Genomic DNA, 230,686 nt, shown 5'->3' on the forward strand with positions numbered 1-230,686 from the left:
TGACGCTCGATCTGAGTTCGGTATCACCTGCACTAGCGGGTCCCAAACGCCCTCAGGATCGCATTGAACTGACGGCCATAAAATCCCGTTTCACCGAGCTCTTTAACAAACCCATCAGAGAAAGCGGTTACGGCAAACAAAACGACAATATCAATCAGCGTTACTCAGTGCGCAATGCTCATAGCCAGGATCTCGAAGTTTGCACACATATCGACTCCGGCAATGTCGATGAAAACAGATTGTCGGCACCCAGTGCCGGCAACACACCGGCGCCGCAAAGCGCTGCATCCACCGAGCGGCGGATGGTTTCCCGCAATATCACCGAAATGACCAGTAACCGCCCCGCGCCCAATGCAGCCGACTTATGTCAGGTCGAATTGAATGGCTCAAGCGTTGATCTGGGTCACGGCGATGTATTGATTGCCGCCATCACATCCTGTACCAACACATCCAACCCGAGCGTGCTGCTGGCTGCGGGTTTACTGGCCAAAAAGGCGGTCGAGAAAGGATTGTCGGTCAAGCATCACATCAAAACATCGCTGGCGCCCGGCTCGCGCGTAGTCACCGATTATTTAAACATCACCGGACTGTCGCCTTATCTCGAACAGTTGGGCTTCAATCTGGTCGGTTACGGCTGCACCACGTGCATCGGCAACGCGGGACCATTGGCCGAACCGATAGAAGAAGCCATCGTCAAGAATGATCTGGTCTGCGCTGCGGTATTATCCGGTAACCGCAATTTTGAAGCGCGCATTCATCCAAACATTCGCGCTAACTTTCTGGCGTCACCACCATTGGTCGTGGCCTACGCAATCGCCGGTACTATACTGAAAGACCTCACGGCTGAACCATTGGGCATCGGCAAAAACAATCAACCAGTCTGGCTAAAGGATATCTGGCCTAGCAGCGCGGAAATTCATGCATTATTGAAATATGCCGCCAACGCGGATACTTTCCGGAAACTCTATGGCAATCTCACCAAAGATCACACGTTGTGGAATAGCGTCACTTCCGTTACCGGACAAACCTACAATTGGCCGGAGTCGACTTATATCGCCGAACCGCCCTTTTTCCAGAATTTCTCGCTGCAGCCTGCAACATCCAGCGGCGCGGGTAACATTAAAAATGCCTACGCGCTGGGGATATTTGGCGATTCCGTGACAACGGATCACATCAGTCCGGCGGGATCGATCAAGGACACTTCACCCGCAGGACGTTATCTGCTCGATCATCATGTCGGCAAAGCCGATTTTAATAGCTATGGCGCCCGGCGCGGCCACCATGAAGTGATGATGCGCGGTACCTTTGCCAATGTGCGCATCAAAAATCTGATGATTCCCGGCAGCGAAGGCGGCATTACCCTTTATCAGGGCGCCGCAGGCGCTGCGCCGGAGCAAATGAGCATTTACGATGCTGCGATGAAGTATCAGGCACAGGGTATTCCGACCGTTGTTTTCGGTGGTAAGGAATACGGTACTGGCTCAAGCCGCGACTGGGCCGCTAAGGGCACGCAGCTGTTGGGTGTTAAAGCGGTGATCGCCAGCAGCTTTGAACGCATCCACCGCAGCAATCTGATTGGTATGGGCGTTCTGCCATTGCAATTCAAAAACAATGACAATGCCGATACGTTGGGCATCAAAGGCGACGAGCAATTCGATATCTTGGGACTGGATAATATCCAGCCGCAACAGGATGTCACGCTGAGTATCCGGCGAAGAGACGGCAGCAACCAGACCGTGCAACTGTTATGCCGTATTGATACCACCATCGAGGTGGATTACTTCAAACACGGCGGAATCTTGCCTTATGTTCTGCGGGAATTGATGGCATAGGCAATTATTTATTGCACTGGAGCAAATAATAATATTTTCAGATTGTTATAACTATACAACTATCTCTGTTTATATAACGCTGGATGTCATATAGTACGTCTACGATAAAAAAAGCGGAGGCAGTCCGATGATGTACGATCTGGTTGATAAAGTTTTTAAAGCGCTTTTGTCTTTAAATGAGGAAGATGAAAGAAAGTTTGCCGATGTGAGAAAAGACATCAATCACATCAATCATATCCTGCACGATATGGTTATTATCGATACCAAAAGCTCTGCACTGCTAACGCACGTTTCCGTCATGCTAGCGGTTGTCATCGGTATGCTGTTCACGTTGATCGGCCCCAAGGAAAGCGGCAGTATTTTGGCTTATATGCTGAAAATTGAAATGGTGTCTTACGCCATCGTTGCCATGGTGCTGCTTCGATGCCTCGATATCATGGGGCCGCCATTCCGGAAACTCAGAAACGAAATGCACGAAATCGATGCTCAATACCATCAAGAAATAGTCACCAGAAGAGCAATCTATCAGTTGATGTCTCGAGTCGTTTTCATTTTGACGGTGGTACTGATCTTAATTACATTCTTAAAGATTTTTGGCTTTCAATGAAGCATAAAGCCAAATGGCACCACCGCTCTCAGCACATTCTTACTACGACGGGTGGAATAACACATTCCCGTCTGATCAAAGATAATGCGAATTTACTCGTTCTTTGCCTGTAGCGTAAATACATCCACCAAACGGAATTTAGGCGCTTGTGTCTTGAGATCAGTCACAGGGGTATCAATACCGATGACATAACCGGTCAATGTATTTTCGGTCAACTTAAAGCGAATAATGTGGCGATAGCGTTCAGACCTCGCCCCTCCCCCAGCCTCGCCGTTATGGCAATTGAACGCCAGCGATACCGCGAAATACCAGCCTAGCCAAATACAGCTAAAAATCCCGCCCGAAAACAAAGCCATCAGCAAGCGCCAACCATCAACAGGAACAGGCTCGCCCCGCGTCGCTGCAAAAAATACGGCCATTCCGATGATAATCCATGCCATCAACATACCGTTACCGATTTTTTTCTGAATTTCCGGTGAAAAATTTTTGGTTAAATGCTCACTAGAAAACAAGAAACCGGCAGCCACAGTAATCGCGATTGTCACTGTGCAAATTACTAACCACTCAGTCAAACTGGCATACAGCGCCAAACAAACCGGTATTGAAATTTGCAATAGCGCATGCCAGAAACCTATCGCCAGGAACTTACCCCAATTGGCTCTGGCTATACCGAGCTTGTCGGTATCAAAAAACGGGAATGCGGTAAAACCGGCTATGACTAAGGACCAAAGAATGATCGCCAGCAAATCAAAACTCATCACGGATGCCTTGTAAACACCGTAATGCAAAAAAACAAATGCGATACAAACAATCCCCATCACATTCAATACCCATAAAGGAAAAGAATCCCACCCAGTTTGATGCCGGATTTTAGACCGGTCCGATAAAACATCGCTGTAGCTCCGGTTCAAATCAAATAGCAGCAGCGCTGCAAATACAAACAAACCGATCAACCATGAAGCTTGGAAAGAAGCGGGAGATGATTCTCTTGGCCAAAGCACCAGAAATAGTAACGGAATTATCCATAAAGAAACGGGTATGAGGAATGCCGTACGGAACCGTTCCCATTCATCCTGCAAGTCACTGTATTTGACTTTTGATAACTCCGGTATGCTCATCCTCTTCCATGCAAGCAAGAACACGATGAATAGAAAGATATAAACCAAATCGAACCCATACGATAATTCGAAATAGTGATGTGTATCAGCAATAAGAAGCCCTTGCTGGATACGTTCCAGGAAATACTGATCTGCATCGAGTGCAGGTAAATTATCCAAGAAATACCTGAATAAGGACGAAGTGCTTTGCGGAATAGTCACTGCAAAATAAGTCACCAAAGCCACGATGGCGCCGATTAACCCAACACTACCACGCCAAAGAATGTTCCATGGATTCAGAATTCTCCGCGTGATTTCGCAATGGGAATCGGATTCTTCCGGATAAACCCGCTGTTTTTTTATTTCTCCGGCATCGGTATGGCTCGGGTGCAAAAAAGCGCCACCGCCGCCAGCGACCACGGAAGCGTAATTACCAGGTTCGCCATTTTCATTTTTGTCACCCCAGTAACGCGCGTAATGATGCGTATCACCCGAAATATCCAAGCGGCATTTGTCGCTGCTCAGTTTGCCGTCATGCAGAAAACCGGGCTCCAGCCCCAAATGCTCAAACGACTTCGTCATCGGCGCATCTTCAGCGGCACGCTTTCCAAAGGCGGTACTGGGTTCAGGTGTGGCAACAATTAATTTACCCGGTATTGCAGCTTGCAAAGCTTCTTGTACTTCTGCTTTTTTGTCTGTATCAAATAATGCACCACTGGCTACCAGATCTTTGCAAAAGGTCGATACAAAAAAAGCTTGCTGCCGCTTATCCATTTTGCCTTTTTGTGCATCGAATCCCCATAATTTCCAGTCAAAAGGCAATTCCAGCGCGACATAACTGCTTTTTTGCATTCGCGTGAATCCGTACAGACCCAGCTGAGGATCTTGCAGATCTTCTTGCTCGTGCACATGCGCCTGAAGACTTTTGCTGATCGGTTCACAGAATTGCCGGTTAAAACCATCCAATGCATCGTAATAATCATGATTGGCCGGTATACCAAAAATCGGACGTTGCTCGACCTTTTTCCCTGTAGCGGCACAGATGTCCACATAGGCCCAATTAAAAGGCGTCTGGAACCGCTCTTTGAGCGAAGCGACATCTGCTACGTGGTAAGCCGTATCGCCGCCGACAAATAAAAACTCGCCGCGCGGTAATTGAAGATCATAGCCTTCGGTTGGAGATAACGAAATCTGCTCCTGACCCGGCACTTCACTTTTAAGCCAGAGATCGCTCATGCACAAATACGCGACGTTATAGACCGCGCTCATACCGTCGCCGGTATCCGCAATGTAATCAAACCAGTAGGGTTCTTGCTTATTGCCAGTGCAGCGCTTCATTGAAATGGTTTCAGCAAACATCCAATCCCTGGGATCTTGCTTCTCACCATTCACTGTAGAGGAAATAATGCTTTTGAGACTGGTCAGAAGATCCCTGCCCCCGAGCCAGCTAACCGGCTTCTTGAATTCCCGTTTCATTCCCATCCTATTGTCAGTTGAGCATTAAATACTATGAGTGCTGGTCATCATAGCGCACGACATCGCATTAAGAGAAATTTAACTTTATTTAACTGACCGGAAATTCGGAACTGTTTGCAGCCTCCTCGTTTTTTCGACCCCATCAAATAGAAGTTGCGGGTATTTGGCCATGGTGAACTGTACTGGTGCAACGCGACCGGGCAACTCATGGAAGCCATAAACGGCACATCACGCAGTTCGTGGATAACCCTCCAGCAGTCGCTTTTGCCCCATGCTGCTGCATGGGTACAAAGCTGGAATAAACAAGCCAAAGTCATGACAAGGATTCTTCGTTATGTAATCCATAGAGTTAAGCATTTGTTTGTTTACTTAATACTAAACATAATAATAAAATTAATATTGTTAGCATTAAATGAAATAAGTTACGACTCTTGTTTTCGGATAAGTCTATTCCGGAATTAGAAAAAACCCCGCAAGCAATTGGAAAATAATGACAAAATTCCAGAAAAATATTTGAATAACAATGCAGAACAACCAATGATAGATTTATCCAACAACAGCCTGGAGAAGATGGAATTCATGAAAGAAATCGCCAGCGATGGATGAAGAAGAGTTTCACGCAAAGATTGGTGTATTTAAGGCAGTGGCGGCAGTCCAAACAAACAAAGAATCAAACCACGATGACTAAAATTTCAATGCTCTCAGACTAAGGCCTGTTAACACAATCTGATTGCTTCGACGATGAGAGCGAAGTGGATAAAGGAGATGAAGACGACATCGAGCTTATCGAACCTGGAGAAGATGCGGCGAAATCCCTTGAGCCTTCTGAACAATCGTTCGATCTCGTTGCGTTTTTTGTACATGGCACGGTTGTATTCCCAGGGTGACAAGCGATTTGCTTTGGGCGGAACAACCGGGATGTAACCCAAATCTAGTGCCAGTTGCCGGGTTTGGTCGCCCTCATAAGCACGATCCATCAGCAGGTAGGTGGGCGTATTGACGGGACCGAGGGAAAGCAAAAGCTGCCTGCCCTCTGGCGCATCGTGGGCGTGACCGGGCGAGAGGGCAAAGCTTATGGTTGTTCTGGAATCTGCGGCAACCAGATGAATTTTGGTGGTCCATCCACCTCGAGATTTTCCGATGGATTGGGGGCCGTTTTTTTTAACGCACCCGTACCGTCGGGATGGACTTTGATGCTGGTGCTGTCCAGCGAAACAGTTTCAATACGGATACGGATGATTTGCTGATGCTGAAGTTGCCCAAATACATGGCTCAGTACACCACTCTTTGCCCAGCGATTCATGCGGGTATAGATGGTATGCCAGTTGCCGAATCGCTTGGGCAGTCCTCGCCACTTGCAGCTATGCTCGGCAACGTAAAGAATGGCATTGAGAACTTGCAGATTGGAATGGCTGACGTTGCCACGCTGACGCGGCAGGCAGTGCTCGATCTGTTGATATTGAGTTTCGGTGATTTCCATCACCAAATTATATCAAATAGCGTTAACAGGCCCTAATAAAAATAGCAGCAGCATCCCTACTCATTGCATCGACATCAGCCAATGCCGAATGGTCAATTACCAGTCTGGGTACATTAGGTGCACCATCAAGCGTTGCCAAAGACATCAACAATTTAGGACAGGTGGTGGGATATCTTAATGAAGGCGCAAAGGCCTTCGTTACAGAAGCAAACGGTGCGAATATGATTGAGCTTCTTGGCGGCCCACACACAGCCTTTGGTATCAACGATTCTGGACAAGTAACGGGACATAACAGATCTGACCATGCTTTTATCACGGACACCAATGGCACAGGCATTACAGACCTAGGTACTTTGGGTGGCACAAGCTCGAGTTACTCCACAGGATATAGCGTAGGATCGGCCATCAATAATTCTGGACAAGTAGCGGGATATTCTTATGTTGATTCCAACTATTCAACTCACGCATTCATTACGGGTTCTAACGGAGTAGGGATGACTGACTTAGGTACGTTGGGAGGAAGAGAAAGTTACGCCACAGACATTAACGATTCCGGACAGGTAGTTGGATATTCAAACCCTCTCCGTAGCGGTATTCTCCATGCATTCATCACGGGGCCGAACGGTATAGGCATGACTGATTTGGGTACTTTGGGCGGATATTACAGCTATGCAACTGGAATTAACAACTCTGGGCAAGTGACGGGATTCTCGGAAGATACCAGTAATAATTATATCGCCTTCATTACTGATACAAATGGTACAAACATGACTAGCATTGGAACTTTAGGCGGAGCAAGAAGTTGGGCCAATGATATTAATGATTCCGGACAGATAGTTGGCTGGTCTGACACTGCTACTGAACGTGCCCATCCTTTTTTATATAGCGATGGTGTAATGATCAACCTTATGCAACTTGCTCCAGTAATCGAAGCCGGATGGGATTGGATTCAGCCCGAAGCCATCAACAACCTTGGACAAATTGTTGGGCATGGATCACTGAACGGCAGTGATCGGCAGGCATTTTTGCTTTCACCTTTTGATATTCCTGAGTTTCCTATAATCGGGCCTCCCCCTCTTCTCCCTATTCCATCTGTGCCTGAACCGTCAACTTATACGCTGCTGCTGGCGGGGCTGGGATTGCTATTTTTCAGAACCAAAACAGAGTTGAACACATAAAAGGAATACTGAATGCTGACAACTACACTAATGTGTTTCGTTATTTCCGTCACCAATGGGGATACATTGGTTGCAAGTTGCGATCATCATCAAATAGTTGTTCGACTGGCTGAAATTGATGCACCCGAAAAACGCCAAAGATTCAGTCTTGATTCAAAGTTATCTTTATCGGAAATTTGTTTGAATAAAAATGCTGAAGTAGCGCCCAAAAGCAAAGATAGTCATGGCCGCACTGTTGCCTATGTTACATGTGAAGGAATAGATGCCAACACCGAGCAAATCAAACGCGGCATGGCTTGGGTTTTTGATAAATATGTAACTAATAAGGGATTGTATGACATACAAAATAAAGCAAAGTCATCACAATCCGGATTATGGAAATTAGATTCCCCTACCCCGCCTTGGCAGTGGAGAAAAAACACGCCAGCACCCAAACTATGAGGTGAAATATGAAAGACAAGGAGCAGTCAATGCCATTTTCACCCGTAAGCTGCTAAAAACTTTCGCTTGAAGCATCGCTCGATAACCACTCACCCACCAGATACTAGCGGTGTTGGTCGATTAGTGAGTGCTCCGACAGACGCAAGAAATCTGACTGAAAGTAATGGAAAAAGACCCAATAGAGCGCATCCTCATCTTCGCCAAAACTAACATGATCAAGTAAAACCGGACAACCCAGTTAAGCAACTTTCTTTACATTTTCAATTTCTACCTCATATTGATTAGGGCTTTTGTATCCCAAATATGAGTGCAGTCGATGATTGTTATAGAACATGGAAATATAGTGCAGCACATCTTGCTGAGCTGAGAAACGGGTTTGATAATGGCGCCAGATTTCCTGACGATCCAATAATGTTAAGCGAGTGCGTTTGTGTATATTCATCGACAGTATTCTCCTAAATACTGTAAACAGCGCTAGGAATTCTTACAGATAAGGAGATATGCTGCAAAGGCGCTCAACCAGTATAACTTAGCAAAAATTATTACCCATCATGCCTATTCACGCAGAGTGTAATTCACGTGGTTTATCAATATTTCCCACTCATCTGGATAAAAGCAGCGAAACCCATCTCAATCCATTGGGACCGAAAGAAAATCTATCCGCCTATTTTTACATCTTTTATTCTGATCGCTTCCAAGGCATCAAACTTTTTTGGATCCATCATTTCTTCCAGTAATTTCTTAATATCTGCAATACTGGTTTTATGCAGACTTATCTCAAGCTCAACCGTCACTTCGACTTTCATAAATCACCCCCATTTATTTGCATTTGATCAATAGATTACGAGTGACTATTGCGCCGGAAGTTGTCGAATATCCAACCGATGACGATTGTGTATTTGCGCCCAGTTCTCGGATTGCCTGAGAGAAAGGAACCGCTTCGCCTTGCTGATTCAACAAGTGATACCCGCGCGTGCCACAGACCTCGCCCGCTTTCTCAAGGCAGTTGCTATAGTTCATTCCGGAGCCACCACAGTTGATGTTATGCCCTTTGGTACCATCGGCCAGAAACACCTCTTTGGAGGTAACACAACCTTGCAGCAGTGCAACAACGACAATAAGCATAGAAAGTGTTTGAAACATGTTGATTCCTTCTCATCATTAGATCACAAAGCCACTGCATGAAAACAAGCAGCTTCCCGGTTTGATTTTATACCACATCGCAAGGCGCTGTTAGGTTTGAATGCAATGCAGAATCGGACGGCCTCTCTGCTCTGTCTTGGCGTTGCTTTTTATTGCGCGGTATCGCCACAGACAGAAATAACAAAAAACCCGCGTTTAAGCGGGTTTCGTGGATGTTTTTACAAATCATTGCCGGGCAATGCAAAACATAAAATCATTCCCACTCAATGGTAGCCGGTGGTTTGCCGGAAATGTCGTAGACGACACGGTTGATGCCGCGGATTTCGTTAATAATCCGGTTGGAAACCTTGCTGAGTAAGGAATACGGTAGTTCCGCCCAGTTGGCGGTCATAAAATCCTGGGTTTGCACGGCTCTGAGCGCAATGACGTATTCGTAGGTGCGTCCGTCCCCCATCACGCCGACGGATTTGACCGGCAGAAACACCGCGAACGCTTGCGAGGTTTTTTCGTACCAACCGGAATGCTGCAATTCTTCGATAAAAATGTGATCGGCCTGTCGTAATAATTCGGCGTATTCGTATTTCACTTCGCCCAGAATGCGCACGCCCAAGCCGGGACCGGGAAACGGGTGGCGGAAAACCATATCGCGCGGCAAACCGAGCACTAAACCCAATTCGCGCACTTCGTCTTTAAACAGTTCACGCAACGGTTCGAGCAATTTCAGGTGCATCGTCTCCGGCAACCCGCCGACGTTATGATGCGACTTGATGGTATGCGCTTTTTTGGTTTTCCCGCCTGCGGATTCGATCACATCGGGATAAATCGTGCCTTGCGCCAGCCATTTGGCATCGGTGATTTTGACCGATTCGCGCTGAAATACCTCGACAAATTCCCGGCCGATAATTTTGCGCTTGGCTTCCGGATCGGTAATGCCGGTCAGGTTGCGATAGAAATCACGGCTGGCATCGACATGAATCACTTTAACCGCCAAATTCTTAGCGAACGTTTCCATGACTTGCCTGGCTTCATTGGCGCGCAGCAGGCCATTATCAACGAAAACACAGGTCAACTGATCGCCGATGGCGCGATGGATCAATGCCGCCGCCACTGAGGAATCCACACCGCCGGATAAACCCAGAATAACCTGATCGTTACCCACCGTTGCGCGAATTTTACCGATCGCTTCCTCGACATAATCCGGCATATTCCAATCGCGCCCGATGCCACAAATATCGTGCACAAACCGCTCGATGATCGCTTTGCCTTGCAGCGTATGCGTCACTTCGGGATGGAACTGGATGCCGTAAAAGCGCCGCCGGTCATCCGCCATCGCCGCAATCGGTGTGGCTGCGTTACACGCCATCACCTCAAATCCGGCCGGTAATGCGATCACCGCGTCGCCATGACTCATCCAGACATCCAGCACGTTGCTTCCGTCCGCGCTGGTGCGATCTCGTATGTCCTGAAACAGCGCACCCTGTTGCGCCGTCTGTATCTCGGCATAACCAAACTCGCGCACGGCAGCATTTTCTACCGCACCACCCAATTGCGCCGCCATCGTTTGCATGCCATAGCAAATACCCAACACCGGCACGCCCAGCTCAAAGACAATGTGCGGCGCGCGCGGTGTTTCGTCTTCAGTGACTGAAGCGGGACCGCCGGAAAGGATAATTCCGCTGGGTGCAAAGGCTTTGATAAATTCGGGGCTGGCATCGTACGGATGCAATTCGCAATAGACGTTCGTTTCACGCACACGCCGCGCAATCAGTTGCGTGTACTGCGAACCAAAGTCCAGGATGAGGATTTTCTGATGCATTGAAGAGAATTCTTATTTGACGTGGTAGTTAGGCGCTTCTTTGGTGATCTGCACATCGTGCACATGCGATTCACGGATACCGGCTGAGGTGATTTCGACAAACTCGGCTTTTTCGTGCATCGCGGCGATGGTTTCACAACCCAGATAGCCCATGCTCGAACGCACGCCCCCCATCAACTGATGGATTACGGCAGAAATGCTGCCCTTGAATGGCACCCGGCCTTCCACACCTTCGGGAACCAGTTTGTCGTTGTTTTTCTGTTCTTTATCCTGGAAATAGCGATCGCTTGATCCCTGCTGCATGGCGGAAAGCGAGCCCATGCCGCGGTAGCTTTTGTACGAACGCCCTTGAAACAACTCAATCTCACCCGGCGCTTCGGTCGTGCCAGCGAACAATCCGCCGAGCATCACGGTATTCGCTCCCGCCGCCAGTGCTTTGGCGATATCGCCGGAATAGCGGATACCGCCATCGGCAATCATCGGCACACCGCTCCCTTTTAACGCTTCGGAAACGTTATGAATCGCGGTGACCTGCGGAATCCCGACACCTGCGACGATACGCGTGGTGCAAATGGAACCGGGGCCGATACCCACTTTCACCGCATCCGCGCCATGATCGACCAGCGCTCTCGCGGCAGCTGCCGTGGCCACGTTTCCGCCAATGACTTGCACCGACGGCAAATTCTTTTTGACCCACGCGATACGGTCCAGCACGCTTTGCGAGTGACCATGCGCCGTGTCAACGACAATCACATCGGCACCGGCTTCCGCCAATGCAACGGCACGTTCTTCGCTGCCCTCCCCGACGCCGATCGCCGCCCCGACCCGCAACCTCTCCTGTTCATCCTTGCACGCCAGCGGATATTCCGACGTTTTAATGATGTCCTTCACGGTAATCAATCCGCACAGCTCGAACTGATCGTTGACCACCAGCACGCGTTCCAGCCGGTGTTTGTGCAGCAGCGCCAGCACCGCCTCACGCGACGTATCTTCCTTGACTGTCACTAACCGGCTTTTCGGCGTCATGATATGTTTGATCGTCTGATCGAGATTGGTCTCAAAACGCAAATCCCGGTTGGTGACGATACCGACGACTTTTTTACCGTTCACAACCGGCAAACTGGAGATTTTGTGCTGGCGTATCAGTTCCAGTACTTCCCGCACGGTCATATTTTGATGGATGGTCACCGGATCCTTAACCACACCGCTCTCGAAACGTTTGACTTGCGCGACATGCGCGGCTTGCGCTTCGATCGTCATATTTTTATGGATGATACCGATGCCGCCTTCCTGCGCCAAGGCAATCGCCAGCGGCGCTTCGGTCACCGTATCCATGGCCGCCGACAGCACCGGGAGATTGAGTGTGATGGTACGCGTCAATTGCGTTGCCAGGCTGACATCACGCGGCAAAACCGTCGAGTGGGCTGGGATTAACAGAACATCATCAAAGGTCAGTGCTTTTTGAATCAATTGCATGATAACAATCCTTGGCAAAGCGACATTATAGCCAAATTCAGCTATGAATTTCGCGCCAAATCAACTAAGAACACAACATATTTGCAGTAGATATGATTTAATGCGAAAAATCTTTAAGTTGCATAAATACGAAACCGATGTATTTCAGATTATTCATGTTCTGGAGCACGCTATGAGAATTTTTGTATTTACAGTGATCATTCTGTTAATGAGCATCAACGCCAATGCGCAGATTTATAAATGGGTCGATAAAAACGGCAAAACACAATACACCGATCAACCACCTCCGCCGGATGCTGCTCAGAACGAGCAACGATTAAATATCAAATCCGCGCCGGTCGCAGGAAATCAAAACAGCCCCAGGAATTTATCCGAAGACAGAGAAGAATTTGACAAACGGCGGCAACTCAGAAGAGAAGAAGAAACCAAACAGCAAGCCAAATCCGAAGAAAGCAAAAAAAAATGTATAGACGCCCAAACTCAGCTTAAAATGTACACCGATTCGCCGCGCCTCACCGTTCCCGATGGCGCCGGTGGTATGGTTTATGTGGATGATGATTTGCGGCAAAGAAAAATTGCCGATGCCAACAAGACGATTGCAACTTACTGTAAATAGAAAACCTTCTTGAACTAGATGATTGTATCCCGCGGCAAACTATTCATTGTCATTCTTCTCTTTTTGACAGGTACTTCGATTTCGGCTGAAGTACCTGTTTCACATTCAGAACGCGATCACACTGCTCAGCAGAAAACCGGAAATCCTTCCGATAACGCAGTCAGACCGGGAATGCAGTGGCAAATCCTGCCAGGGGAAGATATTCCTCAGATCGGTCATTTAATGTTTCCACACGATGCGGTTGCACGCGACGCATTTGTTCGTGCGGTTATCCGCACAAATCCCGAGCACTTTCCCGATGGGACCTATCGCCTCATACCGGCTGGAACCGTGATTCACATCCCGGATTTAAGAACCATCGGCAAGTATGCAAAACCGGCAACTAAAACGCATCCATCCAACGCAAGCCACAACGCGAATAAGCGTCAACCGCAAGCATCAGCTCCAGACAACGCAACATCGGGCTTGAACGAAGCATTGCAACTGATCGCGCAATTGGAACAAATTGCTGAAAATGAAACCAACGAACTCAATATTCTGTTAAAGCGCATCGAGTCCATTGAAAAGCAGATCACTGCGATGCAAGCCATACTCATGGCCCATGTTCCAGCAAGCAGCAACGAGCGCCGCAGCGAGAGTGCAGCGCCTATCCCTCCGGAAGAAATGACGCACCCTTCCCAGGAAGCAGTTGCGGCACCGCCTGCTGATAGCAGTGTGCAATCCGCGGAGAATATCGTCACAGCGCCGCAATCACCCGCCAACACGCCACAACCTGCCAATCCAATTGTGCCGGTTGAAACCAATCCAGCTGCGCCGGAATCCGCCCTGCTATTGGATAATGCATTTCTTCTCGGAATTCTGCTGACACTGCTGATTATTTTCCTGATCGTACGCAACTATCAAAGAATCAAGGAAAGACTTGCAAAATCCCGCGACGCAGCGCTACCGTTCGATCCATCCGAGCGGCATCAATACGAAGCACTGCTGCTGCGCCGCAGTGACGATAAAAAAACCGGATCACCGCAGAATCCGCCCGAACCACCAGGACAATTGGTATCCGAGGCACGCACGCTGATCGAGCAGGAAAACCCGGAAGGCGCCATTCAATTGCTGCAAAAACAGCTCGCTAAAAACAAACAGGACATTCCGGGATGGTTGCTGCTATTCGAATTGTTGTACAAGGCCAACAACAAAAGAGATTTCAAGAAAAATGCCCGCCGCTTCAAGCGGCTGGGCGAATTTCCCGACATCTGGCAGCAAATCCAGAAACTGGGCAATCAACTCGAACCCAATGAACCGCTGTATTTTGACGAGCAAAAGCGCAAGGAAAAGTTTTTTTCCGATCCCGCAAATCCGGATAAATAAAAAGCGCTGGCTTTTCTATCATTCACCAGCGCTTCTCTTTCCTGCAAAAAATTGACTTACTTCAGCTACTTCAGCGATAAACTTTCCAGCGCTTTTTGATGATCCCACTTGCCATGGAATAACAATCCCTTCTTACCCGGTGTCCGGTCGCTGGTCCAGGTGATGTAATTACCATCCGGCGTAAATACCGGTAAACCGTCAAAACCTTCCTTATCGGTCACGCGCACTGGCGCTTTCTGACCATCGGTGTCGACGATGTACAGCTCAAAATTGCGGTGGCCGTGCAAATTGGTCGCGAAAATGACGTATTTTCCGGAAGGATGGTAAAAAGGCGCCCACGACATCGCATTCAGGCGCGTGATTTGTTTTTGATCGGTACCGTCGATATTCATCGTGAAGATTTCCGCTTCCCGGCCATTATCCGAAAAACGCCGCCACACGATGCGTTTGCCATCCGGGCTGAAAAACGGCCCGCCGTCGTAGCTTTTTGTCTGTGTCAGCCTTTTCACATTGGAACCGTCCGCATCCATGATGTAGATATCGATCATCGACGCCGGATTGGCTTTGAACAAAGCGGCTTCCTCTTCGGTTAACTCACCGCTGTAGGCGCGGCGGTTGGAAGCAAACGCGATCAGCTTACCGTCCGGCGACCACGATGCTTCTGCATCGTAACCCAGGGTGTTGGTTAGATTCCGTATGTTTTTGCCATCGAAACCGGTTTCGTAAATATCGTAGAACTCGTCGTAATCCCAAGCGTACGACTTCTGTTCGCCCGCATTACGGCGCTCGATCTCGGCCGCCATTTTGGCTTTGGCTTCCTTGTCATCATGCGTTGACGAAAACAATACTTTTTCCTGCGCTGGATGCACCCACGCGCACGTGGTTTTGCCGGTACCCGGCGACACCTGCGTTACTGCACCGGATTCGATATTCTTCAAGAAAATTTGGTAAAACGGATTATCATCAGCGACTTCCGCCTGATAAATCATCCATTTGGAATCCGCCCGGTAATACGCTTCACCGGCGCGTTTTTCCTTGACGGAAAGTTGCTGTTCGCCGGTGATGAAATCGGTGGCATTAGCATTCAACGCTGCCAAGAAAAATAATACCGGGGAAAACTTGATCGCGGATTGTAAATAATCCGGTTTGTCAGCACACATTTTCATTTAATATCAAAACCCTTAAAAATAATTTAAATATCTTGTGTTTCACAAGATTTGGTCTCAATTGTACAAGTATTCGATGATGCTTGTTAAGCCGATACCACCACCGGGCAGTAACAACGCAAGTAATGCGGGCCGCTGCACGATTGGTAAAAAAGTGCTTTGCTTGGCATTGCGAATCTCGGTCAGTAAGTTATCTGCTTTGCTTAATTTACTGGATGACATTGCTACCAAGCGCATCCGGTAGTCTTCATAGTATTGCACTACCATTCCACACTGCTTCTCAGCGCTTTTTCTCAGTAAATACAAAATAGTAATTAGATATACGGATGCCAGGAGATACACAACGATTAAAGCCGGTGAGAAACCCAGATTGTCAAAGAGATTACTGCGGCCAATCGCTATGATCAGCATTAAAATAAATGGCAGATAAATCAGATTATTGATACTTTTTACCAGCTTGGTAATCAGTACAAAGTGTAAATAGGGATTTAGCTTGTCTATTGGAAGCCCCGTCATTACTGATTGTTGTTTGCGCACTTCCGGTGACCATACTGTTTTATTTGAATTAGTTTGGTCCAATTCGATGCCTTCAATAAGCTGCTTGCAAGCAATTGCTTCGTATGCAACCCAAAAAATCAAGCCCCACAACAAGAAAAACTGAAGCGTTACAAGAAAATAGTGCCCATATAATGTAATAACTCCGCGCGCAGGAAAGTTTAAGTAACCCAACTCCCAAAAAGCATATAAGGTCAATGCCAGAGAAATTAAACTAGTCAGAAAAACCCAAAGATATCCTCTTGATTCCTTAAATTGCATTACTTTTTTGTATTCGGACCATAAATAAGTAATACGAGTGCTTTTTCCCTCAGTAAGATTTAGAAATGGGCCTTTCCAAACAGCTTCCTGCCAGCTACGTGAGCAAGTTGTTTTACATAGCTCATATTTTTTCTCGATGGCCTCGATCTCTCCTTCCCTATCAGGACGAAAATGACATATAAAGAGAAGAATCATCATCATAATTCCCGCGAATCTGATAACCAGATTGGGCCAGACACTGACTCCTTCAAACAACAAAAATGGTTCCCCGTAGGTATGAGTTGGATAATTATCTTCATAGATTAGGAAAAGCAGAAGAAACAATAAGGTAGAAACAAGAAGCAATATATAGACAATATGAACTGGCTTGGTATCTTTCCGGTCGACTGACTGCACGAGCGAATCACCTCGTTGTGCGGCACTCGCACCATCATCTACCATGTCAAAATTTAAAGGTTGTTGCGTTCCGTGCGCCTCGTTCTTCATCCCATTCGTTGAATTAATCAGTGTTTCTTTAAAGAACCTCCAAGAAATATGAGCAACAAAAAGAAGCAATATTAAAGTAACGCAGATAACTTCCCGGTCAATCCGCTTAGTGCGATCCGGTTCAATTGTTTTACATTCTTCGAATTTATTGGCTGAACAATTGCTGTGATTCAGTTCATTAGACTCAGTAAATTTTGGAGAAGGGTTCTTTATCCACTTATCGAGAAATTCATTAGTAGGTGATGCCAAATGAATAGCTCGTGTTCTTCCAATCTCAAATATTTGAGGAGCTAATAATGCATTTAATTTATAATCTAAAAACATGCTGTTATAGCGAATCCTCCAAGGATCCACCCAATTATCCACTTTATTAATCACCCCCGGATCTAGAGCTACTAATGTCGCAAGATATGTCGAAGTCTGATAACTATCTCTAAAAGGCATTACCGTATCTTGCAATTCTGGATGCAGCGAAAAATCAAAATTGCTAGCGATTACTAAATTTCTTGCCCATGCAGATTGATCCTTATGCAGAAAACGTGCATCCAGATCCGTCGTGAAGAAAATTTTATGCTTAAAACTATCTTTTAATGCATGCAGAATCAGAAGCTTGTCGTAAACATCGGTCCCGATGATTCCGATTGCCTTGATCTGGCCTCTATCCCCATTGGCGGAATCCAATAGCTCGATTTTGTCGACCAATCTCCTTAAATAATCGAATTGATTGCGGCCTTCGGCATGCTCGGGCGAAGCATCATCCAGTTGCATCAAAATATTTTTTTGTTCTTTGGTATTTTTTTCACTTTGCGATTTTTTATTCGATTCATCGAATTCAGGCAGCTTTCCGTCCAAGCCGCGCAAATAAGTAAAATTGTTGATCAGTTTTTTTCCTCCTTCACATCGTTTTCCTAAAATGGAAGAAAAATGATCGACAAGACTTCTAGCATACAGCGAGTCTTGCTCGCTAATGAGTACCAGTTGATCCTTACAGTCTTCTTTAATTATAGGAATCTTACGATTAACATCCCGTTGTTCCAATTCCCAAAGAAGCGCTTTTGCTAGATTTTCGTCTTGTCCAATCGTACGCACAATCGTGCGATTATCCAGCATGCATTGAATTTTTTTATTCTTTGACTCTTTACAATCTTCGTCAAAGTCATCTTTAATTTTTTTCAACAAGTCATCGTCTGAGATCGTTGCGCCTGGTGAAAAAATTCTGAACGATTGTGCATTTTTCTCGATCGGTTTGCTATTCATCAACTCCACCAATAAAGACGTATTGGTTGGTCCAATTAACGAGAAACTGGATTCTTTAGCTCCTAGTTTGTTTTTCTCCAATGCTTGATATAGCAAATCAATAAAATTCCGATATTTCCCCGCCGGAATCCTGTCTTCGTTCAACCATATAACCAGTACTTTTTCTTTTTCTTTTTCTTTTTCTTTTTCTTTTTTTAATTGGGAGTTCGGCTCGTACCATTCATAAGGTAAAGTAATCCTTATATTACCCTCTTTATCTTTGTCATTGAAATTTAGATCAAAATGTTCAATATGCTCATTATCTTGAGGTGCATATCCACTTGAGCCAAGCGCAGACACCACCGCATAGCGATAGCGAAGCCGATACTCAACTCGCTCGGAATAAGAACTGCCAAACACGCTTACCGCAATTACTTTTAGATTAGTTTTGTCATCAACTTCCCGTTTAATACGATCAGTAAACTCTTCAATCGGACAATAATTACCATTGTCATTTTGCTTTGCTTCTTTATTGTTATTAAGAAATTGCTCGGTTACTGCGATCGGGTCTTGCCAGAGCCGAGCATCAATCTTCCGTTCATCCATTAATGACAATTTTTTATTGAGCGGGTCAAATGGCCGTGAGCTGGTTAAAGGATCAATCAGCGTACCGGTCGCGAGCATGATGAATAGCAGTATCGTAATCAGGCCATTCTTGGAATCTTGATTATTGTCGTTTCCCATCATTCTTCGCTCGCTATCGATTATTTAGCTAAATGTCATACCCCTGGCATTATGCCCATGGCATGTGAGTTGTCTCAACATACCTATGATGTTTGATATGATGCTAAACATGCAGTGAGCAAAATCACACTGCGCTGCAAATAGCGTGGAATGCCCAATAATCATCAGAATCCGTTCAATCTCCTTACAAAATGCAAAAATCATTAAACCTTAGCGTAGCCTTTTTTGTACTTGTCTTCTTCCTCTGTTTCAGCCCGGTTGCCACGGCAAATAACGAAACCTTCCATCATCATATGGAAATTCAACTATCGCCAAACACTTCCGGAATCCGCGTCAAAGACCGGATTCAAATCCCGGAGCACATGCGCAATACCAAAGAACCCGTACAACTCGAATTCTTTTTGCATGCTGGTTTATCGATCACGGATGTTCAAGGGGCTGCAATTCAGGCGGAAGAAAATGAAGTTGCGTTAAAATCCCGGCCGATTTCGATCCGGCATTACACGGTGACCGTACCGCCCGGGCAGGATGCCTTCACGCTGCAATATGGCGGCCAGATCCATCATGCGGTGCAAGGGCCGGGGCAGGAATATTCGCGTAGCTTCGGTTCGACGCCGGGAGTGATTTCGCCGGAAGGTGTGTTTCTGGCCAGCGCCAGCGCGTGGTATCCGCAGTTTGGCGATGCGCTGGTGTCATTTCAGCTGGACATTCAAACGCCCCTCGATTGGGATGTGGTCAGTCAAGGGACTTTGCTGCGCGAGAACAAAACCAGCGCGGCACAAAACGTGGTTTGGGAGGAAAAACAACCGCAGGACGATATTTATCTGATCGCCGCGAAATTCCAGCGCTACACGCAATCCGCCGGTGCGGTCAACGCGATAGTGTATCTGCGCAGCGCCGATCAACCGCTGGCGCAAAAATACCTCGACGCCACGGCGCAATACATCGCCATGTACAACAAGCTGATCGGCCCCTACCCTTACAGCAAATTCGCGCTGGTCGAGAATTTCTGGGAGAGCGGTTACGGCATGCCGTCGTTCACGCTGCTCGGCTCCAAGGTGATCCGCCTGCCGTTCATTTTGCACTCGTCTTACCCGCATGAAATTCTGCATAACTACTGGGGCAACGGCGTGTTCGTCGATTACGCCAAAGGCAACTGGGCGGAAGGCTTGACCGCCTACCTCGCGGATCATCTGGTGAACGAGCAACGCGGCAAAGGTGAGGAATACCGCCGCGATGTACTGCAAAAATACGCGGATTTCGTCGGCAAGGAGAAGGATTTTCCGATTATCCGTTTCGTGTCGCGCCACAGCGCCAGCTCGGAAGCCGTCGGTTATGGCAAAACCATGATGTTCTTCCACATGTTGCGGCAGGAACTCGGTGACGATGCGTTCACCAAAGCGCTGCGGCGCTTTTATCAGCAACTCAAATTCCAGCAAGCGACATTTTCCGACTTGCTCGCCACGTTTAACGCTAGCACCGGCAAGGATCTGGCGCAACGCTTCGAGCAATGGGTGCAGCGCACCGGCGCACCGGATCTAGTGCTGCGCAGCGCGGAAACCGAACGCACCGCGGATGGATTCAAACTCACGTTGACAGTCGAACAAACCCAGCCGGGTGAACCTTATCACTTAAAGGTGCCGGTTTCCGTCACACTGGAAGGCGAGGACATGGCGGTGGAATCGCATATCGTCGTCGAGCAAGCCAAGCAAACGGTCGAGATGACGTTCGCCAACCGCCCGGTGCGTATCGACCTCGATCCCCATTTCGACGTGTTCCGCCGTTTGGATAGCCGTGAGATTCCATCGGCCTTGTCGCAGGGTTTCGGCGCGGAAAAACCGTTGCTGGTTCTGCCTGCGCGTGCGGATAAATCCGTTTTGGAAGCGTATCGCGCGTTGGCGGCGAATTGGCAGAAAACCCAATCGAGCCCGCTGGAAGTCCTCACCGACGATCAATTGAAAACGCTACCCGAGGATCGCACTGTCTGGATTATGGGGTGGCAGAACAGATTTGCCGATGCGGCTTTAAAAGCCTTGGCGGATCGCGGTGTCTCGTATCAATCCAAACAACTGAAATTGGATCATAAAACGTATCCGCAAGATGGCCATGCGGTGGTGTTGACCGCCCGGCAGCCATCCAATCCCGACAAAACGCTGTTATGGGTCGCCGCCGATCATCCGAAAGCGATTGCCGAACTCGCCAACAAATTGCCGCACTACCGCAAATACAGCTATCTGGTGTTCAAAGGCAACGACTTGACCAATATCGGCAAGGGGCAATGGCCAATCACGCAATCGCCGCTCACGCAGTGGGTCAAGCAGAAAGACGGCCATGTTATCCGCACGGCGCATACCGGTATCACCAAACCGCGCCGCGCGCTGGCGGAACTGCCACCGGTTTTTTCCGAGAGCCGCATGATGGATGACATCACGCATCTGTCGCACGAATCTTATAAGGGACGCGAGCTCGGCACGCCGGAGCTGGACGATGCGGCCACGTATATCGCCAAGCAGTTTCAACAAATCGGCCTGCTGCCCGGCGGTGACGACAATAGTTTTTTCCAAACCTGGCAACAGGATGTCGGCCTGCCGAAAGGCAATATCACGTTACGTAACGTCGTCGGCATTCTGCCGGGCACCAACCCGCAACTCGCCGGGCAAAGTCTGGTGATCGGCGCGCATTACGACCACCTCGGCACCGGCTGGCCGGACGTGCGTGCCGCACATCAGGGCAAAATCCATCACGGCGCGGACGACAATGCCAGCGGCATTGCCGTGATGCTGGAACTCGCCCGCCAGATTGTGCCGAAATGGCAACCGGAACGCACCGTCATTTTCGTCGCATTCACCGGCGAAGAAGCCAATTTGCTCGGCTCCAGGCATTACACCCGCGCTGACAAGCATTACCCCACTGAAAAGATCATCGCGATGTTGAATCTGGACACCGTCGGGCGGCTGGAAAACAATCCGATCACGGTATTTGGCACCGGCAGCGCGCGCGAATTGGTGCATATTTTCCGTGGCGCAAGCTTCGTCACCGGCATTCCGGTCAACGCCGTGCAAGACGACTTCGGCTCCAGCGATCAGGCCACTTTCATCCAGGCCGGTATCCCGGCGGTGCAATTCTTCGCCAGCGCGCACGAGGACTACCACGCCCCCGGCGACACCGTCGATAAAATCGACTCCGCCGGACTGGTCAAAGTCGCCGCGATCCTGAAAGAAGCCACCGAATACCTCGCCAACCGCATCGAACCGCTGACGGTCACGCTATCGTCAGCCCCCTCGCCCGTCGAACCCCCTGAACGCAAAGAAAAACGCACCGCCAGCCTCGGTACTGTTCCGGATTTCTCCTACCAAGGCGAAGGCGTGCGCATCGACAACACCCTCCCCGGTTCTCCGGCACAACAAGCCGGACTGCAACAAGGCGACATTCTGATTCAACTGGCCGGACAACCGGTCAGCGACTTGGCATCGTATGCAGCGATATTGCGTACATTGAAAGCGGGGGAGAAAGTGGAATTGCGGTATCGAAGGGATGATGCGGTGATGGTGGCTGAAGTGGTGTTGGTGGAGCGGTAGCAACCTAATTGCTGACTCTGGATCGCTTCGATTGTCGAAGCAGCAATCGAGCCGCCGGATGAAGTTCGGCAGCAAAAATAATAGAGTGTTACCTTATAGAAAGATTAGTCTTTTCATGTTTAAACAAACGTGCTTGCAATTTTTTAGCCGATCGCATTGAACCATGTTTTCTGATATCAGCTGCTTTAGTAAATTTATTAATTCACTCAAAATACATGCTGATAAATGATTTTCTCCGTGTTTATACGACATTATCGACAAGATCATTGGACAGAGTGTTTTATATATTACGTTAGGCGAAGCAAATACCAAGCTCGAGGGAGACGCAGTCCATGATTGAATCCATCACCATTTCCAGTGTTGCAACCTATGCCAAAACGCCCGAGCAGCTCAACGGGCTTTCTAAATTCAATTTCTTTTTCGGCTCAAATGGCACAGGGAAAACAACAATCAGCCGAGTGATTGCGGATGAAATGAAGTTCCCAACCTGCAACGTCACATGGAAAGCGGGGACGAAACTCCAGCCGCTGGTTTACAACCATGATTTCGTCGAGGCGAATTTCAACCAATCGGTAGAGTTAAAAGGAGTGTTCACCTTGGATGAAAAGCAATTCGATACGCTCGCAAAAATTTCAGTAGCAAAAGGCGAACTCGACGCGCTGGCAACTAAAATTGAAAATTTAACTCAGGGATTGCAGGGCGCAGATGGAAATGGTGGAAAGAAAGGAGAATTAGCGACGCTAGAGGCGGGTTTTAAGGATAAGTGTTGGGCGCAGAAACAGAAGCATGACGCGAGACTGCAAGGCGGATTCAAGGGATATCGCAGCAGCTTGGAAAAATTCAAAAGCAAAGTGCTTCAGGAGTACGCGTCCAATACCTCGATCCTCCTCACCTTGGCAGAGTTGGAGAAGAAAGCGGAAAGTGTTTTCGGGGCAATACCCACGACAGAGGCATCAATTCCCGTTATTGATATCACCAAACTTCTTGCACATGAATCAGACCCAATTCTGAAGAAGCGGGTTATTGGCAAGGAAGACGTCGATATCGCTGCAATGATTAAGAGGCTCGGGAACAGCGACTGGGTTCGAGAAGGCCGGGGATTCTACGATGTAAATGATGGCGCGTGTCCGTTCTGTCAACAAGAGACGACTGATGCTTTTGCGCAAAGCTTGAGCGAGTATTTTGACGAGACTTTTGTGAAGGATAGCAAGGCGATTGATGACCTAACAACGAACTACGTCACTGAAGCGGTCCGGATTCAGCAACAACTTGCCGGAATCATTGCATTACCTTCTAAGTTCCTTGATGTCGAGAAACTGAAAGCAGAGAAGGAATTACTTGACGCAAAAATCACACTGAACAATCAGCGCCTTGCCGGAAAGAAGAAGGAAGCAAGTCAGGTGATTGAGTTAGAGTCACTGAGCGGCATCTGCACGACAATTGAGGGGCTGATTGACGCGGCCAACACTCAAATTGCTGCACACAACATAATGATCTCGAACCTTGAGACCGAGCAAACAACGCTGACTGCACAGATATGGAAATTCGTTCTTGAGGAACTAAAAACCGATCTCGCTGCGTTCAAGAAGGCGAAAGATGGCTTGGAAAAAGCCATCACGGCAATGACGACAGAGATTACAACGGCAACAACGGATAAGGAGAAAAAGGCATCTGAGATTCGTGAGCTGGAAAAACAAACCACAAGTGTCCAGCCGACGATTGATGGTATAAACATTCTGCTATCGTCGTTTGGCTTCCAAGGCTTCAAACTCGCAAAAGCGACAGGTGGAACATCTTACAAGTTGGTACGCTCAGATGGTTCAGATGCCAAGGCGACTTTGAGTGAGGGTGAGAAGACCTTTGTCACCTTCCTGTACTTTTACCACCGGCTCAAGGGTAGCGAGTCAGAGGTCGGGATGTCCACGGACCGAATCGTAGTCTTCGACGACCCCGTTTCGAGCCTCGACAGTGACATCCTCTTTATCGTCAGCAGTCTCATAAAAGGACTATTCGATGAGGTGCGGGCTGGAACCGGACACATCAAACAGATCTTCGTGCTCACGCATAACGTCTACTTCCACAAGGAAGTGACTTACTCCCCAAAGCAAAAGGGCGTATCACCAAAAGAAAGGACGTATTGGATCGTGCGAAAGCCCGGACTGGTGTCGAAGCTCGACAAGCACCCGACCAATCCAATCAAAACATCTTACGAGTTGCTGTGGGCCGAGGTTCGTAAACCTGAACGTTCCAATCTTGCCATTCAAAACACGCTGCGACGCATTTTGGAAAACTACTTCAAAATTCTAGGTGGCATTGAATTCGACCAGCTCTGTGCGATGTTTGAAGGTAAAGAGAGGATCATTTGCAAATCGCTCTGCTCATGGGTGCACGACGGATCGCATTACGCACACGACGATTTGTATGTCTCAATTGATAACACAATGGTGGAATCCTATCTGAAGGTCTTCAGAGCGATTTTCGACAAATCAGGACATAGTGCGCATTACAAAATGATGATGAGCGATGCCTTTGTGGAGGATGCATCTATAGCTGCGACGGCATGAGACAAACTATTAATCATCGCTTAACAACCGGAAGCAGCGAAAAGCCCGTCGCTGAATCGGGATGCTAACCTCATGCGATTCCTTCACTTTTTTCTCTTGATTCTTCTAATCCAGCCAATGCCTGCCCTCCCGGCATCAAACACATGCCCAGAAGTTTCAGATTATGAATGCCTGGTAAAAAATTCGCAGCAGGTGTATCAAGAAGATTCTGAGCAATGGTGGAAAATTTACCATCACACCGCAGCCAAGGCCAAGAAGTGCGAAAATTTCAACGACGTCACGCTTTTCTTGCGCCTGTGGTCCGGCAGCACCGACGGAGAAATGGCCGAGGGTCTTGTCTCCGATACCGATGAAATTCTGGCCAAGAGCAGTCCGTGTTTTTTTGAAGGGGTGCTTGGGTTGTCAAAACAAGAAATGGTTGTGCTCATTACGCACTATTGTCCGCTGACAGAACCGGAACCCATTGTCAAAGCGCTCAAGCAAGCCATGGAAAATGCACGTTACGGGCACATAGCAGCACAATTGCTACAGCAAGTTGAGAGGGAAGGCTGTCAATCACATCGCTAAGCTTAACGACTAACCCAGGCGCATCCATTTGCAATAAACACCCCCGTGGCAAGACCGCGGGGTATCAGAAAATCAAGTCGGCACAGCGCTTCTTTCGGTTTGCCTTAGCTCTTTACATACCTTTTGATCAATCAAGTAACCGTCCAAGTAGCGCAACCGTGAGAAGCAACCGGCACCCATGCACTCATCAGATCGGCATTACTTCACTGATAAAAGCAAACGCTGATTAAAGCAACAGAAATAGCGAGTAAGGGCAATCTACCGATCTTCCCTGAGTTTCAATTTAAACTTAGGCGCCCGTTTTTTTTCCAAAGACGACGACCGGTTGAGTCCCAGTACGGTGATGCGGTGTGCGCTGTTGAAGCTGGGGGCGCCGTCCTGGTCGCGCAGGATGGAGGATACTTTGTATTCCAGATAGCTTGCTCGCGGATCGAAGCGGATGTCGTGAATCCAGATGCCTGCCCGTTGTACCCGTTGATGTTCGCATTCGTTGACAAGCTCCCAGCCGGTCAACATCGGGATCGCATAGTCGTAAGGCAGCTCATTGATACGAACCGTCTGGGTGCGCACCACACCGTCGACGCTTTTGCGGCAGGTGCCCGCTTTTCCGCTACGGGGATTCAGCGCCAGGAAATCTCCGTGCAGTTTGACGCTGCGGCCGCGGATCTGGGCGGCACGGGTTTTGATGCGGTGCGTGTGCGTGTTGTTATCCTTGAAAATGGTCTGCGTCACCCATTGCGGGGTACCGCCGAGACTGGGTGCCGCACTAGCTTGCGATAAATTGTAAGCCACTTGTAACAGGCGATAGTCCACGCGATCCGACCATTGGCACGGCCACAGCCGCCATTCGCATTCAAAGGTATCGGTATATTGGAAATCAAATCCGCGCGGGATGATGGCAACCGCATCGTATTTTCTTAACATGCCTTTGTGCCCGGTATTTTCCAACGTGGCCACCGCACCTTGATTTGCAGGCTGCACGACCGAAGATTCGACACCGTTGTGATCTTCTTCTATCGTGGCATCAATTGCCGTGGAATGGTAACCAAATGCGGTATAAAACACGCAAAATTCAAAAGCGTCTTTGCGACTCTGATCTTCCAGTGTGCCTTTTGCCTCGAATACCAGAACCGTGGAACCGGTGTTTTTAACCAGTTTGCTGTGCGTAATATCGGCCCGCATTGAGTTGACTTCGCGATCCTGGTTCAGATAGCGCAAATCCCAGCCATTTAATACGACCGTGCCGCTATCGACGTAATCCGGCATTTCAATCCATTGCAGCAGGGTGACCGGTTCCACCCCGTTATCACGCTGCATGCATTTTTTTCCTTCCAACAGAATGAATTTGCCCTGATCTTCAAATACCGTTTTTGCGTCGGACTTGAGCGACAGTTGCTCAAAGGGTGTAAGGATTTTTGTGCGGTCTTCCGCATCAGGCGTTTTCTTTTCCGGTTTTTTGGTCGCGCAAGCGGAAAGGGAAAGCAGCAGGCACGTTGCAAGCAGTATCAATACAGCGCGGATCATTTTTACTCCCTTGAAATTGAGCTAGGGAAAGTCAGCGGTTATTTTTCTTGGCGCGTAATCTTCTCGCTTCTTTCGGATCGATGATCAAAGGCCGGTAAATTTCAATTCTGTCATGCAGCTCCAGCATGGCTTGCAATTGGGTTAATTTACCGAAAATACCCAATTTGCTTTTTGCCAGATCGATTTCCGGAAATTGATCCAAAATGCCGGAACACCGTATCGCTTGCTCAACCGTACAATCCACCGGCACATCGAGTTTCTTCAGCACTTGAACATGCGGGAGTGCGTAGACGACTTCAATCTGCATCGGCGGCGTCACCGCTTGCCGTAAATCACTTCCGCCCGCTCGATGAAATGTTCCACAAAACTGTTGGCAATCATATGAAATACCGGTCCGACCAGTTTCTCAAGAATCCTGTGCGAGAAGGTGTAATGCAAGCGGAATTTGATTTTGCACGCGCTATCCGACAGCGGGATAAATTGCCAGTAGCCGTCCAAGTGTTCAAACGGTCCATCGAGCAAACTCATTTCGATCAAATCCGGCGGAAAGCGTTTGTTCTTGGTGGTAAAACTGTGCTGAATATGGTGATAGTCGATCTTGACGGTGGCATGCGTCGTTACTTCGTCTTGCGGATCGACGGAGGTACCGCCGCACCACGGGAGAAATTCAGGATATTTCGCCACATCATCGACCAATGCGAACATTTGACTTGCCGAGTATTCAACCAAAACTGATTTTTCTATTTCTGCCATAAAAGTAAATCACCCCGCATCATGAGGTAATACTGAAAAACTGATAAAATACACGAAATCTAGTGATTTCCACCCATTTCATACCTGCATGAGTATAGTACAAAATAAAAAAGCCTTTCACGATTATTTTATCGAAGAAAAGTACGAAACGGGCATGGTGCTGGAGGGGTGGGAAGTCAAGGCCATTCGCGATGGCCGGGTTCAGTTGAAAGAAGCTTATGTTATTATCAGCAACGGCGCACTGTACTTAATTGGCAGTCATATCAGTCCGCTCAAGACAGCTTCAACGCATATCAATCCCGATCCGGTCAGAACCCGCAAGTTGTTATTGCACGCGGAAGAAATCAAACGGCTCATCGGCAAAGTCGAGCGCGCCGGATACACGCTGGTTCCCCTCGATATGCACTATAAAGCGGGCAGGATCAAACTGGAAATCGGCTTGGCCAAAGGCAAGAAACAACACGACAAGCGCGAATCCGAGAAACAGAAGGAATGGGAGCGCGACAAGCAACGCTTGATGCGCGCCAAATAAAGCAAGCAATACCGAGTATCCATTCAATTTCAAAAATAATTTAAATTTTTACGATTATGCAGAAACCTATTGCAATCTGGTTATTCATTTGTTGTGCCCTGGTATTCGCCATGATAGTGGTCGGCGGTGTTACGCGCTTGACCGATTCCGGGCTTTCCATTGTCGAATGGCAGCCGATCGTCGGCACCATGCCACCCATCACGCAACAGGATTGGGATGTGTTGCTGGAAAAATACCGCGCCACACCGCAGTATCAGCAAGTCAACAAAGGCATGAGCGTCGATGAATTCAAAAGTATTTTCTGGTGGGAATACTTCCACCGCGTACTCGGCCGGTTGATCGGCCTGGTATTTTTTGTACCGTTTGTTTACTTTCTGCTGAAAAAGCAAATCGACCGGCCGCTGGGCATCAAACTCGCGGGGATATTCGTATTGGGTGGTCTGCAAGGATTCATGGGTTGGTATATGGTCATGAGCGGTTTGGTCAACGATCCGCATGTCAGCCAGTACCGCCTGACCGCGCATTTAGGACTGGCTTTTGTCATTTTTGCCGCGATGTTCTGGGTCGCTTTGGGATTGCTGTCGCCGCACCGCGAATATTCCCCAGCCAATTACAAATTGCAGGGTCTGCGGCGATTTTCCTTCAGTCTCTCTTCATTGATTTTTATCATGGTGCTGTCCGGCGGTTTCGTGGCCGGCATTCGCGCAGGCTTGGCCTACAACACCTTCCCGCTGATGAACGGACATGTGATTCCACCCGACCTTTTTATCCTTGAACCGTGGTACCGCAATTTTTTCGATAACATCACCACGGTGCAATTCGATCATCGCTTGATCGCCTGGATACTGGCCTTCTCAGTGCCGATTTTCTGGCTCAAATCACGCACCGTGGAACTGCAAGGAACCACACGCCTGGCATGCAACCTTTTCCTGCTGATGCTGGCGATACAAATCAGCTTAGGCATCGCGACGCTGCTCCATGCGGTGCCGATTCCATTAGGTGCATCGCATCAAGGCGGAGCGGTGCTGCTGTTTGCCGCATCCCTATGGGTGAGCCACCGGTTACGGTAGTCATTCGCGCAAGCTGCATCGTCCCGCTCCCGCAACGGGGCGATGCCAGCAGTAGCCCAATTCATCTCAGCCATTGCCTCTATGCGGTGCATTTCATTCAGCTCCCATTTCAATGGATAAAACAACCCGCGCCAGCAACCCCAGACCCGCTAACGTAAAACCCAGACCAAAGCGCAGACGCACCACAGCTGCGCGCAATAGCAATGACCCTGGCAAACCGCCCAGAAAGCGCCCCCAAAGAAACCAGCCGGGTAAATTCCAGCAGACATTACTACTGACCGGTATCGAAATCCTCGGTTTAAGCAGTGCTGCAGTGTGCGCCATCATCCTACTGCTCGGTTACTCCGCGGGCCAGTTCTCGGGCACCAGTTTTTTCGGTCATTTGCTGCCGTTCACCGCTGGTGTGCTGGTGTTGATATTGGCCGCCAGTGTTTTTCTGCTCGGCTGGTGGAAGCTGCGGCAATGGCTGCGGCGCTATTCGGAATTTTTCATGCCGGTATTGTCCTTGTCGCTCGCCCTGCTGACCGGTTGGCTCGTTACGCACGACCAGTTTTCGCTGGCTTACGGTAATTTCCGCACCTTGGTTGGCGGCAAGGAAGAAGCGGGACGAGTGACGATTTCGCATCAGGTTTACGCGGCTTACCGCCGCCACGACTCAGCGCAATTGCAAAAAATGGTTAACCGCGCGCAAGAATACCGGCAAGCCATCGAAGACGCAGCCCGGTCTTTCGATATCGACGCGCATCTGCTGCACGGCATCGCCGCAACCGAATCATCTTTTATTCCGCGCGACAGCCACGACGGCGGACGCGGATTGTTTCAGATCACCCGCGTTCCAGAAGTCGTCATCGCGCAAGCACGCAAGCGGCTCAATGTGGAAAAAATTGTGCTGGACAATCCCCGCCACAACGCTTTTGTCGCCGCCGCCACGTTTAAACACTACCTAGCGGAAATGAAAGACGATCTTTTTCTCGGATTGCTGGCCTACAACATCGGCCCCGCAAACGGCGGCTTGCGCTTTATCATGCAACAATACGGCGCGACCGATTTCACCACGATCCAACCGTATCTGCAAACGCTGCCGCGCGACTACCCGATCCGGGTGCTCGCCTACTCGCTGGCGTTCCGCCTGTGGCAGCAGGAAGGCCGCTTGCTCGCGTATGAAGAAGGCAACAACGCCATCCGCATCCAGCGCATCGGCATCCCGGGCTTGCATGCCGGTTTGTAATCTTCTTGGTACTGCCTCGCTATTTCTCAATAGCGCTCCAGAAAATTTCCACCGAAATAAAGAATAAAAACAAGGTTGCCGCTAAATAGACTTAACTTCGCCACGGCTTCTCATCGCAATTCTTACCAGGTGACCATGTTGAAAACAAACTATATTTTGATCGACTACGAAAACGTTCAAGCAAAATCTCTCGCTTTGTTAAAAAGCGATCAGTTTCAAGTACGAATATTCCTCGGCCCGAACAACACAAAGCTCCCGGTTGAACTTGTTCTGGCAATGCATAAACTTGGAGAGCGTGCAGATTACATCATTCTTGAAACACCTGGAGTCAATGCGCTTGATTTCCACATTGCTTATTACTTGGGCCTTCTAGCCGCAAATGATCCCACTGGTTTTTTTCACATTGTTTCCAAGGATACTGGTTTCGATCCATTGATCAGGCATATGAAGATGAATAAGATTCTCGCTGCACGGTCACCATCCATCGAGCAATTACCTTGTTTTGCTCCAGCAACAATGAATGGTCATAACATCAATAACAATACACCCGCAATCGATCAAAAAATATCCTCTAACAGGTCATCCGTTACAGAATTAATTAACATGACAGTGGAAGATCTGATCAAGCGCAAGGCATCAAAACCGCGCACACCAAAAACTTTGATGAGCACGATTCATGCAAAATGCGGCAAAGACACCTTAGCTGCTGATATTGAAGCGGTATATCAAGGCTTAATGTCTCGTGGTTATGTCAAAGTCAATGGAGCCAAATTATCCTATGATTTGCCCGCTGTGTGAGTTCTAAAGAACCCTACCCAATCCGAGTTTTCCTTGGCGCTATTTAATCCACACCGTTTTGATATTCACAAATTCCCGGATGCCGTGGTATGACAGTTCCCGGCCGTAACCGGATTCTTTCACGCCGCCAAACGGCAGGCGTGGGTCGCTTTTGACGATGCCGTTGACGAAGGTGCAACCGGCATGAATCTGCCGGGCCAGCGCTTCTCCGCGCACCGTATCGCGCGTCCATACGCTGCCGCCCAGGCCGAAATGCGTGCGGTTGGCCAATTGAACCGCTTCTTCGGCATTTTTCACCCGCACGATCGCCGCCACCGGACCGAATAATTCTTCGTCAAACGCCGCCATGCCCGGCTGCACATGATCCAGAATCGTCGGCGCGTAGTACGCGCCTTGTGTACCGATAAAAGTGCCGCCGGTCACCCGCTGCGCCCCTGCTGCCAGACTCCGCTCGACCTGCGCATGCAGCTCGGCGCGCAAATCTTCGCGCGCCATCGGCGCAATGCCGGTGGCATCATCCTTCGGATCACCGCTTTGCAATTGATTCATCAGCCCTTTCAATTGCGCGACAAAGGCATCGGCAATGGTATCGGCGAGAATAAAGCGCTTTGCGGCAATGCAGCTTTGTCCCATGTTCTGTAACCGCGCCGCCAGCGCTTGTTTTGCTGTCGCTTCGATGTCGGCATCGTCGAGCACGATGAATGGATCCGACCCGCCCAGTTCGAGCACGCATTTTTTCAGATGCTGCCCGGCAATCGCAGCGACTTTTCGTCCCGCCGCGCTGCTGCCCGTCAGCGTTACGGCAGCGATACGCGGATCGGCGATCACCGTCTCCGCCTGCGCGGCACTGATCATCAACGTGCGAAAGGTATGCCCGGGAAATCCGGCCTGCCGGAACGCCTCTTCCAGCGCCAGCGCGCAACGCGGCACATTCGACGCATGCTTCAGCACCACCGTATTGCCCGCCATCATCGCCGGTGCCGCCGCGCGGATCAATTGCCAGAATGGAAAATTCCACGGCATGATGCACAACACCGTACCCAAAGGCTGATAAACCACCAGGCTGCGGCTCGCATCGGAAGCGATCACTTCGTCGCTCAAATACGCTTGCGCGTGGTCTGCATAGTAGTCGCAACCGGTCGCGCACTTCTCCACTTCCGACCTGGCTTCTTTGAGCAGTTTTCCCATTTCTTCGGTGATCAGATGGGCGTACTCCTCGCTACGCTGGCGGAAAATTTGCGCGAGATTACGCATAAACCCGGCGCGCTGTTCAAAACCGAGCGCCGCCCATCCGGCTTGCGCGGATTCCACTTGGCTCAGCGCCGTATCGATTTCGCTGGCTTGCCAAATTGGAAAAGATTGCAGGGTTTGGCCTGTGGCCGGGTTGATCGATAGCATCGGCATAGCGGTCATTCTCCTGTTAGTCATTTACTGCCAGCGCATTTGCGCCATTCACTTCGTCACGCAAATCAGCTCGTTCCAGTTCGTTGTGTATCTGGGACTGCGGTTTCCTTGTTTCATTTTCCACGGCTGCCGGAAACCTTCGGACGCGAGCTTCAACGTGCTGCTACCCATTTTGGCATTGATTTGATCCATAACCGCCATTAATTTGCCGGATTTATTTTCTGCCGCCGCCAAACCAAACAGATCGGATTGCCGGTTACCGGCGGAAACCAATCCGGATAGCATCACCCGCGCTTTCTGATAGCGATACCCGCCACGATAAATTTTACGCACCCCCCATAACGCGGCTTTGGTCAACCGCACGGTATCATCGGTTGGCACGGGAAGCGGAATAGCCAGGCCGTTGGCATAATAGCGTTCTTCTTCGTTGAACGGGCTGGTACGGATCGCAACGTAAATCGCCCCGGCACACAATTGCTGGCGGCGCAATTTTTCCGTTGCGCGGCGAACATACAACGAAACCGCTTCTTCCAGACTGGCCAGATCCGCAACAGCAACACCAAACGAACGCGAGCTGACAATTTGCTTTCTCGGCGGCGCGATTTCTTCCAGCTCGATACAAGCCACACCATTGAGTTCGCGGATAACTTTCTCTATCACGACGGAAAAACGCGAACGCATCCCGGCCGGGGAAGCCCGCTTCAGATCGAGCACGGTTCTGATGCCGCTATCATACAGCTTGGGAACAAGCCGCCGGCCGATGCCCCAAACTTCACCCGCGGCAATCCGGTTGAACCAATCATTTTGCTGATCGGACGGCATGCTGTTCAGGTCGCATACACCGTCTAATTCCGGGTATTTCTTGGCGATGTGGTTGGCCAATTTGGCCAGCGTCTTGGTCGATCCGATACCAACACAAACCGGCAGACCGGTCCACTGTCTCACGCAACAGCGGATACGCTGACCGTAGGATGTCAGATTTGGTGTTCCAAATCCGGACAAATCGAGAAAGCACTCATCAATCGAATAAATTTCCTGCTGCGGGCTGAACATGGCCAGAATGCTCATCACGCGGTTGCTCATATCGGCGTACAACGCATAATTGGAAGATTGCGCGATGATTCCGTACTTTCTCGCCAAATCCTTGAACTCAAACCACGGCTGCCCCATCTTCACACCCAGCGCTTTCACCTCGTTGCTTCTCGCCACCGCGCAGCCATCGTTGTTGGATAGCACCACAACCGGCTTGCCTTCCAGGCGCGGATTGAACACCCGCTCGCAACTCACATAGAAGTTGTTGCAATCGATCAAAGCGATCGCGCGCGTCATTTGCGTTCACGCATAGAGCCGGTCACCACGCTCCATGCTTCGAATGATTGTTTGAAGATTGTGGCGTTGAATTCCCCTGCCTGCATTTTTCATCGTGATGTGTTGTGCCTTTATGATATCGGAACGATATTCAAACATGCATGAAAAAGCATGTCAAATGGCCATTCCTAACCCCGGACAGCACTTATATCCGTAGAATCTTCAGCTGGAATCCGAATGCCTCGAATCCATTTCCCGTTCAAATGAAAAAATCTTGAATAAAATATGATGACTCAACGATATTTCCCGTACGATACGCCGATGAAAAATTATTTCTCTCCGTTGCATCTGCTGCTTTTCATTTTCCTGCTTGGCGTCATGATGGTGCTGTTTCAGGTGGAATTGCTGTCATTTGCTTTTGTAAAGCTGGGGCTACCGCCGGAATCGGGTCTGATGGTGCTATTGCTTTCGTTGCTCGGCAGCGTTGTCAATTTGCCGGTGGCGCGGATCAAAAGCGATGTGCCGGTACAGGAATTCACTCCACCTGCCTACTGGGGATTACTCAGGATACCGCTGCAACCCTTTCATAATGAAACACAAATTTTGATCAATCTTGGCGGCTGCCTAATACCGGCAACGCTGTCGCTGTATTTGTTTTCCCACAGCACACTCAGCCTATCTTCCACACTGCTGGGAATCGCGATTATCAGTGCGATCAGTTACTACTTCAGCCGCCCGATTCAGGGACTCGGCATCGGCATGCCAATATTGGTAGCGCCCATCAGCGCCGCGTTGACCGGTTTGATCATCAGCCCGGAACAAAGCGCCGCGCTCGCATACATCAGTGGCACACTGGGCGTATTGATCGGCGCCGATCTGCTACACATGAAAGACATCTCACGGCTCGGCACGCCGTATGCGTCTATTGGAGGTGCGGGGACGTTTGACGGGATTTTTATCACCGGTATTGTGGCCGCGCTGCTGGCTTAAAAGATTAAACGCTCACAAAAAACCCCGCCGAAGCGGGGTCAGTTGCGGTCTTACTTAGAATTCAGCTGCTGATTACTGTTTTCTGCGGCGTGCGGCAAATCCTATTAAACCCAGACCGGCCAGCAACATCGCGTAGGTTTCGGGTTCCGGAATGGCCGCAATGGCATCGATTTCGCCTTCACCGGGAGAAAATGGGCCGCCTACCAAACGATCGCCCGATACGACTGCAAAGTAATTATAAGAACCGGTGAAAGACCATTGTGACGTCCAGTCATCGGCGTTTTTCAATGTGCTGCTGTCATCCACGCCTCTTGCCCATACGCTGGTGATATGCCCTTCTTCAAGCAGTGCGCCAGAAGAGTCGGAACCGTAAATACGGAATTCAAAAGGCTCCCAAAATTCACCGGTGTTGTCAGCATTCCAGCCATGATCGATGGCCGGAATAGCGAGCACGGAACTCAATGCGGCAGGACTATACACCAGAATGGCCGGATCATACTGCAACCAATGGTGATCGGCCGAACTCACGCAGCAGCAGCCGTGAAGCCATCGCTACCGTAAGTCGATCCATCCGCCCAGCCGGTTGCACCATTACCACCGCTGACATAGCTCAGGTAACTGGTTGGTGTTACCGTGCCGCTGTTCACCGTCGCGGTATCGGTCAGCGTTGCACCGCCGATAGTGGTTGTAGCAAATGCCGTGGAAATGGATACCGACAGCACTGCCGCAGTCAAAAGAATCTGTTTAAACATAAAAAACTCCTATTTATAAATTAAGCCCACCTCGTTCTCACGCCAACCAACCTTAAAGTTGCATGTGTCAGCGCTTCTCACTTATTTTTATCATTAATAACCTTTTCCTGTTAAGAAAAAGGTTATTAATTGTAATACGAATTTAGTTTCGTTTTTTATAAAAATGAGCAATATTTCATAGAACTAGCCCTAACCATTTCTGCATTTCGATCTTAACCCCGGTATACTTTTGCCCATGGATATTTCACGCCCGCACAACTCCGCTGCACCGCACCCGCATATCCTGCATCGGCTGCATGCGGTACAACAGCAATCCCGGCATATTTCACCGCACGCCATGCAACAAGCTGCCGCCGAGTTCAATATGCCGCTCAGTCAGGTGGCTGCGGTAGTCGCATTCTATTCGTTTTTCTCCACGCAACTGCGCGGCCGTTTCGATATTTTATTCAGTAATTGCACCAGTTGCGGCTATCTGTCCGGAGAACAAGACCTGATGCGGATGCTGTGCCAGTTGCTACAAGTCACCCCGGGCAAAACGCGCGCGGATGGATTAATCAGTATCAACGAAACCTCGTGCATCGGCATGTGCGATCAGGGTGCGTCGCTGCTGGTCAATGGGCTGCCGGTCACCGCTTTGAATGCGGAAAAACTGGCACAGATCGCGCAGCGGATCACAACGGAATCACCGCTCGCCGATTGGCCAACGGAGTGGTTTGCCGTGCACGACAGGATATATCGTCGCGATCTGCTGCTAATGGAACCACACGCTCCCGGCAGCGCGCTGCAAACCGCACTGGCACAAGGCGCTGATCGAACGCTGGCAGTCATCCAACAATCCGGCTTACGCGGCCGCGGCGGCGCCGGGTTCGATACCGGCAAAAAATGGCAATTGTGCCGCGCAGCACCCGGCGATGCGCATTATGTCGTTTGCAACGCCGATGAAGGCGAGCCCGGCACATTCAAAGACCGGCTGCTGTTACGCGATCATGCCGATGCGATGATTGAAGGCATGACACTGTGCGCGTCAGTCATTGGCGCAAAACAAGGATTTATCTATTTACGCGGCGAATACCGCTATTTATTACCGCATCTGCACGCCGTGCTCGATCAGCGCCGCAGCCAAGGATTATTGGGCCAACATATCCTCGGGTATGAAAATTTTCAATTTGACATCGACATCGTCGTGGGCGCCGGTGCGTATATTTGCGGCGAGGAATCGGCGTTGATCGAATCGCTCGAAGGCAAACCCGGCATTCCGCGCATCCGTCCGCCGTTTCCCGTCACGCATGGCTACCTGGGGCAGCCCACCAGCGTCAATAATGTCGAGACTTTCATCGCGGCAGCGCATATCGCCGCACACGGCAGCGCTTGGTTTAATTCCATCGGCACGGAGCAATCGCGCGGCACCAAAATCCTCAGCATCAGCGGCGATTGCGAGAAACCCGGCATTTACGAATATCCGTTTGGCGTGCGCATTCAACAGATTCTCGACGATTGCGGGGCACGGGACGTGCAAGCGGTGCAAATCGGCGGTCCTGCCGGAAAATTGCTCGGCATGGCGGAATTTAACCGCACCATCAGTTTTGAGGATGTTTCCACCGGCGGATCGTTCCTGGTATTCGGCCAGCAGCGCGATTTACTCGCGATCCACCGCAATTTCGCACATTTCTTCGCGCACGAAAGCTGCGGTTTTTGCGCACCCTGCCGCGTCGGCACGCAGTTATTGAAAAACAATCTGGATAAAATCGCCGGAGGTCGGGGCACAATGCACGATATCGAAGAACTCAAACAACTCAGCCATCTGATTCAGCACCAATCGCATTGCGGCTTGGGTCATACCGCCGCCCATCATGTGCTGGACGGTTTGCAGCATTTCCCGCACACTTTTTCCGCCTCGCTACAACCCCATTTCACCGCGCAGTTCGACCTCGATCAGGCACTGGAAAGCGCCCGGCAGGCAACACATCGTGACGATGCGGCAGCGCATCTGGATAACGGATAATGTCAGACAATCCCAGCACAATCCGCATCGACGGCCAGGAAGTCCCATTTACAGCAGGACAGACCATCATGGATGCCGCGCTCGCGGTAGGAATCTACATTCCGCACCTGTGCCACTACCCCGGCCTGCCGCCGAGCGGCAATTGCCGCCTGTGCGTAGTGGAAACCGGTAACCGCAGTGCCGCCGCGTGTATCACACCGGCCGTAGCGGGGCAGGAAATCCGCAATAACACGCCGGAATTGAACGAAGCGCGTAAAGCCATTACGCAAATGCTGTTTGTTGAAGGCAATCACATTTGCCCGTCGTGCGAGAAAACCGGCAACTGCAAATTGCAAGCGATGGCTTATCATCTGGGCATGCTGGACGATCACTTCCCGCAGTTTTACCAGCACCGCGAACTTGACGCCTCGCACCCCGATATCCTGCTCGATCGCAGCCGCTGCATCCTGTGCGATCTATGCGTGCGCGCCAGCCGCGATGTGGACAAGAAAAATGTATTCGCCATCGCCGGGCGTGGCACGGATGCGCATCTAATCGTCAATTCATCAAGCGGGAAGCTGGCGGATAGCCCGATGGCAGTTACCGATCTGGCGGCCAATATCTGTCCGGTGGGCGCAATTTTGATCAAGGAAAAAGGCTACGAAGTGCCGATCGGGCAGCGTATTTACGACCGGCAAACGATCCGCGAAACCGGTTTGCAGGAACATATCGAACGGAAAAATGACGATTGAGTATGCAATTCAACCATTGATAGCGGCTCCTTGGTAAACACGCTAGCATAATCTCGCAAACCTATTAAACTTCAATAATTCTTGAGCTCTCCTAAGAGGATAAATGAATGAAAGACGAAACGATCGCTATCCACGCCGGTTATCAAACCGACCCCACCACCAAGTCGGTGGCGGTTCCTATTTATCAGACCGTCGCCTACGAATTCGACAACGCGCAGCATGGCGCGGATTTGTTCAATCTCGCCGTGCCGGGCAATATTTATACGCGCATCATGAATCCGACCAACGATGTGCTGGAACAACGGGTTGCCGCATTGGAAGGCGGCGTAGCAGCTCTGGCGCTCAGCTCAGGTCAGGCCGCCATCCATTATGCGGTGATTAATATCGCCGAGATGGGCAATAACATCGTCAGCGTGCCGTTGCTGTACGGCGGAACTTATACGCTGTTCGCGCACATGCTGCCGAAATTGGGAATCGAAGTGCGCTTCGCCAAAGACGATAATCCTGCAAACCTCGAACCGCTGATCGACAAAAAAACTGCGGCGGTATTCTGCGAGTCGCTGGGTAATCCGGCGGGAAATATTCCGGACATGGAAGCCATTTGCGCGATGGCGCATCGGCACGGTGTTCCGGTTATCGTCGATAACACCGTGCCCACGCCGGTCCTGATGAAACCTTTCCAGTTCGGCGCGGATATCGTGGTGCATTCGCTGACCAAATATATGGGTGGACATGGCACATCCGTCGGCGGCATTATCGTCGACTCCGGCCAGTTTCCCTGGCCGGATCATGCGGAGCGGTTTCCGATGCTCAACAACCCCGAACCGGCCTATCATGGCGTCGTCTATACGCAGGAATTCGGCCCCGCCGCCTATGTCGGGCGCGTACGCACGGTGGCGTTGCGCAATACCGGTTCGGCCATGTCGCCGATGAATGCTTTCTTCTTTCTACAGGGTATCGAAACCTTGTCGCTACGCATGGAGCGGCATACTGAAAATGCGCTCAAAGTCGCGCAACACCTTGAGCAACATCCCGCCGTGGCGTGGGTGAAATATGCGGGGCTGCCATCATCGGAATACTATCAATTGGCGCAAAAATACATGCAAGGCCGCCCATCGGCCTTGATGACATTCGGCATCAAAGGCGGATTCGAGGCCGGTGTGAAATTTTACGATGCGCTCAAACTGTTCAAGCGGCTGGTGAATATCGGCGATGCCAAATCCTTGGCCGCGCACCCGGCATCCACAACCCATCGGCAATTGACCGGCCCCGAACTCGCCGCTGCGGGCGTCACGCAGGACATGATCCGTTTGTGCATCGGCATTGAAAATATCGATGATATTCTGGCGGATTTGGAACAAGCGCTCGCCGCTAGCCGGACTTAAGCAATCGTGACAAACAAAGTTACCGGATACCCATCAGGTCAGAAAGCATAATGAGTTTCTCCATCGATATCAGTGAAGAAGCCGGGGTGCGCACTTTGCATTTCGGCTCCGACTGGATACAGGGCGCGATGCGCATCGCGCGCCCTTGGCGCTTGGAACTCGACTACACTCGGGAAATGATGGCGAGCTTGTTGCTGAGAGACGATGCGCGTTTTCCGCGCAAAGTGCTGCTGATCGGCCTGGGTGCGGCATCGCTGACCAAATTTCTTTATCGCTACTACCCGCTGGCGAAACTGACTGCGGTTGAGATCGAACCGCGCGTGGTAGCAGCCGCAAGGCAATTCTTCAAACTGCCGGAAGACCCGCTACGCCTCAATATCGTGATCGCGGACGGCGCACAGTATATCGCCGGGAACGGCAAGACTTACGACCTGATTCTGGTGGATGGCTACGACGCCGATGCGCACCCCGGTGAGCTCGACATGCTGCCGTTCTATCAAATGTGCCGGGCGCGCTTGAACCATAATGGCGTTCTCACGGTGAATCTGCTAGGCCGCAGCCGTGGCCACCAAGCCAGCCTGGAACGCATCAAAACAGCATTCGACGGACGCGCACTGGCTCTCCCTCCCTGCGACAGCGGCAACGTCATCGCAATGGCCGCGACCGGAGATAGGATCGAGATTTCCATCAGTGAGCTCACAGAACAAGCGCTCGAATTGAAGCAAAAAACCGGTCTCAACCTGCTGCCGACGCTGACGCGATTGGAGCAGGCAAAATTCTGTTCAGGTGGGATTCTTGCGATTTAACAAAAGCCAGATGCTAGGCTTTACACACTAATGTGCTAATTTTTCAGAAAGATCATAAATCTTATCTTTAACCGTTTTCCACATCTCCGCTGGCGGCGGAACTTGAGTTTGTGTTTTGATTTGATTAATTTTATTCATAGCATCCGTATACGTATCTACCAGTTGATCTTCCAGATCATCCCCCATTTGAGCTGCTTGTTCTTTAGCATCCCCATATTTTTGATTTATCAGATCCTTGGCATTCATATGCGATAATTCTATTTGGACTTTGGCATTATCATATGCTTCTTGCCAATTTTCCTTTACATCAGCCAGAACCTGCTCTTTTGTAGGCACTTTCATGCCACATATCTGATCCTGATCTTCAAGCGCATGCCCAAACGCACTATTTAGTTGGTTAATGTCCTTCATGTTCTGACAGAGATCATGAATATCCCACACAGCTACTCCAACTATTATTGATGCACCCGATATTGGAATTGCTCGGCCTGGGAGGGATACAATATTACGTGTTGCACTCGCAACCGATCGGGTGGCTATACGCTTTGATACTTTCTGAACAGTTTTTATCTTTTTATCAGATTCCATTTTAAGTTTGGCATGCTTCTCCTCCAATTCCGAGTTATTTCTGGTCAATCGCGTATTTTTATCAACCAGTTCTTTGGTTTTAACAGCCACATCATCATTTCTTTTTACCGTTGGGCTCTGGCCAAGAACTCTCGTTAATGCCGTGTCGGTCAATGCATATCCTAAGAAAGATTTCAATGTATTAAAGGCGGCGGTATGCAAACTATCGCTGACGAGCGTCGCAATGTTGGCTGATATAAGCCCCAAAAACGACGATAGTAAGAGCACATTTTTTATTCTTTTCCACAACGATGCGCTTTTTAATTTAGGTTTCTGTTCTTGTTCTCGTATTTGTTCAACAGACGCATCCACGGTACATTTCCTTTTTTTCATTGTTATCGGTATACATGCTACCGCATGTCCATCGATCTATTCAAAGGGGGCTTGATTCTCATTTGATGCTGGACTTTCTTTGGCGGCCCAACTCACCATCTGTGTTTGCAAAAAAAATAGCATAATCAGTGAATTAGTTAATCAAGCACACCAACATCACCCCCAGAATTTGTACAAAAATACTAAAAAAACAGTATGGATTTTCCATTACAACCGTCTATGCTTCAGTATATATTTTTGTAATACACTAATATTGAAATAAAAATCTAGTTTGTGATGTGCTATTGAAACATATGATCTTAGTAGTCAGATTTTGATTGAAGGAACATTCTTTTATTACATACAAGGAAAAATAATAATGAATCTTAGAAAAATGAAAAATTCCTCGCCATTAAAATTGTTTTCATCGATCAGTGTTTTTATTCGCCGCAGCGTCATTGGTACTGCCGCGATGCTGACTGTTGGCAGCGCTCAGGCATTGGATTTCCAGCTTGTTTCGCATATTGGCGACAACTACAGCTATACGCTAACCTATGGACCAAATGACAATATGTGGTACGTTGAAAATGGCAACGTGCACGCAACGATCCAGCTATCGCGCTTGTTTGGGGTCACCAGTGTTTTCGGGCCGCTCGATAACGACTTTCCGTCCGGTTCTCTTCACGATGGACAGTTAAAATGGACAGGTAGTGTATTGTCTGGCGGCTCGGTCGTGCGCTTTACAATGCTCGAAGAAGGCGTTGGTACTGGTAACTTCCCGTCAGATAAGCATGTCATCGGCTTCACACTCGTTGCGCCCCATACATCCGAAATCGATAAGATCGTTCTGGATACCAACGGTTTCTATAGTGGTCACACGTTGGCTGATCGGGACGTGCATATGCTCATTTCCGGGCCAGGTGTACCGGCGGTACCTGAGCCTTCTGGCTATGCAATGATGATCGCTGGAATATTGGGTATTGGTATGATGCTGCGGCGGCGGAATTTGTGTTAACCGGCGCGCCTTGTCTCTCTCAAACTGGTATGCAACCTTCGGTATAATCTCTGAACGCGATTTCCGTTCCTAAAGTATCGACCAGCCGGATAAGACTTTCAGTTGCTACATAAAATGCTTAAAAGTCAAATACCACCGGACTTTCCCGGTGGTATTTGTTAACTAACTCTGGCTTGGAAAAATACCCTGTATAGGCTTCCAGTGGTTTTTCTGTTCGATATCGCGCCAGATGGCATTTTCAGCGAATCGTTTGGCTGCATTGAGTAGTTCTTCATGATCAGCGCATAGATTCAGATCTTCAATGCGCAGCTGGTTATGAATATCGATTAATACATGGTTGGCTTGCTCGAAACTGGAACACTCAGCGGTTTTAACGTAGCGAGCGGCAAAGTCTCCGGCAATGGGAGCAAGCTCAGTGAAAATATGCTGCCGCATGCGGCGGCAATTTTCTGTGCCGTAAGCTGCGGTGAGGTTATCGGCAAAAATGACTTGTGGCAATCTTGTGTCACTTTTGTGCCACAACCGAGGCCTGCGGAGACCAACCGGGACTAATGGGGGATTTGTGGGACCTGAACTAAGACCCTGTATTTTATGGGTCTTAGTTGGTCTTGAGTGGTCTGGGTGAGACCGCTTATTGGTGGGACGGCGGCTATTTAATAGTAGCTATAGAACCTTATGGACACTTAATATCAATATCTAAGGTCGCAAATGTTACTGTAAAAGTTACTGCATTTATATTTGACTGATTGGTTTAAAATTACATACCCCTACCCCTTATTTTTTATAAAGGGTTTACTTTCTTACCCCCCACCCCCCATTTTTGGTTTGATGGTACCTAATTTACCTATACACTAAGTTTTGCACATGAGATTTTTATTTTTAATCGAATAAGTAGTGAGTACTTAGCTGCGGAAATAATAGATTATCTATCATGCTTATCAGCTTATTTGAAACCTACAAAAAGTTTTGCTTTAATCTTTTTGTACTGGCCAGGCGCAATATTGCCTACTGGTAGAATGACGCCTGCTGTATATTGATCATGTGTGTATTTTTTTGCGAAAAACTCACGAGGGTGATTTTCTTCTGGAACCCAAATTGCCAAAAAATTTTGTTCTTTCATTCCAATCGACCCTTTAAATCCAATATTTGGAACTCGATTGATTTTAAGAATATCTTTTTCTTGATCCAAATCGCTATATTTTATTGCAATTGTTCGACCATCTTCAGTAAATATAATTGGCCCTGTATGAGATGCGTAAGAATCGGTTGAATTTGCGAAATTGGGCGCAAATGAATCATGTAACAATTGGAAATATGCAAACGGTGAAATTTCTATAATACCTTCATTTCCAATAACATATTCTATATCAATATGATAACTCCCTCGTTGAAACCTGAAAATCTTGGTAACGTGAGTATTTTCAGTAATATTAGGCGAAGGATTTACTGAAATAAGTTTTACTTCTAGTATGTCCTCATCTGGTGCGAGTCGGTAAACTTTTTTATCTGAAGCTATTGAATATTTGGTTAGATGGGTTGGTAGCTTATCTCCAATCAGCCCCGATTGTGCAATGTGAAATCTATTAGGATTATCTAACAATAATTGATATGTTTGAGTTGAATTTCCTTGCGTTGATATTTCAAATAATTTGAGTTGACGAATATCTCCTCCCATAGTGTCAATTTCGGCTTCTATTTTGTCTGTTATTACATTGATTCTATCTCCTGTCGCGAATTTATTATTTAATGAAGGCGCTTTACTAATCTCGACTGCTGAGTTGTCTGATTCGATTGTAAAGGATTTGAATATAAAAGCTAAAGAATACGGCACGATAGCTGCTGTGAGGAAAATAATTACACCCCAGAAACCTATCCTTTTTAAAACACTATGCTTAAGAAATAATCCAGAAAGCCATATCCACGAAGCCAAAAAAACAAGGCCATATAGTGAGCGTATTCCATTAAAGAAAAGCCATAACTCAAATATGGGGGGTGTCCTAGATTTTGTGTAAACGGTGGTTAATAATGCCGAGGCATTCTTTCGTTAAATTGAATAGTAAACCTGTTTAGTGCCGGTTTCCAATCTCTTAGTGGCATAGACCATTTTTTGGCGATATTGCTGAGAGCCAAATAAAACAATTTGATCACGGCTTCATCGTTGGGAAACGATCCACGGTTTTTGCTGACTTTGCGTAGGCTCATATTGACTGACTCAATCGCATTGGTGGTGTAAATAATGCGCCGTATCTCAGGCGGGTAGTCGAAGAATGGAATGATGCGTTGCCAGTTATTGCGCCAAGATCGGGCGATCGGTGGATAAGCATTGTTCCATTTATCTTCAAAGCCGGCTAACGCGTGCTCAGCCTCATCAATCGTGGCGGCGCTATAGACCAAACGTAGATCAGCAGCTACTTCCTTGCGTTTATTCCAGCTGACGTAGTTGAGACTGTTACGAACCATGTGCACGATACAGAGTTGTACAATGGCATGTGGATAGACGGTTTCAATCGCTTCGGGAAAGCCCTTTAAGCCATCGACACAGGCGATAAAGATATCTTGCACGCCACGATTTTTGAGTTCAGTGACAACGCTGAGCCAGAACTTGGCACCCTCGGTCTGAGCAATCCATAAGCCCAGTATTTCTTTATGGCCCTCCATGTTAATGCCGATCGCCAGGTAAATCGCTTTGGTACGAACGCTACCAGCGTCACGAACTTTGGTATGGATACAATCGAGATAGATCACAGGATACACCGCATCGAGAGGCCGGGATTGCCACTGCTTCACTTCATCCATTACGCCATCAGTGACCGTAGAAATGAGCGTAGGCGATACTTCGGCGCCATACATTTCAGTGAGGTGCTGTTGGATTTCACGCACTGTCATGCCACGGGCATACAGCGAGAGGATCTTGTCATCAAAGCCCGCCCAGCGGGTCTGATGCTTGGAAATGATCAGAGGCTCGAAGCTGCCTTCACGGTCACGGGGGATCTCGATGGGTAACTCACCGAATTCACCTTTCAGGGTCTTACGGCTTTTACCATTTCTGGTATTGCCAGTGGCATTGACTACCGGTTCGTGCTTATCGTGACCGAGATGCTCGGCCATTTCTGCTTGCAAGGCACGTTCAACCAACGCTTTGGTGAGTTGCTTGAGAAGACCATGCTCACCGATTAAATCTTCTGGCTTTTTGTAATCGGCCAGCAGGCTATCAATTAAGCCGGCCGGCAGGGGTTTGGGTGTGGTCATTTTTACTCCAAATATATATAAGCAGTTTCCTGCAATATGACCATTTACACAAAATTATTTACACCCCCCAAATATGCCATTCGTCTTTAAGTATTCGACTGCTATTTCAATAAGCAATATAAAAAATGCACATATTAAGAATCCGAGAATTCCAGCGCTAATTACTAGCCCCATTGTTCGCAGCGTCACTTTGATTTTCTCCAATTATTTGACTCTTGCATTGAACGCCACATTCGACAATAACTCAGCAGCTTGTAGAACTAAACAAGATTAGTACATGTGGTGGATAAATTAAATAATTAAGTCAGTGTATTTTAACAGCGCGCTATTAAAAGAATCCTAACTCATAGTCCAAATATCGCAACTTAACTGTATAGTTGCTTATATTTTAAGCAGTGGCATTATTCAGATTCTTATGATTTTTATCTTGTGGTGGTCTACCTATCCAAGGAATATTCAATAATTTTGCTATCGTATAAAGCTCAAGCATAGTTTGTTGATAAGCTAAACGATTTGCGCGTGTATCATTCTTCCCTTTATATTTAGCAGTTGCACAGGCTGCGCGGCCTGCTGCTGTTCTTACACCGCCTGATCCATGCGCTTTGCATTTTGTTTTTCCGGGCATGGCTTCGCGCTGGCATTGCTGCCCATTAGAGTATTGCTGTTTAGCTGTGCATTGCGGCATGAGTTTAATCTTTTTTCACAGAATGATATTGCCGTTTCAACAAAACAGGGCAGGTAGGGCGGGATTTTAGCTTTTTTCGGGTAATTATCCATAAAGAATACTTATAAGGAATTTACGGAAATTGAATCAAAACCCGCCCTACCTGCCCTGTGTCTACCCTAGCCGCCTTGGGGAAAATTAGAATTGAGCTTTAATCCGGAATAATAACGTCTGCCGTTACTTTTTGATTCCTTAAAACCTCGTTCAGCTAGTCTCCGCGTAAAGCTCGCTTTCGCGTTATGTTTAATACCATTTTCATCACACCAAGTGCGCCAACGGCTGAAAACTTGTGATTGCTCGGTTTTATAGTTCGGATTGGATTGGCATTGTTCCGCTAGAAATTCGCCCAATAAATCACTTTCATTTCTATAGCTTTTGTGTTCAGCCTTGATCTTGGCGCTTAACTTCAGCCCGTCATGTTTCCACTTCAAAGCGCCTTCAATCATCCACATTAGAATGCCATCACGCTCTTCAAGTAATTTTTCTTCAAGATACGGGGCTTTTTCTTTTTCTGTGAATTTTCTTTGAAAAGGAATTAATACAAGCCTTCGCCAGATACCGTCATCATCCCCGGTTATAATCGGTTTGTGGTTTGTTCGCAGCCAGGCTTTAAAAGTCGGCATGTACTCGAAAAACTCTTTATGTAGAAACCTAGCGGATATAAGTTCACGGCCAGCCAATTGCTTCACAATCTGTTCATCCAGTTTATCGCCAGCTTGCAACTCATTAATTGAAACATACCTGCTGCCAGCAATGGACGCTAAATCATTTCTAGGGGTTGAATCGTCAGATCGCCTTGCGGTCAGCAAGGTGGAAGGTGCCATACGTCCATAACCTCCAATAATTTCAGCAATCACATTGTTGAAAACGCTTTTACCATTACTGCCATAGCCAAAGCAGATAAACATTTTTTCTTCGGTAACCGAACCCGTTAGTGTGTAACCCAGTGCGCGCTGAATGGTTTCGATAGTCTCGGTATCGCTTTCAAAAATTTGATCAAGGAAAGTGAGCCAATGGCTACATTGGGCTCCATCATTATGGTTTGCATTGCAATGCCTTGTAATTTTTAAGGCTGGGGTATTTAGTATCAATCCCCCTGTGCGAAGATCAACTACGCCATTTCTTACCCCCAATAACCAAGGGTCGTTATCAAGTTCATTGACTGTGGCAGTCATGCCCGGCTCGGATTTTGCTAATTTCAGCATGGCTTCAAGCCGTGAAAGATTATGACTAACCACTGCTTGTTGTATTAAACGCCTGCCTTTGTCCTGATCGGTTTTGAAAATCTCATGGGCAGTTTGAAGTAAATTACTCGCTGTTGCTTTTGCACAGTTAAAATCTTCTTCTTTTTCACACCATATCCATTGCTGGTTATCCCATCTTAGCCATTTACCGGCATTACCTACATACAACATTTTATCGCGCCATTGCTGAGCAAAAATACGCGCATTCCGAATATCCCCATGTGAATTATGCGGTTCTGTCCCTGTACTATTTTCAATGGCTAAAGCAATCGTACTTTGCCTGTAGTCTGCGCGAGTTTGCCACTTTTCTCTATTTGCCAATTCTGAACGGCCAAAGATAGCTTCAACAGTTGCATGTAACTGATCATTTGAAACACCTTCACGTACACAAGCACTACTGATATGCCTTGCAAGTGCTAAATCAGCTTCGCTTTGGCTTGCATATCCCGGATTAAATGGATTGCCTTCTATCTTCTGCCATTGTCCATGCCAGAGAGCAGGCGCATGCTTTTGCACTGATTCAGAGAGTTGTTCTACTAGCAAGGGATCAATGAGAGTGTCGTATTGTTGTTTGGTGCTCAAACCATTTGATATGGGTGTAACAGTTGCACTGCTGCTATGCTTTGGAAATAGCTGAAGGATTGCACTGATATTTGCACTCATGACAAAACCCCCTTGCCAATTCCCGTGGTGGTTAAATATCGATTGTTGGAATAAAGCTCGACAGACATGCCGTTGATGAATGTTCTCCGCGAATCGAGGGGTTCGTTATGGAGAAAAAAGCCTCTGATGCCTGTGCCACTGATAGAAATTTCATGGCGTGGTAAGTTTAGTTTTTTGAGGGTTTCTTTTACATTTTCATCCAATGAATTATCAATGATGCATTTATCCCAGTCAAAACCGTGTAAATATTTGCCATTGAAGTGCGGTTTGCCATCTAGCACAATTCCAATGCCGATAAATCCGCCAGATTCAAATGCTTTACGCACTTGATCGAATGTCGACCAAGTTGATGGATCGGTGACATTGGCTAAATTTCCATTAGGCTGATAGGGCGGTTTAGTCAGCTTGCCATCACGCATAACAGCATTGGCTAGTACCCAGTTAGGAATCGATTTTAATTCGGGTAGAATATTGTCAAAATCGGGTTTTATAAAATCCATGCTCACCCCACCGGTATTAGTGTAAATTCATCTGATTTGGCCAGCATTTTCAGAAACTCCGGGCAATCGTGACCCAACTCAAGGGCATTCCGAAGGTTCCCGGAATGTATTTCATTGACGATATTCAAGGTGGTAAGAGCGCGCCTATGGCGTAACTTTGTGTGTTTTTGCGATTAGAGTCTTGCAACGAGTTGATTAGCCGAAGGCTTATTGGAATAGCATGATTTACACAGGAAGAATAGCGCCGTATCATTCGAATCTTTACAAACCGCATTAACACTTCCAGCAAGCTGATCGAAAGTCATTTCAGCATCGCACCCCATGCATGTGAATTTGTCTTTATCCATTTATCCCTCCGTTTTCCAATAATTTGCGAATATCGGAAACCTTCCATGCCGTTGCGCGTGAGCCGAGTTTATATCCTTGTGGATAAATACCCGATTTGATACCGGCATACCAACTGGATCGGCTGACAGGGAATATAGTTAATACTTGAGGTAAGCGAATGAATCCCTCCTGTGGCAAGGGATTATTTGAATCTTTTAGCATGTGAAACTCCTTAATTGGATTTAAAGGAGCAGCTTAGAAACTTAGAAGGTATAAGTCACGGGATAGAAATACCGATTTCAATCCGGTAAAGTAAATTCAATATGGCGTAGATTAGGGTTTTTACTCCAATATGTTGATAGGGTTTCCTCGGTTAAACCAAAACTACGAAGATTATGTTCACCTATCTTGCCCACAGCTTTTTCCAGGGTAAGTCCTAATCCTCCCGACTTGACTGGGGTCAAAGCTGCGGCAATCCAACCAAGAGCTAAACGTTTAATAAAATCACTATCTTTAGCTTTGTTTTGAGAGCTCTTACTGGTTCGTTCCCCTCTTTTTGCTTTTACATTCAGAGCCATTTTTGCATCTTTACCGTCAGCAATATTTCTAAGTGCTTCTATGAGAAATTGTTTATTTTCTCCTGAGAGCTGACCAAGTTCTAGTGCATTGGCGATTTGCCTCAAGCGTTCCTAAGCTAGTTTTACATTACTCATGCTACTCGCTCCGTTATTGAAATAATTTCAGCGCCAGCTTTGAGCTTATCCAGATAATCAGCCCATAGCTGCATCATTTTTCTACGCTCGGTCAAATGCGCAGTGCGGTTATAAGCGCGTCCATTCGGATCACGCACAGCATGTGCAAGCTGGTGTTCGATATAGTCAGGCCGTACCTGTAACACTTCATCAAGTATTGTGCGTGCCATTGCCCGGAAACCGTGTCCGCTCATTTCATCTCTGGCAAATCCCATGCGCCGCAATGCTGCCAGTATTGCGTTATCACTCATCGGTCTGCCATTGGTGCGTGCACCTGGGAACACAAAACGATCATCCCCAGTGAGTGCGTGCAGTTCGCGCAGTATTTTCACGGCTTGAGCGGACAGGGGAACAAGGTGGGGTTCGCGCATTTTCATACGTTCAGCGGGAATATTCCATTCAGCTTGATCAAGATTAATCTCAGTCCATTCAGCTTTGCGCAATTCACCGGGGCGGACAAAAACAAGTGGTGCGATGCGTAGCGCGCATTTAGTCACAAAGTAACCTTGATAGCTATCTATAGCGCGAAGTAACTCACCGATGGCTTTGGGATCGGTAATTGCGGCATGATGCGATTGTTTTGCTGAGGGAAGAGCGCCGCGCAAGTCAGGGGAAGGATCACGTTCAGCACGGCCTGTGGCTATTGCATAGCGAAATATCTGACTACAATTCTGATGAGCCCGGTGAGCTGTTTCAAGTGCGCCGCGTGATTCAATTCTACGCAATACAGAGAGCAATTCAGGCGCGGTTATGCTGGTTATGTGTTGTTTGCCGATCCAAGGGAAGACATCGCGCTCTAGTCTGCGAATGATCTTGTCAGCATGAGAAGGTGCCCATTCTATCGAAAACTTGGTAAACCATTCGCGCGCAACTTCTTCAAACGAATCTATTGCGGGCAATCCTTCAGCAATGCGCCTTTCAGTTTCTAGTGCTTTTGTTTGTGCGGCTTTGCTCGCTTTACGAATATTGCTAGGGTCGGTACCCATTGCCACATGCTGCCGTGCTTCATCAGCCCTGTCACGCGCTTCTTTTAATCCAATATCCGGATAAACACCAACAGAAAGAGTTTTACGTTTACCGCCTATGCAGTAATCCAGTCGCCACCATTTTGCACCATTAGGCTTAATCAGTAGGTATAAACCATCGCCATCGCTTAATCGCTGGGTTTTATCGGTGGGTTTTGAATTGCGAATGATTACATCCGCTTTTATGAGATGTCGCGCCATTGCAGTAACTCCCAATAAGAATGTAGTAACTTCTCAAAATAGGAACAGTAACAATGAGTGTTACTGTAAGAGTTACTGCATATTATACTGGATTTTACTGTTTGTTACTGGAGTTATTGGGACACAATAAAGTCTATAATCTTTGTACTTTCTTAATGTTATAGACTTTATTGGATGTCATTGAATCTTTAATTGGTGGAGACGGCGGGAATCGAACCCGCGTCCGCAAGCCCTCTACAGACAGTTCTACATACTTAGCCATATTATTTAATTTAACCTGGCAACCGCCAACTGGCAGGCTGATGACAGGCGAGTCACCTTGCGTTTAACGTTTTATAAAGTGACCCTATAAAACGCGATCCTCGTTAGTGACTCTGCTGTCTGTTGCCAGACCCGGCGTTGAGGCCCACCGGTGCAGAGGCTAGCCGATTAAGCGGCTAAAGCGTAGTTTTCGTCGTTTGCGACTATTGTTTTCAGATGGATTTACGAGGTAATCTGATCCTCGGTATGCCCTGCGCTGCTTTGCAACCCACGTCGAAACCAGATCGTCCCCGGTATTCGTTTTGGTAGTGCATAGGATGGTGCTGAAACCTAAAAATTCAAGTCCTACGCGCCGGGTATTCTAACAGAAATAGCGGGGGTTTCTTTACAGATAGCTCAGCAGCTCTGCGGGGTGGTCGATCAGGTGCCGGGCGCCCCAGGTTTCGGGCGGTTGATCGTTGCCCAGATAACCATAGCGGGCGACGATGGGTTGCATGCCGGCTGCCAGGCTGGCTTGAACATCACGGATGTCGTCGCCGAGATAAATGCAATGCGCGGGAGAAATGTTTATTTTATTGCTGGCGGTCAAGAGCGGTTCGGGGTGTGGCTTGGTATTCGCCAGTTCATCGCCGCAAACAACGCAGGCAACGCGGTGTGCCAGACCCAGTATTTCAATCAGCGGATGCGCGAAACGCGCCGGTTTGTTGGTGACGATGCCCCAGGGCAAGTTGCGTTGTTCCAGTTGATCGAGCAACGCATCTACACCGGGAAAAAGACAGGTATCGTGACATAGGCGTTGTGTGTAGAAATCCAGAAACTCGTCGCGCATCGACTCATAACCTGCATCGCCCGGTTTGATGTTGAAGCCGAGTCCCAGCAGCCCGCGCGAACCAGCGGAGGCCTGCGTGCGGATTGTTTCGATGGGCAGCTCGGGCAGTCCGCGCAGGGTGAGTTGCCGGTTCAAGGCGTGGCCGAGATCCGGTGCGGTATCGGCCAGGGTGCCATCAAAGTCGAAGAGAACGGCTTTAATCATGGATTCAGTTCAAATGCTGGAGGTGATAGTGAGACAACGTAATCTGTTTAGGTGCGATATGCCATGATGTAGTTCACATCGGTGTCATCTTCGAGTGCGTAGACTTTGGTGATCGGGTTGTATGTCATGCCGATCAATTGCTCGTCGGTCAAGTCGGCGTTGCGCGCCATGCGCGCGAGTTCGGATGGTTTGATGAATTTTGAGTATTCGTGCGTGCCGCGCGGCAATAGCTTCAGGATATATTCCGCGCCAATGATGGCAAACAAATAGGCTTTGGGATTGCGGTTGATGGTCGAGAAGAAAACCCAGCCGCCGGGCTTGGCCAATTGCGTGCAGGAGCGGATAACACTCATGGGATCGGGTACGTGTTCGAGCATTTCCATGCAGGTCACCACGTCAAAGTGCTGCGGCTGTTCTTTCGCCAGAGATTCCACAGTGATCTTGCGGTAGTCGACGTGATGCCCGCTTTCCAGCAGGTGCAGTTTGGCAACCTTAAGCGCTTTGTCGCTGAGATCGATACCGGTCACATGCGCGCCCATCGATGCCATGCCTTCGGACAGAATGCCGCCGCCGCAGCCGACATCCAACACGGTTTTTCCGGCTAAGCCTCCAACTAGATCATTGATGTAGTTAAGGCGTAGCGGATTGATTTCATGCAACGGCTTGAATTCGCTGTTGGGATCCCACCAGCGGTGCGCGAGTTGGCTGAATTTTTCCAGTTCCAGCGGGTCAGCATTGATGCCGTCATTTTCCATATGCATTCCTTTGTGCCTAATTTTTTGATGTGGCCGCGATACGCTCTTGCCAGTATGCGGTGCGGTATTGCAGTTCAACCGGGTTGAGCGTCATCAGTTCTTTATCGTGGAGCAGCATTCTACCATTTACCCACACATGACTCACTTGTTCACGGCTTACCGTATAGACTAAATGGGAAGCCGGGTCGTAGCAAGGCGCGAGATTGAGGCCGGTAAAGTCCACCGCGGTAATATCAGCCGCTTTTCCACGGATTAATGAACCGGTTATTTCTCCCAGTCCCAAGGCGTTGGCGCCATTCAAGGTTGCCATCTTCAATGCCTGATGCGCGGGCAAGGCATCGGCCCGTCCGCTGGTCGCTTTTGCCAGCAGCGCCGCCAGACGCATTTCCTCGAACATATCGAGGCGATTATTACTAGCCGCGCCATCGGTGCCAAGACCGACATTGATACCTTGATTCAATAAAGGTGCGATCGGCGCGAGTCCGCTGGCGAGCTTCATGTTGGACGAAGGGCAGTGCGCGATGCTGCAACCGTATTGATGCACGAGTTTTATTTCATGATCAGTCAGATGCGTCATGTGCACTGCAATTAAATTCGGACCGAGCAGCCCCAATTTCTGCAAGCGTTCAATCGGCCGCATGCCGGTTGATTCGAGACTGATGCGGATTTCATCCTGCGTTTCGTGCAAATGCGTGTGTATCGGGGTATCGAGCTGTTCCGCGTAAGTAAGAATGTTGCGGAAGGTTTTGTCGCTGACGGTATAAGGGGCATGCGGCGCAAAACAGAAGGACAGCAACGGATGCTGATATTGGTCTCGCAAATCCAGCCCCTTAGCCAAGTAATCATCGGCGTCACTGGCATAGGCGGTGGGAAAATCGATCACGACCATGCCGATGGCAGCGCGCATGCCGGAGCCGATAGCGGCTTCCGCGCAGGATTTCGGAAAAAAGTACATGTCGTTGAAACAGGTAATGCCGCCTTTGATCATCTCGGCGCACGCGAGCTGTGTGCCATCCAAAACAAATTGAGCATTAACGTGTTGATTTTCTGTGGGCCAGATATGTCGATTGAGCCATGCCATTAGAGGTATGTCATCTGCAAGTCCACGCATCAGTGTCATGGCGGCGTGGGTGTGCAGATTAATCAATCCCGGGATCAGTGCATGATTGCTCAGGGTGATTGTTTGCTTGGCTTGATAACGCAGACTGGCTTCGGATGCCGGCAGAATATCCTGGATGATTCCTTTATCGATAGCGATGGCGTGTTGATTCAGTACAACTCCAGCAGGCTCGATGGGAATAATCCATTTCGCCTCAATCAGCGTATCGATTTGCTGCAAACCATTCATGCGTTTCGAGTATGTAGAAAGAAAAAAGCCCTGCTCTTAAGGGCAGGGCTTTATGCATAAAAATAGTGAACCGGTTTCGCTTATCGGGTACCGGCTACTTCGATTTCAACGCGGCGATCAGGTGCCAAGCATTCGATCAATGCTTTGGTTTTTTTGTCGCCTACGCAGCTATTGCCTGTCACAGGATTAGCTTCGCCTTTGCCATCAACAAAGACGCGGCTTGGTTCAATGCCTCTTGAAACCAGATGAGCCTTGACCGATTCAGCACGGCGTACCGACAGGTTTTTGTTGTATTCATCGGAACCGATGCGGTCAGCATAACCTACAGCGATAATAAGATCATACTTGACGCCTTTTATGCCGGTTACAAATTCATTCAAAGACTGAATACCGTTCGGTTTCAGTTTGGCGCTATCAAAATCAAATAATGCATCAGCAGAGAATGTAATTTTTTCCGGTGCGGTTTTAGCAGCTGCGGCGGCTGCAGGCGCTGCGGCTACAGGCGTAGCAGCTTCGGATTTTTTAGCCAGATCCGGATCACATTCAGGAATCGCCATTGCCGGTGTCCAGTAACCGGTTTGCCAGCACAGACCGGTTGTGTTTCTTGCGACTACACCACGATCATCAACACCGTAAGCTTCCGGTTTTTTTACAGTTTTATCTTTATCAATAACTGTTTCTTGTGCCAAAACAGCACCAGAAAACATTACTGGTATAAGAATCATTCCCATGAGAGTATTTTTAGCTGATATTTTCTTCATGCTGTTGTCCTTTTTAATGAAAACTACGGGTTTTAATATTGGGTATGCAAAAAACTATTCTGCACTTGAAAACTTTCTAGCATTCTACTACTTCAGGCTATTGATTGCGCAATTATCAGTTTGTTTGTTTGTTTTATCAAATCAATATGTTGTAAAATTGCAACAAATTACCGCCACCAATCAAGTTGAAATAAAATTAATAACTTAGCTTGAGTGAACGATCAATAACCGGTCATTTTCTGATAAAAAATTAACGATATAACAAATCACAAATTACTCTTACGCATACGGCGCCGGTATTGGCATCACGTTAAAGCCGGTGAATTATTGATCTATCACACGTATACTGTCCGGCCGCCAAGATGGTGAAATTTCACATCGGCATGATATGCGGCGAAGATTTTCATGAACCCTTTCAATCAATTCTAAAAACATTGCCGTATGCCGGATGAGACAGCAGCTCTAACTTTGTCAGCGCAAAATCTGACGCGCCGCTATGGTGAAGTTGTTGCAGTTCATCAATTCAACCTGCAATTGCGGCGTGGCGAGGTGCTGGGATTGCTTGGACCCAATGGCGCGGGTAAATCGACGACACTACGCATGTTGACGGGTAATCTTGCACCCAGTAGCGGCGGTGTTGAAATTTGCGGCATCGATTTACTGGATAAACCGCAAGAAGCCAAAGCGCATGTGGGTTTCTTACCGGAGATTCCCCCGCTGTATTTCGATATGACGGTGGATGAATATTTGCTGCTGGCTGCCCGGCTGCATCGAGTCCGGAAGGAAGCACTCAAGGCGGCGTTAGAAAATGTAAAGCAACGCTGTGGTTTGGAACAGCGAAGCAACAATTTGATCGGTACATTATCGAAGGGTTATCAGCAACGCGTAGGTATCGCGCAAGCGATCATTCACAACCCCGATGTCATCATTCTGGATGAACCGACAGTGGGTCTTGATCCCAATCAGATGCGCGAAATCCGCCAATTGATCCGCGAATTGGGAGCAGCCAGCAGTATTATTTTATCGACCCATATTTTGCCGGAAGTTGAAAATGTCTGTGACCGGGTGCAAATCATGCACCAAGGCGGCATTGTATTCGATCAGCCGATGATCGATTTGCGCCAGCAAAATACCAGTCTGGAAACGGTATTCACACAACTTACGCAATAATTCACAAACCGGAATTTGAAGATGATTGCGACCATTATCCGTAAAGAATTGCATATGCTGTTCATTTCGCCGCTGGCCTGGATACTGCTGGCGTTGGTTCAACTCGTGCTGGCCTGGGTTTTTCTGGTACGGCTGGATGCGTTTCTGGAAATTCAGCCGCAGTTGATGCAAATCGCCAATCCTCCTGGCGTTACCGAGATTATCGTGACACCCGTCTTTGCGGTGGCCGCGATTGTTTTCCTGATGATTACGCCATTACTATCGATGCGTCTCATCGCCGAGGAACGCCGCAACCGCACGTTAACACTCTTGATTTCCGCGCCGGTTTCGATGACGGATATCGTGCTGGGTAAGTTTCTAGGTTTAATGGTGTTTTTTTCCGCGATCATCGGCCTGATTGCCGCCTTATGCGTTTCATTGCGCACCGGCGGCGTGATGGACTTCGGATTGTTGCTCAGTAACACGATAGGGTTGCTGCTGACTGTTGCCTGCTCTTCCGCGCTTGGGTTGTATATTTCCAGCCTGACCGCGCAACCGGCGATTGCCGCGGCAGGCACTCTGGGTGTGTTGCTCGGATTATGGCTGATCGATCTGGCGGCGAGCGCAACACAAAGCTGGCTGCACTATTTCTCGTTACTGAAACATTTCGGTCATTTTAATCAAGGTTTGATCGACACCTTGAGTACCGCCTATTTCATTTTGTTTACCGTTACCTTTCTGGTGTTGACGATCCGCCGTCTGGATGGAGAGCGGCTGCATGGCTGAGCTGGATAAAAAATCGCACCGGCAATACCGGGTACACCATAGCCTGTTTGTCATTCTGCTGTTGCTATTGGTTTTCTTACTTGGATATTTAGCCCAGCAGACCCGGCAGCAATGGGATATCAGTCAGAATGGGCGTAATAGCCTGAGTGAAGCCAGCGTGGAGATCCTGCAAAAACTGCATGGACCGGTCGAGGTAACCGCGTATGCCACGGAGCAAGATGCCCAATTGGGCGACATCCGCCGCATCATTACAGATTTTATCGCGATGTATCAGCGCATTAAGCCGGATCTGTCGCTGCTGTTCATCGATCCGGTGGAGCAGCCATTGTTAGCGCAGGAAGCCGATGTGCAAGTCAATGGCGAAATGGTGATTCGATTCAATCAGCGGGTTGAGCACTTGCTTACCGTCAACGAACAAGCATTTTCCAATGCATTGATGCGGCTGGCGCGTGCTGAGAATAAGCTGATTGTGGCGCTGAGCGGTCATGGTGAGCGTAAGCTGGATGGTCATGCCAATTACGATCTCGGCGAATTCGGCAAGCATTTGCGCACCAACGGTTTTAACAGCCAGTCATTCAATCTCGCTGTGGAACGGGATATCCCCGCCAATGCGAGCATGCTGCTCATTGCGTCACCGCAAACCGACTTGTTGCCGGGAGAAGTGCAAAAGCTTCTGGATTATATCGACCGGGGCGGCAATTTGCTCTGGCTGGTCGATCAGGAATCGTTGCGCGGATTATTGCCGCTGACGGAAAAATTGCGTTTGTCGCTGACCCCGGGTGTCGTCGCCGATCCCCAGGCGATGGAACTCAAAGCGCCGATTACCTTCGCCTTGGGCGCGATTTACGGGCCGCATGTGATTACCAATGATTTTAATTACATCACCGTATTTCCCTTCGCGCGTCAGATCGAGATGGATGAAAATGAGTACTGGAGCGGTGTTGCGCTGGTTGAAGCGGCACCGCAAGGCTGGGTGGAAACCGGCGATCCGAGTGGAGAAATCCAGTTCGATCAGGATGTTGATATACCGGGTCCGGTCAGTATTGCCGTGGCATTGACGCGCACTATCCAGGACCGCGAGCAACGTATTGCTGTAGTCGGCAGCGGGCATTTTCTTGCCAATACTTATCTGGGCAACGGCAGTAATCTGGATTTCGGCATCAATCTGATCAACTGGCTGACCGGTGATGAAGAGCTGATTGTGATTCAACCGCGCGCAACGCTGGATAGCAGCCTGGTCTTGAGTGAATTTGAACTGACACTGATCGCGTTAGTTTTTTTAGTGGTATTGCCCCTGCTGTTCCTGACATGCGGGGGCGTCATTTGGTGGCGCCGCCGGAGAAAAATATGACCATGACACATCATGCACGGCTGAATCTCATTATGGTTGCCACGATTGGCAGCTTGCTGTTGTTTCTTTACTTTAAACCGCAATCCCAAGGTAATCCGGAATATTCAATCGCCAGCAATTCTGCCGGAACCGTGCAGAGTATGCGTATCGTCAGGCCGCAGCAGGAAATCACGCTCAAGCGGCTGAACGATCATTGGTATCTGACAACGCCCCTGCGCGCCCGGGCTAACGAAGAAAAGATCCGGAAGATTCTGGAAATTCTCCAAGCCAAGAGTCAGCAACGTTTTCCGTTGACTGATTTAGGGCGGTTTGGCTTGGAGCGGCCGAATGTGCTGTTAACCATTGACAGCTCACAGTTTGGCTTTGGCGGATTTGCACCTACCACCAATCAGCAATATGTGGCAGCCGGTGACCATGTATATCTGATTGCACCTCGTTATGCGCTGGCATTGCCGGGCAGCGTGAACGATTTGATCGATTCCAAGCTGCTGGCGCCCGGCGAGATTCCGGTTAAATTTGAATTGCCGCATTTCGCAGCGGAATTTCACCAGGATCATTGGCGTGTGACATTGCAACGATCGGACCATGCCGTCACCGAAGCGGCATTGAAAGACTGGATTCAATCGTGGCAGACGGCCAGCGCTGCGGAACTGATACTGGCAGCGCAGCTGGAATCTGATTTTGTTGAAACCGGTATGCTGAAAATCGGTTTGCAGGATGGCCGGCAAATCGATCTGAAAATACTGCACAATGCGGTTTCGATTGTTTTAGTGCGAGCCGATGAGGAAATCGGTTACCAGTTTCCGCTTCATACCGGCCGGCATTTACTCGATCCGGCCACGTTAGCGCAGGTTGAGACTGAAAACTGATGCCGGAATTACCCGAAGTCGAAACAACGCGGCGCGGCATTGCACCCCATATCGTGGGACAAACGATTGCGCAAGTCATTGTCCGTAATCCCCGGTTACGCTGGCCGGTACCGGATGAGTTACCGTCATTATTGGCAGGCCTGACGATTCAAACCGTAACCCGGCGCGCCAAATATCTGTTGTTAGACTGCGGTACCGGGACGTTGATCATGCATTTGGGAATGTCAGGAAGCTTACGTATCCTGCCACCAACGCAAAATGCAGAGCTTCCGCCGGGAAAGCATGATCATTTTGATCTGATTCTGCGGGACCGCACGGTCTTAAGGTTGCGCGATCCGCGCCGTTTTGGTGCCGTGTTATGGCAAACAGGCGATGTTTTACGCCATCCGCTTTTACAGAATCTCGGCCCGGAACCCTTAACGGCGGATTTCGATGCAACGCTGTTATTCACGAAAACCAGAGGCAGCCGTGTCAGCATCAAGCAAACGCTGATGAATCATCACGTGGTGGTTGGTGTGGGCAATATTTATGCGAACGAAGCCTTGTTTCTGGCCGGAATCAATCCCAAAATTGCCGCTGGCAGAATTGGCATGACCCGGTATGAGCGGTTGGTGCAGGCGGTGAAAAAAACTTTGCAGCAGGCAATCGAAGCAGGCGGCAGCAGTTTGCGCGATTTTGTGAACAGCGACGGAACTCCCGGCTACTTCCAGCAGCACTATTGGGTTTATGGACGTGAAGGCCAGCGCTGCAAACAATGTGAGGGTATTATTCAATACATCAGACAAGGTCAACGCGCCAGTTTTTATTGCCCGGCTTGCCAGCACTGATCTCAGTTTAATCAACGTAGCGAGAAAATGACTATGAATATTTCGTTCATCGGCGGCGGTAATATGGCTTCCGCCTTAATCAGCGGATTGTTGCAGCAAGGGTATGCGGCCCGGCAACTCAATGTGGTGGAAGTTAATGCCGAAAGCCGCGAAAAATTGCAGCAAGCATTCGGCATCACGGCTGTGGCCGATCTCGCCGAAGGCATCGCCGCCAGCGATGTGATCTTGTTGTCGGTAAAACCGCAGCAATTGTTTGAATTGACGCAGAAACTCGCGCCGTTATTGAAACACCAATTAACGATATCGATTGCCGCCGGAATTCGCGCCACAGATATCATGCGCTGGCTGGGCGGGTATCAGCGGGTTGTGCGTGCCATGCCCAATACGCCTTCGCTGGTGCGTTCAGGTGTCACCGGTCTATATGCCGCACCCAGCGTGAATGCGCAGGACAGAACGAGTGCTGAATCGATCCTCGCGGCGGTAGGTTCGACCCTTTGGGTGGATGACGAAGAGATGCTGCATGCCGTAACGGCGATCTCCGGCAGCGGTCCCGCTTATGTCTTCTACTTTATTGAAGCGATGCAGCAAGCGGCGATAGAACTAGGCCTGTCAGCCGCTCAAGCCAGACAACTCAGCTTGCAGACATTCACGGGCGCCAGCAAACTGGCCAGTTCGAGCGATGAAGATGCGGCCGTATTGCGCGCCCGGGTAACCTCCAAAGGCGGCACCACCGAGCAAGCGATACAAACTATGGAAAAAAATGATATTAAGTGTAAGATCATCACTGCCATTCATGCTGCGAATAAACGCTCACGGGAATTAAGTGACGAGTTCGGCAAAATATAATGTTCGCGATAACTTATCAGCGATTTCTTAATTATCGATTATAGTTTTTCTGGAAAATTGTTATGTCCAATCAAATCCTGATTTTTCTTGTTGATACTATTCTGGGGTTGTTTTCCTTGGCGTTGTTATTGCGTTTTTATTTTCAATTATTGCGCGTTCCTTACTACAACTCAGTCTCGCAGTTTCTGATCGCGGTGACCGATTTTATTGTACGCCCGGCACGCCGGTTTATTCCCGGCTGGGCGGGGATGGATCTATCGACACTGGTGCTGGCGTGGCTGCTGGAATGCACCATCATAGCCAGCATGTATATGGTGCAAGGGTATGATTTCGAGATCAATATCGTCACTTCGCTGGGTGTGATGGGATTGCTGGGTATTGTTGAGATCATCAAGACGACGCTCTATATCGTGTTGATGATGATTATCATGCAAGCCGTTTTGTCGTGGGTTAACCCGCACAGTCCGCTGGCGCCGCTGCTGGACAGTTTTACCCGTCCGTTCCTGGCCGTTTTCCGCAAACGCATACCACCGGTCGCCAATGTCGACTTGTCTCCCTTGTTCGTGCTGATCCTGATTCAAGTGCTATTGATGGTCGTGGCTGGCGTGAATAAGGAAATCGTCGCGATGCTCTTTTAACCGATCGACATGGGATGGTACCGGTACGATGACGCGGACAATCTCGTGCTGACGCTGCACATTCAGCCGGGTGCAAAAAATACCGCAGCGGCCGGTTTGCATGGCGATGCGCTAAAAATAAAACTTGCCGCACCGCCGGTGGAAGGCAAAGCGAATACCGCCTTGCTGAAATTTCTTGCCGAGCGTTTTGATGTGCCGCTTTCCCGTGTAATCTTGAAACAGGGGGATAAATCGCGCCATAAAGTGATCGTGATTCAGCAATCCGCGCATGATCCGGCGGTGTTATTGGATGGATCTTGCGGTTAATTAGCACGATCGAATCGGCTGCACTGAAAAGATCCCAGAAAATCAATTCACGCGCGCTTTTGCTGCTTTGGAGAAGATTTCATGAAACGACGCACTGTGTTACAAGCGCTGGCCGCAGCCGCCGTGATTCCGCTGGTTCCCGCCTGTTTGCGCACGGCGGCGGTGGGTGAAGCAGCCAGCCCGGTCACGCCGCTTAACAAACCGCATGAAGAATGGCGCAAGCTGCTTTCACCCAGAGCCTATCAAATCTTGTTTGAAGAAGCCACCGAGCGCCCGGAATCGAGCAATCTGGTGTACGAGGATCGCGCGGGTACATTCATTTGCGCCGCTTGTTATCTGCCGCTGTTTGACAGCGCGCATAAATATGAAAGCTGGACCGGCTGGCCCAGTTTCACTCAGCCGGTTGCCGGACACATCGCCACCCGGCTCGATTTCAAACTGATCAAACCGCGTACCGAATACCACTGCGCACGCTGCGGCGGACATCAAGGCCATGTGTTCAAAGACGGCCCGCCGCCGCGCGGTGAACGCTGGTGCAACAACGGCATTGCACTCAATTTTGTGCCCAAAGACGAACCGCTACCGGCGCTCAGAAGCTGACTCAACGGTTGCGCCTTAGCAATCAATCCTCAAACCTGCCGGATTATTCCCTAGCCTGCGCGCTTCTCGATTGCGCGCCCATTGCAAGTTGTGAAAACTGACAATGGGGTAAAAATCCATCTTGCACCACTACAATCCCGGACAATTCTGTCAAAGCCCAAATCAATAGCCATTCACTATTTTCCTATTTATACTGGCGGCAATTTCATCGCACCGGATTACCTGATTCAGATCGTGCCTCATTCGCCAATTTCAAAACAACCGAGCTTTTTTCAGATCGTTAATTTAATTAGCGGCGAAACATAATGCATAATAATATAATAACGATAACGGATTAATTGCGGATAAAACGCAGGAAGCATCCTAATTTCCCCTAAACAAATCCCTTATTTTTAAAATCAATCATTCAACTTTCAGAGATCCCCTTGACACAATTTTCCGTAGTAATACCGACACTCAACGAAGCCGATAACATCGATCCGTTATTAACTAGCTTGTTTGCACTGAATCTTCCGCCGGACAGCTTTGAAGTTATTTTTGTCGACGATGGTTCAAAGGACGGAACTCCGGAAAAAGTACGGGCATGGGAGAAAAAAGCGCGGGTACGCCTCATTGAGCGCACAGAGAAACCGGACTTGACGGCATCGATTCTGGCCGGTGCCGCGCAGGCACAGAGCGATGTGATTGTGGTCATGGATGCCGATCTGAGCCATCCGACCGAACAGCTTTCCGCTGTCGTGGCGCCCGTGCTGAATGGCAGTCACGATGTTTCCATCGGCAGCCGCTATATTCCGGGCGGCCGCACCGAAGGCTGGCCGTTGCACCGGCAATGGCTATCGCGCATCGGCGGCTCACTGGCACGCCCGCTGTGCGATGTGAACGATGCCACTTCGGGCTTTTTTGCATTCCGCCGCGAGCTGACATCGACTATTTCCGGGAAAGCGCATGGCTATAAAATCCTGCTCGAATTGTTGATGGCCGGACAAGGCACGCTGAAAGTGGTGGAAGTGCCCATCTGTTTCCGTGACCGGACACGCGGCACTTCAAAGCTGTCCTTTCACCACCAATGGGCCTATCTGCAACGCTTGCTTGCGCTTTCCGGCGGCACCACCATTCACAACGCCGGACGTGTTATTTTGATTGGACTGCTCTGCGCGCTGATCGATATCGGGTTGTTCCAGATCCTGAAAAGCAACGGCGCAGGGCTGGCAGCGGCTCATATGGCAAGTTTTCTTGCGGCAGCGGCGGTATTGCTCGTTTTTAATTCCAGCGGATTGTTCCGCTCGCGGCAGACCAACCAGCTGCAGTGGCCCCGCATCGGCCGTATCGCTGCGGTCGGCAGCATTGCGCTATTGTCACGCGGAAGCATACTAGCATTGCTTGTGGACGGCTGGCATGCACCGCCGCTATGGGGGATTCTCGCCGCCACCGCCGCTGCCGCAATCATCTGCTATCTGGGGTCGATCTTCTACATATTTCCCGTCAAAGACAACCGCCCTACTATAGATACGCGCTGGCGCGTGGCCGCGATCGGGATCGTACCGTTCATTATAGTGTTCCGGTTAATTTATCTTGGCGAAATCCAACTGATTCCCGACGAAGCCTATTACTGGAACTACGCTCAGCACATGGATTTAAGTTTTTACGATCATCCGCCCATGGTGGCGTGGCTGATCTGGCTGGGCACCGCAATTGCCGGTGATAATGAATTCGGTGTCAGGATTGGAGCATTCATCTGCGGCTTGATCACGATGGGTTTTCTCTATGCTTTGGCTAAAAATCTGTACGACAAATCGACCGCTATACGCACCACGCTGCTGCTGGCTGTTCTGCCGTGCACCTTTGCCACCGGCTTCCTCATGACTACGGATGCCCCGGTAATGGCCGCCTGGGCAGCCACACTGTATTACATGGAACGCGCCTTGATCGCAAACCGCAGTTCAGCTTGGTTAGGCATGGGAATCGCTTTCGGTCTCGGCATTTTATCCAAATATACGCTTGGACTGCTCGGCGCTGCCGCATTATTATTTGTGCTCGTCGACCCGGTTGCACGCCGCTGGCTGTTCCGCCCCCATCCGTACCTTGCCGCATTGCTGGCGCTACTGCTGTTTTCCCCGGTTATTATCTGGAATTTGGAGCATCACTGGTCTTCGATCATGTTTCAGTCATCGCGCATCCGCGGTGTCAGCGATGACTTATTTTCCCCTCATCTTATGTTCGTCGATCTGCTGGTGCTGTTATCACCCGTGGGCTTGGCCGCCGCATTCTGGGCGCTGTGGCCCAAGAACCAGCCGAATGGCAGCGAGACGGCACACAGACGCACTTTATTCGTATGCATCTTCACGGGCATACCGCTGGTTATATTTTTTGTTTTGAGTTTACTTGATTCTTTGCGCTTTCACTGGACAGCTCCACTATGGCTGGCGATAGTACCTACGATGGCATGGATGATGGGGCAAAAAGTTGCCCCCCGCAGCTTGGCTAGCCGCATTCAAGCATATTGGAAACCAAATATTGCCACTACCATCGCGGTCTATGCTTTATTGTTGCACTATGTGGTGCTCGGGATCCCAGGAATCCCCTACCCGTCATTCATGACCCGCTATTATTGGCGTGAAACTACCAGCGAGATTGAAAAGATTGCCGCCCAGGTGCAGCAGGAAACTGGACAGAAACCACTGGTCGTCGGCATGAGCAAGTGGTCGGTCGCCAGTGCGTTGTCATTCTACAACCAACACGGAGAACCGATGGATATCCGCTCGCGTAATATGTTTGGCGATAGCGGCGCCATGTATGAAATCTGGCATCCATCGGAGTCACCAACCACTCGACCGGTAATCCTGGTTGGCATGGAGCGACAGCATCTGGAATATGATCGCACAGGCAACGACAACGCCAGATTACTCGATCAGCCCGGACCGGTGCAAAGCATCACGATTACGCGCGAAGGCAAACCGTTGCGGATAGTGTATTACCAAATCGCGAAAGGTTATTTGGGGTTGTAATTCTTGCGAGGTGATCTGTTTGCGGCGGCTTAGCCATGACTGCACCGAATTAAATTAAAATTTTGATATAACGCAGCATAATGCAAACCGAATGGAAAAATCCCGGAACGGTGCAATGGTGTCAGTATTTACTCGACAGCTACGTACACTGGGTCAAACAGGAATTGATCGAACGGACTGGCACGCCCCTGGAGCAAGCGGAACGGTTATTCGACAGTGCATTTGTGGTGGCATCGCACGGCACGGAAGATGATCCGGTATTAAATTACGGTAATCGCACGGCGCTCAATTTATGGATGATGGACTGGCAGCAATTTACGCGCACCCCTTCCCGCCTGACGGCGGAACCGGCCAAACGGGAAGAGCGCGCACGCATGCTGGAACAGGTAAAAACCCAGGGCTATCATGCTGATTACAGTGGCATCAGGATATCCAGTACCGGCAAACGTTTCTTGGCCGAGCGGATTATCATCTGGAATATCCATAAACCGGATGGCACGATAGCCGGACAAGGCGCCACCTTCTCGACATGGAAATTTTTGAGCTAAAATTAGCGACAATTCGCAAAACAAATTTGCCCGAAACAGGGAACTGGTTTATTCTTTGCCCCCTTGCCGAAATTACCTGGAGAAGTGACCGAGCGGCTGAAGGTGCACGCCTGGAAAGCGTGTGTACGGCTCAAACCGTACCGCGGGTTCGAATCCCGCCTTCTCCGCCACAATTACTAATATAATCAATTGTTTAACCACAAATAATTGACCATATTTAGTCATAAGTGATCATGGTTTTGCATAGTCTGACCGGCATTCTGGTCAACCTGGATCAGGAACAATCTCTACCAACGAAACCAAGATCTTGTGTATTACAACTTCCCTTGCATCTAATGAGTAGTCTCGAAGATCAAGTTCGATCTTCTATCAGAAATATTTTTTAATGGCGATGGACAGCAATTTGGTGCCACGAGCAACAACAATATTCCCGGCCAGCCTCTCGCTTTCCTAGGTTCAATCCATCTGGAATATTAAGCAAAACGGATAGCTACCCAACCCGATACCATCAACACAGCGCTGGTTTACTCCAGTCACAACCAGCGTTCGCCTACCCATGGAATGCGGCATTATGCCGCATTCCAATCGAAATCAGTGTCAAGCATAATGCGGCGCACAAGCATTGCAGGTGACCCGTCTTTTCAAACCGCTTCATGAATTCCAGTATCTTTCTCACTCAGATTTACCTCCGGCATATGTCTGAATTACGCGCTTTTTTGTCAAAGCGCGTGGGTTGCCGCGAGGTTGCCGCGGAATTGACCCAGGAGACATTTATCCGGATCATGCATTATCAGACCGGCGAGACCTTGCAGAATGCACGCGCAATGCTTTATCGCATCGCCGGAAACTTGGCAATCGACTACCATCGCCTACAAATCAGGCAACCGGCTCATCGTGCGATTGATGAACTGCCGCTCCATGATTTGCCGGTTAGCGATGCGCTGAATCCCGAGCGTATTGTTTATGCACGGCAAATCCTGAAGCAACTCTGTACCATTATCGAAGGACTACCGCCACAATGCCACCGCGCATTTATCCTTCACAAATTCGACGGCCTTTCGCATGATGAAATCGCCAGTCAATTGAGAATCACCCGCAATGCCGTTGAAAAACTGCTCATCCGGGCACTGGTGCGGTTGCGCCAGATATTGGCATGAACGACACCATGCCGAAACCATCCTCGACCGATCCAGAAAACCCGGCGTCATCAGAAACCTCTCTGGCCGAAGAAGCTGCATCATGGTTTCTCCGCATGCATCAAAGCAACAACAATGATGCCGAACAAAAAGCCTTTGAAGCCTGGTTGGCGCAAAGCAGTTTGCACCGCGCGGAATACCAACTTTATGCCCAGCTATGGGACAACCTGGATTATCTGGAACAGAAACCGCGAAAAAATTTCCGTGCGAGAGCTGCAAGCCTGTTGCTATTGGCGCTCATATTCAGTGCCATGCATTGGCTCAGCCGGACTGAAGATGTCATCATTACAGCGATCGGCGAACGCGAACGGATTGTGCTAGCCGATGGAACCACCATTGATATCAATACCGGCACAAAACTGCGTCTGGCGGCATACGGATTGACCCGGAAAGTAACCATCGAACACGGCGAAGCATTGTTCAAGATTGGCACCGAACGCTTCCGTGCGTTTGAAGTTTATGCAGGCGGCGGGATCATCCGGGATATCGGAACCGTGTTTAATGTCGACCGGGACAATGACAAAACAACCGTTGCTGTACTTGAAGGCGCAGTGGAAATTGCACTGGACGGTCAAAACGAACAGGTTAAAACTATCCACAATGGGCAGCAACTTTCCTACACGCAGCGCGAGCTATCGGATATTTCCCGGGCGGATGCGGAAACTGTAACGGCTTGGCGCAACAACAGATTAATTTTCCGGGATACACTACTGAGCGAGGTCATCCGCCAAATCAACCGTTACCATGTCCACCCTATCACATTAGGTGAAACGCGGTTAAATACGCTAAAAGTCAGCGGAGAATTCAACTCAGCTGATCGTGCCGGATTGATACAATCGCTTAAAACATTGTTCCCGCTGCAAAGTATTGAGCAAGGTGAAATGACGGTGCTTTTATCAGAAAAATAAATAACACAATAATTCAAGACGTCATACTGTAAAAATTTCCGCATGTCAGGTGTTTCCTTTCATTTTCGTCTTATTGAATAAGTAAACCAAATTTTTGGCCAACATTCATAAGAAAAAATCAGGAGCACAAATGCAGAAAATTTTATCGATATTGGGATTGATGGTAGCGCTCTCCGGGGTTGTTCAAGCACAAAACAGAACCATCGATATTCCCGCGCAGAATTTGTCGGAGGCGCTCCACAGCTTATCCAGTCAAACGGGGATTCAGTTATTATTTACCGTCGAGAATCTGCAGGACATCCGCAGTCAAGCCGTTAACGGATTAATGAGTCCCGAGCAGGCACTGGCACATCTGCTGCGTGGAACAGCGTGCATCTACCTGGCAAGCGGAAAAGATACTTATGTGATCAAGAAATCCGGAGGAGAGACAACGCCCTCCAAATCCATGGTACTGCCGGAGGTCACGGTCAGAGATTACACCAATCCGGGTTCTCCCTATAACACCCAATTCATCCGGCCAAACACCTCAACAGCTACCAAGACTAATACGCCGGTTATGGAAACACCCTTTTCCGTTCAGTCACTACCACGGCAAGTCTTACAAGACCAGCAAGCCATCAGACTCGATTCCGTTTTGCAGAATGTCAGTGGCGTAACCCAGATGCCAACCAATCAGGGCGGATCCGATGGATTTCTGATTCGTGGATTTAGCAGCGATACCACGTACCGCAACGGTGTTTTCATGCCGAATTCCCTGGGCGGAGGCACAGTCAAGCGCGAGATGGCTAATATTGAAGAGATTCAGGTACTCAAAGGCCCTGGTTCTATCTTGTTTGGCCGTGCCGATCCGGGTGGGATTATCAATACGGTTACCAAACAACCGCTGGCGACACCCTATTATTCACTACAGCAACAGGCGGGTTCGTTTGATTTTTACCGTACAACAGCCGATGCAACCGGCCCCCTGACAAAGGATGACCGTTTGCTCTACCGCCTCAATCTGTCTTACGAAAACTCTGGGTCATTTCGAGATTTCGTTAATACTAGATCGGTTTTTATTGCGCCTGTCGTGAGATTCAATATTAGTCCGCAAACCCAGATTACCGCTGAGCTCGAATATCAAAGTTTCAAAAACGTGGCGGATCCGGGGATTCCTAATATGGGTAATCGTCCCGCTGATGTTCCGCGTAATCTTTTCTCGGGAGAACCTGCAAACAACAGAAATCCCGGAGACCGTTATTTCATCGGTGTTAACTGGTCGCATATGTTGAATAGCGACTGGACTATTTCGCACCGCTTATCGGCAGAACTGCTTGATTACAGTGGCAACTCATTGTTCTGGTTTACCCCTGCTGCTGCAAATGGCTCATTAGAAAGATTCTTTAACAATGCCCCTACTAATCATTCCAATCGATTTCAAACCTCGGTCAATTTAACCGGTAATGTGACGACCGGCGTACTCAAACACACGCTCTTGTTTGGCTACGACTACATCTTTATGGACGACAAAATTAAAAGTAATTGTTGCGCCGCTGCGCCGGCATTTAATATTTTCAATCCAACTTATTTGACTGGACGTCCTACTCTGGATCCCATCAATAATTTTAATATCGGTATTACGCAATCATGGCACGGCGCCTATTTTCAAGATCAGATTAAGCTTCCGTACAATTTTCATGTTCTGGGGGGATTCCGTTACGACAATGCGGTTGGGCGTAACACGGTAGCCGGCATGACCACTTCTGCAGAAGACCGGTTTACACCTCGTGGCGGCTTGCTGTGGCAACCGGTACCTTGGCTTTCCATGTATGGTAGCTATACCGAGAACTTCGGTGCGTCGAATACGTTATTCAATATCGATGGACAAAGATTGCCGCCGCAGACTGCACAACAATGGGAAGCGGGCTTAAAAACCGAATTCTTTGATGGCCGTCTGAGGTCAACCTTTTCCTATTTTGAGCTGACCAAGCAGGGAATTGGCGCGCCTGATCCGGCCAATCCATTCCGTTCAAGAACAATAGGAGAAGCGGAAACCCGCGGTATCGAAGTGGATGTAGCCGGAGAAGTTCTACCCGGTTGGAATCTGATTGCCACATACAGTCATTTGCCTTTCGCTAAAATCACTAAGGATCGCGGAACCGAATTTGATCCTGATGGTAATGTGATTGGAACTAACTTGGGCAATCAAGGCAAGCGATTGTTTCTGGCCGCCGAACACACCGGTACCCTATGGAGCACCTATGAGTTCCGCAATGAAGCGTTACGCGGACTTAAGCTGGGTGGAGGAATTCAGGGGATTGGGAAACGTCAGGGCGATCCGGGCAACAACTATCAATTACCAGCATTTGTGATCGGTAATTTAATGGCGAGCTATCAAGTTAAAGCAATGCAGAAGATGCGGCTTACCGCTCAACTCAACGTGCTGAATGTTTCCGATGAGAAATATTTTGTGGGAACCAATAGCGGAAATTTCATCACAGTCGGTGCACCACGCACTTTTCTAGGTTCGCTGCGGATTGATTACTAGCGATGTCTTCAGAAACCGGAACAAGCAATAATCCAAGGGCTTTTCGTGATCAGCGGGGCCGGTCATGGCGTCGGCTATGGCTTGACATCCATTTGTATCTTGGTTTGTTTGCAGGGGCACTGTTAGTGATTTTTGGTATTACCGGTAGCATCCTGGTGTTCTGGCAAGAGATTGACGAATGGCTGAATCCTGAGTTGCTGACGGTGACTGTACCTAAGCAAGCTGATCGCGCCGATGGTGAAGCCATCTTTCAATCATTGCATAAGATCGTCCATTCGGCAGAGCAAGCGGCGGCTCAAGGCAGTAAGATCACAGCGTTGTATGGCCCGCGCAATAGTGCAGGTGTATTTGCTATTTATGCCAGCCGGGAGTCCGGTGATTGGCAACGTATCTTTGTTGATCCCTATCAAGCGAAAGTAACCGGCGTGCGTAACTATGGCGCGGATGAATGGATTCCGGATTACCTGATGGACTTTATCTTCCAGCTTCATTTCAGTTTGCTGTTGGGCGCGAATGGGTTTGTGATCGTTGCGATCGCTGCCCTGCTTCTGATTATCTCATTGATCACAGGCTTGATAGTCTGGTGGCCTGTCACCGGTCATTGGCGCAAAGCTCTCACCATCAAAAGCCGCTCAGGAGTGGTGCGATTCAACTTCGATCTACACAAGACATCTTCTTTTTATTTCTTTCCCGTGCTCGGCGCAGTCTTGCTGTCGGGCGTGTACATGAATCTCAATGAGCCGTTTGTCTGGGTAACTCAGCAGTTTTCTCCTTCTACCCGGGATTATCCGCACAAATTCTTGTCAGGGCCGGTTACCACCATGCCATCCATCGGCGTGGAGCATGCCTGGAATATCGCCATGGAACATTTTCCCGGCGGGAAACTCAATGCAATTTACCCGCCAGCTAGTGGCACAGGGGTCTTTACCGTGGTACAAAGAAATGTGCCCCAGTTGAATACTTTCTGGCCGGAGCGTCAAATCGCGATTGATCAGTACAGCGGGAAAATATTGGATGTGCGTGCACCTGATACACGCCGGAGTGCAGGAGAAACATTTCTCGATTGGCAATGGCCGTTACATTCGGGTAAGGCGTTTGGGTGGATCGGACGAATTCTGATTTTCCTCAGTGGACTTGCTTGCCCAGTTATTTATATGACAGGCGTTATCCGATGGCTACAAAAACGGCAAGTACAGCATACAAAAATCAGACGCATGAGCTAAAGCGGTCGAAGTTGTAAGAATTTTTGTGTAAACGATCATTAGGCGGGAAACTACGCTCGGAAAACCAGAGTGATTCAATGCTCCAGATTTGATCGACTTGATTTTTGATGACGCCGGTAATCATAGTTTGGACACTTGTGCTCTATCGTGGAAAACCGCAGCGTACAACAACCGGCACGGAAAATGAACGAAAATCTGGCACCAGGCATTCAGCACTCCATCGGTTAGCGTCAGGTATTCGCCTAGTGTAAAAAAATATTACCGTTTAACCATCTTCCTCTGTCAACGAATAGTAACCTGCTTCGTTAATTGCTCTCGCATGACAGGCTCCCGGCTTGATGGGAGCGCCAGAATTGCAGCTTTACAAAAAATCTAACTAATAAAATATGCTCGCTCCGCGTTCGTTATGAGAAAACTGAATATTGCCTATACCTGTAATGTAAGAAAACCATGGATGGAAGACGAGCGCTATGGCGAGTTTGAAGGTCCTGATACCATCAAAGCGGTGACGGCAGCGTTGGAACGCATCGGCGCGAATGTGGAATTGATCGATGTCGGCCCGGACATTTACGCGCAGCTCGAACAGCGCAAAGAACAGATCGATTTGGTATTCAATAACACCGAAGGATTGGATGAAAAAGAATTGCGCGAAGCTATCGTGCCATTCTTTTGCGAACACCTGCATATTCCTTACACCGGCAGCAGCCCCAAGACCTTCATTAACAAAATGGATAAGGCGACAGCCAAAAAGATCGTTGCGTATGACGATGTGCCGACCGCACGCTTCCAGCTCATGCTACCCGGAGAACAGCTTGGCGATTTAGCCTTCCCGTTGATGGTCAAGCCCTACAGCGAAGGTACCAGCATCGGCATCAGCCAAAAGAGCAAAGTGCACACGATTGCAGAACTCAATGAAGCGGTGAGCGCAGTCTATGCACAATTCAACCAACCAGCGCTCGTTGAAGAGTTCCTGCCCGGTAACGAATACACCATCGGCCTGATTGGCAATTATGTGCTGCCCATCCTTGAAATCGACTTCGCCAAGATTCCCGGACAACCGCATGTGCGCGACCCGCATGTAAAAGATATCGAGAACCCTTACATCTCGCATCTTGATTGGAGCGAGAAAGCGAAAAGCTACGCGAAAATCGCCATCGAGGCACACGAGGCGCTTGAGGTGCGCGACTACAACCGCATGGATTTCCGCGAACGCGACGGCCAGCTGTATTTCCTGGAAGCCAATGTGATTCCTGGCGTGCACCCAACCGAGGCGGATCTGACCAATATGTGCCGGCACGCAAACATCGCGCACAGCGACATGATCGCTTTGATCGTTTACACCGCCATACAGCGGCTCTCGCTCAGATACCCGGAACAATTTGCAGGAAAAACCGAAACGCTCGAAAACCTGGTGAATCAGGCCATCGGCAAAGCGGCCAAAGCAGGCACCGTCACCTATCGTGACCGGGTGTACACCCTTTTAGGAAAACCAACGGCAGAGCACACATCATGATTGTATCAATTTCCAAGGAACTGCACGCCAGCCTGATAAAAATCGCGCTGCAAGACATTGGTTCCATGTATGAAGCAGCCATTCGCGATGAACTGGAAGACATCGCGCGCGGTAAGAATTTTGGCGTTTGCGCCATGGATGACGGCAAACCAGTCGGTTATGCCATCGCCAGAAAGACGGTTGATACCTATCACCTGCTGACATTGGCGGTTGATAAAGAACATCGCAGTAAAGGGTTCGGTTCTCTGATGCTGGATAGTATTTTCGCGGAGATCGAACGGCAAGGCGGAAAAATCCTCAATGTCGTAACCGACGCCGATGCCAATGAAAGTTTGCGGTTTTATCTGAAAAACGGCTTTGCCTTGACCGGTATTGTGCAGGAAGAATTTATCCCGGGCGTAGCCCAGGCGCATCTCACAAGACGGGCGGGCTACAGGCCCTTTAGCTAGGCAAGTAAGCAGTATTTCTTGCCATTTCATAACGATGCATTCAAGAGACGGACTGGATCATGAGAATTAAAGCGACAAAAATGGATGGGTGTGGCAATTCTTTCCTCGTGGTGGATGAGATGAAAACGCCTTTGGCTGGGTTTAATCGATCGCTGATTTCAAGCGCATTGTCCACGCAGCACGAAACCGACGGCATTCTTTTCGTGGATATGGACCCCCTGCAACGCACGCCGACGATGAAAATCTTCGATCGAGATGGCACTGAGGAAACCATGTGCGGTAACGGTCTACGTTGCGCCACGCGTTATTTGCACGATACCTACATCCGTAATGACATTTTTTCGATTGTCACCGGCGACGGCAAAAAGGAAGTACGCGTCATCGACGATTTGACCGAGGTGAATTTGGGTGAAGCGCGAGAATACCGGCAAATTAACGATCAACTGCATTATGTTTTCACTGGTGTTCCGCACGTGGTGGTAATCGGTTCGGAAATGAGTTTGGAAAACGCCAGAATCTTTGGCCGGTCGATACGTGAAGAAAAATCATTATGTGAATTTGTCGGCCACCCGGAAGGCGTTAACGTTAATTTTATCTGGCGCGATGCGGACGGCATTTCCGTGCGCACATTTGAAGTCGGCGTGGAGGATGTCACGCTGAGCTGCGGTACAGGCAGCGCGGCAAGCGCCTATGTGGCCGCAAAAGTCTTCGGCACGCCGCTACCGATCATCACGAACTCCCTTGGTGGCAGCCTGAAAATCTCGAATACTGACGGGCGCTTGTCAATTCGCGGGCTGACACGTTATCAAGGCAAGGTCATCGGATTTGTGAATAACATTCACCCTAAACCCACCAGTCCGATTGACTATCATCATCACCAGCAACAACAAAGCTGGTGATGCACACCCCCCGCGCGAGTGCTTATTTAAGGTTATTCTTTATGGAATTTTCAATTGTTACGTTTCTGTTAATCATGGCTGCAATGGCACTCGCTGATGTCTGCTGGACGCTATATTTCATCGATGTGGAAGAAAGAAGAGCACACCCCGCCGCATTCTGGTCTGCGATGATTATTCTGGTCACGGCATTCACCGTCACCAATTATGTCGAAAACAAAATTTATATTGCAGCCGCTTTTTTGGGTGCGTATTGTGGCACCTACGTAACCATCCGGTGGAAACTGAAAAAAGAAAATGAGATGAAGCAAAAATCGCTGGTCGAATAACCCTCATTGAACACTCAAGCTCCTCTCTAGCCGATTACCAATCGGCTAGCTCCAAAACTCAAAGCAATCGTTCTCTCTTTTACCGCTTCGTCCGCTTCGCACTCAAAGTGAAGCGGACACCCCTGCATATTAATTAATCAAATCATAGCAATGATATACATTTTGACAAACCATTTAATTTGCTGTAAATGGAATTTGTGTCAATTCGAAGAAGGGTGTTTCTAATTTTTTTAAAACTATTTCATACCGGCCGTTGCGCATTCCATTCAAGAAGCACAGTTGAGTTCAATCCCTAGCACCGGCTCATACATACAGGAGCTTAATCATGCATAAAATTCGACTCCATCGCACAGCACTTGTTACCGGTTTATTTTTAATTTCTTTTGCACTGCCTTCTCACGCCGTTTTATTCAATATTAACAATCTGGTCACTGACGATCAAAGCGCCAATGCCGCGCAAATCACGGACACCGGCCTGATTAACGCATGGGGATTGTCTTACGCACCCATCGGACCCTTCTGGATCTCCGCCAATGGCAGTGGAACATCGCCGCTATATAGCGTAAATCCAGTAGATCAAACAACCAGCAAGCTAGCCTTAACCGTCTCGATCCCAGGTGCCGGTAATGTCACCGGCCAGGTTTTCAACGGCACCAGCGCATTCAATGGCGATCGCTTTTTATTTGTAAGCGAAGACGGCACCGTTTCGGGCTGGCGCCCCGCTTTGGGTTCAACGGCCGAAACACTCGCTACAGCATCCGCGTCTTCCCTCTATAAAGGCGCAGCACTCGGCACGATTGCCGCAGACAGCTATCTCTACGCCGCCAACTTCCATTCCGGCGCGATCGATGTATTCCCAGGCTCCATCGCATCTCCATCCCTTCCGGGTTCATTCACCGACCCTGCCCTTCCGGCTGGCTATGCACCGTTTAATGTGCAAAACTTGGGCGGTACGCTGTATGTGACTTATGCCCAGCAAGACCCGTTATCGCCGGATGAAGTGGCAGGACCGGGACTCGGTCTGGTGGATGCCTATGACTTGCAGGGAAACTTCCTGTCTCGGATCGCAACTGGCGGCACCTTAAATGCACCTTGGGGTTTGGCGATCGCTCCTTCATCCTTCGGATCGATGGCCGGGGCACTGCTAGTGGGCAATTTTGGCGATGGCCATATCAGCGCCTTTGACTCTGCAACGCATGCATATCTGGGGCAAGTGCTTGGCTCCGATAGCAGCCCTGTCGCAATCGACGGACTTTGGGCAATATCACCCGGTAATGATGGTTTGGCGGGAAGCAGCCATTTGTTGTATTTCACCGCCGGGCCTGATGATGAAAGTCACGGATTATTCGGTGTTTTGACTGCTGTGCCAGAGCCATCGGCTTATGCCATGTTGCTAATCGGTTTGGTCTTTCTCAGCGGCGCGATTGCACATCGTAATCGAAGTTAGCTGATCCGCCGGATAACGACTCCGCCATTGATTCTACTGCAGGAAGCAAAACAGGCTTTGCCCTTTTCTCTCATTGATGGAAGAATGCGCGGAGTTCCGGAAAAATCCGGCATTGGCGTTTACCATCACCTGCATTCAAGAAAAATCAGACAGATGATTCAAACGGGCTTTGATTAATTACTAGAAAGGATATTGTGTTATGAAAAAAATTCTCATGATCGGCTCATTAGTATTTTCCTTGCTCCTCTACGGAAGCTTTATACTGACCGGCAATGGCGCTGTATTAGCTTTCGTATTATTGGGGCTCGTTATCTCTTTTACCTGCGCAATGCTGTTCTTGTCGAATAAATAGATCGCGCGGAGGTATTTAAATTTTCCCTATCGCCATTATATTAATGCAATACATAGCATCACCAATGTGCTATAAGGTCGGAAATAACAGAAATTCACCGGAAATAATACGCAAAAATTGCTGAGTGATTTTTGCGGCATAGTTTATGGTATAGAAAGACTTAATATAAAAATTATTGTTTTAATACTCAATAACTTATTATGTGCTGATGGTGCCCAGAAGAGGACTCGAACCTCCACACCCGAAGGCACATGGACCTGAACCATGCGCGTCTACCAATTCCGCCATCTGGGCAAGAGACAACCGTGCCAGGCTGTCAAAGAACGCGTAATTCTATAGGAAACCACTGTTTTGTCAATTAAGAAGAATCAAAAACTGCGTAATCTGGATCCGCATCTCAAACGTGAGAAAGAGCGCTACGAAAGTCCATTGCCCAGCCGGGAATATATTCTGCAGATTTTGCAGCAGCAGGGAATTCCACTGGCTGAGCAGGTATTACAGAAATTACTGGATATCACAAAAAAAGAAGAAGAGCTGTTTAATCGCCGCTTAACGGCGATGATGCGCGAAGGTCAGATTTTCCGTAACCGCAAAGGCGATCTCTGCGTGATGGAGAAACTCGACCTGATCAAAGGCCGAGTGCAGGGTCATCCCGACGGATTCGGTTTTCTGATTCCCGATGACGCCAGCCCGGATTTGTATCTCAGCGCAAAAGAAATGAACAAAGCACTGCATGGCGACCGGGTAGTGGTGCGCGAAATCGGATTGGACCGGCGCGGGCGCCGGGAAGCCGCCATTGTAGAAGTTCTAGAACATACCAATACCCAACTGGTGGGACGGCTGTATATCGACCACGGTATTTTATATGTCGTGGCTGAAAACAAACGTATCAGCCAGGATATTCTGATCGCCAATGAGCACTCACTCAAGGCCAAGGCGGGGCAGATTGTCATCGTGGAAATCATCCAGCAACCGAATAAACAAACGCAGCCAATCGGCAAGATTATCGAAATTCTGGGCGATTACACCGCACCCGGAATGGAAATTGAAATCGCTTTGCGGAAACACGACCTGCCTTACATTTTTCCTCCCGAGATAGAAAAACTCTCCGCCAAATTTCCCAAGAATGTCTTGAAGAAAGAATTCAAGGGACGCAAGGATATCAGTCATTTACCGCTCGTCACCATCGATAGCGAAACCGCGCGCGACTTCGACGATGCTGTGTATTGCGAGGATAACGGCGATGGGTACCGGTTATATGTAGCGATCGCGGATGTCAGCCACTACGTCAAACCGAAAGATGCGATTGATCAGGAAGCGCTGAGCCGGGGTAATTCCGTGTATTTTCCGCGCCGCGTCATTCCGATGCTGCCGGAGGCGCTCTCGAACGAGTTGTGTTCGCTCAATCCGGACAAGAACCGCCTCTGCATGGTGTGTGAAATCCAATTCCAGAATAATGGCGAAATACTCGATTATGTTTTTTATCCCGCGGTGATGCGCTCGCACGCACGGCTGACTTACAACCTTGTTGCGGCGATCCTGGCCAATCCGAAAGGAGCCGAAGCCAAGGAACACGCCGCGCTGCTGCCGCACTTGCAACGCACTAACAAATTGTTCAAAGCGCTGCTGAAAGCGCGCAAGAAACGCGGCGCGATCGATTTTGAAACCACTGAAACCCAGATGTTCTTTAACGATCAAGGAAAAATCGAAAAGATTGTGCCGGTGCAACGCACCGAAGCGCATCGTTTGATCGAGGAATGCATGCTGGCGGCAAATGTCTGCGCGGCGGATTTCCTGCAAAAGAACGGCCAGACCACGCTATATCGCATCCATGAAAGCCCGGTTCCGGAAAAGATCGAAGCATTGCGCAATTTCCTGAAGGAATTCGGTATTCAACTGGGCGGCAAGACCAAACCGGGCGCCAAGGATTACGCGCAAACCCTGCTCAAAATTCAAGGCAGGCCGGATGCGCAATTGCTGCAAACCGTCATGCTCAGATCGTTGAAACAGGCTATCTACAGTCCCGATCTCACCGGACACTTCGGGCTGGCGTACGATGCGTATACGCATTTCACCTCGCCGATCCGGCGCTACCCCGATTTGCTGGTGCATCGCGCCATCAAAGCGGTCCTCAATGGCGAAACCTACAATCCTGGCGATTGGCACGAACTGGGCCAGCATTGTTCGATGACCGAGCGGCGCGCCGATGATGCCACGCGTGATGTCGAATCCTGGCTCAAATGCTTTTATATGCAGGATAGAATCGGTGAATGCTTCGATGGTGTGATCAGCAGCGTGACCGGCTTCGGCTTGTTTGTTGCCCTGGATGGCGTGTATGTCGAAGGGCTGGTGCATATTTCCGAATTACCGAGCGATTATTTTCATTTCGATGCGGCCAAACATGTCTTGCTCGGCGAGCGCAGCGGCAAGCAATACCGCTTGGGCGACCGGCTACGCGTGAAATTGGTCCGTGTCGACCTGGAAACCAGCAAAATCGATTTTGTGCTAGCCGAGCCGGATAAAAAGCCGGCGTCAGTGAAAACCCCGGCAAAAGATCAGACAAAAAACCAAGCAAAAGCCAAAGCAAAAACCAAAGCACCGGCAAAAGCACCCGTGAAAGGCAAGAAATCACATTCATAGATGAGGAATTGCTCTAAAATACGCGCAAAAATCAGCCAATCATTTCCCATTTGAGTTTCTAGGTTAAAACGTGTCCAACACTCGCTTTATCTTTGGTTTCCATGCCGTTACCAGCCGTTTGCGGCAAAATCCGGAGAGTGTCAAAGAGATTCTGATCGATGCGGCGCGGGATGATCAACGTGCGCGTACGCTCATCCAACTGGCCGAAAGCCGGAAAATCCGGCTGCTTCCATGCGATAGCGCCAAACTTAGCGCCATGACCGGCAGCGAACGTCACCAGGGTGTTGTGGCCAGTATCGACAGTGCGCGCAGCCATATCGGTCTGGACGATGTTTTGGATACGCTGACCGGACCGGCGCGGCTGCTGGTGCTGGATGGCATTCAGGATCCGCACAACTTGGGGGCATGTCTGCGCGTCGCCGACGCGTTCGGCGTGCATGCCGTGATCGCGCCAAAAGACCGCGCGGTTGGATTGACTTCCACGGTTTACAAGGTTTCTAGCGGCGCGGCGGATACCGTTCCATACATTGCCGTCACCAATTTGGCGCGTACGTTAAAACAGCTGAAAGAACACGGTGTCTGGATTTTTGGCACGGCTGAAGATGCCGAATACGATCTCACGCATTTTCCAATCCAGGGCGCTGTCGCTTGGGTGCTCGGTTCCGAAGAAAAAGGACTGCGGCGCTTGACGCGCGAAAGTTGCGACCAATTGGTGCGGATTCCGATGCAAGGCAGTATTGAAAGTCTGAATGTCGCGGTCAGCGCCGGTATTTGCCTGTTTGAAACGCATCGCCAGCAATCTTTGGTCTGAACTGTGCACCTGCTAAAATACCGCTCATTTTCCGGCAACGGCAATTCCCGTTATGCACAATAATGCAACACAATAAAATTTTATATCTTTATTCTCAACCATGAATTCATCCGCTCACCCGCATTTCAAAACCCATTTCGCCGAGCTATTCCGTGCCGCCGCCAATGCCATCGCCACACCGGATGCCAATGTCCGCATCGAGTTGACGCGCACCAAACAAGCCAATCACGGCGATTATTCGTGTAATTTGGCGATGCAACTGGCCAAACCGCTGCATAAGAACCCGCGCGAAGTGGCGGATTTATTGATCAGCGCCCTGCCCGCCTCGCCTTATCTGGAGAAAGTGGAAATAGCAGGCGCCGGATTCATCAATCTGTTCCTGAAGCATTCCGCCAAACAGCAATACGTGCGCCAAGTGTTGCAAAGCAAGGAAATGTTCGGGCACAGCGATTCCGGTCAAGGAAAAAAAATCCAGGTGGAATTCGTTTCGGCCAATCCGACTGGCCCCTTGCATGTCGGCCATGGGCGCGGCGCGTCGATTGGCGCGAGCCTGTCGAGTGTGCTGACCGCCGCCGGTTTCAACGTGTCGCGCGAGTTTTACGTCAACGATGCGGGACGGCAGATGGACATTCTGACGCTTTCGACCTGGCTGCGCTATCTCGAGCTTAACGATATTCACATTCCATTCCCGCAGAACGCGTATCAGGGCGACTACGTCAAGTCGATGGCCCGCTTGATTCATCAGGCGCACGCCGAGCGTTATGTGCATCATCCGGAATTGGTGTTGGACGGCTTGCCCGTCAGTGTCATGGAAACTGTGGTGAGTACCGACGAACATTTGGATTTGCTAATCGCCAACGCCAAAAAAGTACTCGGCCAGGATTATGCGTATATCCATAATTTTGTGCTCACCGAGCAATTGGGCGATTGCCGCAACGATCTGATGGAATTCGGGGTTGAATTCGATACTTGGTTTTCCGAGCAATCGCTATACGATAATGGCTCGGTCGCACGTACCATCCAATTGCTCAAAGACAAAAAATATTTATACGAACAGGATGGCGCGATCTGGTTCCGTTCCACCGATTTCGGCGATGAAAAAGACCGGGTGGTGCAGCGTGAAAACGGTCAATTCACTTATTTCGCATCCGACATCGCCTATCACCTGAACAAATTCGAGCGCGGTTACGAACAAGTGATCAATATCTGGGGTGCGGATCATCATGGTTATATTCCGCGCGTGAAAGGCGCATTGCAAGCGCTCGGGCTGGATCCGGCCAAGCTGGAAATCGCCTTGGTGCAATTTGCCGTGCTCTACCGCGACGGCAAAAAAGCGCCCATGTCCACGCGTTCCGGTGAGTTTGTCACGCTGCGGGAATTGCGCGAGGAAGTCGGCAAGGATGCCGCGCGGTTCTTTTACGTGATGCGTAAAAGCGACCAGCATTTGGACTTCGATTTAGATCTGGCCAAATCGCAGAGCAATGAGAATCCGGTTTATTACGTGCAGTACGCCCATGCGCGCGTGTGCAGCGTGCTGGCGCAATGGGATGGCGATGCCGCCGATCTGGTTGAAGCCGATATGACGGCGCTATCAAGCCCTGCCGAGCTGGCGTTGCTGCAAAAATTGATCGATTTTCCCGATACCGTGGAAATGGCCGCAAAGGAATTTTCTCCCCATCTGATCGCGTTTTACCTGAGAGAACTGGCCAGCGAATTTCATAGTTACTATAATTCAACACGTTTTCTGGTGCCCGAGATTGCCTTGCAACACGCCCGGCTGGGGTTGATTGCAGCTATCCGCCAGGTATTGAAAAATGGAATGACGTTACTCGGCGTCAGCGCACCTGATAAAATGTAACCGGATTAATGTATAAGGATACCCATGAGTCGAGATTATAAGACCCGCAAACCAACAAAATCCACGCCGGAAAAAGGCGGTTCCGCGTTTTTTGGCGGATTTGTCGGTTACGCATTGGGTCTTGCGAGCGCAATTGGCATATGGCTTTATCTTAACTATATACCCAGCCCGTTCTTACCGGCTGACAAGGTAGCCGGCTCATCGGAAAAAAATCAAACGCAACCTGCTGTTGAAACCCCAAAAGCCGCGGAAAAACCGGCGACGCCAGAACCTTTGGCAGTAGTAGAAGAAAAACCCCGGTTTGATTTTTACAAAATACTGCCGGGTATCGAAGAACCGGAGATTGACCAGGATTTCAAGCGTGCGGCTGAACCGCCCGCACAACCGAAAATAGCCGCGAAAACACCGGAAAACAATAAACCGGCCGAAATCGTGCCACAGCCTGTTCCGCCCCGTCTAACGGTTACCCTCCCGGTCACTCCGCCGCCTCCGCAACAAATGGCTGCGGTACCGCAGCGCGCGCTTCCGGCGGAACAACCGAAGCAACCGCCGCAACCGCAACAACAGCCCCCGGTAACACCGCAAACCAAAGCACCCGCAGCGGCGAAAGAGAAAATTTTTCTCCAGGCCGGATCATTCAGAAAAAATGACGAAGCGGAAAATATGAAAGCGCGGCTCGCGATGTTGGGTGTATTCGCATCGGTACAGCCGATCGATCTGGCAGAAAAAGGAACCTGGTACCGTGTGCGGATCGGACCGTTCAACAGCAAAACGGATAGCGATCAAACCAGCGCATCACTCAGAGAAAATGGCATAGAAACGCAGTTTGTAAAATTACAATAACAGTGCATCGCCACGTTTTAGTTACACTTTTCCTCAGGTTATATCACCCGCCGCAACCCGTTAAATACTTTATTTAAGGAGTAATAGCATGAATCGATATCAAGCCGTTGCAGTTTTCTTCTTAGTATTAAGTTTTGGTTTAATCAATCTGCCCGCGGCTTACGCCGACATCGTCGAAGGCAAGGACTATACCGTTCTGGCAAAGCCGCAGCCGACCGAAGACAACAGTAAAATCGAAGTTCTGGAATTCTTCTGGTATGGCTGCCCGCACTGCTACAGCCTGCACCCACACCTAAAAACCTGGCTTGAGAATATTCCCGCTGACGTCAATTTTCAATATGTGCCGGCAATTCTTCGCCCCACTTGGGTCCCGGCTGCAAAAATATTTTATGCCATCGAAGCGATGGGAATAGCCGGTACGCTGCACGATAAAGTGTACGATGCCATCCATCGCGACAAAATTGACCTGAATAACGAATCGGTCTTGTTCGATTGGATTGAAAAACAGGGCATTGACAGAAAGAAATTCGAAAATACCTACCAATCCTTCGCCGTGCAGAATCAAGTATCGAGATCGACACAAATGTCACGCCAGTATCAGCTCAATGGCGTTCCCACACTGATTATCAATGGCAAGTATCTTACCAGCGGAAGAATGGGAGGTTCACCGCAAGATACCATCAAAACCTTGGAAGCATTGCTTGAGAAAGTACGCAAGGAAAAATAGTGGCACGCCGGTTTTATTTTTCCGGGTTTAACTTTTCATCCCCTGAAACCGGACCGGCAACTTGTAAAACATACTCAACACCTCGCCGCTTGCGGCGGGGTGTTTTATTTCCCCTTCCCCAAACCGGCCACAATCCGCAGAATACCAATAAGATACTGTATAAGAATACATATCACCCAGAAGCTCGCTGCATATCATGGCAGAGTCTCAGCAAAATTATTTCAAGAAACATGGCACTCTCTTTAACCCTGTTATCAACTAACCTTTAATTGTGCCGCTAATAAAAAACATTATATATATTGGTATTAGACTTTGATTTTCAGCAGGAAAAAACTAAAACCGATAGCAAAATCTTTTTACGCCAATCCAATGGCAATTTTTCTTGAAAGAAATTTAAAATGGGACTTATGCAATTACCCTATACTTCGGAAGATCCATCCGGCTTCCCGGATGCTGCGACAGAAAAAAATACCCGCACCAAAACCATCAAAGAACGCCTGCTCGAAGCAGCCACTCACGATCCCGATCTTCCAGCACTGGGCAATTCCATTGCACGCATCATTCAGTTATCCTCATCCGACGATCAATCCATTCAGCAATTGGCCTATTTCGTGTTAGCGGATGTTTCATTAACACAAAAAATTCTGCGCTTATCCAACTCCGTCGCCTATAGAACCGGGGCGAACAAGGTCAACACCAATATCACCAAGGCCATATTTCTGCTGGGTTTTAACTCAGTCAAGACATGCGCGCTGGCCATGCTTTTGGTGGATGGCATGTCCGGCAAACGTGCGGAGCTGGTTCGCACCGAATTGGTACACGCACTGGCGGCCAGCATGATCAGCCGAGAACTCGTTAAAGCCAGCCATTTTATCGATGCGGAAGAGACAGCGATCACCGCTTTGTTCAAAAACCTTGCCCGTTTATTGCTTGCTGCCTATGATCATGACTTGTATCAGGAAATGATGGCGCTCATGGCGCAAGGCACCCACACGCCGGTACAGGCATCCATGCAGGTTTTGGGGTTCAATCTTGATACCCTGACAGAAACCATCCTGGAAAAATGGTGCATTCCCAGCACGATCATTCAAGGGCTAAGAAGTAGACCGTTCGGCAATCTCGGTGTTGCCCGAAGCAAACAGGAATGGATGCAACAAGTTGCTGAATTCAGTGAAAAGGTCGCGCCGCTGGTGGTAGAAACCGGCCACCCGGAAGATCCGGAACTGAGAAACAAACTGCTGACACGCTTCGGAAAAGCGCTTAACCTGGATAAATCCAAACTGGATCAGCTGATACTGGATGCGAAGATAGAAACACGCGCCTTGCTGATCAATGCAAACCTGCTCGATGCGGATCGAAGCAAAACAGTATGCACAGAAATAGCGCGTGTCGAATTCAATACGCCTGTCGACGAAGACTTATTGAGCGAATTGATCATCGGCCATGATGAAGCGGAGAATACGCAAATTATCCAACGTTATCCCAGCGGCAAGCCCTATAATGCATCGGCATTATTATTGACCGGTGTGCAGGATGTCAGTGAAATTATGGCGCCGGGCAATTATAAATTGGACAGTTTGATTATGCTGGTTCTGGAAACTTATTATAATAGCCTGGGCTTTCGTTTCATCACACTCTGCCTTAGGGATCTTAAAATGAATCAATATCGCGCCCGGAGTTCTCTCGGAGAAAACAACATGGACTACCAGAAAGCTTTTAGCTTTCCGATGACATTCTCCACCGATGTATTTCATTTGGCGCTGAAAAGAAATGCCGATCTATTGATTTCAGACGCCTGCACAGCCAAAATCCATACACTGATTCCACAATGGCATAGAGATCTATTTCCCGATGCACGCAGCTTCATGGTACTTCCACTGGTAGCAAACAATAAGCCCATCGGCTTATTCTATGCAAACCGTGAAGCGGAAGCACCGGAAGGAATCACCGCGGACGAAATCCGTCTGGTCAAGACATTAAAAGGTCAAGCATTGACAGCCCTTAATTCAAGATAAAATAATGACTGCATACATGACAGGCAAAAAATGACGCCATTGACAGGTTACTTGTTTATCATCAGCGCACCGTCCGGAGCCGGTAAAACCAGTTTGGTCAAATCGCTGCTGCGCTCGGACTTAAATCTCAGCCTATCGATTTCGCATACGACACGTCCGCCACGTACCGGAGAAGTCGATGGCTGTGATTACCATTTTGTAAATAAAGAGACATTCCAGCAAATGCTGCTAAATGGCGAATTTGTGGAAAGCGCCGAGGTTTATGGCAATCTTTACGGCACCTCGCAGCAATGGATCAATCAGGCGACTGCATCGGGACAGGACATTCTGCTAGAAATCGACTGCCAGGGTGCAAAACAAATACAACAAATTTTTCCTCAAGCTGTCAGTATTTTTATTCTTCCGCCTTCCGCAGATGCCCTGGCAGCGCGCTTAAAAACGCGTGCGCAGGATGATCCCGAGGTTATCCGGAAGAGATTGTCCGCGGCACGGGAAGAAGTCGGTCATATTGCAGAATTCGATTATATTATTATCAACAATCAGCTTGATGAAGCACTGAACGATCTGATTTGTATTATTAAAGCGGAACACTTAAAAAAAGAACGGCAAATAATAAAACATCGTGCGCTCATCACTGAATTGTCATAATTCATTTCCAGCCAGATAGTGGCATCATTTTTGTCTTTTTATTGTAAAATCCATCCATAATCCACAATAGGAACACATACGATGGCACGAATTACCGTTGACGATTGTTTAAAAAGAATACCTAACCGGTTTGACATGACTTTGGCCGCAACGACACGCGCCAGACAGCTGGCGATCGGGTCCGCTCCATTGGTGGAACCGGGGCGCGATAAACCGACTGTCATCGCGTTGCGCGAAATCTCGCAAGGCAAAATAGGGTTGGATATACTGAATCCCAGAAACATGTAATACAGTCTTAGCACTAAGACTGTCTTAAATTATCATCTCTTTACCGCGGGATGCAGTCAACAGCCAATGCCTCGATTGTGGGTACTCCTGTAACCGGTTGCCAATCCAAGTTAAAACTCGAATAATGAGTTGCACATGATTTGGCTGGCATATATGGGATTTATAAAACTCTATGCCAGAAACAGAACTACTATTCACAGAAACATCGCAATATCTCAAGCCGGAGGATATTACTCAACTTAGGAACGCTTATTCTTTTGGCCAAGGAGCGCATTCCGGTCAATTCCGAAAATCCGGCGAGCCCTACATCTCCCACCCGGTTGCGGTCGCGAGAATCCTGAGCAAGCTTCATCTTGATGCGCCCACGCTGACAGCCGCTTTATTGCACGATGTGGTCGAAGATACCAATATTTCCAAAGCTGAAATCAGCGAAAGATTTGGCGAACCCGTCGCAGAATTGGTCGACGGTGTTTCCAAACTGACCAAAATCGAATTCCAGACGCAAGAAGAAGCGCAAGCCGAGAATTTCCGCAAGATGCTGCTGGCCATGGCGCGCGATGTACGGGTCATACTCATCAAGCTGGCGGATCGATTGCATAATATGCAAACGCTCGACGTCATGCTGCCGGCAAAACAACGCCGCATTGCCCGCGAAACCCTGGAAATTTATGCTCCGATCGCGCATCGGCTGGGACTCAATAATATTTATCAGGAACTGCAAGAACTAGGTTTCCGCCACTCTTATCCATTGCGTTACCGTGTTCTGCAAAAAGCCACCAAGGCCGCGCGGGGCAACCGGCGTGAAGTCGTGAGTAAGATCCTCGATGCCATCAATCTGAAATTGAAAGAAGCAGGGCTGGATGCGGACGTGACCGGCCGGGAAAAGCATTTGTACAGTATTTACATGAAGATGGTGGAAAAACGCCTATCATTTTCCGAAGTGCTGGATATTTACGGCTTCCGTGTGATCGTGAAGGATGTTCCGTCCTGTTACGTGGCATTAGGGATGTTGCACAGCTTATACAAGCCCATCCCCGGTAAGTTCAAAGACTATATTGCCATCCCCAAAGCCAATGGCTATCAATCGCTGCACAGCACATTACTGGGCCCGTTCGGCATACCGATTGAAATTCAAATCCGCACCGCCAGTATGCACCGGATTGCTGAAAACGGCGTCGCATCCCATTGGCTCTATAAAAGCTCGGATGGCGATTTCAATGATCTGCGCTTAAAAACCAGTCAGTGGCTGCAAAGTCTGCTGGAAACGCTCAGCGATTCAACGGATTCCATGGAATTCCTGGAACATCTCAAAATTGATCTATTTCCGGGCGACGTTTTCGTTTTCACCCCGCAAGGAAAAATTCTTTCCCTGCCAAGAGGTTCGACTGCCGTCGATTTTGCTTATGCCGTGCATTCCGATGTGGGCAATTGTTGTGTCGCGGTAAAAATTAACAGTGAAAATGCGCCTTTGCGCACCAAACTGAAAAGCGGCGACCGGGTTGAAATCGTCACCGCCCCATACGCCAAACCCAATCCCGCCTGGCTCAGTTACGTCGCAACTGGCAGGGCGCGCTCGCACATTCGTCATTTTCTCAAAACCATTCAATACGATGAGTCGGTCAAATTAGGCGAACGCATGCTAAACCAAGCGCTGCTATCCTTTAACATGAATCCGGATACGATCACCGAAGCGCAGTGGGAAAAATTAGTACGCGACAGTGGCGTCAAATCCAAAGAAGAATTACTGGCCGACATGGCCTTGGGCAAACAACTCCCGGCCGTCGTGGCGAAACGTCTGGCTTCTCCCGCGGAATCTATCTCACCTGCACAGAAAGCAGGTCCAATTACGATATTGGGAACCGAGGGAATTACCGTTCAGTTCGCCAAATGTTGCCGTCCTATTCCTGGAGACGCCATTATCGGGGTGATCAAAAAGGATTCCGGATTGATCATCCATACGCATGATTGCGGTAATGTCACGAGCACTCAGAAGAATCCGGAGAATTATTTGGATGTCGCCTGGGGTAAAGACATCGCTCGAACCTTCGAGGCCGCCATCAAGGTCACGACGGCGAATAAACAAGGGGTACTGGCGCGGGTTGCAGCTGAAATTGCCAAAGCCGAATCGAATATTGACGATATCGCCATGGAAAGCGAAGACGACTTCATGCACATGCGCTTTATTCTGCAAGTCAACAACAGGCATCACCTCGCCCGGGTTATGCGCAGTTTGAGACACCTGCGGGAAGTTGCAAAAATCAGCCGCACGAAAGGTTAATATTGTTTACACAGCAGCAATAAACTACCCGCTTGAATTCACGATGCCACGCTCGTGAATCCTGCTAATAACGGCTCAGGATAATCTCCAGCACGAACTTGCTGCCAATATAGGCCAGTAATAAGGTGACAAATCCCGCCAGCGTCCAGCGAATTGCAATTCGCCCCCGCCAACCGTAAAATTGCCGCCCGGCAAGCAGAGCGGCGAACACGCCCCAGGAAATAAAACCGAACAATGTCTTGTGTGAAAAAGTCAGAGGCTGGCCAAACACTTCTTTTGAAAACACTACACCGCTTAAAAGCGTCAGCGTCAATAAAATAAAACCAACCCAAATAATGTGAAACAACAATTTTTCCATCGCCAGCAATGGCGGTAGGTTTGTCAGCACCGAGCGAGCGGCCGGATGATGCAATTGGCGCTCCACCACGGTCATCAGCAAAGCATGCAATGCTGCGATGGTCAGTAAGCTGTAAGCCATCATGGCGACCAGCAAATGCGCTTTAAATGCTGGCAATTCGGTATTCTCGAGTGTCCGCAGCGATGGGAAAAACAGTGGTAATAAAACCGCAACAGCAGAAGCTGCCGCAACAGGCGCAACCAGTGTTTGCAACCCTTGCAGCCGTTGAAAAAACCCCGAGAACCAGTAAATGAATGCAGTCAACCAGACAATTACTGAAATCGCATTGCTTAACCCGAAACTCAATCCCGCACCGGCAAACATCGACTGATAAAGTGTGATGGCGTGCAATGACAAAGGAATAAGCATGGCATAATGCATCCAAGTGGCCGATGCAGGTGCGCGATCATTTGCGGGCAATGAAGATTGTCCCCACGTAGTGCGCCAAAAATACCAACCGATCAGTATATAAAGCAAAAAAGCTGCGGGATAAGTTAAAATGCTGGTCATTGAGGGCATCAGTTTTAAAAGGCAGAAATAACTGTTAAGTCTACATGGCACGTTAACAAATTCAAAGCACTCGCGCGGAATTTGTTAACCCCGGACACGCCCATTGTTTTAAATTCATCTTATTTTATGAGGTCTACAGTATGTTTGACAACCTGACAAGCCGGCTCAGCGGCGTCATTAAAACAATACGCGGCGAAGCTAGGCTTACCGAAAGCAACATTCAGGATGCTTTGCGTGAAATTCGTCTGGCGCTGCTGGAAGCCGATGTCGCTTTACCGGTTGTCAAGGATTTCATTGCCCGCGTTAAAGAAAAGGCCGTCGGTCAAGAAGTATTGAATAGCCTTACTCCCGGGCAAGCCTTGGTTGGCGTGGTCTATCAGGAGTTGATGGCCATTATGGGTGGCGATAAAGCCGAGATTAACCTCTCAACCGTGCCGCCTGCCGTCATTCTCATGGCGGGATTGCAAGGCGCCGGTAAAACCACGAGCAGCGGAAAACTAGCCAAGTGGTTAATGGAACACAAGAAAAAGAAAGTGCTGTTAGTATCTTGTGACATCTATCGTCCAGCCGCGATTCACCAGCTGGAACTGCTGGCTCAACAAACTGGCGCCGACTTTTTCCCTGTCAAAGATGGGCAGAAACCCGGTGAAATCGGTGCAGCCGCATTGGATTTTGCACGCAGGCATCACTATGAAGTCATGATCGTCGATACGGCCGGCCGGTTAGGTATCGACGAAGCAATGATGCAGGAAATCAGTGAGCTGGAAGTATTGCTGAAACCGATCGAAACCCTATTCGTCGTGGATGCGATGCAGGGGCAGGATGCCGTCAATACCGCCAAGGCATTTTCCGATGCGTTGCCGCTGACAGGCGTCATTCTCACCAAGCTCGATGGCGATGCACGTGGCGGTGCGGCCTTATCGGTCAAGCACATCACGGGTAAACCGATTAAATTCGCCGGTGTCGCGGAAAAATTAACCGGACTCGAAATCTTCCATCCGGACCGGATGGCATCGCGTATTCTGGGCATGGGTGACGTGCTGGGACTGATTGAAGAAGCACAGCGCAATGCCGATCAGGAAGAAGCTGAAAAACTGATGAAAAAAATGAAATCAGGCAAGTCATTTGACTTGAATGATTTCAAAGCGCAATTTCAGCAAATGCACAAGATGGGCGGCATGAGCGCGCTGATGGACAAACTGCCGGCGCAATTCAGCCAGGCCGCGCAAAACGTTAAAGTGGATGACAAAATCATTCACCGCACAGTGGGCATTATCAATTCCATGACTCAGCAGGAACGCAAAAAACCGGAAATTCTCAAAGCTTCTCGCAAACGCCGCATCGCAGCGGGGGCTGGAGTTACCGTGCAGGAAGTCAACCGCCTGCTGGCGCAATTCGAGCAAGCCCAGAAAATGATGAAGATGATGAATAAGGGCGGGATCTCTAAAATGATGCGCGGACTCAAAGGTATGATGCCGCGCATGCATTAACTCATCAATCGGCGGCAGGTGCCCGCTCCAACCCTGTGACTTGGGCGCCTGCCGTTATCTTTCTTGCCGCAAACCATCCCTTGTTCATTTCCAGCGCATATTTCGCCATTCCCGCTGCATCGTGCGACGTCAACGTCTCCGGCTGCATCTCGGCAATATTCAGAATGACGCCGCGCACATCGATAAAAGCAACGCTCAGCGGAATATAGGTGTTTTTCATCCACATGCTGTAATAGCCGCTGCCCGGAAAAACAAACAGCATGCCGGTATTCTCTTCCAGCGATTCGCGGTACATCAACCCTTGCGAGCGCGATAGCTGGGTATGCGCCACTTCCGCGGCAATTTCATAGCCGGATATTGTCAATGGAATAACGTTGACTTCAGAGCAATAAGCACTGACAGGCAGCAATCCCAACACAACCAGTTGTATTGCAAACCAGCGCATCAATGCTTGCCGGTGCTGCCGAACCCATCCTCGCCACGGTGGCTTTGATCAAAACTGTCCACCCGGTTGAATTCAACCTGAATCACGGGAACGATCACAAGCTGCGCGATGCGTTCCAGCGGATTCAGCTGGAATGACATCTGCCCCCGGTTCCAGCACGAGACCAGAATCTGTCCTTGATAATCCGAATCAATCAGTCCGACCAGATTTCCCAAAACAATACCATGTTTATGACCGAGTCCTGAGCGCGGCAATACCAATGCCGCCAACCCAGTATCGGCCAGATGAATCGCAATGCCGGTTGGAATCAAGCTGGTTTCCCCCGGATTGATCGTCATCGGCTGTTCAATACAGGCGCGCAAATCCAATCCGGCTGAACCTGGCGTGGCATAGGCTGGAAGCTGTTCGTGCAAACGCGCATCCAGAATTTTAATGTCGATTTTTTTCATTCTTTTTTATTCAGTGGGTTGTACAGCAGGTGGATATGTTTGATCAAACGCCGCGCTTGCTCTATTTTAGATGCTTTGGGAAGAACGTGCTTGCCGGCGTCATCCAGTAAAATCAATTCGCTTTCATCGGAACCGATCGCATCCTGCGCCAAATTGGCGACCACTAGCGGCACATTCTTTTTGCGCCGCTTTATTGCCGCGTTTTCTTCAAGATTCTCCGTTTCCGCTGCAAAACCGACACAGAAAGGCGGTTTTGGCAAGTTTGCCACCGTTTCCAGTATATCCACGGTAGGAACCAGCTCCAGCAGCAGCTTGCCAGCAGATTTCTTTATCTTTTGCTGGCTGAGCTGTGCTGCACGGTAATCCGCAACGGCAGCCACACTGATAAAGATATCGGCTTGCGCTATTTCCGCTTGCACTGCACGCAGCATGTCCTCGGCGCCAATCACTGCGATGAATTTGCTGACAACGGCAGGCGGCGCCAAACAAACCGGTCCGGAAATAAGCGTAACGGTTGCACCGGCCTCGGCCGCCGCTTGTGCAATGGCGTAGCCCATCTTTCCGGAACTGCGGTTGGATATGCCTCGCACCGCATCGATCGCTTCAAATGTAGGACCTGCGGTCAGTAAAACTTTTTTGCCCTGCAACAACGGAGCAGTTTGAAGAATCATTTGCACGGCTTCGGCCAGTTCATCGGCTTCCAGCATGCGCCCCATTCCTATTTCACCGCAGGCTTGCTCACCACTGGCTGGACCAACTATTGTTATGCCATCTTGCCGCAGCAAGGATAAATTGCGCTGAGTCGCCGGATTCTCCCACATTTGCCGGTTCATTGCGGGCGCTATCATCAACGGACAATCTCGCGCCAGACAAAGTGTCGTCAGCAAATCATCCGCCATACCATGGGCCAGTTTGGCGATAAAATCCGCACTGGCTGGTGCTGTCAAAATCATATCCGCATCGCGAGACAGGTTGATATGCGCCATGTTATGCAGGGCATTGGCATCCCATAGATCGGTATGGACAGGATTGCCGGTTAAAGACTGGAAAGTGACGGGGCCGACAAAACGGCAAGCGGCTTGCGTCATCACCGTTTGCACATCAATTCCCCCCTGCGTCAGCAGACGGGCCAGTTCCGCTGCTTTGTAAGCGGCCACACCGCCGGTTACACCCAGTATCAAACGTTTTTTCGATGCAGAAGACGCGGATGCGGCCATCATAAGCAAAATTCCAAAATAAACTCAATCCGATCAATATACTAAAATCAAGAAATAATAGGCAACCCGGTACATGACTTATCTATTCTACTCAATACGGCTGTATCCGGTGCCGCTATCAGTTACCACTGAAGCTGTTCCGGGTCAGGTCGCAAGCGATCTGTGAATACCGGCGGCGGTTCTTATTTTACATGACTCAGCAATTCACTATGGCGATTACAAATTGGCCGGTATCCGAACGGCCACGCGAGAAATTATTACAAAAAGGCGCTACTGCTCTTTCAGATACCGAGCTACTGGCGATTTTCCTGCGCACCGGAATTACAGGTAAAAGCGCCGTGGATCTCGCACGGGAATTACTTTCACATTTTGGCAGCTTAACCAATGTATTCGCTGCCAGTCAAACCAGTTTCTGCCAAATACCGGGAATGGGTATTGCAAAATACGCACAGCTGCAAGCCGTATTAGAAATGGCCCGGCGCTCACTTGGCGAGGAGTTAAAAAGCGGCAATGCAATGAGTTCTCCCGGATTAGTCCGGGATTTCCTGCGCTTAAGTCTAGCAAACAAACAGCACGAAGTATTTCTCGGCATTTTTCTCGACGCCAAGAACCATACGATCGCCAGTGAAGAATTGTTCAGTGGCACACTGACGCAAGCCAGCGTTTACCCGCGCGAAGTGGTCAAGCGCGCTTTATATCATAACGCCGCCGCAATAATCTTCGCACACAATCATCCATCCGGAGTTGCTGAGCCCAGTCATGCAGACAAAGTATTAACTCAATCCTTAAAACAGGCGTTGGCCATGATCGATGTTAAAGTATTGGATCACTTCATCGTAGGCAATGGCACTGCTTTCTCATTTGCAGAGAATGATTTAATTTGAGTTAACCACGCGAATCAGGATATAATCCTCGTTTTTAAGAATTCTGGAGTGCGCTAACATGGCACGAGTATGTGAAATAACTGGCAAAAAGCCAATGTCAGGTCATAATGTTTCTCACGCAAACAATAAAACCAAAAGGCGTTTTCTGCCCAATTTGCAACGCCGCAGATTTTGGGTTGAAAGTGAAAGCCGCTGGATTAGTTTACGATTAACTAATGCTGCATTGCGTACTATCGACAAGAATGGTATTGATGCAGTATTGGCAAAATTACGTGCTGAAGGTAAAGGCATTTAAGAAACTCACCCAAGGTTAGTTAAGGAGTTACATTATGCGTGAAAAAATAAAACTGGAATCCTCCGCAGGTACGGGACATTTTTATACAACGACCAAGAACAAACGTGCAAAACCTGAAAAATTGGAGTTGATGAAATTTGACCCTGTTGCAAGGAAACACGTTAAATATAAAGAAACAAAGCTCAAATAGCATCAGTAACAACGAGCACAATAAAAAACCCGCCGAAGCGGGTTTTTTATTGTGCAACTTTTATTACTTACTATGCATAACACCGTAAGCGCTGGGAAAAAGTTCTTAGCACTTCGATACCGCTCTCTTCCGCGCGCCGACACCAATCTTCCAACTCTTTAACCAATTCTTCGGTTGATGCGGTAGAGCGTTGCCAGATTTTGGCCAGTTCTTCACGCATGGTATACACTTTATCCAGTGTTTTTGCATTACTAAGCACTTGGCTCAATTTCTCGCGCTCGTGCTCTTGCAATGTTTTGGAATCGGCAAGAATCCAATGTTTCAAGGTATTGTTATCCACACCGTATTGCGCAGCCGCTTCTTTCAAATGAATCATTTCATTTGCAAAAGTTACTTTGAGCGATTTCGTATATTTGGCGAGAACCTCATAACGATGAGATATCACAGCTTGCAATGTATCCGAATCGCATTGGGTTTTTGCTTTATCAATACGCAGTTTTGGAGCAATTTTTTTAACTTTTGCAAGTCCGAGTATTTCCAAAGTCCGGATATACAACCAACCAATATCGAACTCATACCATTTGTTGGATAATCGTGCAGAGGTTGCATAAGCGTGATGATTGTTATGCAATTCTTCACCGCCAATTAAAATACCCCAAGGAACGATGTTGGTGCTGGCGTCTTCCGCGCGGAAATTGCGATAACCCCAATAATGACCGACACCATTGATAATACCAGCGGCAAAAATAGGCGCCCAAATCATCTGCACCGCCCATATCGTAATACCAATAGGACCGAACAGAATCACATTAATAATCAACATCAGTGCCACACCTTTCGCACTATGCTTGGTATACACATTACGTTCCAGCCAATCATCCGGTGTACCGTAGCCATATCTTTTCAAGGTTTCTTCATTCTTTGCCTCTGCTCTGTACAGTTCCGAGCCTTCGGCTAAAACTTTCTTGATACCATAAATGACCGGACTGTGCGGATCATCCTTACTTTCGCATTTCGCATGATGCTTACGATGAACCGCCGTCCATTGCTTGGTAACCATCCCCGTCGTCAACCACAACCAGAAGCGAAAAAAATGACTCGGTATCGGATGCAGCTCCAGCGCTCTATGGGCTGAATGACGATGCAGATAGATCGTGATAGATGCAATTGTGATATGCGTCAAAACTAGAGTGACGACCACATATCCCCACCACGGCATATCAAATACACCTGAAATCAATGTCAGAAAATCAAAAATCATATAAATTACCATCCTTTTAGGGGCTTACTAAAGCGCAAGCCGATATATAAAAACAAACCACCTGCCTACTTCAATTGCCTGCTTGGCATTACCAACGGCAATTGCATCTTTCTTTACTCTCTATGAAATACTAAATTTTTATTACACTCTCATACAAAATTCTATACTACACCGGATAGAAATGAAATATTAATCTGAATTCATTATCTGCTTTAAATTTACGGTTTTAGCAAAACTAAGCCACACGCTGTTTCTTCACTTCTCATTAAAAATTTTTCCCTATTCACCGGAAAAAATTCAACAGTTGTCATTTATTCCATTGGATATTTTTCACTAAGCGCCATTCACCTGGCGCCAAACCTTGCAAAGTATATGTGCCGATGGCATAACGGATCAATCGCAATGTAGGAAATGCTACCGCCGCTGTCATCCGCCTTACTTGGCGATTCTTACCTTCACTCAGAATCAAAGATATCCAAGTGGTAGCAATATTTTTACGGTATCGGATAGGCGGCACCCGCTGCCAGAGGTGATTGGGCTCATCCATCAGAGAAGCTTGCGCAGGCCGGGTTTTGTAATCTTTCAGAGTGACGCCCTGGCGCAACTGATTTAATACCATTTCATCCGGTTTGCCGTCAACTTGAACCCAATAGGTTTTGGGCAATTTAAACTTCGGATCGCTGATTTGCTGCTGCAACTTACCATTATCCGTCAACAACACTAAGCCTTCGCTATCCGCGTCCAATCGGCCAGCCGGATAAAAATCCGGTAACGGAATGAAATCTTTCAACGATTGATGCCCGCTTTCCGGTGTAAATTGGCAAATCACGCCATAGGGTTTATTAAATAGAATTAATCGAGACATAACACCCGAATTGAACTGGATAGCTCATAACATTTCAGGATAGATCACCGCATGCAGTACTGGTTCATTTAAATTTTCCTTTTCTTCGCACCGGATCCACCACACCGAACCTTTTTTAACGCGCAATCCAGGAGGAACAGACGGAATCAGGTAATTGGCAATCTCACCCAAGGTAGGCTGATGTCCGACTATCACTACCGTACCTTCCGCATCAGGCCAGTTAGCCGCAGCAAGCACGGCACGCGCACTGGCACCAGGCCCTATCGCTGCATCCGTGACAAAATCGAGCTGCAATGCCATCGCCGTCTGCTGCGTCCGGCGGGCCGGGCTGACGATTATCCGCGCTTTTTCCGGCAATTTTGGCTTAAGCCAATCTGCCATGCGTCTTGCCTGATCCAATCCTTTTCCGGTCAATTGACGCGCCATATCGGGAAAACCCTCTTCCGCTTCGGCATGACGCCACAGAATCAATTCCATCGCTACTTCCTTAAGATCCTAAAATTAGGGCGGTTTAAAACGTAATGTGTAAGAATTGCACAGCAAAGATTAGCATGCTGGCGATAAAGCGGCATTCAATTTCTTATGACGTGACCAGCACCGTAATTCATCCAGTTAAAACCGGTATCTTTTACTAATTTGCTACTGTCAGATTCAGAACCGTCAAAACGGAAGATTTGACTATAATTTCATTGACTATCGCAAGTAGTTCAAGAACCAATCGGCGGCAAACTGTGCAGCCTGTTCCAAAGCGCCCGGTTCTTCAAATAAGTGTGTCGCCCCAGGTACCAGCACGAGCTTTTTCACGCATGTCATCAGCGCATAAGCCTGCTCGTTTAACTCGATCACACCATGATCCGCGTCGCCTACGACTAGCAGCGTCGGCGCAGTCACCTGATTTAACGCAACTGCTCCCGCCAAATCGGGACGTCCGCCACGCGACACCACGGCAGCAACGGCATCCTGCATTTTGGCAGCTGCTTGCAAAGCTGCGGCTGCGCCGGTACTGGCGCCGAAATAGCCGATCTTCAATGATTTTGTTACGGGACTCTTCTGCAACCAATCAGTGGCAGCAAGCAAGCGTTGCGTCAGCAGATCGATATCGAAACGCTGGGCATAATCCTGATCTTCCGAGCGCGTTAGCAAGTCAAACAGCAATGTACCGATACCGTGCTGCTGCAACACGTTGGCAATATAAGTGTTGCGCGGACTAAAACGGCTGCTGCCGCTACCATGCGCAAATAGCACAACGCCCGATGCTTCGGGCGGCAATACCAGCTCGCCGCTCAGCTCAACTGACCCAGCCGGAATTTTTACCGCTGTCATGCCAGCGCTCCGATTCTGACCGGAATGCGCTGCCTGCCGAATTGACCGGTGAATTGTTCAAAACGGCCCGCAATGGCGGCATTGCAGTTTTTACAGCGGCCCTCCGCAGTCAAATAATACTGTTTGATCTCATACCAATCACGCACAATCACGGCACTACCGCAACCAGGACAATAGGTCGTATCGCCTTCGATATGGTGCACATTACCGGTATACACATAATGCAGCCCAGCATCCAGCGCGATCTGGCGCGCCCGGATCAATGTTTCCGGTGGCGTGGGCGGTATATCGTTGAGTTTGTAATCCGGATGAAAGGCGCTGAAGTGCAGCGGCACGTCAGGCCCCAGTTCTTTCATGATCCAATGGCTCATAGCGGTGATTTCCTCGCTGGAATCGTTCAGCCCTGGAATTAATAGGGTAGTCAACTCGAGCCATACACCGGTTTCGTGCTTCAAGTAGCACAATGTATCCAGCACGGGTTTCAAATGCGACCCGGTTTGCTTGACGTAAAACGCCTCGGCAAACGCTTTTAAGTCCACATTGGCGGCATCCATTTTGGCGAAAAAATCGCGCCTCGGCTGGGCATGAATATAACCCGCCGTCACGGCAACCGTTTTGATACCTATGGCATGACAAGCATCCGCCACGTCCATTGCATACTCGGCGAAAATCACCGGATCGTTGTATGTGAACGCCACACTCATACAGTGATATTGCTCCGCACAACGTGCAATCGCTTCCGGGCTGGCTTGATCGAGCAATTTGTCAAAGCTGCGTGATTTGGAAATATCCCAGTTCTGGCAAAATTTACAGGCGAGGTTGCAGCCCGCCGTACCAAACGACAACACGCTGTTGCCGGGATAAAACTGATTGAGTGGCTTTTTCTCAATCGGATCGACACAAAAACCGGACGAGCGCCCGTACGTTGTCAACACCATTGCATCGCCCGTGCGCCCGCGCACAAAGCAGGCGCCGCGCTGTCCTTCGTGCAATTTGCAATCGCGCGGACACAAGTCGCATTGAATCCGCCCATCCTCCAACAAATGCCAGTATTTTGCCGGAAACTGCTCGGTGCTACTAATGGGCTCATCCATGCGCAACCTCCCGGGCATAATCCGTTTCACGCCATTTGCTGACGGTATAGCGCGACAGTTTGATATCGGCTGCCCAGAAATCTTCCGGCAAGCGGGCTTTTGATTTCAGTTTGGCAAGAAACTGCTCCGGTTGCGGCAAACTTTCCCATACCTGCGGCAGAAATGTGCTGCGATAAGGCCCGCATTCAAACACAACACCGTCAATATCGGGACGCAACTGCGCGAGCGCATCGGCTTCACTGCGAAAGCTGAGCGCTTGCAGCTCGGAAAGCAATGATACTTCCACACTCACCTTGTCCAATTCGTCCGCTGCCAAAGGCATAAAGCGCGGATCGTGCAATGCAGCCGATATGGCATTGTTACTCACATCATCAATCAACGGATCGCACGCTTGCAACGAACCGATGCAACCACGCAACTCGCCCCGCTGCGTCAGCGTAACGAACGTCGCACCCGGTTGCGAAAGCCAGGTCATATTACCGTCCAGCCTCGCAGGTGTGCAAGGCACTCGTAAAGCATCCGCGATGGCTGCTCGTGCGATGTGCAGCAATACTCTGCCTTGCTCATTTCTTTCCATCGAATTCACCATCGCCCGCCTCACTCAATTAAATGCAATCGCTGCATAACCCACTACCCGGTCGCGCGATCCCGCGGTATCCCCGGAATTCCGCACATCCAGCACGTGTGGTGTCAGATGATGATGCTGCGCTGCGATGATCAATCCGCTGATAGATACACTGCCGCATGCATGATCGTGCGCAATCGGTTGCCGCAACTGTAATATGGCTTGAACGGTCTCATTGTCCATACGTTGCGCGGCCGCATACGGCAAATAATGCGACAGATCGGAACTGATCACAATCAGGGTTTCTTCGCCACCCCACAGTTGCTCCAGTACTTCGGCTACGTCTTCCGCCGATGTCCAGCCAACCGCCAGCGGCAGCAAAGTAAAATCATCCAGCACATTTTGCAAAAAGGGCAGCTGCACTTCCAATGAATGCTCCAACGCGTGCGCTTCGCTGCTGACCGTCACCTGCGGCAAATGCGCAATCGCACCGGCCAAGCCCGCATCCAGCTTCACGCTGCCAAGTGGCGTGTCAAAAACATCCACCCCCGGTAACGCCAAACCATGCACCGCCACACGATGTGCCGGGCCCAGCAGCACCACACGCCGGATCGTAGCAGCAGCGGCCCGCAGACTGGCATACGCCGAAGCGGCAACCGCGCCCGAGTAAAGATACCCTGCATGCGGAACAATCAGCGCTTTGGGTTTGAAATCATTGAATTTTGCTTCCGCCAGCAGATCGTTTACATCCTGCGCAAGCTGCCGTGCATCGGCGGAATAAAACAATCCTGCGACCGCAGGTGAACGACTCGTTGTCATGGCGCCTCTTCTCCAGTTGTAGCGTGAACATAAGCTTAAGACACACAATCCAGTAGAAGATTGCAAATGAGCACCGTCAGTACACAAGCACTCCCCACGAATGCCACGACACGTGGCTCTGGAGAATGCCGGAGGTTTAATTTGCAGTGAGGTTGCGGGAGAACAAGCGGTAAAGCAAGCAACCCGTCATCCATATCGAATAACAGGTCTTTATTTGTGCGAATTCCGGCTTACCAGCCATCCCGGTAGATGTTCAGAAGGTTGATTGCGTTATTGGTCAAACGGCTGATGCTATGCCGGTCAAAGCGTAAATCTTCCAGATCCACTCTCCGGGTCGAGAGTATTTCTTTCAGATCGAAATTAAATTGAATCAGCGATGTAACATGATGAGAATCCAAATATATTTTTCCGGTTTTATCGGTATTGGAAACCGGATCGTGCACATCGGCAATGACGAAAATCAGATCTTCTAGCGCTTCCGCAGACAGCGTAATCCGGTAAGTATCAAAGAAATGATCAGGAACAGGCGAAGAATTAAATGCAAATGTCTCCAGTCCCAGCGTAGCGCCGACAGCCTGCGCCAATCCGCCGCCTAACGAGTGTCCCGCGACGGTAATTTTAGCGCCGGGATAGCGGATGATGACACTCTGAGCGAATCGGAACGCATCCTTGAATTGATCGCTCACTACGCCAGCTCCAATCGCCGCATCAGCAATGGCGTCACTAGCGGTATCTTCCAGCTCCTTAAATGAGCAAGGAAAATCGCAAGTTTCCGTGCCACGGAACACCAGCGCCAATTCATTGGTTTCACGATTTCTAAACACACCGCCATCCATCCCGGAGCTTTTTCCATTGGACTCAATCAAATCCCAAGAACCCACCGTGACATTATCATAATCGTAAATCGCATCGGCCAGTTGCGCATACGGAATCGACCGCGCCAGCAAATCAACCGCCCGCCGCTCATTGGGCAGCAACATGCCATAGGGCTTCCAAGTGGTATTCGGCACATAGTTGGGATTGACATACAGCGCAACCGTGGCCAGCTCAAACACTGACACGGCATCATCCGTATCCGCATCGCTATCCGTCACCCAATTCAAGCTGACGTTATAGCGTTCCGTGCCGTTCGGCTTGGGTACATCGACTTTAGGCAGAGTCAACTGACCATTTAGAAACGAGAAAGCCGGGCTGTCCGGCCCGGAAGCATCATCCAATTCCGTGCCCAACAATACAAACCGGTTCGGATTATCCGCACCCAGCCATTGCAACGCGGCTTTGTACAATTGCTCGCCGGAATCATCTTTTACAATCACTTTCTGCAGACAGACGAGTCCGTTCGACTCAAAAAAAGTGACCGGTGCGGTCAAAGGCGCACAATCATCCGGTAGCGCCCGCGCCATCGACGCAACCAATATCAGAGCGGAAAAACTGATGAATCTGAATGAAAATAAACGCCAATCTTTCATGAATTGCTCTCTTGTCTGGTTTAATCGGGCGCCCGCTATTGATTCAATAGCAGCATGTGAACACACCCGCATTGTAACCGAAAAGTGAAATCAACCCGCTGCTGGAAGCAACGATCCCCCGGATTCCCCCTGCACATTCACCCACACATGCGGCAGCCCAAGTGTACTCAGCCATTCGGGGCCATCTTCTTCTTTCAACATGCCGATGGTCGACGCACTACCAGCGACTACACAGAATTCGCCGATCACGCTGACGGCCGCCATAAAATGAACCGGCCAGCCGGTTTTGGGATTCAGCACATGGCCGTAGCGGATGCCATTCAGCGTGATACAGCGCTCATAATCCCCGCTGCTCGCCAGTGCGCCGGAATGCAGCAGCAACGTATGCAAAATACCGCCGGGGATGCGCGGATGGCGAATGGCGACGCGCCAGGGACTGCCATCGTCGTGCGGACCGATAATTTTGATGTCGCCCCCCAGATTGATGAGACCGTGCTCGATTCCGGCATCCCGGCATAGCGATGCCGCGCGGTCGACGGCGTACTCCTTGACTACGCCGCCAAAATCGATTTCCATGCCTGCAACCGTGAATGTCAGAACCGGACGCTGCCAGCTGATTTTATGCCAGCCAATTTTTTCCAGCAGCAACTGAACGGCCTCTTGTGCCGGTATTTTTCCCGACTTGAAATCCCAGGCACGACGTAAAATTCCGGAAGTGATATCAAACAAACCATCGCTTTGCTGGTGGCAAGTCGCCGCATAATCGAGCAATCCGGCAGTTTCATCGTCTACTTGGATGTAACCGCCTTGAGCCGCGATGCGATTCATTTGGGATAAAAAACTATCCGCCCGGTAGCGGGAGTATTTAGCTTCCAGGCGATAAACATCATCCATGACAATCTTGGCGGCACGTTGCGCTTTCTTTGCACTGTCCGCATACAATTGAATCGAGCAAGGGGAACCCATTGCTTTAAAATCGTAGTGGTAGTAATTCAGATGCGCCATGTGATTTCACCCGGGAAGCAGTGTGCACCGGGGATTTTGAAAAGGAATATATCCTAACTTAAAACTGATAGCTCCAGGTCGCGGACAGCATGCCCTGGCGATTCAGCTGATAACCGTTAAAATCGCTGCGAATCGGCTGCACCCATTCAATTCCGAGTCGATTTCCGGCAAAACGGCCACCCGGAATTTGCGCATTGACGCCAAACCCCATATCCCAGAATTGCCCGCCGTAATTACGCGGAAAATCCATCGGGCCGATACGCGCATTATATTGATTGAAGTCGCGATGTATCGCATCCTGCCAGGTATAAACGCCACGCACGGAGGCCGTCAGCCATCGGGTCAGATCCAGACCGCCCCAGCCGGTTGCCTGAAACATATCGCCCAGGCGATAACCGGATTGATTACGGTCTTCCATGCGCTTAATGCCGCTGATTTGCGTACCCCACGACCAACGGTTGTACTCGCCCAGATACGTCAGGCTCGGCATGAAGTCCCAGGTGCCGCTGCCCAACTGCATGCCGAAATGAATCAGTCCGCCATCCGCATTAAACGAACGGCGTATTTTGATATCCGTCTTTCCGGTTGGTGCGCTGAACCCCAGATTCACATGCACACGATGTCCTGGAATATCCAGCAGCTTGATCAGCGATGAAAAATAGGTATCGCCCACGGCGCCGCTTTCATGACCCGCTGCGCCATGATGACTGTGTGCGCCAGAAGCGTCTACCCTTGCCCCGGCCAACTGGCGTAAATTCATATCCATATCCATGAAGGTGGGCATCAACATCAGGTTGAGCCACTTGGCCGGCGCATACATCAGATCGACCATATGCATCCGCATATCCATGAATTGCGGCACAAATTGACAGTCTTTAGTGCCGCAACCTTGATCGACGATCATCTGATCGCTGACTTTGTGCGCGCCATGCATCATATTCCCGCCTGTCCATTGATACATGAATCGATAGCCTGCCATGAAATCGCCGGGCTTATCGAGCATATGGCCAAACATGACCGTAGCGGGCGGTATCTTATGATGGTGCAAGGAAGAATGTGTGTGTGCGGCGGAGGATCCGCCTGAAGTTGCGATTGGCATGGATGCAACCGGCTCAATATCAAACTTAATCGCCGCATTCGCCACATAGTAATCAAAATCGGCAAAGCTGTTATTCCCGCCGCCAATTTGCATGGAACTGGCACGCGTATAGTATTCAAACCCGGCCTCCAGCGCGACGCCTTTACCGAGTATTTTACTCAATACCACACCACCGCTTAACGAACCAAAGCCCGCCAGACGATGATCGCTGGAAAAATGCGCAGGCAGTTTACCGGCGTCGAATAAGGTTAATTTCCGCTGTGCATCCACTGAAAACCCATCAACCGCATTTCCGTTCTGATCGACCAGATTAAATGGATCACTCCCGTAGTACTGAACGGTAGGATTGCTTTTATCGGTCCATACTTGCCGGCCGAAACTGTCGACTTCCTGATTTCTGTAATTTTGTTGAGAAAATAAGTAGGGCCGGTAAAAGCTGGCAGAATCCTGTGAATAGTAGCGAACCCGCGGCGTCAGCGTCCATCCGCCACCCAGCGGCTGCACCCAGCTCGCATCGAAGGTATGCGTATTGACGCCCCAATCATCGACTGACAAGCGGTAGCCCAAATGCATCGCGGCATTAAACGGGCTAATATAGTGCACGTACTTAGTGCTGAGTGCTACTTGATTGCGAATGTTCGGGCGCTGCTCGATCAGCGCACGCACATCACCGGTAATTAAATTATCGTTTAATTTAGCCGGATCAATAAAAATAACCGATGTCGCCTTGTAAGGGTTCTCCAGAAATCCGTTGCTATGCGTATAACCGATACTGGCATCGATCAATGCATTCTTGCTGAGAACCTGCGTCAAACCGGTATTCGCCACCCAATCCTGCCGGTCACCCTTCAGAATCTCAGAGCCGCGGCGGTTGACGATTTGCTGGGCATACGCTGTTTTGGTGATATACGGCGATGAATCAGGATCCAGAATCGCACTGACCTGACTATCCGTATAGCCACCACCGAATTTAACGCTGGTTAGCTTTTGGTTAAAGTCCAGCCGCCCGCCAATACTGCCGAAACTCGAATGATAGTCACGCTCCCGGGAAAAACCGCCGCCCACATTAATTGCTGCTTCATTCCATTCATAACTCAAACCGAAATTGGCCTGGCGGCGCGTTTCCGGAGAAGCCGATGACATCACCAGCACCGACCGGGTGTCGACCACACCGGTCGATTGCTTGGTGAGCGGATCTCTTCCGATCGGATTCAGATCGTGATCTAACTGCACTTTGCCATTCAGCAGCGGTGATGCGCCCACCACAACCCCATTGATCGTATATGGGCGATTACCGCCACTGGTGGCCAATGGCGCTATAGATACTGGCGTTGCCCCCGACCAGGTATCTTGGGTATAGCCAAACGTAAATTTGGCGCGGTCGGTTAACGAAAAAATACCGCTACCATGTAACACATCGGCTGAAATTGGCTTATAACTTTGGGGAACGCCATAGAGATTACGCTCACCTTCCTGATAGCGGCTATATTGGAAATTGATCCGATCCGTTCCAGCGGCGTGTGCAGGTGATATCAGTAAGCCGGGCAACATCAACGCTGCCGACGTCAACGCTTGTAGGGTATGGCTGCTTGACTTTACAGAATGTGTTTCTGGATGGGTGTATCGTTGCTTGCTGCCCCGGCACCGGGGTCTTTTATTCTGCTGCAAATTTACTTACCTTTAAAACAACCCCGTTCGGGAGTCAGTTTAATAACATCCACAGCCGCCGCCACCTGCAGACGATTTGTGGCTGGGTGCCGCTTCACGGCTGCTGTAATTATGAGATTGCATTTCGGTTTGCAAGGGATGGGGATCGATGTCCATTTGCGGTTTAGCAAGATTGCCACGCTCCCAAGGAGCGACACTCACACAACCCGTCATTCCGAACAATAGGGTGAATGCAAATGCAATGGCAGCATTCCGAGTCAGTTTCATACTGGCCGGCGTAAACATTCAAAATCCCTGATTAGGGATTCTCCATGACAAGCTGTGACAGCAAAGCACGCAATTCTTCTGTTTCACCGGGACGGAATCCTTGATGAACATGGCGAATATTGCCCTTCTTGTCAATGATATAAGAGGTTGGCATCGCCATTACTTCGAGAACCTTAGCGCATGTTTTAGCCGGATCCGCAACAATGGAAAAGTGAGCCGGGTGCTTGGTGAGAAATTCTTCCGCATCCTTAACTTTTTCATCAAGGTTGACACCGATCACATGTAATCCCTGCTCTTTCATATCGTGCTCAAGTTGATTCAAGAATGGAAAGGATTTGACACAAGGCGGACACCAGGATGCCCAGAAATCCATATACACCACTTTCCCTTTCAGTTCCTGCAAGGCCAAAGCTGGTTTGCCATCCAGTGTTTTTAAATCACACGCTGAGGATATCTGTTCCAGATGATCCGCTAATGCGCTTTTGCTGCACAACAGTAGTAACGCGATAATAAAAAACGACCGTTTAATTTTTTTCATTATTCATTTCACTTATCTAGTTTAAGACATTGTTGCAACAATCAATTCCTGAAAATCATTACTCAAAATCACTCAAATTGTCTCACGGTAATTTCCGTCGCTGTATGTACATTGTCCGCAGTCATGCAATGATACGAAACCAGAAAAGATCTTGCACCTGCAATCGTTTTATTTACGAGTATTTGATATACACCGCCTCCACCCTGTACCTTGGCTTCGGGGCTGAAGTTTCCATCTCCGGAAACGGGGTCGGTCGTGCTATCGGCGAGATACCCTTTGATAATTTGCAAACTAACCAGGAGCTTATCTTGTGGCGGCGAAGTATCTTTGATACTCGCAACCAGACGATCTGTCACACCTACATCATCAATACAGGTCACGAGCGCATATCCCGTAAAAGATGCGGTTGTGCCATCCGGATCCATGGTGGCGCCAGCTTCATGCGCTCCGCTTACACCGGCATAACCAAGCGTAATCACGGTAAGAACCGTCGCTACTGCTCTTTGAAATAATAAATGTGGCATGATCGTAACTCCTCGCTGGATGATCTATTCATAGAATAGTTATTATAAAAAAACCGGCAGCACTTCCACAAAAGACAAATGGACACACTGGTTTTAAACACGCCAATGTGTCCGTTGCTGCTTTCAGCAGCCCAATATAACCCAAGTTACTGAGGCCATATTTGCTTACCGTCAAAATTAATGCGCAAATCGCGATTTAACTGATTAGCCGATGGTTTAACCACGACATCGACTCCCGCGCCACATGATGCAGGCAAAGCTGCGATACTGCGATTAACTTTCAAAGTTGCGGGCGAATTGAAACCATGCAAACCCGGGCCATCGTATATTGAACCTACCGCAGGCGTCCACATTTGAACGGTTTCATCATTAAACTTGGAAGCATCGGTAATTTCACAGATATCAACAATTCCCAACACGAACGTTACACTCTTGGCACAGGAAGCCGGTTCAATCACAACACCTGCGGTTGTGAATGGAACAACAGCTCTAAAACCGCCTTTCAAACCTTTACCGCCGCCAGTCCAGAAACCAAGCTTATTGCCCAACGAATCTTTAATGTAATCCTCTTCCGGGAAAATACTTTTATCCTGAATCTTAGTTACCGGATTGCCCCAATTGGTCACAAAATCTGTCAATGCGCCACCATGCGGCTGCCCATCAACCGTTATGATCGAATCCTTGCCATCGGGAAATACTACAACAGTTCCGATCGTATTGGCATCAGAATTTCCAGTAACCGGATTATGGCAACCGTGCGCAACTACAACCGCATTATAATCGCTCCCGTGGTTTGCGGCATTTTCCTGAACTATCGGTGTTTTCAAACGAGTATGCGCCAGTGCGGACTGCCATGTTGCGCTTAAACCAAGTGCCGCCATCAACATCAATGTACGATATTTAAATTTTTCCGTCATTTTAAACATTTTAAGTATCCTATCCTTTCATTTGACTGTTAAAAAACCTCACTCTAAATAAAAGCGGAGGGAAGAGTGAGGTTGTCGTAAAGAACTATGCTACTTTGGCCAAATCTGGCTGCCGTCCAATTTGATCGGCATGTCACGGTTTATCTGTGCTGCCGAAGGCTTCACTTCAACCGCTACCCCGGTACCGCAAGACGCTGGTAAAGCACTGGTACGGATAACAGTCAGCGATGCAGGACCGTCATCCGTCGTGCTTGTACGGTCATACGCTGTTCCCAATGCATTATGGGTCCAGAGATTGACGGTATCAGCATTGAAACCGGCAGTATCCGTAATCTCGCAAATGTCTGCGATAGAAATATAAAATTTGACGCTCTTGGCACAGGAAGCCGGTTCAATGACAACAGCGCCGGATCTGAATGGAATATAACCATTCAAATGGTGCGGCAAGGAATTTCCGCCACCGGCCCAGAAACCAACAACATTACTTCTTGAATCGGTTTTTTCATCCTGGAAACTGAAAATAGCCCGGCTATAATTTTGCTGCATCAGGTTGCCCCAGTTTTTCACGAAATCGGTCAATGCACCTGCGTGCGCGGCACCGTCAACTGTAATCGTAGAATCGACACCATCGGGGAACACCACGCTAGTGCCAATGACGTTCTTTTCTCCACAGCCGTGACCAATGATCACGTTGTTGGTTATCCGGGTATTTTCATTGACTGTCGCCGTTTCCAAGCGGGTATGAGCGGATGCGGCTTGAATTGTGCTTGCCAAAACGGCAACGGTCAGTGCGCATTGGGTAAATAAATTGAGTGGCTTCATCGTTAACATGCAAAAATTTCCATTAAATTTGATTATCTTTTTTCTGCAAATATTCGTTCTTTTGTATCGAAGAAATTATTTTGCAAACGTGATCGTTTAACTGAAAAAAAATTCTTTTCTAAGTTGATCAATGGCATTTAAATTCCAGAAACATCGGTTAGAGAAAAGAATCATTTTCTGAGTACGATCTTATTTCCCCATCCAACGAATTACAATGTGACAAATTGTCGCACTGCACAAAACCCTTGGTGCGGCTGCCTTGCCAGGGTGCGGCATTTTGCCGCATTCCATCAGTCAGGACTTATCTCTAGAATGCCGTCGCCGCAAAGATTGTCGCGGCGCTTCTCTCCGTTTACCCATGCGAACCCTCGATTAACAGGTGACACAATGAATCACTCCACTCCCTCTCAGATACTCAATCAAGCCTGGCTCTACTGCACCGTTTTTCTGACCGGCGCCGCAGTGATGGTAATAGAGCTGCTAGGAACCCGATTGATCGCACCATTTTATGGCGCCAGTCTCTATGTTTGGACCTCGGTCATTTCGGTTACATTGATCGCACTGGCGCTGGGTTACTATGTCGGCGGCCGCTGGGCGGATCGGGCAAAAAAGACGGGGTTGGCATTGATCATTGCACTATCGGGAATACTCACACTCCTGATCCCGTGGTTAACCGCGCCGGTATTGCTCGCCACCGATGCCATGGGGCTGCGCATGGGTGTTTTTATCAGCACACTGGTATTGTTCTCGCCCAGTTTGATTATGCTCGGCATGATCGGGCCATTTGCCGTTAAATTGGCTACCGCCAGTTTGGATGGTATCGGCGCCGGTACCGGTTCTATCTATGCCGTCAGCACCGTCGGCAGCGTCATTGGCACTTTGTTTCTCGGTTTTTATTTATTTCCCCAGGTCGGTTCGCGTGAAATCTTTATTGGTCTGGGTATCGCCTTATTGATACTGGCCGCTGGTGTTGCTTATTTCGAGCGGAGACGCATCAGGTTGATGATTGCACTGCCCCCTATCGCTGCATTGATGGTCATCGGAATTATATTATTGCCGCGCGTCGCTGATTCCGCACACCGCATCGCGAGCGATCATTCCAACCGCATTCAGTTTGAACGCGAAAGTCTGTATGGCTGGGTTCGCGTCATCGACAAACCCGAAGAGAATTTTCGCCTGCTGACCGTGGATGCGTCGACCATCGGCGCAGCGACGATCAGCCATGGTGAAAATGTGCTGACTTACCAAAGAATTGTCGATATTTTACCCGCGCTGACACCTCACATGAAGCGAGCGTTGCTGATCGGCCAGGGTGCCGGGCATATGGCGATGACATTGAAAAATCACGGCATCGTGACGGACACGCTGGAAATCGACCCGGCTGTTGCCGAAGCAGCCAGTCGATATTTCGGTTTCACGCCGACAGGTCAAACCATTATCGGCGATGCGCGCTATGAAATCCGCAAATTAACCAATACCTACGATTTGATCATCCTAGATGTCTTCACCGGCGGTTCGGAACCGGTCCACTTGCTGACTGTTGAAACGATGACACAATTGCGTTCCCTGCTCTCCGGGCACGGATTGCTCGCACTGAATTTTGTAGCATTTTTTGAAGACGGTAAGAATAAAGCACTGGCTTCCGTCGCAAAAACCCTAGCGCAGGTTTTTACGCATCAGCAAGTATTTATTTCCGAACCGGATACAGAATTTAACGATTTTATTTTTCTGGCCGCAAACCGCGAACTTGAACTCAACAGTAAAGCCATGTCAGCCGCACAAAGCGACTGGCTGGTCAAGCGCCGCATCGCTATTGATCCCGGACTGGGCGTGATCTTAACGGATAACCTCAATCCACTGGAAATGCTGCAAATACGCAAATCCGAGCAGTACCGCCGGCTCATTGTGGAATTACTGGGAATCGATCACTTTATCCGCTGATTTCACAGTGGCTGAGTGTGCTGTTGCAGCATCTCCGCTGCATGCTGGCGCGTTGTCTCAGTGATGTTCACACCGCCTAGCATACGGGCGATTTCTTCCACGCGCTGTTGCTGATCCAGAATCGTGATCGTACTGATAACCGGCTGATGATCTGATTGTCCGGCGGATTTCTCCACTTGCCATTGGTAATCCCCGGTCGCGGCCACCTGCGGCAAATGGGTGATACACAGCACTTGCCGCTCCCTTCCCAGTTTCTTCAGTAAATGACCGACAATCTCGGCCACTTTCCCGCCTATGCCGACATCGACTTCGTCAAAAATCAGTGTTGGTACCGTTCCGACCTTACTGGTGATGACTTGTATCGCCAAACTGATACGCGACAACTCACCGCCCGAGGCCACTTTGGCCAGAGGCCGCAGCGGTAACCCTTTGTGCGCTGCCACCTGAAACTCGATCTGCTCCAAACCGTGCGCAGTGCCCTGTTCCACGGGAATTAACGCAACCGAAAACTCGCCGCCCGCCATCGCAATCGTTTGCATAGCGACACTCACCTGCCGGGATAATGCTTCACTGGCTTTTTGCCGCGCAACGCGCAAGGCTTGCGCTTGTTGCAGATAATCGGCGTGCGCAGCGGCTTCAAGCGCTTGCAAATGATCGATATTCGCATCCGAACCCAACAGGTTCAATTGCTGCATGATCGTCTCAAGCAATGAAGGCAATTCTTCCGGCAGTACGCGGAATTTTCTTGCCGCTGTGTGGATGGCTGACAAGCGCTGTTCGATTTCCTGTAACGCTTGCGGATCCAGATCCAAGCGCTGACGGTAGTGCTTCAATTCATAAACACTCTCCTGCAACTGAATGTGCGCCGCATCCAGCAAATCGGTAATGGTTTTAAGTTCGTTGTCGTACTCGAGCAAATTTTGCAGCTGATTGTTTACGCTATTGATCTGCGCCAACGCCGCTTGTTCGCTTTCGGATAACACGTCCATTGCTGTGTTCGCGGCCGCCAGTAAGGCCGCTACATGCGACAACCGGCCATGATCGGCTTGCAGTGTTTGCCATTCCGGCAGGGTAAAATTTAACGCGGTTAATTCCTGTAACTGCCATTCCAGCTGCTCGCGTTTTTCCTGCGATTCCGCTGCGCGTTGCTCCAGGGCAATTCTTTGCCGGTTGCAGTCTTGCCAGCGCTGATAAGCCAACCCAACGGTACGCGCCAGATCAGCGCAACCGGCAAAGGCATCGAGCAATTCACGTTGCGCGTCTTTTTGCAGCAGCGATTGATGCGCATGCTGACTGTGGATGGCGACCAGAAACTCGCCTGCTGCGCGCAATTGCTGCGAAGTCACCGCATGCCCGTTGATATAACTGCGCGAACGGCCGCTGGTTTCAATAATGCGGCGCATCAGACAACTATCCGTGTCGCCCTGCAAATCGTTTTCATCCAGCCACTGCCGTAACTCCGGTAAGTAGCCGATATCGAATGTCACATTGATTTCCGCGCGTTCGCAACCAAGCCGGATCTGATTGGCATCGCCGCGTTCTCCCAAGGCAAGCGTCACGGCATCGATCAAAATGGATTTACCCGCGCCCGTTTCTCCGGTCAGCACCGTGAATCCCGGCATGAAATCCAATTCGATCCGATCCACAATGACAAAATCTTTGATGCTCAGGTGCTTTAACATGATGGCTTAATGGGCATGCATCAGGGAAATTCACTCCATCCCAATTTTTCTCTCAGCATGCGGTAATAACTGTGGTTGACTGAATGCAGCAAACGCACCGTTTTGGGAAAACGCCGCACGATGATGTTATCCGTCTGTTCCAGATCGAAACAGGAATGACTATCGCAATTGATGCGCACATTGGCGCTGCTGTGCATCTGGATCTCCACGCTGGAATCCGGGCCGATCACGACGGGACGGTTACTGAGTGTATGCGGGCAAACCGGCACCAGTGCAATCAGATCCAGACCGGGATGCAGGATCGGACCGCCGGATGATAACGCGTAGGCGGTAGAGCCGGTCGGTGTGGTGACGATCAATCCATCCGAGCGCAAGGTATTCACATATTCGTTATTGACCTTCACCTCAAATTCGATCATGCCGCTGCTCATACCGCGATACAGCACGACATCGTTGAATGCCAGACTGCCGAAAACACTGGCGCCATCCCGGATGATTTCGGCATACAACAACATGCGGCGTTCGGTGGTATATTTTCCCGCCAGCATTTCATCCAGCGTTTCAAACATGGTTTCCACCGATAAGTCGGTGAGAAAACCAAGCCGTCCCTGGTTAATGCCGATCAATGGAACATCGTACGACACCAGCATGCGTGCGATATTGAGCATCGTGCCATCGCCGCCCATGACCACAGCCAAATCAGCCTGCGCGCCGATTTCTTCCAGGGATAATGCCGGATACCGGTCACTGCCAATCTGCGAGGCTGTGAGATGATCGAGTAAGACTTTATAATGCTTGGCTGTCAGATACTCGGCCAGATTCAACAACGGCACCGCGATTTCAGGATTCTTATGTTTACCGATCAGTGCAATGGTAGTGAATTGGGAATTCATAACTTAAAACAATCGCTTGCTTTGATTGATATTGGCCGTGAGGTTTCCATTGGCTGTAAGCACCTGAATTACCATAATAATAAAACCAGTTAGTGAATAAACAATGCGGTCAGGCTTGCAAAATTTTATCTCGTACCTATATACCCACAACAGTTGAACTGCCCGGAATAAATCCTCAACCTATGCTGAAACTGCGGCCCATATTGGCAAACCGGGAAACGGGAAAGTTTAGCATAGATAAGATAAGGCAAAATCACCGCTTATAAGCAAATTATAAAACCAGCCGACTCGTGTAGAATGATGCCATGTTAAACGAACGTGCCCAAATCTTATTAAAAACATTGGTAGAACGGTATATCCATGAAGGTCAGCCCGTTGGTTCCCGGGCGCTATCGAAGTTTTCAGGATTAGACTTAAGCCCCGCAACCATCCGTAATGTCATGGCCGATCTTGAAGAAATGGGATTGGTTGCCAGCCCGCATACTTCAGCGGGAAGAGTCCCGACACCGAAAGGCTACCGCCTCTTTGTCGACACTTTGCTGGTCGTCAAAACGCTCGACAAAGTGGAATTGAATCATCTGGAAAACCATCTGCATCCGGATAATCCTTCGCGCTTGATCAATGTCGCATCGCAGTTATTATCCGATCTGACCCGCTTTGCCGGTGTCGTGGTCACCCCCAAACGAAAAGGCGCGGTATTCCGTTACATCGAGTTCATGGCGCTATCCGAGAAACGCATTCTGTTGATTATCGTCACGCCGGAAGGCGATGTGCAAAACCGCATTATCTTTACCAATACCCCATACAGCCAGTCGGATCTGATCGAAGCCGGTAATTTTATCAATCAGCATTATGCCGGTTGCACGCTGGATGAAATTCGCGGGCGTGTGAATACCGAATTAAAGCAATTGCGTGGCGAAATGATCAGCTTGATGAGTGCCGCCATCGAAGCCGGTGGTGACGCCATCAATGAAAGCAGCGAAGCCGTGGTTCTGGCGGGCGAACGCAACTTGTTGCAGATCGATGATCTTTCGGACAATTTGATCAGCTTAAAAAAACTGTTCGAATTATTTGAGCGCAAAACCAAGTTATTGCAATTACTGGAACTTAGTCGGCAAGCGCATGGGGTCAAAATCTTCATCGGCGGCGAGTCCGATGTGTCATCGCTGGAAGAATTCAGTGTCGTGACGGCGCCGTATGAAATAGAAGGCGAAATTGTCGGCACAGTCGGCGTCATCGGCCCGCGGCGCATGGCTTATGAGCGCGTTATACCGATTGTCGATATTACCGCAAAACTGCTTTCCAGCAGCTTGTCGCAGCACTAATTTATTTCCCCCCAAAAACAATAAACTGATAATCATGACTTCTCAATCCATTTACCAGCACGGCTCACCGAATCGCACCGGTGTTTTATTGATTAACCTGGGAACACCGGATGCGCCGACTGCGCAGGCGCTACGTCCCTATCTCAAAGAATTTCTCAGCAATCCGCGCGTCATTGAAGTGCCCCGCTTGATCTGGTGGCCCATTTTGCATGGCTTTATCCTGCCTTTCAGACCGAAAGCATCGGCGGAAAAATACGCAAAAGTCTGGCTACCCGAAGGCTCTCCGCTGAAAGTACATACCGAACGGCAAACGGAATGTTTACGCGAAGTGCTGGCAGCAAGGTTTAAAAACCCGCCCATCGTCGAATATGCGATGAATATCGGCAAACCTTCCGTTGCCGATGTGCTGACCCGTATGCAGCAACAAGGTTGCGAGCGCATTCTGGTCATTCCGTTGTTTCCGCAATATGCCGCCAGCAGTACCGCAGCGGCGATGGACAATGTATTTGCAGTGCTTAACAAAATGCGTAATCAGCCTGCGATTCGTACCGTCAAACAGTACCATGATGATCCCGGCTATATCGCAGCGCTGGCGCAAAATGTCCGCGACTACTGGGATACACACGGCCGGCCTGACAAGCTGATGATCAGTTTTCACGGCACTCCACGCGCAAGCCTGGATAAAGGCGATCCCTATCATTGCGTATGCCAGAAAACCGGGCGATTGCTGGCTGAAGCATTGGAATTGAATGCCAACCAATATGCCGTGTGCTTTCAATCGCGCTTTGGCCGGGCCCAGTGGCTAACGCCCTACACTGCTGTCACGCTGGAACAATTAGGCAAGGAACATACGCGACGCGTCGATGTGATCTGCCCTGGATTTGTCTCCGATTGCCTGGAAACTTTGGAAGAAATCGCTATCGAAGCGAAACACACATTCATACAAGCGGGCGGCAAGGAATTTCACTATATTCCGTGCCTCAATGAACGTAGCGATTGGATTCAAGCTCTGGCCGATATCGCCAGCACGCATTTACAAGGGTGGTTGGACATCGAAGTTACTGAGGATGCTGCAAAATTATCCAGGAAACTGGCGTTGGAATTGGGTGCTAAAGATTAAGAATTGATCTCCCCCCGAGCAATCTCGAGGGGAAACCGGTTTTAAACCATCAATGGCCGGATTGGCGCATATGTTTCATCGCTTCTTCGCTGTGCTTAGCCGATTCCGCACCATGTCCCATATCAGCGTGTTTGATCGCTTCTTCTAAATGTTGGATCGCTTCATCCATATGTTTATGCGATGCCGCATGATCATCTCTCGCCGCTTTTGCGTGCGCCAAGCTTTCTTTTGCATGACTCAGGGACTCTTTCGCATGTCCCATTTCACCATGCGCTTGCGCTTTTCCGGCGTGTTCCATCGCCTCAGAGGTATGTCCTGCGTCAGATGCCAATACAGGGGTACTCATGAAACATGCTAATGCTCCAGTTACAATCATTGTAGATATAATACGCATGATAATTGCTCCTTTAAAAAATACATTGATAACATGAATACTTTTCAATAATCTCAGTGACTGGATAACAGCTTTATTGAAGAAGTATTAACTTTCTCCAGCTGACCAGAACACTAGATTCCAGTATATACCCATTTCTTTATTTATTGTATGCGAGCGGCAAGCGCTGATTGATTGCTTGTCCCCATGAATACATACAACCTCAATGCAGATTTTGCAAAAAACTGCCCATAATGCAATCTGCAAACAGTGAGGTATTGGGTAAGTATTTCAAACTATGGATTACATCCCAAAGTGAGAAGAAACATTCCCGCAATCTGATCACAGAAAATCGCAAGCGAAACCAGAAGCGATTGAGTCCGCGAATAACGAGAATGCATGCTACTTGTGGTTTTCAATCGATGACAAGCCGAATCTACTAAAACAAAGCAAATTTCCAATACAAGACGCAATCTGATGGTTGACCGGAAGGCTTCAAAACGTTAACATGCGCATCTCATCAATTCCCTGATAGCTCAGTCGGTAGAGCGACGGACTGTTAATCCGCAGGTCCCAGGTTCGAGCCCTGGTCGGGGAGCCAATTCGGTACAAAACTGGGCACTCTTTGAAGCGAGTGCTTTCTTGTTTCTTCCACAGCGTGAGCAAGCGCAGAATAACTGCCAGTTATCTCCGCTTAATTGTCTTTGATACGGATTTCACTCACCAGCAGTTTGAAATATTTCTTACCGAGTCCGCTTTTTCTGTCCGGTAGCTTAGTTCGTAGTGCTTTGGTGAAAGCTTCAAGCTGATTCTGCTTGATTTCGGAGAATTGCTGCTGGCGTCGGTATTCCGCAACCTGAATCAATAACTCCTGCTTTCTCGCATTCAGTTTGTGAGAGCGCTCATGCAATGAAGCATCCAACGGTAAAAATCCTTTCTCAACGACCTCATACAGTCGATCAATGGCAAGCTTTATTACAAATCTATCAAGTACAGCCACATCAACGAGCTGTCTAAGCTTGATAACATCATTTCGCATGAATTTTATTTTCTCTCATGTTATTCAGTTCAGAGAAATCACTTCATTCTGCACAAATTATTTCAAGTAATACTTCAAATCTTAGCCTTATATATCTGATCTAATAAATTTCTGTTTTTTCTTTTTTAAGTATTATCTTAGAGAAAATTAAGGTTTTTGCTTATTCTAATTTTCTCTAACGAAGAATAATCTCTAATTAAGTATGGCTTATAAAAGTTGTATTCCCGTTCAACGGAACTACAGTACATATTTGGCAGAATTATGTATTTTACTTATATAATCAAGTGCTTGCATTGTCATTATCATAGTTTCCCAATTTAATGGAGAACAATCATGGCTAATCAGGAAAAATCTCAATCAAATGATGCAAATGAATTAAATTTGCGAAAAAACTTCAAAGCAATGCTCGCAAATAATCTTAATTATTTTGGAAATTTACCGCAGAGCAATTTCAAAGCAGAAAACAAGAAAATATCCGATATATCCTATGAGCAACTTACTTGCGTCGGTTTTAACCCGGAAACCAACTTTCTGGAAGCCACTATCGCAATTAAGCGTCCTTTCGGTTATGGAGGGGATCTGTGCAGCAAAGGTAGCACTGAATTCGTTCGATTCTTTGTCGATTATGGTTCCGGTTGGGAGGATGCTGGTGTTACAGCTGTTACGGTTCACGATATTCCCACTGGGACAGACTGTTCAGAGCAACCCGAGAAGCCGCTTATCTATGTTGCTAATCTCCGCTTGGAACCCAAAACTAATTGCTGCAACTCTCCTCTATTGCCCAAGGTGCATGCAATACTTTCCTGGCAATGGCAACCGCCAGCCGGTGCCGCCAATGTCAGCTGGACTCCGGTATGGGGTAATTCTCTTGATTGCCAGATTCAGATTAAACCCAGGCCGTGGAACCTGTTCTGCCTTTTCGATCTGATTAGTGCCTCTCTCCCTCAGAAAATCAAGATTCCTCCGCTTTTCGAACAAGTTAAGTATCAACCAATTCCGCAACCGGATCCTGCACCTTTCGGTGTTACCCAATTAGCTAAACTTTACAGTCAGAGAACAACCTCCAACATGGCTTTGAGCGTTCCTGCACACCGGTTCGGCGTAAAAGAGATTCACTCAATCGTTTCTACCGGAGTGTTTAGCCAGGAACTTGTCTCCGCGAAGACTACGGAATGGACATCAGCCGGTTTGGATTTTGCCAGTGCTATTGGAGCGCTGCTGAAGACTAGCTCGGATGTAAACTATGAAGAGATCGAGTGCCTTGGACTCGACGAGGGCGCACCTGAGAGATTAGTCGCTACTTTCCGAATTAAACAGCCACTGGGTTACTCTGGCGATCTATGCCATGCTGGCAGCCAGGAATATGTAGCTTTCTGGGCTGATTTTGATAACACATGTGAGTGGACCTACATGGGAACTGTACAAGTCAATGTGCATGATATCCCATCAGTTCCTAAAATGGGATTGTGTTATTCGGCCATTCTTCCTGTCGATCTGACCAAATTTCGCCAAAGTTGTAAAAAACCCAAGATTGCCAGGATTCGAGCGGTTCTCTCCTGGAATATCCCCCCATCTACGACCGATCCAGACGCCCTAAACTACTACGGGAATCGTATGGACACGCACGTTCAGATCAATCCATCCGAGCCTGGTTCTCCAAAGCAGCCAGAAATCCGGAATATCGGTGGCATACCCGTGGAATTTATCAATACGACTGTCAGCGGTCTAACTTTATCTGGCGTCGGCGCCGCATTCGCACACTACCCTGGTGTGCCAGCCGATGCTCATGATCGCGAGTGCCCCTTTGGCGGTGCTCTCTACATGGATGCACAATTTTACCCTGGCTTTTTCTATCGAGTAAGAGTACGAAAATCCAGTGATCACTCCATTGTCAAGGTTTTGGATGATGGCTTCCAGGTGGAGCGTTGGAATCACCCGCCAACATTCGACACACAAACTGCAGTGGGCGGTTTCTTCAAGTATCTAAATCCAATTGACTACGTGACAAGAACCATCGCCGTGTGGTCCTCCTCCTCCTTGGCGGCGGCAGATAGGGATGATCTCTGGGAGATGCAGCTCGACATCGCCACTGCGCCCAATGATCTAAACATTATCGGCAGCAGCCCATGGTACCGTGTGCAACTCGATAATACTGCACCAGCCTTGCCACCAGCTAACCCTCCAAGCATCGATATTCATATCGCGGCAGGCGGCGATTGCAAGGATTTCAGTCAAGACTCGACTATTACTGGTAATTTTGTTGCAAACGATCTTTATTTCGGATCATGGAGCCTTTCAACTGAACCTAACACGTCCACTACACCTTCGAATCAGCCTCACCCTAACCCATTTTTAGCGAATACGTCACCCGCTCCGGCTCCAGGTGGACAAGGCTGGTCTCTTGATACGCTTAGCCCCATCCAGATGAAGCCCTGCGGGTATGTCATTCGACTGGATGTAGTCGATCGCTCGATTGTGAATAGCATCCCAGGCAGTCACAATTGGAATCACATCGAGGTTGGGTTCTGTTTGCGCGAAAAATAAAAAATATTTCGCCTTCACAGACACAAAATATTGATTGCCGGAAAAATTAAAGCTTATATTTGACCTCTATCTCGGTAGAGGTCAAAACGCAGCAAGACAAGCCAATTTATAAGATGTTGATCGACAATTTCTTCCACAAAAATAAATTATTGAAATTAATCAATTAGCTGCATGATTAATACTAGAAATAACAAGCAAGATAATTTCATAGCCATACATTAATTTTCAATTAGCTTAATTATCAAATGCTGTTACTGCTGCCAATTTTTATTTGATTTTCCCATCGCTTGCTTCAGCTTGATAATCAGTAAGTATGCCAACTAAGATAATAGTAATACCCATCGCAATGTAAAAATTTCTTGCGACTTCTTCGGTTGAAAAATTAAGGAGAAAAGGTATGGCTATTAACAAGGGGCCGACCATCCGCTCGATCCAGCCATGAACGGTAAATGGAATTAGCTTTACTACCCCAAAAGGAAAATCAGAAGCCAGAGTGACAAGCAAATGTACTACAGCAAGACTATAGGCAAGTATGGCTGATAGCTGACCTAATCCTAAAAGTGTAGGGGCAAGTAAAAAAATAAAGACGGTCAAAAAATCAAGATAACCATGTATACGCGGCGAGATCACTTTCATGTAAATGCTCCTGTATTAATTTTTGGTCACTCCAATAGTCAGGGGGTGTCCTAGATTTTGTGTAAACGGTGGTTAATAATGCCGAGGCATTCTTTCGTTAAATTGAATAGTAAACCTGTTTAGTGCCGGTTTCCAATCTCTTAGTGGCATAGACCATTTTTTGGCGATATTGCTGAGAGCCAAATAAAACAATTTGATCACGGCTTCATCGTTGGGAAACGATCCACGGTTTTTGCTGACTTTGCGTAGGCTCATATTGACTGACTCAATCGCATTGGTGGTATAAATGATGCGCCGTATCTCAGGCGGGTAGTCGAAGAATGGAATGATGCGTTGCCAGTTATTGCGCCAAGATCGGGCGATCGGTGGATAAGCATTGTTCCATTTATCTTCAAAGCCGGCTAACGCGTGCTCAGCCTCATCAATCGTGGCGGCGCTATAGACCAAACGTAAATCAGCAGCTACTTCCTTGCGTTTATTCCAGCTGACGTAGTTGAGACTATTACGAACCATGTGCACGATACAGAGTTGTACAATGGCATGTGGATAGATGGTTTCAATCGCTTCGGGAAAGCCCTTTAAGCCATCGACACAGGCGATAAAGATATCTTGCACGCCACGATTTTTGAGTTCAGTGACAACGCTGAGCCAGAACTTGGCACCCTCGGTCTGAGCAATCCATAAGCCCAGTATTTCTTTATGGCCCTCCATGTTAATGCCGATCGCCAGGTAAATCGCTTTGGTACGAACGCTACCAGCGTCACGAACTTTGGTATGGATACAATCGAGATAGATCACAGGATACACCGCATCGAGAGGCCGGGATTGCCACTGCTTCACTTCATCCATTACGCCATCAGTGACCGTAGAAATGAGCGTAGGCGATACTTCGGCGCCATACATTTCAGTGAGGTGCTGTTGGATTTCACGCACTGTCATGCCACGGGCATACAGCGAGAGGATCTTGTCATCAAAGCCCGCCCAGCGGGTCTGATGCTTGGAAATGATCAGAGGCTCGAAGCTGCCCTCACGGTCACGGGGGATCTCGATGGGTAACTCACCGAATTCACCTTTCAGGGTCTTACGGCTTTTACCATTTCTGGTATTGCCAGTGGCATTGACTACCGTTTCGTGCTTATCGTGACCAAGATGATCGGCCATTTCTGCTTGCAAGGCACGTTCAACCAACGCTTTGGTGAGTTGCTTGAGAAGACCATGCTCACCGATTAAATCTTCTGGCTTTTTGTAATCGGCCAGCAGGCTATCAATTAAGCCGGCCGGCAGGGGTTTGGGTGTGGTCATTTTTACTCCAAATATATATAAGCAGTTTCCTGCAATATGACCATTTACACAAAATTATTTACACCCCCAATAGTCACCATGACCCATAAATTAATACAGCGCTATCATCGATGTCTGTTATCTACACAACAAATCTACAAATTCCTTACTAGGTTGTTAGGGAAGCGCTGATTAATTGACTGCACGAGCGAATTGCTTCGTTGCGCGGTACTCACTCCCTCGCCTATCAGATTGATATGTCTCGGTTGTTGCGTCCCGTGCGCCTCCCTTCATCACGTTCGTTGAATTAATTAGCGCTTCCTTAGGGGCGCAGGAATCTGCAAGAATCGACAAGAGCAGCGTCATTAATACAAATCTGATCGCGCGTATAATCAAGCATTCCACGATTTCTGAAATCATTCAAAACCGTGCTCACAACTGAGCGGCTTGCCCCCACCAAATCCGCCACTTCCTGCTGAGTCAAATGGATTTCCAAGGTATATCCATGCGTACATCGTATTCCAAACATCCTAGCCAATTCTAATAGTGTAGTTACAACGCGTACTTCAACTGGCTGAGTCAAAATAGTTCTTAACTTGCGCTCTACTCTCTGTCTCCGAGCATACATATCTTCAATGACATACCAAGCCAACTCTGTTTGATGAGACATCATTGCTTTAAAATCGCTATAGGCTATTCGATAGAAATTAACATTATCCAATGCTTGCGCACTCTCATCTATTTCCTGACTGGCAGAATTATTTTGAAAGCAACCAGTGACATCCCCTCTCTTAAGCAGATCAATAGTAATTTCACTCCCTTGCTCTGTTAAATGAGAAAGCTTAACAATACCGCTTTTTATCCAAAATAAATTGCAACAACGATCACCTTGGTGGTAAAGAAAAGCTTTTTTAGAAACATTCATTTCCTGAATGGAAGGATAAACTTTCTGCAATTGATTCAAATCATATTCAAAGAATTCGTTAATCAAACTGGATTTAGCATCGCGTACTATGGATTGCATTTTCAATTCCACTGAAATTTAACTGTATTTAATTATGCAATAGTTTAGCTGCTTAACGAACTTAGAAATCGGCACAAATAAGACGTGACAAACCTGACGAGTATTGGCGAGTATATTATTAATAAAAACAGTTGATTAAAACACTCTCCAATCCGCGGACCCCAGGTTCGAACCCTGGTCGCTAAGCCAATTAGGTACAAAACTGGGCACTCTTTCAAGAGAGTGCTTTTTTGTTTCTTCCACAGCGTGAGCAAGCACAGAATATAAGCCAAACTCCAACGAATCACGAAAGAAACGTGACAGACTATGCACGACCACCACATCGTAGGGGCTGGGTTTCAGTGTAGCCTCAGTAATCATTTGCTGAAACACCGAACGCTTATCATCGGTTGCGGATGCGCCCGGCTCGACGTATTCCATGATTACAGTGTAACCGCTGGTCTTGCACCAATCGCGCATTTGCCGCAATTGGTCGGGAATAGATAAATCCTTTTCCGCTTGCTTGACCGTGGAAACGCGAGCATAAAAGCGCTATCCGCATTTTTCTTATTTCTTGTTTGGGATTGATGTGCCATGTTATATCGAACGCTGCGAGCGCGTATAACCCCACAGGTACCCCCGCTCTCAGGCGTATGGTGCGCCGCGGCGGTACCCCCAATGGATTTATGCGCTTGCCGAGTCCCATGGCACCCAGCAGCGCTGCCTTACCTGCGCACCCGGCTAACGCCCGGTTGCTCGCACAGGCGGCTTTTAGGATATTTAATTGATTGTCGAGAAGGCAAAGAACCTTTATAGTTGTTCTTTAGTTTTCAATGGTATGTATTTGTAGCCCCCCGTGTTACTTAAACGGGGGGATATTGATACTATTGATCCGGCGTCTTGAAGTTTAAAGTATTCACGTGGCGTACTTGAGCGCATGGATCCTGGAACAGGATCAGTTGTTTATTCTTCATTCCGCCGGATCAATAAAATTACTCACTCCTTGTTTGGAGTAGCAATGGACTAAAACCATTTCACAGGGCAATTACCATTTTATCCAACTTGTTTTAATAGGATACAATGCACGCCTCTCAAAGTACTGATTGAGATCGAATGCAATTGACTAGAAGAAATTATGGAAGATTCCGGTACCGATTCTTGATATGCCCACTGGATTACAAATGATTAATAAGTTATTTATTATTTTAGTATTTTTGATATCTTCTGGGTGTGCATCTGTTTACAAAGCCCCTAACGATAAGCCAATTGCTTTTCTTGAGCTCGACAGTAACTTTCTCCCTGTTAATAGCATTTCACATTTTGCAGATGAGCAGTGTGCAAAAAGTCAAAATGGTATTAGATTAATGTTGGGAAGATTAGAAGAGAAATTTGATAAATATGTAGATTCACATGGAATTACAAAACCGATAGAAGCAAATCAGCGATTCTTATTGTCTTTTCATGTGCGTAATGATTATGGCACGTTACCTGGGTACAACTGCACCGCTAACGGCAGTTTTTATCCACGGCCTGGTGTAACATACAGAACCACATTTCGCTTATACCAACCACCCTCCATATTTGATAGAGAAGAATGCTATCTGGGTATTCTTAGAAAAGTAATAAATGGGAATACAGTAAGCTATGTACCGGAAGAATCATATCAAGATTCAAAAAGCAAATGCTACGACGACTAAAGCTAAGGATTAACTCCTTTGCGTTCATCGGTTTTGCAATAAAAATTTTTCTCATCAGCTTAGCAATATATTAGATTTCCCAGAAAAACAATGAACAAATTCGGTATTGCCTTCATACTCTTATTGTGTAGTGGATGTGCTTACTATAAAACTCCCACAACCGGCCCCACCGCTTTACTTGAACTTCGTAGCAATGCCTCTACAACTATTGTTCGGTATTTTCTAGATGATCAATGTACAGTGGATCCAGATAATCCTATTGGTCGACTAGCTCTGCTATATGGTGATACTCTGATTCGTTCAGCGAAAAATAATATGACCAGGCGCGTAGTAGCAGAACGGGATTTTGTTATAACATTCTTATCGAAAAGTCCTAGTGGAGCCTATACAGATCAATTATGTGATGTTTCGAGTAGTTTTTATCCAAAAGATGGGGCAACGTACAGTATAAAGTTAGATGCTTCATACAATAATTGTCGGCTCGAGATTCTTCGACAGGTGATTGCTGGAGGAAAAATAAGTTACCAGCCTGAAGAATCACAACGTAATCTTGAAAGAGTTTGCCGTTATTCTAGAAAAAATGACTAGCCTGGAATAGTAACTAGAAAACAAGCTAAGCCTACAAACAACATGATTACGTTGTATGTGTGCCAAAATATCAAACAAGAACCCTACAAATCCAGTTACCAGATTTATCCGGTCTGGTGAGCCAAAAAAATCATGAAGTCTCAATGGCTACTTAAAAGATATTCAATCTTCGTAGCTATAAATTGATTGCATTGAAAATCTACGCAATCCCGAGTTACATAGTGGCCGGGCCATTCGGATAGTACTTTCAAGCCGTTACTCGTATTTACCAATTTCAGATTGTTCTGTTTAATGCACAAAACTGCTTAAGCTTTTATTTTTTCAATTCATCTTTGATCTGATTCCAAGCGCTTCACAGCGCTTCATCATTGCGCGAAGCCTTTTTCTGTCAGCATTCCGATTCCGAAGAGAAGAAAATATCTGCGAATCGACACCATTACTTCAAATCAAACGTAATTTCATGAATTCCTGATCGTAAAATCATTGGTTTGACAAACGGTCAGTTCTTTATTATCGTCCCCCTCGGTAAAAAAGTGGGCATCGCTCTTTGACGTAATAGCCCGGAAAATTCTAAGGAAACCGATAATGACCAGCCCCTATCGCCAGCATCGCCGAATACTAGTCGCAAGTCTGGTGGGAACGGCGGTGGAGTTTTACGATTTCTACATTTACGCGACAGCGGCGGCGTTGGTGTTCGGGCCATTATTTTTTCCAGCCAGCTCTGCATCCGCGCAGTTGATGCTGTCATTTCTAAGTTTTGGTCTCGCGTTCATCGCACGCCCTTTCGGGGCGATTTTATTCGGCCATTTCGGTGATCGGATCGGGCGGAAATCCACGCTGGTTGCATCATTGCTGCTGATGGGGGTGTCGACCTTGCTGATTGCGTTCCTGCCAACCTATGCGATGGTTGGATGGGTTGCGCCTCTACTGTTGTGTATTCTGCGCTTCGGGCAGGGACTTGGTCTTGGCGGAGAATGGGGCGGCGCGGCACTGCTGGCGGTTGAAAATGCCCCCGAGGGATGGCGGGCGCGGTTCGGCATGATTCCGCAACTGGGCGCACCGATCGGATTCATTGCCGCCAATGGACTGTTCCTGCTGATCGGCATGGCGTTGAGCGAAGCAGAATTTGCTGCGTGGGGATGGCGTATACCGTTTCTGGCCAGTGCAATCTTAGTCGGCCTCGGTCTGTGGGTGCGCTTAAAGATCAACGAAACGCCTGAATTCGCGCAAGCGCTGGCAAAGGATCCGCCGATTCCGGTTCCCATCGGCGAACTGATTCGCAATCATGCGCTGATCACCTTCGCCGGAACTTTCGCAGTAGTCGCTTGTTTTGCGATTTTTTACCTTTCGACCGCTTTTGCGCTCGCGCACGGAACGGTTGCTTTGGGATACAGCCGTGAGGTTTTCCTGACTACCCAGCTTTCTGCCATTCTGTTCCTTGCGCTCGGTATCATCGTCTCGGGTATATGGTCCGATGCAACCAGCGCGGCGCGGGTATTGACTTGGGGATGCGCGGCAACCATCGGCATGGGATTAGTATTTGGACCGCTTCTAGGTTCAGGATCGTTATGGCTGGTATGGACAGCGCTGTCGCTCGCGCTATTCGTCATGGGCTTTGTCTACGGTCCCCTCGGCGCGTGGCTGCCATCGCTGTTTCCGCCACGGGTGCGCTATACAGGCGCTTCATTGGCATTCAATGCGGGCGGCATCCTGGGCGGGGCCGTCGCTCCAATCGCCGCACAGGCGCTCAGTGACTTTGGCGGTACGTCACTGGTCGGTCTTTACTTGACCATTGCCGGGGTGTTCAGTTTGATCGGGTTAACGCTGGCTCGACGGTTTTAACAATCTTATCGTTTGCGCAAGCAAGCGGTTTTGTTCAATTCTTGCAGACGGGATACAATCCCGGCATGCAGATGCTTTAACGATAAACAGAAATCCCGCTCAGGCTAATCAGTGTTAATTTCCGGCCATACCGAAAGAAATCTCGCTTAGCGCATGTTAAGTCTTCGCACTATAAAATGAATATCCCCGCCGAATATTGGCTACATCACGCCATCTTTTATGCAATGCTGTTTTTTACCCATTATGTGTGTGGATTACTTGTCATTCATCGAAATTTTAAAGTCAATTACACAAGAAAAATCAATCATTTTGCTTTTTTCTTCCTGCCGGCTTTGCTGTCGTTAGTGATCGAATACCCCTATAGCGCAGCGACATTTTTCATCGATTTAGTCTGTGCCATTATTTTTCTGACATTTTTTATAGCGCCCGTGCGTAATAGGATCGGGGTGTTGTCCGTGATGTTCCGCTCGTTTGACCGGCCGGAAGACAGGCCATTAACGCTGACTTGGCTTTATACCCAGTTTATCGCCAGCTATCTGGTACTCATTCCCTTACTGGCCTACTTTGAGAGTCATGCGCTGCTACCGGTCATCATGATCATCATTATTGCCAATGGCGTCGGCGACGGGCTTGCCGAACCGGTGGGGATAAAATTCGGAAAAAGAAAATATACGACTTACGCGCTGTTTACCCAGGAAAAATACGTTCGTAGTTATGCCGGTAGCGCATGCGTATTCATCACAACTTTTATCGCCATTTTAGCTTTCCACTCCTATTTCAGCACAATCCAATTCATCGCCGCTGTGCTCACGGTGCCGGTTCTGATTACCCTGGCTGAAGCCTTCTCTCCGCATACCTGGGATAGCCCGCTCATTTATGCGGTTGGCGGTGCGTCACTGATCGGTATTTTGCATTTTTTGTAACAATTGTTAGCCGTGTATTGGCGGTAACTGCATCGATAAATTATGATCCATGCCAAACAATTTCAAATATACTGTGATTCAGCTTCATGACGAGGACGATCCGGGATACTTTTTTACGCACCTCCCCGATCAGCCCGCGCAACCTGTTAAGTATTGAACTATCATCGATTCATACGTTTAATCAACTTAAAACCAAGGAGTTATCCATGTCATTGCGCATTAATGATCAAGCACCCAATTTTCAGGTAGAAACCACGCACGGAAAAATCGATTTCCACGAATGGATTGGAGACAAATGGGCGGTACTCTTCTCGCACCCTAAGGATTTCACCCCCGTGTGCACAACGGAATTGGGTTATATGGCCAGTATTCAATCCGAGTTTGATAAACGGAATACCAAAATCATCGGACTGAGCATCGATCCGCTGACTGATCATGAAAAATGGCTGAAAGACGTTGAAGACGTCGGCGGGTCGGCGGTTCGCTATCCAGTGATCGCGGATACCAACCTGCACGTCGCCAAACTGTACAATATGTTTCCCGCGGATGAAACGGGTTCGGCGGAAGGGCGGACCGCGTTGACGAATGCAACCGTGCGTTCGATCTTTATCATCGGCCCCGATAAAAACATCAAACTGATGATGACCTACCCCATGACGACCGGCCGTAATTTCAATGAGATCTTACGGGTGCTCGATTCCATGCAGCTAACCGCGAAACACAAGGTGGCAACACCGGTGAACTGGCAGCAAGGCGACGATGTCATTATCGTGCCTTCGGTCAGTAACGAAGAAGCGCAGAAGATTTATCCCGAAGGCTGGAAAACACTGAAACCCTACCTGCGTAAAGTAAAACAGCCCTGATTCGTTGATCACCTTCTCGCTATCCTATTGAACAACATCGAACTTATTCCAACAGAATCAATTCGATGTGTTATCAGGATAGCGTGATCAATACAATGTACTTACTGGGTGGCAAATTGATGCATCTGTTCCAGCGCATCGGTAATATGTTCACCGGCGATATCGGTATGTCCCTGTTTGGCGTGGCTGATCGCTTCGACCAAATGCCGGATGGATTCAGTGATGGGTCTCCTTCCCTTGTCGTTTCCGCCAGCAATCGCTTCCGCTTCAGCTTTCTTGGCATACTCCAGGCTCTTCTCCGCATGTTCAATAATATGCTCGGCATGCGCTTTATGCGTTCTCGCTTTTTCCGCATGTTTGATGGCCTGGATCATCGAATCAACCCCTTCTCCTCCGGATTCAGTCTTGTTTGCATAGCCTGAGGCATTGATTCCATTACTGAATAAAAGTACCCCAATAGCCAGTGCTAAGATCGATAAAATATTTTTCATGATATAAGTACCTCACGGATTGTTGATCAAGGTAAAACATACACTACCACTTCTTGCCGGTTAAATACGTTTTTCACCGGAATAAACACCGCTTTCGATATGTTCCGGAATAGCGAATGTGATTAAAATGAATCGGTTAGCGGTTAATTTCCGAATTCGCGATTGTATGAATGCGACAGATCTGTCATGCTAAAAATAATAAGAGTGCCAAGTCAGGTATCCGTTCAGACCACCTACTCGTGAAGGAGAATAAAACATGTGTTTCACATTTTCAAAGATCTCACGGTCACACAACTGGAATTGGGACGGAGAGCGGATCGTTCATGAATCCATCGTTCCTTCATCGCGCCCCCCGGTAGGACACAGCAAAGGCAATTACGATATCGATGTGCGGGAATTCTTGGTGAGCGAGCGCAATGTGGTGATGCGCCGCACCTTGGAAAATGAGATTAGAAAATTCATTGCCAAACTACCGCACGCCAGCTGGGAATTTTTTCGTTCCAGAGATCCGGGATCGTTCGACTTCCGGGCAAATATCATTGCCGAATTCGTGGCCAAGGAAATCGAATACACACCGACAAACGGTCTTGATCCGTGGCAGTTTCCAGAAGAAACGCTTGCGCTTAAATCGGGTGATTGCGAAGATCGCGCGCTCCTGATCGCGTCATTGTTGCTGGCCAGCGGCATCAGTTCGTTCAATGTCAGAGTGGCTCTGGGAAAATTCAGAACATGGACAAAAGGAAAACAGCATGACTTCGATCATGTCTGGGTCATGTACAAGGATGAAGCCGGTCACTGGCAAGTCATCGAACCCGCTCATGCGAAAAAAATACAAAAACAGACTGAAGTCAAAAAAGATCTGCCGGAGAAAGCCGAGTATGTGCCTTTCTATCTGTTCAACGACGTGCACTTATGGCAAACACAGCAACCCTCCGTGTATAAAAAGAAAATATCGGAAGATTTAAAACGCGATTGGTCGAGCCTTCATCCGGAATTCGCCGGGTGGGTTCATAAAAGCTTACTGAACAAAGCGCTCTCAGCCGATATTTGCCCGCCTTGGGTTTTAAATTCGCTCAACCGGCATTTCACCAGTGTTTTATGGCAGAAAAGCCTAACCGTTGATGACGTCGACTTGCCCGGATCTTACGATCCAAGGGATCACTTTGATAACGGCTACATCACCGATGGCTGGGATTTAGTCAAAGTCCGGCTGGCGCAATTTGAAAAAGAGAGCCTGAAAAACCTCAATGCATTTCATCTCGCCGCACATGCGATAGCCGATTTTTACGCGCATACCAGTTATGGCCATTTCGGATCGGTGAGCAAGGGCAGCTTGCAGTTATTCGACCCCGATCATCCGGACGCCAACCTAGCGCAGAAACCCGATTACGGCTCAGGATCATCCTTCGATTTTGAGAAATTTTCCCGGAACACCAATCTCAACAAAGGATCAGCGGCCGATGCGGCCCAATATTGGCAAGGGCAAATCATTTCCGGCCGCTATGCGCAAAAAGGCGATACTCACGGTCCCGCGGAAGCACTTACGTTCATTCCGCCCGATCTCGTGAAAAAGAAAGATTTTCCTGGCCGCGGATTACTGCCGCATCACAATGAGATCGCGGTCGATGAAAACGACCGCGACAAAGCACACATCTTATACACGAACAAGAAAATGTACTTGGAACAATACCAGTTACGTTACGATGCTGCGGTAAGACATATCCGGGATGCTTTCGTGAAACATTGGAAGCCGTAGGAAAACTCAGAACAGGTTACCAATGACCGGGCACAAACTATTTTACGTGCCCGGATCTCCAGCGCGAAATCATCAATGATTACAAATACTAAAACATTGCGGAAACGCCTACAGAGCCAATCCCCACGAAGAATATGATATTCTTCGTGGGGATTATTTTAATAAAAAAGGAGATTACTCGATGAAAAATACCTCGAAAAAATTTGTAATGGGCGCTTATGCCATCATTCTGTCCGGTAACTTCCACCTTGCTTTTGCCGAGATAAGCAACGACACCGAAATCTTATTGAATTGGGCCGAAAATACCTATCCCGCGTATTTTCCCAATCATCAAGCGACGCAAAGCATTGAACCCTGGCTGTTCCGCTTTTATCCGGATACCGGTATTTATGCAGGCGTGAACAAAAGCGACAATAAGGTTTACGTCATGGGTGGGCCTTGGGGCGATAATCCAACCATCGTTTCGCCATTAGCGGATTTAATCGCCCAGATCAACAATTCCGGCGGCAACGGCAGTATTCCGGCGTGTAACACCGCCAACGCGCCGACCGGATTAACCTATACGCAAAGCGGCAATGTCGTCAACGTAACCACCAACGGCCAGTGCATTCCGATACCGGACAGTAATAGCTTTTGCCAGACACCGCAACAGACCGCCGCATCCGGAATATCGATGCTGTCATCGACCAACGTGACTTTCTCTAAGATCAACGGCATCAACATTTCGATTCCCGGCATTCCCAATCCGTTTGAATCCTTCGCCAGCAGCTTCGCCAGTGGCAAACATTGCACCGTCAACGCTCCCGCCGAAGCAACCAATCTGATTATCAATTCCGACACTTGCTTCGACATCACCAATTCATTCGGCAGCTTGCCCACGGGCATACCAGGCGTCACCGTCACCCCGCCGGTGACCTTGGCGCTTAAAGACACCGTCACCAACCAAACCGTCGCCGATTGCTTCACAACCGATGCCGAATCGATCTTCGATGCGTTCACCAATGAATTTTGGATCAAGCAAGACGGCCGTTTCGTCAAAATTAATTGATTTGAAAAAAATTTAACCAATATCCGGATCGCTCGATAAGCTCGCGATCCGGCACAAACCACACCCATTAATTACGTTCGTAAATTGCCGGGAAGGCGTGGTTGAAATCACAACTTCACACGCGTCTATTGCGAAAGATTGAATTGCCAAGCACGAGAGACCATTATTTATACCAGCGGCAACGTTACTAACAAAAGCCCAGGCACCATACAGGTTCAAACAATTTTGCATCCACACAATCCTCTGTAGGTGAACCTCAGCGACGCCCCCAGTGTCGAAAATTTGTCTAAATTACACCTAGAGATTCATCATGAAAAAGACTATCGCGGCAATCGCCGGCTTATTATGTATTCTGACAGCCTATGCAATGGAGAAAAACGTGACACCTACCGATCGGAATAGCACTATCACAAAGGATTACATTGTCTTGGGAATGGGTTGTTTTTGGGGCGCGGAGAAACGCATGAGCGAGATCCCGGGCGTGCTCGACGTAGAAAGCGGCTATGCCGGAGGCGATTTGCCCGGCGTCGGTTATCAGCAGATTCTGGATCACGAGCGGAAATTAAGCGCAGGCCGGACAACGGCACGAAACCATGCGGAAGTCATCAAGGTCACTTTCGATCCGGCAAAAGTCACGCTGGAAACCGTGCTGGCGAAGTTCTGGGAGAACCATAACCCGACGCAAGGCGACCGCCAGGGCAACGATGTCGGCAGCAATTACCGCAGCGCTATTTATTATCACGATGAAACTCAGAAAGATCTGGCGCTGAATACTCAGAAAGCTTATCAACAAGCACTGAACACCGCCGGATACGGCGCGATCACGACCGAAACCCTGCCGCTGAAGAACTACATCACCGCCGAGGAGTATCACCAAAATTACTTGCAGAAAAACCCGAACGGCTACTGCGGCCTGGGCGGCACGGGGGTGAAATATCCGGCATCCGGCCAGTCTGCAACGCAAACCGCTACCGGCAGCAACCTCACTCAACCGCTGGATGGCAAGGATCTGAACTTTGCGCAACAATTGGTGATTTTTGAGGCCGAACATTGCGAATACTGCAAGCTTTTTGATAAGGAAGTGCTCAATCAATGGCAGGCAGCCGTACCCGTAGTAGCGACAATGAACACCAATCCACCGGCCGGTTGGACACTGGAAAAACCGCTGTTCGCAACACCGACCATCGTACTGTTCAGGAACGGCCAGGAAGTCACCCGGTACACCGGGTATAACGGGGAGCAAGCCAATTTCTGGAAATGGCTGGGATTTCAATTATTGACGCCGGAACAACAAAAGATCGCTTTCGCGCAAGGCACCGAACCGCCGTTTACCGCGTCCAATCTGGACGAAAAACGCCCCGGTAAATTCGTCGACCCGATTAGCGGCGCCACGCTTTTCCTCAGCCAGACAAAATTCAACAGCGGAACCGGCTGGCCCAGCTTTTTCGATCCCGTCGAAGGCTCAGTGACGCTGCACGATGACCATTCGCACGGCATGAAACGCATCGAAGTCCGCAGCGCCAGCTCCGGCATCCACCTCGGCCACGTCTTCGACGACGGCCCGCCACCGAGCCATAAGCGCTACTGTATCAATGGTAATGTGTTGAAATTTATTCCGGATTGATTTGATCACTCCATTGAGTCAACGACTTTGTAACTTCATTAGATCGCAAAACGAGCTATAGCGTGAAACCACGTGACGAAATTCAGAAGCAGTATGCCGCTAGATTGTACGAGCAACGAAGTCAGGGCGTGCTTCTAAAACGCTTGAATGTCAGCGTTGGCGAGTGGCAACCGCTTTCTAATCAATGCCACCTCAATGTAACTGAATTGTGCACTTATGATAGCCGTTACAAGCCAGTTCGGGGATGGCTGTACTTTGATCTAGCGCCGTTTCCCTTTGTAAAGTTCGTTTCTCATTCTGCAGTGCGTACACCTGATGGTCACTTGTACGACATCACGCCAACCTCCGTGGCAAAAAGCTATCCCTTTATTCCTGCTACAGAATCAGAAGACGAGTATGCTGCCATGAACCTGTCAGGAATCACGGAATTGTGGTATTGCAAGTGAGTTGCGATCTAATAAAAGGCTTCAGTCGACGTATTTGCCTTCGCTTTGCTATGGTAAATCCACAGCTAAGCAAGAGCGCTAGGACCTTCTCTCAATGAGCTCCGTTGCAAAGGGCAATAAGTTCGAAGATCAAGTGTTTGCCGCAATCTATGATGAAGTGTATGAGGGACGGCTCGGGTTACAACCTCAGCAGTGCAGAATTTTTCAGAAGAAGGGGTATTACTCGCGAGATCGAGGCGGCAATATCATCGTAGATATCTCCATTGAGCTATGGTTACCAGGTGCGCCTCAATGGTCGATGCTCTGGATTTGTGAATGCAAGGACTATTCCGGGTCTCTACCCGTAGACGATGTCGAAGAGTTCAAATCGAAGCTGGATCAAATATCCGGAAAAAATGTCAAAGGACTTCTTGCTATCACTGGCGCTCTTCAACGAGGAGCGTTCAACTATGCAAAATCTCAAGGCATCGGAGTCGTAAGAATCCTGCCGGAGGACCAAGTTTGCTGGGTTATGTATCACATGACATCTGCAATGTTGTCCCACAGCATTAATCTACGCGAGTTTGAGCAAGCCTTTATGCTGCCACGCTTCAGAGCCGAGAATCAGTCGTTCTTTGGAAATGCGGATGGCTACTTCTTCGATTCATGGCGAGGGCTTCTTAAAAAGACTCTTACCAGTGGCGAAGAATCCTAATCTTTCGCTTTAGCGGACCGCCTTCGGCATCCGCTAAACTATATTTCAATTCATATAGAGTGAGTGGAATATCATACCAATATCTTAGTAAACCAATACCCAAATCCATTGCGGAGTTAAAATTCTACATGGCTGTTTTAATGATGACCACCCTGACACTCACCTCAACATCCTTTGCCTACAACGACATGATCCCCGCCCGTTTCACTTGCGACGGACAAAACATTTCACCCGCGCTTAACTGGAGTGGAATACCGGAAGGCACGAAGAGTCTGATGTTGATCGTCGACGATCCGGATGCACCCGATCCGGCGGCGCCGAAAATGACCTGGGTGCATTGGGTGCTGTATAACATTCCACCATCCGCCGCCGGTTTAGCCGAGGGTATTGCTGAGAAAGATTTGCCGCAAGGCACGTTGCAGGGAGTTAACGACTGGAAGCGAACCGTTTACGGCGGCCCGTGCCCGCCGATTGGCACGCACCGTTATTTTCATAAGTTGTACGCGTTGGATACCGTGTTGCCGGATTTAAAACATCCAAGCAAAACTGCGCTCGAACATACGATGAAAGGCCATATTCTTGGCCAAGCTGAATTGATCGGACGCTATCAGCGGCCGCACTAACCGAGTTAATCGTAGCTGACCCGATCAATAATACTCCCAGCACCCATCCGCTGCTGCAAAAGCCCCATGATTCCTCACTGTACCGGTCTGCGCGTTTCCCGGAACCAAGCCCGGTACTGTTCCATTTTCACGCGTTGTTCCGCCGGAGCGCGGCGGCGGCAGGTGGTGAATTCTTCCGTATCCGCTTTGGCACCCCAACGGATTTCGGCGCAGTCGTTGGGGTTGTAGGCCATTTCAAAAGCCGGTTTGCGCGCCAACACATCGGCCACCGACAACTCCCACGGGCTGCCGTCGCTGCGCGTGTAGCGGATACTGCTTTCCAGGACGCGTTGCGCGTGATGCTGTTCGATCTGGGCTTTGGCTTGCGCGGGACTTTGGTTGCCGAGAACAAATAATTCCGGATGGCGCAGAATTTTTTCCGGCAAGCCGGTGAGCACATTGATCGCGATGATCAAACGCATATCGCGCGACGGCGTGGAATAATCTTCCCAAGGTCCGAGAGTCTGAAAAATCGCCGCGCCGCTGGGCATCGGGATAACGCTGCGCGGATTTTTGCGTAAATACGCTTCGCCGTTGTTCACCGACGTGACGCGCGTCTCGATTTGTTCCACCAGCGCAGCCAGTGTGGCTTCGTACGCTTGCACCGGATCAAAACCCTCGGGATTGATCAGTTTGGCTAATTTGGCGTAGAAATCGTCGGGCGTGAGCTGATCCTGCTCCAAGGAATAAGCGGTAAATTCAGGGTGACCGCTCAGTTCATTATTGCTGAGCACGCGCCATTGGCCGGGAGCAGTCTGAATCAATGGACGGAAAGCCTTGAAACCTGGCCCTGCATTCGCGGTATTGGCAAACAACAGGGTGCCTTCCCAAATGCGCTTGCGCGTGACCGAGTTGTCCGGTTGCGCGTCGACGGCCAGCAGCACACCGGGGTTATCCGCCGTCTGCGGCACCCACTCGGCCACTACCAGAATATGACCATAGGGATCGGCGTAGACCGTTCCCGGCCACAGCGTTTCCCGGCTCATCGGAACCGGATACAGATCGGTTGATTCGTCCGCCAGCCCGGTGCGTGCCGAACCCGAGTGAACGGTATCCACCAGCCGACGGCTGAATTTCGTGAAATTGCTCTGCGAAGTAACGCCACGGGTAAATTCAGACACGATGGTCGGCGCGTTGCAACGTGGCGGCGTCTTGGCCGAGCCGCGTCCGCACGCGCGGAAAGCGACCGGCAAACCGGTCTTCCAGGCGAAATACGCCCTCAATGTATACGGCAAATCGGCGCAGTCGGGCGTCAGCGGTAATTTATTGTCTTCGCCCAGACCAAGATAATTGTGCAAGAAGTTGCGCTCGGCGTTGCGCAATACCGGCTCCAGCGATGTAAAGCTGAGATTTTCTTCGGGCGGCGCGCCAAACAAGGTTTCGATCCAGGCGGAATAAAACGCTTCGGCGGCAAGATTCCATTCTTTGAGTCTTTCCTGCGGATTGGGTCCACCCACGGTAAATTGATGGCAGGCAACTGGCTTGACACCCCGGCTCACTTCGACGCGATAGTGCCCTGCGCCGGGTTCTTCCCATCTGGCAGCCAGACTCCAGGGCGGGCCGCCGCGGTGGCGCGGCTGCAGCGCTATCCGCTGGCCTTGATCGCCGGTCAGTGTCAATTCCGCCAGCGGGCCATCGGTCGAAACAGCCATGATCTTGACCGGTTCGCCGTTTCTGGGATTTAACGGCGAAATCCAAATGTGCGCCGCGCCGGTCTGCTCACACGCGATGTCCTCGGCCAGCGCTTGCGGAATGCCCACCCCTGCCAGAAAGCACGCAAGAAAACAATTCATGAAATAGACCCGCAAGCTTTTCATCCGCATTCTCCTGTGATACGCACACGCCTTCAAAACCAATTGTTCGCTTCGCGACCAGCTATTCCTTTTTAATCAGCGCGATTTCATCCACGATGTCATTTTCGTCATAACGCACTTGAAATGCCATGTCATCGCCACTGAAGGTGATTTCCGTGGGCGTGCCGACCAGCTCCCATAAACCCAGCGTCACGACATTCGCCGCGCCATGCAGAAAGGCCCTGCTCGCTTTCGCGCCTGTGCTATACCCTTGAACAAACTTAAAGATTTCATAGCGCTTACCGTCGCGGAATTCGCTGATAACCGGCGCACCAAACTCGGAAATCAGCATGGCTCGGGACGTGCCTTCCTTTAATAAATCGACATCCTTCTTTTCAGGCTGTTTGGCCGCCATAAAAACAGAGCAGCCGGAAACTGACAATAGCAATATCAACAGCACCGTAAAAAACATAAACCTTCTTAAATTATTCATATCTCGCCAGTTTAATTCACGATAATCCAATTACTTCGGACACAAATGAGGAAAAAATACCGGCCATTGCTGATCCGGATTTTCCTCTTTTTAGTGCTGCATTTTACTGGAATCGCTTCGCCGGTGTGTCGCTACAGCGATGATTTACTCACTTGTCATTCAATTAATCCGATACTTCAAAAATTACTTTTTATCATAATTATATTGATTATCATCTGGTTAGCAATGAAATATCATGTTACCACAGTACAGCATAATGATTTTTACTTATATAGAAATTAGAAAATATTATTTCTATTTATATAAAAAAATTGCTATCGTTCGCTTCCATCAATTTTTACTACTGTGTTGAACACTATAAATGACTACCGATTCCGGTTTGGAACACAAAATTGTTGCAAACAATGATCCAATCAACAAGGTTCCCGTGGAGGTCGCGCAGGAAATTTTGCGCGCGGTTGCAAGCATCGAATACGGTTCGATTGAAATCATCATCCACGGCAGCAGAGTAGTTCAAATTGAGTGCCGGGAAAAAATTCGCGTCAACCAAGGCGGACCAAACCGGAAAACGCTAAAACCGTAACTACTTAAATGAGTTAAGTTTTAAGTTCCACCAATGCAGCAAAGCCAACCTACCCCTTAACAATACCAGCCAAAAAAACTGGCCGGCATAAAACTAAATGAGCAGATCGACGGAATTTCCGGTGAACTTACTCAGGAGAATATAGTGAAATTTCTTTGGTACATATCGAGAATTATGACATTGAGCGCACTGACTATCAGCGCTACTCAAGCATCTTCCGATCAAAAAACAACGCTTGATTTTCAAGCAACGCAACAAACAATCCTGCAAGTTGTGCAACAAATGCCGGAAACGGCTAAGCCATCAGCCGTCAAGGCATCGGAACAGGGTAAACCATCTGAAGCGGGAAAAGGATTGCCCGCCATCGTGCCGGAGACAAAAACCGCCGAGGCAAAAAAGCCAACCAGCTACCATCAGCGTTCCAACAGCTACGCCACCAACCCGGATTCCGATCCGCCGCGCTATGTGCGCCGCTTGAGCGATATCGGTGTTGAGGCATTTAAAGATGTCACCTGGCTGGAAATCGGTCTGGAATCCCGCATGCGTTACGAGCATCGCCACAACGATATCCGCCGTATTGAAGGTGGAAACGACGATCCTTTTTTCTTGCGCCAACGCGCATGGATAGGGATCAAAGAGATTCTGGATCCATTCCGCTTCGCGGTCGAATTTCAAGATTCCCGGGTTTATAACAACCGGTTTGTACGGACCGATCAGGAAAGAAACGAGTACGACCTGCTCAACGCATACGGCGAACTTTATTTCAAAAAAGCGCTTGGGGCCGATGACCGGGGTAATGATCGGCCGATTCGATTCCGCGTAGGCCGGATGGCTTATGAAACAACCGACCGGCGTTTTATCGCGCGTAATGAGTGGCGCAATACCACCAATACATTTGAAGGTTTCCGCTTGAATCTGGGTCGTGAAGCCAATGATTGGGAGCTTGATCTGTTCGGCATGCAGCCGGTGCGGCGTTTGCAAACCAAGTTTGATGAAGCAAATGATAATCTCTGGTTCTTTGGCGGGATCGGCACTTGGCGCAAATGGTCTGACATCGCTACTCTCCAGACTTACTACATGGGGCAGAAGCAAACGGGTGATCCGAATGGTTTCACAGCAACCAACCGGCTGGACCGGGAAATTCATATGCCTGGGTTTCGTGTATATGGCAAGGCGAGCGATATTCTCGATTTCGATGTCAGCTATAACCATCAGCTAGGATTCAGCGGCCCCAATCGCGTGGACGCGCATGGATACACCATCGAAGTAGGAAAAACATTTGACCATGCCTGGAAACCACGGATTGGCCTGTTTTACGGTTATGCCAGCGGCGACAAGAATCCCAATGACAATGTCGACAACCGCTTTGACCGCTTCTTTGGATTTGCGCGGCCTTGGTCGGCGGATCACTATGTGATTTATGAGAACTTGAAAGCACCGAAAATTCGCTTTGAATTCAGCCCAACGCAGAAACTAGGATTTGAAGTTGGTTATGGCGCCTATTGGCTGGCCAGCAGCAAGGACCGCATGTTCGATATTCTCGATGGCAACATCAGTAATACCATCAAGGACCCTGGATTCAATCGCGACCGCACCGGGCAGAGCGGCGATTTCGGTGGCCATGCCTTCGAAGGACGCATACGCTACCAAGCCACATCGAGAATCAGCACCATATTGGGTTACACCCATTTTACCGCCGGAGAGTTCGTTAAAAACCGTATCGCAGCGACTTCTTGCGCAACCTTGCACAAGCACCCTTGCACCGATCAACGCTCAGGCAACACGGATTTCTTATATTTTGAAGTGCTTATCAGCCTTTTATAAACCCTTTTAAATCATTAGTGGAGAAAATTCTCATGAACATCAAAACATGCCTCGCAGTAAGCTTCTTGACAGTCGGTTTGATTGCCGGCGGTAACGCATTGGCGGACAAAACCTTGCTCAATGTATCCTACGATCCAACCCGCGAGCTCTATCAAGAATTCAATGCGGCCTTCGCCAAATACTGGCAAGCGAAAAACAACGAAAAAGTCACGGTCCGGCAATCGCATGGCGGCTCTGGCAAGCAAGCGCGTTCCGTCATTGACGGCCTTGAAGCCGATGTAGTGACACTGGCGTTGGCCAACGATATCAACGCTATCTCCGTGAAAGCCAAATTGCTGCCGGAAAATTGGCAATCAAGGCTGGCACTCAACAGCACACCGTACACTTCGACCATCATCTTTCTGGTGCGCAAGGGAAATCCCAAAGGCATCAAGGATTGGGATGATCTGGCCCGTCCTGGCGTAGCCGTGATTACGCCGAACCCGAAAACATCCGGTGGCGCGCAGTGGAATTATCTGGCGGCATGGCAATACGGCAAGCGCAAGTTCGACGACGAAGGCAAAGTGAAGGAATTCGTCAGCAACATTTATAAAAATGTACCGGTACTGGATTCCGGCGCGCGTGGATCAACCACCACATTCGTCGAACGCGGTGTCGGCGATGTGTTCATTTCCTGGGAAAACGAAGCCTTTTTGGCGCTGAAGGAATATGGCGCGGAAAAATTCGAAATTGTCATTCCATCGCTCAGCATTCTAGCCGAACCACCCGTCGCGATCGTCGATAAAGTGGTCGACAAACGCGGCACGCGCCAAGTCGCGGAAGCTTATCTGGAGTACCTCTATTCCGAAGCAGGCCAGGAAATTGCCGCCAAGCATTTTTACCGCCCTACGCATCCTGGCGTGGCTGAAAAGTATGCCGCCAAATTCCCCAAAATCGAATTATTCAAAATCGATGAGGCGTTCGGCGGGTGGAAAAATGCACACAAAGCCCACTTCGCCGATGGCGGCACATTCGATCAGATTTATCTGAAGTAATGACAACATAGCGCGCTGCGGCGCGCTAACAAACAAAGAGGATTCAACATGACCGTTCTTATCGTGGGTGGAGATTACGTGGCATCGTTCAAGCAGCTGATTGCCACGCAACACAATGCACGCATCGAGCATTGGAGCGGCCGCGCAAAAGGCTTTAATAAGCGGCAGCTTCCACATGAAACACAATTGATCATCGTTATTTGCGACTTCATTAATCATAACTTTGCCAATTCGATCAAAGAGCAAGCGAATCGTAATGGTATTCCGCTCGTTTATTGCCATCGTTCTGTTAATGAACTGAAACGCAAATTAAAGGATATCTACCCAACCGATAAGGACAGTTGTTGTAACAGTTTTGGTGAAAAAAGAAATCCAACACACAGATATCACTAACCAGTTCAATTGCAGCCTATAGAAACATCTTAAGTCTGTAACAGAACCATTGTTTTCTCTGTCTATGCTTAGCAGCATTCATTTCCATGAAGATAATTCCATGAATACAGCAGCACAAAAAACTTTTACAGCCTTCGAGGAATTTGAGCTTATCCATTCCGCCACCAGCTCTGCATTAAAACGCCCTGACAACGGCTGGATCAGCGGATATTTTCATCAATACGCGGTGCGAATTAAGCTACTCTCCACGATCGAAACAACCGCGTTGCCGCTCGTTTCAGAATTACTATATACTCATCTTGCTGATAAAGATGGTTGTTGTAACAGCCTGCTTGAAAAAAGAAATATCTTAAGCACGTAATAAAACAACCGGCTTTCTCTGTCTGCGCATTGCAGTTCATTTCTATGGAGATAATTCCATGAATTCATCAGCACAAAAAACATTTACCGCTCTCGAAGAATTTGAGCTCATCAATTCCGCCACCGACTACGCTTTAAAACGCGCCGACAACGGCTGGATCAGCGGATATTTTTATCAATGCGAATTAACCAGCGTTTTTCAACCCATTTTTAGCATCGATTTGGGAAAAACCATCGCGCATGCCGCGTATGTGCGCTCCAAGTCCAACGAAGAAATTGCACTCTGGCCATGGCAAGTGTTCGCTATGGCGTCAAAAGACGATCAATTGATCGAACTGGATCGCTTATGCCGGGCGATTCATGCGCTGAATTATTATTTCAATCATATATCCCGGTCGGACAATTTGTTTGTCGAAGTTCACCCGCGTCTGCTGGAGAGCGTCAAGGACGATCACGGCCGCGCATTTGAGAATTTTCTCGATCTGATCGGCGTGAAAACCTCGCGCGTCGTCATCGAAATTCCGGCTATCGTCAACCGCAACTGGAAATTGCTGCAGCATGTCATCGGTAATTACCGCTCGCGCGGTTACCGGATTGCCGCCAACTATTCCGGCAGCAGCAGCGATTGGATGGCGGAACTGGGCAGTTTGTATCCGGATGTGGTGCGAATCGCGACAAGCGATCTGATGCGCCATGAAACCATTTCCGGACTGGCGGATACCGTCCATAGCTTCGGCGCAAGTTTGCTGGTACGGGACATCGAAACAGTGGAACAGTTAACGGCCGCTAAACGCACCGAAGCCGATTATCTGCAAGGCAATCTGCTCGGCAAACCGGCATCCGTGATCAAAACATCCGAGCTGACGGCTGCTTCAAGACCGGATAATTAAAACAAAAGGAGAACATCCATACGCCATCTTTTCAACTCGTTTCACAAGCCTGAAGCAGTACACGTTGCAACATTATTGACTTAATCCAAGGAGAATCACAATGACCGATATTCATCAAGGAAACACCGCATTAGGTGACGTAGCCGCCCGCACGCTTGCCAATGCCACAAAAACTGTCCCGATGATGGGAACCATCACGCCGCGCTGGCTAACCCACTTATTGCATTGGGTGCCGGTCGAGGCGGGTATTTATCGCGTGAACAAAGTGAAAGACCCCGATCAGGTGGAAGTCGATTGCTCTGCCAAGGATGAACGCGAATTACCCGCGACATTCGTGGATTATGAAGAATGGGGACGGGAATATGTGTTGAGTGCGGTCAATACCGTGCTGGACGTACATACCCGCGTTTCCGATCTGTACAGCAGCCCGCACAATCAAATCCGCGAACAGTTACGTTTAACCATTGAAACAGCCAAAGAACGCCAGGAAAGCGAGCTGATCAATAACAAAGAATATGGTTTGCTCAATAATGCAGCCAAATCGATGCGGGTGAAAACACGCACAGGCGCACCCACACCGGATGATTTGGATGAACTGATTGCGCGCGTGTGGAAAGAACCTGCTTTCTTTTTAGCGCACCCGCAAGCGATCGCCGCGTTTGGCCGTGAATGTACCCGCCGCGGCGTCCCGCCTCCAACCGTAACGCTGTTTGGTTCACAATTCCTGACTTGGCGCGGCATTCCATTGATTCCGAGCAACAAGTTCAATATCACCGGTGGTAAAACCAGTATCATCCTGCTGCGCACGGGTGAAAGCCGCCAAGGCGTGGTTGGACTCTATCAACCGGATTTACCGGGCCAGCAAGGCATGGGATTGTCGGTGCGCTTCATGGGCATCAATCACAAGGCGATCGCTTCTTATCTGGTTTCTCTCTATTGCTCGCTGGCAGTATTGACCGAGGATGCGCTCGGCGTACTCGAAAATGTCGAAGTGGGTAAATATCATGAGTACAAGTAATCTCGATCATCCCACAGGCGAAAGCTTGGATGCGGCATCCAGCTATCTGCCGGATGTCGAGTTACTGACCCGCATGGCCAACGAAATGTTTTCCGCTTTGCCCAATGCAACGCCTGCCGCAGGCGTACCGTCCTCTGCGGCAGGCACATCCGCGGCCGCATCACCGTCTGCGCTGGAAATTCCCGCATTCCCCGCGGATCATCCGCGTGCGGGGAGTTCTGTGTACGCTTCAGCCATTCCATTACCATTCGAGGATGAACTCAACACTTTGCTTTCATCGGCAAAAGAGAGTTATTCCGCTGTGCCCGGCCTAACGCAAACGGCTGGCGCTCCCTCTGCGGAAGCGCTCACGGCTGCACCGCTGCCAGCGCCGGAAATTTCCGCAGTGAGCGTGGATCATTTCAATCTAGCCACTTCCCCTATTCCATCGGTCATCCCGCTACCGTTTGAAGAAGAATTACGCACGCTCTTCACACCAGCGCAGAAAGCTACGCTTGCACATACCACCATCCCGGCCAATCCAAGCCAGGCATCGTCATTCTATTTTCTCGACAGCATCGCATCACCAGCGACGGGCACGCCGCTACCGTCCTATGCGGCCGCGCATCCGCCGTTCGATGTGAATGCCATCCGCCGCGATTTTCCGATACTGAAAGAACTAGTGCATGGCCGTCCGCTGGTTTGGCTGGACAATGCCGCGACGACACAGAAACCGCAATCAGTCATCGACCGCCTCAGCTACTTTTATCAACACGAAAACTCCAACATCCATCGCGCCGCGCATGAATTGGCGGCACGCGCGACCGATGCCTACGAAGATGCGCGCAAGAAAGTCCGTCATTTCCTGAATGCGTCATCCGTCGATGAGATTGTCTTTGTCCGCGGCACCACCGAAGGTATCAATCTCGTCGCACAAAGCTGGGGGCGACAACATATCAATGAAGGCGACGAAATCGTCATCTCCTGGCTGGAGCATCACGCCAATATCGTGCCGTGGCAGCAGCTGTGTACCGAGAAAGGCGCCAAGTTGCGCGTTGCGCCCGTGGACGATCACGGCCAGATATTGCTGGATGAGTATCAAAAACTGCTGAACTCACGCACCAAGCTGGTGGCATTTTCGCAAGTCTCGAATGCGCTGGGCACGATCACACCGGCGCAGCAAATGATCGCGATGGCACACCGCGTTGGCGCGCGCGTGCTGTTGGACGGCGCGCAATCGGTTTCGCACATGCGCGTCGATGTGCAGCAGCTCGATTGCGACTGGTTCGTTTTTTCCGGTCATAAGGTATTCGCTCCAACCGGGATCGGCGCACTGTTCGGCAAATTAGAATTGCTCAATTCCATGCCGCCTTGGCAGGGTGGGGGCAATATGATTCAGGATGTCACCTTTGAAAAAACCATTTATCATGCGGCACCCGCCCGTTTTGAAGCCGGTACCGGCAATATCGCCGATGCCGTCGGATTGGGCGCAGCGATCGATTACGTTCAGCGCCTCGGTCTTGAAAACATCAGCCGCTATGAACATCAGCTGCTGGTTTATGCGACACGCGGTCTCAGTACGATTCCGGGTTTGCGTCTGATCGGCACCGCCGCGGATAAAGCGGGTGTGCTGTCTTTTGTGCTGAAGGGATTCAGCTCCGAAGAAGTCGGCGCAGCGTTGAACCGCGAAGGTATCGCCGTGCGTTCCGGCCATCACTGCGCACAGCCGATTTTGCGCCGCTTTGGTCTGGAAACCACGGTTCGTCCGTCATTGGCGCTGTACAATACCTGTGCGGATATCGATTTTCTGGTCGCCGCACTGCGCCGTATCCAAAGCGGACGCACGAGCTTTTGATGATGGATTAATCTAAATCAACACAAGGAATTCTTAATTGAGCAGTTTCAAGCAATACAGTATTTTGCCAGGGTTCAATCTGGCATTGGGATTCACACTGTTGTATCTCAGTCTGATCGTTTTGATTCCGTTGTCGGCCGCGTTCATTCGTACCGCCGAATTGACGTGGCCGGAATTCTGGTCGATTGTCACCACCCCGCGCGTGCTGGCTTCTTACCGGCTGACATTCGGCGCGTCGTTCGCGGCCGCCACTGTCAATGCCTTTTTCGGTTTGTTAGTCGCGTGGGTGCTGGTGCGTTATCATTTTCCCGGCAAGAAAATAGTCGATGCCTTGGTGGATCTCCCCTTCGCCCTGCCGACCGCGGTGGCGGGCATCGCACTGACAGCGCTGTATGCCGGTAATGGCTGGATCGGACAATTTCTTGAGCCACTCGGCATCAAAGTGGCTTTCACACCGTTGGGGATTTTTGTAGCGCTGACTTTTATCGGTCTGCCGTTTGTGGTACGCACCGTGCAGCCGGTGCTCGAAGATATCGAAACCGAGCTGGAGGAAGCGGCTGCGACACTCGGCGCCAACCGCTGGCAAACCTTCACGCGCGTGATTTTCCCGGCACTCTATCCCGCCTTGATGACCGGTTTTGCGCTGGCTTTTGCACGCGCAATCGGCGAGTACGGCTCGGTGATTTTTATTGCCGGGAATATGCCGATGATTTCCGAAATCACACCGCTGCTGATTATCACCAAATTGGAACAATATGACTATGCCGGAGCCACGGCCTTGTCGGTCGTGATGCTGGTGATTTCTTTCACTCTGCTATTGATTATTAATTTGTTGCAATGGTGGAGCCGGCGCCGCAGCATGCAAGCTTGAGAACCATAATGACTACAACGATTACATTCCCCTTAACTGGTAAAACCTTCCGGCAGCGCGCCACACAGGAGCCTGCTTGGGTGCGCCGCTCCTTGATCGGCTTGGCGCTGGTATTTCTAACCCTCTTTTTGTTTGTGCCGCTGATTTCGGTCTTCTACGAAGCTTTGAAAAAGGGCGTGGAAGTTTACGTCGCGGCGATCACCGATCCCGATGCGGTTTCCGCCATCAAACTGACGCTGCTGGTAGCAGCCATTGCAGTGCCTTTGAATCTGATATTCGGTATCGCGGCGGCCTGGTCCATCGCCAAGTTTGAATTTCGCGGCAAGAATCTGCTGATCACGTTGATCGACCTGCCTTTCTCAGTCTCGCCGGTGGTTTCCGGGTTGATTTACGTGCTCGTGTTTGGCTTGCAGGGATGGCTGGGGCCGTGGCTGGCGGAGCACGATCTGAAAATTATCTTTGCCGTTCCCGGTATCGTGTTAGCCACCGTGTTTGTAACGGTACCGTTCATCGCACGCGAATTGATTCCACTGATGCAAGCACAGGGCACCGAGGAAGAGGAAGCGGCCGTTGTGCTGGGCGCCAGCGGCTGGCAGACTTTTTATCATGTCACGCTGCCGAATATCAAATGGGGTTTGCTGTACGGCGCTATTTTGTGTAACGCCCGCGCGATGGGCGAATTCGGCGCGGTATCGGTGGTATCCGGCCATATCCGCGGCAGCACCAATACCATGCCCTTGCATGTCGAAATTCTCTACAACGAATACAACTTCGCCGCCGCGTTTGCCGTGGCTTCGCTGCTGGCCTTGCTGGCATTGGTGACGCTAGCGTTGAAAACATTGATCGAATTCCGGAACAAACAACATCAAAAACAACGAGGTTTCGAATGAGCATTGAAGTAATCAGTCTCTCCAAACAATTCGGCACGTTTACCGCACTGCATGATGTCAGTTTACAAGTGCACTCCGGTGAATTGCTGGCGTTACTGGGACCTTCGGGTTCCGGTAAAACCACTCTGCTGCGCGTGATCGCCGGACTGGAAACCGCCGATAGCGGCCAGGTGCTATTTCATGGCGAAGATGCAACCGATCAGCATGTGCGCGACCGTCAGGTCGGATTTGTTTTTCAGCATTACGCTTTGTTTCGCAACATGACGATTTTCCAGAATGTCGCTTTCGGTTTGAATGTGCGTCCGAAGAAATTCCGCCCTTCCAAAGAGGAAATCCATGACCGCGTGATGAAATTATTGCATCTGGTGCAGCTGGATTGGCTGGCGGATCGCTATCCGCACCAACTTTCCGGCGGTCAGCGCCAGCGTATTGCCTTAGCGCGGGCACTGGCGGTGGAACCGAAAGTGCTATTGCTCGATGAGCCTTTCGGCGCATTGGATGCCAAGGTGCGCAAGGAGCTGCGCTCCTGGCTCCGCAGACTGCACGACGACATGCACATTACCAGTGTGTTCGTCACGCACGATCAGGAAGAAGCGCTGGAAGTTGCCGACCGGGTTGTCGTCATGAACGAAGGCCGGATTGAGCAAATCGGCACACCGGATGAAGTGTACGAGCAGCCTGCCAGTCCGTTCGTGTACGAGTTCCTTGGCAACGTTAATTTATTCCATAGCCGCTTGCATCGCGGCCGTGCCTGGATCGGCGATCTGGAAGTCGATGCACCGGAGCACGCGGAAGCGGAAGAACTGGCCGCCATTGCTTATGTCCGTCCGCATGAAATCGAAGTCGAGCGCACCCAAAATGGTGAAGCGGCACTGGCGGCGCAGATTGTTCATATTCTATCGGTAGGTCCGATTGTCAGGCTGGAGCTGGTACGCGAGAACGACAAAGATAGGCACCTGGTGCACGCTGAGATCAGCAAGGAGCGTTTTCGCGAATTGCAGCTCACCAAGGGAGAGAAAGTCTTTATCAAACCCAAAAGGCTTGATTTGTTCCCCAGCTATCCGCAAAGCCAATTGAAACATTAAGGCATGGCATTAAAAAACAGATTGAACAAAATGGATTGAAGTCATGACAACCGAACTCAAAACACAAGGCACAGCTGAACCGGAAATCAATCATATGGAAATCGATCATATTGTTTCCCAATTACGCGCGTTACGTGTAGCCTCCCTGGAGCACCGTCAGCGGCTTAACAAGCCTCCCAAACTGCCATCACGAAAAGTCCTGGCATCCATCGTTGAACGGCTAAGCGCGGCGTTGTTTCCGAATCGTCTGGGCACACCCAGCATTTCCGATGAAGGAATCGATTACTACGTAGGACATACCCTGGATGTTACATTACGCGACCTGATCGATCAGATTCACCACGAATTGTTTTTTGTCTCGGGGCAGGAAATTGCCGGTCCGTCGATTCGTGAACATGCTGCGAGCATTGCCAATACATTTGCCCAGCAATTACCCAAAATCCGCAGTCTGCTGGAAAATGACATCCGCGCAGCTTATGAAGGCGATCCGGCAGCACGTAGCATTGACGATGTATTAGTGTGCTACCCGGGGATTACTGCGATTATTCACCACCGCATCGCGCATGAGTTGAACCAGCTGGGCGTGCCGCTGATCGCACGCATGATGTCGGAAATCGCTCATTCGCTCACCGGCATAGAAATCCATCCGGGCGCACAGATAGGCGATAGTTTCTTTATTGATCATGGAACCGGCGTAGTGATCGGCGAGACTACGGTCATTGGCCGCAATGTGCGGTTGTATCAGGCTGTCACCCTCGGTGCCAAGCGCTTCCCCGTCGATGAACACGGCATTCTGGTGAAAGGCAATCTGCGTCATCCCATCGTTGAAGACGATGTGGTGATCTATGCCGGCGCTACGATTCTCGGTCGTATCACCATCGGCCGCGGCTCAACGATCGGAGGCAATGTCTGGCTGACACACAGCATCCCGCCGGAAAGTCACGTCACGCAAGCGCAAATTCGTACGGATGTAATCGCAGCCGGCACCGGAACTTAGAATTCTTTGTATTTGAATCCCGTCACAGGTGAAGCGCATGTTTCCTCAATGCACTCAATGGGATGCAAACATTAATTGATCTGAGAATTCACCTACGGCTATTTTTTCCAGCAATTTTTTCGCTTTCTCACTGACCCCCGCCCCATGTTGCAGATAAGATTGCGCCGCCAGCGCGGGTGAATAATCACTGACCGTATATCCCTGCGTATTGATTTCTTGCTGCGATATCGTTGTCACTGTCAGTTTTCCTTTTCCTAGCTTGATCACAAGCAGCTTCTTTCCACTCGCCCCCGCAATGATTGCAGTATGTCGATGTTGATTGATAATCACAGTTGGTTGCATTTTTGTCGGTCTCAAACAGTCAATAGCGTATACGCATACGATACCACTGTTCATCGCCCGGAATCTTCATTCACGCCTAAGTAAAAATGTTTATTCATTCTTGGCCTGCATTTTCTTGACCAAAACGTACAGCATCTCTATAATCCACCCTTCGTTTCTGAAGTGATTCCAGTCACACAGCAACTTCTTATTGCGGGAATAGCTCAGTGGTAGAGCACAACCTTGCCAAGGTTGGGGTCGCGAGTTCGAGCCTCGTTTCCCGCTCCATTCTTTCTGTGGAATGGCTCTTTGAAATTTTACTTGCTGGGAATCGAATAATTACTCCTGACCGGCTTTTTTCCGTAGGATTAAAAGACATTTAGAAGTTATGCAATAATGGCGGGGTGGCAGAGTGGTCATGCAGCGGCCTGCAAAGCCGTCTACGCCGGTTCGATTCCGACCCCCGCCTCCACCGATCTGATATTTCCATAGCCCGGGTGGTGAAATTGGTAGACACAAGGGACTTAAAATCCCTCGGGCCTAAAACGCCCGTGCCGGTTCGATTCCGGCTCCGGGCACCAATAATCAATAAACTAAACTTATTTCATCTATCAAAAAATCTCCCTTTCTGTTCCGCAATTCTGAAAAATACAGATCAATTTGACCAACAAAACCATCTGAACGCAGAATTCGTGCAAATGCTCAAAGCACCTCTCAAAGCAGATAGCCACGCGCCCGATAGTCGTGTTTTTTTACGCCCGTAGTTTGCCTATGGCTGGGTATGAGCACGCTTTATCGATGTTTAAAAACGCGGTTGCAAATGATGAATGCGGTTTAGCAGCCGCATAGTGGCGTGCAAACGTGATGATTGCTGAAGCGATCAGCCATGTGGACGACATCAAGTTTATGATGGCAGATGTGAATTTGATTTGCTCGATCTATCAAGCCGCAGCGCTTGTCTGAAGTGGCTCATCGGATTGTTTCGCAACCATGAAATTGACTCGGTTCCGCTATTCGGTACTTTAAAAGAAAAACCGGCAAAACTATCCGCAGAAGTAACTCCACATTGGATTCAGGATGGCATAATTGTTGATAAAGCTATGGAGGCTGCGGCGTAGTCGGTGAAGCAGGCAGGATTATTGAGATTAGATCGTATAAGGATAGGATGAAATGAGTTTTTTCGAATGGCCGTGTGAACTGGTTTTCAGTGCTTGCACCTTTTTTGTAATGACAAAGGCTTTATTGGCATTAATTCTCTGCGTTATCTCGGCCGGGATGATTTTCATCGTAATAAAAGAAATAATCAAAGATTTCAGGAAATAATAGAAGCTCTTACTCATATCGGAATATCAATAGAAACGCCCGGTGAGGGACTTTGAATCTCAGCCGGGCGTGGAGATCATATGTGGATACGCCAATTTAGTATTGGACGGACATTAAAGAAACTTTAGGGATTATTAATCAAATTATTAATCCAGTCCGGGTTGGTATACCAATAATATCCACCCGCAATAAGCAGGAAAACCACAATTAAAGCGACAACTACGCACATCAGAATATCGCTATTACTAAGTCGCGGACCGTCTGAATTGACAGTTTTGCTCTCGAATTCGTTGGGATTATTGGTGCTCATGGTTAACCTCGTTTTTAATAAAATGCAATGTAGCTGCAAAAAAATTATTGATCTGTTCGGTTGTTAACATAGGGTCAGAAAATTTTGTGCATGATCTTAGAACTGTAATAGCGAAATTTACCGGAAGATTTTGGCGCGTTACTACTGAGCAACTGATTCAGATTTAAACAATTCAATAATTGATATCATCTTTAAATGGGGTTATGACCAAATGAGCAAAACTCAATGGATAAAATGCAGCGAACAGATGCCCCCAGAGGACTATACTTTGATAGTAATAAAGGTCAAAGGAAAAGTGCTCGGAAAAATAGTCAGCCTGGATTTTCATCGGTGCAACTATTACGCAGCAGAGGATACTGAATGGTCTCTGACTCCAGCAGATAAATGACGACCCTTACGCGCTCATACGTACAGATAAATTAGAAATGCCGAATCAATAGATTGCCATGAGTTTGTTCCTTGATTCAGAAGACGTCTCCATACTGACCGGCAGAAAAACAAAATTCGGCCAGATTGACACACTGCGCCGGATGGGCACACTATTTTACGTTAACGCGGTGGGTAAACCCGTTGTACCCTGATCCGCGATAGAACCTAGCAGCAGGCCTCAGATTTCACGATGGCCGTTAAAAAATGGTCAGAATTGCAGATTGACGCAAAGCCAGCACATCAAGAAATAATCACGTTTCGATATGTGGCAGAACGCTATATTAGAGACGTTATCCCACTAAAATCACCGGCAACACAAAAGAACAATCTCAAGGAATTGGAGCGACTGTACAAATTCTTTGACGATCCACCCAGCGCCCTTCTGATGTTTTGAGAATAACAGATCATGACATCAGTGATGGAATATTGTCAGTCCAGCAAAATAAAACCGGAACCATAGCGAGAATTATCATTGAGGATGAACTTGAAAGCTTGATGAAAAGAATCTAAGCTAGAAAATCAGGCTACAAAGCGCGGAGCTTAGAACTGATTGTTGATGATAATGGGCAGAAATTGACCGCCAGCGCTTTGCGCGGTCATTTTGATAGCGCGCGCGAAGCGGCCGGAATTGACAAAAAATATTTCAATTTCGTGATCTCAGGGCCAAGGCTGCTACAGGCACAACCGAATTAACCGGCGACATCAGAGAGGCACAAAAACAACTAGGTCACACAACTATAGCAATGACCTAACACTAGGTAAAAGCTCGTCGTGGAGATATAGTAAAGCCGACAAAAACTCGCAAATCCGCTCCGCAAACCTGAAATAGGCTATTGATTGGCGCGGCCCTTGAGAGTTATTTTTTGTAGCATTTGCGGAGCGGTATTTATAATAAGCCTTTATTTATTATAGGGTATTAGGAAGTTAAAGCGGGTTTAAACGTAATAATTTGAGAATCTGATGATAGAGATTATCACGGCGATGATTAAAACGAAATTCGGTTTCTTTCAAATGCAAATAAAAGGTATGTTCAGGAACACCATTGAACTTTGCCAAACGCCTTTTTGCAAAGCTCCAGAAAGATTCAATGCCGTTGATATGCCGCTCGCCACTGGCGAATTCATTGTTGCCATGATAAACCCTGAAGTGCTTATCAAAACCAATATCGACCAGCCCGTCATATCCGCGCCAGCCATCAGAATGGATGATGGTATCGGGTGCTACATGCCCACGGATAATAGCTTGTAACGTGGCTTTGGAGCAATCAGGAACAATTTCCGTATATACCTTCCCTTGGCGTTTCAGAACGCCAAAGACAATGGTTTTACCATAAGCGCCTCGACCTTTTTTGCCTCTGACACGCTGCGCGCCAAAATAAGATTCATCAACTTCCACAGCACCTTGAAGCGGCGATTCAAGTTCGCAGCAGTAGGCAATTTTTTGCCGCACTTTGAGGTAAATCGTATTGACGGATCGGATAGAAATACCGGTCAATTGCGCGGTACTTGTAGCGGTAAAATCCAAAACAAAATAGCGAATAAGTTGTCTGAATTTAGCTTCTCCAATCCGAGAACGGAAATAGTATCTATTTTTAACATTCATCTCAGTAAGTTAACACACTTCCGTAAGTGCTTAACTTCCTAAGACCCTATTATAAATATAACTCTGAACTAAAAATCCCTCGGGCCTAAAACACCCGTGCCGGTTCGATTCCGGCCCCGGGCACCAATAAAAAATAAGCTTCTCAATCCCGTCAGAGCTGACAAGCATCCAGTACCATTCCGCAATTTTGTTTGTAAGAATTTCTAGTATTGTTAGAACGCCACTCTCTATGAAATACTCAACGCTTATCTTATTTAAATCAATCTCTCTGTAAACACCCCTGAGATTTCTTACATATCTAAAGAAGTTTTTAGGTAGACCGATGATTGGAGTCTAGCACCCAAAAATAACGCTGAATTTGACTGCACATCAGGTTTTATGTATATTTTCAAAACAAGTATCTATTTTTCCTACACATTCTATCACCGTAAAAAACGCAGAATGACGGTATAAACATTATTAGTCACTCAGCGAATTATCAAAATACAGGACAAAGTTGATCTATGATCAAGTATCTGGCAGCGGCAGTAATGCTAAAAATGTTTTCACTGAACAAATTTACACGTTCTAGTTATCGGTACCTGGGCAATAAATTTGGTCAAAAAAAACGTCAACAGCAAAACATCGACATGTACGTAAATCGTGGCGACTTATTAGTCCAGTTAATTAAGAAGCATAATGTATTTAAGGATGATGGAGCAGCTGTTGAGCTTGGTACCGGCTGGATACACTGGTTTGGTTTATATTTAGCGCTACATATCGATAAAAAAATCAGCTTGGATCTATTTGATGTTTGGGACAACCGTCAATTAGATGCATTGAAGGGAGCTTTTAACAAATTATCATATCAGTGGGAACATGATACCAGTATAAATACAACACAACGTAATCGACTATCTTCTATCCTGTCAGTCAATTCTTTTGATGAACTCTATCGTATATTTGATGCAAAATATACCATCGATAATGAAGGTTCACTTGCAGGTTACCCAAGTACAAACTATGACCTGATTTTCAGCTTCCATGTCATGGAGCATGTTAACAGAGGCTCTATCGAAGAATCAATTGAACATATGTTCCGCATGCTAAAACCGGGAGGTTTCTGTATACACCAGATTGGTATTGATGATCATCTAGCGCACTATGACAGCCAAGCTTCGCAAAAAAATTACCTTGAATTCTCACTGACTAGGCGTAAATATCTATTCGAGAATATAGTGCAATATCATAATGTCTTGCAAGGCGATGACTATCAAAATCTATTCCGCAAGAAGGGTTTTGAAATTATAGAAATTGATCGTGAGCGATGCGATATTTCGAGACTCACTATTCATGATGACTGGAGCAATTATTCTCACGAAGATCTGGAAACGACTATCTTTACTATCGTCTGCCATAAACCGGCAAACGTAAATGGTTAGTAGTTATGAATGCGATTCATCTATATCGTATCGCACATTATCTGCACTGCAAACACATACCACTACTTCCCGGTCTGCTGCGCTTACTTATGTTCCTGCTCTATAACAGTGTAATCCCTCCAAAATGTAGAATTGGACAAGGGTCTTGGTTTGCACATGGCGGAATTGGTGTAGTATTACATCCCGATTGCCTTATCGGTGATCGAGTACTGATTGGTCAGGGTGTCACAATAGGAGGCAACTTTGGGTGCGGAGTACCAAAAATAGGAAACGATGTTTGGATTGGCCCGGGCGCTAGAATACTAGGAGCCATTACAATTGGATGTAACACTATTATTGGCGCCAACGCTGTGGTCATTTCGGATGTGGCAGAAAATAGCGTGATTGGTGGAGTACCTGGTAAATTAATAAAATCAATTAGTCCGGGATCGCTTAATGTCACGGAAGGAAAACTAAACGATTAGATAAATCTATGTTTCCCCGCATAGAAATATGCCTTCTGCCGTACAATTTATCGTAGCGACACAAGTTCCAGTCCAGGAGATGAGTGACTATAGATTGTAGTACGTAAGTTAATCATCCAGAAGCAGAAGTGTATGCCCGAAAAACCTCTTTATATGACTTCTTCCATTAGGGAAGCGCTGAACAATTAGCGATTTTCAGATTTTCCGGTAATCCTGCCAGTTTCTTGAACACGAATTCCCGGCAATTCATTTTTCAGAGGTGTTTTGTAGCCGGATTTCCCCTGTTTGTGCGTCATTATCCGCCGCCGGGGTATGATGGACGGACTTTTCCCTCAAGCGATCATCAACTGCCTGCGCAGCGGGTACAGGTTGACCAGGCCCATCAACATGTTCACCTGAACGGCATTCTTCATCAGCCCACGGTAGCGAGTCCGGGTGAATCCAAACTGCCGCTTGATCACCCGGAATACATGTTATACCCGCGCCCGGATCAAGGAATGCTTCCGGTTACGGTTACCACTTAAAAATGGATTGTTTTATTTTTAAGCACTTAAGTGTATTTCGCGAAACACTTTGAGATTTATCCTCATACAGTTGGAGACAACAATGAAAAAAATTCAAAAATATATAATTGGCGCCTTGCTGGCATCACCGATGCTTGCTTCTGCAGCAACAAGTTATAATTTATCCAGTGACTTCAGCAACACAAATAATCCAAACGGAGCTTGGTCTTTCTTACAAGGGACGACACTGCTGGCGTCTCAAATACCCTTGAACAATGGCAACCCGCTTTATCCTGCGACTACTGCAGGCTATTTCAGCACCGGGCCTAATTTGAATACCGACACACCTGACGTCATTAAAACCGCAGTGAGCGGTAGTAGCGCAGGTCAAACCGATACCGATTTCTTAGCTGGGGATGTAATCATTCATAGCCCCAACAGCGGAGATCCATTATTTGTAGTATGGACTGCACCCAGTGACGGCATAGTCGATTTCACCAGTGATATTTGGTACGCCCATTCGATTGTAAATCGCTCAAATGATGCTTCTATATCGTTGGGTGGATCTTTCCTGGGTTCGGCCACAATATCAAACGCTTCTTATGGCGACAGAACCAATCCATGGCATATCAGCGGTGATGATTTGGCCGTTGTTGCCGGAGATACACTTTCATTCGCCTTCACAAAAAGCGCCGGACAATCTTTTGGATCTTTAGATGGCATAAACGTCGATATCTCATTTACCAGTGCGGTTCCTGAGCCTGAGACTTACGCGATGCTATTAGCCGGTCTAGGATTGCTGGGATTAGCCATACACCGCAGAAATCAAACCACCTAAGGAAGCGCTGATTAATTGACTGCACGAGCGAATTGCTTCGTTGCGCGGTACTCACTCCCTCGCCTATCAGATTGATATGTCTCGGTTGTTGCGTTCCGTGCGCCTCGCCCTTCATCACGTTCGTTAAATTAATCAGCGCTTCCCTAAAATAACTGCCCGATTTTACCGGGCAGTTTTCGTTTAACTATTGGTATCCGGCATCACCTACACCAGCGGCATGCTTCCGAAGCACTGATCCAATCTCGCTGGGAAGTCCGATTTATCAGCTTCATCCCATCGACACCAGAATATCCGCTTTTGTCGCAGTTTCACAGGATTTACGTACATTCTCGACAGCAATCCATCCACTATCGTTACATCAGAAAATACCAGATTGGATTGATATATCGCGCTGACGAGCAATCTTCATCACAATTATCACGGTATGAATCCAGCACTACATTCTATCAAACTATAAACTTTTGGCGTCCGCTTCCGATAAGTGCTGAGAGATTAAGATCAGGAATTTGATCCGACTTCGTTCAATTAATCCACATTCACAATCAAACACTGACGAATTATTCCTATGCCAAAATTACGCCTAAAAGTCACTAAACCCAAAACAAAAATGTATTCACCTCAAACAGACAGTTTTCTTAACAATGCGAGCCGCTTCGTGCAAGAAAAAATCCACAGGATGCTCGACAATGATGTGTTGCCTTTGATCATCGCGCCATCGATTTTCCTGATATTTGCGGGGCTGGAGTGGTGGCGCTGGTATCTGGAAATACCGACACCTATTCCGCTGCTTTTGACTATCATAGCGCTGGGCTTAGGCGTATATTGCTCCCATAAATTATTGGGGCATAAAAGAAATGAGAGCAGACAAAAAAACTTACGCACAAGCATCAATCAACATCCAGAATTGCACTAAGCACGCAAAAAATTGATTCTCAATAGATTTTTAAATAGAAACAAACTCCGGAATGCCGATTAAAGTGTATTACAACAGTGCTTGCCCTGTTTGCAATGCAGGCATAAAAGATCAATGCCAGCGCATGCAACAGTGCGGGATCAAGGGCATTGACTGGGTGGATGTACACAACAACCCGGCCACGGTGTCAGAAACGGGCAATCCGTTGGAACAGGTGCGCGAACGATTACACGTAAAAGACGATGGTGGCCGGTTGCATATCGGTATCGATGCATTTATCTATCTTTGGCAGCAGACTCCGAATCAGCGTTGGCTGGCAAACTTGCTGCAATTGCCGGTCATCGGATCACTGGCACGACTCGCCTACAATGGCTTTGCCAAATTGCTTTACTGCTGGAACCGGGTATTAAAACATTGGTAATTCTCTGCGCCCACGTTTTTGCAAGAATTTCCCGGCTTTACACCAATTTCCAATTCACAGGATTACCCGCATAGAGCGGTATTAATTGCTCTCCGGCAAAATCAAACTGCTCCGGGACAATCCAGCTTTCTTTCTTCAGTGTAATCGAATCTTTATTGCGCGGCAGTTGATAAAAATCCGCGCCATGGAAACTGGCAAACGCTTCCAGTTTATTCAGCGCTCCCGCCTGTTCAAAGGCTGTCGCATATAACTCGATGGCCGCATGCGCTGTAAAGATTCCTGCGCAGCCGCAGGCATTTTCTTTACTTGTTTGCCCATGCGGCGCACTATCGGTCCCGAGAAAGAATTTAGGATTTCCGCCGGTCGCCGCATCCAGCAAAGCTTGCCGGTGTATTTCACGTTTTAACACCGGCAGGCAATAATGATGTGGACGGATACCGCCTTGAAACAGCGCATTACGATTCAATAACAGGTGATGCGCCGTGATTGTCGCAGCAATCCGCTGAGATGCTGCCGTTACAAACTGCACCGCATCGCGCGTGGTGACATGCTCAAATACGATGCGCAAGTCTGAGAAACGACGTGTCAGCGGCGCCAGTATCCGATCGATAAAAACTTTTTCGCGATCAAACACATCCACATCGGCATCCGTCACCTCGCCGTGCACCAGCAACGGCAGATTATTCTGTTCCATCGCCGCCAGCGTGGCATAGCATTTGGCGATATCGGTGACACCGGCATCCGAATTGGTTGTAGCACCCGCCGGGTATAATTTCACGCCGTGTATTATGCCGCCTTCCTTAGCCCGGATGATTTCCGACGGCGGGGTATTGTCCGTCAAATACAAAGTCATCAACGGTTCAAAATAATTCTGCAAAGCTACCGGCAAAGCCGCCAGGATCCGGGTGCGATACGCCAGCGCCATTTCGACTGTCACCACCGGCGGTTTCAGGTTGGGCATGATGATGGCGCGCGCAAACTGCTTGGCGGTATGTGGCAACACGGCGTGCAACTGTTCGCCATCGCGCAAATGCAAATGCCAATCGTCAGGCCGGGTAATGGTAATGCTGGTCAAGATTTATCCGCAAATGGGTTAAATAGCCGCATTATAGCGCAAGCATCCATGCTATCCGGAATCTCCCCCTGCTTTTAAATCCAGCGCCAATTGATACAGCGTGTTTTTGTTCGCGCCGGTAATCGCTGTAGCCAGTTTAACCGCTTGTTTCAATGGTAATTCAGCCAGCAAAGAGATTAATGTATGCCGAGCCTCCTCGCTGATCTCGGATTTATCCACAATTTCCGCCCCGGATAACAGTAATACAAATTCGCCTTTCTGCTGGTTCGAATCCGCTTGCAACCAAGACAACACGTCGACTAATGTTCCGCTATGAATGGTCTCGAATAATTTGGTTAATTCCCGCGCCAGAGTGATCCCGCGCTGCACGCCGAAAATATCGATCATATCCGTAATGCATTCCAGAATCCGATGCGGCGCTTCATAAAATATCAATGTATAGGGATGCGATTTTAATGCCATCAACTCACGTTTGCGCAACCCGCTTTTTGTTGGCAGGAAACCATAGAACAAAAAATGTGGATTCGTGATGCCAGCTGCGGATAAGGCGCAGATTGCTGCATTCGCCCCGGGAACCGGAACAACCCGGTAGCCGCTTTCCCGCACGCGCTGCACGACAATCGCGCCGGGATCGGAAATGCCGGGCGTGCCTGCATCGGTTATCAAAGCAACGCTTTTCCCGGATTCCAGCAAAGTGACTATTTTGCCCGCGACTGCCGCCTCGTTATGTTGATGCAACGCGATCAATTTCGCCGTAATGGCATGCGCCGCCAATAAATGTTTGGAATTCTGCACATGCTCGGCGGCGATTACGTCGGCTTTTGCTAATACATCCAGCGCGCGCAAGCTGATATCGCTTAAATTTCCTATTGGGGTTGCAACCACATATAATGCACTTTTTTCCAGCATAATCCTCACTATGCCACGTTTATTGACGATTCTCGCGGTATTACTCCTGGCACTATACGGCAACCCGCCAGCCATGGCCACCGGCGCGGAAGAATCCCCGCAGCCGGAAATTGTACCCGGGCCGTTGATCGTTGCACATATTGCACTACTGCTTCCGCTTGAATCCGCGGCGTTTGCAGAAGCGGCAAATGTGGTCAAAGAAGGATTTGAAGCTGCCGCGCAGCGCGGACAATCGTTGCCGCTGACAATCCGTCTGTACCCGACCAGTGACGATCCGCTCGATATCGTGATGAGTTATTATCACGCCGTGACTTCCGGCGCGGCGTTTGTAGTCGGTCCGTTGACGCGCGACGGTGTATCCGCCATCGCTTCCAATCAAACACTAGCAGTACCGACATTGACACTCAACACGGCCGATAACCATCAGACCCTGCCCGCCAAACTATACCTATTCGGTTTGCAAACGGATACCGAAGCCGCTCAAATCGCAAAACTGGCGCTCGCAAGCGGCAGAAGTCATGCCGTTATCATCGGCGACGACAGTGCTCTGTCGAAACGCCTGCAAAATGCCTTTAAACAGCGCTGGCAGGATGAATATGGCAAAACCCTTGAATCGCTGCGCTATAGCGAGAATCCGTTGATATTGCAACAACTGCGCGAATTGACAACCGGTACTGACCGGCTGGCTTTTCTGGCCCTGGATGCCGCCAAGTCACGCATCCTGCGCGCTTATCTCGATCCGGAAGCGCCGGTGTATGCCACCTCACAGATTTTTACCGGAACCGATAACTTCCTGCTCGCTAGCGATTTAAATGGCATTCAGTTTCTCGATATGCCGTGGTTACTGCAACCCGATCACCCTGCCGTCATGGCGTATCGTCACACCGGCAAAACCAGGAGCACCGAGATGGAACGTCTCTACGCGCTGGGGATTGATGCTTTCCGTTTGATGACCAATCTGCTGCAACAGCAATCCGCCAAAGAAATCACTTTTGATGGTGTCACCGGCAATATCCGTTTCGCGCCGCCCAACTTATTTACCCGCGAACCTGTAGCGGCGCAATTCGACAACGGCAAAGTACGATTGATTACAATACCATCGAATACGCCGGAAACACCCCAGAATTCGCCCGAAGATGAAGGGCAGTGACGCCGAACAGATAGCGCTATCGTACCTGCAACGGCAAAACCTCGTGCTCGTGGCACAAAACTACCGTTGCCGTTTCGGTGAGATCGATTTGATCATGCGCGACGGCGCAACCCTGGTTTTTGTCGAAGTCCGCATGCGTGCAAACGAATCATTCGGCGGCGCCGCCGCCAGCATCACACCGGCGAAACAAGCCAAATTACTGCATACCGCCCGGCATTATCTATCCCAACTCAATAGCGAACCGCCCTGCCGCTTCGATGCGCTGCTGTTATCGGGTACTGGTGGACGAGAAATTGAGTGGATTAAGGATGCGTTTGGGGAGTAACCATTCAATCTGAATGAACACTCTTCATAAATGAATACTCCGCCCGCCATCCACCGCAATGATCTGCCCGGTGATATAAGGCGCATCGGTAATCAAAAACTGTACGGTTTTGGCGATATCATCCGGTTCACCGCAACGTTTAAGTAAGGTGCTGGCAATAATTTGATTCCGTTCCGCTTCATCGGTCCATTCGCCGTCTTCCGGCCACAGAATGGGTCCTGGAGAAACACCATTGACACGCACTTCGGGCGCCATTTCCACCGCCAGCGATTTGGTCAGCGATAACAATCCGCCTTTGGCGGCGTTATAGATCACGTAGTTCTTTAATGGCCGTTCGGTATGGATGTCGACGATATTCACGATGCAGCCGTGCCGCTCCTTTAGGTAGGGTGCGGCCGCCTGAGCCAGAAAAAGCGGCGCTTGGAGATTGCTGCCGACCAGATCGCGCCAATCGTCCAGCGTACACTGCTGCAGCAGGGTCGGGAAAAAACTCGAAGCGTTGTTAATCAATACATCCAATTGGCCAAAACGGCTGACTGCTTTTTCCACCAAGTCCGGCAATAATTCCGTATCGAGCAAATCCGCCTTTACCAGAGCCACGGAATCAGAGCGTTCTTGATTCAATTCGTCGTGCAGCGCTTTAGCTTCGTCGAATGAAGAGCGGTAATGCACAACCAGCCGCGCGCCTTGCGCATGCAACCGACGGCAAATGGCCGCCCCTACCCGCTTTGCACCACCAGTCACCAAAATCACATTTCCTTGCACGTACGTCTCCTTCAAAGAACTGATACACTATGGCCCATTTTACGAATAAACTTTACAATCCACTCTAACTTTATTTCCTATATTATTGATCATAAACATGCTACCTCCCAGTGAAATTGCTTTAGCACATAGCCGATCGGTACAAGCGATGATCCGGGAAAAGATTCTTGCAATCCATCATTGGATTTCTTTTGAAGATTATATGAATCTTGCATTGTATGCACCAGGACTGGGTTACTACAGCAGTGGCGCAACCAAACTGGGCAGTGCAGGAGACTTCGTCACGGCACCGGAAATTTCTCCGCTATTCGGCCGCACACTGGCGCAACAGCTATGGCAGATTTCACAGCACCTTGCCCAATTTAATATTCTTGAATTTGGCGCCGGCTCAGGCAAATTGGCGCGGGATATCTTGCTGGAACTGGAAAAATCCGCTGCGTTGCCGGAGAAATATTTCATTCTTGAAGTCAGCGCCGATCTGCGTGAGCGGCAACAATCACACCTTATGCAAGAAATACCTCATCTTGCGGATCGAATCGAGTGGCTGGAACAGTTGCCCGGTCAATTCACCGGCGTCGTGCTCGCCAATGAAGTGCTGGATGCAATGCCGGTTCACATCGTCAGATGGCATGCCGATACCGTGCTGGAACGCGGTGTTACTTGGCAAAACGATCAATTCGCCTGGCAAGATCGTGCGATTCAAGATCAAGAGCTTCTGACAACCGCCCAGCAGCTAACTCCCGCAATCAATCCGGCCAATCAACCCATCGATTTCGTCAGCGAAATCAATCTTGCCGCCGTTCATTTCATGCGCAGCCTGGCAAGCACGCTGCAACAAGGGGTCATATTGCTCATCGACTATGGCTTTGGCCGCAGCGAATATTATCACCCGCAACGCAGCCAGGGTACGCTGATGTGCCATTACCGCCATCATGCGCATGACGACCCGTTTTATCTGCCCGGACTACAAGATATCACCAGCCACGTCGATTTCAGCGCCATCACCCAGGCCGGACAAAGTGGCGGACTGGCCCTTCTGGGCTACACAACACAAGCCTATTTTCTGCTCAACTGCGGCATCACTGGGATTCTTGCTCAGACTTCCGCGGAAGATACTAGCCATTACTTGCCGCAATCGAGTCAAGTGCAGAAATTGGTCAGTCCGGCTGAAATGGGCGAGCTATTTAAAGTGATCGCTTTTGGAAAAAACTTTTTTGCGCCGCTGAGCGGATTTAGTACTGGCGATATGAGCCGTCGATTATAACAATGCGATTCCGGTAAAGAAGACAAGAAACCTGCCGATTCACCTAGCGGATAAATTTTCCTCACTGTCATGCAATCACTGTAGTTCTGCTAGTAGTCCCTTGTCATACCAAGCGCGCAATATGAATTGAGCAGTTAGTAATACTGCCAACTAAAATTTAGAGACCGAGTCAATGTTGATTATTAACAAACTGGAATTCAGCCAGAACTTCCGCAGTATCCTGCAGCAAGCCGGGCAAATTCCTCCGCTACCGGAGACTGCGCGTGAACTATTCAAGTTACGCAACAATCCGGAAGCCAATCTGGAGCAGCTGGCGGGAGTCATTGAGAAAGATCCCAGTCTGGCAGCTTTTATTATGAAATATGCCCGTATGTCCATTTTCGGCTACGGCAATCGGATCAATTCGGTTCATCATGCCGTATCGCTGGTACTCGGCTTTAACGCTGCACTTAATTTAGCCATGGGCATCGTCTCATCCGGTTGCCTCAAGCTACCGAATCACGGCGCACTCGGCCGTATCCGCATTTGGCATCAAACCTTGGAATGCGCCGCCTTATGCCGCGAACTTTGTCACATCATGACAGAAAAGCATCTCGTCAATTGCGAGCTGATTTATCTGAGCGGGTTATTTCACAATTTTGGATATTTATTGTTCGGACACCTGTATCCCAAAGAATTTGCTTATCTGAACGACTTGGTTACCCGCTACCCGGAACAGGAGGCCCGCACATTGCAGCAGCAAGTTTTCGGCATCACCCACGACACGATCGGCATGTATCTGATCAAAGCGTGGGATCTGCCGGAAGAAATAGCCGTTGCAGTTGCCGAGCAAAATTTTCCGGATTATTCGGGTAAACATGCCTCCTATGTCAAACTGCTCGCAATCGCTAACCGCCTGCGGCAGGATCAAACACAAGCTGACGGCTGCCCGTATATCGATACATTCTCACTGATGGAATGCCTGGGAATCGATGCCATACAAGCTAAAGCAGTACAAGAAAAAATACGCGGCTGTCAAAACGAGTTTCGTACCTTGGCGCAAGATTTGGCGGCATAACAAGACATCGCCACCCATCAATGCTGAATGCCGGTGAATAAATGCCCGGTGACAATTTGAACTATAAACCCTGTATTGAGTTAAAATAGGCGCCTATGCCTAATTTTTACAACCCAGAAGACATTATCCGTCCGGAAATTCTCGCGTTATCCGCTTATCATGTGCCTCCGGCAACTGGCATGATCAAGCTGGATGCGATGGAAAATCCCTATCCGCTACCGTCTGCGCTCCGCGATGAAATCGCTCAACTGACGCTGAATGCGCCTGTCAATCGTTATCCCGATGCCAGTGCCGCTCCGCTTAAAGCAACGTTACGTCAGGCTCTGGGCATTGCCGATGACATGGATATTCTGCTGGGCAACGGATCGGATGAAATCATTCAGATCATCGCCATGGCGGTCGCCAAACCTGGTGCTCTGCTGATGAGTGTGGAACCAGCATTTGTGATGTTCCGGATGATTGCCACGTTCGCGAATATTCAGTATGCCGGAGTACCACTACAGAAAGATTTCTCGCTGGATCTGGATGCCATGTTAGTGGCGATTGCTCAACATCGGCCGGCGGTGATTTTCCTGGCTTACCCGAATAACCCGACAGGCAATTTATTCGATCCCGCGGCGATTGAACGCATCCTGCAAGCCACTTCGGGCATTGTCGTCGTCGATGAGGCTTATCATGCTTTTGCGGACGCGAGTTTTATCGATAAACTTAGTCAATATCCGAATTTGCTGTTGATGCGAACATTATCTAAATCGGGGTTGGCCGGTTTGCGGCTTGGGCTTCTGATTGGCCGGCCGGAATGGCTGAAACAGCTAGAAAAGGTGCGTCTGCCTTATAATATTGGCATAATGACGCAATTGATCGCCGAAAAGGTATTGCATCACACTGCGGTATTATCCCAGCAAGCCGAAGCCATCAAATCGGAACGCACGAAAATGAACACATTTCTTGGTACAATGCGCGGCGTTGAAGTATATCCGTCCGATGCTAACTTTATTTTGTTTCGTGTCAATGCAGCCAGCCGGATTTTTCAGGCGCTCAAACAACATAATATACTGATCAAAAACCTGGACGGTACTCATCCTTTATTAGAGAATTGCTTGCGTGTGACAGTGGGTACCCCCGATGAAAATTCACAATTTTGCGCGGCATTACGCACCATTCTGAGTGAAACAGTTTAGAATCCTTTCAAATTTCCTTGCATTCATCCAAGATTAATCATCTATGCGCCGGGCACAAGTCATACGAAATACGTTGGAAACCCAGATCAGTGTCAATCTGAATTTGGACGGAACCGGTCAATCCACACTCGAAACCGGTGTGGCGTTTCTCGACCATATGCTCGATCAGATCGCGCGTCATGGCATGATCGATCTTGCCATTGCCGCGAAAGGCGACTTGCATATCGACGCCCATCATACCGTTGAAGATATCGGCATCACTTTGGGCCAAGCATTTGCCAAAGCGGTGGGCGATAAAAAAGGATTGCGCCGCTATGGGCATGCGTACGTGCCATTGGATGAAGCATTATCGCGTGTGGTCATCGATTTATCCGGCCGTCCGGGCTTGGTCTTCAATGTCGCTTTCACGCGCGCGCGTATCGGCGATTTTGATGTCGATCTGTTTCATGAATTCTTCCAGGGCCTTACGAATCATGCCTTGATGACGCTGCATATCGACAATTTATCCGGCAGAAATGCGCATCACCAGGCCGAAACCGTCTTTAAAGCATTCGGGCGTGCCTTGCGCATGGCGATCGAGCACGATCCCGCGGCAGCCGGAATTATTCCATCCACCAAAGGTACTTTGTAAGTCACTTTGCTTCTATACATCACGGTATGACTGATATCGCAATTGTTGATTATGGAATGGGAAATTTACGTTCCGTTCATAAAGCACTTGAACATGTGGCACCAACGGTTTCAACAACGGTCACCAGCGACCCTGACATCGTTCGCAAAGCCAGTCGGGTCGTGGTACCCGGGCAAGGCGCCATGCGTAACTGTATCGATGAGCTGGAAACTCGCGGATTGCGCGAGGCCGTCATTGAGGCCGCTAAGCACAAACCTTTTCTCGGCATCTGTCTGGGTTTGCAAATGCTGTTCGAGGAAAGCGAGGAAGGAAATGTCAAAGGCTTGAACATCCTGCCCGGAAAAGTCGTGCGTTTTCCGGCTTCAGCCATGACAACTGCGGATGGACAGAAGCTGAAAGTACCGCACATGGGCTGGAATCAAGTATATCAGGCGGTCAAACATCCTTTATGGGAAGGCATTGCGGCGGATGCGCGCTTTTATTTCGTGCACAGTTATTATGTCGCAACACCCGATACGGCATTGATCGCTGCACAAAGCCATTATCCTTTCCCATTTACTTGCGCCGTTGCAAAAGATAACATTTTCGCGGTACAGTTCCATCCGGAAAAGAGTCAACTGGCAGGATTAACCCTGTTGAGTAACTTTGCCAAATGGACACCGCACTTCTAAAACCAAAAGTAGTAAACTGACTCTGTTAATCAACTATCAACTCTGATTAAGCTATGCTGATTATTCCTGCAATAGATCTTAAAGATGGACATTGTGTCCGGCTCAAACAAGGGGTTATGGAAGACGCTACGGTGTTTTCCGAGAACCCCGGCGAAATGGCGGCGCACTGGCTGAATCAAGGCGCGCGTAGACTTCATTTGGTCGACTTAAACGGTGCATTTGCCGGAAAACCGAGAAACGAAGCTGCGATCCGTGAAATTGTAGACGCTCTGGGTGACCAGATTCCGATTCAATTGGGCGGCGGCATTCGCGATCTCGACACAATTGAACGTTATCTCGATGATGGCATCACCTACATCATTATCGGTACCGCAGCCATTAAAATACCGGGATTCCTGCAGGATGCCTGCAATGCATTTCCAGGACAGATCATGGTCGGATTGGATGCCAAGGAAGGCAAAGTGGCGGTGGACGGTTGGTCCAAGATCACCGGACATGATGTCATCGATCTGGCGAAAAAATTTGAAAGCTATGGCGTAGAGGCGGTTATCTACACGGATATCGGCAGAGACGGCATGCTGAACGGCATCAACATCCATGCGACCGTTGAACTGGCCAGACAGCTCACCATACCGGTAATCGCCAGCGGTGGCATCACCAACATCAGCGATATCCACAAGCTTTGCGAAATCGAATCGGAAGGCATCATGGGCGCCATTACCGGGCGCGCTATTTATGAAGGTTCGCTGGATTTCAAGGAAGCGCAGGTACTGGCTGACAAGCTCAGCAAAGATAACGGCATCTCCTGATACTGGCCCGCTGACAGTCACTACCGCACACATTATCTCCTTCTCATTTTCACAACCGGCTTTTAAATCTGATGAGCCTCGCTAAACGTATCATTCCATGCCTGGACGTAACCAACGGGCGTGTAGTTAAGGGTGTAAACTTCGTTGAACTGCGCGACGCGGGAGATCCGGTGGAAATCTCGCGCCGCTACGATGAGCAAGGCGCGGACGAACTCACTTTTCTCGACATCACCGCCAGTTCGGATAACCGCGACCTGATTCTGCACATCATTGAAGCTGTAGCAACACAAGTATTCATACCGTTGACCGTTGGCGGCGGTGTCCGCCAGGTCGCGGATGTCCGCCGCTTGCTCAATGCCGGTGCCGACAAAGTCAGTATCAATACCTCGGCCGTTCTGAATCCGCAGCTGGTCGCCGACGCATCCGATCATTACGGTTCGCAATGTATTGTGGTGGCAATCGATGCCAAACAAGTCAATCCACCCGGCGCCACGCCGCGCTGGGAAGTTTTCACCCACGGCGGCCGGAAGGCAACCGGTATCGATGCCATTGAATGGGCCATCAAAATGCAGTCGTTCGGTGCCGGTGAAATTTTACTCACCAGCATGGACAGGGATGGCACACGGAATGGTTTTGATCTCGCTTTGACACGCGCGATATCGGATGCCATCGATATCCCGGTAATCGCCAGCGGCGGCGTTGGCAATCTGGATCATCTGGTCGACGGTATCCTGCAAGGACATGCGGATGCCGTATTGGCCGCCAGTATCTTTCACTATGGCGAATTTACCGTGCAGCAAGCCAAGCAGTATATGGCGCAGCATGGTATTGAAGTGCGGTTATAATGTTAGAATCGCCGGTGAAATTTATAACTGAACGAAAGTACTGCTTATTGTATGCCTCCTGATACTTGGCTTAGCAAAATCAATTGGTCGGAAGATGGATTGATACCGGTCATCGCCCAAGAAGCGGATAGCGGAAAAATCCTCATGGTTGCCTGGATGAATCGCGAAGCGCTCAAGCTGACCGTCGAGAAACGTGAAGCCGTATACTGGTCACGTTCGCGTAAAAAACTGTGGCACAAGGGCGAAGAATCCGGTCACACACAAAAAGTAAAAGAAATTTATTTGGATTGCGATGAAGATGTATTGCTGCTCGTGGTCGAACAAACCGGCGGAATCGCCTGCCATACCGGGCGGCACAGCTGTTTCTTCCAGAAACTGGAAGGTACTGAATGGGTTACCGTAGCCCCCATTATCAAAGATCCGGACGAAATTTACACCCAATGACCGATACCACCATTCTTCGCCGCCTCGCGGAAACCATAGAAGCACGCAAATCAGCCGATGCAAACAGCTCATACGTCGCCAAACTGTTGCATGGCGGACAGGACAAGATACTCAAGAAAATCGCGGAAGAGTCTGCCGAAACCTTGATGGCGTCCAAAGATGGCAATACCGACCAGGTGATTTATGAAACCGCCGATTTATGGTTTCACTGCCTGATATTGCTCGCGCACCACGGACTGACGCCGGACGATGTGCTGCGAGAGCTGGAAAGACGCGAAGGCGTTTCCGGCATCGTAGAAAAAGCTTCTCGAAAATCGGATTAGCCATGGATAACTGTATATTCTGCAAAATCGCACGCAAAGAAATCCCATCCAACAAAGTATACGAAGATGACGATATTCTCGCGTTTCACGATATCAATCCGGCCGCGCCGGTGCATTTCTTGCTGATCCCCAAGCTGCACATCGATTCACTCGCTGACGTGCAAGATAATCATCAGGATTTACTGGGGAAAATGCTATTATTAGCGCCTAAACTGGCGAAAGCGCAAGGCTGCGAAGATGGTTTCCGCACGATCATCAATACCGGGCGGGCAGGCGGACAAGAGGTATTTCATATCCATTTCCACATCATCGGCGGCCGGGAACGTCTGCCTGGGATGATTCACCACGGCTAGGCCAGCACTGTTCCATCTCACAGGAGAAAGTCATGGGTACATTTAGCATCTGGCATTGGATTATCGTGCTGGTCATTGTTGTACTGGTATTCGGCACAAAAAAACTGCGCAACCTCGGTAGCGATCTGGGCGGAGCGTTGAAGGGGTTCAAGGAAGGCATGAAGGAATCGGAAACCGATACAGCTTCAGCCCGCACAAATTCAGCCAATGATAATGTGATTGAAGTGACGGCAAGCAAGGAATCGGGCGCGAATACCTTCAAGGAAAATCATACGCAACCGTCTGCCAGCACAGCCAACGCAGCGCATAGCGCAGCAGCAGACGCCGAAATCAAGGAAAAAGCGCACCCCAGGACTTAGGAAGCTTTTTTTCGCAGGAGAATCCGGTCATGTTCACATCAATCGTCTCATCACTCTGAATCCGGTCTACGCAACAACATGTTTGATATCAGTTTTATGGAGTTGCTGGTTATCTCGATCGTAGCACTGATCGTAATCGGGCCTGAACGCCTGCCCGCCGTGGCGCGCACTGTAGGTCATCTGTATGGGCGCTGCCGCAACTTTGTTTATGCCATCCGAACCGATATCCATAACGAAATACGCATGGAGGAGCTGAAAAAAATGCAGTCCTCGATGCAAGAAACGGTGCAATCGATTGAAGACTCGGTACACGAAGGCGTTGATCGCTTGAAAACCACGATGACCGATGCAAAACCCGAAGACAGCCCGCCTTCCGGCTCGTTGCCGCCACAATCCGGTCAAGAACCGCAAGCAACGATCTCCGGTAACGATGAAACCGCACAGTATGGCTCCGGTCAGGAAAGAAAGTAGCCGTTGGGCGCGGACTACAAGGTGTTTATCGATGCCGATTCAATATAACCAGCGCTACCGCGATCACCATGCTTGAAGGCTCATTCCTGTCGCATTTAGTGGAATTGCGCGTCCGGATGATCCGCATCCTGGCTGTGCTCATGCTTGGATTCCTGCCCTGCGCTTTCTATGCGCGCGAACTGTATACCTTGCTGGCGCAACCGCTGCTGGAGAAACTGCCGCAAGGCGGACAAATGATCGCCACCGATGTCGCGACACCCTTCTTTGTGCCGATGCAGGTTGCGATGATGATGGCTTTTGTCATTACATTGCCGCACACGCTATATCAAATTTGGGCTTTCGTCGCACCCGGGCTTTATTCACATGAAAAACGCCTTGCCCTGCCGCTGGTCTTCGGCAGCAGCCTGCTGTTCTTTTGCGGCATGTCGTTCGCTTACTTTGCCGCATTGCCGCTGGTATTTGAATTCATTACCTATTTTGCACCGGAAGGTGTCGCGGTAATGACCGATATTAGCAAGTACTTAAGCTTTGTTTTATCGATGTTTATCGCTTTCGGGGTCACTTTTGAAGTACCGGTATTTGTCATCATATTGGTCAGAACAGGTGTCATCACCATCGAGAAACTCAAGGAAATACGCCCGTATGTGATTGTCGGCGCATTCATCATCGCCGCCATTTTCACCCCGCCCGATGTGGTTTCGCAGTTTATGCTGGCGGTACCTTTATGCCTTCTGTACGAACTCGGTATCTTCATCGCCGCATTGATGATCAAAAAACAGCAGCAAGAAGATGCAACAGATATAACACCTGCCAAGCAGGATGCTTCAGCACAAAAAGATATACCAGAAAAAACCGACTGACCGGATCTGCACGAGGAATCGATCAGACCCGGCGGAAATCGCTATAATGAAACCAACGCCATTCCTCCCGATCTAAAAAATTCGTTACAGCAATTGACTGCAAGGAGATTCGCGATGTTGAGTAGCCGTTCCGTCTTGAATACCGTAAAACGGCTGATAGGATCAGCCATCCTTTTCAGTGTCTGTGTTCCGGCTGTAGTACTCGCACAATCAACCGCCGCGGAGCAAAATGATCCACAGCAATCCCAGCGCTTGACCACCCAGCCGCCACCGGAAAGCCCCCCTGACGTCAACCGGCCACCCAGAACCATTCATCGTATTGGCACCGCCATTGGCGCACCCCGCAACAGCGTCAGTATCAAAAGCACAGACGCCGGCACCATACCCCGGCAACCCGCGGCATCAGGTTGCATCAATTGCGGTGTCATCAATTTCGTCAATAGAATCGGACAAGGCCCTGGTTTGAATGCCATTGCAGGTGGCGTCGTCGCCGGAACTGTCGCGCGGGAGATCATCCGCCAGAATCCGTATCCGCATGACACGAGCTATCCCGGCACCGTGGATGGCGCTCATGCGAGAAGCACAGCGCAACCGCACGATCAATATCAGGTCGGCATCACCATGAACGATGGCCAGCAAGCCATCATTGCGCTTCCGAATGCGGCCAATTTCCATCAAGGCGATAGAATCCGGTTGGTGGACGGCGTGCTGGTGCCTGATCGCCCATAACAACCACTCCCCGGTATTATTGGATCCTATTTGTGAACTCTCCGCCCCTCAAACACATTGAACTACCCATCGAAGGCATGACCTGTGCCGCCTGTGCCGCGCGCATCGAGAAGAATCTGAACAAATTGCCGGGTGTCGAAGCGGCCGTCAATTTCGCCAACGAAAAAGCTCAGGTGAACTATGACGAGAATCAGGCAAATGCGGATGTGTTGATTAAGGCCATCGAGAAAGCCGGTTTTCACATTGCACCGCGCACGGTACAACTACAACTGCACAAAATGACCTGCGCCGCCTGTGCCGGACACATCGAAAAAGCCTTGAATCAATTGCCCGGTGTCACCGCCACAGTCAATGTAGCAACTGAAACAGCCAGGGTCAGTTTCATGCCGGGCATGATGACTGCCGATCGTTTGATCGAAGCGGTCGTCAATGCGGGATATGACGCCACTGAAATCAGCGAATCCAGTCATGCCGAGGAAAAAGCGCGGCGGCTTGCCGCCTACCAGGCCGAATTGCGGTTATTCTGGATTTCAGCGGCCCTTACCTTACCGCTGGTGCTGCAAATGGGCGCCATGTTCACCGGTCACGACATGGACATGCTGCCGCGCTGGCTGCAATGGCTCTTGGCCACACCGGTGCAATTCTGGATCGGCCGCCGCTTCTATACCGGCGCGTGGCATTCTCTGCGAGGCGGTGGCGCCAATATGGATGTACTGGTGGCCTTGGGCACCAGTATGGCGTATTTCTTCAGCGCTGCGGTCACCGCCTTTGCATTGGATCAGCATGTTTATTTTGAAGCCAGCGCCGCCATCATCACCCTCGTGTTGCTCGGCAAATTGATGGAAGCACGCGCCAAAGGAAAAACTTCCGCGGCGATCGAAGCTTTGATCAGACTGCAACCCAAAACAGCCCGCATCGAACGCAATGGCGAGATTCTCGAAGTACCGGCCAGCAGCCTGCAAGTCAACGATATTTTTATCGTGCGCCCGGGTGAAAATTTGCCGGTCGATGGTGTCGTCGTTGAAGGCTCATCAAACGTCAACGAATCCATGCTGACCGGTGAAAGCTTGCCCGTCAGCAAGCAAGCCGGTGCAAAAGTGTTTGCTGCCACGCTGAATCAACAAGGTTTGCTCAAATGCCGCGCCACCAGCGTGGGTGCGCATACGCAGCTGGCCGCGATTATCCATCTGGTCGAGGAAGCGCAAGGTTCGAAAGCGCCCATTCAACGCATGGCGGATACAATTTCGGGAATTTTCGTTCCGGTCGTCGTGATCATCAGCGTCCTGACGCTGGGGATCACCTGGTGGCTCACGCACGAATTTGTTACCGCACTGATCAACGCCGTTGCCGTACTGGTCATCGCTTGTCCGTGCGCATTGGGACTCGCCACGCCGACCGCCATCATGGTCGGCACCGGACGCGGCGCGCAGGCCGGGGTGCTGGTGAAAAATGCAGCCGCCTTGGAACACGCCGAAAAAATTCAAACGCTGATTGTTGACAAAACCGGCACATTGACGGAAGGTCAACCGGAGGTCACCGATATTGTTCCGGCTGGATCATTGCATGCGCAAGACTTGCTGCTCATTGCGGCTTCCCTGGAACAAGGATCCGAACACCCGCTGGCGCGGGCGGTTCTGGATCGCGCGCAGAAACAACAGCTATCGCTGCACGCCATTGAAGATTTTTCGGCCATTGCCGGCAGCGGTATCACTGCTCGCATGAATGGCATCCAGTACCTGCTCGGTTCGCCCAAATTTTTGACACAGCACGGTGTCGCTGTGGATGAGCAACAAATTACGGCGTTGCAAGCGGAAGGAAAAACCGTTATCGGTGTGGCATCCACAGCTGGCGATATATCTCAGCTGCTCGGCTATCTAGCCATTGCGGATCGCCTGCGGGATACATCCATTAAAGCAATCAAACAACTGCAATCGATGGGTATTGAAGTGATCATGCTGACCGGCGATAACGCAGTGACCGCTGCGGCTATTGCCAAACGTACCGGCATTACGCAATACCGTGCCGAAGTTTTGCCGCAGGATAAAGCGGCTGAAGTGTTAACAATGAAAAACAGCGGACAGTTTACCGCGATGGTGGGTGACGGTATCAACGATGCACCCGCCCTGGCTGCTGCGGATGTCAGTTTCGCCATCGGCGCCGGTTCCGATGTCGCGATTGAAGCGGCCGATATCACTCTAATACGCAATGATCTGATGAGCGTCGCCGATGCCATTTCCTTATCGCGCGCCACGCTCAAGAAAATCCGCCAGAATTTGTTCTTTGCTTTTGTCTACAATATCCTGGGCATCCCGTTGGCGGCAATGGGCATGCTCAATCCGGTCATCGCCGGCGCCGCCATGGCCATGAGCTCGGTATCCGTTGTCAGTAATTCATTGTTATTAAAACGCTGGCAAGCCAATCATTAAAAATAAAATCATTGTTAGGGAGTCGTCGTAATGCAAACCGCCACTATTAAAATAAAAGGCATGACCTGTATGGGCTGTGTCAATAGCATCAAAAATGTCCTCAAGAATGTGCCGGGAATCGCTCAATTGGAAGTTACGCTTGATCCGGCGCAAGCCATCGTTCAATTCAATCCCGAAAACACCAGCCTGAATCAACTCAAAGAAACGATCATTGATGCCGGATTTGACGTCGTGGATTAAAAATAATCAATCAGCATCCTGTTGTGAATTATCAGAGATCTTTCATAAGTATTAGAGTTATAGTAAAATTCTTACTACTGTTATAGTAAAATTCTTACCACTGTTGTAGGGCATTTCCTCTATTTCATATTCTAAATACTTATTGCGTTATCCCAATAACTATAACAAAACGGGATTTTATGAAAGTAGTTATCGAACCGATACGGTTTGATTCAATGGCTCCCGCTATAAACGGAACGGCGAGTATTGATGGCCCCGCCATCGTACCGGTCCTAGGCCTATTGAACGCAAACAATACGTCCAGCTACATTGAGAATTCTGGATGTATCCCGCAAATAACGCCGGAACATTCCCGCTATCCCATCCAGTCACGGCGAATACGGCCATGACACACAAACAAGTCATCAATGATGCAGCACAAAAGATTCTGTCTTTCGTCGATCTGATTATTATTGTCACTGACGAAGAAGGCATCATTCTCGAAGCTAATCACAGTGCTTGCGAATTATTTTGCTATACCGCGGAAGAATTAACCGGCATGCCGGTACATTTCCTGTTGCCGCCGCGTTACCGCGAGCGGCATGTTGATGCACTGAGACAATTTGTCCTCGGCGGCGAAACACAGCGCCGCATGGGTCAACGCGATTCAGTCATCGGCTATCGCAAGGATGGCACGCTGATTGAGCTCGATGCGGGAATCGCCAAATTCCATAGCGGCGGCCAATGGATATTGGTGGTCAGCATGACCGATATCACACAGCGTAAGCACCAAGTGCAGGAATTAATCCGGCAGTCGACACACGACGCATTGACCGGTTTACCCAACCGCAAATTGATTCATGAACGGCTGAATAACGCACTGCAGCGTTCCCTGCGAAAAAAACTGAATGTCGCGTTACTGTTTATTGATCTGGATGGTTTCAAGCTGATTAATGATACCTACGGTCACATAACCGGCGACGAGGTATTAAAAATAATCGCTGATCGTCTGCTGATTCAAATCCGCCCTGACGATACCGTGGGCAGACTATCCGGCGATGAGTTCATCGTATTATGCGAGCAAGTTGAAAAACCGGAGTTAATTGCAAATTTAGCAACGCGCATTAATGATGCTTTGAAGGAAAACATCACCTGCCAGGATATGAGTCTATCGGTAACGGCAAGTATCGGCATTATTATCGGTCATGGCCAGCAGTACTCAGCGGACGAAATGATGCGCTCGGCAGACACGGCCATGTACGAGATGAAACAAAAAGGCAGGGGTGGATGGCAATTCTTTAATGATCAGCTACAGAAACAAGCGCATCAGAAAAATTCAATCGGCCAAGGATTGCGGCGAGCACTAGAACACAACGAGCTTACGGCAGTTTATCAGCCGATCATTACACCAGATACCGAGCAAATCGTCGGCGCAGAATTACTGCTGCGCTGGAATTTGAATGGAAAATCCATATCGCCGGAAATCTTCATTCCGGTTGCGGAAATGACCGGAATGGTTTTTTCCATCGGTGACTGGGTTTTTCGAGAAGGTTGCAAAGCGCAGGCGGATTGGCAACGGCGTTGGGGGGATCAAGCACCCTACGTATCCATCAATTTATCAGCCCGGCAGCTCAACCATAAGCAATTACTCAATAATTTTTCGGCAATCCTGCAAGAAACAGGCGCCAATCCGGCTAAGATTGTGGTTGAGTTAACAGAGGCTGCGCTAATGCCGGATGTTGAATCGAATCTAGCAGTCTTTCATCGGCTGGCAGATCTCGGTTTACAAATTGCCATTGATGAATTTGGCACCGGCTATTCTTCGTTAGCGCAATTGATTCAGTTACCCATCAACTTATTAAAAATCAGCAAGTCGTTCGTTGACGATTTGGAAAGCCAGCATGAAAAACAAGTGCTGATTCGCACAGTTATCGGATTGGGGCATTCTTTAGGATTAAAACTGATTGTGGAAGGTGTTGAAACCGAAGCTCAACTAGCGGAGCTGAAACAGTATGGCTGCGATTTTATACAGGGTTATTTCTTCTATCTACCCATGCATGAGCAGGACTTCATTCGAGCAATGAACCATCAAGCTTCCAAAGGGGTAAAGATCTGACAGTATGAATTCAGACTGAGGAAGTCTATATAATCAATCGCTGGTGCGGGGTAGCAATCTTACACAGATCGCTACAACATATACTCATCTCATTGCCTAGAATAAATAATACCCATCTACCGGATTCTCCGTCAGATGGGTATTTTTTTGGGAATAATTGACTGACTCTGTCCTATCTATCACTTACTGTGATGGAATAAGTTTTTTAGTAAAACTTAAACCTCAAAAGGACATTAGTGAGTATTTCAGCCTAGAATACGCCGTAAATGATTGCCCCGATAACGAGGAAAACAGCTGTTGAAATGAAGAATAATCTTAAAACTTGCGCATCTGTTTCTCTTCTGTTGATTTCGGCCATAACAATCTCCTTTGATTAAGAATTAAAACCGATCAGTGACCGGTCCCTCCGTATACGATTACAAAACTTTATAACCGTTTCACTTTATCTCTGTTCCTTAGATTCACTGTGACAGCAATCCTTTCTTTATAGAACCGAGTACACTATTCGCAATCATCTTGCACCATTAAGATCACTGCGTGGGCAAATTCTAACTCACATTTAACAACATTGAAAGTATTGAAATTGAGTATGCTCTATTTTTACTATAAAAATCCATGCAATCCGGCAAAATATCCCGCGCGCTATCGGCTGATTCGCCTTGTGTTTTCAGGCTATTTCCATTCATTGGAGCAATATTTTCCGGGATAAAAATCATTTTCATAATGCCAAAGGTTTCACGTAGCCGGTTAGCTCAAGATAGCCCTTTCCGGCGGGCTGATTGTCCTTGGTCAGCGTTACCGCGCCTTCCCAGTAAACCGAACCGGTGGATTGACGCGAATCCAGTTCCTGATCATCCAACAAAGGCGTAAGCCTCCATTCGATCTCGCCGGTGCGGATGTGCATTGCAACCGGATAAACCGCCTCCGTATGCGGCGATTGCCAAGTGCGAACCGGGGTGAATTCCACCTGCTCCGGTTCAAACAACCGCATATTACCGGAAGGATCGCGCAGTGCCGCGTATGCCCACACCTTGCCCCCGCCTTTGCGGCGTATCTGGAATGCCATCAATGCCGAACCATCGTCCAGATTTGCGCCCGTCCAATCCCAGCCATCCGCTTCGGGATCCAGATAAGCGGTCGACCACTCGTGATCCAGCCAGGCGCGGCCGCTCACCGCAACCGGCTTGTTATCCCGGAAGACCGTGCCGGTCACGCTTAAATGCGGTTCGCTGTAATAATAGCTCGCTTGCTCCGGTTTCGGGCCCTTACGCGAGAAACCGTTTTGATCTTGCAGCATCGCCATTTGTGTTGGGGTCAGTGCTAAGCGCAAACCGATATCGCTGCCTTGCATTTCCACCTGATAATGCCCATCTTCCTCGCGTACCAGCGTCCAATCGTCCAGTCTCACATCGGTATTGCCTTCTTTGGCATAAGCCAGATTGAAACCTTCCCGCAACGACTTTTCTTCGTGCATCAGCTTACCTGCGGCGGGATCGGATAACGCCAAGTGCGCGATGATCAGATACTTCGCCGCGAACTGGCTGGGATTATCGTGATTCTGATCGGTTGCATAACGGAAAAAAGTAACCTGGAACCCCAATGGCTTCTTATCTTCAGTCTCCAGCCAGCCGGTGATGTACCACCATTCGATGCGAAAATCCTGGTGCGCGCCGTAATCCTGCGGAAAAATAAGTTTATAACCGGGTGTGACCGGCTTTAACCGGTCCGATTCAGCCAGCGCTGCTGTTCCCAGCAGACCGAGAAACAGCAGCACCAAGGCGATCACAGCGCTTGCACCGCTCCAGTTGTTTTGCTTCATTACCAATCCTCCCGCACCGCACGTATCACTTCACCGGAAACCGCCCGCCGCCCGGCCAGCAATGCCGTCAATGCCGCTGCAACCAGCATGATCACGGCAATCAGCGCGAGCCAATTCCATGGCAGATGCAGCTGCATGGTCCAATGGAACGATTGCGGATTGACGATAAAAACCAGAATCAGGCTGATGCTCCACCCCAATAGAAAACCCAGCACCATGCCAAGCGCGGTCAATAAACTGCCTTCCGCCGCCAACATCACCAGAATCTGCCGGCGCATCACGCCGATATGCCGCAGCATGCCGAATTCCTTGACACGCGCCAATGTCTGTGCGGAAAAACTCGCCGCCACGCCAAGCAAACCGATCACCACCGCGACCAGTTCCAGCAAATACGTCACCGCAAAACTGCGGTCAAAAATTTCCAGGCTTAACGCGCGCATATCGCTCGATCTCGATATCTCCAGCGCGGCACCGAACGGCAGTTGGCGCAATCCGGCAGTAGCCGCATCTGGGCTTGCTCCCGGATGCAACCATAGGGCCACGGTATTGACACCCAAATCGCCGGTTAATGCTTGATAATCCGCCAATTGCATCTGAATTGCGCCAAATTGACGGCCATAGTCGCGCCATACTCCGGCAACCAAAAATTCGCTGGACGCCGCGCCGATCGGCAACGTTACTTTCTCCCCTACCCGGTAACCGTATAGGTCGACCATCGCTTCCGATACCCAGACCGGCATGACATTTTCCGGCAACGCTTCCGAAGCGATCATGTCGTCCGTCAATGGCAGCGTATTGCGCGCATCCGCTTTATCGACAGGACGGGCGAACAGGGTGATTTCCGGCCGGTTGACATCGAGCGTCAGTTGCTGGGTACGGAAAAAATCCACCCGGTCGAAACCGGGTAACCCGGCAATCGCCTTTTGCGCATCGGTTTGCAGATCGCCGCTGGCCGCGGCGCGCACATATAAATCGGCCGGTAGCACGCGCCCCAGCCAGTTATCGATCGAGATACGGAAACTCGTCACCATGATCGCCATCGCGACCATCAGGCTGAAACTCGCCAATATGCCGCCCAATGCGATAGCGGCCTGATTCGGCGCATTCGCCAAGCGCGCCAATGCCAGCGTAGACACGGCGCCGCTCCGGTGGCGCTGCCATCTGGCCAGCACTGCTGAAAAGAACCCTGCAGTCAAACGCGGCATTAACGCAATGCCGCCGATCAGCAGTAATACAATGGCCAGATAACCGAAAATGGGCAGCTCGAAAACCGGTGGCAATTGTGTAAACAATGCCGCAACCGACAAACAAATCAGCGCAAACCACGGCGGGGATAATTTCGCCATTGCCGTATCTTCACTGCCGGAGCGTAATGCCAATGCCGGTTTGGCCCGTGCCGCTTCCAATGCCGGGATGATGCTTCCCAGCATCGTCACGCTCAAGCCCACTGCAAAAAATATCCCGGCATCCCAGGTATCGAAATGAATGCCCGGTTTGACACCCGGAAAGAAATTAGTGCCCAAATCGCCGCCCAGCAAACGGATCGCCAGCACCGCAACCGCATAACCCAGCGCCAATCCCAGCAACGAACCGCTCACCCCCAGAATCCCGCCTTCGGTCATGATCTGCCGCAGCAATTGCTGCCGCGTGAAACCCAGCACGCGCAGCAACGCGAATTGCTGGCGCCGCCGGATGACCGACAATGCTTGCGTGGAAAAAACCAGGAAGGTGCCGGTAAACAGCGCCACCAGCGCCAGCATATTCAAATTGATGCGGTAGGCGCGCGACATATTGGCAATGCGCTTTTCCTGATCGGCCACCTCGGTCACCCAATACGCTTCGCCCAATTCTTCCGCCAGTTTGGCTTTAAACGCCGCGTGATTGACGCCATCGCGCAGTTTCAGTTCGATGCGCGACAACACGCCAAGCTGCTGAAAGCGCCATTGCGCCGCGCCGATATCCATCACCGCGATACGCTGCCCCGCTCTTGCGCGCACCAAACCGCCCGCCACACGCAACGTAACGGCTTGCAATCCGGCGTTCAATTGCAGCGCATCGCCTTGTTCAACCTGCAACCATTCCATTGCCGCAGGTGAAAGAAAAATCGCATCGTCCGCCAACCGGTCCAGCGTTTTCCCCTCTTCAACCAATCCGAGCAGATCGGGTGAAATCCGCATCGCCCGGAACATGTCGATGCCGATGATTTTCAGTTTGTGATCGTTTCTGTTTTGCTGCTTACCGGGGATCGCCACATCGAATTCCAGCACCGGATTCGCTACTGCGACACCGTCATGCTGCGCCAGCAAGGGGTATAACGCTTCGTCAAAGAACGCCTTGCGCCCGCGCACCTGCAAATCCGATTGCCCCGACAAGCTTTTACTCGCCGCGGAAAATTCATTGAACGCTGCGGTATTGATCAGATGAATGGAAAACGCCATGGCCACGCCGATCGCGATGGCGATCAGCGCCACGATCATTTGCACCCAATGCGCGCGCCACTCACCGAACAATAGCCAGCGCGATAACGTCGCCGTGTTCATGCGCGCTCGCCGGGTTTGGCCGGATGCAAACCATCCTTGGTCAAATTCAGCACCCGGTCCGCTGTCGCAGCGGCGGCATGCGAATGCGTCACGAGAATGCCGGTAGCGCCATTGGCTTTGATTTCGGTGCGCATCAACTGAAGAATCTCATGCGCCGTATCGGGATCGAGGTTACCGGTCGGTTCGTCCGCCAGCACTAATTTGGGCCGATGCACCAGCGCCCGTGCAATCGCCACGCGTTGCAGTTCGCCGCCGGACAACTGGCGCGAAAAATGATGCCCGCGATCGTGCAATCCCACATCTCTCAGCATCTGTGCCACGCGCTCCGTTGGCGCGCCATTCAGCAATAGCGGCAAGGCAACATTCTGCGACACGGTGAGGTGCGGCAGCACATGAAACGCCTGAAAAATAAAACCGAACTGCTCGCGCCGCAATCGCGTCGCCGCATCGTCATCCAGCGATGAAATCGCCACGCCGTTAATACGGATCTCGCCCGAATCCGGCGTATCCAACCCGGCGACCAGATTCAGCAAGGTCGACTTACCCACGCCCGACTCGCCCATGATCGCGACATACTCGCCCGCTTCCAGCGTATAGCTTAAACCGGTCAGCACTTTCCGCCCTTCGGCGTATGCTTTGTTGACATTCATTAACTCAAGCATTCGCACCGCCACCACACAAAATTTTCATCAAACCCTCGCAACATAAAAATGGCACAATGCTTCAATCAGCACGCCAATCTGTGCTTAAATGTATCACGTACGAAAAATTATTTTTGATAAATACCAAAGGAGAATCTCATGGCCCGAGCCAGCGCACGTCATATTCTGGTAAAAACCGAAGAACAATGTAACAACCTGAAAAGCGAAATCGAAAACGGCGCCAGCTTCGCCGAAATCGCACAGCAACATTCACTCTGTCCATCCGGCAAGCAAGGCGGTGATTTAGGTGAATTTGGCCGCGGACAAATGGTGAAGGAATTCGATACCGTCGTGTTCAGCGCACCGGTCGGTGAAGTACAAGGCCCGGTTAAAACACAGTTTGGCTATCATTTGGTGGAAGTTACAGAAAGAAAAGATTAAATCATTATTTTTACAATATCATTAGAAATAGAAAAATTGATTTTGTGTAACCCTTTAATCCTCCCAATGATAGAAACCTCCTATTACGTCTACGCTTTAAAAGATCCGCGTTCTTCACCAGCCAAGCCTTTTTACATTGGGAAAGGAACTGGTGTAAGAGCCTATGATCACCTGATAAAACCCGATAATTCCCGGAAAGGTAAATTAATCCAAGAGATTATGGACCAAGGCGCTCAGGTTCTTGTTACGATATTGGTTGATTCAGTCAGTGAAGCGCAATCAATTAAGCTTGAAGCTGAGTTGATATCCGCATTTGGCACAATTGATACAGGTGGTTTTCTTACAAATGTAATCATTCCTTCCGGGTTATCTGGAAAAGTGAGATCTTCTATCGTTGTACCTCACGGCGCACAAGAAAAAGCTCAAATCGGACTCTCATTATTAAAAGATGCGGTTCTCGAATTTGCTAAAGCGAACCCATCAGGAATCTCAAATTCTGATGCTGCAAGTCTTTTAGGCCTAAAGAGTGATTATGGTGGTGGTTCGAAGGATTATCTCTCATATAGTATTATTGGTTTACTTATGCGCGAGGGAAAACTCGCAAGAGAAGGAAACTCACGGAAACATGTCGCTAAAGTACAATAAATGATCAAAGGCATTGACATAAATGTACAAAGCCGAGCAAGACAAATCCTGATCCACGGACTGGCATTGGTATTAGTGGGTATCATCTGGGGGTTGGTGATACCGCACACGCCCTTCCCTCGTCTGGCATTGAGCGCGCACATTCAAGCGGTGCTGAACGGCATGCTGTTCATCTTGATGGCGATACTGCTTCTTACGCTGCCGCATAAGGTCAGCGCACGCTCGGCTTTGGTCATGCTGATTGCCGCTTGTTTAACGTGGCTCACCGTCATTTCAGAAATCGCCAATGCCTGGTGGGGTACTGCGGAATCGCTGGCAATCGCGGCGCAGCAGGCTGGTGCAAGCGGCGGTGCTATGTGGCAGGAGCAGTTTGTGAAACTGACGCATATCCCGGCCATTATCGGGTTAATTGTTGCCTGGATACTGCTCATTGCCGGATTTGTGCAAAAACCCGATTCTCAAGATTAACCCATCCAACTTATAGCAATTACAGCAGCGCCCGCTATCCGGCGGGATTCATTCATGACAGATTCCCCAAAGAACACACAAACCCGCTGGCAGAGCATCAAAAAAGCAGCGCAGTTTATCGCACCGTACCGGCGCCAGGTCGTCTACAGTTTGCTGGCGCTGTTATTTACCGCCACGATTACGTTGTCGATCGGGCAAGGTATCCGGTTGATGATCGACCAGGGATTCGCCACGCAATCCAAGGAACTACTCAGTCAGTATGTGGTGATCTTTTTACTGCTGGTGATCGCCTTGGCCGTCGGCACGTTTACGCGCTATTACTGGGTTACCTGGCTGGGTGAGCGGGTAATTGCCGATATCCGAAGTAAAGTATTCAACCATCTGATCCATCTGCATCCGGGTTTTTTCGAGGAGAACCGCAGCCTCGAAATCCAGTCGCGCCTGACTGCCGATATGACGTTACTGCAAACCGTGATCGGCTCGTCGGTATCGTTCGCATTGCGCAATTTGATCATGATGATTGGCGGCATCATCTGGTTATTTATCACCAACGTGAAGTTGACCGCGCTGGTGACGATTTGCGTGCCGCTGGTGGTAGTGCCGATCTTGATTTATGGCCGCCGCGTGCGGCAGTTGTCGCGCCAAAGCCAGGATAAAATCGCCGCGGTCGGTGCTTATGTCGGCGAAGTGCTGGGTCAAATTAAAACCGTGCAGGCCTACAATCACCAGTCCATCGATCAACGCACCTTTCACACGCAGGTTGAAGAAGCTTTCGCCGTTGCCAAACAACGCACCCTGCAACGTTCGTTGTTGATCACCCTGGTTATTTTGCTGGTGATGGGTGCTGTCGGATTGATGCTATGGGTCGGCGGTATCGATGTAATCGAAGGCCGGATCAGCGCAGGCGAATTGGCGGCGTTTGTTTTCTACAGTGTGATCGTTGGTTCCGCCGTTGCGTCGATTTCGGAGGTCATCGGCGAATTACAGCGCGCCGCCGGTGCCGCCGAGCGCACCATGGAATTGCTGCAAGCGCCGAATCGGATCCAATCGCCGGAAACCCCTCAACCTCTAACCAACGTATCGGGAAATATCGCCATCAATCAACTGTGCTTCGCCTACCCTTCCCGTCCCGATGTGCTGGCCATCGACAATCTGACACTGACAGTCCGGGCAGGCGAAACACTGGCGCTGGTCGGCCCTTCCGGAGCGGGCAAGTCGACGTTGTTTGATTTGCTGTTGCGTTTCTTTGACAGCCAGTCCGGCGCTATAAAACTGGAAGGTATCGATATCCGGCAGCTCGATCTTTTTGCCTTGCGCCGCTGCTTTGCGCTGGTATCGCAAACCCCGGCGTTGTTTTACGGCACCATCGGCGACAATCTGCGCTATGCCCGCCCCGATGCCAGCGATGCGGATGTGCAAGCGGCGGCTGAAGCGGCTTACGCACATGAGTTTATCTGTCAATTACCGCAAGGCTATCAAACGCATTTGGGAGATGCCGGTTTGGGTTTATCGGGCGGGCAAAAACAGCGGCTGGCGATTGCCCGGGCGATTCTGGCGGATGCGCCGGTGCTGTTGCTGGACGAAGCCACCAGCGCGCTGGATGCGCAAAGCGAATATTGGGTGCAGCAAGCATTGCAGCAGCTGATGCGCAATCGAACCACGTTGGTCATCGCGCATCGTCTGGCTACGGTGCAATCCGCCGGCCGGATTGCCGTGCTCGATCACGGACGGCTGGATGCGATCGGCACACATGCGCAATTGCTGCAATCCAGTCCGCTGTATGCACGGCTGGCGGCGTTGCAGTTTCAGTCACTCGTATCGACTGATCTGCTCTCGCTTAACTCGGCATCACGATAAGGCATGTAATCACTCGCGAAAGTCAATCCCGTTTTTTGCACGACCTCCGTTAAAGCGGAGCGCGCTACGTGCATTCCAAGCGCGAGGTGGATCAGCGTCACGACTGAGACCGACCGGTTAAGCACCAATTTAATGAGCTGAATGGCATCCACGCTGCCATCGGGATATACCGCGCCCATCAATGCCTCCGGCGGGGAAAATTCGAGCGGATCGACAATCGCCCGGATAGCGAGAAACGAAATGCCGGCATCGGCCGCCACTTTTGCCACGGCCGCCGATTCCATATCCGCCGCGCAAGCACCGGTAGCCTCACCCAACGCCAGTTTTTGCGCGCGGGTAGTGAGCGGCGCTTCACAAGATGTCAGGATTCCGTTCGTAACCGTGACGTGTTTTGACATGATACCGTGCAGCCGGTCGCGCCATTCCATATCCACCGGCAGGATCTCGCCGTCCATCATAACTGCTTCGGGCAATACCAGATCGCCGGGAATTAACTTGTCATCCAAGGCCGCAGCCACACCAAAACTGACTAAAGCATTAATGTTCTGCCCGCACAATTTCAATGCCGCCCCGCGCGCCGCGCTACCTCCTATGCTGCTGAGACACAACGAGGTTCTATCCCCGATATCCACCACTTGATAAAGAGGAAAACGACGTTTATCCACCAAACAGCTTGCTTCTGACTTCAGTGCCGTAACAACTCCGATAATCTTCAATTGATAGCCCCCCTTATCAAAACATGATAGCGCGCCGGCATCAGATTGGGAAGAATTTTGCATGACCATAACAACGCAAATTGAACGCGCACGGATTCTCGCCTATAAGACTGTAAACATAAAAAACGCCATTGGCACATTGGCACTACAGCGGCGATCGGACTTCTGGAGGTATCATTGGATTGATGGATGTGTCAGCATTTTGACAATAGTGATTACCAGCGTAATTGCGGTTTCTAATGGCGCATGTTCTCGCACAATTGATCTGATGTTTTTCCGGGAAAGATATTTGCGCTGATCCACGGCTTCTGAGTATCACAATATTGGCCTCATTTATTCAGTGTTAACCGGAAAGCACTGATTCTTTAGAAGCGTTTTACCGGGAGTTACGTAAACCCCCGGTGAAGTATCCGGTTCCGCGGTGCAGCAGCTAGCCTAGCATGACATCTGCGGTTACCGTTCAGTAATCCTCTGTTATTTTTGAGTTTCAATGCCTTGCTTATGACTCAAAAAGAAACTTCTTCTACTGATTTCCTGAACCCATTGCTTAGCCGGAATGATGGGAGAGAACATAATCAATCCCAGTATGACGGGAATAATTAATCCCAAGCAAACGGCCAGAATTCTTAGCGCAATATGCCACGGGGATACCGCATCAGGATCAACACCGACGTGCAATGGAATTCTGAGTATACTTTCTTCGGTTATTGTATTTTCTTCCCCGACTGAAAGGTACAGCGCGTAAAACCCTTCTTTGTCCAGTTCGATATGTGTCTCCACCATTCCCCGCGGGTACAGCTTCGCCGGTACTTCAAAAATGGTGCCGGTATCCTTGAAGTTTTCCACTTTCTTCTCATCCTGTCCGATCAGTTCTTGTTTAACCAAGCGGACACTGATAGGCGTTTCCCTTGCGTCTTCGTCAACCAGATCTGCGGTAAAGTAAAGCGAGCCCGTTTTGGGGATTTTTTTACAATAAGATCGTAACAATTTATTTCTATCTTTCCCTTTTATATTCTCCAGATCACCTTCAGGCTTCAGATAAGCACTGAAATAAATTGCGTACAAATCATTAGTGACGAGGCAACCCACCGTTTCGGTATAGTCAAATTGCACCGGGGCGGTTACATTTTTCTTGCTGCAGGCAGGTAACAGCAAAATGGTGCCGCATAATAGAATCGTTAATAACTGTTTGGTAGTGAATGGTTTCATCATGTAGTGCGCTCCATCGATAAGGAATATGGGTATTGAAGCTAGTCGGATTCCGCAACAGTAAAGTCAAATTTGCCCGAAACCGCGTGTGTATCCGCGGATATCACGCGGTACCGGACGGTGTAAGTATCCGGAGGGAGCTGCGGAATGCTGATATAGATATGCGAAGGATCCAGCACTTCCTGTTCAATATCCTTGTTATCAACACGTTTTCCCGCACTATTCATCACGGCAAGCGATTTGAAAGCGCTCCTGACATGCTCGTTAAACCAGACATCCACCTGCTTCGGTGACGTGGTGATGGTGCTATCCTTTTCAGGTACCGATTTCACCATGACAGCATGCGCGAAAGCGGCTTCCGGTAAGATTAAGAAAGTAATAAAGAACAAACACATCAGTAGATTCATTGAAAAAAAGATACTGCAACGTGCCATAGCGTTTCTCCTGTAAAAATGTAGTGATAGCAACCCACACCCTGCCGTCAGGCGTGATCGCGTGATGAATCAGTGCTATACATTATTCAAAAACATACCAAGCCAATTCACTGGAATGCTGCTTGTTTTTTTCCGTCCATACGGCTAAAAATCCATGTTTTGTCGCCACTAATTTGGGTTGCGTTGCGGAATACTTTGCTTCGGTCAAACGTTTGGGCGTTGACCAGGTCGCGCCGCCATCTTCTGATTTCGCGTAAAAAATACTCGCTCCATCCGGTTCCATTTCATTCCAAATGGCCGCAACAGCATTGCGATTGCGCGCCGCAATATCGCCATTCGTTGCCATACTCCCGAGTTTCCGGGGAATCGACCAGGTTTGGCCGTTATCGCTTGAAGAGAGATGATATAAACCGGATTTGTCTTCAACGCCGGTCCAAACAACACTGTGCAGTTGAGCGATATGGCCTGTGCCAGCAAATTTTAAAGCGCCGCCGACATGCGGACAGCCCTCGAATTTCCATTGAAAATCACCGACTGTGCTGGCGTGCCGCCAGGTTAATCCGGCATCGAGCGACTGCACCAGCGACATGTCGCGAGGCGCCGTATTGCGATAAAGAACAGCGAGTTTATTGTCAGGTGACAATGCCAATGTGTTCCAGCAGCATGAGCACGTGGAATCGTCCAGAGCAACCGGCTGACTCCACTGTTTGCCTTGATCAATCGACCGGGCATAGTGCAAACCTTGGTAACCATTTTCCATGGGATCCGCCAGCCAAACCGCGTGAAAATTACCTTTCCGGTCAGCAATCACATCGATGTGAGCTTGGCTGCCGTCATTGTCCATGGCCGGATTGGCGCCTCTTTTCCATGTTTGGCCAGCATCCGGGGAATAAGCGCTGACCATCGGTCCTATCGTTGGGAACTCGCCTTCAGTCTGCCACAGTGATACCAGATGGTTACCGTTGACCGCCAGTTGCACATCGTTTCCACGGCTGGCCAGTGCGGCAGGCAATGACTCATTTACAGTCACCGGATTTTTCCATTGCCGCCCGCCATCTTCAGAATGTGTATAGCGAATCGAGGCATGCTGATTTTGAGCAGAGCGTTTTCCACTCACAATGAGGTGGATAATTTCTTGATCCACATAAACGTCGAATGATGAAATATCATACAAACCCAGCGTCGATTTCGCATAAACCGTATTGTTTGCCGGATTGAGCGCGGTATTTTCCGGCGCTTCCGTGCTTAGCACCGGTCCCGGCAAGCAACCGAGGATCACTAAGCTGATCTGGCAAATTAATTTCAAGGAAACAATCAATCCGCTCTTTCTTCCGGATTGCATGTCATTGGTAATGGCGTACATCCACTGTTTCAATTCAGCAGCACCTTGAAAATATTGTTGTAGTCCTCCTTGGATAACGCGCCGCTAATGCCATGACGTTCATTATTTTTATTGATGAAGTAGGTTCTGGGTAACTCGCCATACCATCTGGAATCAATCTCATAGCGCAATTTTTGTGCATTTTCTTCGGCAAAAATCCAGTGCTCCAGATTGGTCAATTCGTTTTTCGCCAATACGGTTTGAACTAAGCCGGTTGCTGAGGCATCGTCGGCGGATAGCATCACGATATTGATTTCCGGTCTGCTTTTTGCCAGATCATGCAGCAGTGGCATTTTCTTCATGCAGGATGAACAAGTGGTCGACCAGATCACCAGCATGAAAGGCTTATCCGCATTGCTATCAAGCAATTTCTGATAACTGCCGGGAATAAAAGGTTTGAGTTGCACCTGCTCGGCACCGGCCGGTAAAACAAAACCGGATGACAGAATGAGTGCACATAGTAAAAATATTTTGCGTAAGGTCATGCTTTCCCCCTTTTGGTGATGAATTCCGGGTATCCCGGATCAAGTTAAATCTTCAATGTAAAGCTCAAGCGGAAACTCACCGGTTCTACCGGATGAAAGTGAAAATCCCTCACGCCGTCAGTCGATTCACCGGGCAGCCGCGATGTATAAAAATAAGTGATCGCGGGATCGTTACGATCGAGCATATTGAACACCTCGGCCTGCAAGCTTAATTTTTTGTTGACTTCATAACCGAGCATGGCAGACAGCAGAATCGTGGAATCCGAGCGTTTACTGTTGTCTTCGATTAAAGGGCGCGGCCCTAAGAAACGTAACCGGGGGCCACCGAAAAAACCGCCAAAAACATGATGAAAAGTAGCGCCAGTTGCAACCACTGCTTCGACCGAGTTCGGCACATAATTACCTTCATCCGGTACTTTATTGCGGAAACGTGCATGGGAAAAACTGACATCGGCGTCAAAGGTCAACCAATCCGTCGGCGAATAATAATTTGCAAACTCAAGCCCGTAGCGGCGGCTGGGGCGACTGGCCTCCGTCGTGCCGGCATCCCCGACAAATAGCAGTTCCGAGTCAATATCCAGCCACCACAACGCCAGCGTGCTTTGCAATCCTTTGATCCGCACCGTGCGTGCACCAACCTCCGCGCCGTAAGTACGGACCAGCGGATCGGCACGCTGAACGGAATCACCGCTGAGCGGATCGATACGGGTGTTGATGCCGCGCGCATCGTTGCTATGAAACCCAAGACCGCCATTCAGATAAAACTCGGTATCCGCCCACGGTCCTAGAACCATGCCAAATTTAGGACTGACCAAGCCATCGTAGCGTTCGCCCATGTTCTGTCTGATATTGCTGTGATTCACGTCAAAGCGGAAACCGTCGAAACGCAACCCCAAACTGGTACGTAACCAATCCGTCCAGGTCAGCTTGTTTTCCGCGTACGGACTGATGCTGGTTACCCAGATGGTATCCTGGCGCGTGATGCCGGTTCTTCTTTGTGCATGCGTTCTGGTCAGTGCGTTGTGAATATTATCGTTACGCACTTGCAAACCGAATGTGGTTTCTGAATCAACAGAACCGATAGTGTGAAAAATCGTGTGGCTGCCCTTGAAGCCGGTTGTCCAACGATCGTCCGGTTGGCCGAATTGATCGCCGCATGTATTAAAAAGAGCTGGATTGAATTGTCTCCCTGAATCCAATCCAGTTAAACCGGCACAGCCGACGGTGTTGGTGTATTCATTGTCATCCAGAAAATAGGTGAAGTTTGAGAACAGACCCAGCTTGGAATTCACCCCATAAACCATTAATTTAGTAATACTGTTCTCACCCCGGTGATGCCATTCACCAGTCAGGCTATAGCGCTGGCTGCTGCCGCCATCGGTAGGATCAAGCGCATCATAGCGGCCAATGACCCCTTGCTGCAGCGCGCGCCTTGGGATCTGATCGGTCGCTTTCCAATCGGACTTAGTGGCCATGGCGGTTACACTCCAGCCATGATTGCCGTACTCCTGGCTATATCGCAACAGACCGTTAAATTTCAAATAATCGTTGCCAACCGTCCACGGACCATTGTTGTGCACGATTTCTCCCGCATACAACAAATTACCCGTTCCTAATGCGCGGGAACCGGCGATCAATCCGCGGTAATAATCAAAGCTGCCTCCCGTGAATCTGACCATGGTTTCCGGTAGCTTTTTAAAATAGCGGATATTGGCCGAACCGGTACTGGAAAAATCTCCATTCTCGGCATAGTGCATGCCTTTTTTGTATTCCAGCGTTTCGATCAGTTCCGGAATGAGAAAATTGGTATCTGTCCAGCCTTGTCCGTGGGAATGCGATAATTGATTGACCGGCACGCCTTCAATCTGGGTTAGAAAATCGGTGCCGTGATCGAGATTGAATCCACGTAGAAAAAACTGATTGGCTTTGCCTTCGCCGCTGTGCTGTGTGGCGATCATGCCGGGAATGGTTTCCAGCACTTCCGCCGGACGCGTGATCGGCCGGAATTTGATCTGGGCTTGCCCCACGTTGCCTTGAGAAGCGCTATCGGCAACGCCTATCAGTGAATTGGCCCGCTCAGTCACACGCATCTCGTTAAATACCACCCATTTTGCTTTACCTGCTTCAGGCTTGATTTCCGTCATTGATCTGGGGGTTGTATTGATCAATTGAGCAGTTTCTTGGGCATGCACGTTGTTACCAACGAAAAAAGTCAGTGCCAATATCGCTAAACGCGCAATCAGTATGCCGGTGCCATGCAACAGTAAGGTGGCGAATACGAACCCGGAGGTATAGGAAATCAGACTGGCGGAAGCGGATATTTCCTGGCCATGCGCGTAGCCATGGAAAAAAGCAAACAGCGCGATGATCAGCATATTAAGCGGGGCGCTAAATTGAATTTTGCGGATAATGAATACATTGAGTAGCAGGACGGACAGAAGAATGATATTTTCCGTATAGGGTAGTGCGATATCCACTGCACCGGCAAATCCGCCAAGACTCATGACGCTGGCAAATACCAGGGGTAATACCCAGACAGCCTGTCCGCGCGATTGCGCGGCCCATATTCCTACCGCAATCATGGTCAGAATATGATCCCACCCTTCCAATGGATGATGAAAACCGTCGTGCCAATCACTGCTAATGACAAGCATCATGGCCGGGTTTTGCGGCAGGAAAAAAGATAACAGCATGAGTGATCCAAACGCGAGGATCATGGTCGATCGTTTCTCAGATTTTTGAGTAACTTGCGGCATTTGCTTGAGACTTGAGCTAAAGATAATTGCCATTATCTTCTTAACGCAAGAGGGTTCGAAAGTGACAAATTGCCACAGCGGCAATTTGTCACACTTAACCTAGAGCTGGATCGGAACGATTATTTGGATAGGGAAAAACACAAGCTGCCAGAATTTTTCCAAAAGACTGGGAATGATCCGATTCGATAAATACAATTCTGATCAGTGACTTATTCTGTAGCACAGCATGGTTATTGGATGTAATCCTGATAGACAGCGGCAAGTGACAATGTCCGATCGGCTCAAACAGAGTCGGGTCAATGGCACCGGCTTAGATTCAGGCCAACCCTGTACCGGCGGATTGAATAACCTTTGATAAAGTTTTGCGTGCCGCACGCATACCGGCACCCATTTGCAGCAACGTGCCGATACGAACTGCGCGTTTCAGCAGCAATGCCGTAAGGCGTAGCGGATTCACACCGCCATCGGGATACACGGCGCTGAGCAATGCTTCCGGTGGCGAGAAATGAAGCGGATCGATAATAGCGCGCACAGCAATGAACGGGATGCCTGCTGCTGCTGCCACTTGCGCCACGGCGGCGCTTTCCATATCCACCGCACAGGCACCGGTGACTTGCGCCAGATTGCGTTTGGCTTTTTCATCCGTCAGCGGCACAGCACTGTCCGCCAAGCCGCCGTTGACGAGGGTAATATCGATGGGCAGTAAACTTTGCAGCCGGTCACGCCATGCCAAATCAACCGGCAACTGTTCACCTGCGTGAATGACATCCGGCAAAACCAGGTCGCCTGGTTTTAGGGTGGAATCCAACGCGCCGGCAACACCAAAGCTCACCAGCGCCATCGCACCCTGTTGATACAACCCTTCGGCGGCCGCACCCGCAGCCTGCGCGCCCATGCCGCTTAACCACAAGCACGCATGGTCATTCAGCTGCACCATTCGATTGAATGGAATCCGCGCCGGTACTATGCAACTGGCTTCAGCCCGTAAGGCTGTCACCAGTCCGGTTACACGCACGCGGCGACTGTTCTGGTCAGCGCACGGTAACGCGCCAGCGCCCATATCGGGAAGAATTTTGAATAACCGTGATAGCGCAAATAGAACACGCGCGGAAAGCCAGGCGCAGTGAACCAAGGATCTTCCCACAAGTGATCGCTGGATTGATTGCGCAACAGATAATTAATTCCTTTGCGAACCGATTCGCTGTTGACCTCACCCGCTGCCATTAAGCCCAGTACAGCCCAAGCGGTTTGGAATGCCGTGCTGGTTTCGGGAAACCGCCCCGCCAGTTGCTTATCCAAATAAGAATCGTTGGTTTCACCCCAGCCGCCATCGGCTCTTTGCACCGATTCCAGCCACTTCACGGCGCGGCGCACGGAATGGTGTTGCATATCGAACTTGGCCAGTTGGAAAGCTTCCAGCACTGACCATGTGCCATAAATATAATTAGTGCCCCAGCGCCCGAACCAGGAACCGTCTTGCTCCTGTTCGCGCAACAAAAAGCTGATGCCGCGCCACACTTCGAGCTGGTGCCTGCCATATTTTCCCAGCAAACCGACACAACGTGCCGTCACATCGCTAGTGGGCGGATCGATCAGAGCGCCATGATCGGCGAAAGGAATTTCATTCAAATAGTGATGGGTGTTATCGATATCAAAAGCGGCAAAACCGCCATTACGCGATTGCATGCCTGCCAGCCAATTGGCTGCGCGCTCCAGCGATTTATGATGCCGCTCCGCGCCGCCTTGATCCAACGCCCATGCCACAGCGGCAGTATCGTCCAGATCCGGATAATGCGGATTGGCGTACTGAAACGCCCAGCCGCCGCCCAACAATTCGGGGCGTTTGTCGCGCCAGTCGCCCGGCTCGTCCAGAACCTGCTGTTCAACCAGCCAATCCAATGCTTGCAACACCGGCTCCTGACCGGTGGTTGGATCTTCCTGCAATGCCAAGCTGGTCAATACCGTATCCCAGACCGGCGATGTACAGGGCTGACACCAAATGCGCTCGCCTTCGTCGACCAGCAATCCACGCAGCGCGTTACGGCATTGCACTCGATTAGGGTGATCATAGGCATAGCCCAACAGCGTCAATGCTTCATGCGCATTAACCATGGCCGGAAAAATCGCACCGATACCGCACTCGCCATTCAGACGTTCAAGCGTCCAGCGTTCCGCTTTACGGATCGAATATTGCCGGATTGATTGCGGCAGCTTCGGCTCCACCCGCGACAAAATACGCTCAACCAGCATAAATGCGCGCTTCAGAACGGTATCCGCTCTGGGAAAATAATTTTTTTCCTCTTCCGGCGGCACGATAAACAATTCGCGAATATTCACTTTACGCGGATTGATCGCACGCGCTTTCATGGTGCACAGAATGGACAGCGGTATCATCACGGTACGTGACCAGTACGAAACTTTGCTGATATGAAAAGGAAACCAGCTTGGCAGCAGCACCAGTTCCGATGGCACCACCGGCACGCCACGCCACGGGATCTGATCGTACATAGCCAGCAACAAACGCGTGAACACATTGGCTTTGGCTGCCCCGCCGCGTTCCAAAATAGCTTCCCGTGCGCGCACCATGTGCGGCGCATCAGTCGAGTCCCCCACCAGCTTCAGCGCATAGTACGATTTGATCGTGCAGCTGATATCAAACGCGCCGCCATAATAGAGCGGCCAGCCGCCGTGCGTCATGTCCTGCTTGTCACGGATAAAACGGGCGATCTTGTTTTCCAAAATCACGTCGATCTCATCCATGAAGTGCATCATTAAAATATACTCGGCCGGGATCGTGCAGTCCGCTTCCAGCGGAAAACACCAGTGTCCGTCCGGATTTTGTAATGCCAGCATGGCTGTACGAGCTTGGTCAAATTTCGTTTCCAGCTCGGCGGTGTTGATACCATCCTGATTCAGGGTTGTTGCCGTATCCGATTCAGGGGTTTCACCGTTAACCGTAAAATCACTTTGTTGCTGCGATAGATTCGCTACTCTCTGAAGTCCGTCCATATATTCCTAACACTGTACGTTACAAATTCCCCAATGGATAAAACACTTGCTGCGATCCAAACTGATTTTATTTTTACATAAGAGCGGCTTCCTGCCGATGCCTTGCTGCAAAAGCCATGAAACGATGATTATACCGGCTCGTTACTTTTGCTTTTTTCCGTCTTTTTCAAAAGGATTATCCTGAAAATGCTCATAGTCATAAAGATCTAATGGCAGTTTGCCATCATGCACGAGAAATTCGCGTTGTTGCAACGAGGCTTCCCGCACAAACAAATAGGGATCGATTGCAGCTTCATCGCGAATTCGCATCGGACCGATCAAGCGCGCGCGCTTATCGATCGCCCCCAGAATGGTCAGAGGAGCCGCGAAGTAGGAACCCACCACAAGACCGGCATAAAAAAGCACATTGGTGAAAATACCGACGGGAATATTCGTGACGTCACGTTCACTGCTGGGCCCCACGAGCGGAATAAACAGATAAGATCCTGGATTTACTCCCCAGACACCCAGCGTTTGGCCGAAATCCTCATCATGCTTTTGCAGCCCCATATGCGTCGCCATATCAAAAAGTCCGAACATACCGACTGTTGAATTCACAAAAAAACGTAAGGTATCCGAGGCACCCTGCGTCACTTTTCCCTGCAGAAAAGAATTCAGTGCAACGTTCGGATAAGACAAATTATCGTAGAAATTTCCGATCGACCGCTGCGCAGCATTGGGAACATAATCAATGTAAGCATTCACAATCGGCACAAACACGGTCCGATCCACTTTGTCGGTAATATCGTAGGAAGCGCGATTAATTTTTTCGTGCGGGTCGGCCGGATCCAAATCCTGATTGCTATTTTTTGGAGCTGATACACAGCCTTGCAAAGCAACAATGCTGATAAACAATAAAACAACCATTAAGCGGCTATGATTAATTATCGAATTTGTATTTCTCAAGATACGAATATTCTCATTCATTTACGTGTAAAACAATTAACCTGTAAATTTCATAGCAGAAAAACCATTGATCCGCTCTGCGGATGATCTGAGCAAATAAACTTCTGGCTTCTGAATCAACTGATAACGGCGAGCTCCATTTACTATTGCTACCCGCCTGTTCTTGTGTCATTTTTCCAGTCAAAAATTAATCCAGCCGAAGTATACACTACTACTTTGACATCATGTTTTGCTGCCTCAGCTATTCCGGTTTTTGACCGGATATGCTTTATGCTCCGGATTAATCTTGTTGAGGGTGTGCACTAGGCTAAAGAACGCACTACTCAGCTTTCTCGTTCCCCGTGAACCATTTCGACTAACTTCAAAGCTTGCAATTCCATTTCTATGACGATGTCGTCGACTTTGGCGCGAAAATGACGGTAGAAAATCATGCTGGGAATCGCCACCAGTATCCCGAAAGCCGCATTATACAAAGCGACTGAAATTCCGTATGCGAGTTGCGCCGGGTTGCTGCCCGTTGGAGAATTCGAACCGAAAATCTCGATCATACCCACCAATGTTCCAAACAAACCCATCAAAGGACTCAATGCCGCAATCGTCCCCAGCGTTGTCAAATAGCGATTCAGATCGTGCGCGATCACCCGGCCCGATTCTTCAATGGATTCTTTCATCACTTCGCGGGTGCTTTTAACATTTTTAAGCCCGGCGGCAAGAATTTGCCCCAGCGGCGAGTGCTGCTGTAAGCGCGCCAGCATCTCTGCATTCACACCATTACGTTTATATTCGTTCAACACCCTGGGCAGCAATTCCTTTGGTGAAACAATACGCAACCGCAATGTCCACATGCGCTCCCCGATGATGCCCAAAGCCACGACAGAAGCAATGATGATCGGCCAGATTGGCCATCCGGCCGCTTGAATTAACGATAACACGTGATAATCTCCTCACTCTCTATATAGATCCGGGTATTATTCTGTGGCTTACTATATTACCCGATTAATTGATTTCGTAATGATGCTCGATTCGGCATGCAATGTATCGTGATCGCCGTTTTGCTGCAAAAAAATACCGATTTTCTATCCACAATTTCTGTGGATAAGTTTGTGAGTATGTGACCAATACGAGAATTAAGTTGCCCAATTCAAACATTTTTTCTAGTTTGATTATTTTTTAATCTCGAATGATACTGATTAATAAACAATAATTTACTTTAAAATTATAGCATTCTCCAGGACTTAAACGCTACACCGGCTCTGTTTCGATCAACAGGTGAAGATTGCCGATCTCTATGATGAATCTATTTCCAATATCCAGTCTTACGCATAAAGTGCTCACCGTCAGCGAACTGAACAGCAGCACCAAGCTATTCCTGGAACAGAATATTCCGCTGCTGTGGATCAAAGGTGAGATCTCGAATTTGAAGTGCTATCAGTCCGGTCATTGGTATTTTTCCCTCAAGGACAGCAATGCGCAAATCCGTTGTGTGCTATTCAGTCACAGAAATCAATATATCGATTGGCAACCAAAGGATGGCATGCAAGTAGAAGTGCTTGCTCTGGTCACCCTCTATGAACCACGCGGCGATTTTCAGCTCAATATTGAAACAATCCGGCGCGCCGGATTGGGCGAATTATTTGAGGCTTTCGAGCAGCTTAAAGCCAAGCTGGAAAAAGCCGGATTGTTTGATCCGGTCAAGAAAAAACCGTTACCCGCATTCCCCAAACAAATCGGTATCGTCACTTCTCCAGATACGGCTGCACTGCGCGACGTGCTAACGACATTGCGGCGCCGCATGCCATCCTTGCCGGTAATCATCTACCCGGTGCTGGTACAGGGAAAAACTGCCGCCAGCACCATTGTGGACGCCATCACAGTTGCAAACCGGCGCGCGGAATGTGATGTGCTGATACTGTGTCGCGGCGGCGGCAGTATTGAAGATTTGTGGGCATTCAACGAAGAAATGGTTGCAGCCGCCATAGCTGCCAGTGAGATTCCGGTTATCAGTGGCATTGGGCATGAAACTGATTTTACCATCGCGGATTTTGTTGCCGACATTCGCGCCCCCACGCCAACGGCAGCCGCCGAACTGGCTAGCCGGGATCATAAGGAATTAAGCCAACGCCTGAATGCATTGCACCAGCGCATGTACCGCATTACGCTGCATCGTATAGAAAATGCGATGCAGCGTGCCGATATGCTGTCGCATCGCTTAATTCATCCGGGTGATCGCATCAAACAGCAATCCATTCATTTGCAGCATCTGCAAGACCGCTTCCGTACGACTTGGGCGCATCAAGTGGAAAGGAAACAATGGAAATTACTCGAATTCAATCAGCGCTTAATGGCAGCAAGCCCCAATATTACTGACATGGAAAAGCAGCAAAAAGAATCGATTGCACGTTTTCGTGCTGCTTATATCCGTCATTTTGAAACCTTGGCGATTGAGCTGCACCATGTACAAGCGCAATTATGTCATTTAAATCCGCAATCGGTTTTGGAACGCGGGTACAGCATTACGTATGCCGCAAACAGCATCATCGTTCGTGACAGCAAACAAGTTCATTACGGCGATCGAATTCAGGTAAAATTTGCGCACGGAACGTGTGAGGCGGATATCACAAAAACCGGTGATTCCTGACATAACGCACGCATTTAATTCTCACTTAACAAGAACAACAAGGACGAAACTATCGATGCCAAAAACTTTTCTGATCCTGGGTATACTGAATACGGTTTTATGCATCGCATTGGGCGCTTTCGGCGCACATGGCTTAAAGCAGTTTTTATCAGCCGATATGCTGTCGGTTTATCATACCGGTGTGCAGTACCATTTTTATCACGCCTTTGGAATTATTGTCATCGGCCTGCTCCTGCTGCATTTCCCGAAATCCCGGTTAATGCCGGTGTCAGGCTGGTTGATGATGGCAGGCATTGTGCTGTTCAGTTTCAGTCTCTACGCACTGAGCGTAACCGGAACAAGGTCACTTGGCATGATCACACCCTTCGGCGGTGTTTCATTCCTCACCGCCTGGATATTGCTGGCTTATGCGATCTGGAAAGAAAAATGAAATGACCATTTACCCATATTTCTGCTTACTTGGCCATTTTCCGGTGTGAAGCAGCCATTCCCGTATTACGCTCCGCTGCTTTTGTATATTCCCGCAATAAAGCTTCGTGGTGCGCCTGGAAATCTTGACCTTCTCGACCGTAATACTCGCTATGACGCCGATATTCTTCCAATAATTCTTTTTGTGCCTTGGCTTTTGCAGTCATTTCGTTAGCTTCTTTTTCATACATCTCAGCTAATCCGATATGATCGAATTTAGTTGTAGCCTGGGCTTCAGCTTTATCCATTTTCCCTAATTCTGCAATAGATGCACTTGAGACAAATAAAGTAGAGGTAATCAACGTTATAATCAATATCTTTGTTCGCATGGCAAATTTCCTCGATTGAATAAATGAAAAGTAAATTCCAGTGCTACTCTAAATATTCGATGAACTGAATATGTTCATCATAGCAAACTATCTGAAATCCACAAATACTTTGTGGACAAACTGAGCAACCAATTCGATTGAGAGAAGAAACAAATGAGACTATTATTCTTATTTATTCTGCTTTGCTGTACCGGTCTTCTAGGCTACGCGCAATACTTGCAGCATGTGGAAGGATTACTGCCTTGTCCATTATGCGTAGCACAACGCGTTGCTTACTGGATGTTAGGATTGACTGCACTAATGGCGTTTCTGCATAAGCCAGGAGTGATCGGGCGGCGGATTTATGGTTTCTTGTTGAGCGTATTCGCGCTGACGGGTGCAGTCATTGCCGCACGGCATGCGTGGTTAATACGATTTCCGGAAGCATTTGAATGCGGCATCAGTCCGGAAGAAGCTTTTCTAAATTCCTTACCGATTGCCGCTTGGTGGCCTGGAATGTTTGAGGCTAATGGCGATTGCGCCAATATCGATTGGAAATTTTTAACACTGACAATCCCGGATTGGTCATTAATCGCTTTTGCGGGGTTTGGAATTCTGGCGCTTTATGTACTATTGGCCAAAAAATAACGCCGGATTACAACCGGAAACTATCCCCGCGGATGGTGTTTGGCATGCAGCTGCTTCAGGCGCTCACGTGCAATATGCGTGTAAATCTGCGTAGTAGAAATATCGGCATGACCCAATAGCAGCTGCACAACACGTAAATCGGCGCCATGATTCAATAGGTGTGTGGCAAAGGCGTGACGCAAAGTATGCGGAGATAACTGTTTATCTATCCCGATAATCTGCGCATAACGTTTGATAAGGTACCAGAACGCTTGGCGCGTCATAGCTGCACCGCGTGCTGTGACAAATATGGTATCTGTAACAATGCCATTTAGCAGTGCAGGTCTGGCTTCTTTAGTATATCGGCTTAGCCATTCGAGAGACTCTTCACCCAGCGGCGCAAGACGCTCCTTTCTGCCCTTTCCCATGACCCGCAAAACCCCCATATCCATGCTCACTTGCGAGTATCTTAAATTGATCAACTCAGATACGCGCAATCCACTGGCATACAACACCTCCAGCATGGCACGATCACGCAAGCCAAGTGGATGCTGCAAGTCAGGAGCACTCAACAACAGGTCCACTTCTTTTTCTGTCAAACTTTCCGGCAAGCTGCGCTGCAATTTAGGTGTTTCGATATTGAGACTGGGATCGGTAGTAATTTTTCCCTGGCGCAATAGAAAACGATAGAAGCGCTTCAGACTGGATAATTCCCGGCTGGTAGTGCTCGCCTTGATCTTGGCGGATACTCTGGATGCCAAAAATTCAAGCAAATCGGAGTGCGTTGCGTCGGTTAGCACACTATTACCTTGATTGCGTTTTCTGAGCCATTCACCAAATAACTGTAAATCATTGCGATAGCTGTCCAGTGTGTTCCGCGACAAACCATCTTCCAACCATAAGGCGTCGGAAAATTCGTCGAGCAGACCGGCGTTTAGTTCAGGTGCTCTCATGGCGCAATAACCAACGCTTGATTTCTAAAGGGTTGCCTTCGCTCGCATTCATAAAGCCTCCTAACCCGCCATTTTTGGCAATAACACGATGGCAAGGTATTACAATCGGAATCCGGTTAGCGCCGCATGCCCCGCCTACTGCCCTTGGTGCGGAATGGAGTTGCGCTGCAATTTCAGCATAACTGCAGGTTGCTCCACTCGGAATTGCCTGAATCGCTTGCCAGACACGCTGTTGATGGGTTGTACCGCTGATATGTAAACTTAAATCAAAAACAAAATCGGGCTCGTTGAGATAGGCTTGCAGTTGCCGGCATACTTCTCTTGCTAACAAAGTCTGTGGTGCTAATAGTGGTGTGTCAACGGGCAAATAATCAATGGCCGTAAGCCAATCTTCTTCTGTTCGGATACCGAGAACAGCAAACGGCGCGAGTAGTTTAGCCTGATATGATTTGATCGAATCGTCAACGACCTGAATTCTTGTTGATCTACCCACTGTGTGCCCGGCTATTAACTGAAAAATTGTTGAATACTATTTATTGTGTCCCAAGAATGGACAGTTGGAATACATAGAAGTTTCAGAAGAAATTTGAATCTTCCGGCATCAACTCGATGACGCCGGAAGATTATCGAAAGTAGAGAAGCAGAATTAAACTTAGGATTTCAGTAGCAACAATTCGTTAAGCCTTTTCACGAAAGCGGCTGGATCTTCAAGCTGACCACCTTCCGCCAACAATGCCTGATCAAATAATAAATGACTCCAATCCTCGAAATTTTCGACCTCGTTTTTCAATCGCTGCACCATCGGATGATGCGGATTGATTTCCAGGATCGGTTTGGCATGAGGCACATTTTGTCCTGCTGATTTCAGCAATCTTTCCAAATTACCGCTCATATCATAGGTATCCGCAACGAGACAAGCGGGCGATTCAGTCAAGCGAAAAGTAACACGCACATCTTTTACTTGTTCACTGAGTGTTTGTTTCATTTTTTCTGTTAGTTCCTGGAAGGCGTTGGTTTCTTTTTCACGTTGTTCTTTTTCGACTTCATCCTCCAGATTTCCCAGATCCAAACCACCTTTGGCGACTGACTGCAACGGCTTACCTTCAAACTCAGTTAGATTGCTGACCAACCATTCATCCACCCGATCCGATAGTAATAACACTTCTATGCCTTTCTTACGAAACACTTCCAAGTGAGGGCTATTTTTAGCTGCCTTAAGGCTATCTGCCGTTACGTAATAAATCTTTTCCTGACCTTCTTTCATGCGCTGCACATAAGCTTCCAGCGAAATCGTTGGCTCGTCGACATCGCTCTGTGTGGTAATAAAACGCAACAATTTCGCAATGCGCTCACGGTTAGAAAAATCTTCTCCAACACCTTCTTTTAGAACTTGGCCAAATTCCCGGTAGAAAGTTTTATATTTTTCTTTTCCATCTTCATCCTCACTTTTGGACAAATCCTCGATCAAGCCCAATACTTTTTTAACCACGCCAGCTCGGATTGAGTCGATGTCTTTGGATTCCTGCAAGATTTCACGAGACACATTTAGTGGTAAATTATTAGAATCAATCACACCACGAACAAAACGCAGGTAATTTGGCAGCAATTTTTCTACGTCATCCATAATAAATACCCGCTGCACATATAACTTGATACCGTGCCGGCGTTCGCGATCGAATAAGTCAAAAGGCGCACGCGCAGGAATATACAACAGCTGTGTGTACTCTTGTTTACCTTCTACGCGCGCATGCAGATACGCCAGCGGTGGTTCAAAATCATGCGCCACGTGCTTATAAAATTCATTGTACTGATCAATGGTAATATCATTCTTGGAACGTGCCCACAGCGCATTAGCTTGGTTAATCGTCTCATCTTCATCGGTAATTTTATTTTTCTTCTCTTCTTGCGACCATTCTTCCTTTTTCATTACGATCGGCAGTGTAATATGGTCGGAATATTTGCGAATGATATTGCGAATACGCATGCCGTTGAGAAAATCGTCCTCGTCCTTGCGCAGATGCAAGATGACGTCGGTACCTCGTCCAGGCTTTGCGACGGTCTCCAGAGTGTAATCCCCCTCACCGCTGGATTCCCAGCGCACGCCGTGCTCTGCAGTCAATCCTGCACGCCGGGTGATCAGAGTGACTTTATCAGCAATGATAAATGCGGAATAAAAACCAACACCGAATTGACCGATTAAATGCGCATCTTTAGCTTGATCGCCAGTTAAAGAATTAAAGAATTCGCGAGTACCCGATTTCGCGATGGTTCCAATATGGTCAATAACTTCTTGCCGCGACATCCCAATGCCATTATCGGAAATGGTGATTACTCGTTCGTCAGCATCGTAACTTACACGGATTTTAAGATCGGAATCAGTTTCATACAGTGCCGCATCAGTGAGCCCCTCGAAACGCAATTTATCAGCGGCATCGGAAGCGTTTGAAATCAATTCACGCAAGAAAATTTCCTTATTACTGTATAAGGAATGAATCATGAGTTTAAGCAATTGTTTCGCTTCCGTTTGGAAGCTTAATTGTTCTTTGGTTGTTTCAGCTTGCACGTTTATCTCCTCAAATATTTTGCGTAGTTATGGGGATTACATCGAGAAATTCAAGATGATCTGATGACAAATTAATATTTTCAATTAATCTGGCGAGTTTTCCAAAAAATATTTTTTGGAAAACAGTAAATAAAGAGTAAAGCTGGAATGGAAAATTAGAAAGAAATGACTACTCAATTAACTATGATCGTTACTTTGAGTAGTCATTGTGGAATCATCACAAAGGTGTCACCTGCATACACCCGATATCGATTGCATTACTACATAGAGCTTTGGATTGCGTAAAGACTCAATCCCATCAAGGATTGAGGAAATATACCCAGCGCTAACACAGCAAAACCATTGGCGCTCAACAGAATCTTCACATCACTGTTAGGTACAAGCGGCTCTGTTGTTTCAGGTTCATCAAAATACATCAGTTTAATTATACGCAGATAGTAAAATGCGCCAATCAGTGAGAACAATACCGCTGCAACCGCCAGCCAAACATATCCTGCATTGACAACTGCTTGCAACACGGCAAATTTCGCATAGAACCCAATCATCGGCGGTATGCCTGCCAGCGAAAGCATCAGCAGTAACGTAATGAAAGCATACCAGGGGCTTCTTCTACTAAGTCCTTTGAAATCATCAATATTTTCAGCCTCAAATCCGCTCCGGCAAAGCAACATGATCATGGCAAAAGTGCCTAACGTCATTAATACATAGGCAATGACATAGAATAATGCTGAGCTATACCCGTTTGAATCTGCACTGATAAATCCAAGCAATAAGAAACCCATATGGGAAATGGTTGAGTACGCAAGCATACGTTTGATATTGGTCTGAGCGATCGCGGCTAAATTACCCACAGCCATCGACAGAACAGCCAGAATCACTAACATGCCTTGCCAATCCGAGACCATTTCACCCATACCTTCAACCAGCAGACGCATTACAAAGCCAAACGCTGCCAATTTTGGCGCGGAACCGATAAATAACGTTACTGCCGTGGGAGAACCTTGATAAACATCAGGAGCCCACATATGAAAAGGCGCAGCACTAAGCTTGAAACTGATACCGGCTACTATGAACACCAAGCCAACGACCAATACTTCTTTGCTACTTGCTTCGCTTTGAATAATTTGAGCAAGTTGTGAAACATGCAAGGTTCCGGTCGCTCCATAGACCATCGACATGCCATACAGCAAAAATCCGGATGCTAAAGCGCCTAACACGAAGAATTTCATAGCAGCTTCCGTAGCTACGATAGACTCGCGCCTTAATGCCACCAATGCATACAACGATAACGAAAGTAACTCTAAGCCAATATACAATGTTAGAAAATGACTGGCGGAAATCATCACCATCATTCCCAAGGTTGCAAACAAAATCAAGCTGAAAAATTCGCCTCGCAGCATACCGCGATCACTTATATACGCATGGGAATACACGAGTACCGCCGAAACAGTGCCATACACCATCAGTTTCAAGATATCAGCCATCGTATCGTCAACATACATCCCATGGAAAGTGTGTTTAATTTCTGTTGAAAATGATACGAAGGTCAGTATCGCACAACCCAATAGCGTTACCTGCGTCAACAGATAAGCGACATAACGTCGACTGTCACCCGCTGTAAGATCAGCCAGCATAACGACGCACACCATGATGAGCATAAATATCTCAGAAGAAGCTGGCGCAAAATCAGGTGGTATAAAATTCATTAATTCTTAATCCTTATATGAGGAAATACTTATATCAGGAATTATTACTGTCTCGGATTGATTTATTTAAAGTTTGCTGTTGTTAACATGCGATAACAATTGATCAACTGTCGTATGCATGACCTCAGTTAGCGGGTAGGGATACACACCAAACCATAATACGGTGATAGCCAGAATGGCCAATAATGCAAATTCACGTTTGGATATGTCCTGCAAACCTTCAACTGCAGGATTTGCAATGGCACCGAATATTACTCGTTTATACATCCACAATGTATAAGCCGCGCCAAATATCAGTGTTGTTGCAGCCAGGAATGCATACCAAAAATTAACTTTGACGGCACTCATGATGACCATGAATTCCCCAACAAACCCGCTCGTTCCAGGTAATCCAGCATTCGCCATTGCAAACAACATAAAAAATGCTGCAAATGCAGGCATTTTATTCACTACCCCACCATAATCTGCAATTTGCCGAGAATGTAACCGGTCATACAACACACCGACACAAAGGAACATGGCACCAGAAATAAAGCCATGAGAAATCATTTGCACCATGGCACCTTCTATTCCATAGGTATTCAACAAAAAGAAACCTAAGGTCACAAATCCCATATGCGCCACAGATGAATAAGCAATCAGTTTTTTCATGTCGGCTTGCATTAGTGCGATCAAACCGATATACACAACGGCTATTAAAGACAGCGCTATCATCATGTCGGCCAGATAAAGACTGGCATCGGGCGCTATCGGTAACGAGAAACGTAGAAATCCGTATCCGCCAAGCTTCAACAGAATTGCCGCTAAAACGACAGATCCTCCAGTTGGCGCTTCAACGTGCGCATCCGGTAACCAGGTATGCACCGGCCACATTGGTACTTTAACTGCAAAAGCCAGCAAAAATGCAATAAATATAAAAATCTGCGGTGTCAGTGGAATAGCTAGTTTGTGATAATCCTCAATCGAGAAGCTACCTTCCGATGCTTGATACAAATAAATAAGTGCGATCAGCATGAGCAGGGAACCAAGCAATGTATATAGGAAAAACTTGATTGCGGCATAAACCCGATTAGGGCCACCCCAGATACCAATGATCAAAAACATTGGAATCAACGAAGCCTCCCAAAACACATAAAACAACATAGCATCCAGCGAAGCAAAAACACCATTCACAATACCGGACATGACAAGGAACGCGCCCATATATTGAGATACACGTTCTTTAATAACTTCCCATCCGGCGACAACAACCAATGGGGTGATGAAACAGTTTAACAAAATGAGTGGCATCGATATGCCATCCACTCCCAGGTGATAATTCACATTGAATCGTTCAAACCAAACATGATTTTCCACAAACTGCATTGCACCTGTGGCGACATCAAAATTGCTATACAGCGGGATTGCAACCAGAAAACCGAATATCGATCCTGCCAGCGCTAACCAGCGAGCGAGTTGCGCGTTACTGTCTTTTCCAGTTGCAAAAACGGCAATACCAAAAACAATGGGCAGCCAAATAATCAAGCTCAATAGTGGGAATTCAAACGACATGCTTATTCCGTTTTATTTGTTAGTACTTATTTACGTATTCGAATTATTGCTATTTAGGATTCACTACTATCTTGAAAGTTAGTAAAGCCATAGCGTCAAGATAACAAATATACCGACAATCATAGTGAATGCATAATGATAGATATAACCTGTCTGATACTGCCGTACCAAAGCTGCTGATAGTGCAACTACTCGAGCTGCACCGTTCACAAAGAAACCATCAATCACCTTAATATCGCCATACTTCCATAAAGCTGTCCCCAAAGCGCGTGAACCGCCAGCAAATAACCATGAATACAATTCATCAATGTAGTATTTACGATCCAGCAAGTTATATAAGAAACCACAGCGGGCTTTAATTTTTTCAGGAATATCAGTTCTCACGTTATATAAAAACCAAGCAGTGAATATACCCGCAACTGACAGCCAGAAAGGTATCGTCGATAAAGCATGCAACATCATGCCAAAAATTCCGGTAAATTCTGCTCCTAATTTCACGATCGCATCGTGTTGTGGCAAGACATGAATTACATTATTAAAATAATCACCAAAAACGATCGGACCGATAAACCATCCGGCTGCTATTGTCGGTACAGCAAGGACCATCAATGGTAAAGTAACCACCCAAGGTGACTCATGCAGATGATCTTTGGTATGCTTATCCATTCTAGGTTTGCCATGAAATGTCATGAATATCAAACGGAATGTGTACAATGCGGTGACAAAAACCGTTGCCAATACACAGAAATACGCGAAACCGGCACCTGGGATATTGGCAAAATGAACAGCCTCAATGATTGCATCCTTAGAGAAAAAGCCGGAAAAACCGGGCACACCGGCACTCGCTAATGCTGCGATAAACATCGTCAAATAAGTAATAGGCATATAACTTTTAAGTCCACCCATTTTCTGCATATTTTGCTCATGATGCATGGCTATGATGACTGAGCCCGCGCCCAAGAATAAAACAGCTTTAAAAAAAGCATGAGTCATCAAGTGGAAAATCGCAGCCGAATAAGCGGAAGCGCCCAATGCAACCGTCATATAGCCTAACTGGGATAATGTGGAATACGCGACAACCCGTTTGATATCATTCTGAACCACCGCAACCAATGCCATAAATAAGGTGGTAATACCGCCAATAATCAAAATTGTGGTTAGTGCGATATCCGACAACTCAAATAGAGGGGACATGCGCGCCACCATGAAAATGCCTGCTGTCACCATAGTAGCCGCATGGATCAATGCTGAAATTGGAGTGGGGCCTTCCATAGAATCAGGTAGCCACACATGCAGTGGAAATTGCGCAGATTTACCCATTGCACCAACAAACAATAGGATACAAATCAGCGTTATCACCAGCCATGGCATACCGGGGACTAATTCAACCTTTTCGTCTACTATTCCCGGTGCTTGTGCAAAAACCGATGCATAATCCAAGGTGCCAAAATGCATTAACACCAACGCAATCCCTAAAAGAAAGCCAAAATCACCAACGCGGTTAACTAAAAAAGCCTTTAAGTTGGCATAAATTGCAGTCGGGCGAGTATACCAAAAGCCAATTAATAAATAAGAAACCAAGCCAACTGCTTCCCAGCCGAAAAATAACTGTAAGAAATTATTCGACATCACCAGCATCATCATCGAAAAGGTAAACAATGAGATATAACTGAAGAAACGTTGATAACCTGGATCGTCATGCATATACCCAATGGTATAGATATGCACCATAAGAGAAACCAAACTGACTACAACCATCATGGTTGCGGTTAATTGGTCGATTAAAAAACCAACTTCAAATCGCGTTTCACCTGAAATTAACCAAGTATAAACACTACCGTTATAACTGTTACCTTCCAGGACATCTAAAAAAATAATGATCGATGCGACTAAGGAAACAAAAACCAATCCGATAGTTGCTCGATGACTCCATGTCGGTCCTATAAAACGTCCGAATAATCCAGCTATAATTGCACCGATCAACGGAGCTAGCGGCACCAGTAAGTAAAGTTTTTGCATCTCGATCAATTATTTTCTATTAATGATAGGTACTTCAATTGTTCTGCGTGGCCTGTTTAACCTTTAAGTTCATCCAGGTCATCCACATTAATCGTCCGCATATTACGAAACAACACCACAAGAATCGCCAATCCAATTGCTGATTCTGCTGCTGCAACGGTCAGAATGAAGAACACAAAGATTTGCCCCGAAATATCCTGCAGGTAGTGCGAAAATGCAACAAAATTCATATTGACAGCCAATAACATCAATTCAATCGACATTAGTAAAATAATGACATTCTTTCTGTTAAGAAAAATGCCAACTAAGCCAATGGCAAACAAAATTGCTCCGAGGACTAAATAATGAGATAACGATATCAAACCAACAACCTCTTTTTTATATTTTATAAATCGTCACAAATTTTTTGGAATGATTCCTTCATTCCTTTTTTTCAGCTGGCATTGTTACTATACGTAACCGATCTTCTTTTCTGACTTTGACTTGTTTGGATGGATTCGGTGATCTTTTATCTTCGCGATGCCGCAATGTCAGTGCAATGGCCGCAACCATCGCAACCAATAACAGCACTGCCGCTAATTCAAAAGCATAAACATATTCCGTATAAATCAAGCGCCCCAGTTCTCTGGTGTTACTATAATCAGCATCGTGCGGTCTGGGTACCGGCATTTCTTCGAGTCCAAAATATTTACCCATCAACACCATCGATATTTCCGCGACTATTATCAATGCAATCGTCGCACCAAACGGAAACCATTTCCAAAATCCTTCCCGCAATCGATCCAGATTGATATCGAGCATCATAACCACGAATAAAAACAATACCATGACTGCGCCGACGTATACCAGCACCAAGGCTATTGCTAAAAACTCTGCTTCCAGCAGCAACCATAAGCCTGCGCAAGTAACAAAAGCCAGCACCAATAATAACGCCGAATTAACTGGATTTCGCACCGTAATAACACCCAGTGCTGACGCAACCAAAATGGCTGAAAAAATATAAAATAAAATATCTTGAAAATTCATTTTTATCTACCAGCAAGATTCAGCGATAACGTGCATCAGCTTCTCGATCTTTGGCAATCTGTTCTTCGTAACGATCTCCAATAGCTAACAACATTTCTTTGGTATAGATCAGATCACCTCTTTTTTCGCCGTGATACTCCAATATGCGTGTTTCTACAATTGAATCTACCGGACAAGATTCTTCACAAAAACCACAAAAAATACATTTACTTAAATCAATGTCATAACGTGTAGTCCGTCTCGTGCCATCTGCACGTTGCTCTGAGTCAATGGTTATTGCCATCGCTGGGCAAACAGCCTCGCACAATTTGCAAGCAATGCAGCGCTCTTCCCCGTTTGGATAGCGACGCAGGGCATGCAGGCCACGAAATCGTGGCGATTGTGGTGTTTTTTCCTCTGGAAAATGTACAGTTATCTTTGGTTTGAATAAATACCGGCCTGTAACCGCCATACCTTTTAATAGCTCAAATAACAAAAAGGTACTAAAAAATTTTTTGATACGATCCATTGTATTTTTCTCTATTTTAAAACCAAATATTCAACGGAAATGTGTTCCGTATCGATTCCGGTAATTGCATGATCGAGCCCAACAAAACAATCCAAACAAGCGTGATGGGAATAAATATCTTCCAACCCAATCGCATAATTTGATCATATCGATAGCGCGGGAAGGTTGCACGAAACCATAGAAAAAAGAAAAGAATAAATGCAATTTTTAATAATAACCAAATAATGCCCGGTATTAGTGTAAACGGTGCTATATCGACAGGAGGTAACCACCCACCTAGAAACATGATGGATGTCAATGTGGCTACCAATATCATGTTGGAATATTCAGCCAGGAAAAATACTGTAAAGGCCATGCCTGAGTAATCAACATGGAATCCCGCCACAATTTCTGACTCTCCTTCAGCCACATCAAAAGGAGCCCTGTTGGTTTCAGCCACACCCGAAATTAAATAAACCAGAAACATCGGGAATAGCGGAATCAAATACCAGTTCAAAAAACTATTACCCTGTTGCCCATTCACGATATCGCCCAGATTCAAGCTTTGTGACATCATCAACACACACACCAAGGCAAAACCCATCGCCAATTCATATGAAACCACTTGAGCCGCCGAGCGCATGGCTCCTAAAAAAGCATACTTAGAGTTCGATGCCCAACCAGCAATGATAATGCCGTAAATGCCCATTGATGTCATTGCAAGAATATAAAGCAGCCCTGCATTAATATCAGCCAGGATTAATTCAGGAGAAAAAGGAATTACCGCCCAGGCCGCCAACGCTGGCATAATCGTTAACACTGGAGCCAAAATAAAAAGGAACTTGTTTGCACCCGTTGGAATGACTATTTCCTTCATGATTGCTTTTACAGCGTCAGCAATCGGCTGACCCCATCCACGCAACCAAGGTATGCCAAAAAAGGTCACTCTATTTGGACCAACGCGAATTTGCATGTAAGCGATAATCTTACGTTCAGCAAATGTCAAATAGGCAACACCCAATAGCAAGGGCACCACAATGGCAAAAATAAATGTCATGTTTGTCGCTAACGAAAACAGCATGGAACCCCATTCCGTTCCGAATATTTCCACAAACTGTTGTTGAATGTTCTCCATTAATAAACTCCAACCATCGCCATCACAGTTTTTCCAGCACAATTTCACCAAACAAGGCACCCAATGCAACCGTCTTAGGATGAGCACCTGCTATGCGTATACAATTCACCGGCAATTTCTCATCTTGAGCGGCTTCAAGCTGCACAAATCCTTCTCCCTGTTTAATTCTTACCTGATCACCCGCAGCAATACCTAAATTTTCCAGCAATGCTGTTGGCATCCAAGCTTTTGGTGGAGCCGCATCATGCGTAGCTTGCAAGGATTCTGCCCGGCGAACAATCGGGTCAGCTTGATAAATTGGGATTTCGCCAATACGCTGTATATGATGGCTTTCATTTATCGCAATCGCAGTATCGTAACGCTTGGATTTATTATTCAGATACTGATTGATTTCTACACCGGCAGGGAAAATTTCTTCACGAACTTGTTCTGCTGTTTCATAATCAAATTTTTCCAACCCTAGCAAATTCCCCAATACACGCAAAACTTTCCAAGCCGGCCGTGCTTCTCCTTGTGGAGAAACAACACCGTTAAAGCTTTGCACTTTACCTTCTGTGTTGACATAAGTGCCAGAAGTTTCGGTAAATGGGGTTATCGGCAGCAATACATCCGCATAATCTTTACCGTTACCTTGATATGTAGTAAGCGATACTACAAATTCACTTGATTTGATGGTTTTAAGGGCTTGATGAGAATTGTAAGTATCAAACTCCGGTTCCACATTCATTAATATGAATGCCTTACATTTTTCTTTCGCCAGATCATCATCGGATCCCAGCATTTGCGCTGCGGTTAATCCTGATTCAATGTGATTTAGTTTTGCAGCGATCGATATAGCGCCGATTCCCGGAATGGCACCAGCCAAATAAGCACCAACACTATTCGCAGATTCACCCAATACGCCATAACTCGCGCCGACTATTCGGGCAATTGAATCTGCAAGCAGGCTAATTATTGAATAATCAGGATGGTGTTGCGAAATATTTCCCAAATAAATCGCTGCCGGCACATTTTCTATCAAGCTCGAAGCAATTGCGAAAGCATTAGCAGTGCTAGGGATGTTGATTGAATTAATAAATTGCTTTAATTCATCAGTTAGTTCGGTTCCTTTAATCTCAGCAGCAGCTTTTAGTATTTCTGCTAAAACTCTGGTTATTGAAGCCGGAGAAACTATTACTTTATGTGCAACCTTGACCAACAAGTCATCATCAACTGGATTCACAATATTCAGTTTCATGCCATTTTTAGCAGCTTGACGCAATCGTTGCGCAATAAGCGGATGATCTTTGCGTAGCGTACTACCGATAATTAACGCGGACTTCAATTGTGAGATATCCGCGATACTGGTACCCAACCACGGAACACCCAGCATATTGTTATCCGCACGAAAATCAGATTGCCGCAAGCGATGATCAATGTTGCCGCTACCCATAGCGCGTATCAGCTTCTGCAGCAAATACAGCTCTTCCGATGTGCTGTGCGCAGAACCGAGTGCTGCTAAACTTTTTGCACCATGTCTTTGTTTGACTGCTTGTAACGAATGCGCGGTAAATTCCAAAGCTTCTTGCCAGTCACATTCAAACCATTGCCCGTCACGCTTGATCATGGGTCGCGTCAATCTGTCTTCCGAATTTAAACCTTCATAAGAGAACCGGTCTTTATCAGATAACCAACACTCATTAATCGCCTCATTATCCCGAGGAAGCACCCGCATGACACGGTTTTGTTTGACCTGCACAACAAGATTAGAACCTAAGCCGCAATGCGGACTAATTGATTTTCTACGTGATAATTCCCAGGTTCGCGCTGAATATCGGAACGGTTTACTGACCAAAGCACCAACTGGACAGAGATCAATCACATTACCCGACAACTCGGAGTCAACCGTTTTGCCAACAAAAGCTAGAATTTCAGAATGCTCTCCACGTCCGGCCATTCCAAGTTCCATAATTCCAGCAATTTCCTGACCAAAGCGCACACAACGCGTGCAATGAATACAGCGCGTCATATCGGTTGAAATCAACGGACCCAGATTCTTGTTAACAACAACTCGCTTTGCTTCGGTATATCGCGAACCGCTTGCACCGTACCCTACAGCAAGATCTTGCAGCTGACACTCACCGCCTTGATCGCAGATCGGACAGTCGAGCGGATGATTGATCAGCAGAAATTCCATCACGCCTTTTTGCGCAGTAACTGCTTGCTGAGAGTGTGTATATACCTTCATGCCATCCATAACGGGTGTTGCACACGCAGGCAGGGGTTTAGGCGCTTTCTCTACTTGAACCAAACACATACGGCAGTTGGCTGCTATGGATAATTTTTTATGGTAGCAAAAATGTGGAATATAAACACCAATCTGCTTCGCACCATCCATGATGGTGCTTCCTTTAGGAACAGATACTTGCTTACCGTCGATTTCTATATTGACCATCGGCTAAAATTCTTGTGTTAATCACGAATTATAAAGTTGATATGCTCTGATTATTTAACAGCTAAAATCAGACCATACATTGCTTATGTTCTATATGGTAAACAAACTCGCTTCGAAAATGTTGAATCATCGCACGAACAGGCATTGCAGCCGCATCGCCTAAAGCGCAAATCGTACGGCCTTGTATATTGTCTGCGATGTTATCCAGTAATTCCAAATCTTCTAATCGGCCTTTACCATGTTCAATGCGGTTGACAATACGATAAAGCCATCCTGTTCCTTCACGACATGGCGTACATTGCCCGCAGGATTCTTCAAAATAAAAATAAGACAACCGCTCCAATGCTCTGACCATACATGTCGTATCATCCATGATGATAACAGCACCAGAGCCTAACATAGAACCAGCTTTGGCGATCGAATCGTAATCCATATCCGTCTGCATCATAATGTCACCAGGCAATACTGGCATAGACGATCCGCCTGGAATACAGGCTTTTAACTTCCGTCCTCCACGCATTCCACCAGCGAGTTCCAGTAATTCTGTAAATGGAGTTCCGAGCGGTATCTCATAGTTACCAGGTTTATTCACATGTCCCGATACTGAAAAAATTTTAGTCCCGCCGTTATTTGGCTTTCCAAGCTGAAGATATTTCTCTCCGCCATTCCGGATAATCCAAGGGACAGAAGAAAAAGTTTCAGTATTATTAATCGTAGTTGGCTTGCCATACAAACCAAAATTCGCTGGAAATGGCGGTTTAAAACGAGGTTGGCCTTTTTTACCTTCTATGGATTCCAGTAGCGCGGTTTCTTCACCACAAATATACGCACCGTAACCGTGATGATTATGCAATTGGAAACTGAACGAGGAGCCTAATATATTATTTCCCAAATAGCCTGCTGCTCGCGCTTCTTCAACAGCGTCTTCCATGCGCTCATAGGTTTCCCATATCTCACCATGAATATAGTTATACCCTGCTTTTACACCCATCGCATATGCCGCTATTATCATTCCTTCGATCAGCAGATGAGGATTAAATCGCATTATATCGCGATCCTTAAAGGTGCCTGGCTCTCCCTCGTCCGAATTACATACGATATATTTATCGCCCTCATACCCTTTCGGCATGAAACTCCACTTTAATCCGGTTGGAAAGCCAGCTCCGCCTCGTCCACGAAGGGCTGATTTCTTAACTTCTTCAATCACTTCCTCAGGAGAAATTTTTTTCGCCAGTATTTTTCTAAGTGCTGCATAGCCTTCACGCTTTTCATAGCTTTTAAGCCGCCAATTTTCAGGATCGGAAGGATTCACTCCGTTCATTAATGTTTGCGGAAACTGATTCATTTGCCCAGTTCCTTCAGCAATTTATCGATCATCTCATTGGACATAAAGCTGCACATACGTTTGTTATTAACCAGTAATACTGGCGCATCGCCACAGGCGCCAAAACACTCGCCTTCTTTCAGGGTGAATTTCCCATCCGGTGTTGTTTGATTAAAACCAATACCTAATCTTTGCTTCAAATATGCTGCCGTATCATTACTACCCGATAACGCACAAGGCAGATTGGTACATACCGTAATTTTATATTCACCAACGGGTTCCAGGTTATACATATTGTAAAACGTGGCCACTTCATAAACCGCGATGGGTGTCATACCTAAATATTCCGCGACGAAATTCATGGTTTCGTTTGCAAGCCAGCCTTTTTCTTCTTGTGCAATTGCAAGTGCTGACATGACAGCGGATTGTTTTTGATCAAGCGGATACTTCGCGATTTCTCGATCAATTCTCTTAAGGGATTCAGTGCTTAACATCGTTATCTATCTATCTCACCAAATACTATGTCTTGCGTACCAATGATAGCGACCACGTCAGAAATCATATGACCTCTCGACATTTCATCCAAAGCAGCCAGATGCGCAAATCCAGGTGCGCGTATTTTCAAACGGTAGGGTTTATTTGCACCATTCGATACTAAATAAATACCGAATTCACCTTTAGGGTGCTCAACCGCTACGTAGGCCTCACCCGGGGGCACATGAAATCCTTCCGTAAATAATTTGAAATGATGAATCATTTCTTCCATGTTTTGTTTCATACCGACACGTGAAGGCGGCGCAACTTTGTGATTATCAGTAATCACCGGTCCCGAATTTTTACGTAACCAATCGACACATTGCTTAATGATGCGATTGGATTGACGGAACTCTTCCATACGTACCAAATAGCGATCATAACAGTCGCCATTAACTCCAACAGGTATATCGAAATCCAGGCGGTCGTAAACTTCATAAGGTTGTTTCTTTCTTAGATCCCATTCGACCCCTGAGCCGCGCAACATAGGACCGGTAAAGCCCAATGCTTTAGCACGTTCAGGCGAAACAACACCGATATCAACCAAACGCTGTTTCCAAATTCTATTATCTGTCAATAATGTTTCATATTCATCAACATATGTTGGAAAACGATTGGTAAAATCTTCGATAAAATCTAACAGCGTACCTTCTCTATTTGTATTTCGTATGCGTGTTTCTTTTTCACTATGAATCTTAGAAGACTGGTACTTCGGCATTGTATCGGGTAAGTCACGATAGACACCACCGGGCCGGTAATAGGCGGCATGTAATCTGGCACCCGATACTGCTTCGTAACAATCCATCAGATCTTCTCTCTCACGGAATGCATACAAAAACATTGTCATTGCGCCCACATCCAATGCATGCGCGCCGATCCATAACAGGTGATTCAGTATGCGGGTGATTTCATCGAACATCACCCGGATATATTGCGCTCTAATTGGCACTTCGATTTGCAGCAGTTTTTCGATCGCCATGACATACGCATGTTCATTGACCATCATCGAAACATAATCCAGCCGATCCATATACGGTACGGATTGGAGGTATGTTTTATTTTCCGCTAATTTCTCAGTAGCACGATGCAATAATCCAATATGGGGATCAGCACGCTTTACAACTTCTCCATCTAATTCCAATACAAGCCTCAACACGCCGTGCGCTGCAGGGTGCTGCGGTCCAAAATTCATGGTGTAATTACGTATTTCGGCCATAAGCTACTTCATAAAATTCTTATAAGATACAATGCAAGAGACTCAATAGTCGTTATGATTCACAGTCGCCATAATGTTCTTCACGAATTACAAGCGGTGTGATTTCTCTCGGTTCGATAGTAACAGGTTGGTAAATGACACGCTTTTGCTCAGCATCATAACGCATTTCAACATGACCGGTGATTGGAAAATCTTTGCGGAACGGATTGCCTATAAAACCATAGTCGGTCAATATACGACGCAAATCCGGATGACCGGTAAAAACTATTCCATAGAGATCAAATGCCTCGCGCTCAAACCAATTAGCAGTTGGCCAAATTTCAGTCACTGAATCCACACTCGGAAATTCATTATTCTCAGCTAAAACCCGAATGCGTAACCGATAGTTCTTTTCTACTGAGAGTAAGTGATAGATCACAGCAAATCGCTTATTACGCAGACCATGCCTTGCAGACAACTCGTCGCCATAAGCTGAGTAATCAATACCACACAGGTCTATCAATGTATCAAATCTTAATTGAGAATTGTCTCGTAAATTTGTACACGCAGTGATGATATCTTCCGCGCGCACTATGATCGTTATCTCACCGAAATGTGTTTGCAAACCGGCCAATTTATCGCCCAACACATCCTTCAATGCTGCCGCAAGATTCTCTAATTGAGTAGTAGACATAGGGTTAGCGTGCAATAGTATTGGTACGGTTTATTTTATTTTGTAGCTGAATAATGCCATACAGCAAGGCTTCAGCTGTCGGTGGACATCCAGGTACATAAATATCAACAGGCACGATACGATCACATCCACGAACTACCGAATAAGAGTAGTGATAATACCCGCCACCATTTGCACAGGATCCCATGGATATCACCCAGCGTGGCTCTGCCATTTGATCGTAAACCTTGCGTAAAGCCGGCGCCATCTTGTTGCAGAGCGTGCCGGCGACAATCATTACATCCGATTGGCGTGGACTAGGTCTAAATACAATACCAAAACGATCAAGATCGTAGCGTGATGCACCAGTCTCCATCATTTCAACCGCACAACAAGCCAAACCAAATGTCATTGGCCACATCGAGCCTGTCCGCCCCCAGTTTATGATCGAATCCAAACTGGCTGTGACAAATCCTTTTTCAAGTGTTCCTTCAATACTCATAACATCAATCCCACTCTAATGCACCCTTCATCCATTCGTAGATGAAACCCACGACCAGGATACCCAGGAATGTCATCATTGCAATAAATCCAAATAAACCAATTTCGTCAAGCACAATCGCCCAAGGAAACAAGAAAGCAATTTCCAGATCAAATAAAATGAATAAAATTGCAACTAAGTAGTAGCGTACGTCAAATTTCATACGTGCATCTTCAAAAGCTTCAAAGCCGCACTCATAGGGAGAAAGCTTCTCACTATCCGGACGATTTGGCGCCAATAACCATCCACATAACATCGGAACGACACCAACCAGGAATCCAACAATCAAAAACAATAAGATCGGGAAATAATTTTCAAGCATTTTTAAATAATTTAATCATTCCAATTTATAGAATTTAAATCATGAATAAGAATAAAGTTTTCAAGAATATCAGCTTAGTGTGGTGCCGACGGCGAGACTCGAACTCGCACAGCTTACGCCACCGCCCCCTCAAGACGGCGTGTCTACCAATTCCACCACGTCGGCAGCAAAGCAATTCACATTATGATCAACAGGCTGCCTTACAAAAAATCCCTTAGAAACTATTCTGGTATCTGATTTACTTTTGAGCTACTCTCTACTTCAAGCACATTTTGATCGCGATCTGGAATTGATTTTTTCTCTGCTCCTGCCCCAGATGCACTTCCAGACTCTTCGGCCTGATCCATTATACTCATCACACTTGTTGAGCTCTCAGTTTGATTTACTGATAGATAGGTTAAACTCATGCTTGTAGCAAAAAACATTGCAGCGACAAAACCTGTAGCGCGGCTCAAAAATGAAGCAGACCCGCTTGCACCAAACAAACTTCCCGCAGAACCGCTACCGAATGCCGCCCCCATATCTGCACCTTTGCCATGTTGCAATAATACCAAAACCACTAATACAATCGCCAGCAAAACATGCGCTGCCCAAACTATAATTTCCAATGTGTACTACTCCCTAAAAATTAGTGATGCAAAGCGCGGCAAATCGCTATAAATTCACTTGAAATAAGCGAAGCTCCACCTATCAGACCACCATCGATATCCGGCATTGCGAATAATTCAAGTGCATTATTAGCTTTCACACTGCCGCCATAAAGTATGACTAATTCCCGTGCAATGCTCGCATTCTCTTTAGCAATGCCTGTTCTAATATACGAGTGAACATCTTGCGCTTGTTGAGGAGATGCGGTCTTACCCGTGCCTATAGCCCATATTGGCTCATATGCAACGACCGCCTGACTCAGAGATTCGATGCCTGCCAATCGAATAACCGCCGTAAGCTGATCTTGAATTACTTGCTCAGTAATTCCAGCTTCTCGCTGCTCAAGTGTTTCACCCACACATAAAATTGGTGTTATGCCTGCACGTTGCGCGGCTAAATATTTTTCTGCAACGATAGTGTTATTTTCGCTAAATAATGTTCTTCTTTCCGAGTGCCCAACAATGACATACCGGCATCCGAAATCCTTTAGCATGGCCGTTGAAATTTCTCCGGTATATGCACCTTTTTCGTATTGACTTACATTCTGAGCGCCCCATGCAATATTGGTACTCCGCAGTGCATCTTGTACTGATGAAAGATATGGATAAGGAACACAAACCGCCAGACGAGCTTCTTTTAACCCATTAACCCCAGCCACAACCTCGTCTAGCAACTGCTTGTTATCAACTAAACTACCGTGCATTTTCCAGTTACCCGCAACCATCTTTTCGCGCATTTTTACCACTTACCTCTACTTCCTAAAAGGGGGGAATGCTACATTTGATTCTTTACTAAGTCAATTATGATTCCATAATCGTCGTCCGCTGATACAGACAGTAAAGAATTGCTTTCAAATCCTTATTAATACTCAAGATACTATCTATCTAACCAAGATTACTTCAACTTCTCACATATACAGGCTTTATTAATGTATATGGATTTTCAAACTTATCGACAATATTTAACCGAATCGTCCGGTAATATAATCTTCGGTCTGTTTATTCTTCGGCTTGATAAAGATGGTATCTGTCACATTAAATTCGATTAATTCCCCTAAGTACATATAGGCGGTGTAATCGGAAACTCTCGCAGCTTGTTGCATATTATGGGTAACGATAAGAATTGTTACCTTATTTTTTAAATCAGTTATTAATTCTTCGATACTGGCTGTTGCAATGGGATCGAGCGCGGAAGTCGGTTCATCAAACAGCAATATTTCCGGGTCTGTTGCCAAAGCTCTGGCGATGCAAAGTCTTTGCTGTTGTCCTCCGGAAAGATTAAAGGCCAAATGGTGTAATCGATCTTTTACTTCATCCCATAGCGCGGAATTGCGTAATGCAGCTTCGACCTTTTCATCCAAAATAGCGCGCTGTTTAATCCCGCGCACGCGAAGCCCATATGCAACGTTTTCATAAATGGATTTGGGAAACGGATTCGGTTTCTGAAAAACCATGCTTATTCTCATCCGCACTTCAATTGGATCAACGTTTGAAGCCAAAATATTGACATCATCCGGGTGAAGAATAATTTCACCTTCATAGCGATTACCGGGATATAGATCATGCATGCGATTGAAACAGCGCAGAAATGTCGATTTTCCGCATCCGGAGGGTCCTATTAAGGCAGTGATCCTCTTATCGTGCAAGACCATATCGATATTCTTCAGCGCATTAAATCCGCCATAGTAAAAACTGAGGTTTTTAACTTCTGATTTATATTGAATCGTTTCTATTGGTTTTTCAGAGTTGATTTGCATTGCTTTTACCACTTAATATTTTTTCGCATGCGATAACGCAAATAAATCGCCAAGCCATTCATTGCTAGCGTCATCACTACCAATACCAGCCCAGCAGCAGCTGCATTTAATTGGAATGCCTCTTCCGGCCGTGATACCCAATTAAACATCTGTATCGGCATCACCGTAAAAGGTGCTGTCAGCCATTCAATGGATAAATAAAGAAATTCACTTTTCACCGGTGAAGGCGGTAAAAAAGCAATAAATGTTAACGCACCAATCGTAATAATCGGCGCAGTCTCGCCAATCGCTCGAGCCAAGCCGATAATAATGCCTGTTAGAATTCCCGCAGACGAATACGGTAGCAAATGATCAGAAACCGTTTGCCACTTAGTCGCGCCAAGTGCATAAGCTCCTTCCCTTATTGATACTGGAATTGATCGTATTGCTTCGCGAGTTGCGACAATCACAACCGGCAAAATAAGCAACGCCAAAGCAAGTCCCGCAGCTAAAATGCTTTGCCCGAAACCCAATTGGTAAACGAATAATCCTAATGCGAGCAAACCATAGATGATAGAAGGTACACCCGCCAAGTTAGTTACATTAATCTCAATGATTTCGGTTAATAAATTTTTCGGTGCATATTCTTCCAAATACACACCCGATCCAATACCTAATGGCACTGCGGCAAATGCTGTTACCAACATCACCAGGGTTGTACCAACCCAAGCCGATAAAATTCCCGCTGATTCAGGCCGGCGTGAAGGAAAAGATGTAAAGAACTCCCAAGACAGACGTGGCATCCCGTCTATCAACATATGAGCAAATAGAGCCATAAAGGTTAATACCGCAATCATAAGCGCAATAATTCCGGTAATCATAAAAATCAGATCCCATTTCTTATGCAGTCCAATGATTTTTCTGATTTCTTCTATATTATTAACGCTCTTCATTACAAAAAATCACCCAAAATATTTTCACTTTTTGACCGTGTTAATTGTTAATAAATTTCTCTATATCGCTTACGCAATGCATGACCGATAATATTAAATAACAACGTTATCAGCAATAAAGTCAAACCGGCAGCAAAAATAGTTTGATAGCCAATACTACCGTGAGGCAAGTCACCCAAACTAACCTGGACTATATATGCTGTAATGGTTGCAGCTGGTTCCATGGGATTCCAGGTTAAATTTGGTTGCATCCCGGCAGCAATTGCAACCACCATTGTTTCCCCCACCGCACGTGATATGCCCAAAATATATGCAGCAGCTATCCCAGAAAAAGCAGCCGGCATCACGACTCGGATAGCCGTTTGAAAGCGCGTAGCGCCCATCGCGTAAGAGCCTTCTCGGAGATTCATTGGAACCGCTCGCATGGCATCCTCAGTCATTGAACTCACATAGGGGATAATCATTATCCCCATTACCAATCCGGCAGATAGCAAATTAAAGCCAGGCAATTCAGGGAAAATAATTTGCAACAATGGCGTAACAAATAATAATGCAAAATAACCATACACTACTGTCGGCACGCCGCCCAGCAATTCCAAGAAGGGTTTCGCCATTTCACGAACTGTAAATGGCGCAAACTCAGAAAGGTAAATAGCGATAATTGTTCCGAGTGGAAGCGCAACCAGCAAGGCAATTAATGAACTGACTATGGTGCCGGAAACCAGTGGCATTATTCCATAGTGAGCATCATCGAATAGTGGTGTCCATTGCGTATCGGTTACAAATTGCCAGATCGATACATGTTGAAAAAAAACCAACGATTCTTTTACCAGCATCACAATGATTGCGAGCATGATCGCTATCGAAAGTAGCGCCGACAAGAATAAGAAAGTCTCTATAAATCTTTCGTGCAAATGACGACGAAAGCTATATCCTAGTTTGCCAGCGTGAGTTATTTTAGTGCGTGACTCTTCTGCCAAAATACAAGCCCTTCATATGTTGAAGCATTATCGTAAAAGAAACGCTAGTGTGCTTTCAAAAACACAACCATTAATGATTTTTTCTTTTCGCTATGCTTTTCTTTTTTATTTCTTCTGTTAACACAAAAAAATTCTGGAGATAGCAACATCTCCAGAATTTTATTTACACTACTTTGAAGAGATGAAATTCACAGAAGACTACTCTTCATCTTCATCTTCATCATCACTCTGGGCTTCCGCGCTGCCAGCTGATCCGCCAGCAGATCCTTCACCCTCGTCTTCTTCCTCGTCTTCGTCTTCTCCACTACCGCCTTCATCTTCTTCCTTCACCAAAACCAGCTTGCCAGCTTTCAAGCTCGCATTCAGGTCGGTCTTCGGTACTTCTTCATGTACCAGGTTCTGATGGCAGTCTATACACGTCGCACCTTCCGTCTTCATCTTCTTGTGCGCTTCTTGGGCGTCAGCTCCCGGTGGATTCGGGTTCTTATGGCAGTCACGGCAGGTGATGCTGTCCCATTTCTTCAGGTTCATCCGCGCATCGTGCGCCATGATCAAGCGGCGTTCGTTAAATTTCTCCAGCGTCGAGTAGTCATTCATCAGTTCCAGATACAGTTCTCTCGCGCCATCCACTGCGTGGCTATACACCGCTAAATGAAAGTTCTTGAAGCCTTGCGGTATATGACAATCTTTACAGCTGGGATTGACACCCAACGCACCATAGTGCGTCGATTGTCTTAATTCCGTTTGCGTATAGGTCATCGAGTGGCAGCTGGTGCAGAATTCTTCGGTCGAGAGTGCCGCTTCCCCGCCAAATACGACCGCTACCAGTACGATGCCCAGCAGACCACCTGTCAGCAGCGTGCCTATCGCTCCTTTTTGTATGCCTGTCATTACTCTTTTCCTTTATCTTTTTTGTCCCCTGTCTTTTCCTTTGCGCTGGCTTGGAATTCGTCATGGTACTTGAATTTTGGCTCGCCTACGAAAGTGCCGTCCAGTTTGTAATGCTCGTGCATTGCTTTGACGTCTTTGACCATCTTGTCAAAGTCAAAGGTGTATTTAGGGTCTACTGCAGGGGTGAATGGGGTGTAAGGGGCTTTCGCGCCTTTCCAGGGTGAGCCTTCGTAGTTCAAATGGCAAGCTGCGCAGGCTTCTTCAAAGTGGAAGTCTTGGCCTTTGTCAGCAACCACTTTACGTTGTGTGGTGGTGCCTTTGCTTTCAAATGCTTGTCCTGCCTTGCGGTGGTCGCCACGGTAGTTCTTACCAGGTCCGTGGCACGATTCACAACCTACTGCCGCTAGGGGCTTCTTCGCTGCTTCTATGGTATAGCCGCCTTTCTTGCCGAAGCCGTCTACGTGACAGCCTACGCAGTCTTTGTCTTGGGTGTAGTCTTTTTCCGGATCCAGTTTGGCTTTAACTTTGGCTTCTTTGCGTGCGCCAGGTTTCAGCGATTCCATCGCTTTGGCGTGCGCGGTGTCTTTCCATGCTTTAGCTTGCGATTTGTGGCAGGAGCTGCATTTCGCGCGTCCTTCAAAAGTGTCCGCTATCGCTGCGCCTGAGAAAAATGCGGCTGCTGCCAGAACAGCCAGTAGATAGGTTATTGGGTGTTTCATCCTTCCTCCTTTATGCTTTTTTAATTCAAGTTTTTGATGGCTCGTATTGTACGCTATCGCCGCTTTGTGTAAATGGCTATTTCGCTGGCGTTTCCGTTTACGGTAGCCGGTATACCCAGTAGCCGCCTTGTTGATAGATCAGTTGCGCTACGTCCAGTTCGGTCGGGGCTTTTTTGTCTACAAACGGTAACATCCTCGCCAGTAGGGTTTGGCTGCTCTTTTCGTCACTCAGGAAGAATACTCTGATTTCTTCGTCCGCGACCGATTGCAGGGTGTAGGTGTCAAAGTCGTTTTCCTTCAGTTGCACTTTCATCTGGTTGATCATGCCGTGCATGTTGCCGGTCATCGGGAAGTTCTGAAACGCTACGCCGATTCTGTCGGGGTGCATGAGTCCTGCTTTATACAGGTCGGTGACATGTACAATGACATAGGTTTCCCGGTCTGAGCCTATCAGTTCCCGCAGTTGCTTGACGCCTTCTTCCGCAGGGGCCGTCAGGGCTTCGCTGAAACGTTTGAATTGCTCCCGTTCTTTTTGACTGGCTTTGCTTCCCCAGAATTGTTTTTCATAGGCTTGGATGGCTTCGCTTTGTTCCAACCAGGGGACCGGTATCATCAGCGGTTCGTTCAGGTGGCTGGTAAAGAGTGTGTCGTGGCCGGTGAGCAGTTTGATTTGCCGCGATGTGTCCCACCATGAGAGTATCAGGGCGTCTTTCGGGGCGTGTTTGGCTATCGCCGCTGCCAGGGTGCTAAGTTCCGATGGTTTGCGGTCAAAGTTGTAGAGTATTTCGTTGGTGCTGTTCTTCCAGTAAATTAGTACCGGTGCTTCATCCTTTTGTCTTGCGACGATGAATTCGGCGATGGGTTTGGCTACGCCGTCCGCTTGTACTTTGTATTGGCTTAGCTTGAGTTCGGGCCAGCCCGATAGGTCCATTTTGCTGAACTTCTGGCTGTCGCCTTCCGCGACCAGTTGATATTGATAGGGGGCCGGTACCGGTTTAAACCATAAATACGCAAACCAGCCCAATAAAAGCAAACCTCCCGTCACTAGGATGATTCCTAATGACGGGAGTAGCTTGTCTGACGATCGCACTGCCTTGGCAGTGCGATCTTCTGCGTTAGCGCTTATCAAGCTTCGCTTTGTTTACGTTTGCGCCAGCCTGCCAGTGCCAGTGTTCCGGCTAGCAGCATGCCACCGCCTAAACCGCCCAGAGAGATTTTCTCTGCTGTGCCGTCTAAGTCGAGTAGGCTGGTTTTCTTGGTTTCAAGATTTTTAACACGTTCTTGCAGTGCAACCATTTCACGGATGCGGGTGTTTTCGTCTTGAATCTCAACATAAGCGCGGTTGATCGGACCCCAGCCTTCGGTGTAGGTCCAGCCGCCTGGGTTAACGTGCGCTAGGCCTACGTGCATCTTGGCCAGGTCGTTTTCATGCATTTCCAGCACTTTCAGTTCGATGGCTGCAGGGCTGTTGCCTTTCGACCAGAACAGTTGGGCAAAGTAGGCGTAGCCTTCTTTTTCCGGTGCAGGTGGTGCAGGACGGTTGGTTTTTTGACCGGTCAGCAGGCCTTCTTTGTACAGTTGATGTACGACTGCATTGGCTTCTTGGTATTTAGCCAGTCCTTCCAATGTGCCTTTGTCCATCAGATCGAGGTAGGAGCGGGCAAAACGTTCCGAGTGGCATTGGGTACAAGTGACTACCCATGAGTCCAGACGTTTTTCCGACCATTCACTCTTGATGTTTTCCGCAATTCCAGGAACAAACGGGTAGTTCGCCCAGCGGATTTTTCTGACCATGTTGTGGCTATATTCGCCTTCGTATTCCATGTGGCAGCCGGCGCAGGTTGGTGCGCTTTGTCCGCCTACTGCATAGGCGTCTTTTAACGGTGCTTCCCAGTTCCATTGGTTGCCCAGCATGCCGACAATTTTGCCGTGCTTGGACATGGAGTACGCTTCCCAGTTGTTGTGGTCTACACCGCTGTGACAGGTTGCGCAGGCTTCCGGTCTGCGGGATTCCGCTGCTGAGAATTCGTGACGGGTGTGGCATGAGTCACATTTGTTTTGGTTGGTGTGGCACATTGAGCAGCCTTCGGCCACTTCACGTTGTGGCATCGCTGCCCATACGGTGGTTTCCACGTTAGCTTTGTAGTCCAGTGCGTGCGATGGGCGTCCATCCGGCCATTGGTCGTGCGGCCAGATCATCGTGTCGCGTTCCGATTCACGTTCCGCAAATTCTGCCAAGTGACAGGTGCCGCATACGTCGGCCGTCGGCATTCTGATGTCTTTGGTGTGGTCGGCTTTTTTCTTCGCACCAATGTCTACGTGACAGTCGATACAGCCAACTTCTTTCAGGTTCTCGCCTTCAGCCAGTCTGCCCATCGAGCGAAGGTTCTTTTCGACTTCTTCCAGTTTGGCTTTCTTGTAAAAAGTAGGTTCGCCCGGTTTCAGGTTGCGCACTTTGTCCAGGTTCGCATGGCTGCTTCTCTTCCATGCTTGTACCCATACCGGTGATTCGTCGGTGTGGCATTCCACGCATTCTTTACGGCTTGCTACTTCTTTGTTCGTGGTCGGTGATTTGTAAAATGTCGCCGGATCCAGGTAAATTCCGTACGGGATCGGTTCCCAGTATTGCGCCAGTGTGCCGCGTCCCGCTCCTTGCGCAGGATCTTTGTAGCGCTTAACCAGCGCTTCGTGCAGTTCCTTCGGCGTTACTTTCGTACGGTCCAGTTTCAACGCTTCATACAGTTCGTTCGGTACGCTCGGTATGTCAGCCTGGGCCGCTCCTATCAGCATCCCTCCTAACAGTACCGCTACTATCCTCGGCCATAGCTTGCCTTTCATCTCTCTCTCCTTTGGTTTTCCATAAGTTTCTTCCTTGCCTCTTCTTTACTTTGCTCTTCTTCTTGTTCTCTTCCACCATGAATACCCTTCATATACTCAGTATCCAGAGCTTTTACTTCCTTTATCTATCCATTCCCTCTGCCCATACAATTCCTCATCCCACAGGCAGTAAGCATCTTCTAGACTACTTAGTCACCTCACCACTGTCAAGGGGACTGTAAGCACGACACCAGCGCATTGTCCAGGTCTTTTTAATTAATATATTTTTTACGCTATAAAATAAAAAAGTAAATTAACTATTCACTTAGCCATTTTAGCTATTTAGCATTTTGATGGCAGCAGATAATCGGCTTTTATAACGCGCAGCCTTATTTTTATGAATGATGCCTTTACCGGCAATTGAATCAACAGTTCCCAAGGAGCTATTGAAAGCATTTTGCGCCAATTCCTTATTTCCTGTTCCAATTGCCTTTCTAACTGATTTTATCGCAGTACGTAATTTAGACCGCAAACTGACGTTATATTCTCTGCGTTTGACCGCTTGCCTCGCACGCTTTCTTGCTTGTGCACTGTTAGCCATAAAAATCCACAGCTCCTTCAAAGAAAAAGGGTTAGATACTACTTTCTTTTTTTCTATATTGCAACCATAACTGCCTAAAACCTGAAGTAAATCTACAAAATCTCAAACATTTTAATGACTACTGCTCATCATGATAATTTTTAAAACTACAATTATAAAATCGATGATAGATTCCTATTGATTCTATTTTATAGAGCGTGGGGGTTTACAATAAAAACGCGATGGATATTCCGGATTGCGCTGTTTATTCCGAATAACGTCACCGCCTTCGTTGACACAGACCATTACCGATTTGTCTAGATTGGGAAAATATTCATTAGATCCTGGTTGAGCCGAGGTTGGCGGTACCTTTTCTCTGATTCTGGCGCAAAGAGCTGGCTCATTTGGTTTTGGCCGGTCATTTTCCATCGCTGGCAATGGACAAAGATTACAAGGGTCTCCAGGACATAAACAGCCTTCGCAATTGGCTAGTATCGGTGTCGCATAGGCAATTAGCCCTATACCGAGCAATAAACTCGCACTGATTTTAAATACTGATAAAAACATTCTTACACCTTTCGTCATATTTTTTCACCTGAAAAATTTTATCTCAACTTTGTTTTTACATCTTTAATAATGATTTGATAATCGATAACAATCAGCAGAAGCATCTGCTTTTTGTTATACTGATTTTACCTGAACTTAGATTGAGCTAAGAGTAACGCAAAAAACTTTGAGTCCATAAATCATGATAATGAATCTCAATTTAAAACTATTAAAATCTACTTTATGCATACTGAGTGTTCTGGTCGCCTCGTTTGCTCGTGCCGAAACCATTGAGCTTCTACAAAAAAATGCCAGTGCGGCATATGAAAAAATGATGGAATCCAAGCAAGCTGCTGAATCTTTGATGAAAGACGTTACTTTCGCTGAGAAAAAACTAGCCACAGCTAAGCAAAAAATGATTGAAGCTGAACGCGAAGCCGAAACAGCCAGGAGAAAATCGGAGCAAGCTAGGGTTGCGATGGAACAGGCAACTAGCCGGTGGAAACAAGCATCCGATACGCTAGCAAATGAATGGGGCAAATCGGAAATCAAGTAGTCAAAGTTGATTCTCTGATGAAGAGTGTCATTTTGACATGCGGAATACCAGCCTCCATGAATTCTTCTCCCATAATTTGAAATCCAAATTTTTTATAGAATGGTATAGCGTTCGTTTGTGCATGCAACTGCGCTTCAAACTGACGCCGTTTTATTAATACCTGCAATAAAGTTGTCAGCAACGCACTGCCCAAACCTTGACCGCGCCATTCTTTTAATACCGCCATACGGCCGATATGGCCATCCGGTAATAATCGCGCTGTGCCCACCGGCTGCCCAGCTTTATTTAAAACAAGCACATGCACGCTGGCTGCATCAAACTGATCCCACTCTAATTCTTCCGGAACCTGCTGTTCGCGAATAAACACCGCTGTTCGTACTGCGCGCAGAGCAGTCGCAGCTTCTTCCCAACTTACGATTTGTACAGCATCAGCATGGCTCACGATTAACTTCTAGTAAGCGGCATTATTTGAATGGATGACGCAGCAGAATCGTTTCTTCTCTGTCCGGTCCGGTAGAAATCATATCGATCGGTATTTCACAAACCTCTTCAAGACGCTTCAGATAGTTTTGCGCCGCTTTAGGTAATT

222 protein-coding genes, 7 tRNA genes, 1 other RNA gene and 4 pseudogenes (2 of these 234 only partly in view) are annotated in these 230,686 nt (G+C 48.4%); 120 read left to right on the forward strand and 114 right to left on the reverse strand.

The features are described from left to right. Positions 1 to 1,832, forward strand: partial view of an aconitate hydratase gene (locus tag R2103_RS08415; RefSeq protein WP_317531013.1) — the 3' portion only. Its footprint begins 1,081 nt before the window's first position; the window shows 1,832 of its 2,913 coding nt (coding positions 1,082-2,913); the start codon falls outside the window, past its left edge; its stop codon occupies positions 1,830 to 1,832. A 127-nt stretch (positions 1,833 to 1,959) separates the two neighbouring features. After that, entirely contained in the window at positions 1,960 to 2,439 is a 480-nt protein-coding gene (locus R2103_RS08420) for a hypothetical protein (RefSeq protein ID WP_317531014.1), read from the forward strand. Positions 2,440 to 2,531: 92 nt separating this feature from the next. Here the strand turns inward: R2103_RS08420 and R2103_RS08425 are convergent, their stop codons facing one another. Beyond that, a complete protein-coding gene (locus R2103_RS08425; RefSeq protein WP_317531015.1) occupies positions 2,532 to 5,012 on the reverse strand; it encodes a hypothetical protein in 2,481 nt (826 codons plus the stop codon). Positions 5,013 to 5,492: 480 nt separating this feature from the next. Between R2103_RS08425 and R2103_RS08430 the strand changes: the two genes are divergently transcribed. Continuing rightward, on the forward strand, positions 5,493 to 5,618 hold the full coding sequence (locus R2103_RS08430) for a hypothetical protein (protein ID WP_317531016.1): 126 nt from the start codon (positions 5,493 to 5,495) through the stop codon (positions 5,616 to 5,618). Between the two features lie 110 nt (positions 5,619 to 5,728). Here R2103_RS08430 and R2103_RS08435 read toward each other — a convergent pair. Further along, positions 5,729 to 6,492, reverse strand: a protein-coding gene (locus R2103_RS08435; RefSeq protein WP_317531017.1) for an IS5 family transposase whose coding sequence is annotated in 2 segments (ribosomal slippage) — positions 5,729 to 6,177 and positions 6,177 to 6,492 — 765 coding nt in all. Because the reading frame shifts where the segments join, the coding sequence is not laid out codon by codon here. A 164-nt stretch (positions 6,493 to 6,656) separates the two neighbouring features. Here R2103_RS08435 and R2103_RS08440 point away from each other — a divergent pair. Beyond that, positions 6,657 to 7,670 carry a DUF3466 family protein gene (locus R2103_RS08440; protein ID WP_317531018.1) on the forward strand — a complete coding sequence of 338 codons (1,014 nt, stop codon included), beginning with the start codon at positions 6,657 to 6,659 and terminating at the stop codon, positions 7,668 to 7,670. Between the two features lie 12 nt (positions 7,671 to 7,682). Further along, complete coding sequence (locus tag R2103_RS08445; protein ID WP_317531019.1) at positions 7,683 to 8,111, forward strand: thermonuclease family protein; 429 nt, start codon at positions 7,683 to 7,685, stop codon at positions 8,109 to 8,111. Between the two features lie 238 nt (positions 8,112 to 8,349). On the opposite strand, the pseudogene R2103_RS08450 reads toward R2103_RS08445, so the two are convergent. From R2103_RS08450 to guaB, 5 genes and pseudogenes are all read right to left on the reverse strand, one after another. Then, positions 8,350 to 8,502 (reverse strand): annotated as a pseudogene (locus R2103_RS08450) (IS3 family transposase); the annotation flags it as partial. Positions 8,503 to 8,767: 265 nt separating this feature from the next. Next, positions 8,768 to 8,917 carry a hypothetical protein gene (locus R2103_RS08455; RefSeq protein WP_160817637.1) on the reverse strand — a complete coding sequence of 50 codons (150 nt, stop codon included), beginning with the start codon at positions 8,915 to 8,917 and terminating at the stop codon, positions 8,768 to 8,770. A gap of 13 nt (positions 8,918 to 8,930) precedes the next feature. Further along, entirely contained in the window at positions 8,931 to 9,254 is a 324-nt protein-coding gene (locus R2103_RS08460) for a hypothetical protein (protein WP_317531020.1), read from the reverse strand. A 253-nt stretch (positions 9,255 to 9,507) separates the two neighbouring features. After that, positions 9,508 to 11,070 carry a glutamine-hydrolyzing GMP synthase gene (guaA, locus tag R2103_RS08465; RefSeq protein ID WP_317531021.1) on the reverse strand — a complete coding sequence of 521 codons (1,563 nt, stop codon included), beginning with the start codon at positions 11,068 to 11,070 and terminating at the stop codon, positions 9,508 to 9,510. 12 nt (positions 11,071 to 11,082) lie between these two features. Next, on the reverse strand, positions 11,083 to 12,546 hold the full coding sequence (guaB, locus tag R2103_RS08470) for an IMP dehydrogenase (protein ID WP_317531022.1): 1,464 nt from the start codon (positions 12,544 to 12,546) through the stop codon (positions 11,083 to 11,085). A gap of 172 nt (positions 12,547 to 12,718) precedes the next feature. Here guaB and R2103_RS08475 point away from each other — a divergent pair, with 172 nt between their 5' ends. Both R2103_RS08475 and R2103_RS08480 read left to right on the forward strand, forming a co-directional pair. Then, positions 12,719 to 13,162, forward strand: a complete 444-nt coding sequence (locus R2103_RS08475) for a DUF4124 domain-containing protein (RefSeq protein WP_317531023.1) — start codon at positions 12,719 to 12,721, stop codon at positions 13,160 to 13,162. 18 nt (positions 13,163 to 13,180) lie between these two features. Continuing rightward, positions 13,181 to 14,527: a hypothetical protein gene (locus R2103_RS08480; RefSeq protein WP_317531024.1), complete on the forward strand. Its 1,347-nt coding sequence runs from the start codon at positions 13,181 to 13,183 to the stop codon at positions 14,525 to 14,527. 65 nt (positions 14,528 to 14,592) lie between these two features. Here the strand turns inward: R2103_RS08480 and R2103_RS08485 are convergent, their stop codons facing one another. Both R2103_RS08485 and R2103_RS08490 read right to left on the reverse strand, forming a co-directional pair. Next, positions 14,593 to 15,693, reverse strand: a complete 1,101-nt coding sequence (locus R2103_RS08485) for a biopolymer transporter Tol (protein WP_317531025.1) — start codon at positions 15,691 to 15,693, stop codon at positions 14,593 to 14,595. A gap of 57 nt (positions 15,694 to 15,750) precedes the next feature. Next, entirely contained in the window at positions 15,751 to 18,978 is a 3,228-nt protein-coding gene (locus R2103_RS08490; RefSeq protein ID WP_317531026.1) for a hypothetical protein, read from the reverse strand. 290 nt (positions 18,979 to 19,268) lie between these two features. On the opposite strand from R2103_RS08490, the gene R2103_RS08495 reads away from it, so the two are divergent. The 3 genes from R2103_RS08495 (at position 19,269) to R2103_RS08505 (ending at position 25,684) form a co-directional block, all read left to right on the forward strand. Beyond that, the gene (locus tag R2103_RS08495; protein WP_317531027.1) at positions 19,269 to 22,553 is read left to right on the forward strand and encodes a M20/M25/M40 family metallo-hydrolase; all 3,285 of its coding nucleotides are present in this window, start codon (positions 19,269 to 19,271) and stop codon (positions 22,551 to 22,553) included. A 332-nt stretch (positions 22,554 to 22,885) separates the two neighbouring features. Beyond that, positions 22,886 to 25,117, forward strand: coding sequence for an AAA family ATPase (locus R2103_RS08500; RefSeq protein ID WP_317531028.1), 2,232 nt, complete (start codon positions 22,886 to 22,888; stop codon positions 25,115 to 25,117). Positions 25,118 to 25,309: 192 nt separating this feature from the next. Next, on the forward strand, positions 25,310 to 25,684 hold the full coding sequence (locus tag R2103_RS08505) for a hypothetical protein (protein ID WP_317531029.1): 375 nt from the start codon (positions 25,310 to 25,312) through the stop codon (positions 25,682 to 25,684). 258 nt (positions 25,685 to 25,942) lie between these two features. Here R2103_RS08505 and R2103_RS08510 read toward each other — a convergent pair whose 3' ends face one another. Genes R2103_RS08510 through R2103_RS08520 form a run of 3 tightly spaced genes read right to left on the reverse strand, consistent with a single transcriptional unit; the run spans position 25,943 to position 27,961 of the window. Beyond that, positions 25,943 to 27,208 carry a hypothetical protein gene (locus R2103_RS08510; protein WP_317531030.1) on the reverse strand — a complete coding sequence of 422 codons (1,266 nt, stop codon included), beginning with the start codon at positions 27,206 to 27,208 and terminating at the stop codon, positions 25,943 to 25,945. A 31-nt stretch (positions 27,209 to 27,239) separates the two neighbouring features. Continuing rightward, positions 27,240 to 27,515, reverse strand: coding sequence for an RnfH family protein (locus R2103_RS08515; protein ID WP_317531031.1), 276 nt, complete (start codon positions 27,513 to 27,515; stop codon positions 27,240 to 27,242). An 8-nt stretch (positions 27,516 to 27,523) separates the two neighbouring features. Further along, positions 27,524 to 27,961 (reverse strand): type II toxin-antitoxin system RatA family toxin, encoded by a 438-nt coding sequence (locus R2103_RS08520; RefSeq protein ID WP_107803799.1) that lies wholly within the window; start codon positions 27,959 to 27,961, stop codon positions 27,524 to 27,526. Positions 27,962 to 28,049: 88 nt separating this feature from the next. Between R2103_RS08520 and smpB the strand changes: the two genes are divergently transcribed. From smpB to R2103_RS08540, 4 genes are all read left to right on the forward strand, one after another. Further along, positions 28,050 to 28,493 carry an SsrA-binding protein SmpB gene (smpB, locus tag R2103_RS08525; RefSeq protein WP_107803800.1) on the forward strand — a complete coding sequence of 148 codons (444 nt, stop codon included), beginning with the start codon at positions 28,050 to 28,052 and terminating at the stop codon, positions 28,491 to 28,493. Between the two features lie 56 nt (positions 28,494 to 28,549). Continuing rightward, positions 28,550 to 29,563 carry a COX15/CtaA family protein gene (locus R2103_RS08530; protein ID WP_317531032.1) on the forward strand — a complete coding sequence of 338 codons (1,014 nt, stop codon included), beginning with the start codon at positions 28,550 to 28,552 and terminating at the stop codon, positions 29,561 to 29,563. Positions 29,564 to 29,675: 112 nt separating this feature from the next. Continuing rightward, positions 29,676 to 30,791 (forward strand): lytic transglycosylase domain-containing protein, encoded by a 1,116-nt coding sequence (locus R2103_RS08535; RefSeq protein WP_317531033.1) that lies wholly within the window; start codon positions 29,676 to 29,678, stop codon positions 30,789 to 30,791. Positions 30,792 to 30,926: 135 nt separating this feature from the next. Further along, positions 30,927 to 31,589, forward strand: coding sequence for a PIN domain-containing protein (locus tag R2103_RS08540; protein WP_317531034.1), 663 nt, complete (start codon positions 30,927 to 30,929; stop codon positions 31,587 to 31,589). A 39-nt stretch (positions 31,590 to 31,628) separates the two neighbouring features. Here the strand turns inward: R2103_RS08540 and R2103_RS08545 are convergent, their stop codons facing one another. Beyond that, positions 31,629 to 33,002: an NAD-dependent succinate-semialdehyde dehydrogenase gene (locus R2103_RS08545; RefSeq protein WP_317531035.1), complete on the reverse strand. Its 1,374-nt coding sequence runs from the start codon at positions 33,000 to 33,002 to the stop codon at positions 31,629 to 31,631. 39 nt (positions 33,003 to 33,041) lie between these two features. After that, positions 33,042 to 34,322, reverse strand: coding sequence for a Y-family DNA polymerase (locus R2103_RS08550; RefSeq protein ID WP_317531036.1), 1,281 nt, complete (start codon positions 34,320 to 34,322; stop codon positions 33,042 to 33,044). 264 nt (positions 34,323 to 34,586) lie between these two features. Between R2103_RS08550 and R2103_RS08555 the strand changes: the two genes are divergently transcribed. Continuing rightward, positions 34,587 to 35,291 (forward strand): DUF1614 domain-containing protein, encoded by a 705-nt coding sequence (locus R2103_RS08555; protein WP_317531037.1) that lies wholly within the window; start codon positions 34,587 to 34,589, stop codon positions 35,289 to 35,291. A gap of 72 nt (positions 35,292 to 35,363) precedes the next feature. Here the strand turns inward: R2103_RS08555 and R2103_RS08560 are convergent, their stop codons facing one another. Both R2103_RS08560 and R2103_RS08565 read right to left on the reverse strand, forming a co-directional pair. After that, positions 35,364 to 35,819, reverse strand: a complete 456-nt coding sequence (locus R2103_RS08560; RefSeq protein WP_317531038.1) for an FxDxF family PEP-CTERM protein — start codon at positions 35,817 to 35,819, stop codon at positions 35,364 to 35,366. After that, positions 35,816 to 36,043, reverse strand: a complete 228-nt coding sequence (locus R2103_RS08565; RefSeq protein ID WP_317531039.1) for a hypothetical protein — start codon at positions 36,041 to 36,043, stop codon at positions 35,816 to 35,818. The genes R2103_RS08560 and R2103_RS08565 overlap by 4 nt, the downstream gene beginning before the upstream one ends. Positions 36,044 to 36,278: 235 nt before the next feature. On the opposite strand from R2103_RS08565, the gene R2103_RS08570 reads away from it, so the two are divergent. The 4 genes from R2103_RS08570 to R2103_RS08585 all read left to right on the forward strand — a co-directional run bounded on the left by R2103_RS08570 (position 36,279) and on the right by R2103_RS08585 (position 40,967). After that, the gene (locus tag R2103_RS08570; protein WP_317531040.1) at positions 36,279 to 38,045 is read left to right on the forward strand and encodes an NAD(P)H-dependent oxidoreductase subunit E; all 1,767 of its coding nucleotides are present in this window, start codon (positions 36,279 to 36,281) and stop codon (positions 38,043 to 38,045) included. Beyond that, positions 38,045 to 38,776: a 2Fe-2S iron-sulfur cluster-binding protein gene (locus R2103_RS08575; RefSeq protein ID WP_317531041.1), complete on the forward strand. Its 732-nt coding sequence runs from the start codon at positions 38,045 to 38,047 to the stop codon at positions 38,774 to 38,776. Before R2103_RS08570 ends, R2103_RS08575 begins: the two co-directional genes overlap by 1 nt. Positions 38,777 to 38,883: 107 nt before the next feature. Next, on the forward strand, positions 38,884 to 40,161 hold the full coding sequence (locus R2103_RS08580; RefSeq protein WP_317531042.1) for an O-acetylhomoserine aminocarboxypropyltransferase/cysteine synthase family protein: 1,278 nt from the start codon (positions 38,884 to 38,886) through the stop codon (positions 40,159 to 40,161). Between the two features lie 50 nt (positions 40,162 to 40,211). Beyond that, positions 40,212 to 40,967, forward strand: a complete 756-nt coding sequence (locus R2103_RS08585; RefSeq protein ID WP_317531043.1) for a fused MFS/spermidine synthase — start codon at positions 40,212 to 40,214, stop codon at positions 40,965 to 40,967. 27 nt (positions 40,968 to 40,994) lie between these two features. Here the strand turns inward: R2103_RS08585 and R2103_RS08590 are convergent, their stop codons facing one another. Next, on the reverse strand, positions 40,995 to 41,906 hold the full coding sequence (locus R2103_RS08590) for a hypothetical protein (RefSeq protein WP_317531044.1): 912 nt from the start codon (positions 41,904 to 41,906) through the stop codon (positions 40,995 to 40,997). A 379-nt stretch (positions 41,907 to 42,285) separates the two neighbouring features. Here R2103_RS08590 and R2103_RS08595 point away from each other — a divergent pair, with 379 nt between their 5' ends. Further along, complete coding sequence (locus R2103_RS08595; RefSeq protein WP_317531045.1) at positions 42,286 to 42,921, forward strand: PEP-CTERM sorting domain-containing protein; 636 nt, start codon at positions 42,286 to 42,288, stop codon at positions 42,919 to 42,921. A gap of 162 nt (positions 42,922 to 43,083) precedes the next feature. Here R2103_RS08595 and R2103_RS08600 read toward each other — a convergent pair whose 3' ends face one another. From R2103_RS08600 to R2103_RS08670, 15 genes are all read right to left on the reverse strand, one after another. Beyond that, positions 43,084 to 43,419 (reverse strand): hypothetical protein, encoded by a 336-nt coding sequence (locus tag R2103_RS08600; protein ID WP_317531046.1) that lies wholly within the window; start codon positions 43,417 to 43,419, stop codon positions 43,084 to 43,086. Between the two features lie 445 nt (positions 43,420 to 43,864). Beyond that, the gene (gene yidC / locus R2103_RS08605; RefSeq protein ID WP_317531047.1) at positions 43,865 to 44,851 is read right to left on the reverse strand and encodes a membrane protein insertase YidC; all 987 of its coding nucleotides are present in this window, start codon (positions 44,849 to 44,851) and stop codon (positions 43,865 to 43,867) included. Positions 44,852 to 44,940: 89 nt separating this feature from the next. Continuing rightward, a complete protein-coding gene (locus R2103_RS08610) occupies positions 44,941 to 46,170 on the reverse strand; it encodes an IS256 family transposase (RefSeq protein ID WP_317531048.1) in 1,230 nt (409 codons plus the stop codon). Positions 46,171 to 46,558: 388 nt separating this feature from the next. Continuing rightward, positions 46,559 to 46,855: a hypothetical protein gene (locus R2103_RS08615; protein ID WP_317531049.1), complete on the reverse strand. Its 297-nt coding sequence runs from the start codon at positions 46,853 to 46,855 to the stop codon at positions 46,559 to 46,561. Positions 46,856 to 47,013: 158 nt separating this feature from the next. Continuing rightward, the gene (locus tag R2103_RS08620) at positions 47,014 to 48,801 is read right to left on the reverse strand and encodes a phage/plasmid primase, P4 family (RefSeq protein ID WP_317531050.1); all 1,788 of its coding nucleotides are present in this window, start codon (positions 48,799 to 48,801) and stop codon (positions 47,014 to 47,016) included. Then, a complete protein-coding gene (locus R2103_RS08625) occupies positions 48,798 to 49,301 on the reverse strand; it encodes a hypothetical protein (RefSeq protein WP_317531051.1) in 504 nt (167 codons plus the stop codon). Before R2103_RS08625 ends, R2103_RS08620 begins: the two co-directional genes overlap by 4 nt. A 173-nt stretch (positions 49,302 to 49,474) precedes the next feature. Next, entirely contained in the window at positions 49,475 to 49,648 is a 174-nt protein-coding gene (locus tag R2103_RS08630) for a hypothetical protein (RefSeq protein WP_317531052.1), read from the reverse strand. Next, the gene (locus R2103_RS08635; RefSeq protein ID WP_317531053.1) at positions 49,641 to 49,850 is read right to left on the reverse strand and encodes a helix-turn-helix transcriptional regulator; all 210 of its coding nucleotides are present in this window, start codon (positions 49,848 to 49,850) and stop codon (positions 49,641 to 49,643) included. Before R2103_RS08635 ends, R2103_RS08630 begins: the two co-directional genes overlap by 8 nt. Positions 49,851 to 49,927: 77 nt before the next feature. Then, on the reverse strand, positions 49,928 to 50,311 hold the full coding sequence (locus R2103_RS08640; protein ID WP_317531054.1) for a hypothetical protein: 384 nt from the start codon (positions 50,309 to 50,311) through the stop codon (positions 49,928 to 49,930). 26 nt (positions 50,312 to 50,337) lie between these two features. After that, complete coding sequence (locus R2103_RS08645) at positions 50,338 to 51,606, reverse strand: tyrosine-type recombinase/integrase (RefSeq protein WP_317531055.1); 1,269 nt, start codon at positions 51,604 to 51,606, stop codon at positions 50,338 to 50,340. Between the two features lie 193 nt (positions 51,607 to 51,799). Next, positions 51,800 to 52,159, reverse strand: a transfer-messenger RNA (tmRNA) gene (ssrA, locus tag R2103_RS08650). 93 nt (positions 52,160 to 52,252) lie between these two features. Next, on the reverse strand, positions 52,253 to 52,900 hold the full coding sequence (locus R2103_RS08655) for an HAD-IA family hydrolase (protein ID WP_317531056.1): 648 nt from the start codon (positions 52,898 to 52,900) through the stop codon (positions 52,253 to 52,255). Between the two features lie 47 nt (positions 52,901 to 52,947). Next, positions 52,948 to 53,655, reverse strand: a complete 708-nt coding sequence (gene ubiG / locus R2103_RS08660; protein WP_317531057.1) for a bifunctional 2-polyprenyl-6-hydroxyphenol methylase/3-demethylubiquinol 3-O-methyltransferase UbiG — start codon at positions 53,653 to 53,655, stop codon at positions 52,948 to 52,950. Positions 53,656 to 53,671: 16 nt separating this feature from the next. After that, positions 53,672 to 55,003, reverse strand: coding sequence for a TRZ/ATZ family hydrolase (locus R2103_RS08665; protein WP_317531058.1), 1,332 nt, complete (start codon positions 55,001 to 55,003; stop codon positions 53,672 to 53,674). Between the two features lie 80 nt (positions 55,004 to 55,083). Then, a complete protein-coding gene (locus R2103_RS08670) occupies positions 55,084 to 55,764 on the reverse strand; it encodes an OmpA family protein (RefSeq protein ID WP_132426762.1) in 681 nt (226 codons plus the stop codon). A gap of 468 nt (positions 55,765 to 56,232) precedes the next feature. On the opposite strand from R2103_RS08670, the gene R2103_RS08675 reads away from it, so the two are divergent. The 21 genes from R2103_RS08675 to R2103_RS08775 all read left to right on the forward strand — a co-directional run bounded on the left by R2103_RS08675 (position 56,233) and on the right by R2103_RS08775 (position 77,177). Then, positions 56,233 to 56,934, forward strand: coding sequence for an ABC transporter ATP-binding protein (locus tag R2103_RS08675; RefSeq protein WP_317531059.1), 702 nt, complete (start codon positions 56,233 to 56,235; stop codon positions 56,932 to 56,934). 21 nt (positions 56,935 to 56,955) lie between these two features. Next, complete coding sequence (locus R2103_RS08680; RefSeq protein WP_317531060.1) at positions 56,956 to 57,699, forward strand: ABC transporter permease; 744 nt, start codon at positions 56,956 to 56,958, stop codon at positions 57,697 to 57,699. Continuing rightward, positions 57,692 to 59,050: a GldG family protein gene (locus R2103_RS08685; protein ID WP_317531061.1), complete on the forward strand. Its 1,359-nt coding sequence runs from the start codon at positions 57,692 to 57,694 to the stop codon at positions 59,048 to 59,050. Before R2103_RS08680 ends, R2103_RS08685 begins: the two co-directional genes overlap by 8 nt. Then, positions 59,047 to 59,919, forward strand: a complete 873-nt coding sequence (locus R2103_RS08690) for a DUF4340 domain-containing protein (protein ID WP_317531062.1) — start codon at positions 59,047 to 59,049, stop codon at positions 59,917 to 59,919. Before R2103_RS08685 ends, R2103_RS08690 begins: the two co-directional genes overlap by 4 nt. Continuing rightward, positions 59,919 to 60,746, forward strand: a complete 828-nt coding sequence (gene mutM, locus R2103_RS08695) for a bifunctional DNA-formamidopyrimidine glycosylase/DNA-(apurinic or apyrimidinic site) lyase (protein ID WP_317531063.1) — start codon at positions 59,919 to 59,921, stop codon at positions 60,744 to 60,746. The genes R2103_RS08690 and mutM overlap by 1 nt, the downstream gene beginning before the upstream one ends. Positions 60,747 to 60,779: 33 nt before the next feature. Further along, a complete protein-coding gene (gene proC, locus R2103_RS08700; protein WP_317531064.1) occupies positions 60,780 to 61,592 on the forward strand; it encodes a pyrroline-5-carboxylate reductase in 813 nt (270 codons plus the stop codon). A gap of 62 nt (positions 61,593 to 61,654) precedes the next feature. Continuing rightward, positions 61,655 to 62,230, forward strand: coding sequence for a YggT family protein (locus tag R2103_RS08705; protein ID WP_317531065.1), 576 nt, complete (start codon positions 61,655 to 61,657; stop codon positions 62,228 to 62,230). A 9-nt stretch (positions 62,231 to 62,239) separates the two neighbouring features. After that, positions 62,240 to 62,536 carry a DUF167 domain-containing protein gene (locus tag R2103_RS08710; protein ID WP_292983002.1) on the forward strand — a complete coding sequence of 99 codons (297 nt, stop codon included), beginning with the start codon at positions 62,240 to 62,242 and terminating at the stop codon, positions 62,534 to 62,536. A gap of 81 nt (positions 62,537 to 62,617) precedes the next feature. Continuing rightward, positions 62,618 to 63,136 carry a peptide-methionine (R)-S-oxide reductase MsrB gene (gene msrB / locus R2103_RS08715; protein ID WP_317531066.1) on the forward strand — a complete coding sequence of 173 codons (519 nt, stop codon included), beginning with the start codon at positions 62,618 to 62,620 and terminating at the stop codon, positions 63,134 to 63,136. 425 nt (positions 63,137 to 63,561) lie between these two features. Further along, positions 63,562 to 66,141, forward strand: a complete 2,580-nt coding sequence (locus R2103_RS08720) for a glycosyltransferase family 39 protein (protein WP_317531067.1) — start codon at positions 63,562 to 63,564, stop codon at positions 66,139 to 66,141. 80 nt (positions 66,142 to 66,221) lie between these two features. Continuing rightward, a complete protein-coding gene (locus tag R2103_RS08725; RefSeq protein ID WP_317531068.1) occupies positions 66,222 to 66,689 on the forward strand; it encodes an MEKHLA domain-containing protein in 468 nt (155 codons plus the stop codon). 78 nt (positions 66,690 to 66,767) lie between these two features. Next, positions 66,768 to 66,859, forward strand: a tRNA-Ser gene (locus R2103_RS08730). Positions 66,860 to 67,342: 483 nt separating this feature from the next. Further along, positions 67,343 to 67,846 (forward strand): RNA polymerase sigma factor, encoded by a 504-nt coding sequence (locus tag R2103_RS08735; RefSeq protein ID WP_317531069.1) that lies wholly within the window; start codon positions 67,343 to 67,345, stop codon positions 67,844 to 67,846. An 8-nt stretch (positions 67,847 to 67,854) separates the two neighbouring features. Next, complete coding sequence (locus R2103_RS08740; RefSeq protein ID WP_317531070.1) at positions 67,855 to 68,793, forward strand: FecR family protein; 939 nt, start codon at positions 67,855 to 67,857, stop codon at positions 68,791 to 68,793. A gap of 130 nt (positions 68,794 to 68,923) precedes the next feature. Then, complete coding sequence (locus tag R2103_RS08745) at positions 68,924 to 71,320, forward strand: TonB-dependent receptor (RefSeq protein ID WP_317531071.1); 2,397 nt, start codon at positions 68,924 to 68,926, stop codon at positions 71,318 to 71,320. Positions 71,321 to 71,322: 2 nt separating this feature from the next. Further along, complete coding sequence (locus R2103_RS08750; RefSeq protein WP_317531072.1) at positions 71,323 to 72,543, forward strand: PepSY-associated TM helix domain-containing protein; 1,221 nt, start codon at positions 71,323 to 71,325, stop codon at positions 72,541 to 72,543. 406 nt (positions 72,544 to 72,949) lie between these two features. Next, entirely contained in the window at positions 72,950 to 74,056 is a 1,107-nt protein-coding gene (locus R2103_RS08755) for a hypothetical protein (protein WP_317531073.1), read from the forward strand. Beyond that, positions 74,053 to 74,505: a GNAT family N-acetyltransferase gene (locus R2103_RS08760; RefSeq protein WP_317531074.1), complete on the forward strand. Its 453-nt coding sequence runs from the start codon at positions 74,053 to 74,055 to the stop codon at positions 74,503 to 74,505. Before R2103_RS08755 ends, R2103_RS08760 begins: the two co-directional genes overlap by 4 nt. A gap of 59 nt (positions 74,506 to 74,564) precedes the next feature. Next, positions 74,565 to 75,404 (forward strand): diaminopimelate epimerase, encoded by an 840-nt coding sequence (gene dapF / locus R2103_RS08765; RefSeq protein WP_317531075.1) that lies wholly within the window; start codon positions 74,565 to 74,567, stop codon positions 75,402 to 75,404. A 41-nt stretch (positions 75,405 to 75,445) separates the two neighbouring features. Further along, positions 75,446 to 75,730, forward strand: a complete 285-nt coding sequence (locus tag R2103_RS08770; protein ID WP_317531076.1) for a hypothetical protein — start codon at positions 75,446 to 75,448, stop codon at positions 75,728 to 75,730. A 325-nt stretch (positions 75,731 to 76,055) separates the two neighbouring features. Continuing rightward, positions 76,056 to 77,177 (forward strand): TIGR03118 family protein, encoded by a 1,122-nt coding sequence (locus tag R2103_RS08775; RefSeq protein WP_317531077.1) that lies wholly within the window; start codon positions 76,056 to 76,058, stop codon positions 77,175 to 77,177. Between the two features lie 561 nt (positions 77,178 to 77,738). Here R2103_RS08775 and R2103_RS08780 read toward each other — a convergent pair. Then, positions 77,739 to 77,823: transfer RNA gene (locus tag R2103_RS08780), tRNA-Leu, on the reverse strand. A gap of 57 nt (positions 77,824 to 77,880) precedes the next feature. Here R2103_RS08780 and rnr point away from each other — a divergent pair. The 9 genes from rnr to R2103_RS08825 all read left to right on the forward strand — a co-directional run bounded on the left by rnr (position 77,881) and on the right by R2103_RS08825 (position 89,637). Next, a complete protein-coding gene (gene rnr / locus R2103_RS08785) occupies positions 77,881 to 80,169 on the forward strand; it encodes a ribonuclease R (protein WP_317531078.1) in 2,289 nt (762 codons plus the stop codon). Positions 80,170 to 80,239: 70 nt separating this feature from the next. Beyond that, positions 80,240 to 80,980 (forward strand): 23S rRNA (guanosine(2251)-2'-O)-methyltransferase RlmB, encoded by a 741-nt coding sequence (gene rlmB, locus R2103_RS08790; RefSeq protein WP_317531079.1) that lies wholly within the window; start codon positions 80,240 to 80,242, stop codon positions 80,978 to 80,980. Positions 80,981 to 81,080: 100 nt separating this feature from the next. Next, entirely contained in the window at positions 81,081 to 82,838 is a 1,758-nt protein-coding gene (argS, locus tag R2103_RS08795; protein WP_317531080.1) for an arginine--tRNA ligase, read from the forward strand. Positions 82,839 to 82,862: 24 nt separating this feature from the next. Then, entirely contained in the window at positions 82,863 to 83,681 is an 819-nt protein-coding gene (locus tag R2103_RS08800; protein WP_317531081.1) for an SPOR domain-containing protein, read from the forward strand. A gap of 88 nt (positions 83,682 to 83,769) precedes the next feature. Further along, the gene (locus R2103_RS08805; protein ID WP_317531082.1) at positions 83,770 to 84,408 is read left to right on the forward strand and encodes a thiol:disulfide interchange protein DsbA/DsbL; all 639 of its coding nucleotides are present in this window, start codon (positions 83,770 to 83,772) and stop codon (positions 84,406 to 84,408) included. Between the two features lie 407 nt (positions 84,409 to 84,815). After that, a complete protein-coding gene (locus R2103_RS08810; RefSeq protein ID WP_317531083.1) occupies positions 84,816 to 86,423 on the forward strand; it encodes an HDOD domain-containing protein in 1,608 nt (535 codons plus the stop codon). 30 nt (positions 86,424 to 86,453) lie between these two features. Next, positions 86,454 to 87,071 carry a guanylate kinase gene (gene gmk, locus R2103_RS08815; protein ID WP_317531084.1) on the forward strand — a complete coding sequence of 206 codons (618 nt, stop codon included), beginning with the start codon at positions 86,454 to 86,456 and terminating at the stop codon, positions 87,069 to 87,071. A gap of 81 nt (positions 87,072 to 87,152) precedes the next feature. Next, positions 87,153 to 87,359, forward strand: a complete 207-nt coding sequence (gene rpoZ / locus R2103_RS08820) for a DNA-directed RNA polymerase subunit omega (protein WP_132426255.1) — start codon at positions 87,153 to 87,155, stop codon at positions 87,357 to 87,359. 172 nt (positions 87,360 to 87,531) lie between these two features. Then, a complete protein-coding gene (locus R2103_RS08825) occupies positions 87,532 to 89,637 on the forward strand; it encodes a bifunctional (p)ppGpp synthetase/guanosine-3',5'-bis(diphosphate) 3'-pyrophosphohydrolase (RefSeq protein ID WP_317531085.1) in 2,106 nt (701 codons plus the stop codon). A 64-nt stretch (positions 89,638 to 89,701) separates the two neighbouring features. Here the strand turns inward: R2103_RS08825 and R2103_RS08830 are convergent, their stop codons facing one another. Further along, the gene (locus R2103_RS08830; protein ID WP_317531086.1) at positions 89,702 to 90,544 is read right to left on the reverse strand and encodes an inner membrane protein YpjD; all 843 of its coding nucleotides are present in this window, start codon (positions 90,542 to 90,544) and stop codon (positions 89,702 to 89,704) included. A gap of 140 nt (positions 90,545 to 90,684) precedes the next feature. Here R2103_RS08830 and ffh point away from each other — a divergent pair, with 140 nt between their 5' ends. Continuing rightward, positions 90,685 to 92,034: a signal recognition particle protein gene (ffh, locus tag R2103_RS08835; protein ID WP_317531087.1), complete on the forward strand. Its 1,350-nt coding sequence runs from the start codon at positions 90,685 to 90,687 to the stop codon at positions 92,032 to 92,034. Positions 92,035 to 92,038: 4 nt separating this feature from the next. On the opposite strand, the gene R2103_RS08840 is transcribed toward ffh, so the two are convergent. Genes R2103_RS08840 through coaBC form a run of 3 tightly spaced genes read right to left on the reverse strand, consistent with a single transcriptional unit; the run spans position 92,039 to position 94,145 of the window. Then, on the reverse strand, positions 92,039 to 92,479 hold the full coding sequence (locus R2103_RS08840) for a DUF192 domain-containing protein (protein ID WP_317531088.1): 441 nt from the start codon (positions 92,477 to 92,479) through the stop codon (positions 92,039 to 92,041). Further along, positions 92,479 to 92,928, reverse strand: a complete 450-nt coding sequence (dut, locus tag R2103_RS08845; RefSeq protein WP_317531089.1) for a dUTP diphosphatase — start codon at positions 92,926 to 92,928, stop codon at positions 92,479 to 92,481. Before dut ends, R2103_RS08840 begins: the two co-directional genes overlap by 1 nt. After that, positions 92,925 to 94,145, reverse strand: coding sequence for a bifunctional phosphopantothenoylcysteine decarboxylase/phosphopantothenate--cysteine ligase CoaBC (gene coaBC, locus R2103_RS08850; protein ID WP_317532076.1), 1,221 nt, complete (start codon positions 94,143 to 94,145; stop codon positions 92,925 to 92,927). Before coaBC ends, dut begins: the two co-directional genes overlap by 4 nt. A gap of 209 nt (positions 94,146 to 94,354) precedes the next feature. On the opposite strand from coaBC, the gene radC reads away from it, so the two are divergent. From radC to rpmG, 3 genes are read left to right on the forward strand one after another with little or no spacing between them, the layout of a single operon-like run. After that, positions 94,355 to 95,029, forward strand: coding sequence for a RadC family protein (radC, locus tag R2103_RS08855; RefSeq protein WP_317531090.1), 675 nt, complete (start codon positions 94,355 to 94,357; stop codon positions 95,027 to 95,029). A 58-nt stretch (positions 95,030 to 95,087) separates the two neighbouring features. Then, positions 95,088 to 95,324, forward strand: coding sequence for a 50S ribosomal protein L28 (gene rpmB, locus R2103_RS08860; RefSeq protein WP_108698254.1), 237 nt, complete (start codon positions 95,088 to 95,090; stop codon positions 95,322 to 95,324). 34 nt (positions 95,325 to 95,358) lie between these two features. Continuing rightward, on the forward strand, positions 95,359 to 95,514 hold the full coding sequence (rpmG, locus tag R2103_RS08865) for a 50S ribosomal protein L33 (protein WP_013966630.1): 156 nt from the start codon (positions 95,359 to 95,361) through the stop codon (positions 95,512 to 95,514). Between the two features lie 70 nt (positions 95,515 to 95,584). On the opposite strand, the gene R2103_RS08870 is transcribed toward rpmG, so the two are convergent. The 15 genes from R2103_RS08870 to R2103_RS08940 form a co-directional block, all read right to left on the reverse strand. Continuing rightward, positions 95,585 to 96,775 (reverse strand): fatty acid desaturase, encoded by a 1,191-nt coding sequence (locus R2103_RS08870; RefSeq protein ID WP_317531091.1) that lies wholly within the window; start codon positions 96,773 to 96,775, stop codon positions 95,585 to 95,587. A gap of 307 nt (positions 96,776 to 97,082) precedes the next feature. Continuing rightward, complete coding sequence (locus tag R2103_RS08875) at positions 97,083 to 97,640, reverse strand: rRNA large subunit pseudouridine synthase E (RefSeq protein WP_317531092.1); 558 nt, start codon at positions 97,638 to 97,640, stop codon at positions 97,083 to 97,085. Between the two features lie 24 nt (positions 97,641 to 97,664). Further along, positions 97,665 to 98,117, reverse strand: coding sequence for a phosphohistidine phosphatase SixA (gene sixA, locus R2103_RS08880; protein ID WP_317531093.1), 453 nt, complete (start codon positions 98,115 to 98,117; stop codon positions 97,665 to 97,667). Between the two features lie 216 nt (positions 98,118 to 98,333). Next, on the reverse strand, positions 98,334 to 98,963 hold the full coding sequence (locus R2103_RS08885; RefSeq protein ID WP_317531094.1) for a dienelactone hydrolase family protein: 630 nt from the start codon (positions 98,961 to 98,963) through the stop codon (positions 98,334 to 98,336). Continuing rightward, complete coding sequence (gene amrS / locus R2103_RS08890; protein ID WP_317531095.1) at positions 98,960 to 100,057, reverse strand: AmmeMemoRadiSam system radical SAM enzyme; 1,098 nt, start codon at positions 100,055 to 100,057, stop codon at positions 98,960 to 98,962. The genes R2103_RS08885 and amrS overlap by 4 nt, the downstream gene beginning before the upstream one ends. Next, entirely contained in the window at positions 100,050 to 100,634 is a 585-nt protein-coding gene (amrA, locus tag R2103_RS08895; protein WP_317531096.1) for an AmmeMemoRadiSam system protein A, read from the reverse strand. Before amrA ends, amrS begins: the two co-directional genes overlap by 8 nt. A 24-nt stretch (positions 100,635 to 100,658) precedes the next feature. Next, entirely contained in the window at positions 100,659 to 101,441 is a 783-nt protein-coding gene (gene amrB / locus R2103_RS08900) for an AmmeMemoRadiSam system protein B (RefSeq protein ID WP_317531097.1), read from the reverse strand. A 230-nt stretch (positions 101,442 to 101,671) separates the two neighbouring features. Further along, positions 101,672 to 102,910: a lipase gene (locus R2103_RS08905; protein ID WP_317531098.1), complete on the reverse strand. Its 1,239-nt coding sequence runs from the start codon at positions 102,908 to 102,910 to the stop codon at positions 101,672 to 101,674. 90 nt (positions 102,911 to 103,000) lie between these two features. Further along, the gene (locus R2103_RS08910) at positions 103,001 to 103,915 is read right to left on the reverse strand and encodes an FAD:protein FMN transferase (RefSeq protein ID WP_317531099.1); all 915 of its coding nucleotides are present in this window, start codon (positions 103,913 to 103,915) and stop codon (positions 103,001 to 103,003) included. Between the two features lie 58 nt (positions 103,916 to 103,973). Next, complete coding sequence (locus R2103_RS08915) at positions 103,974 to 106,682, reverse strand: DUF3570 domain-containing protein (RefSeq protein WP_317531100.1); 2,709 nt, start codon at positions 106,680 to 106,682, stop codon at positions 103,974 to 103,976. A gap of 39 nt (positions 106,683 to 106,721) precedes the next feature. Further along, positions 106,722 to 106,949, reverse strand: a complete 228-nt coding sequence (locus R2103_RS08920) for a DUF4266 domain-containing protein (RefSeq protein WP_090320949.1) — start codon at positions 106,947 to 106,949, stop codon at positions 106,722 to 106,724. Between the two features lie 31 nt (positions 106,950 to 106,980). After that, complete coding sequence (locus R2103_RS08925) at positions 106,981 to 107,487, reverse strand: TlpA disulfide reductase family protein (RefSeq protein ID WP_317531101.1); 507 nt, start codon at positions 107,485 to 107,487, stop codon at positions 106,981 to 106,983. Between the two features lie 68 nt (positions 107,488 to 107,555). Next, positions 107,556 to 108,011, reverse strand: a complete 456-nt coding sequence (locus tag R2103_RS08930; protein ID WP_317531102.1) for a hypothetical protein — start codon at positions 108,009 to 108,011, stop codon at positions 107,556 to 107,558. Positions 108,012 to 108,157: 146 nt separating this feature from the next. Continuing rightward, on the reverse strand, positions 108,158 to 108,937 hold the full coding sequence (locus R2103_RS08935) for a hypothetical protein (RefSeq protein WP_317531103.1): 780 nt from the start codon (positions 108,935 to 108,937) through the stop codon (positions 108,158 to 108,160). Positions 108,938 to 109,027: 90 nt separating this feature from the next. Further along, a complete protein-coding gene (locus R2103_RS08940; protein ID WP_317531104.1) occupies positions 109,028 to 109,759 on the reverse strand; it encodes a hypothetical protein in 732 nt (243 codons plus the stop codon). A 387-nt stretch (positions 109,760 to 110,146) separates the two neighbouring features. Here R2103_RS08940 and R2103_RS08945 point away from each other — a divergent pair, with 387 nt between their 5' ends. Next, positions 110,147 to 111,700: a fused MFS/spermidine synthase gene (locus R2103_RS08945; protein ID WP_317531105.1), complete on the forward strand. Its 1,554-nt coding sequence runs from the start codon at positions 110,147 to 110,149 to the stop codon at positions 111,698 to 111,700. 2 nt (positions 111,701 to 111,702) lie between these two features. Here R2103_RS08945 and recN read toward each other — a convergent pair whose 3' ends face one another. Further along, on the reverse strand, positions 111,703 to 113,382 hold the full coding sequence (gene recN / locus R2103_RS08950) for a DNA repair protein RecN (RefSeq protein WP_317531106.1): 1,680 nt from the start codon (positions 113,380 to 113,382) through the stop codon (positions 111,703 to 111,705). 20 nt (positions 113,383 to 113,402) lie between these two features. Continuing rightward, complete coding sequence (locus R2103_RS08955; RefSeq protein WP_317531107.1) at positions 113,403 to 114,275, reverse strand: NAD kinase; 873 nt, start codon at positions 114,273 to 114,275, stop codon at positions 113,403 to 113,405. 305 nt (positions 114,276 to 114,580) lie between these two features. On the opposite strand from R2103_RS08955, the gene hrcA reads away from it, so the two are divergent. Both hrcA and hemH read left to right on the forward strand, forming a co-directional pair. Beyond that, positions 114,581 to 115,600 carry a heat-inducible transcriptional repressor HrcA gene (hrcA, locus tag R2103_RS08960; protein WP_090320847.1) on the forward strand — a complete coding sequence of 340 codons (1,020 nt, stop codon included), beginning with the start codon at positions 114,581 to 114,583 and terminating at the stop codon, positions 115,598 to 115,600. 34 nt (positions 115,601 to 115,634) lie between these two features. Next, positions 115,635 to 116,720 (forward strand): ferrochelatase, encoded by a 1,086-nt coding sequence (hemH, locus tag R2103_RS08965; protein WP_317531108.1) that lies wholly within the window; start codon positions 115,635 to 115,637, stop codon positions 116,718 to 116,720. A 49-nt stretch (positions 116,721 to 116,769) separates the two neighbouring features. On the opposite strand, the gene smbP (R2103_RS08970) is transcribed toward hemH, so the two are convergent. Further along, complete coding sequence (gene smbP / locus R2103_RS08970) at positions 116,770 to 117,114, reverse strand: small metal-binding protein SmbP (protein WP_090320841.1); 345 nt, start codon at positions 117,112 to 117,114, stop codon at positions 116,770 to 116,772. A 504-nt stretch (positions 117,115 to 117,618) separates the two neighbouring features. On the opposite strand from smbP (R2103_RS08970), the gene R2103_RS08975 reads away from it, so the two are divergent. Next, positions 117,619 to 117,694: transfer RNA gene (locus tag R2103_RS08975), tRNA-Asn, on the forward strand. A gap of 93 nt (positions 117,695 to 117,787) precedes the next feature. Here R2103_RS08975 and R2103_RS08980 read toward each other — a convergent pair. Beyond that, positions 117,788 to 118,132: a hypothetical protein gene (locus tag R2103_RS08980; protein WP_317531109.1), complete on the reverse strand. Its 345-nt coding sequence runs from the start codon at positions 118,130 to 118,132 to the stop codon at positions 117,788 to 117,790. A gap of 333 nt (positions 118,133 to 118,465) precedes the next feature. Between R2103_RS08980 and R2103_RS08985 the strand changes: the two genes are divergently transcribed. After that, a complete protein-coding gene (locus R2103_RS08985; protein ID WP_317531110.1) occupies positions 118,466 to 120,676 on the forward strand; it encodes a hypothetical protein in 2,211 nt (736 codons plus the stop codon). Positions 120,677 to 120,943: 267 nt separating this feature from the next. Here the strand turns inward: R2103_RS08985 and R2103_RS08990 are convergent, their stop codons facing one another. The 4 genes and pseudogenes from R2103_RS08990 to R2103_RS09005 all read right to left on the reverse strand — a co-directional run. Next, complete coding sequence (locus R2103_RS08990; protein ID WP_317531111.1) at positions 120,944 to 121,312, reverse strand: hypothetical protein; 369 nt, start codon at positions 121,310 to 121,312, stop codon at positions 120,944 to 120,946. Between the two features lie 72 nt (positions 121,313 to 121,384). After that, a complete protein-coding gene (locus R2103_RS08995) occupies positions 121,385 to 122,614 on the reverse strand; it encodes an IS256 family transposase (RefSeq protein WP_317530187.1) in 1,230 nt (409 codons plus the stop codon). Between the two features lie 301 nt (positions 122,615 to 122,915). Next, entirely contained in the window at positions 122,916 to 123,617 is a 702-nt protein-coding gene (locus tag R2103_RS09000) for a Crp/Fnr family transcriptional regulator (protein ID WP_317531112.1), read from the reverse strand. 135 nt (positions 123,618 to 123,752) lie between these two features. Then, positions 123,753 to 124,130, reverse strand: a pseudogene (locus tag R2103_RS09005) (recombinase family protein); the annotation flags it as partial. 647 nt (positions 124,131 to 124,777) lie between these two features. On the opposite strand from R2103_RS09005, the gene R2103_RS09010 reads away from it, so the two are divergent. The 5 genes from R2103_RS09010 to R2103_RS09030 all read left to right on the forward strand — a co-directional run bounded on the left by R2103_RS09010 (position 124,778) and on the right by R2103_RS09030 (position 129,509). Continuing rightward, complete coding sequence (locus R2103_RS09010; RefSeq protein ID WP_317531113.1) at positions 124,778 to 125,293, forward strand: hypothetical protein; 516 nt, start codon at positions 124,778 to 124,780, stop codon at positions 125,291 to 125,293. Positions 125,294 to 125,383: 90 nt separating this feature from the next. Further along, positions 125,384 to 125,881 (forward strand): hypothetical protein, encoded by a 498-nt coding sequence (locus R2103_RS09015; RefSeq protein ID WP_317531114.1) that lies wholly within the window; start codon positions 125,384 to 125,386, stop codon positions 125,879 to 125,881. A gap of 585 nt (positions 125,882 to 126,466) precedes the next feature. After that, complete coding sequence (locus R2103_RS09020) at positions 126,467 to 127,723, forward strand: MFS transporter (RefSeq protein WP_317531115.1); 1,257 nt, start codon at positions 126,467 to 126,469, stop codon at positions 127,721 to 127,723. 176 nt (positions 127,724 to 127,899) lie between these two features. Further along, entirely contained in the window at positions 127,900 to 128,646 is a 747-nt protein-coding gene (locus R2103_RS09025; RefSeq protein WP_317531116.1) for a hypothetical protein, read from the forward strand. Positions 128,647 to 128,852: 206 nt separating this feature from the next. Further along, positions 128,853 to 129,509, forward strand: coding sequence for a peroxiredoxin (locus R2103_RS09030; protein WP_317532077.1), 657 nt, complete (start codon positions 128,853 to 128,855; stop codon positions 129,507 to 129,509). Between the two features lie 101 nt (positions 129,510 to 129,610). Here R2103_RS09030 and smbP (R2103_RS09035) read toward each other — a convergent pair whose 3' ends face one another. Continuing rightward, on the reverse strand, positions 129,611 to 130,000 hold the full coding sequence (smbP, locus tag R2103_RS09035; protein WP_132427781.1) for a small metal-binding protein SmbP: 390 nt from the start codon (positions 129,998 to 130,000) through the stop codon (positions 129,611 to 129,613). 256 nt (positions 130,001 to 130,256) lie between these two features. On the opposite strand from smbP (R2103_RS09035), the gene R2103_RS09040 reads away from it, so the two are divergent. The 6 genes from R2103_RS09040 to R2103_RS09065 all read left to right on the forward strand — a co-directional run bounded on the left by R2103_RS09040 (position 130,257) and on the right by R2103_RS09065 (position 136,191). Continuing rightward, positions 130,257 to 131,756 carry a transglutaminase domain-containing protein gene (locus R2103_RS09040; RefSeq protein WP_317531117.1) on the forward strand — a complete coding sequence of 500 codons (1,500 nt, stop codon included), beginning with the start codon at positions 130,257 to 130,259 and terminating at the stop codon, positions 131,754 to 131,756. Positions 131,757 to 131,937: 181 nt separating this feature from the next. Continuing rightward, positions 131,938 to 132,804: a hypothetical protein gene (locus tag R2103_RS09045; RefSeq protein WP_317531118.1), complete on the forward strand. Its 867-nt coding sequence runs from the start codon at positions 131,938 to 131,940 to the stop codon at positions 132,802 to 132,804. A gap of 310 nt (positions 132,805 to 133,114) precedes the next feature. Beyond that, the gene (gene msrA / locus R2103_RS09050) at positions 133,115 to 134,428 is read left to right on the forward strand and encodes a peptide-methionine (S)-S-oxide reductase MsrA (protein ID WP_317531119.1); all 1,314 of its coding nucleotides are present in this window, start codon (positions 133,115 to 133,117) and stop codon (positions 134,426 to 134,428) included. 62 nt (positions 134,429 to 134,490) lie between these two features. Next, on the forward strand, positions 134,491 to 134,874 hold the full coding sequence (locus R2103_RS09055) for a hypothetical protein (RefSeq protein WP_317531120.1): 384 nt from the start codon (positions 134,491 to 134,493) through the stop codon (positions 134,872 to 134,874). 94 nt (positions 134,875 to 134,968) lie between these two features. Continuing rightward, complete coding sequence (locus R2103_RS09060; RefSeq protein WP_317531121.1) at positions 134,969 to 135,568, forward strand: restriction endonuclease; 600 nt, start codon at positions 134,969 to 134,971, stop codon at positions 135,566 to 135,568. 128 nt (positions 135,569 to 135,696) lie between these two features. Continuing rightward, on the forward strand, positions 135,697 to 136,191 hold the full coding sequence (locus tag R2103_RS09065) for a YbhB/YbcL family Raf kinase inhibitor-like protein (protein ID WP_317531122.1): 495 nt from the start codon (positions 135,697 to 135,699) through the stop codon (positions 136,189 to 136,191). Positions 136,192 to 136,265: 74 nt separating this feature from the next. On the opposite strand, the gene R2103_RS09070 is transcribed toward R2103_RS09065, so the two are convergent. After that, positions 136,266 to 138,047: a hypothetical protein gene (locus R2103_RS09070; RefSeq protein ID WP_317531123.1), complete on the reverse strand. Its 1,782-nt coding sequence runs from the start codon at positions 138,045 to 138,047 to the stop codon at positions 136,266 to 136,268. A gap of 58 nt (positions 138,048 to 138,105) precedes the next feature. Continuing rightward, positions 138,106 to 138,516, reverse strand: a complete 411-nt coding sequence (locus R2103_RS09075) for a hypothetical protein (RefSeq protein WP_317531124.1) — start codon at positions 138,514 to 138,516, stop codon at positions 138,106 to 138,108. Positions 138,517 to 138,877: 361 nt separating this feature from the next. On the opposite strand from R2103_RS09075, the gene R2103_RS09080 reads away from it, so the two are divergent. The 12 genes from R2103_RS09080 (at position 138,878) to epsC (ending at position 150,295) form a co-directional block, all read left to right on the forward strand. Next, the gene (locus R2103_RS09080) at positions 138,878 to 139,099 is read left to right on the forward strand and encodes a YezD family protein (protein ID WP_317531125.1); all 222 of its coding nucleotides are present in this window, start codon (positions 138,878 to 138,880) and stop codon (positions 139,097 to 139,099) included. 174 nt (positions 139,100 to 139,273) lie between these two features. Then, a complete protein-coding gene (locus R2103_RS09085; protein ID WP_317531126.1) occupies positions 139,274 to 140,923 on the forward strand; it encodes an alginate export family protein in 1,650 nt (549 codons plus the stop codon). 32 nt (positions 140,924 to 140,955) lie between these two features. Continuing rightward, complete coding sequence (locus R2103_RS09090; RefSeq protein ID WP_317531127.1) at positions 140,956 to 141,957, forward strand: sulfate ABC transporter substrate-binding protein; 1,002 nt, start codon at positions 140,956 to 140,958, stop codon at positions 141,955 to 141,957. A 48-nt stretch (positions 141,958 to 142,005) separates the two neighbouring features. Next, the gene (locus R2103_RS09095) at positions 142,006 to 142,350 is read left to right on the forward strand and encodes a DUF2325 domain-containing protein (RefSeq protein ID WP_317531128.1); all 345 of its coding nucleotides are present in this window, start codon (positions 142,006 to 142,008) and stop codon (positions 142,348 to 142,350) included. 100 nt (positions 142,351 to 142,450) lie between these two features. Then, entirely contained in the window at positions 142,451 to 142,711 is a 261-nt protein-coding gene (locus tag R2103_RS09100) for a hypothetical protein (protein ID WP_317531129.1), read from the forward strand. 58 nt (positions 142,712 to 142,769) lie between these two features. Continuing rightward, positions 142,770 to 143,600 (forward strand): EAL domain-containing protein, encoded by an 831-nt coding sequence (locus R2103_RS09105; protein ID WP_317531130.1) that lies wholly within the window; start codon positions 142,770 to 142,772, stop codon positions 143,598 to 143,600. Between the two features lie 100 nt (positions 143,601 to 143,700). After that, positions 143,701 to 144,618, forward strand: a complete 918-nt coding sequence (locus R2103_RS09110; RefSeq protein ID WP_317531131.1) for a family 2A encapsulin nanocompartment shell protein — start codon at positions 143,701 to 143,703, stop codon at positions 144,616 to 144,618. Beyond that, positions 144,605 to 146,452, forward strand: a complete 1,848-nt coding sequence (locus tag R2103_RS09115) for a family 2A encapsulin nanocompartment cargo protein cysteine desulfurase (RefSeq protein WP_317531132.1) — start codon at positions 144,605 to 144,607, stop codon at positions 146,450 to 146,452. Before R2103_RS09110 ends, R2103_RS09115 begins: the two co-directional genes overlap by 14 nt. A gap of 37 nt (positions 146,453 to 146,489) precedes the next feature. Then, a complete protein-coding gene (cysT, locus tag R2103_RS09120; protein ID WP_132427806.1) occupies positions 146,490 to 147,323 on the forward strand; it encodes a sulfate ABC transporter permease subunit CysT in 834 nt (277 codons plus the stop codon). Positions 147,324 to 147,331: 8 nt separating this feature from the next. Continuing rightward, positions 147,332 to 148,213 (forward strand): sulfate ABC transporter permease subunit CysW, encoded by an 882-nt coding sequence (cysW, locus tag R2103_RS09125; protein ID WP_317531133.1) that lies wholly within the window; start codon positions 147,332 to 147,334, stop codon positions 148,211 to 148,213. Beyond that, entirely contained in the window at positions 148,210 to 149,298 is a 1,089-nt protein-coding gene (locus tag R2103_RS09130; RefSeq protein ID WP_317531134.1) for a sulfate ABC transporter ATP-binding protein, read from the forward strand. Before cysW ends, R2103_RS09130 begins: the two co-directional genes overlap by 4 nt. 43 nt (positions 149,299 to 149,341) lie before the next feature. Then, positions 149,342 to 150,295 carry a serine O-acetyltransferase EpsC gene (gene epsC, locus R2103_RS09135; RefSeq protein WP_411172615.1) on the forward strand — a complete coding sequence of 318 codons (954 nt, stop codon included), beginning with the start codon at positions 149,342 to 149,344 and terminating at the stop codon, positions 150,293 to 150,295. Between the two features lie 54 nt (positions 150,296 to 150,349). On the opposite strand, the gene R2103_RS09140 is transcribed toward epsC, so the two are convergent. After that, entirely contained in the window at positions 150,350 to 150,637 is a 288-nt protein-coding gene (locus R2103_RS09140; protein ID WP_317531135.1) for a hypothetical protein, read from the reverse strand. A gap of 192 nt (positions 150,638 to 150,829) precedes the next feature. Between R2103_RS09140 and R2103_RS09145 the strand changes: the two genes are divergently transcribed. The 6 genes from R2103_RS09145 to R2103_RS09165 all read left to right on the forward strand — a co-directional run bounded on the left by R2103_RS09145 (position 150,830) and on the right by R2103_RS09165 (position 153,072). Further along, positions 150,830 to 150,904: transfer RNA gene (locus R2103_RS09145), tRNA-Gly, on the forward strand. Between the two features lie 110 nt (positions 150,905 to 151,014). Further along, positions 151,015 to 151,088: transfer RNA gene (locus R2103_RS09150), tRNA-Cys, on the forward strand. A 19-nt stretch (positions 151,089 to 151,107) separates the two neighbouring features. Then, positions 151,108 to 151,197, forward strand: a tRNA-Leu gene (locus tag R2103_RS09155). A gap of 348 nt (positions 151,198 to 151,545) precedes the next feature. Then, positions 151,546 to 151,734, forward strand: coding sequence for a hypothetical protein (locus R2103_RS09160; RefSeq protein WP_317531136.1), 189 nt, complete (start codon positions 151,546 to 151,548; stop codon positions 151,732 to 151,734). Positions 151,735 to 152,695: 961 nt separating this feature from the next. Then, positions 152,696 to 152,830 (forward strand): DUF4224 domain-containing protein, encoded by a 135-nt coding sequence (locus R2103_RS14380; protein ID WP_411172502.1) that lies wholly within the window; start codon positions 152,696 to 152,698, stop codon positions 152,828 to 152,830. 38 nt (positions 152,831 to 152,868) lie between these two features. Next, positions 152,869 to 153,072 (forward strand): hypothetical protein, encoded by a 204-nt coding sequence (locus tag R2103_RS09165; RefSeq protein WP_317531137.1) that lies wholly within the window; start codon positions 152,869 to 152,871, stop codon positions 153,070 to 153,072. 530 nt (positions 153,073 to 153,602) lie between these two features. Here R2103_RS09165 and R2103_RS09170 read toward each other — a convergent pair. Then, complete coding sequence (locus tag R2103_RS09170) at positions 153,603 to 154,280, reverse strand: IS1595 family transposase (RefSeq protein ID WP_317531138.1); 678 nt, start codon at positions 154,278 to 154,280, stop codon at positions 153,603 to 153,605. Positions 154,281 to 154,783: 503 nt separating this feature from the next. Here R2103_RS09170 and R2103_RS09175 point away from each other — a divergent pair. Both R2103_RS09175 and R2103_RS09180 read left to right on the forward strand, forming a co-directional pair. Then, positions 154,784 to 155,701, forward strand: coding sequence for a class I SAM-dependent methyltransferase (locus R2103_RS09175; protein WP_317531139.1), 918 nt, complete (start codon positions 154,784 to 154,786; stop codon positions 155,699 to 155,701). A 5-nt stretch (positions 155,702 to 155,706) separates the two neighbouring features. Then, a complete protein-coding gene (locus R2103_RS09180) occupies positions 155,707 to 156,165 on the forward strand; it encodes a hypothetical protein (protein ID WP_317531140.1) in 459 nt (152 codons plus the stop codon). A gap of 332 nt (positions 156,166 to 156,497) precedes the next feature. Here R2103_RS09180 and R2103_RS09185 read toward each other — a convergent pair. After that, positions 156,498 to 156,674: pseudogene (locus R2103_RS09185) on the reverse strand (transposase); the annotation flags it as partial. A gap of 97 nt (positions 156,675 to 156,771) precedes the next feature. Between R2103_RS09185 and R2103_RS09190 the strand changes: the two are divergent. From R2103_RS09190 to R2103_RS09200, 3 genes are all read left to right on the forward strand, one after another. After that, on the forward strand, positions 156,772 to 157,506 hold the full coding sequence (locus tag R2103_RS09190) for a PEP-CTERM sorting domain-containing protein (RefSeq protein ID WP_317531141.1): 735 nt from the start codon (positions 156,772 to 156,774) through the stop codon (positions 157,504 to 157,506). Between the two features lie 565 nt (positions 157,507 to 158,071). Further along, entirely contained in the window at positions 158,072 to 158,419 is a 348-nt protein-coding gene (locus R2103_RS09195) for a hypothetical protein (protein ID WP_317531142.1), read from the forward strand. A gap of 52 nt (positions 158,420 to 158,471) precedes the next feature. After that, positions 158,472 to 158,840 (forward strand): DUF393 domain-containing protein, encoded by a 369-nt coding sequence (locus tag R2103_RS09200; RefSeq protein WP_317531143.1) that lies wholly within the window; start codon positions 158,472 to 158,474, stop codon positions 158,838 to 158,840. 37 nt (positions 158,841 to 158,877) lie between these two features. On the opposite strand, the gene pyrC is transcribed toward R2103_RS09200, so the two are convergent. Then, positions 158,878 to 159,918 (reverse strand): dihydroorotase, encoded by a 1,041-nt coding sequence (gene pyrC, locus R2103_RS09205; RefSeq protein ID WP_317532079.1) that lies wholly within the window; start codon positions 159,916 to 159,918, stop codon positions 158,878 to 158,880. Between the two features lie 48 nt (positions 159,919 to 159,966). Continuing rightward, positions 159,967 to 160,824 carry a 16S rRNA (cytidine(1402)-2'-O)-methyltransferase gene (gene rsmI / locus R2103_RS09210; protein ID WP_317531144.1) on the reverse strand — a complete coding sequence of 286 codons (858 nt, stop codon included), beginning with the start codon at positions 160,822 to 160,824 and terminating at the stop codon, positions 159,967 to 159,969. Positions 160,825 to 160,834: 10 nt separating this feature from the next. On the opposite strand from rsmI, the gene R2103_RS09215 reads away from it, so the two are divergent. Next, positions 160,835 to 161,974: a penicillin-binding protein activator gene (locus R2103_RS09215; protein ID WP_317531145.1), complete on the forward strand. Its 1,140-nt coding sequence runs from the start codon at positions 160,835 to 160,837 to the stop codon at positions 161,972 to 161,974. Further along, complete coding sequence (locus R2103_RS09220) at positions 161,961 to 162,299, forward strand: YraN family protein (protein ID WP_317531146.1); 339 nt, start codon at positions 161,961 to 161,963, stop codon at positions 162,297 to 162,299. Before R2103_RS09215 ends, R2103_RS09220 begins: the two co-directional genes overlap by 14 nt. Positions 162,300 to 162,323: 24 nt before the next feature. Here R2103_RS09220 and R2103_RS09225 read toward each other — a convergent pair whose 3' ends face one another. Next, positions 162,324 to 163,064, reverse strand: a complete 741-nt coding sequence (locus R2103_RS09225) for a pteridine reductase (RefSeq protein ID WP_317531147.1) — start codon at positions 163,062 to 163,064, stop codon at positions 162,324 to 162,326. Between the two features lie 97 nt (positions 163,065 to 163,161). Between R2103_RS09225 and R2103_RS09230 the strand changes: the two genes are divergently transcribed. The 17 genes and pseudogenes from R2103_RS09230 to R2103_RS09310 all read left to right on the forward strand — a co-directional run bounded on the left by R2103_RS09230 (position 163,162) and on the right by R2103_RS09310 (position 177,822). After that, on the forward strand, positions 163,162 to 164,328 hold the full coding sequence (locus tag R2103_RS09230; protein ID WP_317531148.1) for a class I SAM-dependent methyltransferase: 1,167 nt from the start codon (positions 163,162 to 163,164) through the stop codon (positions 164,326 to 164,328). A gap of 172 nt (positions 164,329 to 164,500) precedes the next feature. Further along, entirely contained in the window at positions 164,501 to 165,385 is an 885-nt protein-coding gene (locus R2103_RS09235; protein ID WP_317531149.1) for an HDOD domain-containing protein, read from the forward strand. Between the two features lie 95 nt (positions 165,386 to 165,480). Then, positions 165,481 to 166,566 carry a histidinol-phosphate transaminase gene (gene hisC, locus R2103_RS09240; RefSeq protein WP_317531150.1) on the forward strand — a complete coding sequence of 362 codons (1,086 nt, stop codon included), beginning with the start codon at positions 165,481 to 165,483 and terminating at the stop codon, positions 166,564 to 166,566. Positions 166,567 to 166,609: 43 nt separating this feature from the next. Continuing rightward, on the forward strand, positions 166,610 to 167,197 hold the full coding sequence (hisB, locus tag R2103_RS09245; protein WP_317531151.1) for an imidazoleglycerol-phosphate dehydratase HisB: 588 nt from the start codon (positions 166,610 to 166,612) through the stop codon (positions 167,195 to 167,197). Between the two features lie 26 nt (positions 167,198 to 167,223). Further along, positions 167,224 to 167,868: an imidazole glycerol phosphate synthase subunit HisH gene (gene hisH, locus R2103_RS09250; protein ID WP_317531152.1), complete on the forward strand. Its 645-nt coding sequence runs from the start codon at positions 167,224 to 167,226 to the stop codon at positions 167,866 to 167,868. A 53-nt stretch (positions 167,869 to 167,921) separates the two neighbouring features. Further along, entirely contained in the window at positions 167,922 to 168,677 is a 756-nt protein-coding gene (hisA, locus tag R2103_RS09255; RefSeq protein WP_317531153.1) for a 1-(5-phosphoribosyl)-5-[(5-phosphoribosylamino)methylideneamino]imidazole-4-carboxamide isomerase, read from the forward strand. A gap of 71 nt (positions 168,678 to 168,748) precedes the next feature. Next, the gene (hisF, locus tag R2103_RS09260) at positions 168,749 to 169,522 is read left to right on the forward strand and encodes an imidazole glycerol phosphate synthase subunit HisF (protein WP_317531154.1); all 774 of its coding nucleotides are present in this window, start codon (positions 168,749 to 168,751) and stop codon (positions 169,520 to 169,522) included. Between the two features lie 51 nt (positions 169,523 to 169,573). Next, the gene (gene hisI / locus R2103_RS09265) at positions 169,574 to 169,966 is read left to right on the forward strand and encodes a phosphoribosyl-AMP cyclohydrolase (protein WP_132427850.1); all 393 of its coding nucleotides are present in this window, start codon (positions 169,574 to 169,576) and stop codon (positions 169,964 to 169,966) included. Next, positions 169,963 to 170,289 carry a phosphoribosyl-ATP diphosphatase gene (locus tag R2103_RS09270; RefSeq protein ID WP_317531155.1) on the forward strand — a complete coding sequence of 109 codons (327 nt, stop codon included), beginning with the start codon at positions 169,963 to 169,965 and terminating at the stop codon, positions 170,287 to 170,289. The genes hisI and R2103_RS09270 overlap by 4 nt, the downstream gene beginning before the upstream one ends. A gap of 2 nt (positions 170,290 to 170,291) precedes the next feature. Then, positions 170,292 to 170,642 carry a histidine triad nucleotide-binding protein gene (locus R2103_RS09275; RefSeq protein ID WP_132427854.1) on the forward strand — a complete coding sequence of 117 codons (351 nt, stop codon included), beginning with the start codon at positions 170,292 to 170,294 and terminating at the stop codon, positions 170,640 to 170,642. A 32-nt stretch (positions 170,643 to 170,674) separates the two neighbouring features. Beyond that, positions 170,675 to 170,824: pseudogene (gene tatA, locus R2103_RS14385) on the forward strand (Sec-independent protein translocase subunit TatA); the annotation flags it as partial. Positions 170,825 to 171,079: 255 nt separating this feature from the next. Further along, positions 171,080 to 171,472, forward strand: coding sequence for a Sec-independent protein translocase protein TatB (gene tatB / locus R2103_RS09285; protein WP_317531157.1), 393 nt, complete (start codon positions 171,080 to 171,082; stop codon positions 171,470 to 171,472). Positions 171,473 to 171,540: 68 nt separating this feature from the next. Beyond that, the gene (gene tatC / locus R2103_RS09290) at positions 171,541 to 172,332 is read left to right on the forward strand and encodes a twin-arginine translocase subunit TatC (RefSeq protein WP_317531158.1); all 792 of its coding nucleotides are present in this window, start codon (positions 171,541 to 171,543) and stop codon (positions 172,330 to 172,332) included. A 114-nt stretch (positions 172,333 to 172,446) separates the two neighbouring features. Continuing rightward, complete coding sequence (locus tag R2103_RS09295) at positions 172,447 to 173,061, forward strand: hypothetical protein (protein ID WP_317531159.1); 615 nt, start codon at positions 172,447 to 172,449, stop codon at positions 173,059 to 173,061. A gap of 32 nt (positions 173,062 to 173,093) precedes the next feature. After that, positions 173,094 to 175,487 carry a heavy metal translocating P-type ATPase gene (locus R2103_RS09300; protein ID WP_317531160.1) on the forward strand — a complete coding sequence of 798 codons (2,394 nt, stop codon included), beginning with the start codon at positions 173,094 to 173,096 and terminating at the stop codon, positions 175,485 to 175,487. 30 nt (positions 175,488 to 175,517) lie between these two features. Continuing rightward, positions 175,518 to 175,727 carry a heavy-metal-associated domain-containing protein gene (locus R2103_RS09305; protein WP_317531161.1) on the forward strand — a complete coding sequence of 70 codons (210 nt, stop codon included), beginning with the start codon at positions 175,518 to 175,520 and terminating at the stop codon, positions 175,725 to 175,727. 322 nt (positions 175,728 to 176,049) lie between these two features. Beyond that, complete coding sequence (locus R2103_RS09310) at positions 176,050 to 177,822, forward strand: putative bifunctional diguanylate cyclase/phosphodiesterase (RefSeq protein WP_317531162.1); 1,773 nt, start codon at positions 176,050 to 176,052, stop codon at positions 177,820 to 177,822. Between the two features lie 718 nt (positions 177,823 to 178,540). Here R2103_RS09310 and R2103_RS09315 read toward each other — a convergent pair. From R2103_RS09315 to R2103_RS09325, 3 genes are read right to left on the reverse strand one after another with little or no spacing between them, the layout of a single operon-like run. Beyond that, the gene (locus tag R2103_RS09315) at positions 178,541 to 179,641 is read right to left on the reverse strand and encodes a carotenoid 1,2-hydratase (protein ID WP_317531163.1); all 1,101 of its coding nucleotides are present in this window, start codon (positions 179,639 to 179,641) and stop codon (positions 178,541 to 178,543) included. Beyond that, on the reverse strand, positions 179,641 to 182,181 hold the full coding sequence (locus R2103_RS09320) for an FtsX-like permease family protein (RefSeq protein ID WP_317531164.1): 2,541 nt from the start codon (positions 182,179 to 182,181) through the stop codon (positions 179,641 to 179,643). The genes R2103_RS09315 and R2103_RS09320 overlap by 1 nt, the downstream gene beginning before the upstream one ends. Next, positions 182,178 to 182,843, reverse strand: a complete 666-nt coding sequence (locus tag R2103_RS09325; RefSeq protein ID WP_317531165.1) for an ABC transporter ATP-binding protein — start codon at positions 182,841 to 182,843, stop codon at positions 182,178 to 182,180. Before R2103_RS09325 ends, R2103_RS09320 begins: the two co-directional genes overlap by 4 nt. 138 nt (positions 182,844 to 182,981) lie before the next feature. Here R2103_RS09325 and R2103_RS09330 point away from each other — a divergent pair, with 138 nt between their 5' ends. From R2103_RS09330 to R2103_RS09345, 4 genes are all read left to right on the forward strand, one after another. Next, entirely contained in the window at positions 182,982 to 183,263 is a 282-nt protein-coding gene (locus tag R2103_RS09330) for a peptidylprolyl isomerase (protein ID WP_317531166.1), read from the forward strand. A gap of 66 nt (positions 183,264 to 183,329) precedes the next feature. After that, on the forward strand, positions 183,330 to 183,908 hold the full coding sequence (locus tag R2103_RS09335; protein WP_317531167.1) for a GIY-YIG nuclease family protein: 579 nt from the start codon (positions 183,330 to 183,332) through the stop codon (positions 183,906 to 183,908). Beyond that, entirely contained in the window at positions 183,909 to 184,376 is a 468-nt protein-coding gene (locus R2103_RS09340) for a hypothetical protein (RefSeq protein WP_317531168.1), read from the forward strand. A gap of 54 nt (positions 184,377 to 184,430) precedes the next feature. Beyond that, positions 184,431 to 186,233, forward strand: a complete 1,803-nt coding sequence (locus R2103_RS09345) for an ABC transporter transmembrane domain-containing protein (protein WP_317531169.1) — start codon at positions 184,431 to 184,433, stop codon at positions 186,231 to 186,233. Here R2103_RS09345 and R2103_RS09350 read toward each other — a convergent pair. The 10 genes from R2103_RS09350 to R2103_RS09395 form a co-directional block, all read right to left on the reverse strand. After that, positions 186,182 to 186,949, reverse strand: coding sequence for a phosphorylase (locus R2103_RS09350; RefSeq protein ID WP_317531170.1), 768 nt, complete (start codon positions 186,947 to 186,949; stop codon positions 186,182 to 186,184). The genes R2103_RS09345 and R2103_RS09350 overlap by 52 nt on opposite strands. A 474-nt stretch (positions 186,950 to 187,423) precedes the next feature. Then, positions 187,424 to 188,161, reverse strand: a complete 738-nt coding sequence (locus tag R2103_RS09355) for a hypothetical protein (RefSeq protein ID WP_317531171.1) — start codon at positions 188,159 to 188,161, stop codon at positions 187,424 to 187,426. Positions 188,162 to 188,199: 38 nt separating this feature from the next. Further along, positions 188,200 to 188,592 (reverse strand): copper resistance protein CopC, encoded by a 393-nt coding sequence (locus R2103_RS09360; protein WP_317531172.1) that lies wholly within the window; start codon positions 188,590 to 188,592, stop codon positions 188,200 to 188,202. Positions 188,593 to 188,674: 82 nt separating this feature from the next. Further along, the gene (locus R2103_RS09365; protein WP_317531173.1) at positions 188,675 to 189,967 is read right to left on the reverse strand and encodes a sialidase family protein; all 1,293 of its coding nucleotides are present in this window, start codon (positions 189,965 to 189,967) and stop codon (positions 188,675 to 188,677) included. Continuing rightward, positions 189,964 to 190,458, reverse strand: coding sequence for a TlpA family protein disulfide reductase (locus tag R2103_RS09370; RefSeq protein ID WP_317531174.1), 495 nt, complete (start codon positions 190,456 to 190,458; stop codon positions 189,964 to 189,966). The genes R2103_RS09365 and R2103_RS09370 overlap by 4 nt, the downstream gene beginning before the upstream one ends. Positions 190,459 to 190,502: 44 nt before the next feature. Continuing rightward, the gene (locus R2103_RS09375) at positions 190,503 to 193,151 is read right to left on the reverse strand and encodes a TonB-dependent receptor domain-containing protein (RefSeq protein ID WP_317531175.1); all 2,649 of its coding nucleotides are present in this window, start codon (positions 193,149 to 193,151) and stop codon (positions 190,503 to 190,505) included. Between the two features lie 379 nt (positions 193,152 to 193,530). Beyond that, a complete protein-coding gene (locus R2103_RS09380) occupies positions 193,531 to 194,229 on the reverse strand; it encodes a phosphorylase (protein ID WP_317531176.1) in 699 nt (232 codons plus the stop codon). Further along, positions 194,220 to 196,223, reverse strand: a complete 2,004-nt coding sequence (shc, locus tag R2103_RS09385; protein ID WP_317531177.1) for a squalene--hopene cyclase — start codon at positions 196,221 to 196,223, stop codon at positions 194,220 to 194,222. Before shc ends, R2103_RS09380 begins: the two co-directional genes overlap by 10 nt. A gap of 141 nt (positions 196,224 to 196,364) precedes the next feature. Beyond that, entirely contained in the window at positions 196,365 to 197,117 is a 753-nt protein-coding gene (locus tag R2103_RS09390) for a VacJ family lipoprotein (protein ID WP_317531178.1), read from the reverse strand. Positions 197,118 to 197,491: 374 nt separating this feature from the next. Then, the gene (locus tag R2103_RS09395; RefSeq protein ID WP_317531179.1) at positions 197,492 to 198,100 is read right to left on the reverse strand and encodes a MotA/TolQ/ExbB proton channel family protein; all 609 of its coding nucleotides are present in this window, start codon (positions 198,098 to 198,100) and stop codon (positions 197,492 to 197,494) included. A 359-nt stretch (positions 198,101 to 198,459) separates the two neighbouring features. Between R2103_RS09395 and xseA the strand changes: the two genes are divergently transcribed. Both xseA and R2103_RS09405 read left to right on the forward strand, forming a co-directional pair. Next, positions 198,460 to 199,806 (forward strand): exodeoxyribonuclease VII large subunit, encoded by a 1,347-nt coding sequence (gene xseA / locus R2103_RS09400; RefSeq protein ID WP_317532080.1) that lies wholly within the window; start codon positions 198,460 to 198,462, stop codon positions 199,804 to 199,806. Positions 199,807 to 199,861: 55 nt separating this feature from the next. Further along, complete coding sequence (locus R2103_RS09405; protein WP_317531180.1) at positions 199,862 to 200,236, forward strand: DUF423 domain-containing protein; 375 nt, start codon at positions 199,862 to 199,864, stop codon at positions 200,234 to 200,236. A 25-nt stretch (positions 200,237 to 200,261) separates the two neighbouring features. Here R2103_RS09405 and R2103_RS09410 read toward each other — a convergent pair whose 3' ends face one another. After that, positions 200,262 to 200,603 carry a hypothetical protein gene (locus R2103_RS09410; RefSeq protein WP_317531181.1) on the reverse strand — a complete coding sequence of 114 codons (342 nt, stop codon included), beginning with the start codon at positions 200,601 to 200,603 and terminating at the stop codon, positions 200,262 to 200,264. Positions 200,604 to 200,756: 153 nt separating this feature from the next. Between R2103_RS09410 and R2103_RS09415 the strand changes: the two genes are divergently transcribed. Then, complete coding sequence (locus tag R2103_RS09415; RefSeq protein WP_317531182.1) at positions 200,757 to 201,230, forward strand: disulfide bond formation protein B; 474 nt, start codon at positions 200,757 to 200,759, stop codon at positions 201,228 to 201,230. Between the two features lie 20 nt (positions 201,231 to 201,250). On the opposite strand, the gene xerD is transcribed toward R2103_RS09415, so the two are convergent. The 29 genes from xerD to R2103_RS09560 all read right to left on the reverse strand — a co-directional run bounded on the left by xerD (position 201,251) and on the right by R2103_RS09560 (position 229,580). After that, on the reverse strand, positions 201,251 to 202,162 hold the full coding sequence (gene xerD, locus R2103_RS09420) for a site-specific tyrosine recombinase XerD (protein ID WP_317531183.1): 912 nt from the start codon (positions 202,160 to 202,162) through the stop codon (positions 201,251 to 201,253). Further along, positions 202,149 to 202,655 carry a methylated-DNA--[protein]-cysteine S-methyltransferase gene (locus tag R2103_RS09425; protein ID WP_317531184.1) on the reverse strand — a complete coding sequence of 169 codons (507 nt, stop codon included), beginning with the start codon at positions 202,653 to 202,655 and terminating at the stop codon, positions 202,149 to 202,151. The genes xerD and R2103_RS09425 overlap by 14 nt, the downstream gene beginning before the upstream one ends. A 159-nt stretch (positions 202,656 to 202,814) precedes the next feature. Next, a complete protein-coding gene (gene htpG, locus R2103_RS09430) occupies positions 202,815 to 204,725 on the reverse strand; it encodes a molecular chaperone HtpG (RefSeq protein ID WP_317531185.1) in 1,911 nt (636 codons plus the stop codon). Between the two features lie 260 nt (positions 204,726 to 204,985). Then, the gene (gene nuoN, locus R2103_RS09435) at positions 204,986 to 206,431 is read right to left on the reverse strand and encodes an NADH-quinone oxidoreductase subunit NuoN (RefSeq protein ID WP_317531186.1); all 1,446 of its coding nucleotides are present in this window, start codon (positions 206,429 to 206,431) and stop codon (positions 204,986 to 204,988) included. Positions 206,432 to 206,497: 66 nt separating this feature from the next. Then, positions 206,498 to 207,982, reverse strand: coding sequence for an NADH-quinone oxidoreductase subunit M (locus R2103_RS09440; protein ID WP_317531187.1), 1,485 nt, complete (start codon positions 207,980 to 207,982; stop codon positions 206,498 to 206,500). A 78-nt stretch (positions 207,983 to 208,060) separates the two neighbouring features. After that, entirely contained in the window at positions 208,061 to 210,001 is a 1,941-nt protein-coding gene (gene nuoL, locus R2103_RS09445; RefSeq protein WP_317532081.1) for an NADH-quinone oxidoreductase subunit L, read from the reverse strand. A 56-nt stretch (positions 210,002 to 210,057) separates the two neighbouring features. Further along, positions 210,058 to 210,363, reverse strand: a complete 306-nt coding sequence (gene nuoK / locus R2103_RS09450; RefSeq protein WP_090319128.1) for an NADH-quinone oxidoreductase subunit NuoK — start codon at positions 210,361 to 210,363, stop codon at positions 210,058 to 210,060. Positions 210,364 to 210,421: 58 nt separating this feature from the next. Then, complete coding sequence (locus R2103_RS09455; RefSeq protein WP_317531188.1) at positions 210,422 to 211,027, reverse strand: NADH-quinone oxidoreductase subunit J; 606 nt, start codon at positions 211,025 to 211,027, stop codon at positions 210,422 to 210,424. A gap of 19 nt (positions 211,028 to 211,046) precedes the next feature. Further along, positions 211,047 to 211,535 (reverse strand): NADH-quinone oxidoreductase subunit NuoI, encoded by a 489-nt coding sequence (gene nuoI, locus R2103_RS09460; RefSeq protein ID WP_132429016.1) that lies wholly within the window; start codon positions 211,533 to 211,535, stop codon positions 211,047 to 211,049. 16 nt (positions 211,536 to 211,551) lie between these two features. After that, entirely contained in the window at positions 211,552 to 212,649 is a 1,098-nt protein-coding gene (gene nuoH / locus R2103_RS09465; RefSeq protein WP_132429014.1) for an NADH-quinone oxidoreductase subunit NuoH, read from the reverse strand. Positions 212,650 to 212,671: 22 nt separating this feature from the next. Next, positions 212,672 to 215,083 carry an NADH-quinone oxidoreductase subunit NuoG gene (gene nuoG / locus R2103_RS09470; protein ID WP_317531189.1) on the reverse strand — a complete coding sequence of 804 codons (2,412 nt, stop codon included), beginning with the start codon at positions 215,081 to 215,083 and terminating at the stop codon, positions 212,672 to 212,674. A gap of 67 nt (positions 215,084 to 215,150) precedes the next feature. Further along, the gene (gene nuoF, locus R2103_RS09475) at positions 215,151 to 216,428 is read right to left on the reverse strand and encodes an NADH-quinone oxidoreductase subunit NuoF (RefSeq protein WP_317531190.1); all 1,278 of its coding nucleotides are present in this window, start codon (positions 216,426 to 216,428) and stop codon (positions 215,151 to 215,153) included. Then, the gene (gene nuoE / locus R2103_RS09480; protein ID WP_317531191.1) at positions 216,425 to 216,901 is read right to left on the reverse strand and encodes an NADH-quinone oxidoreductase subunit NuoE; all 477 of its coding nucleotides are present in this window, start codon (positions 216,899 to 216,901) and stop codon (positions 216,425 to 216,427) included. The genes nuoF and nuoE overlap by 4 nt, the downstream gene beginning before the upstream one ends. Before the next feature lie 2 nt (positions 216,902 to 216,903). Next, positions 216,904 to 218,157 (reverse strand): NADH-quinone oxidoreductase subunit D, encoded by a 1,254-nt coding sequence (locus R2103_RS09485; RefSeq protein ID WP_317531192.1) that lies wholly within the window; start codon positions 218,155 to 218,157, stop codon positions 216,904 to 216,906. Positions 218,158 to 218,209: 52 nt separating this feature from the next. Then, entirely contained in the window at positions 218,210 to 218,830 is a 621-nt protein-coding gene (locus R2103_RS09490; protein ID WP_317531193.1) for an NADH-quinone oxidoreductase subunit C, read from the reverse strand. 4 nt (positions 218,831 to 218,834) lie between these two features. Next, positions 218,835 to 219,311 (reverse strand): NuoB/complex I 20 kDa subunit family protein, encoded by a 477-nt coding sequence (locus tag R2103_RS09495; RefSeq protein WP_108698557.1) that lies wholly within the window; start codon positions 219,309 to 219,311, stop codon positions 218,835 to 218,837. A gap of 4 nt (positions 219,312 to 219,315) precedes the next feature. Next, positions 219,316 to 219,672, reverse strand: a complete 357-nt coding sequence (locus R2103_RS09500) for an NADH-quinone oxidoreductase subunit A (RefSeq protein ID WP_317531194.1) — start codon at positions 219,670 to 219,672, stop codon at positions 219,316 to 219,318. An 80-nt stretch (positions 219,673 to 219,752) separates the two neighbouring features. Beyond that, positions 219,753 to 219,837 (reverse strand) — tRNA-Leu (locus tag R2103_RS09505). Between the two features lie 56 nt (positions 219,838 to 219,893). Continuing rightward, entirely contained in the window at positions 219,894 to 220,280 is a 387-nt protein-coding gene (gene secG / locus R2103_RS09510) for a preprotein translocase subunit SecG (protein WP_317531195.1), read from the reverse strand. A gap of 20 nt (positions 220,281 to 220,300) precedes the next feature. Beyond that, a complete protein-coding gene (gene tpiA / locus R2103_RS09515) occupies positions 220,301 to 221,056 on the reverse strand; it encodes a triose-phosphate isomerase (RefSeq protein ID WP_317531196.1) in 756 nt (251 codons plus the stop codon). Between the two features lie 225 nt (positions 221,057 to 221,281). Beyond that, on the reverse strand, positions 221,282 to 222,076 hold the full coding sequence (gene pstB / locus R2103_RS09520) for a phosphate ABC transporter ATP-binding protein PstB (RefSeq protein ID WP_090319168.1): 795 nt from the start codon (positions 222,074 to 222,076) through the stop codon (positions 221,282 to 221,284). A 5-nt stretch (positions 222,077 to 222,081) separates the two neighbouring features. Then, positions 222,082 to 223,008, reverse strand: coding sequence for a phosphate ABC transporter permease PstA (gene pstA, locus R2103_RS09525; protein WP_317531197.1), 927 nt, complete (start codon positions 223,006 to 223,008; stop codon positions 222,082 to 222,084). Positions 223,009 to 223,055: 47 nt separating this feature from the next. Further along, complete coding sequence (gene pstC, locus R2103_RS09530; RefSeq protein WP_317531198.1) at positions 223,056 to 223,988, reverse strand: phosphate ABC transporter permease subunit PstC; 933 nt, start codon at positions 223,986 to 223,988, stop codon at positions 223,056 to 223,058. A gap of 198 nt (positions 223,989 to 224,186) precedes the next feature. Beyond that, complete coding sequence (locus R2103_RS09535; RefSeq protein ID WP_317529995.1) at positions 224,187 to 224,879, reverse strand: NapC/NirT family cytochrome c; 693 nt, start codon at positions 224,877 to 224,879, stop codon at positions 224,187 to 224,189. Continuing rightward, complete coding sequence (cycA, locus tag R2103_RS09540; protein ID WP_317529994.1) at positions 224,879 to 225,598, reverse strand: cytochrome c-550 CycA; 720 nt, start codon at positions 225,596 to 225,598, stop codon at positions 224,879 to 224,881. The genes R2103_RS09535 and cycA overlap by 1 nt, the downstream gene beginning before the upstream one ends. 97 nt (positions 225,599 to 225,695) lie before the next feature. Continuing rightward, the gene (gene haoB / locus R2103_RS09545) at positions 225,696 to 226,688 is read right to left on the reverse strand and encodes a hydroxylamine oxidation protein HaoB (RefSeq protein ID WP_317532046.1); all 993 of its coding nucleotides are present in this window, start codon (positions 226,686 to 226,688) and stop codon (positions 225,696 to 225,698) included. A 35-nt stretch (positions 226,689 to 226,723) separates the two neighbouring features. Further along, entirely contained in the window at positions 226,724 to 228,436 is a 1,713-nt protein-coding gene (locus tag R2103_RS09550) for a multiheme c-type cytochrome (protein ID WP_317529993.1), read from the reverse strand. A gap of 313 nt (positions 228,437 to 228,749) precedes the next feature. Continuing rightward, positions 228,750 to 229,016, reverse strand: a complete 267-nt coding sequence (rpsT, locus tag R2103_RS09555; RefSeq protein WP_090319638.1) for a 30S ribosomal protein S20 — start codon at positions 229,014 to 229,016, stop codon at positions 228,750 to 228,752. Between the two features lie 183 nt (positions 229,017 to 229,199). Next, on the reverse strand, positions 229,200 to 229,580 hold the full coding sequence (locus R2103_RS09560) for a hypothetical protein (RefSeq protein ID WP_317531199.1): 381 nt from the start codon (positions 229,578 to 229,580) through the stop codon (positions 229,200 to 229,202). Positions 229,581 to 229,743: 163 nt separating this feature from the next. On the opposite strand from R2103_RS09560, the gene R2103_RS09565 reads away from it, so the two are divergent. Further along, entirely contained in the window at positions 229,744 to 230,097 is a 354-nt protein-coding gene (locus tag R2103_RS09565) for a hypothetical protein (RefSeq protein ID WP_317531200.1), read from the forward strand. On the opposite strand, the gene R2103_RS09570 is transcribed toward R2103_RS09565, so the two are convergent. Continuing rightward, the gene (locus R2103_RS09570; protein WP_317531201.1) at positions 230,090 to 230,539 is read right to left on the reverse strand and encodes a GNAT family N-acetyltransferase; all 450 of its coding nucleotides are present in this window, start codon (positions 230,537 to 230,539) and stop codon (positions 230,090 to 230,092) included. The genes R2103_RS09565 and R2103_RS09570 overlap by 8 nt on opposite strands. A 22-nt stretch (positions 230,540 to 230,561) precedes the next feature. Further along, on the reverse strand, positions 230,562 to 230,686 hold the 3' portion of the coding sequence (locus R2103_RS09575) for an adenylosuccinate synthase (protein ID WP_317531202.1). Its footprint extends 1,171 nt past the window's final position; the window shows 125 of its 1,296 coding nt (coding positions 1,172-1,296); its start codon lies beyond the right edge, outside the window — the gene reads right to left on this strand; its stop codon occupies positions 230,562 to 230,564.

The organism is Nitrosomonas sp. Is24 (assembly GCF_033063335.1).
Lineage (GTDB): Bacteria > Pseudomonadota > Gammaproteobacteria > Burkholderiales > Nitrosomonadaceae > Nitrosomonas.

Bases quoted from the DNA above. Each gene is read 5' to 3' on its own strand.
- R2103_RS08420 (WP_317531014.1), top strand. From the start codon at position 1,960: ATGATGTACGATCTGGTTGATAAAGTTTTTAAAGCGCTTTTGTCTTTA.
- R2103_RS08425 (WP_317531015.1), bottom strand. From the start codon at position 5,012: ATGAAACGGGAATTCAAGAAGCCGGTTAGCTGGCTCGGGGGCAGGGAT.
- R2103_RS08445 (WP_317531019.1), top strand. From the start codon at position 7,683: ATGCTGACAACTACACTAATGTGTTTCGTTATTTCCGTCACCAATGGG.
- R2103_RS08455 (WP_160817637.1), bottom strand. From the start codon at position 8,917: ATGAAAGTCGAAGTGACGGTTGAGCTTGAGATAAGTCTGCATAAAACC.
- R2103_RS08460 (WP_317531020.1), bottom strand. From the start codon at position 9,254: ATGTTTCAAACACTTTCTATGCTTATTGTCGTTGTTGCACTGCTGCAA.
- guaA (WP_317531021.1), bottom strand. From the start codon at position 11,070: ATGCATCAGAAAATCCTCATCCTGGACTTTGGTTCGCAGTACACGCAA.
- guaB (WP_317531022.1), bottom strand. From the start codon at position 12,546: ATGCAATTGATTCAAAAAGCACTGACCTTTGATGATGTTCTGTTAATC.
- R2103_RS08475 (WP_317531023.1), top strand. From the start codon at position 12,719: ATGAGAATTTTTGTATTTACAGTGATCATTCTGTTAATGAGCATCAAC.
- R2103_RS08480 (WP_317531024.1), top strand. From the start codon at position 13,181: ATGATTGTATCCCGCGGCAAACTATTCATTGTCATTCTTCTCTTTTTG.
- R2103_RS08485 (WP_317531025.1), bottom strand. From the start codon at position 15,693: ATGAAAATGTGTGCTGACAAACCGGATTATTTACAATCCGCGATCAAG.
- R2103_RS08490 (WP_317531026.1), bottom strand. From the start codon at position 18,978: ATGATGGGAAACGACAATAATCAAGATTCCAAGAATGGCCTGATTACG.
- R2103_RS08495 (WP_317531027.1), top strand. From the start codon at position 19,269: ATGGAAATTCAACTATCGCCAAACACTTCCGGAATCCGCGTCAAAGAC.
- R2103_RS08500 (WP_317531028.1), top strand. From the start codon at position 22,886: ATGATTGAATCCATCACCATTTCCAGTGTTGCAACCTATGCCAAAACG.
- R2103_RS08510 (WP_317531030.1), bottom strand. From the start codon at position 27,208: ATGATCCGCGCTGTATTGATACTGCTTGCAACGTGCCTGCTGCTTTCC.
- R2103_RS08515 (WP_317531031.1), bottom strand. From the start codon at position 27,515: ATGCAGATTGAAGTCGTCTACGCACTCCCGCATGTTCAAGTGCTGAAG.
- R2103_RS08520 (WP_107803799.1), bottom strand. From the start codon at position 27,961: ATGGCAGAAATAGAAAAATCAGTTTTGGTTGAATACTCGGCAAGTCAA.
- smpB (WP_107803800.1), top strand. From the start codon at position 28,050: ATGAGTATAGTACAAAATAAAAAAGCCTTTCACGATTATTTTATCGAA.
- R2103_RS08530 (WP_317531032.1), top strand. From the start codon at position 28,550: ATGCAGAAACCTATTGCAATCTGGTTATTCATTTGTTGTGCCCTGGTA.
- R2103_RS08535 (WP_317531033.1), top strand. From the start codon at position 29,676: ATGGATAAAACAACCCGCGCCAGCAACCCCAGACCCGCTAACGTAAAA.
- R2103_RS08540 (WP_317531034.1), top strand. From the start codon at position 30,927: ATGTTGAAAACAAACTATATTTTGATCGACTACGAAAACGTTCAAGCA.
- R2103_RS08545 (WP_317531035.1), bottom strand. From the start codon at position 33,002: ATGACCGCTATGCCGATGCTATCGATCAACCCGGCCACAGGCCAAACC.
- R2103_RS08550 (WP_317531036.1), bottom strand. From the start codon at position 34,322: ATGACGCGCGCGATCGCTTTGATCGATTGCAACAACTTCTATGTGAGT.
- R2103_RS08555 (WP_317531037.1), top strand. From the start codon at position 34,587: ATGATGACTCAACGATATTTCCCGTACGATACGCCGATGAAAAATTAT.
- R2103_RS08565 (WP_317531039.1), bottom strand. From the start codon at position 36,043: ATGTTTAAACAGATTCTTTTGACTGCGGCAGTGCTGTCGGTATCCATT.
- R2103_RS08570 (WP_317531040.1), top strand. From the start codon at position 36,279: ATGGATATTTCACGCCCGCACAACTCCGCTGCACCGCACCCGCATATC.
- R2103_RS08575 (WP_317531041.1), top strand. From the start codon at position 38,045: ATGTCAGACAATCCCAGCACAATCCGCATCGACGGCCAGGAAGTCCCA.
- R2103_RS08580 (WP_317531042.1), top strand. From the start codon at position 38,884: ATGAAAGACGAAACGATCGCTATCCACGCCGGTTATCAAACCGACCCC.
- R2103_RS08585 (WP_317531043.1), top strand. From the start codon at position 40,212: ATGAGTTTCTCCATCGATATCAGTGAAGAAGCCGGGGTGCGCACTTTG.
- R2103_RS08595 (WP_317531045.1), top strand. From the start codon at position 42,286: ATGAATCTTAGAAAAATGAAAAATTCCTCGCCATTAAAATTGTTTTCA.
- R2103_RS08610 (WP_317531048.1), bottom strand. From the start codon at position 46,170: ATGACCACACCCAAACCCCTGCCGGCCGGCTTAATTGATAGCCTGCTG.
- R2103_RS08615 (WP_317531049.1), bottom strand. From the start codon at position 46,855: ATGCCGCAATGCACAGCTAAACAGCAATACTCTAATGGGCAGCAATGC.
- R2103_RS08620 (WP_317531050.1), bottom strand. From the start codon at position 48,801: ATGAGTGCAAATATCAGTGCAATCCTTCAGCTATTTCCAAAGCATAGC.
- R2103_RS08625 (WP_317531051.1), bottom strand. From the start codon at position 49,301: ATGGATTTTATAAAACCCGATTTTGACAATATTCTACCCGAATTAAAA.
- R2103_RS08630 (WP_317531052.1), bottom strand. From the start codon at position 49,648: ATGGATAAAGACAAATTCACATGCATGGGGTGCGATGCTGAAATGACT.
- R2103_RS08635 (WP_317531053.1), bottom strand. From the start codon at position 49,850: ATGCTAAAAGATTCAAATAATCCCTTGCCACAGGAGGGATTCATTCGC.
- R2103_RS08645 (WP_317531055.1), bottom strand. From the start codon at position 51,606: ATGGCGCGACATCTCATAAAAGCGGATGTAATCATTCGCAATTCAAAA.
- R2103_RS08655 (WP_317531056.1), bottom strand. From the start codon at position 52,900: ATGATTAAAGCCGTTCTCTTCGACTTTGATGGCACCCTGGCCGATACC.
- ubiG (WP_317531057.1), bottom strand. From the start codon at position 53,655: ATGGAAAATGACGGCATCAATGCTGACCCGCTGGAACTGGAAAAATTC.
- R2103_RS08665 (WP_317531058.1), bottom strand. From the start codon at position 55,003: ATGAATGGTTTGCAGCAAATCGATACGCTGATTGAGGCGAAATGGATT.
- R2103_RS08670 (WP_132426762.1), bottom strand. From the start codon at position 55,764: ATGAAGAAAATATCAGCTAAAAATACTCTCATGGGAATGATTCTTATA.
- R2103_RS08680 (WP_317531060.1), top strand. From the start codon at position 56,956: ATGATTGCGACCATTATCCGTAAAGAATTGCATATGCTGTTCATTTCG.
- R2103_RS08685 (WP_317531061.1), top strand. From the start codon at position 57,692: ATGGCTGAGCTGGATAAAAAATCGCACCGGCAATACCGGGTACACCAT.
- R2103_RS08690 (WP_317531062.1), top strand. From the start codon at position 59,047: ATGACCATGACACATCATGCACGGCTGAATCTCATTATGGTTGCCACG.
- mutM (WP_317531063.1), top strand. From the start codon at position 59,919: ATGCCGGAATTACCCGAAGTCGAAACAACGCGGCGCGGCATTGCACCC.
- proC (WP_317531064.1), top strand. From the start codon at position 60,780: ATGAATATTTCGTTCATCGGCGGCGGTAATATGGCTTCCGCCTTAATC.
- R2103_RS08705 (WP_317531065.1), top strand. From the start codon at position 61,655: ATGTCCAATCAAATCCTGATTTTTCTTGTTGATACTATTCTGGGGTTG.
- R2103_RS08710 (WP_292983002.1), top strand. From the start codon at position 62,240: ATGGGATGGTACCGGTACGATGACGCGGACAATCTCGTGCTGACGCTG.
- msrB (WP_317531066.1), top strand. From the start codon at position 62,618: ATGAAACGACGCACTGTGTTACAAGCGCTGGCCGCAGCCGCCGTGATT.
- R2103_RS08725 (WP_317531068.1), top strand. From the start codon at position 66,222: ATGCAAACCGAATGGAAAAATCCCGGAACGGTGCAATGGTGTCAGTAT.
- R2103_RS08735 (WP_317531069.1), top strand. From the start codon at position 67,343: ATGAATTCCAGTATCTTTCTCACTCAGATTTACCTCCGGCATATGTCT.
- R2103_RS08740 (WP_317531070.1), top strand. From the start codon at position 67,855: ATGCCGAAACCATCCTCGACCGATCCAGAAAACCCGGCGTCATCAGAA.
- R2103_RS08745 (WP_317531071.1), top strand. From the start codon at position 68,924: ATGCAGAAAATTTTATCGATATTGGGATTGATGGTAGCGCTCTCCGGG.
- R2103_RS08750 (WP_317531072.1), top strand. From the start codon at position 71,323: ATGTCTTCAGAAACCGGAACAAGCAATAATCCAAGGGCTTTTCGTGAT.
- R2103_RS08755 (WP_317531073.1), top strand. From the start codon at position 72,950: ATGAGAAAACTGAATATTGCCTATACCTGTAATGTAAGAAAACCATGG.
- R2103_RS08760 (WP_317531074.1), top strand. From the start codon at position 74,053: ATGATTGTATCAATTTCCAAGGAACTGCACGCCAGCCTGATAAAAATC.
- dapF (WP_317531075.1), top strand. From the start codon at position 74,565: ATGAGAATTAAAGCGACAAAAATGGATGGGTGTGGCAATTCTTTCCTC.
- R2103_RS08770 (WP_317531076.1), top strand. From the start codon at position 75,446: ATGGAATTTTCAATTGTTACGTTTCTGTTAATCATGGCTGCAATGGCA.
- R2103_RS08775 (WP_317531077.1), top strand. From the start codon at position 76,056: ATGCATAAAATTCGACTCCATCGCACAGCACTTGTTACCGGTTTATTT.
- argS (WP_317531080.1), top strand. From the start codon at position 81,081: ATGAATTCATCCGCTCACCCGCATTTCAAAACCCATTTCGCCGAGCTA.
- R2103_RS08800 (WP_317531081.1), top strand. From the start codon at position 82,863: ATGAGTCGAGATTATAAGACCCGCAAACCAACAAAATCCACGCCGGAA.
- R2103_RS08805 (WP_317531082.1), top strand. From the start codon at position 83,770: ATGAATCGATATCAAGCCGTTGCAGTTTTCTTCTTAGTATTAAGTTTT.
- R2103_RS08810 (WP_317531083.1), top strand. From the start codon at position 84,816: ATGCAATTACCCTATACTTCGGAAGATCCATCCGGCTTCCCGGATGCT.
- gmk (WP_317531084.1), top strand. From the start codon at position 86,454: ATGACGCCATTGACAGGTTACTTGTTTATCATCAGCGCACCGTCCGGA.
- rpoZ (WP_132426255.1), top strand. From the start codon at position 87,153: ATGGCACGAATTACCGTTGACGATTGTTTAAAAAGAATACCTAACCGG.
- R2103_RS08825 (WP_317531085.1), top strand. From the start codon at position 87,532: ATGCCAGAAACAGAACTACTATTCACAGAAACATCGCAATATCTCAAG.
- R2103_RS08830 (WP_317531086.1), bottom strand. From the start codon at position 90,544: ATGACCAGCATTTTAACTTATCCCGCAGCTTTTTTGCTTTATATACTG.
- ffh (WP_317531087.1), top strand. From the start codon at position 90,685: ATGTTTGACAACCTGACAAGCCGGCTCAGCGGCGTCATTAAAACAATA.
- R2103_RS08840 (WP_317531088.1), bottom strand. From the start codon at position 92,479: ATGCGCTGGTTTGCAATACAACTGGTTGTGTTGGGATTGCTGCCTGTC.
- dut (WP_317531089.1), bottom strand. From the start codon at position 92,928: ATGAAAAAAATCGACATTAAAATTCTGGATGCGCGTTTGCACGAACAG.
- coaBC (WP_317532076.1), bottom strand. From the start codon at position 94,145: ATGGCCGCATCCGCGTCTTCTGCATCGAAAAAACGTTTGATACTGGGT.
- radC (WP_317531090.1), top strand. From the start codon at position 94,355: ATGGCGATTACAAATTGGCCGGTATCCGAACGGCCACGCGAGAAATTA.
- rpmB (WP_108698254.1), top strand. From the start codon at position 95,088: ATGGCACGAGTATGTGAAATAACTGGCAAAAAGCCAATGTCAGGTCAT.
- rpmG (WP_013966630.1), top strand. From the start codon at position 95,359: ATGCGTGAAAAAATAAAACTGGAATCCTCCGCAGGTACGGGACATTTT.
- R2103_RS08870 (WP_317531091.1), bottom strand. From the start codon at position 96,775: ATGATTTTTGATTTTCTGACATTGATTTCAGGTGTATTTGATATGCCG.
- R2103_RS08875 (WP_317531092.1), bottom strand. From the start codon at position 97,640: ATGTCTCGATTAATTCTATTTAATAAACCCTATGGCGTGATTTGCCAA.
- sixA (WP_317531093.1), bottom strand. From the start codon at position 98,117: ATGGAATTGATTCTGTGGCGTCATGCCGAAGCGGAAGAGGGTTTTCCC.
- R2103_RS08885 (WP_317531094.1), bottom strand. From the start codon at position 98,963: ATGACAGCGGTAAAAATTCCGGCTGGGTCAGTTGAGCTGAGCGGCGAG.
- amrS (WP_317531095.1), bottom strand. From the start codon at position 100,057: ATGGATGAGCCCATTAGTAGCACCGAGCAGTTTCCGGCAAAATACTGG.
- amrA (WP_317531096.1), bottom strand. From the start codon at position 100,634: ATGGAAAGAAATGAGCAAGGCAGAGTATTGCTGCACATCGCACGAGCA.
- amrB (WP_317531097.1), bottom strand. From the start codon at position 101,441: ATGACAACGAGTCGTTCACCTGCGGTCGCAGGATTGTTTTATTCCGCC.
- R2103_RS08905 (WP_317531098.1), bottom strand. From the start codon at position 102,910: ATGAAAGATTGGCGTTTATTTTCATTCAGATTCATCAGTTTTTCCGCT.
- R2103_RS08910 (WP_317531099.1), bottom strand. From the start codon at position 103,915: ATGGCGCATCTGAATTACTACCACTACGATTTTAAAGCAATGGGTTCC.
- R2103_RS08920 (WP_090320949.1), bottom strand. From the start codon at position 106,949: ATGAAACTGACTCGGAATGCTGCCATTGCATTTGCATTCACCCTATTG.
- R2103_RS08925 (WP_317531101.1), bottom strand. From the start codon at position 107,487: ATGAAAAAAATTAAACGGTCGTTTTTTATTATCGCGTTACTACTGTTG.
- R2103_RS08930 (WP_317531102.1), bottom strand. From the start codon at position 108,011: ATGCCACATTTATTATTTCAAAGAGCAGTAGCGACGGTTCTTACCGTG.
- R2103_RS08935 (WP_317531103.1), bottom strand. From the start codon at position 108,937: ATGTTTAAAATGACGGAAAAATTTAAATATCGTACATTGATGTTGATG.
- R2103_RS08940 (WP_317531104.1), bottom strand. From the start codon at position 109,759: ATGAAGCCACTCAATTTATTTACCCAATGCGCACTGACCGTTGCCGTT.
- R2103_RS08945 (WP_317531105.1), top strand. From the start codon at position 110,147: ATGAATCACTCCACTCCCTCTCAGATACTCAATCAAGCCTGGCTCTAC.
- recN (WP_317531106.1), bottom strand. From the start codon at position 113,382: ATGTTAAAGCACCTGAGCATCAAAGATTTTGTCATTGTGGATCGGATC.
- R2103_RS08955 (WP_317531107.1), bottom strand. From the start codon at position 114,275: ATGAATTCCCAATTCACTACCATTGCACTGATCGGTAAACATAAGAAT.
- hrcA (WP_090320847.1), top strand. From the start codon at position 114,581: ATGTTAAACGAACGTGCCCAAATCTTATTAAAAACATTGGTAGAACGG.
- hemH (WP_317531108.1), top strand. From the start codon at position 115,635: ATGACTTCTCAATCCATTTACCAGCACGGCTCACCGAATCGCACCGGT.
- smbP (WP_090320841.1), bottom strand. From the start codon at position 117,114: ATGCGTATTATATCTACAATGATTGTAACTGGAGCATTAGCATGTTTC.
- R2103_RS08980 (WP_317531109.1), bottom strand. From the start codon at position 118,132: ATGCGAAATGATGTTATCAAGCTTAGACAGCTCGTTGATGTGGCTGTA.
- R2103_RS08985 (WP_317531110.1), top strand. From the start codon at position 118,466: ATGGCTAATCAGGAAAAATCTCAATCAAATGATGCAAATGAATTAAAT.
- R2103_RS08990 (WP_317531111.1), bottom strand. From the start codon at position 121,312: ATGAAAGTGATCTCGCCGCGTATACATGGTTATCTTGATTTTTTGACC.
- R2103_RS08995 (WP_317530187.1), bottom strand. From the start codon at position 122,614: ATGACCACACCCAAACCCCTGCCGGCCGGCTTAATTGATAGCCTGCTG.
- R2103_RS09000 (WP_317531112.1), bottom strand. From the start codon at position 123,617: ATGCAATCCATAGTACGCGATGCTAAATCCAGTTTGATTAACGAATTC.
- R2103_RS09010 (WP_317531113.1), top strand. From the start codon at position 124,778: ATGATTAATAAGTTATTTATTATTTTAGTATTTTTGATATCTTCTGGG.
- R2103_RS09015 (WP_317531114.1), top strand. From the start codon at position 125,384: ATGAACAAATTCGGTATTGCCTTCATACTCTTATTGTGTAGTGGATGT.
- R2103_RS09020 (WP_317531115.1), top strand. From the start codon at position 126,467: ATGACCAGCCCCTATCGCCAGCATCGCCGAATACTAGTCGCAAGTCTG.
- R2103_RS09025 (WP_317531116.1), top strand. From the start codon at position 127,900: ATGAATATCCCCGCCGAATATTGGCTACATCACGCCATCTTTTATGCA.
- R2103_RS09030 (WP_317532077.1), top strand. From the start codon at position 128,853: ATGTCATTGCGCATTAATGATCAAGCACCCAATTTTCAGGTAGAAACC.
- smbP (WP_132427781.1), bottom strand. From the start codon at position 130,000: ATGAAAAATATTTTATCGATCTTAGCACTGGCTATTGGGGTACTTTTA.
- R2103_RS09040 (WP_317531117.1), top strand. From the start codon at position 130,257: ATGTGTTTCACATTTTCAAAGATCTCACGGTCACACAACTGGAATTGG.
- R2103_RS09045 (WP_317531118.1), top strand. From the start codon at position 131,938: ATGAAAAATACCTCGAAAAAATTTGTAATGGGCGCTTATGCCATCATT.
- msrA (WP_317531119.1), top strand. From the start codon at position 133,115: ATGAAAAAGACTATCGCGGCAATCGCCGGCTTATTATGTATTCTGACA.
- R2103_RS09060 (WP_317531121.1), top strand. From the start codon at position 134,969: ATGAGCTCCGTTGCAAAGGGCAATAAGTTCGAAGATCAAGTGTTTGCC.
- R2103_RS09065 (WP_317531122.1), top strand. From the start codon at position 135,697: ATGGCTGTTTTAATGATGACCACCCTGACACTCACCTCAACATCCTTT.
- R2103_RS09070 (WP_317531123.1), bottom strand. From the start codon at position 138,047: ATGAAAAGCTTGCGGGTCTATTTCATGAATTGTTTTCTTGCGTGCTTT.
- R2103_RS09075 (WP_317531124.1), bottom strand. From the start codon at position 138,516: ATGAATAATTTAAGAAGGTTTATGTTTTTTACGGTGCTGTTGATATTG.
- R2103_RS09080 (WP_317531125.1), top strand. From the start codon at position 138,878: ATGACTACCGATTCCGGTTTGGAACACAAAATTGTTGCAAACAATGAT.
- R2103_RS09085 (WP_317531126.1), top strand. From the start codon at position 139,274: ATGACATTGAGCGCACTGACTATCAGCGCTACTCAAGCATCTTCCGAT.
- R2103_RS09090 (WP_317531127.1), top strand. From the start codon at position 140,956: ATGAACATCAAAACATGCCTCGCAGTAAGCTTCTTGACAGTCGGTTTG.
- R2103_RS09095 (WP_317531128.1), top strand. From the start codon at position 142,006: ATGACCGTTCTTATCGTGGGTGGAGATTACGTGGCATCGTTCAAGCAG.
- R2103_RS09100 (WP_317531129.1), top strand. From the start codon at position 142,451: ATGAATACAGCAGCACAAAAAACTTTTACAGCCTTCGAGGAATTTGAG.
- R2103_RS09105 (WP_317531130.1), top strand. From the start codon at position 142,770: ATGAATTCATCAGCACAAAAAACATTTACCGCTCTCGAAGAATTTGAG.
- R2103_RS09110 (WP_317531131.1), top strand. From the start codon at position 143,701: ATGACCGATATTCATCAAGGAAACACCGCATTAGGTGACGTAGCCGCC.
- R2103_RS09115 (WP_317531132.1), top strand. From the start codon at position 144,605: ATGAGTACAAGTAATCTCGATCATCCCACAGGCGAAAGCTTGGATGCG.
- cysW (WP_317531133.1), top strand. From the start codon at position 147,332: ATGACTACAACGATTACATTCCCCTTAACTGGTAAAACCTTCCGGCAG.
- R2103_RS09130 (WP_317531134.1), top strand. From the start codon at position 148,210: ATGAGCATTGAAGTAATCAGTCTCTCCAAACAATTCGGCACGTTTACC.
- epsC (WP_411172615.1), top strand. From the start codon at position 149,342: ATGACAACCGAACTCAAAACACAAGGCACAGCTGAACCGGAAATCAAT.
- R2103_RS09140 (WP_317531135.1), bottom strand. From the start codon at position 150,637: ATGCAACCAACTGTGATTATCAATCAACATCGACATACTGCAATCATT.
- R2103_RS14380 (WP_411172502.1), top strand. From the start codon at position 152,696: ATGAGTTTGTTCCTTGATTCAGAAGACGTCTCCATACTGACCGGCAGA.
- R2103_RS09165 (WP_317531137.1), top strand. From the start codon at position 152,869: ATGGCCGTTAAAAAATGGTCAGAATTGCAGATTGACGCAAAGCCAGCA.
- R2103_RS09170 (WP_317531138.1), bottom strand. From the start codon at position 154,280: ATGAATGTTAAAAATAGATACTATTTCCGTTCTCGGATTGGAGAAGCT.
- R2103_RS09175 (WP_317531139.1), top strand. From the start codon at position 154,784: ATGATCAAGTATCTGGCAGCGGCAGTAATGCTAAAAATGTTTTCACTG.
- R2103_RS09180 (WP_317531140.1), top strand. From the start codon at position 155,707: ATGAATGCGATTCATCTATATCGTATCGCACATTATCTGCACTGCAAA.
- R2103_RS09190 (WP_317531141.1), top strand. From the start codon at position 156,772: ATGAAAAAAATTCAAAAATATATAATTGGCGCCTTGCTGGCATCACCG.
- R2103_RS09195 (WP_317531142.1), top strand. From the start codon at position 158,072: ATGCCAAAATTACGCCTAAAAGTCACTAAACCCAAAACAAAAATGTAT.
- R2103_RS09200 (WP_317531143.1), top strand. From the start codon at position 158,472: ATGCCGATTAAAGTGTATTACAACAGTGCTTGCCCTGTTTGCAATGCA.
- rsmI (WP_317531144.1), bottom strand. From the start codon at position 160,824: ATGCTGGAAAAAAGTGCATTATATGTGGTTGCAACCCCAATAGGAAAT.
- R2103_RS09215 (WP_317531145.1), top strand. From the start codon at position 160,835: ATGCCACGTTTATTGACGATTCTCGCGGTATTACTCCTGGCACTATAC.
- R2103_RS09220 (WP_317531146.1), top strand. From the start codon at position 161,961: ATGAAGGGCAGTGACGCCGAACAGATAGCGCTATCGTACCTGCAACGG.
- R2103_RS09230 (WP_317531148.1), top strand. From the start codon at position 163,162: ATGCTACCTCCCAGTGAAATTGCTTTAGCACATAGCCGATCGGTACAA.
- R2103_RS09235 (WP_317531149.1), top strand. From the start codon at position 164,501: ATGTTGATTATTAACAAACTGGAATTCAGCCAGAACTTCCGCAGTATC.
- hisC (WP_317531150.1), top strand. From the start codon at position 165,481: ATGCCTAATTTTTACAACCCAGAAGACATTATCCGTCCGGAAATTCTC.
- hisB (WP_317531151.1), top strand. From the start codon at position 166,610: ATGCGCCGGGCACAAGTCATACGAAATACGTTGGAAACCCAGATCAGT.
- hisH (WP_317531152.1), top strand. From the start codon at position 167,224: ATGACTGATATCGCAATTGTTGATTATGGAATGGGAAATTTACGTTCC.
- hisA (WP_317531153.1), top strand. From the start codon at position 167,922: ATGCTGATTATTCCTGCAATAGATCTTAAAGATGGACATTGTGTCCGG.
- hisF (WP_317531154.1), top strand. From the start codon at position 168,749: ATGAGCCTCGCTAAACGTATCATTCCATGCCTGGACGTAACCAACGGG.
- hisI (WP_132427850.1), top strand. From the start codon at position 169,574: ATGCCTCCTGATACTTGGCTTAGCAAAATCAATTGGTCGGAAGATGGA.
- R2103_RS09270 (WP_317531155.1), top strand. From the start codon at position 169,963: ATGACCGATACCACCATTCTTCGCCGCCTCGCGGAAACCATAGAAGCA.
- R2103_RS09275 (WP_132427854.1), top strand. From the start codon at position 170,292: ATGGATAACTGTATATTCTGCAAAATCGCACGCAAAGAAATCCCATCC.
- tatB (WP_317531157.1), top strand. From the start codon at position 171,080: ATGTTTGATATCAGTTTTATGGAGTTGCTGGTTATCTCGATCGTAGCA.
- tatC (WP_317531158.1), top strand. From the start codon at position 171,541: ATGCTTGAAGGCTCATTCCTGTCGCATTTAGTGGAATTGCGCGTCCGG.
- R2103_RS09295 (WP_317531159.1), top strand. From the start codon at position 172,447: ATGTTGAGTAGCCGTTCCGTCTTGAATACCGTAAAACGGCTGATAGGA.
- R2103_RS09305 (WP_317531161.1), top strand. From the start codon at position 175,518: ATGCAAACCGCCACTATTAAAATAAAAGGCATGACCTGTATGGGCTGT.
- R2103_RS09310 (WP_317531162.1), top strand. From the start codon at position 176,050: ATGTATCCCGCAAATAACGCCGGAACATTCCCGCTATCCCATCCAGTC.
- R2103_RS09315 (WP_317531163.1), bottom strand. From the start codon at position 179,641: ATGAAGCAAAACAACTGGAGCGGTGCAAGCGCTGTGATCGCCTTGGTG.
- R2103_RS09320 (WP_317531164.1), bottom strand. From the start codon at position 182,181: ATGAACACGGCGACGTTATCGCGCTGGCTATTGTTCGGTGAGTGGCGC.
- R2103_RS09325 (WP_317531165.1), bottom strand. From the start codon at position 182,843: ATGCTTGAGTTAATGAATGTCAACAAAGCATACGCCGAAGGGCGGAAA.
- R2103_RS09330 (WP_317531166.1), top strand. From the start codon at position 182,982: ATGGCCCGAGCCAGCGCACGTCATATTCTGGTAAAAACCGAAGAACAA.
- R2103_RS09335 (WP_317531167.1), top strand. From the start codon at position 183,330: ATGATAGAAACCTCCTATTACGTCTACGCTTTAAAAGATCCGCGTTCT.
- R2103_RS09340 (WP_317531168.1), top strand. From the start codon at position 183,909: ATGATCAAAGGCATTGACATAAATGTACAAAGCCGAGCAAGACAAATC.
- R2103_RS09345 (WP_317531169.1), top strand. From the start codon at position 184,431: ATGACAGATTCCCCAAAGAACACACAAACCCGCTGGCAGAGCATCAAA.
- R2103_RS09355 (WP_317531171.1), bottom strand. From the start codon at position 188,161: ATGATGAAACCATTCACTACCAAACAGTTATTAACGATTCTATTATGC.
- R2103_RS09360 (WP_317531172.1), bottom strand. From the start codon at position 188,592: ATGGCACGTTGCAGTATCTTTTTTTCAATGAATCTACTGATGTGTTTG.
- R2103_RS09370 (WP_317531174.1), bottom strand. From the start codon at position 190,458: ATGACCTTACGCAAAATATTTTTACTATGTGCACTCATTCTGTCATCC.
- R2103_RS09375 (WP_317531175.1), bottom strand. From the start codon at position 193,151: ATGCTGTTATCTTTTTTCCTGCCGCAAAACCCGGCCATGATGCTTGTC.
- shc (WP_317531177.1), bottom strand. From the start codon at position 196,223: ATGGACGGACTTCAGAGAGTAGCGAATCTATCGCAGCAACAAAGTGAT.
- xseA (WP_317532080.1), top strand. From the start codon at position 198,460: ATGAATCTATTTCCAATATCCAGTCTTACGCATAAAGTGCTCACCGTC.
- R2103_RS09405 (WP_317531180.1), top strand. From the start codon at position 199,862: ATGCCAAAAACTTTTCTGATCCTGGGTATACTGAATACGGTTTTATGC.
- R2103_RS09410 (WP_317531181.1), bottom strand. From the start codon at position 200,603: ATGCGAACAAAGATATTGATTATAACGTTGATTACCTCTACTTTATTT.
- R2103_RS09415 (WP_317531182.1), top strand. From the start codon at position 200,757: ATGAGACTATTATTCTTATTTATTCTGCTTTGCTGTACCGGTCTTCTA.
- xerD (WP_317531183.1), bottom strand. From the start codon at position 202,162: ATGAGAGCACCTGAACTAAACGCCGGTCTGCTCGACGAATTTTCCGAC.
- nuoN (WP_317531186.1), bottom strand. From the start codon at position 206,431: ATGAATTTTATACCACCTGATTTTGCGCCAGCTTCTTCTGAGATATTT.
- R2103_RS09440 (WP_317531187.1), bottom strand. From the start codon at position 207,982: ATGTCGTTTGAATTCCCACTATTGAGCTTGATTATTTGGCTGCCCATT.
- nuoL (WP_317532081.1), bottom strand. From the start codon at position 210,001: ATGCAAAAACTTTACTTACTGGTGCCGCTAGCTCCGTTGATCGGTGCA.
- R2103_RS09455 (WP_317531188.1), bottom strand. From the start codon at position 211,027: ATGAATTTTCAAGATATTTTATTTTATATTTTTTCAGCCATTTTGGTT.
- nuoI (WP_132429016.1), bottom strand. From the start codon at position 211,535: ATGGATCGTATCAAAAAATTTTTTAGTACCTTTTTGTTATTTGAGCTA.
- nuoH (WP_132429014.1), bottom strand. From the start codon at position 212,649: ATGGAGAACATTCAACAACAGTTTGTGGAAATATTCGGAACGGAATGG.
- nuoG (WP_317531189.1), bottom strand. From the start codon at position 215,083: ATGGTCAATATAGAAATCGACGGTAAGCAAGTATCTGTTCCTAAAGGA.
- nuoF (WP_317531190.1), bottom strand. From the start codon at position 216,428: ATGAATCAGTTTCCGCAAACATTAATGAACGGAGTGAATCCTTCCGAT.
- nuoE (WP_317531191.1), bottom strand. From the start codon at position 216,901: ATGTTAAGCACTGAATCCCTTAAGAGAATTGATCGAGAAATCGCGAAG.
- R2103_RS09485 (WP_317531192.1), bottom strand. From the start codon at position 218,157: ATGGCCGAAATACGTAATTACACCATGAATTTTGGACCGCAGCACCCT.
- R2103_RS09490 (WP_317531193.1), bottom strand. From the start codon at position 218,830: ATGTCTACTACTCAATTAGAGAATCTTGCGGCAGCATTGAAGGATGTG.
- R2103_RS09495 (WP_108698557.1), bottom strand. From the start codon at position 219,311: ATGAGTATTGAAGGAACACTTGAAAAAGGATTTGTCACAGCCAGTTTG.
- R2103_RS09500 (WP_317531194.1), bottom strand. From the start codon at position 219,672: ATGCTTGAAAATTATTTCCCGATCTTATTGTTTTTGATTGTTGGATTC.
- tpiA (WP_317531196.1), bottom strand. From the start codon at position 221,056: ATGCGCGAAAAGATGGTTGCGGGTAACTGGAAAATGCACGGTAGTTTA.
- pstB (WP_090319168.1), bottom strand. From the start codon at position 222,076: ATGCAAATCAACTCTGAAAAACCAATAGAAACGATTCAATATAAATCA.
- pstA (WP_317531197.1), bottom strand. From the start codon at position 223,008: ATGAAGAGCGTTAATAATATAGAAGAAATCAGAAAAATCATTGGACTG.
- R2103_RS09535 (WP_317529995.1), bottom strand. From the start codon at position 224,879: ATGACAGGCATACAAAAAGGAGCGATAGGCACGCTGCTGACAGGTGGT.
- cycA (WP_317529994.1), bottom strand. From the start codon at position 225,598: ATGAAACACCCAATAACCTATCTACTGGCTGTTCTGGCAGCAGCCGCA.
- R2103_RS09550 (WP_317529993.1), bottom strand. From the start codon at position 228,436: ATGAAAGGCAAGCTATGGCCGAGGATAGTAGCGGTACTGTTAGGAGGG.
- rpsT (WP_090319638.1), bottom strand. From the start codon at position 229,016: ATGGCTAACAGTGCACAAGCAAGAAAGCGTGCGAGGCAAGCGGTCAAA.
- R2103_RS09560 (WP_317531199.1), bottom strand. From the start codon at position 229,580: ATGACGAAAGGTGTAAGAATGTTTTTATCAGTATTTAAAATCAGTGCG.
- R2103_RS09565 (WP_317531200.1), top strand. From the start codon at position 229,744: ATGATAATGAATCTCAATTTAAAACTATTAAAATCTACTTTATGCATA.